The 225,344-nt window shown below is 68.5% G+C and carries 164 protein-coding genes; 85 read left to right on the top strand and 79 right to left on the bottom strand.

All coding sequences use genetic code 11. The annotated features are described in order from the left end of the window. Nucleotides 1-1,188: 1,188 nt before the first annotated feature. On the top strand, nt 1,189-1,953 hold the full coding sequence (locus KEG57_RS20840; protein WP_272421186.1) for a response regulator transcription factor: 765 nt from the start codon (nt 1,189-1,191) through the stop codon (nt 1,951-1,953). A 28-nt stretch (nt 1,954-1,981) separates the two neighbouring features. Here KEG57_RS20840 and KEG57_RS20835 read toward each other — a convergent pair whose 3' ends face one another. Then, the gene (locus KEG57_RS20835) at nt 1,982-3,109 is read right to left on the bottom strand and encodes a calcium-binding EGF-like domain-containing protein (RefSeq protein WP_272421187.1); all 1,128 of its coding nucleotides are present in this window, start codon (nt 3,107-3,109) and stop codon (nt 1,982-1,984) included. A 511-nt stretch (nt 3,110-3,620) separates the two neighbouring features. Between KEG57_RS20835 and KEG57_RS20830 the strand changes: the two genes are divergently transcribed. Beyond that, nucleotides 3,621-4,394, top strand: coding sequence for a hypothetical protein (locus KEG57_RS20830; protein ID WP_272421188.1), 774 nt, complete (start codon nt 3,621-3,623; stop codon nt 4,392-4,394). An 8-nt stretch (nt 4,395-4,402) separates the two neighbouring features. Here KEG57_RS20830 and KEG57_RS20825 read toward each other — a convergent pair whose 3' ends face one another. Then, nucleotides 4,403-5,911 (bottom strand): alkaline phosphatase family protein, encoded by a 1,509-nt coding sequence (locus tag KEG57_RS20825; protein WP_272421189.1) that lies wholly within the window; start codon nt 5,909-5,911, stop codon nt 4,403-4,405. Between the two features lie 291 nt (nt 5,912-6,202). Between KEG57_RS20825 and KEG57_RS20820 the strand changes: the two genes are divergently transcribed. Then, nucleotides 6,203-7,762, top strand: coding sequence for a sensor histidine kinase (locus KEG57_RS20820; protein ID WP_272421190.1), 1,560 nt, complete (start codon nt 6,203-6,205; stop codon nt 7,760-7,762). Nucleotides 7,763-8,139: 377 nt separating this feature from the next. Then, a complete protein-coding gene (locus KEG57_RS20815) occupies nt 8,140-10,938 on the top strand; it encodes a DUF3160 domain-containing protein (protein WP_272421191.1) in 2,799 nt (932 codons plus the stop codon). A 12-nt stretch (nt 10,939-10,950) separates the two neighbouring features. Here KEG57_RS20815 and KEG57_RS20810 read toward each other — a convergent pair whose 3' ends face one another. From KEG57_RS20810 to KEG57_RS20800, 3 genes are all read right to left on the bottom strand, one after another. After that, a complete protein-coding gene (locus tag KEG57_RS20810) occupies nt 10,951-11,532 on the bottom strand; it encodes an RNA polymerase sigma factor (RefSeq protein ID WP_272421192.1) in 582 nt (193 codons plus the stop codon). Between the two features lie 123 nt (nt 11,533-11,655). Next, on the bottom strand, nt 11,656-13,104 hold the full coding sequence (locus KEG57_RS20805; protein WP_272421193.1) for a hypothetical protein: 1,449 nt from the start codon (nt 13,102-13,104) through the stop codon (nt 11,656-11,658). 43 nt (nt 13,105-13,147) lie between these two features. Then, entirely contained in the window at nt 13,148-13,753 is a 606-nt protein-coding gene (locus KEG57_RS20800; protein WP_272421194.1) for a Uma2 family endonuclease, read from the bottom strand. Nucleotides 13,754-13,871: 118 nt separating this feature from the next. Between KEG57_RS20800 and KEG57_RS20795 the strand changes: the two genes are divergently transcribed. Further along, the gene (locus KEG57_RS20795) at nt 13,872-15,806 is read left to right on the top strand and encodes a hypothetical protein (RefSeq protein WP_272421195.1); all 1,935 of its coding nucleotides are present in this window, start codon (nt 13,872-13,874) and stop codon (nt 15,804-15,806) included. 25 nt (nt 15,807-15,831) lie between these two features. Here the strand turns inward: KEG57_RS20795 and KEG57_RS20790 are convergent, their stop codons facing one another. Beyond that, nucleotides 15,832-16,278 (bottom strand): hypothetical protein, encoded by a 447-nt coding sequence (locus KEG57_RS20790; protein ID WP_272421196.1) that lies wholly within the window; start codon nt 16,276-16,278, stop codon nt 15,832-15,834. 103 nt (nt 16,279-16,381) lie between these two features. Here KEG57_RS20790 and KEG57_RS20785 point away from each other — a divergent pair, with 103 nt between their 5' ends. The 3 genes from KEG57_RS20785 (at nt 16,382) to KEG57_RS20775 (ending at nt 18,875) form a co-directional block, all read left to right on the top strand. Further along, on the top strand, nt 16,382-17,233 hold the full coding sequence (locus KEG57_RS20785) for a penicillin-insensitive murein endopeptidase (RefSeq protein WP_272421197.1): 852 nt from the start codon (nt 16,382-16,384) through the stop codon (nt 17,231-17,233). Beyond that, the gene (locus KEG57_RS20780; RefSeq protein ID WP_272421198.1) at nt 17,230-18,144 is read left to right on the top strand and encodes a DNA-methyltransferase; all 915 of its coding nucleotides are present in this window, start codon (nt 17,230-17,232) and stop codon (nt 18,142-18,144) included. The genes KEG57_RS20785 and KEG57_RS20780 overlap by 4 nt, the downstream gene beginning before the upstream one ends. Before the next feature lie 155 nt (nt 18,145-18,299). Next, nucleotides 18,300-18,875 carry a hypothetical protein gene (locus KEG57_RS20775; RefSeq protein ID WP_272421199.1) on the top strand — a complete coding sequence of 192 codons (576 nt, stop codon included), beginning with the start codon at nt 18,300-18,302 and terminating at the stop codon, nt 18,873-18,875. Here the strand turns inward: KEG57_RS20775 and KEG57_RS20770 are convergent. Continuing rightward, entirely contained in the window at nt 18,872-20,050 is a 1,179-nt protein-coding gene (locus tag KEG57_RS20770) for an RCC1 domain-containing protein (protein ID WP_272421388.1), read from the bottom strand. The two genes, KEG57_RS20775 and KEG57_RS20770, sit on opposite strands and share 4 nt — an antisense overlap. A 298-nt stretch (nt 20,051-20,348) precedes the next feature. Beyond that, complete coding sequence (locus KEG57_RS20765; RefSeq protein WP_272458725.1) at nt 20,349-21,329, bottom strand: hypothetical protein; 981 nt, start codon at nt 21,327-21,329, stop codon at nt 20,349-20,351. Between the two features lie 170 nt (nt 21,330-21,499). Here KEG57_RS20765 and KEG57_RS20760 point away from each other — a divergent pair, with 170 nt between their 5' ends. Further along, nucleotides 21,500-23,206, top strand: coding sequence for a L,D-transpeptidase (locus KEG57_RS20760; protein ID WP_272421201.1), 1,707 nt, complete (start codon nt 21,500-21,502; stop codon nt 23,204-23,206). 7 nt (nt 23,207-23,213) lie between these two features. On the opposite strand, the gene KEG57_RS20755 is transcribed toward KEG57_RS20760, so the two are convergent. Both KEG57_RS20755 and KEG57_RS20750 read right to left on the bottom strand, forming a co-directional pair. After that, nucleotides 23,214-23,705: an SRPBCC family protein gene (locus KEG57_RS20755; RefSeq protein ID WP_272421202.1), complete on the bottom strand. Its 492-nt coding sequence runs from the start codon at nt 23,703-23,705 to the stop codon at nt 23,214-23,216. Nucleotides 23,706-23,844: 139 nt separating this feature from the next. After that, on the bottom strand, nt 23,845-24,075 hold the full coding sequence (locus KEG57_RS20750) for a hypothetical protein (protein WP_272421203.1): 231 nt from the start codon (nt 24,073-24,075) through the stop codon (nt 23,845-23,847). Between the two features lie 528 nt (nt 24,076-24,603). On the opposite strand from KEG57_RS20750, the gene KEG57_RS20745 reads away from it, so the two are divergent. The 3 genes from KEG57_RS20745 to KEG57_RS20735 all read left to right on the top strand — a co-directional run bounded on the left by KEG57_RS20745 (nt 24,604) and on the right by KEG57_RS20735 (nt 27,199). After that, entirely contained in the window at nt 24,604-25,176 is a 573-nt protein-coding gene (locus KEG57_RS20745; RefSeq protein WP_272421204.1) for an RNA polymerase sigma factor, read from the top strand. A gap of 75 nt (nt 25,177-25,251) precedes the next feature. Then, the gene (locus KEG57_RS20740; protein ID WP_272421205.1) at nt 25,252-25,839 is read left to right on the top strand and encodes a hypothetical protein; all 588 of its coding nucleotides are present in this window, start codon (nt 25,252-25,254) and stop codon (nt 25,837-25,839) included. A 1-nt stretch (nt 25,840) separates the two neighbouring features. Continuing rightward, nucleotides 25,841-27,199, top strand: coding sequence for a DUF8173 domain-containing protein (locus KEG57_RS20735; RefSeq protein ID WP_272458724.1), 1,359 nt, complete (start codon nt 25,841-25,843; stop codon nt 27,197-27,199). A 73-nt stretch (nt 27,200-27,272) separates the two neighbouring features. Here the strand turns inward: KEG57_RS20735 and KEG57_RS20730 are convergent, their stop codons facing one another. Continuing rightward, nucleotides 27,273-30,659: an AgmX/PglI C-terminal domain-containing protein gene (locus KEG57_RS20730; RefSeq protein WP_272458723.1), complete on the bottom strand. Its 3,387-nt coding sequence runs from the start codon at nt 30,657-30,659 to the stop codon at nt 27,273-27,275. Between KEG57_RS20730 and KEG57_RS20725 the strand changes: the two genes are divergently transcribed. The 3 genes from KEG57_RS20725 to KEG57_RS20715 are packed head-to-tail and all read left to right on the top strand — an operon-like array spanning nt 30,658 to nt 34,501. Next, entirely contained in the window at nt 30,658-32,133 is a 1,476-nt protein-coding gene (locus KEG57_RS20725; RefSeq protein ID WP_272458722.1) for a serine/threonine-protein kinase, read from the top strand. The two genes, KEG57_RS20730 and KEG57_RS20725, sit on opposite strands and share 2 nt — an antisense overlap. Further along, complete coding sequence (locus tag KEG57_RS20720; RefSeq protein ID WP_272421209.1) at nt 32,130-33,602, top strand: sigma 54-interacting transcriptional regulator; 1,473 nt, start codon at nt 32,130-32,132, stop codon at nt 33,600-33,602. The genes KEG57_RS20725 and KEG57_RS20720 overlap by 4 nt, the downstream gene beginning before the upstream one ends. Nucleotides 33,603-33,637: 35 nt before the next feature. Beyond that, nucleotides 33,638-34,501, top strand: a complete 864-nt coding sequence (locus KEG57_RS20715; protein ID WP_272421210.1) for an SDR family oxidoreductase — start codon at nt 33,638-33,640, stop codon at nt 34,499-34,501. 52 nt (nt 34,502-34,553) lie between these two features. Here the strand turns inward: KEG57_RS20715 and KEG57_RS20710 are convergent, their stop codons facing one another. The 3 genes from KEG57_RS20710 to KEG57_RS20705 form a co-directional block, all read right to left on the bottom strand. After that, a complete protein-coding gene (locus KEG57_RS20710; protein WP_272458721.1) occupies nt 34,554-35,273 on the bottom strand; it encodes a citrate/2-methylcitrate synthase in 720 nt (239 codons plus the stop codon). Continuing rightward, nucleotides 35,194-35,727, bottom strand: a complete 534-nt coding sequence (locus KEG57_RS56085) for a helix-turn-helix domain-containing protein (RefSeq protein ID WP_372518179.1) — start codon at nt 35,725-35,727, stop codon at nt 35,194-35,196. Before KEG57_RS56085 ends, KEG57_RS20710 begins: the two co-directional genes overlap by 80 nt. A 151-nt stretch (nt 35,728-35,878) precedes the next feature. After that, nucleotides 35,879-36,472, bottom strand: a complete 594-nt coding sequence (locus KEG57_RS20705) for an RNA polymerase sigma factor (RefSeq protein ID WP_272421212.1) — start codon at nt 36,470-36,472, stop codon at nt 35,879-35,881. Nucleotides 36,473-36,782: 310 nt separating this feature from the next. Here KEG57_RS20705 and KEG57_RS20700 point away from each other — a divergent pair, with 310 nt between their 5' ends. The 3 genes from KEG57_RS20700 to KEG57_RS20690 all read left to right on the top strand — a co-directional run bounded on the left by KEG57_RS20700 (nt 36,783) and on the right by KEG57_RS20690 (nt 38,238). Beyond that, a complete protein-coding gene (locus tag KEG57_RS20700) occupies nt 36,783-37,157 on the top strand; it encodes an alpha-helical endospore appendage domain-containing protein (protein WP_272421213.1) in 375 nt (124 codons plus the stop codon). A gap of 76 nt (nt 37,158-37,233) precedes the next feature. Then, nucleotides 37,234-37,551, top strand: a complete 318-nt coding sequence (locus KEG57_RS20695) for a hypothetical protein (protein ID WP_272421214.1) — start codon at nt 37,234-37,236, stop codon at nt 37,549-37,551. A 219-nt stretch (nt 37,552-37,770) separates the two neighbouring features. Then, entirely contained in the window at nt 37,771-38,238 is a 468-nt protein-coding gene (locus KEG57_RS20690; RefSeq protein ID WP_272421215.1) for a hypothetical protein, read from the top strand. A 112-nt stretch (nt 38,239-38,350) separates the two neighbouring features. Here the strand turns inward: KEG57_RS20690 and KEG57_RS20685 are convergent, their stop codons facing one another. Both KEG57_RS20685 and KEG57_RS20680 read right to left on the bottom strand, forming a co-directional pair. Continuing rightward, a complete protein-coding gene (locus tag KEG57_RS20685) occupies nt 38,351-40,960 on the bottom strand; it encodes a neutral/alkaline non-lysosomal ceramidase N-terminal domain-containing protein (protein ID WP_272421216.1) in 2,610 nt (869 codons plus the stop codon). Between the two features lie 91 nt (nt 40,961-41,051). Further along, the gene (locus KEG57_RS20680) at nt 41,052-42,743 is read right to left on the bottom strand and encodes a tetratricopeptide repeat protein (protein ID WP_272421217.1); all 1,692 of its coding nucleotides are present in this window, start codon (nt 42,741-42,743) and stop codon (nt 41,052-41,054) included. Nucleotides 42,744-42,895: 152 nt separating this feature from the next. Here KEG57_RS20680 and KEG57_RS20675 point away from each other — a divergent pair, with 152 nt between their 5' ends. Further along, nucleotides 42,896-45,529 carry a S8 family serine peptidase gene (locus tag KEG57_RS20675; RefSeq protein WP_272458720.1) on the top strand — a complete coding sequence of 878 codons (2,634 nt, stop codon included), beginning with the start codon at nt 42,896-42,898 and terminating at the stop codon, nt 45,527-45,529. 62 nt (nt 45,530-45,591) lie between these two features. Here KEG57_RS20675 and KEG57_RS20670 read toward each other — a convergent pair whose 3' ends face one another. Further along, nucleotides 45,592-46,800: an NAD(P)/FAD-dependent oxidoreductase gene (locus KEG57_RS20670; RefSeq protein ID WP_272421219.1), complete on the bottom strand. Its 1,209-nt coding sequence runs from the start codon at nt 46,798-46,800 to the stop codon at nt 45,592-45,594. A gap of 68 nt (nt 46,801-46,868) precedes the next feature. On the opposite strand from KEG57_RS20670, the gene KEG57_RS20665 reads away from it, so the two are divergent. The 3 genes from KEG57_RS20665 (at nt 46,869) to KEG57_RS20655 (ending at nt 50,610) form a co-directional block, all read left to right on the top strand. Next, nucleotides 46,869-47,846, top strand: coding sequence for a GlxA family transcriptional regulator (locus tag KEG57_RS20665; RefSeq protein WP_272421220.1), 978 nt, complete (start codon nt 46,869-46,871; stop codon nt 47,844-47,846). A 150-nt stretch (nt 47,847-47,996) separates the two neighbouring features. After that, nucleotides 47,997-49,196 carry an acetyl-CoA C-acetyltransferase gene (locus tag KEG57_RS20660; RefSeq protein ID WP_272421221.1) on the top strand — a complete coding sequence of 400 codons (1,200 nt, stop codon included), beginning with the start codon at nt 47,997-47,999 and terminating at the stop codon, nt 49,194-49,196. A 16-nt stretch (nt 49,197-49,212) separates the two neighbouring features. Then, nucleotides 49,213-50,610: a flavin monoamine oxidase family protein gene (locus KEG57_RS20655; protein WP_272421222.1), complete on the top strand. Its 1,398-nt coding sequence runs from the start codon at nt 49,213-49,215 to the stop codon at nt 50,608-50,610. A 19-nt stretch (nt 50,611-50,629) separates the two neighbouring features. Here the strand turns inward: KEG57_RS20655 and KEG57_RS20650 are convergent, their stop codons facing one another. Further along, nucleotides 50,630-51,091 carry a type II secretion system protein gene (locus KEG57_RS20650; protein ID WP_272458719.1) on the bottom strand — a complete coding sequence of 154 codons (462 nt, stop codon included), beginning with the start codon at nt 51,089-51,091 and terminating at the stop codon, nt 50,630-50,632. 153 nt (nt 51,092-51,244) lie between these two features. Between KEG57_RS20650 and KEG57_RS20645 the strand changes: the two genes are divergently transcribed. Next, on the top strand, nt 51,245-51,649 hold the full coding sequence (locus KEG57_RS20645; RefSeq protein ID WP_272458718.1) for a hypothetical protein: 405 nt from the start codon (nt 51,245-51,247) through the stop codon (nt 51,647-51,649). A 32-nt stretch (nt 51,650-51,681) separates the two neighbouring features. Here the strand turns inward: KEG57_RS20645 and KEG57_RS20640 are convergent, their stop codons facing one another. From KEG57_RS20640 to KEG57_RS20630, 3 genes are read right to left on the bottom strand one after another with little or no spacing between them, the layout of a single operon-like run. After that, nucleotides 51,682-53,049 (bottom strand): serine/threonine-protein kinase, encoded by a 1,368-nt coding sequence (locus KEG57_RS20640; protein WP_272458717.1) that lies wholly within the window; start codon nt 53,047-53,049, stop codon nt 51,682-51,684. A gap of 57 nt (nt 53,050-53,106) precedes the next feature. Then, the gene (argG, locus tag KEG57_RS20635; protein WP_272421226.1) at nt 53,107-54,468 is read right to left on the bottom strand and encodes an argininosuccinate synthase; all 1,362 of its coding nucleotides are present in this window, start codon (nt 54,466-54,468) and stop codon (nt 53,107-53,109) included. Between the two features lie 51 nt (nt 54,469-54,519). Next, nucleotides 54,520-55,152 (bottom strand): RNA polymerase sigma factor, encoded by a 633-nt coding sequence (locus tag KEG57_RS20630; RefSeq protein ID WP_272421227.1) that lies wholly within the window; start codon nt 55,150-55,152, stop codon nt 54,520-54,522. Nucleotides 55,153-55,290: 138 nt separating this feature from the next. On the opposite strand from KEG57_RS20630, the gene KEG57_RS20625 reads away from it, so the two are divergent. From KEG57_RS20625 to KEG57_RS20610, 4 genes are all read left to right on the top strand, one after another. Beyond that, on the top strand, nt 55,291-58,041 hold the full coding sequence (locus tag KEG57_RS20625; protein ID WP_272458716.1) for a protein kinase domain-containing protein: 2,751 nt from the start codon (nt 55,291-55,293) through the stop codon (nt 58,039-58,041). A 69-nt stretch (nt 58,042-58,110) separates the two neighbouring features. Further along, a complete protein-coding gene (locus KEG57_RS20620; protein ID WP_272458715.1) occupies nt 58,111-58,818 on the top strand; it encodes a hypothetical protein in 708 nt (235 codons plus the stop codon). Between the two features lie 377 nt (nt 58,819-59,195). Next, entirely contained in the window at nt 59,196-59,735 is a 540-nt protein-coding gene (locus KEG57_RS20615; RefSeq protein ID WP_272421230.1) for a hypothetical protein, read from the top strand. Nucleotides 59,736-60,002: 267 nt separating this feature from the next. Next, a complete protein-coding gene (locus KEG57_RS20610) occupies nt 60,003-62,312 on the top strand; it encodes an oxygen-binding di-iron domain-containing protein (protein ID WP_272458714.1) in 2,310 nt (769 codons plus the stop codon). Nucleotides 62,313-62,314: 2 nt separating this feature from the next. On the opposite strand, the gene KEG57_RS20605 is transcribed toward KEG57_RS20610, so the two are convergent. Genes KEG57_RS20605 through KEG57_RS20590 form a run of 4 tightly spaced genes read right to left on the bottom strand, consistent with a single transcriptional unit; the run spans nt 62,315 to nt 66,329 of the window. Next, nucleotides 62,315-63,391 (bottom strand): ABC transporter ATP-binding protein, encoded by a 1,077-nt coding sequence (locus KEG57_RS20605; protein WP_272421232.1) that lies wholly within the window; start codon nt 63,389-63,391, stop codon nt 62,315-62,317. Further along, complete coding sequence (locus KEG57_RS55650; RefSeq protein ID WP_272458713.1) at nt 63,388-64,395, bottom strand: ABC transporter ATP-binding protein; 1,008 nt, start codon at nt 64,393-64,395, stop codon at nt 63,388-63,390. Before KEG57_RS55650 ends, KEG57_RS20605 begins: the two co-directional genes overlap by 4 nt. Next, the gene (locus tag KEG57_RS20595; protein WP_272421234.1) at nt 64,392-65,078 is read right to left on the bottom strand and encodes a DNRLRE domain-containing protein; all 687 of its coding nucleotides are present in this window, start codon (nt 65,076-65,078) and stop codon (nt 64,392-64,394) included. Before KEG57_RS20595 ends, KEG57_RS55650 begins: the two co-directional genes overlap by 4 nt. A 60-nt stretch (nt 65,079-65,138) precedes the next feature. Then, nucleotides 65,139-66,329, bottom strand: coding sequence for a PQQ-dependent sugar dehydrogenase (locus tag KEG57_RS20590; protein WP_272421235.1), 1,191 nt, complete (start codon nt 66,327-66,329; stop codon nt 65,139-65,141). A 372-nt stretch (nt 66,330-66,701) separates the two neighbouring features. On the opposite strand from KEG57_RS20590, the gene KEG57_RS20585 reads away from it, so the two are divergent. The 3 genes from KEG57_RS20585 to KEG57_RS20575 all read left to right on the top strand — a co-directional run bounded on the left by KEG57_RS20585 (nt 66,702) and on the right by KEG57_RS20575 (nt 70,545). After that, complete coding sequence (locus KEG57_RS20585; protein ID WP_272421236.1) at nt 66,702-67,319, top strand: hypothetical protein; 618 nt, start codon at nt 66,702-66,704, stop codon at nt 67,317-67,319. Nucleotides 67,320-67,648: 329 nt separating this feature from the next. Further along, nucleotides 67,649-68,020: a hypothetical protein gene (locus KEG57_RS20580; RefSeq protein ID WP_272421237.1), complete on the top strand. Its 372-nt coding sequence runs from the start codon at nt 67,649-67,651 to the stop codon at nt 68,018-68,020. A gap of 686 nt (nt 68,021-68,706) precedes the next feature. Beyond that, complete coding sequence (locus KEG57_RS20575) at nt 68,707-70,545, top strand: hypothetical protein (protein ID WP_272421238.1); 1,839 nt, start codon at nt 68,707-68,709, stop codon at nt 70,543-70,545. A gap of 66 nt (nt 70,546-70,611) precedes the next feature. Here the strand turns inward: KEG57_RS20575 and KEG57_RS20570 are convergent, their stop codons facing one another. The 6 genes from KEG57_RS20570 to KEG57_RS20545 all read right to left on the bottom strand — a co-directional run bounded on the left by KEG57_RS20570 (nt 70,612) and on the right by KEG57_RS20545 (nt 75,662). Beyond that, on the bottom strand, nt 70,612-71,424 hold the full coding sequence (locus KEG57_RS20570; RefSeq protein ID WP_272421239.1) for a SagB/ThcOx family dehydrogenase: 813 nt from the start codon (nt 71,422-71,424) through the stop codon (nt 70,612-70,614). Nucleotides 71,425-71,435: 11 nt separating this feature from the next. Beyond that, on the bottom strand, nt 71,436-72,761 hold the full coding sequence (locus KEG57_RS20565) for a YcaO-like family protein (RefSeq protein ID WP_272421240.1): 1,326 nt from the start codon (nt 72,759-72,761) through the stop codon (nt 71,436-71,438). 43 nt (nt 72,762-72,804) lie between these two features. Beyond that, nucleotides 72,805-73,776, bottom strand: a complete 972-nt coding sequence (locus tag KEG57_RS20560) for a TOMM precursor leader peptide-binding protein (RefSeq protein WP_272421241.1) — start codon at nt 73,774-73,776, stop codon at nt 72,805-72,807. 249 nt (nt 73,777-74,025) lie between these two features. Next, entirely contained in the window at nt 74,026-74,241 is a 216-nt protein-coding gene (locus tag KEG57_RS20555; RefSeq protein ID WP_272421242.1) for a hypothetical protein, read from the bottom strand. Between the two features lie 261 nt (nt 74,242-74,502). Continuing rightward, nucleotides 74,503-74,781, bottom strand: a complete 279-nt coding sequence (locus KEG57_RS20550; RefSeq protein ID WP_272421243.1) for a hypothetical protein — start codon at nt 74,779-74,781, stop codon at nt 74,503-74,505. Nucleotides 74,782-75,251: 470 nt separating this feature from the next. Then, a complete protein-coding gene (locus KEG57_RS20545; RefSeq protein ID WP_272458712.1) occupies nt 75,252-75,662 on the bottom strand; it encodes a hypothetical protein in 411 nt (136 codons plus the stop codon). Nucleotides 75,663-75,727: 65 nt separating this feature from the next. Here KEG57_RS20545 and KEG57_RS20540 point away from each other — a divergent pair, with 65 nt between their 5' ends. Beyond that, complete coding sequence (locus tag KEG57_RS20540; protein WP_272421245.1) at nt 75,728-76,918, top strand: hypothetical protein; 1,191 nt, start codon at nt 75,728-75,730, stop codon at nt 76,916-76,918. A 605-nt stretch (nt 76,919-77,523) separates the two neighbouring features. Here the strand turns inward: KEG57_RS20540 and KEG57_RS20535 are convergent. From KEG57_RS20535 to KEG57_RS20500, 8 genes are all read right to left on the bottom strand, one after another. Then, complete coding sequence (locus KEG57_RS20535) at nt 77,524-78,726, bottom strand: hypothetical protein (RefSeq protein ID WP_272421246.1); 1,203 nt, start codon at nt 78,724-78,726, stop codon at nt 77,524-77,526. Between the two features lie 82 nt (nt 78,727-78,808). Beyond that, nucleotides 78,809-79,810, bottom strand: a complete 1,002-nt coding sequence (locus tag KEG57_RS20530) for an MBL fold metallo-hydrolase (RefSeq protein WP_272421247.1) — start codon at nt 79,808-79,810, stop codon at nt 78,809-78,811. Nucleotides 79,811-80,637: 827 nt separating this feature from the next. Beyond that, complete coding sequence (locus KEG57_RS20525) at nt 80,638-81,444, bottom strand: CPBP family intramembrane glutamic endopeptidase (protein WP_272421248.1); 807 nt, start codon at nt 81,442-81,444, stop codon at nt 80,638-80,640. Then, a complete protein-coding gene (locus KEG57_RS20520) occupies nt 81,441-81,620 on the bottom strand; it encodes a DUF4177 domain-containing protein (protein ID WP_272421249.1) in 180 nt (59 codons plus the stop codon). Before KEG57_RS20520 ends, KEG57_RS20525 begins: the two co-directional genes overlap by 4 nt. An 87-nt stretch (nt 81,621-81,707) precedes the next feature. Further along, nucleotides 81,708-82,601 carry an alpha/beta hydrolase gene (locus tag KEG57_RS20515; RefSeq protein WP_272458711.1) on the bottom strand — a complete coding sequence of 298 codons (894 nt, stop codon included), beginning with the start codon at nt 82,599-82,601 and terminating at the stop codon, nt 81,708-81,710. Nucleotides 82,602-82,672: 71 nt separating this feature from the next. Then, the gene (locus KEG57_RS20510) at nt 82,673-84,358 is read right to left on the bottom strand and encodes a hypothetical protein (protein ID WP_272458710.1); all 1,686 of its coding nucleotides are present in this window, start codon (nt 84,356-84,358) and stop codon (nt 82,673-82,675) included. A 414-nt stretch (nt 84,359-84,772) separates the two neighbouring features. Next, a complete protein-coding gene (locus KEG57_RS20505) occupies nt 84,773-85,534 on the bottom strand; it encodes a CDP-alcohol phosphatidyltransferase family protein (protein WP_272421252.1) in 762 nt (253 codons plus the stop codon). A gap of 98 nt (nt 85,535-85,632) precedes the next feature. Then, entirely contained in the window at nt 85,633-86,418 is a 786-nt protein-coding gene (locus KEG57_RS20500) for a hypothetical protein (RefSeq protein ID WP_272421253.1), read from the bottom strand. A 159-nt stretch (nt 86,419-86,577) separates the two neighbouring features. Here KEG57_RS20500 and KEG57_RS20495 point away from each other — a divergent pair, with 159 nt between their 5' ends. From KEG57_RS20495 to KEG57_RS20475, 5 genes are all read left to right on the top strand, one after another. Next, on the top strand, nt 86,578-87,648 hold the full coding sequence (locus KEG57_RS20495; protein ID WP_272458709.1) for a class I SAM-dependent methyltransferase: 1,071 nt from the start codon (nt 86,578-86,580) through the stop codon (nt 87,646-87,648). A 24-nt stretch (nt 87,649-87,672) separates the two neighbouring features. Continuing rightward, nucleotides 87,673-90,330: a type VI secretion system tip protein TssI/VgrG gene (gene tssI / locus KEG57_RS20490; RefSeq protein ID WP_272458708.1), complete on the top strand. Its 2,658-nt coding sequence runs from the start codon at nt 87,673-87,675 to the stop codon at nt 90,328-90,330. A 7-nt stretch (nt 90,331-90,337) separates the two neighbouring features. After that, a complete protein-coding gene (locus KEG57_RS20485; RefSeq protein ID WP_272458707.1) occupies nt 90,338-92,485 on the top strand; it encodes a hypothetical protein in 2,148 nt (715 codons plus the stop codon). 260 nt (nt 92,486-92,745) lie between these two features. Continuing rightward, the gene (locus tag KEG57_RS20480) at nt 92,746-94,023 is read left to right on the top strand and encodes a tetratricopeptide repeat protein (RefSeq protein ID WP_272458706.1); all 1,278 of its coding nucleotides are present in this window, start codon (nt 92,746-92,748) and stop codon (nt 94,021-94,023) included. 12 nt (nt 94,024-94,035) lie between these two features. Next, a complete protein-coding gene (locus KEG57_RS20475; RefSeq protein ID WP_272458705.1) occupies nt 94,036-94,830 on the top strand; it encodes a hypothetical protein in 795 nt (264 codons plus the stop codon). Between the two features lie 9 nt (nt 94,831-94,839). Here the strand turns inward: KEG57_RS20475 and deoD are convergent, their stop codons facing one another. Further along, nucleotides 94,840-95,577: a purine-nucleoside phosphorylase gene (gene deoD / locus KEG57_RS20470; RefSeq protein WP_272458704.1), complete on the bottom strand. Its 738-nt coding sequence runs from the start codon at nt 95,575-95,577 to the stop codon at nt 94,840-94,842. 7 nt (nt 95,578-95,584) lie between these two features. Then, complete coding sequence (locus KEG57_RS20465) at nt 95,585-96,688, bottom strand: hypothetical protein (RefSeq protein WP_272421260.1); 1,104 nt, start codon at nt 96,686-96,688, stop codon at nt 95,585-95,587. A gap of 98 nt (nt 96,689-96,786) precedes the next feature. Between KEG57_RS20465 and KEG57_RS20460 the strand changes: the two genes are divergently transcribed. Beyond that, nucleotides 96,787-98,397: a putative signal transducing protein gene (locus KEG57_RS20460; protein WP_272458703.1), complete on the top strand. Its 1,611-nt coding sequence runs from the start codon at nt 96,787-96,789 to the stop codon at nt 98,395-98,397. Nucleotides 98,398-98,400: 3 nt separating this feature from the next. Here the strand turns inward: KEG57_RS20460 and KEG57_RS20455 are convergent, their stop codons facing one another. The 4 genes from KEG57_RS20455 to KEG57_RS20440 all read right to left on the bottom strand — a co-directional run bounded on the left by KEG57_RS20455 (nt 98,401) and on the right by KEG57_RS20440 (nt 102,555). Next, nucleotides 98,401-99,207: a fibro-slime domain-containing protein gene (locus KEG57_RS20455; protein WP_272421262.1), complete on the bottom strand. Its 807-nt coding sequence runs from the start codon at nt 99,205-99,207 to the stop codon at nt 98,401-98,403. Nucleotides 99,208-99,249: 42 nt separating this feature from the next. Continuing rightward, entirely contained in the window at nt 99,250-101,298 is a 2,049-nt protein-coding gene (locus KEG57_RS20450) for an EGF domain-containing protein (RefSeq protein WP_272421263.1), read from the bottom strand. A gap of 123 nt (nt 101,299-101,421) precedes the next feature. Further along, a complete protein-coding gene (locus KEG57_RS20445; protein WP_272421264.1) occupies nt 101,422-101,652 on the bottom strand; it encodes a DUF378 domain-containing protein in 231 nt (76 codons plus the stop codon). 57 nt (nt 101,653-101,709) lie between these two features. Then, a complete protein-coding gene (locus tag KEG57_RS20440) occupies nt 101,710-102,555 on the bottom strand; it encodes an alpha/beta fold hydrolase (RefSeq protein ID WP_272421265.1) in 846 nt (281 codons plus the stop codon). A gap of 78 nt (nt 102,556-102,633) precedes the next feature. On the opposite strand from KEG57_RS20440, the gene KEG57_RS20435 reads away from it, so the two are divergent. From KEG57_RS20435 to KEG57_RS20425, 3 genes are read left to right on the top strand one after another with little or no spacing between them, the layout of a single operon-like run. Beyond that, on the top strand, nt 102,634-102,855 hold the full coding sequence (locus KEG57_RS20435; RefSeq protein WP_272421266.1) for a DUF350 domain-containing protein: 222 nt from the start codon (nt 102,634-102,636) through the stop codon (nt 102,853-102,855). 31 nt (nt 102,856-102,886) lie between these two features. Beyond that, nucleotides 102,887-103,978 (top strand): hypothetical protein, encoded by a 1,092-nt coding sequence (locus tag KEG57_RS20430; RefSeq protein ID WP_272421267.1) that lies wholly within the window; start codon nt 102,887-102,889, stop codon nt 103,976-103,978. Between the two features lie 32 nt (nt 103,979-104,010). Continuing rightward, nucleotides 104,011-106,740: a M1 family metallopeptidase gene (locus KEG57_RS20425; RefSeq protein WP_272421268.1), complete on the top strand. Its 2,730-nt coding sequence runs from the start codon at nt 104,011-104,013 to the stop codon at nt 106,738-106,740. A gap of 18 nt (nt 106,741-106,758) precedes the next feature. Here the strand turns inward: KEG57_RS20425 and KEG57_RS20420 are convergent, their stop codons facing one another. Continuing rightward, the gene (locus tag KEG57_RS20420) at nt 106,759-107,193 is read right to left on the bottom strand and encodes a DoxX family protein (RefSeq protein WP_272421269.1); all 435 of its coding nucleotides are present in this window, start codon (nt 107,191-107,193) and stop codon (nt 106,759-106,761) included. Between the two features lie 32 nt (nt 107,194-107,225). Next, nucleotides 107,226-108,398, bottom strand: coding sequence for a ferritin-like domain-containing protein (locus KEG57_RS20415; protein ID WP_272421270.1), 1,173 nt, complete (start codon nt 108,396-108,398; stop codon nt 107,226-107,228). Between the two features lie 135 nt (nt 108,399-108,533). On the opposite strand from KEG57_RS20415, the gene KEG57_RS20410 reads away from it, so the two are divergent. From KEG57_RS20410 to KEG57_RS20360, 11 genes are all read left to right on the top strand, one after another. Continuing rightward, entirely contained in the window at nt 108,534-108,815 is a 282-nt protein-coding gene (locus tag KEG57_RS20410) for a hypothetical protein (RefSeq protein WP_272421271.1), read from the top strand. A gap of 117 nt (nt 108,816-108,932) precedes the next feature. Then, nucleotides 108,933-110,831 carry a hypothetical protein gene (locus KEG57_RS20405; RefSeq protein ID WP_272421272.1) on the top strand — a complete coding sequence of 633 codons (1,899 nt, stop codon included), beginning with the start codon at nt 108,933-108,935 and terminating at the stop codon, nt 110,829-110,831. A gap of 28 nt (nt 110,832-110,859) precedes the next feature. Then, nucleotides 110,860-111,816, top strand: coding sequence for a metallophosphoesterase family protein (locus KEG57_RS20400; RefSeq protein ID WP_272421273.1), 957 nt, complete (start codon nt 110,860-110,862; stop codon nt 111,814-111,816). Continuing rightward, nucleotides 111,804-112,367, top strand: coding sequence for a hypothetical protein (locus KEG57_RS20395; protein ID WP_272458702.1), 564 nt, complete (start codon nt 111,804-111,806; stop codon nt 112,365-112,367). Before KEG57_RS20400 ends, KEG57_RS20395 begins: the two co-directional genes overlap by 13 nt. 256 nt (nt 112,368-112,623) lie before the next feature. After that, entirely contained in the window at nt 112,624-113,841 is a 1,218-nt protein-coding gene (locus KEG57_RS20390) for a tetratricopeptide repeat protein (RefSeq protein ID WP_272421275.1), read from the top strand. Between the two features lie 25 nt (nt 113,842-113,866). Then, complete coding sequence (locus tag KEG57_RS20385) at nt 113,867-114,727, top strand: alpha/beta fold hydrolase (RefSeq protein WP_272421276.1); 861 nt, start codon at nt 113,867-113,869, stop codon at nt 114,725-114,727. 31 nt (nt 114,728-114,758) lie between these two features. After that, entirely contained in the window at nt 114,759-115,295 is a 537-nt protein-coding gene (locus KEG57_RS20380) for an OsmC family protein (RefSeq protein ID WP_272421277.1), read from the top strand. Between the two features lie 190 nt (nt 115,296-115,485). Continuing rightward, nucleotides 115,486-116,988: a serine/threonine protein kinase gene (locus KEG57_RS20375; protein WP_272421278.1), complete on the top strand. Its 1,503-nt coding sequence runs from the start codon at nt 115,486-115,488 to the stop codon at nt 116,986-116,988. 5 nt (nt 116,989-116,993) lie between these two features. Then, nucleotides 116,994-118,013 carry a hypothetical protein gene (locus tag KEG57_RS20370; protein ID WP_272421279.1) on the top strand — a complete coding sequence of 340 codons (1,020 nt, stop codon included), beginning with the start codon at nt 116,994-116,996 and terminating at the stop codon, nt 118,011-118,013. A gap of 59 nt (nt 118,014-118,072) precedes the next feature. Then, nucleotides 118,073-118,651, top strand: coding sequence for a C-type lectin domain-containing protein (locus KEG57_RS20365; RefSeq protein WP_272421280.1), 579 nt, complete (start codon nt 118,073-118,075; stop codon nt 118,649-118,651). A 44-nt stretch (nt 118,652-118,695) separates the two neighbouring features. Next, complete coding sequence (locus tag KEG57_RS20360; RefSeq protein WP_272458701.1) at nt 118,696-119,313, top strand: hypothetical protein; 618 nt, start codon at nt 118,696-118,698, stop codon at nt 119,311-119,313. 8 nt (nt 119,314-119,321) lie between these two features. Here KEG57_RS20360 and KEG57_RS20355 read toward each other — a convergent pair whose 3' ends face one another. Next, on the bottom strand, nt 119,322-124,652 hold the full coding sequence (locus tag KEG57_RS20355) for a trifunctional serine/threonine-protein kinase/ATP-binding protein/sensor histidine kinase (protein WP_272458700.1): 5,331 nt from the start codon (nt 124,650-124,652) through the stop codon (nt 119,322-119,324). 21 nt (nt 124,653-124,673) lie between these two features. Next, complete coding sequence (locus tag KEG57_RS20350) at nt 124,674-125,510, bottom strand: acetoacetate decarboxylase family protein (RefSeq protein ID WP_272421283.1); 837 nt, start codon at nt 125,508-125,510, stop codon at nt 124,674-124,676. 241 nt (nt 125,511-125,751) lie between these two features. Between KEG57_RS20350 and KEG57_RS20345 the strand changes: the two genes are divergently transcribed. Further along, nucleotides 125,752-126,729 carry an acetoacetate decarboxylase family protein gene (locus tag KEG57_RS20345; protein WP_272421284.1) on the top strand — a complete coding sequence of 326 codons (978 nt, stop codon included), beginning with the start codon at nt 125,752-125,754 and terminating at the stop codon, nt 126,727-126,729. A 48-nt stretch (nt 126,730-126,777) separates the two neighbouring features. After that, nucleotides 126,778-127,827 carry a zinc-binding dehydrogenase gene (locus KEG57_RS20340; RefSeq protein ID WP_272421285.1) on the top strand — a complete coding sequence of 350 codons (1,050 nt, stop codon included), beginning with the start codon at nt 126,778-126,780 and terminating at the stop codon, nt 127,825-127,827. On the opposite strand, the gene KEG57_RS20335 is transcribed toward KEG57_RS20340, so the two are convergent. Then, entirely contained in the window at nt 127,821-130,076 is a 2,256-nt protein-coding gene (locus KEG57_RS20335) for a polyprenyl synthetase family protein (protein ID WP_272458699.1), read from the bottom strand. The two genes, KEG57_RS20340 and KEG57_RS20335, sit on opposite strands and share 7 nt — an antisense overlap. A gap of 53 nt (nt 130,077-130,129) precedes the next feature. Then, complete coding sequence (locus KEG57_RS20330) at nt 130,130-131,005, bottom strand: acetoacetate decarboxylase family protein (protein WP_272421287.1); 876 nt, start codon at nt 131,003-131,005, stop codon at nt 130,130-130,132. A gap of 226 nt (nt 131,006-131,231) precedes the next feature. On the opposite strand from KEG57_RS20330, the gene KEG57_RS20325 reads away from it, so the two are divergent. Further along, the gene (locus KEG57_RS20325; RefSeq protein WP_272421288.1) at nt 131,232-134,777 is read left to right on the top strand and encodes an FAD-dependent oxidoreductase; all 3,546 of its coding nucleotides are present in this window, start codon (nt 131,232-131,234) and stop codon (nt 134,775-134,777) included. Continuing rightward, entirely contained in the window at nt 134,774-135,748 is a 975-nt protein-coding gene (locus tag KEG57_RS20320; RefSeq protein WP_272421289.1) for a hypothetical protein, read from the top strand. The genes KEG57_RS20325 and KEG57_RS20320 overlap by 4 nt, the downstream gene beginning before the upstream one ends. Before the next feature lie 9 nt (nt 135,749-135,757). Here the strand turns inward: KEG57_RS20320 and KEG57_RS20315 are convergent, their stop codons facing one another. Then, nucleotides 135,758-138,175, bottom strand: coding sequence for a TonB family protein (locus KEG57_RS20315; protein ID WP_272421290.1), 2,418 nt, complete (start codon nt 138,173-138,175; stop codon nt 135,758-135,760). A 132-nt stretch (nt 138,176-138,307) separates the two neighbouring features. On the opposite strand from KEG57_RS20315, the gene KEG57_RS20310 reads away from it, so the two are divergent. From KEG57_RS20310 to KEG57_RS20290, 5 genes are all read left to right on the top strand, one after another. Next, on the top strand, nt 138,308-139,309 hold the full coding sequence (locus tag KEG57_RS20310; RefSeq protein WP_272421291.1) for a hypothetical protein: 1,002 nt from the start codon (nt 138,308-138,310) through the stop codon (nt 139,307-139,309). Nucleotides 139,310-139,706: 397 nt separating this feature from the next. Continuing rightward, nucleotides 139,707-142,466 (top strand): pyruvate, phosphate dikinase, encoded by a 2,760-nt coding sequence (gene ppdK, locus KEG57_RS20305; RefSeq protein WP_272421292.1) that lies wholly within the window; start codon nt 139,707-139,709, stop codon nt 142,464-142,466. A gap of 220 nt (nt 142,467-142,686) precedes the next feature. After that, entirely contained in the window at nt 142,687-143,445 is a 759-nt protein-coding gene (locus KEG57_RS20300; protein ID WP_272426925.1) for an SDR family oxidoreductase, read from the top strand. Between the two features lie 107 nt (nt 143,446-143,552). After that, nucleotides 143,553-144,473: a GNAT family N-acetyltransferase gene (locus tag KEG57_RS20295; RefSeq protein ID WP_272426926.1), complete on the top strand. Its 921-nt coding sequence runs from the start codon at nt 143,553-143,555 to the stop codon at nt 144,471-144,473. 49 nt (nt 144,474-144,522) lie between these two features. Beyond that, a complete protein-coding gene (locus tag KEG57_RS20290) occupies nt 144,523-145,245 on the top strand; it encodes a PspA/IM30 family protein (RefSeq protein ID WP_272426927.1) in 723 nt (240 codons plus the stop codon). A gap of 12 nt (nt 145,246-145,257) precedes the next feature. Here the strand turns inward: KEG57_RS20290 and KEG57_RS20285 are convergent, their stop codons facing one another. Further along, nucleotides 145,258-146,091, bottom strand: a complete 834-nt coding sequence (locus KEG57_RS20285; RefSeq protein ID WP_272458698.1) for a formylglycine-generating enzyme family protein — start codon at nt 146,089-146,091, stop codon at nt 145,258-145,260. 105 nt (nt 146,092-146,196) lie between these two features. Further along, nucleotides 146,197-148,695 (bottom strand): hypothetical protein, encoded by a 2,499-nt coding sequence (locus tag KEG57_RS20280; RefSeq protein ID WP_272458697.1) that lies wholly within the window; start codon nt 148,693-148,695, stop codon nt 146,197-146,199. A 420-nt stretch (nt 148,696-149,115) separates the two neighbouring features. Between KEG57_RS20280 and KEG57_RS20275 the strand changes: the two genes are divergently transcribed. From KEG57_RS20275 to KEG57_RS20250, 6 genes are all read left to right on the top strand, one after another. Then, nucleotides 149,116-151,146 (top strand): S53 family peptidase, encoded by a 2,031-nt coding sequence (locus KEG57_RS20275; RefSeq protein ID WP_272458696.1) that lies wholly within the window; start codon nt 149,116-149,118, stop codon nt 151,144-151,146. 87 nt (nt 151,147-151,233) lie between these two features. Then, on the top strand, nt 151,234-154,491 hold the full coding sequence (locus tag KEG57_RS20270; protein ID WP_272426931.1) for a poly-gamma-glutamate biosynthesis protein PgsC/CapC: 3,258 nt from the start codon (nt 151,234-151,236) through the stop codon (nt 154,489-154,491). Continuing rightward, on the top strand, nt 154,488-157,004 hold the full coding sequence (locus KEG57_RS20265) for a hypothetical protein (RefSeq protein WP_272426932.1): 2,517 nt from the start codon (nt 154,488-154,490) through the stop codon (nt 157,002-157,004). Before KEG57_RS20270 ends, KEG57_RS20265 begins: the two co-directional genes overlap by 4 nt. Beyond that, entirely contained in the window at nt 157,001-158,167 is a 1,167-nt protein-coding gene (locus tag KEG57_RS20260; RefSeq protein ID WP_272426933.1) for a hypothetical protein, read from the top strand. Before KEG57_RS20265 ends, KEG57_RS20260 begins: the two co-directional genes overlap by 4 nt. Further along, nucleotides 158,164-163,011 carry a hypothetical protein gene (locus KEG57_RS20255; RefSeq protein ID WP_272426934.1) on the top strand — a complete coding sequence of 1,616 codons (4,848 nt, stop codon included), beginning with the start codon at nt 158,164-158,166 and terminating at the stop codon, nt 163,009-163,011. The genes KEG57_RS20260 and KEG57_RS20255 overlap by 4 nt, the downstream gene beginning before the upstream one ends. Further along, nucleotides 163,008-167,369, top strand: a complete 4,362-nt coding sequence (locus KEG57_RS20250; protein WP_272426935.1) for a capsule biosynthesis protein CapB — start codon at nt 163,008-163,010, stop codon at nt 167,367-167,369. The genes KEG57_RS20255 and KEG57_RS20250 overlap by 4 nt, the downstream gene beginning before the upstream one ends. 5 nt (nt 167,370-167,374) lie before the next feature. On the opposite strand, the gene KEG57_RS20245 is transcribed toward KEG57_RS20250, so the two are convergent. Further along, on the bottom strand, nt 167,375-168,709 hold the full coding sequence (locus tag KEG57_RS20245; protein WP_272426936.1) for an APC family permease: 1,335 nt from the start codon (nt 168,707-168,709) through the stop codon (nt 167,375-167,377). 128 nt (nt 168,710-168,837) lie between these two features. Between KEG57_RS20245 and KEG57_RS20240 the strand changes: the two genes are divergently transcribed. The 3 genes from KEG57_RS20240 to KEG57_RS20230 all read left to right on the top strand — a co-directional run bounded on the left by KEG57_RS20240 (nt 168,838) and on the right by KEG57_RS20230 (nt 173,434). Further along, nucleotides 168,838-170,514: an RCC1 domain-containing protein gene (locus KEG57_RS20240; protein ID WP_272426937.1), complete on the top strand. Its 1,677-nt coding sequence runs from the start codon at nt 168,838-168,840 to the stop codon at nt 170,512-170,514. Continuing rightward, nucleotides 170,511-171,965, top strand: a complete 1,455-nt coding sequence (locus tag KEG57_RS20235) for an RCC1 domain-containing protein (RefSeq protein ID WP_272426938.1) — start codon at nt 170,511-170,513, stop codon at nt 171,963-171,965. Before KEG57_RS20240 ends, KEG57_RS20235 begins: the two co-directional genes overlap by 4 nt. 116 nt (nt 171,966-172,081) lie before the next feature. Next, complete coding sequence (locus tag KEG57_RS20230; RefSeq protein ID WP_272426939.1) at nt 172,082-173,434, top strand: di-heme oxidoreductase family protein; 1,353 nt, start codon at nt 172,082-172,084, stop codon at nt 173,432-173,434. Nucleotides 173,435-173,438: 4 nt separating this feature from the next. Here the strand turns inward: KEG57_RS20230 and KEG57_RS20225 are convergent, their stop codons facing one another. Together KEG57_RS20225 and KEG57_RS20220 are read right to left on the bottom strand one after the other, a co-directional pair. Continuing rightward, nucleotides 173,439-174,050, bottom strand: coding sequence for a hypothetical protein (locus KEG57_RS20225; protein WP_272426940.1), 612 nt, complete (start codon nt 174,048-174,050; stop codon nt 173,439-173,441). Next, nucleotides 174,047-176,269 carry a hypothetical protein gene (locus KEG57_RS20220; protein ID WP_272426941.1) on the bottom strand — a complete coding sequence of 741 codons (2,223 nt, stop codon included), beginning with the start codon at nt 176,267-176,269 and terminating at the stop codon, nt 174,047-174,049. Before KEG57_RS20220 ends, KEG57_RS20225 begins: the two co-directional genes overlap by 4 nt. Nucleotides 176,270-176,407: 138 nt before the next feature. Between KEG57_RS20220 and KEG57_RS20215 the strand changes: the two genes are divergently transcribed. The 3 genes from KEG57_RS20215 (at nt 176,408) to KEG57_RS20205 (ending at nt 179,558) form a co-directional block, all read left to right on the top strand. After that, nucleotides 176,408-177,448 carry a M28 family metallopeptidase gene (locus KEG57_RS20215; protein ID WP_272426942.1) on the top strand — a complete coding sequence of 347 codons (1,041 nt, stop codon included), beginning with the start codon at nt 176,408-176,410 and terminating at the stop codon, nt 177,446-177,448. 10 nt (nt 177,449-177,458) lie between these two features. Further along, nucleotides 177,459-178,421 carry an STAS domain-containing protein gene (locus KEG57_RS20210; RefSeq protein WP_272426943.1) on the top strand — a complete coding sequence of 321 codons (963 nt, stop codon included), beginning with the start codon at nt 177,459-177,461 and terminating at the stop codon, nt 178,419-178,421. Nucleotides 178,422-178,607: 186 nt separating this feature from the next. Further along, nucleotides 178,608-179,558: an STAS domain-containing protein gene (locus tag KEG57_RS20205; protein WP_272426944.1), complete on the top strand. Its 951-nt coding sequence runs from the start codon at nt 178,608-178,610 to the stop codon at nt 179,556-179,558. Here KEG57_RS20205 and KEG57_RS20200 read toward each other — a convergent pair. The 4 genes from KEG57_RS20200 to KEG57_RS20185 form a co-directional block, all read right to left on the bottom strand. Beyond that, a complete protein-coding gene (locus tag KEG57_RS20200) occupies nt 179,548-180,813 on the bottom strand; it encodes an oxygenase MpaB family protein (protein WP_272426945.1) in 1,266 nt (421 codons plus the stop codon). The two genes, KEG57_RS20205 and KEG57_RS20200, sit on opposite strands and share 11 nt — an antisense overlap. Before the next feature lie 50 nt (nt 180,814-180,863). Next, nucleotides 180,864-182,144, bottom strand: coding sequence for an AAA family ATPase (locus KEG57_RS20195; protein WP_272426946.1), 1,281 nt, complete (start codon nt 182,142-182,144; stop codon nt 180,864-180,866). A gap of 87 nt (nt 182,145-182,231) precedes the next feature. After that, nucleotides 182,232-184,667 carry a penicillin-binding protein 1C gene (pbpC, locus tag KEG57_RS20190; RefSeq protein WP_272426947.1) on the bottom strand — a complete coding sequence of 812 codons (2,436 nt, stop codon included), beginning with the start codon at nt 184,665-184,667 and terminating at the stop codon, nt 182,232-182,234. Beyond that, complete coding sequence (locus KEG57_RS20185) at nt 184,664-190,414, bottom strand: alpha-2-macroglobulin family protein (RefSeq protein ID WP_272426948.1); 5,751 nt, start codon at nt 190,412-190,414, stop codon at nt 184,664-184,666. The genes pbpC and KEG57_RS20185 overlap by 4 nt, the downstream gene beginning before the upstream one ends. Nucleotides 190,415-190,681: 267 nt before the next feature. Here KEG57_RS20185 and KEG57_RS20180 point away from each other — a divergent pair, with 267 nt between their 5' ends. Then, nucleotides 190,682-191,785 (top strand): hypothetical protein, encoded by a 1,104-nt coding sequence (locus tag KEG57_RS20180; protein ID WP_272426949.1) that lies wholly within the window; start codon nt 190,682-190,684, stop codon nt 191,783-191,785. Nucleotides 191,786-191,794: 9 nt separating this feature from the next. On the opposite strand, the gene KEG57_RS20175 is transcribed toward KEG57_RS20180, so the two are convergent. Genes KEG57_RS20175 through KEG57_RS20160 form a run of 4 tightly spaced genes read right to left on the bottom strand, consistent with a single transcriptional unit; the run spans nt 191,795 to nt 195,505 of the window. Further along, the gene (locus KEG57_RS20175; RefSeq protein WP_272426950.1) at nt 191,795-193,633 is read right to left on the bottom strand and encodes a TIM44-like domain-containing protein; all 1,839 of its coding nucleotides are present in this window, start codon (nt 193,631-193,633) and stop codon (nt 191,795-191,797) included. A 2-nt stretch (nt 193,634-193,635) separates the two neighbouring features. Next, complete coding sequence (locus KEG57_RS20170) at nt 193,636-194,262, bottom strand: hypothetical protein (protein WP_272426951.1); 627 nt, start codon at nt 194,260-194,262, stop codon at nt 193,636-193,638. 1 nt (nt 194,263) lies between these two features. Continuing rightward, the gene (locus tag KEG57_RS20165) at nt 194,264-195,073 is read right to left on the bottom strand and encodes a hypothetical protein (protein WP_272426952.1); all 810 of its coding nucleotides are present in this window, start codon (nt 195,071-195,073) and stop codon (nt 194,264-194,266) included. Between the two features lie 39 nt (nt 195,074-195,112). Further along, nucleotides 195,113-195,505 carry a hypothetical protein gene (locus KEG57_RS20160; RefSeq protein WP_272426953.1) on the bottom strand — a complete coding sequence of 131 codons (393 nt, stop codon included), beginning with the start codon at nt 195,503-195,505 and terminating at the stop codon, nt 195,113-195,115. A gap of 133 nt (nt 195,506-195,638) precedes the next feature. Between KEG57_RS20160 and KEG57_RS20155 the strand changes: the two genes are divergently transcribed. Together KEG57_RS20155 and KEG57_RS20150 are read left to right on the top strand one after the other, a co-directional pair. Beyond that, nucleotides 195,639-196,304 carry an EamA family transporter gene (locus KEG57_RS20155; protein WP_272426954.1) on the top strand — a complete coding sequence of 222 codons (666 nt, stop codon included), beginning with the start codon at nt 195,639-195,641 and terminating at the stop codon, nt 196,302-196,304. A gap of 44 nt (nt 196,305-196,348) precedes the next feature. Then, the gene (locus KEG57_RS20150; RefSeq protein WP_272426955.1) at nt 196,349-197,149 is read left to right on the top strand and encodes a YwiC-like family protein; all 801 of its coding nucleotides are present in this window, start codon (nt 196,349-196,351) and stop codon (nt 197,147-197,149) included. A gap of 7 nt (nt 197,150-197,156) precedes the next feature. Here the strand turns inward: KEG57_RS20150 and KEG57_RS20145 are convergent, their stop codons facing one another. Continuing rightward, nucleotides 197,157-197,756 carry a MopE-related protein gene (locus tag KEG57_RS20145; RefSeq protein ID WP_272426956.1) on the bottom strand — a complete coding sequence of 200 codons (600 nt, stop codon included), beginning with the start codon at nt 197,754-197,756 and terminating at the stop codon, nt 197,157-197,159. 158 nt (nt 197,757-197,914) lie between these two features. Between KEG57_RS20145 and KEG57_RS20140 the strand changes: the two genes are divergently transcribed. Together KEG57_RS20140 and KEG57_RS20135 are read left to right on the top strand one after the other, a co-directional pair. After that, nucleotides 197,915-201,319: a response regulator gene (locus KEG57_RS20140; RefSeq protein ID WP_272426957.1), complete on the top strand. Its 3,405-nt coding sequence runs from the start codon at nt 197,915-197,917 to the stop codon at nt 201,317-201,319. A gap of 30 nt (nt 201,320-201,349) precedes the next feature. Next, nucleotides 201,350-202,597, top strand: coding sequence for a radical SAM/SPASM domain-containing protein (locus KEG57_RS20135; protein WP_272426958.1), 1,248 nt, complete (start codon nt 201,350-201,352; stop codon nt 202,595-202,597). On the opposite strand, the gene KEG57_RS20130 is transcribed toward KEG57_RS20135, so the two are convergent. After that, a complete protein-coding gene (locus tag KEG57_RS20130) occupies nt 202,594-203,034 on the bottom strand; it encodes a DUF2085 domain-containing protein (RefSeq protein ID WP_272426959.1) in 441 nt (146 codons plus the stop codon). The genes KEG57_RS20135 and KEG57_RS20130 overlap by 4 nt on opposite strands. Before the next feature lie 240 nt (nt 203,035-203,274). Here KEG57_RS20130 and KEG57_RS20125 point away from each other — a divergent pair, with 240 nt between their 5' ends. After that, nucleotides 203,275-204,363 carry a hypothetical protein gene (locus KEG57_RS20125; protein WP_272458695.1) on the top strand — a complete coding sequence of 363 codons (1,089 nt, stop codon included), beginning with the start codon at nt 203,275-203,277 and terminating at the stop codon, nt 204,361-204,363. Between the two features lie 404 nt (nt 204,364-204,767). Here the strand turns inward: KEG57_RS20125 and KEG57_RS20120 are convergent, their stop codons facing one another. The 9 genes from KEG57_RS20120 to KEG57_RS20080 form a co-directional block, all read right to left on the bottom strand. After that, nucleotides 204,768-205,157, bottom strand: a complete 390-nt coding sequence (locus tag KEG57_RS20120; RefSeq protein ID WP_272426961.1) for a hypothetical protein — start codon at nt 205,155-205,157, stop codon at nt 204,768-204,770. Between the two features lie 454 nt (nt 205,158-205,611). Then, on the bottom strand, nt 205,612-206,718 hold the full coding sequence (locus KEG57_RS20115) for a hypothetical protein (protein WP_272426962.1): 1,107 nt from the start codon (nt 206,716-206,718) through the stop codon (nt 205,612-205,614). A gap of 14 nt (nt 206,719-206,732) precedes the next feature. Next, the gene (locus KEG57_RS55645; protein ID WP_272426963.1) at nt 206,733-207,710 is read right to left on the bottom strand and encodes an STAS domain-containing protein; all 978 of its coding nucleotides are present in this window, start codon (nt 207,708-207,710) and stop codon (nt 206,733-206,735) included. Further along, on the bottom strand, nt 207,707-208,489 hold the full coding sequence (locus KEG57_RS20105; RefSeq protein WP_272426964.1) for an alpha/beta fold hydrolase: 783 nt from the start codon (nt 208,487-208,489) through the stop codon (nt 207,707-207,709). The genes KEG57_RS55645 and KEG57_RS20105 overlap by 4 nt, the downstream gene beginning before the upstream one ends. Nucleotides 208,490-208,601: 112 nt before the next feature. Further along, nucleotides 208,602-209,996 carry a Si-specific NAD(P)(+) transhydrogenase gene (sthA, locus tag KEG57_RS20100; RefSeq protein WP_272426965.1) on the bottom strand — a complete coding sequence of 465 codons (1,395 nt, stop codon included), beginning with the start codon at nt 209,994-209,996 and terminating at the stop codon, nt 208,602-208,604. Between the two features lie 62 nt (nt 209,997-210,058). After that, the gene (locus KEG57_RS20095) at nt 210,059-211,381 is read right to left on the bottom strand and encodes a bifunctional folylpolyglutamate synthase/dihydrofolate synthase (RefSeq protein ID WP_272426966.1); all 1,323 of its coding nucleotides are present in this window, start codon (nt 211,379-211,381) and stop codon (nt 210,059-210,061) included. A gap of 4 nt (nt 211,382-211,385) precedes the next feature. Beyond that, complete coding sequence (gene accD, locus KEG57_RS20090) at nt 211,386-212,243, bottom strand: acetyl-CoA carboxylase, carboxyltransferase subunit beta (protein WP_272426967.1); 858 nt, start codon at nt 212,241-212,243, stop codon at nt 211,386-211,388. An 8-nt stretch (nt 212,244-212,251) separates the two neighbouring features. Then, the gene (locus KEG57_RS20085; RefSeq protein WP_272426968.1) at nt 212,252-212,929 is read right to left on the bottom strand and encodes a CoA transferase subunit B; all 678 of its coding nucleotides are present in this window, start codon (nt 212,927-212,929) and stop codon (nt 212,252-212,254) included. Nucleotide 212,930: 1 nt separating this feature from the next. After that, nucleotides 212,931-213,695: a CoA transferase subunit A gene (locus KEG57_RS20080; RefSeq protein ID WP_272426969.1), complete on the bottom strand. Its 765-nt coding sequence runs from the start codon at nt 213,693-213,695 to the stop codon at nt 212,931-212,933. A gap of 671 nt (nt 213,696-214,366) precedes the next feature. Here KEG57_RS20080 and KEG57_RS20075 point away from each other — a divergent pair. From KEG57_RS20075 to KEG57_RS20045, 7 genes are all read left to right on the top strand, one after another. After that, nucleotides 214,367-215,281: a hypothetical protein gene (locus KEG57_RS20075; RefSeq protein WP_272426970.1), complete on the top strand. Its 915-nt coding sequence runs from the start codon at nt 214,367-214,369 to the stop codon at nt 215,279-215,281. 441 nt (nt 215,282-215,722) lie between these two features. After that, nucleotides 215,723-215,863, top strand: coding sequence for a hypothetical protein (locus tag KEG57_RS20070; RefSeq protein ID WP_272426971.1), 141 nt, complete (start codon nt 215,723-215,725; stop codon nt 215,861-215,863). Between the two features lie 259 nt (nt 215,864-216,122). Beyond that, a complete protein-coding gene (locus tag KEG57_RS20065) occupies nt 216,123-217,394 on the top strand; it encodes a DUF455 family protein (protein ID WP_272426972.1) in 1,272 nt (423 codons plus the stop codon). 103 nt (nt 217,395-217,497) lie between these two features. Continuing rightward, a complete protein-coding gene (locus tag KEG57_RS20060) occupies nt 217,498-218,745 on the top strand; it encodes a penicillin-insensitive murein endopeptidase (protein ID WP_272426973.1) in 1,248 nt (415 codons plus the stop codon). Between the two features lie 23 nt (nt 218,746-218,768). Continuing rightward, on the top strand, nt 218,769-219,314 hold the full coding sequence (locus KEG57_RS20055; protein WP_272426974.1) for a hypothetical protein: 546 nt from the start codon (nt 218,769-218,771) through the stop codon (nt 219,312-219,314). A 176-nt stretch (nt 219,315-219,490) separates the two neighbouring features. Continuing rightward, the gene (locus tag KEG57_RS20050; protein ID WP_272426975.1) at nt 219,491-220,015 is read left to right on the top strand and encodes a hypothetical protein; all 525 of its coding nucleotides are present in this window, start codon (nt 219,491-219,493) and stop codon (nt 220,013-220,015) included. 12 nt (nt 220,016-220,027) lie between these two features. Further along, nucleotides 220,028-220,720 carry a hypothetical protein gene (locus tag KEG57_RS20045; RefSeq protein ID WP_272426976.1) on the top strand — a complete coding sequence of 231 codons (693 nt, stop codon included), beginning with the start codon at nt 220,028-220,030 and terminating at the stop codon, nt 220,718-220,720. Here KEG57_RS20045 and KEG57_RS20040 read toward each other — a convergent pair. The 3 genes from KEG57_RS20040 to KEG57_RS20030 all read right to left on the bottom strand — a co-directional run bounded on the left by KEG57_RS20040 (nt 220,717) and on the right by KEG57_RS20030 (nt 225,199). Next, nucleotides 220,717-220,887, bottom strand: coding sequence for a hypothetical protein (locus KEG57_RS20040; RefSeq protein ID WP_272426977.1), 171 nt, complete (start codon nt 220,885-220,887; stop codon nt 220,717-220,719). The genes KEG57_RS20045 and KEG57_RS20040 overlap by 4 nt on opposite strands. A 5-nt stretch (nt 220,888-220,892) precedes the next feature. After that, the gene (locus tag KEG57_RS20035) at nt 220,893-222,125 is read right to left on the bottom strand and encodes a hypothetical protein (RefSeq protein ID WP_272426978.1); all 1,233 of its coding nucleotides are present in this window, start codon (nt 222,123-222,125) and stop codon (nt 220,893-220,895) included. Nucleotides 222,126-222,241: 116 nt separating this feature from the next. Then, nucleotides 222,242-225,199 carry a DEAD/DEAH box helicase gene (locus KEG57_RS20030; RefSeq protein ID WP_272426979.1) on the bottom strand — a complete coding sequence of 986 codons (2,958 nt, stop codon included), beginning with the start codon at nt 225,197-225,199 and terminating at the stop codon, nt 222,242-222,244. Between the last annotated feature and the right edge of the window lie 145 nt (nt 225,200-225,344).

The following is a 225,344-nucleotide window of genomic DNA, read 5'->3' as shown; positions in this document are numbered from 1 at the left end:
CTTCGAGACGCCCCCTCGCCGTACATCGACGCCCCGAACCTCCTTCGAGACGCCCCCCTCGCCGTACATCGACGCCCCGAACCTCCTTCGAGACGCCCCTCCGCCGTACATCGACGCCCCGAGCCTCCTTCGAGACGCCCCTCCGCCGTACATCGACGCCCCGAACCTCCTTCGAGACGCCTCCCAGCCGCTTCGAGACGTTCCCCAGCGTTCCAGAGCACGAATCCGCCCTTTCCGAGACGTCCTGAAACGTTACCGTCCCGACCGATCGGCCCACCTCGCCTTCCGTCCACGGAAATCGTGCCTTCGAGGGTGTTCGGCCAAAGGAGCAGGTGGTACGCAATGAATTCGCCGATTCGTCTCTGGGTTCGCCCGCTGAGCGCGCTGGGTCTCCCGCCGGGCGTTGAATCAACCCCCCCCGGCAGTTCCACCAGTATGACAGATTCGCGCGGGAGCTCTCCGACGCGCTCGGGGCCGTTGTCGAGGTCGTGGAGCGGTCACCCGAGGAAGCGACCGAGACAGGGATCGTCTTCGCGGACCACGATATGAGGCTCGTTACCCACCTGATGGGCCGCGCATCCGAGGGCAGCCCACGGGGGATCCGTCATCGGATGTTCTTGTTGAACGTGTCACCGAGCGATGGCCTGGAAATGGACAAAATGGCCCCTCTGGGGGCCGTATCCGCCCATCATCACTTTCGATGGAAATGTCAGCACCCTCGGCTCCCCGGCGATATTTACGGGCCAAAATCATTCGCGTCCACCCTGGCAGCGCATTTTCCGACCCATCTGGGACCATACGGACGATTACGTATTCTATCAGTGCGAGCCGCGCCTCGACCTGCCGATGGCGATCGCACTGTACCTTTCGTTGGTGCTTCCCGCAGGCGTGTAACCTCGCGCTCTCGGGCAGCGCGTCGCTGCTGCCGCCCTCCGGGGGCGGATCGTCAACCGAATCGCGTTCTTCACGGCCCCACGCGGCTGCGTCGGAAGCATCGCCCGTGCCGCTGGCGCGCCCCCCGCGTGCTTTGGTGTGAGGGGCCTGCTCTGCCTGCGTGGTCACTCGACCTCCCACCCCATCTCATCCTTTTTTTTTCTTTCCTATTCCTTCACGGCCCGGTCCTCGCATGTCACTGCTCCGCACTCGATGTCTGGGGGGACACCTGGCATGGGAAGGATGCATTCGCGCGTGACGCTCGAGAGTTTGTGCACGGAGGAGAGGCTCTCCCTCACCGGGACGTGGTCCGACCCGGTGGGCAAGGCGCTGGTGATGACGAGCCTCGGCGAGGCGGGGGCGCGCGGAGCCACGAGCCCACCCCCGGGAGGAGCGGAGGCGGCCACCGTCTTCTTGGTGCACCGGGACCCCTCCTGGCGCGGGACCGCTGCCGCGCGGCTCCGGGAGGCGGGGCACGCCGTGCAGGTGTTCGCGTCGTCGCTCGCCTTCCTGGAGGCGGCGCGCGCGGCGGGGGTGGGCTGTATGGTGATCGACGCCCAGCTCCCCGATCCGAACGGCCTGAAGGTGAAGGCCCTTCTGCGCGAGAGCGGGTGCGAGCTGCCCGTGGTCTTCACCAGCGGCGATGGAGACGTGCGTTTGGCCGTGGAGGCGATGAAGGCGGGCGCCGTGGACTTCCTCCCCGAGCCGGTCGACGAGGAGGCGCTGCTCGCCGCCGTGGAACACGCCCTTGCCCGCAACGCGGCGGCACGGGCGGCGCGGGCCCAGGTGGAGGCACTCGCCGCCCGGCTCGCGACGCTCTCGCTGCGCCAGCGCGAGGTGTGCGAACGGGTGGCGCGGGGGATGCTGAACAAGCAGATCGCGGCGGATCTCGCGATCTCCGCGTCGGCCGTGCGGCTCTACCGGGCGGAGGGGATGGAGAAGCTCGAGGTCGCGTCGGCCGCCGAGCTCGCGAGCCTGTTCACCAGGCTCGATCGAGGCACGGCGGCAGGCGGGGGGTAGGCGCGCCTGGAGCGTAGGAGATGGAGGCTCAGTTGCAGGTGGTGTTCTGGGCCGCCGCGAAGTTCGCGATCTCGGCCCTGCACGTCGCGACCTCCGCCGCGGTGATGGAGAAATTCATGACGGGGAAGGCACCCCCGCTGCAGTTGCCGGCGAATTGGTCGCTCACCTGCATCACCTGCACACCGCAGTAGCTGAAGGACTCCCCGTCCACAGAGTCCGTTCCGGCCATGAGCTCCACGACCGACGTGCCCTGATCGGAGACGGCCCAGGAGTTGTTGCCCGAAGTATGGCAGGGGGCGGGGAAGGAGTAATTCGTGCACCGCCCATCGTTCACGATCGTCCCGGCCAGCGCGGCCTGCCAGGCCGGGTTCGCGGCGCAGGGGCAGGCGGGGCCGCACGGCCCGCCACAGGTGAGCGTGCCGCCGCAGCCGTCGGGGATGGTGCCGCAGGTCGCTCCCTGCGCGGCGCAGGTGGTGGGGACGCAGGCGGGCGTCTCGCAGTTCGGCCCCGTGAACTCCGCGGGGCATGTGCAGGTGTAGGGCTCCGCGGGGTTGCAGGTGCCGCCGTTCTGGCACGGATTGCCGCTGCCGGTGCAGGTACCGGCGCCGCAGCTATCCGTGACGGTGCAGCCGTTGCCGTCGTCGCAGGCCGTGCCGTCGGCGGCGACGGGGTTCGAGCAGGCCCCGGTGGCCGGGTCGCAGGTGCCGGCGACGTGACACGCGTCGGAGGCGGTGCAGGTCACGCCGGCGCAGAGGTCGACGCACGTACCGTTCTGGCAGGTGAGCCCGTCGCAACACGGCAGGGTGGCGTCGCAGGGCGCGGTCGCCGGCAGGCAGCCGCCGCCCTGGCAGGTCGGGTCGCCCACGGCGATGTAGTCGTTGGCGTGGATGGCGTGACCGTTGATGCAGCCCTGCTCGCTGGTCTTGATGATGGTGTAGGGGTGGTTCGCCGAGCCCGTGTAGTGGCAGATCTGGTTCTTGCCGTTGACGTCGAAGAACGAGCACTGCGCGTCGGTGAGGTGCTCTTCCGCCGCGCCGAGGTGCTCGGCGTCCTGCGTGTCCGTGCTGGAGCACGCGCCGCCGAGGAACGCAAAGCTGCTCAGGCCGAGGACGGTGACCATCGCACGGAGAGGACGAAGGGAGGTGAAATGCGTCATGACTCTTCTCCTTCATGGGCGGGGCGCGTGGTGGATGTCCACGGGTCGCCCGCAGGCGAGGCACCCTAAGCAGGCAGGTCCAAAGGTCGCGACCTGGATCTTGATCCAGCTATCGGAAGGGCAGGCTCTTGCGGTAACATGAAGGGTTTTGCGGTGCGCCACGCCGCCTCCCGACGAGGTCGACATCTGCGGTCTCTCGTCCTCATCTGCGGTGTCGGGTCCTCACCTCGACGGGAATGTCGGTTTCCGTCTCCCCCGTCGCAGCCTCGGTGCATGGAACGTCGAATGGAACGCGCAGCGGCCCCCTTGCCTCGCCGCCCGTCCCTTCTGCCTTGACGCGCCCCCCAGCCGTTTCGAGACGCCTCCCAGCCGTTTCGAGACGCCCCCCTCCCGCTTCGAGACACTCCCCAGCGTTCCAGAGCACGAATCCGCCCCTTTCCGAGACGTCCTGGAGCGTTACCGTCCCGACCGATCATTCCACCTCGCCTTCCGTCCACGGAAAGGAACCATCATGCCCCTCGACACAGCCACCATCGCCCCCAAAGCCCGCCAGGAGTACCTCCGCATCGGCAAGCAGTTCGGCTCCACCGATACCCTGAACCAGGCCAACAAGACCCTCGAAGCCCTCCACAAGTACGCCCCCGCCCTCCAGAAGCACGGCTTCAATACCGCCGACGGCGCGCGGCTCTCGGATGCGCGCGACGCGCTCATCGCCGCCGGTATCGGGCGCGTCGGGGTCGCAGGCCAGCGCAAGCTCACGAACAAGGGATTCGTCACGGCGCTGAAGGAAGGAAAAAGCGCCCGCGAGACCGCCCGCAGCGTCCTCCACGCCGGGCGAAACGACCTCGAAGAGAAGGGCGACGAGGCCAGCGCGGATGTGATCGCCGTCGCGCTCGATCAGACACGCGCCGCGCAGGACGACGCCGAAAAGCTCGCCGTGCAGCTCGATACCCTGCGTGATGTATTGAAGCGGGAAGACGTGACCGCCGTGGTGCACGACCGTGGCGGCCCGGACGCCATCACGCGCCTCGGGATCGCCGCCGACGCCTTGCGCGCCGCTGCCAAGGAGCGCGAGGGACAGGGCACCATGGCCGCGACCGAGCACCTCGACCTGATCGATGGAATCGTCGTCACCCTCGCCCGCTCCGCGCGCAAAGCCGCACGCGCGGCGGCCCGCGAGACGAAACAACCCGCGCTCGCCGCCGCATTCGAGCTGACGCACCTCTACGGCACGCGCGGCGAGCGCAGCCAGGCGCCTGAAGAGCCCTCGAGCGCGCCCGGCTGACGAATCGGTCAATCCCGAATTCGCACCGCCCCGAGCCGCGCTCCCGCCTCGACCACCCTCCTCGCAATCGCCATCCCCTCCCCGCGCCGATCCAGGTGCTCCGGGATGAGCCCGGAATCCAGCGCCTCCCGTAGCTCCGCATGCGTCTCCGCGTGCTCCCTTCGCGCCATGAGCTCGGCCATCGAGACATCCACCGGCGGCAGCTCCACGGGCGGCCGCGGGTCCGATAGATAGGCCGGTTGAAGACACGACGAGAGATCGTTCGCCGCGGCGATACGCGTGTTCCACGCCGGCAACCCGAACCGCCGGCACAACGTGCGGATCACCGAGACGTGCTCGAACTGCGTGCCCACCACGCACCCCTTCCGCGCGAACGGCCCCGCCACGATCGACGGCACACGGAAGCCGAGCTGCTCGAATGCGGCCTCGTCGTCTTCCGTCGTCGGCGGCGCCACGTGGTCGAAGAATCCGCCGTGTTCGTCGTACGTCAGGACGAACATCGAGCGGCCCCATTGCGGGCTCTTGGCGAGCGCCGTGTACACGCTCGCGATGAGCGCCTGCCCGAGCCGGATGTCGTGATCCGGATGGTCGTCGTTCGCGCCCCCGCCGAAGAACTGCGGGTCGATGAACACCACATTCGGCAGCGTGCCCGCCTCCGCGTCCGCAAAGAATTGCTCGATTCCCGCGAGCCCGGTCGTCTTCAAATACGCGCCCGAGCACCACGCGATGTCGTGGTAATACACCTTGTGGCTGACCTTGGCTTCGTTCAGGTAATTGAAGATGCTGTCGAAGCCGAGGACGGGGAGGTTCCCCTTTTGCCCCTTGCTCGTCCCGCCGTGCAGGTAAAACCGGTTCGGCCACGTCGGTCCCATGACCGAGGCAAACCACCGGTCGCAAACCGCGTGCGCGTCCGCGAGCGCATACAGGACCGGGATCTGCTCGCGGACGTGATACCCCATCACGTCCGCCTGGGCCGATCCCGCGTGGGCCAGGACGAACCCGTCGTTCTTGCCGCCGTTCCACTGCGCATGCGCGGCGTCCCAGTTGTGCGGCGGATCCTCCGGCGTGTAATCGTCGAGCTTCGAGACCGTGATCCACGTTCCGTCCGGCGCCGGGTTCTTTTCCGTACCGTCGAGGCCGATCACGTCGCGGCCCTCGATCAAGCGCAAGCTCCCGAGGTAATGGTCGAACGAACGATTCTCCATCATCAGGATGACGAACGTGTCGATCGGCGCGAGCAGCTCCTCGGGGGAGAGGCCGCCCGAATCCGTGCAGCTCTCGCCCGGATCGCCGCCGCCCGCGCCCCCTTCGCCGCCCATTCCGCCCATTCCGCCCGCGCCGCCCGCGCCCCCGGCGCCGCCCGCGCCCGACGCGCCCACGCCCGCGCCTGCGCCCGCGACGTCCGTCGCCGAACCCGCGCCGCCGCAACCCACGGCGGCCGCCGAGAGCGCGGCGCCGAGGCCGAGGAGCACCCGCCGGCGCGCGGCCGCATGATCGTCACCCATTCGTCCGGACATGAAGAACCTCTCCGATAAAAAGCCAAAAACACGATAGACGAATCCCCCGTCGATGTGCGCCGAAAGCGCCCCCGCGAAGCGCCTTTCTCGGCGCCGCGCGCGCCCCGGACGCGCCGACGTGGGCACGGCCCGCGCACAAGCGCGTGGTACGGACCCTGCTCTCGCGCGATTCGTGTTCCCGCCGGCCAGCCTCTTCGCGCGGCCCCCTGCCAAAGGGCTGCGTTTATCTTATTTTCCAGAAGCTTTTGGTTCGTCCACCACGCCCTTTCGGGCCCCGCGCGGCGGTGGGCCATGAAGCTCGATCCGATGCGAAGGACGCTCTCCGTCGCGAACGCCGCCGTCGGTGAAGGCGACGCCGAACGCGCGATTGCGCGGCGCAAGCTCGAACAGACGATCGGCGCGGCGTACCTCGTCGCCATCCTCGCCGCGCTCGTCATCGGCGGCGTCGCGAGTTTCGCGCTGCAATCGGTGATCGCGAGCCAGGACCGCGTCGAGCAGATCTACGACGCGGAGTTCATCGAAGTGGAGCGTCTACGCGCCGGCGCGCTGCAGAAATCGTCGCAGGGCCGGGCGTACCTGCTCACCGGCGATCCGGAGATGCTCGAGGAGAGCTACGCCGCGCGTCAAGCCTTCGAGGCCCGGCTCAAGGCGCTCTTCGCGCGCACGGAGGATCCCGCCGAGCGCGCGCGGCTCGAGCGCATCACGACCGCGCAGAAGGCGCACCAGGAGGCGCTCGCGCGGGCGTTCGCGCTGCATCGCGCAGGCGGCACGCACGAGGACGTGGGGCGCGTCGTCGGGGCCGAGGTGATCCCCAAGCTCGGGGCGCTCGAGGTGGCGATCGGCGACTACGCGCTCTTCGTGGACTCGCGCCTCGAAGTCGCCCGCGACAGCGCCCGGCTCGCCGCAACCCGCGCGTCGAGGCTCGTCGTGATCGTGGCGTGTGGCGCCGTCCTGCTCGCGGCGGGCCTCGGCGTCTTGCTCACGCGCACGATGCATCGGCTCTACCGCGCGGCCGAGGAGCGGCTCGCGCTGTTCACGCGCGAGGAGCGCGCCCGCGCAGAGGCCGAAGCGGCGCGGCGGGATCTCGCGGAGACCGTCGAGCGGCTCTCGCAGGTCAACGCGGATCTCGACGCGTTCGCGGGCCGCATCGCCCACGATCTCCGGAACCTGCTCACGCCGATCGCGCTCGTGCCGGCCCGCCTCCGGCGCGCGGAGGGCAAGGAGGCCACGGAGCGGATCGCGACCTCGCTCGAACGATCGGTCACGCGGGCGAACGCGGTGCTCGAAGGCCTGCTCGCGTTCTCGCGGTCGAGCCGCCCGGACGACACGAGCCAGAAGGCCTCGGTGCGCGAGGTGGTCGCGCAGGTGGCGGAGGAGCTCGCGCAGACGGCCACCGAGGTGCGCGCCGAGGTCACGGTCCACGTGGAGGACACGCGCGTCGCCTGCTCGCCCGAGCTCCTGCACGTGGTGGTGCTCAACCTGCTCGGCAACGCGCTCAAGTACATCGCGGGCAGCAACGAGCGGCGCGTCTCGATCCACGCCGCGCGGGCCGACGGAGGCTTCGTCGAGCTCGCCGTCGAGGACACCGGGCCGGGCATCCCCGACGGCGCGAAGGACCGCATCTTCGAGCCGTTCTACCGCGTGCCCGGCGTGCGCGCGCCGGGCACGGGCATCGGCCTCGCAACGGTGCGGCGCATCGTGACCGCGCACGAGGGTCGCATCACGTGCGACTCGACCCTCGGTCGAGGGACGACGTTCCGCGTGTGGATCCCGTGCGCGGCGGAGCCCCGGAGCGCGGTCGTGCGGGACGACGAGCGCGCCGAGGCGGCTGGGCGGGATCTCGGGGTCTAATTGGTCTCATCTGGGAGGCGCTGCGCTGGGGCGTTGCCCCAGGCCCCAGCAGGGGCTGTCCGCCCCTGCACCCGGACCAGCGCAAGCGCTGGACCCAGGGTCGATGAACTGCGCGATGCGCAGTTCATCGAACAGGCCGAGGAACGACCCCTGCCAACCAAGACAGCCGCGCTGCCCTTTCGATCAGCAACGCTGTCTCTGGTCTTGCCACCGGCCTGTGGAAGAACTGCGCACCGCGCAGTTCTTCCAACCCGAGTCCAGGGCTTGCCCTGGTTCGGGTCGAGGGGCGAACAGCCCCCGCGGGGTCCGGGGCGGCGCCCCGGCGTGGCGGCCCCAAGAAGAGAGGAGTCGCCTCGAGACCTTGATACCCTCGGGCCATGCGCCCTCGCCTCGCCGCGCTTTCCCTCGCCACGATCCTCGGCGCGGCCTGCAGCCCCGCGGCCACGGATCACACCGGCGTACCGGCCCAACCGACCGCGCCCGCTTCCTCCGCCGTAGCAAGCGCAAGCGCGAGCGCGGCGACCTCGGCCGCTCCTCCAAAGGCCCCGTCCCCGAGCGAGCTCATCCGGTCGCTGAAAGCAGAGACCGCATGCGCCCTGCCGACCTCGACCCCGCCCACGACCGCCCTCGCCGACTTGAAGCTCTTCACGCCGGTGGAGCCCCGCTGCGGGGGCTTCGACTGCGATTTCGTCGAGAAGACGCCCAAGGGCGAAGACGCCTGCTTCATCTCGAACGAGGCGATCCGCCGCGTCGAACCGAAAGCCCGCGCCGGCGGCGCCGCGCAGAAGCCCGCCTCCGCCCCGTGGGACGGCGTGAAGAAGCCTCGCTTCCTCGACCGCATCGACGCGCACGTCCACCTCACCGACGTCGAGCATGCGCGGTTACGCGAGAACGGGTTCGTCGCGCTCGATCGGCTCCCGTACCTGGACTACGCGAACGCGTTCCACGACGTCTTCCAGGAGGAACTGCCGCTCTACGTGGGGCCGGATCCGATCCTGCACGCCGTCTTCCGCGCCACGGAGCTGTCGCTCGCCCGCATCGAACGCACGCGCCTGCAGCCCGCGCTCGAGTCGATGCTGAAGAAGCTACGCAAGGCCCTCGCGGCGAGCGGCGCGTCGATCGACGAAACGACCCGGAAGGACCTCGACCTCTACCTCGCGCTCGCCGCGGCGCACGTCCCGCAGAAGACGAACACGCCGCTCTCGCTGTTCGGACAGGACAACCAAGTCGAAGCGCTGCTCTCGGCGGAGCGGGACAGAAAGCTCACGCCCGTCGAGCTCTTCGGCCGCACCCGCATGATCGACTTCACCCAGTTCGAGCCGCGGGGCCACTACGCCGACAACACGTTCTTCGACCAGGTCAAAATGGAGGTCTGGCAGTCGGACGCGTACTTCGCCGCCATCATGTGGCTCTCGCGCCTCGAGTGGAACCTCGTCTCGCGCGACTCGCGAAGCTCGCACCCCGACGCCACCCCCGATCCGCGGGAAACGCCGCGCGAAGCCCGCGCCGCCCTCGCCCTCGCCGAGCTCGCGCAGAAGAGCGGCGCGCTCGCCGAGATCGGTCTCTTCGAGGAGATCTACGGCGCCTTCGCCGGCCGGCGCGAAGACGTCGGCGTCCCGGATCTGCTGCGCCTCATGCAGAAGGGCGGTTTCACCGCGAAGGACCCGGCCGCCCCGGAAAAACTCCGCCTCGTGATCGGCGACGGCTTCCGCCGCACGGCGCGCGTCCACTTCATGCCGCAGGGCGTGACGAATCTGCCCGTCATCAGCACGCTCCTCGGCATGCGCATCGTGCCGGACATCGCGCCGCTCGGCCGCCTCGTCCACGACGACGTCCAAGGTCGCTCCGAGATCGGCGCGGCCGACGTCGCGTACCTCCTCGGCCACGATCGTGCCGCGACGTACCTGAAAAACGACCTCGACCGCTTTCCTGATCTCCGCCCCGCGCTCGACACGGCCCGCGCAGAGCTCGCCACGGGCGCCGCGAAGGGCCGCGACGTCCAGGCGAGCTTCCTCCGCGCGATCCTCGCCTTGCGCAAGGATCCCGAGGGCGCACGCCCTTCGTTCATGGCCAAGGACGCCTACGCCGACCTGCGTTTGGGCTCCGCGCTCGTCGGGTATGCCCAGCTCCGCCACACGTTCGTGCTTATCGCGGGCCAGGGCTATGACGCCTACGGCTGCGCCATCCCCGACGCCTACGTCGAGCCGCTCGTGCCCTTCTACGACGCGCTCATCGCCCACGTCGAAAACCTACGCAAGGTCGCAAGCGGCGGCTTCGACGGCCTGCTCCGCGTCCTCGGCACGCTGCGCGCCATCGCCCGCACCGAGCTCGCCCGCGGCGCGCCCACCCCGGACCAGGCCACCTGGCTCGCGATGGTCGCCGAGCACATCCCCCTCGGCGGCTACGGCGGCGACAGCGGCGAGCCGCCCAAGTGGACCGGCTGGTACTTCGACATGTTCGAGGACCGCGAGATCGGCGCCACGCGCGCGGCCGACCTCGTCGCCGACTATTTCACCCTGACGAGCGCGAACCAGGTCGCCTACCTCGGCGCCGACGGCCCGCGGCTCGGCGTCTTCGTCGTCGACACGGGCGGCGAGCCACGCGCCATGGTCGGCCCCGTCGCGCGGGGCTACGAGATCCACGCGCCGCTCGAGAAGCGCCTCGACGACCAGACGGCCCGGACACACCTGGACAAACGCGCGCCCTGGCGCGAGAGCTTCGCCACCGCGCCCGTCCCCGACCCCTCGATCGGGCTCGCGGGCAACGTCCACGCCTGCGCGCGCGACGGCAAGCTCGAGGCGCGCCTCGTCCTCGCGAGCGACCGCGACCTCGGCCCGGTCGCGGTCACCCTGCTCGACCACCACGGCGATCCCCTCGTCCCTGCGCTCACCCAGGACGTCGGCGCGGGATTCTCCGTGTACTCCTTCCGCTTCCCGGAGATCCCCTGGCCGCCCCCCGAGCCCACGCAGGGCCAAAGGCGCGCCTCCCGCCCACGGAGCCGTGCGTCGAGCCCCGTCGAGGCGATCGTGGTCCGCATCGAGGATCTCGCACGTGCCGGCGCGGGCCGAGGCGCTTTCACGCGGGTCACGAGCCCGAGCGTGTTCTCCGGCAAGGACTACACCCCCGACCTCCCGACCCGCCCGCGCGGCACGTTCTTCTCGCTCGGCGAGCGCTAGGACATCGATGCTCTAGCCCAGCCGCGCGAGCCGCCGGCGCTTCTCCACGAACCAGCGCCACACGCCCACGAGCCACCCTGCGAGCCACATCGGGACGAACCTGCGCTTGCGCCTCCGGCCCCTCCGCTGCTGCTCGACCAGGGCGAGCTTCTCGACGAACCGCGCCCGGGCCTGCTGCACCCGCACGTGGGCGCCGCTCTTCCTGAGCCCCAGCCACTTCGCGATCTCGTGCAGGGTCTCGCCCTCCACGTCGTGCCGGAGCAGGATCTCGCGCTCCTCGGCGGGCATGAGCCGCGTGGCGGCCTGCACGAGCGCGATCGTGGCGTGATACGCCTCGGGGTCCTGCGGCTCTGCGACGGCGTCGGCGATCGCCTCCGGGTCGAGCACCTCGTAGGCGTGCCGGTAGAGCTTGCGGTAGTTCGATACCTGTTTTCGGGCCACCTCCATGAGCCAGCGTCTTGCGGCCTCGTCGTTCCGCGGGATCACCGCGGCCCGTCGGTTGGCGACGACGAAGACGATCTGGACGAGTTCCTCGAGGTCGTCTCCGTAGAGCCCCAGGCTTTCGAGGCGCTCGCGCACCTCCGCTAGGAACAACTCGTAGAGAACCTGGACGCGGGGTTTGTGTCTGGGGCGCGACGGCGGGCGCTGGATAGAGTCTCCCACGCTCGCCCTAATGTGTTGAGAAGGCCGATCGTCCAAAAAATGTTTGGGGACCCCTCAGGGCGAGGGTGTTCCGGCTTCCAACCCCGCGTCCGCCGCCCCGGGTTCTTCGGGGACGCACTGCATCACGGAGAGCTTCATCGCCTTGCCAGCCGGCCGCGCCACGAGCAGCGCCGCCCGCGTCGCGGCCAGCACCTCCCCGTTGCCAAGCACCGGCTCCGGCCGGAGCTCCCCCACGAGCTCGCCCCGCGCCGTCATCGTCCCGATCCGCGTCGCCCCCGAGAGCGACGAGACCGCGAGCCAGCCCGGCATCAGGTCCGGCACGCCGGCCGAGCTCGGCTCCTCGGTGAGCAGCCTCGCCTCCCCTATCCCGGACAAACGCACCCACACACCGAGGACGCGCCCCCCGCTCGACCCGCTCGGCGTGTCGTCGTCCCGGTACGTCACGATGATCCCCCCGTCCTCGCTCGGCTCCACGTCGAAGGCGAGGGCGTGCCCGTCCTTCGGGGTCACCGCGCGCGGCAGCGCCACCGCCGCGCCCTGCTCGTCGAGCGGCACGACCTCGATCCACCGCGGCGCGATCGCCTCCCCCACGAGCCCCGTATCCTCGTCCTTCGGCTTCCTCGCCACCCCGACGACCGTGTACGCGAGCCAGAGCCCGCCGGGCCGTGCCGCGAGCCTCGGTGTCTCCGCGTCCTGCTTGGGCGGCGACACGGGGCGCGGCTCGCCCTTCGCCTTCATCGTCTCCGGGTCGAACGGGGCGAGCATCACCATCGTCTGCTTGCCGTCCTTGCTCACGTCGTCCCAGACCACGACCGCGCCCGCGCCCGACGCGGCCAGATCCACCGCGAGCGACTCGTCGCGCCCCTCGCTGAGCTCCGGCCCCCACGTGACCTGCTCGCCGCTGACCCGGGCGAGGCGGATCGATCGCCCACCCGCGTTCGGCTCGAGCATCGCCGCGAGCACCGACCCCTTGTACCCGCTCACCGTCGGCGCATCGAAGTCCCCGCGGCTACGCCCGAGCCGCACGAGCTTCCCGCCACGCCCGTCGAGCCCGAGCGTCACGACCATCGCCACGGACCCGCCCTCCCCGTCGCGCAACGCGCCCACGGCGAAGCCGCCCTCGAACGTCGTGCCACGCCCGAGCTCCACGGCGAATGGCGCGAGCTCGTCGAACTCTTCCTCCTCGTCGCCTTCCCCGGCATCCGGAGCCTTGGGCGCCTTCGCGGCCTGAGGCTCCCCGACGACGAACGCCTCGGTGGAGACGGCCGTGCACCGGGGCGGCGGGGGTTTGTCCTCGACCACGGCCGCGTCCCCCGCGTCCCCGGCATCGACTGGCCCCGGGCCTGGCTCTCCGCGGCTGCCCCAGTACCGCACGCCGACGATGATCACCGCGATCACGAACGCCGCGAGCGCCGCGCCCGCGAGGCCGCTGCCGGTGTCGCGGGGGTCGGTCGGGTCTTTCGGGGAGGATTTCGACGAGATTTTCGGGGAGATCGGGGGCATGGGGGTGGGGGATGGCAGGAAAAACGTTTTTCAGGACGAGCGACTAGCCTTCGGTGGGCTCTTCCTCGTCGGCGTCGCCGAAGAGCTCGTTGATGTCGAGCTCGACGGCCTCGAAGGGTTCGGCGTGGACGCGCTCGCCACCCTCGGCGATGAGCGCCACGAGGTACCCCGGCTCGGTCCATCGAAAGACGGTCAGCGTCTCGTCCATCGGGTCGAGGATCCAGTAATGCGGCACCTCGAATCGGTGGTAATTGCGATATTTCTTCACCCTGTCGTTCGAACGGTTGTTCGGCGACAGGACCTCGCAGACCCAGTCCGGGCGGATGCGAACCGGCCACTCGGTGGGTTGCTCGGGAACACGCTCGCGTCGCCATCCGACGAGATCGGGGCGGTAAATCTGATTCGGGGCCAGCGCAACCTCGACATCGAGAGCCAGCCAAAAGCCACCGGGACCGCGACGACCCGGACGGCGATCGTAGGGCTCGCTGACGCGGCCGTAGAGACGGCCTTGCCCACGTCCATGCGTGAAGGTCGGCTGCGCCTTCTGCACGAGCTCGCCGTCGATGATCTCGTGCCGCCGCTCTTCCTCGGGGATCGCGAGCAAGTCCTCGATCGTCGCCGGCTTGACCTTCCGCGCGGGAGATCCCATGCCCGCCATCTTGCGCCCCTCCTCCGACCTGCGCAACGAGAGCTCGTTCGCTCCCGGTTCTCCCGAGGAGACCACGAATTTCTCGCGTCCGAGCCGCCTCGACCCCTAAAATCCGCGCATGCGCCCTTCGCTTGCTGCGCGCGTCGCATGCGCGTTCGCCCTCGTCCTCGTGTCGGTCCTGACGTTCGCCTCCTGCGGCTCGCGGACCGGGGACTTCGACGCCTACGCCACGGGCGGCGGCACGAACTGCGGCGCGTTCGGCGAGAGCTGCGGCCTGCCCGGCGACTGCTGTAACGGCCTCGCCTGCAAGGACGAAGTCTGCAAGCCCGAGCAGCTCTGCAAACACGAAGGCAGCGCCTGCGAGACCACCGTCGACTGCTGCGACCTCGACTGCCTGGACGGCTTCTGCGGTGGCGTCCAGTGCACGCCCGACGGCCTCGCCTGCACCGAGCACGGCGACTGCTGCAGCCTCGAATGCTGGCAGGGTTTCTGCGGCGGCATCGAGTGCAAGCCCGACGGCTTTGCGTGCAATGGCCCAGAGGAGTGCTGCGATTTCCAGTGTACCAGCGGCTTCTGCGGCACCCTCGCCTGCAAGCCCCAGGGCGCCGCCTGCTTCAACAACGGCGACTGCTGCGGCGGCGCCTGCAACCAGAACGTCTGCGGCTCCGCTTGCCAGCAGGACGGGTTCGTCTGTACGAACCCCTCGCAGTGCTGCTCCAACCTCTGCACCGAGGGCGTCTGCGGCCCCGGCTCCTGCAACCCGAACGGCGCGCCTTGCCAGGTCGCCGCCGAGTGCTGCTCCGGCTTCTGCCCTGGCGGCGTCTGCAACTTCGAGTTGTGCGGCCCCGACGGCACGGCCTGCTTCACCCCGAATGATTGCTGCTCCAACCTTTGCGAGAGCGGCATCTGCGGCGGCGGCATCTGCAAGGTCGACGGCGCCGCGTGCAACGCATCCGGCGAGTGCTGCACGGGCTTCTGCGACCCGAAGACGCACCGCTGCGGCTTCGGCCAGTGCCAGCCCGACAACACCTTCTGCGAGCTCGACGCCCAGTGCTGCTCGGGCTTCTGCGACCCGGTGAGCCAGCGCTGCGGCTTCGGCCAGTGCCAGCCCGACGGCAGCTTCTGCCAGAACGACTTCGAGTGCTGCGCGCAGTTCTGCAACCCGGAGACCTTCATCTGCGGCTTCGGCCAGTGCCAGCCCCAGGGCTTCTTCTGCGAAGCCGACTTCCAGTGCTGCTCGGGCTTCTGCGACCTCTCGATCTTCGCCTGCAGCCCCGGCGGCTGCACGCCCAACGGCCTCTTCTGCGTCAACGACTTCGAGTGCTGCACGGGCATCTGCGACCCGCTCTCGAGCACCTGCGGCCTCGGCGCGTGCATGCCCAATGGCTTCGGCTGCAACTTCGGCGAAGAGTGCTGCTCCGGCGTCTGCGATCCGGGCGGGTTCTGCACCATGAGCGAGTGCCAGCCCGACGGCTTCTTCTGCGACAACGGCTTCGACTGCTGCTCGGCCTTCTGCGATCCGAACTTCTTCACGTGTGGCTTCGGCCAGTGCCAGCCCGACGGCTTCCCCTGCGACGCGCCTTTCCAGTGCTGCACCAACAACTGCACGAACGGCGTCTGCGGCGCCGCGCAATGCAAGCTCGACGGCTTCCCCTGCGCCGAGAATGGCGAGTGCTGCACGAACGTCTGCCAGAACGGCATCTGCGGCGCGGGCTCGTGTTTGCCCACGGGATCGAACTGCGTGAGTGATCCGCAGTGCTGCGTCGGCCTCGTGTGCAACGGCGGGCACTGCGGCGTGCCGCCCGTCGACGCGGGCACGTGCAGCCTCGATCCGGGCGGCACGCCGTGCTCGCAGTGCATCGTCGGGAGCTGCTGCCAGCAGACGGAGAGCTGCCTCTCGAACCCGCAGTGCGCGTCGAGCATGAGCTGCTTCCAGCGCTGCACCGTCGGCGGCGGCACGCCCGCGAGCTGCCAGCAGCAGTGCTGCACCGGCAACCTTTGCACCCAGTGGTCGAACTGCGTTGCGCAGAGCTGCGCCGGCCCCTGCTTCTGAACGCGCCTCCGCGCGCCGCCGCTTGCTAGCGCCTCGGTGACGAGCGCGGCGGCGGCGCGGGGAGCTCTTCGCCGCGCACGTGCGCGATCGCCGCGGCCTCGTCGTCGAACACCGGGAGCTGGACCCTGCCGAGGCTCGTCTCCTCGCGTGCCCTGCGCATGGCTTGTAGCTTCCCGACCGCGGTCTTCACGAGGATCGCGCTCCGCGGGAAGCCCGTGAGGACCTCGTTCATGAGCGGGCGGACGATCGCCATGGCCGCGTCGTCGGTCATCATCGGAGCCTCCCGCGTGTCGAGCAGCACGCCGAGGGCCTTGCGCTCGCGCAGCGGCACGCGAATGCGAAACTCGCTGGCGATCTTGTCGAGGATCGCAGTCACGCCGGCCACGGCCATCGGCGTCGTGGTCCGTCGTACGCGGATGAACCCCGGCTCCCGCGTGACGACCGCGAACTCACTGCGAAACAGCTCTTCCATGCTGGTTCGATGGTGGCCTCGCGCGTCGGGCGCGGCAAGGCCGCGTGGCCCCTTCCCGCGACGCTCGTCCGATGCTTCCATGCGCGCGGCTTCTCCTCTCGTCATGCGTCCTCGCGCTTCGCTCCTCGTGTTTTGTGCCGCACTCGCGCTCCTCCTCGTCGCGTGCATGGGCACGCCGACGCCGCTCGCGCCGGGTTTGTCCGGGTCCGTGGGTTTGCCCCACGCGGGTGTGCTCACGGGCGCGGCGGCGCTTCCCGACCGGGGCACCGGGTACCGGCTTTTGCGCAACACGAGCGCTCGGTACGGCACGCCGCGCCTCGTCGAAACGGTCAAGCGCGCCGCCCGCGAGGTCGCGACCCTTCGCCCCGGCGCGCCGCTGCTCGTCGGCGATCTCTCGAACCGCCACGGCGGCTTTCGCAACGGCCACCGCTCGCATCGCACGGGCCGCGACGTCGACTTGCTCCTCTACTGCACGACGCCGGACGGCCGCTCGATCCCGAGCCCTGGGTTCGTCCGGTTCGGCGCGGACGGCCTCGCCGAGACCGAGGACAAACGCCTCCCGTTCGTCCGCTTCGACACCGAGCGCAACTGGCAGCTCGTGAAGGCGCTCGTCACGTCCCCCGAGGCCGACGTCGAGTGGCTCTTCCTCGCGCGCTGGCTCGAAGCGCTGCTCATCGAACATGCGCGGGCGCGGGGCGAGGATCCGGAGCTCGTCTGGCGCGCGGAGAACGTCCTCTTGCAGCCGAAGGACGCCGCGCCGCACGACGATCACTTCCACCTGCGCGTGGCGTGCACGCCGGCCGAGGCGGTGGCTGGCTGCGAGGGCCGCGGACCTGCGTGGCCGTGGCTCCCGGAGCCGCTCGCGCTCGAACCGTGGAGCGACGCGGAGGCGCTCGCGGCGCTCCTCGACGATCTCCTCCCGGGCAAGCCCGAGGCGGCGACGGGAACCCGATGAACCTCCTCGCGCACGGCGACGCGGCCGACGTCTGCGCCGCGCTCGCGCCGGACGTTTCCTTCGACCTCGTCTACCTCGACCCGCCGTACGGCGTGGGCACGTCGATGACGGCGCGCACTGCGCCCGGACAAACCCGGGGCAAGAAGCAGGCGTCGGGCGGCCCGGTGGCGTACGAGGATCGTTACGATCCGGAGAGCCTCGTGGCGATGCTCCTGCCGCGGCTCGAGGTGATCCGCGGCCGGATGAGCCGGGGGGCCACGATCTACGTGCACCTCGATCATCGCACCGTGCACGAGGTGAAGGTTGCGTGTGATCGCCTTTTCGGCCGGGGCGCGTTCCTTGGCGAGGTGATCTGGACGCCTGGCAACGGCAGCCGCGGCGCGCGTGGGTTCACGGTCACGCACCAGACGCTCCTGCTTTACGTGCGGGATCCGCGGGAGCGCCGGGAGGTCGTCTACAACGCGAGCGACCCGATCCTGCGCGAGCCGTACGCGGCGACGAGCCTCGAGATGCACTTCCGGCATCTCGACGAGACGGGCCGCCTGTACCGCGAGCGTGTCGTGAACGGCCGGACGTACCGCTACTACGCGGATGAGGGACGACGGCTCGGCAGTGTTTGGACCGACGTACCGGCGATGGTGGCGAACACGCCGCTGCGCGTCGAAGGCACGGGGTATCCGACGCAGAAGCCGGAGCGATTGCTGGAACGCATCATCCGGGCGTCGAGCCGGGAGGGCGCGACGGTGGCGGACCTCATGTGTGGAAGCGGGACCACACTCGTTGTGGCAGCCAAACTGGGACGTCGGTTCGTGGGAGGTGACGTAAGTCACCTGGCGGTCGATCTTTCTGCGAGACGCCTCACTTCAGAAAAGATTCCGTTTGTCCGCGAGAGCGATGTATCGTTCACCTGAAAAAAGTTGTGGACGATCGGCCTTCTCGACACACGCAGCTTCGGATCACCAAGCGTCCTCACACTACTGGAGGCAGTTGGGTTGATCACAGCCGTGATGGAGGAGGGGTGCGGGGGGCTGACGTCCCGGAAGCTTTGAACTGAGGAGAAAGAGCGATGGAATTCGGAAAGAGCTTGCTCCGGGCGCTCCCGTGCGTTGCGGCGCTGGCCGGTCTGACGGGGTGCGGCGTGTCCCCGGGGGATACGTGGATTTACCGGGTTTCGTTCGGGGAGACCGATTCGAGCAGCGGGTGCTGGCATCCGGCGACGGAACCGCCGGAGAACCTGGCGAACGACAGTTCGTCCCTGCGCGGCACGGGGACGTGGATCATCTATGCCAGCATCGAGGACAAGATCTACCTCGACACGGGCGCCGTTACGCTCGAAGGCGCGGAGTCGGACGAAGGGTTCACGTTCTCGGGCAAGGTGGTCGACGTCGAGTACTCTGAGGACCCGAGTGGAGCCGAGACGAAGCGAACGACGACGATCACGTCGACGGTCAACGTCATCACCGACGGGAACGCAATCTCCGGAGAAGGTATTGAGAAGCGCTCTTTCGCCTGCTCGGGCTCGGCCTGCGGCGACAAGGTCCCGAGTTGCACGAGGACGAGTCCGTTCGTCGGAACCTACATTGAGGACGTGGAGCTCAAGTACGATATCGGCGACGGGAGCGGCGCGCCGCCGAGCCCCTAGGGCCAAACGAGCGGCGTCGGCGTGAAGCTACTCGCCGTCGTGCCATTCCCAAACTGGCCATACGTATTATTGCCCCAGCACAGGATCTCACCTGTGTCCATCAGCGCACAAGATGTCGACACGCTGAATGCCAGCGAGCTGACTCCCGTGAGATTATTGACAATGGGCTTCGGCTGATTCGTTTGATTGCCGTTGCCCAGCTGTCCGCTGGCGTTGTTCCCCCACATCCATAGAGCGCCGTCCACGGTTGCTCCGGTATTTCCGTAACCAAGATCAATTCGCTGTGCACCGAGCAACGACACGAATTGGGGTGTCGATGCATCGATATACGAGTTGATCCCCAGCGAGCCAACCTGATTGGAGCCCCAGCAATGAAGTCCCGTTGAGCCGAGACTACAAGTGTGGGAATCTCCGATCTGAATATTGGTGACACCGGAAAGGGCCGAGACCGCTGTGGGAGTCAGGCGATCGGTGGTGTCTCCCAGGCCTAGTTGACCGTTGAAGTTTCTGCCCCAGCAGAACACCTTTCCCCCCATCTGGAGCGCACACGTGTGTGTACTGCCGGCGCTCACCTTCACGACGTCGCTTACGGATGCAATCTTTGTTGGAAATTGCACAAAGAACGTGTCCCCAATTCCCACCTGTCCGGACTGATTCCTCCCCCAACAGTACAATGCCCCCCCAACGACATCGACTGCGCAGACGTGACCTCCGCCGACTGAAATCGATTTTATGTTCGCCAATTGCCCCACGAGCGTCGGCGTGAGTACGTTCTCTCCCCAGCACGCAACGGTGCCGTTCTTCAAGACAGCGCATGTGCGAGCGCTGTACGAGCCTGCAGACCGACCATTTGCGGACACGTCAATGGCGGTGAGCCCTCCCGGGAGAGCAATTTTCACGGGTTGGGTTTTGCTCACCTTCGACCCGTCTCCCAGCTCCCCCGTTTCGTTCCTCCCCCAACAATAAACCTCCCCATCCTTCAGCACCGCGCAGTGGTGGTAATACCCCCCCGCCACGCTGACCGGGTCATTACAACTCCCCGCCTTGCAAAACGCGATGCACGCATTCCCACAAGCCCCGCAATGCGCCTTCGTCGTCCCCAGATCCGTCTCGCACCCTGGCGCCGCCGTGCAGTCCCCCCACCCCGTCTCGCACGTGTACACGCACGTCCCCATCTCGCAGGCCGCCGTCTGGTTCGGTTCCGCTTGACAGTCACCCGCATCCATGCATTCCGGCGGCGCCCCACCGACGCCTCCACTCCCGCCGAGACCTCCACTCCCGCCCACGCCCCCACTCCCACCGGCACCGCCGCTCCCGCCTCCGCCGAGCCCTCCTTCCCCGCCGCCTCCTCCTCCCGCATCCGGCTCCCAGATCGTCGCCGGCTCCCAGCCGATGATCTGCTTGCACCCGTACCCGCTCACCACCACCAGGCCCAGAAGACCCGGCATCCACGTCATTCCACGCGTTCGCATCTCAGAACTCCATCCCGGCGCTCACGCCGAAGCTCCCTCGACCCACCACCGGCGTGATCCACGCGCGCTCCGCCTGCGCCGCGGGCTCCTCGTTCCCGCCCACCACGAACATCACGACCCCCGCCGCGAGCACACCCCCGCCGATCCCCATCAGCACCGACGCCACATCCGCGGAAAACCCCGCCGCGTTCCGCAACGAATACCCCTCCGTGGTGCACCGCGTCGGATCCCCCGCCTCGCACTTCTCCTTCGACGCCACGTTCTTCTGCAGCGCAGCCGCCCCGAACCCCACCCCCACCCCGAGCCCCACGACCCCCGCGATCCCCGTCGCGAACCCCACCCCTCGCAGCTGCGACCACTGCGGCTTCGGCGCCTCCGCCACGTCCTTCCCCGCCGCCGGCGCGACCGCCGCGAGCTCCGGGATCACGATTTCCACCGTCGCCGGCCCGGCTGGCACCACCTTCTCCGCGTGAAACCCGGTCCTCCCCGGCGCCCGCGCTTCCACCACGTGGCTCCCCGGATCCACCGGCAGCGCCGTCCCGAACACCGCCGCACCCAGCACCTTGCCGTCGAGCAGCACCTCGAGCCCCGCCATCCCCGACGGCGCCGTGATCCGGATCCGCGACAGCTTCTTCTCCAGCGCCTGCCGTCGCTCCTCCGCCACCGCCTCCCGCGACTTGTCTCCCCGCTCCCGCGCGAGCCGCGCCGCGTCCCCGAAGTGACCGTACGCGCTCGCCGTCATTCCTTGCCGCTCGTGACATTCCCCCAGGTTGAGCCGCGTCCCGACCGATGGATCGTATCGATCACTCTCCGCGAACTTGAGGCACGCTTCCGGCACCCGGTTCTGGTCGAGCAGCGCCCTTCCCTCGTCGAAGAGCTTGTCCGCGACGGCTTTGTCCGCGGCGGAGGGTTGTCCGGACACATGCGTGGCCCCGAGGAGGATGGCCGTGAAAAACGAAAGCGCCGTCGACTTCCTGAACATGCATTCTCCGCTCGCGACCGAGAGCGCCGGGCCTGCCCGGCGTCGCCCAACCAACCTCCAGGCTACCCCGCCCCGGTCGGCAAGGGAAGCAGCCGCACTTTTGGGCCCGGATCCAGGCAGGATCGATCGATCTTTGCCTCCTTCGAAACGCGCACGGTACCCTTCGAACCATGAAGCTCGAAGGCCATGCCCTTCCGCTCTTCCTCTTCCTGATTCCCGCGTGCGCGCCCGCACCCGAGGCGAAATACGACGGAGGCTCCCAGCGCCCGAGGCAGGAGCGCGTCGTCCCGCCCACCGAGCTCGAGATCGAACAGTGGCAAGAGGACATCAAGCTGCGCGAGTGGCAGGACTGGAACCAACGTAAGAAGGACGGGAACACACCCTTCAACAAGGCCGAGGTCGAACCGCCCCTCGGCGAAGAGAGCACGTTCCAGTTCGCTTCCGCCAAAACCGAGCCCAATCCCGCGCCCAAACCCGCGCAGACGGAGCGGCCGCGCATCGGCGCCATCGCGGATCAGGCGTACATCTACAAACGCCCCGAGCCCAAGGGTTTGCCGCTCGGGTACGTCCGCATGGGCACGAGCGTCGCGCTCCTTTCGAACGAACCCGTCGAGGGGAAAAACTGCGCCCGCGGCTATTACAAGGTCGCTCCCCGCGGCTACATCTGTCTCGATCCCCGCAAGACCACGCTCGATCTGAACGACCCGTATTACCGCGCCCTCGCCGAGCTCGCCCCGCGCGAGGACGCCGTCATGCCGTATCGATATGCCTTCTCGAACGGCGCGCCCATGTACAGCCGCGTTCCGACGAAGGCCGAGCAGGAGAAAGCCGAACGGAGCTTCGGCGCGCCGGGCACGTTCGTGCAGCTCGCCGAGTGGTCACGCGGCCACGAGGAGCTCATCAGCGGCGACCCGAAGGACCACATCCGCGCGACCGACCCGGTCTTTTCCATCTTCGCGAATGGCCAGCGCGCCGTCGGCGGCAATGGCGCCTACGATCCGGCGAAGCTCGTCTGGCGCGTCATCCCGAACGGCTCGATGCTCGCGTACGCGCGCGCCTTCGAGGCCGAGGGCCGCACCTGGCTCGTCACGCCCGACCTCATGCTCGTCCCTGCCGACCGCATGCGCCCCTTCCGCCGCACCGCCTTCCACGGCGTGCACCTCGGGAGTGATGTCCGCCTCCCGCTCGCCTGGAACCGCAAGCAGGAGCCCATCCCGCGTTATACGCGCGGCGAGGACGGGAAAATGGTTCCTTCCGGACAAACCATTCCGCCGAAGAGCTACGTCCAGGTCACGGAGCGCGTGGTCGTCGGCAAGAAGGCATACCTCGCCCTCCGGAACGAGCCCGGCGCCTTCGTCCTCGCGGACAGCGTCACGGTCACGCGGGCCGCCAAAAAACTCCCGCGCTCGGTCAAACCCGGCGAAAAGTGGATCGAGGCCAAGATCAACCCCGGGACGCTCACGGCCTACGAGGGCGACAAACCCGTCTACGCGACCATGTTCTCCCCGGGCAAGGGCGGCGCGCCCATCCCCGGCTATGACCCGTACGTCCATTCGATGACGAAGACCGGCATCTTCCCGATCGAGTGGAAGGACCGCGTCGCCGTGATGTCACCCGACAAGGAATGGCCGCCGAAGATGCTCTGGATCTCGGAGGTGCCGAACATCCAGTACCTCCGCGCGCCGCTCGCGATGCACGTCGCTTACTGGCACGAAGATTTCGGTAATCCGAAGAGCGCCGAGTGCGTGAACGTCTCCCCCGAAGACGGCCATTTCCTCTTCCAATGGACCGAGCCTGCCCTTCCCGAGGGCTGGGGCGGTGTCCGTCCCGGCGACGGCAATGGCAAGGCCACGCCGGTCGTGATCACGGCGCTGTGATCCGAAGCTACGGATTGTGCTCGGCGAACCGCTGGAGTTTTTCCGCCGATCGCCGGAACATGTGTGAAAACACCGCCCGCGCCGCCCCGTGCACGGGCACCATGACGAGCGCCGGCGTGTAGAACACGTGCCAGACGAGCCGCGTCCGCCGGCCGCCGTCGAGCGGCTCGAACCGCAGGTCCTCCAGCATTTGCTTCACGATCGGCAGCGTGATCCCGTCGATGGAGAACGCGAGCCGCTGGCCGCGATCCCAGGCGAGAAAACGCTCCTTCACGGTCAACGTCTTCAGCTGGACCTCGCGGGTCGTCCCCACCGTGTGGGGCTCTGGGCTCGTCCACCGGCAGGCGACGAAGTCCTGAAACCACTCCTCTTGACGTTCACCCGTGGCGAAGAGATCGAAGACGCGCTCGGGCGTCGCGTCGATCGTCACGACGTTCGCGATGCGTTGCGGGGCGCTGTCGACGTACGAAAGCTCCGAAGGGGTCGTGGGGAACCACATGGCCCGTATTTCGCCTCGGTTTTCCCCGCGATGCAACCCCTCGATTCATCAGGGCGCTCGGAGCGAACATGCGGCGCCGTCCGGCGCCCCCCGGGAGAACGTCTCCCGAGGGCGCCGGAGATGTGCGGTTCAGGCTGTCTCAGCTCCGACAAAGGTCCTCGACACAATCCTCGAAGTCCCGGCGACACTGCTTCCTCTGGCCGGGGTTATTCGCGTCGTCGAGGCAATCCCTCTCCCGTTGCCTGCAGACGTTGATGCAGGGCTGATCCGATTGCTGCGCCTCCGCCGGTGCGCTGCCGCCGAAGAGAACGCCGATCGTCGCGCCAAGGAAGAGCATGGAGGCCAGGATACGTCCGATGTTACGCTTCATGGTAATCTCCTCGTCAACCACCTCGACGCTACCCCCGACACGCCGTCGAGCAATGCGCCGTGGATGCCCCCGTTATGCTCGCCGCGACGAGCGCAGGCCAGGCAGGCGCGCCTGAACCCGCGCTAGGGCGACCGCAGCTTGCGGTCAGGAGCTCAGCGCAATGCTTCTCGCAGGAACGAGACCACACGGACGCGAACGGCGGCGCATCGACCTCGACGCCGGATTTCCCCGCCCAGGGCGCGCAAAACGGTTCGTCTTGCGCGAACCCCGTCGCGGCTCCCCCCCCCTCGTTCCAGCCGACCTCTACAGAAGCGGCTCCACCACCACCGCGCACCGCTTCAGCGCCGGCTCCTTGCTCAACGGGTCGGTCGCCGACGTCGTCACCTCGTTCACCAACGCAGGACCCTACGACTGCCCTCGGAGCGCGAGAGGTGGGCGAGATCCGGGCCCCGATCAGAAAAAAATCGGGGGCTCGAAATTTCTTCCCCCGCTCCGCCGAACAGGGCGGCGAGGATGCAGCCCGCACCCATGACGCACAACGTCCCCGGCCCGAAGGCGCCGCCCCAAACGGCGGCCGTCTCACCGGAGGAAACTGCTTCGCTGCGACAGATCGTCGTGGCGGTGGTGGCGTGTGTCCTCGGCGAGCGCCGGGATCACCCGGACGTCGAGGATTGCACGCACGAGGCGCTCTCCCGCGCGCTCGAGGGCCGGAGCCGCTTGCGTGACGGAGAGCCGCTCCGTCCGTGGGTGATCGGCATTGCGCGGCACGTGGCGCTCGATGCGCTGCGGAGCCGCAAGCGCACGCGGCGGGTGGAGGCACGGATGGAGTCCGTGTCCGACGATACCACGACGGCGTGGCTCGACCTGGTGCCGGACCCCTCGCCGGGTCCGGAAGAACGCACGGCGAGCGCCGAGCGAGCGACCCGTCTCGAACGGGCGCTCGGCTCGCTTCCCGAGGAGCAGCGGCGCGCGCTCGTGATGTTCCACGTCGAGGGGCTTGGATACCAGGATATTTGCAAGCGCCTCGGGGTCCCGCTCGGGACCGTGGCGACGTGGCTCGCGCGCGGCCGGCGTCTGCTCGCGGAGACGGTCGGCGAATGATGGGGTTTGGGGCGCAGCTCCGCTTGCGGAGCAAAGCCCCAAGCGCTGACGAGAGATGACGAGAGAGGAACGACGGTGGCGACGATGGACGATCTCGACAAACTCCCGCCGGATCTGGCCTGGCAACACGACGGACACGTGACGGATATCGTGCTCTCGAGTGTAGCGGACGGAGAAGCAGGGATCGTCCCAGCGGATGCCCTCTCTCATCTCGACGGTTGTGACCATTGCGCGCAGCGCCTCGGCGCGGAGGCGCTGCTCTCGGCGCACGCGAGCGAATTGCTCGCGGAGCTCGCGGAGCCGTCGTTCGCCCCCGTGAAGGCGCCCGTGAAGGCGGACGCGGCGGCGATCGCAAAGGCGCCCGCGTCCGTGCGGGGGCTCGCGACCTTGCCGAAGCGCGCGGTGCTCGGCGCGCTGCTCCTCGCGACGCTCGGCGCGCTGCCGGGCATTTTGGATCGAATTGCCGGTGTCCCGAGCTTGCTCGGGACGATCTGGCGGGCCTCGCTCATGCTGACGCGAAGCGCGGCGCTCGTCTCGAAGAGTGAATGGTTCCCGACGCTCGCGTTCGCGGCGTCGGCAGTGCTCTTGATTTCGGGCCTCGTCGTATCGCGCATGTCGCGTCCGGGGTCCTCGAACGACTTGGCGCAAGAAGGAGGCGTGTGAAATGGCTGCTGGAAGGCTTACTGGGCTCGCGTTCTTGCTTTCTGCTCTGACGACCGCGGCGCCCTCGCTGGCGGCGGTCGAGAAGCAAGGTGAATGGCCGACGGACGAGAAAAAGGTGAGCCTCGACGTCGAGCGCGTGCCCCAGGAAGATGCCATCAAGCGCCTCGCCGAGGCGGCGGGCTGGAGCGTGGTGATTCACGCCCCCTCCACGGAGCCGGCCTCGCTGCACGTCAAGGACCAGCCTGCCGACAAGGTCCTTTCGCTTCTCCTCGAAGGTGGTGATTACGTCGCCCGCCGCGACGGCACGCTGATTTCGATTTCCCGCGCCCCCGCCGCGAAGGCCGCGGAGCCCGCGCCCGCGGTGCCGCCTGTGCCTCCGGTGCCCGCGGCGCCGCCCGTGCCGCCCGTGCCTCCGGCGCCGCCTGTCCCGCCAAACGTTGCGGGGGACGCGCCCGCGGCCAAGCCCGAGCATCCCGGAGCGCATGCCAACAAGGGCGAGGGCAAGGATCGCGAGGTGGTGGGGCAGAACCTCGTGATCGAGAAGGACGAGGTTGTCAAGGACGTCCATTTGATCGGCGGCACGCTCACGGTGAAGGGCGTCGTCACGGGCGACGTGGAGGTTGCGGGCGGGATGGTGACGATCGAGCCGGGCGCGCACGTGATGGGCGACGCGCAGGTGATGGGCGGCTCGCTCAACGTGAAGAAGGGGGCGCGCCTCGATGGGGATGCGCGGATCGTGGGCGGCAAGCTCGACCGCGAAGAGGGCGCGGTCGTCGCGGGGGACGTCTCGACGCGGGTCGAGGAAGAAAAGCACGACGAACCGTCGAACGCACAGCACTTCATGCGTGAGTTCAGCGAAGCGATGACGGGCGGTGCGCTGCTCTTTGCGCTCGGCGCGGTCTTGATTGCGCTCTTCACGAAGCGCGCGGAGTCGCTCAAGGTGGAAATTGCGGCCCGGCCGATGCGCTCGTTCGCGCTCGGTATCGTGGGTTCGCTCGGCGCGATAGCGCTGCTCGTCGCGCTCTGCATCACGCTGGTGGGCATTCCGGTCGCGGTGGTGGGGCTGCTTGCGGGGACCTTCGGCGTCTTCGCGGCGATGTGCTCGACGCTGGAGGTCGTGGGCCGCGCGCTCATCGGGCACAAGACGAAGAACGAATATGCGCACCTCGCACTCGGTTGCGCGCTCTTCGTGCTGACGGGCCCGCTGCCGGTGATCGGCGGGATCGTGCGGGTGGTCGTGGTGCTCGTGGCGATCGGCAGCCTCGTGGCGACGCGGGCCGCGGGCCTGGTCCCTGCGAAGAAGGGCGCCAAGTCGATGGCTCCCGATTCGCATCCGTACCGGAGCGCGGAGGTCATCTGATTCGATTCCCCGCTTGAATGAAAAAAGGCCGCGCTCCCTCGGGAGGCGCGGCCTTTTTCGTTTCATCGATCCGTCACTCGCCGCTCGAAATCACCGCCGCCGTCCGCGCACCCTCCCCGCCGCGCACCTCGAACTTCTTGATTGTATCGTCCAGACGAACGACGAGCTCTCCCCGCGCGGTCGAGAGGCCGCCCGTCACGAGGACCCGGTACGTCCCGCTCGACGCATTCGCCGTGACCCACGACGCGCCCGAGCGGCCCGTCCCCGGCACGATCGGCGTCGTGACGCGGCCCGCAGGGTCGATCACGACGACCCGGGGACAACCTTCCACGCTCTCCGCGCACGTGAGTTTCGCCGAGATTCGTTCGCCCCCAGGATCCCCCGCCGCATAGGCCGGCGTCTCGCCCTTCTCCAGGGCATCGCGCAAGGACATGAGGGACTTGGTCAGGTTTTTCTGGGCAGCGATGGTCACGAGCACGGCGTCTCGCTCGCCGAGGACGCGGGCGCGGCAGCGGAGCGCCTCGTAGGCGCCATCCTGGTCGAGCGGGCGCAGCTCGGCGTATGATCGAAAATGCGCGCAGGCGCGGCGCTCGTCGCCGGACGCCTCGAAGGCCCGGGCCGCGCGCTTATGCGCAGACGCATTCGAGGGGTCGAGCTCCACCTGGGTATCGAGCGCGACGAGCGTGATGTTTTCCTCGCCGAGCGCGGCCGCGGCCTCGGCAAGGAGCTCGTGTGCGCGGGCGCGGTCCGGGTCGAGCTCGACGTATTTCGAGGCCTCGCGGAGCGCCTCCTCGAATCGACCACGCGCGAGCAGGCCCGTGACCCACGCCTCACGCGCCCGGCGGCTCTCGGGCGATTCCAGAGAAGACTTTTCGAGCTTGTCGAGCGTGTCCTTCCCGGCACTGCGCCAGGCCTCGTCCGCTTTGCCGATCCAGGAGGAACCCCGCCAATGGCGCGAGAGGCGCCACGGGTGTGAGGAGCGCGCGCCTCCGCCGTCGGGTGAAAACAGGATCGGATACACCACCGTGATGGTCCCGCCCTCCGGCTGGGGGAAGGAGAGGCCCTGGAAGGCGCGAATCACGCAGGCCACGACGTCCGCATTCGGGAGATCGCTGCCGCCATTGGCCACGGACACGACCGAGCCGTCGCGGCCGATGACGAACCGGGCGGCGACGCGGCCCGCGAGGGTCGGGTTCGACCGGAGGCCATTCTCGTAGCAAAGGCGGAAGCGCCCGAAATTCTGCCGCACGATGCGCTGGATGACCTCGGGGGGCATTCGACCGCTCACGGTCGTCGAGCCCATGCGGACGCTCGGGACCGACCGGCTCGCGTGGCTCCCCATTCCGATCCCGTCGGGCATGGCCCCGAGCCTGCCGTGGCCCGTGCCAAACCCTTGCCCCGTCCCGCCCCCACCCTCGCCGACCCCGGACAAATCGAGGCCGCCCGTACCAAACGAATCGCCGATCGGATCGGAAGGCGCCCTCAAATGCCCGAGACCGGTTTCGACCTCCGAGGAGAGGCCGTTCTTTCCTTGCGTGCGGGGAATGCCGAAAGCGGCGAACATGCGGTCGTTCTCCAGGACGAGCAGCGAGGTCAGGCGGCTCTGCACGTGGTATTGCTGCGAGAGCGCGACGGTCTCCTTGGCCGCGTCGTCGTCCGCGCGCCGGCCGAGCTCGCTGATGCGCTCCGTGGCCCAGCGCCGCGCAATGACCTTTCGATCGGCGCCCGGCGCCGCCGAGAACGAGAGCGTCCGCGCTTCGAGCACGTGCATGCCATCGAATTCGCCCGAAAGCTCCACGGTCGCGCTCTCGGCCGAGGGCGCCCCGGAAAGCCGGCCCACGAGGACCATCTCTTCCCCGGCGCGCACGGCCGGGAGCTTGCGCGGGAACACGTCCACGAAGCCCGCCGGCAACGTGAGGCGCGCATTCATGAGGAGCGGGACGTCGAGGCCCTTCGCGAGAACGAGCGCGCGTTGCGCGAGCGAACCGCTTCCCGCCGCGAGCCGCTCATAGGAAGCAGAGAGCTCTTCCGCGAGCCCGCCGAGGACGAGCTCGTCAATGGAGGGACCCGCGCCGACCAGGCGAAGCTCGGCCTGTTTGTCCGACAGAACCGGCCGGACCCGCGCGGCGATCGAATCGACCTTCAGTTCGCCCGCGGACGGCGCGCCGTCGCCGAGATAAACGACCTGCCCTCGGCCCTGCGTCTCGATGCGCGAAATCGCGGAGACGAGGGCGGAGGCGAGATCCGAGGCGCCCTGCGGCGCGCGCTCGTGCAAGAATCGGAAGGCCTCGGCGACAGACGTGTCGCTCTTCGCGGTGAGGCCACGCTCGGGGTAGGAGACGCAGGCGCTGTCGCAAAGAAGGACGGCGAATCGCTCGCCTTCCTGCAATCGGCGCAGCATGGTCTCGGCGACCGTGATCTCGGCGGAGAGGCCCTCCCGCGTGACGCCGTGGCTCGCGTCGAGGACGAGCACCTTTTCATTGCGGGGCTCGATCGAGCTGGCCTCGGGCGCCGTCGGGACCGGGACGCGGACCGCGAAATACCCGCGCCCCTCGCCGCCGCTCTCGACCGCGACGGGCAGGATCTCCGTCTGGGGACGCGGGAATTCGAGGACGAAATCGGCATTCGGGACGAACGACTCGGCCTGGAAATCGGCTTCGAGGCGGCCCGCCTCGGTGCGGAGCGAGGCCACATGCCCGAGGACCTTCGCCTCGGCCGCGGCGCCGCCCGCGTCCTCGACCGTGACGTGTATGCGGAACGAATCCATCCGGACCGCGCGATCCTCGCCGAGAGAAAGCGGGTACGTGTAGCGCAGGGCGCCCTTCGTCACGGGCAGGACCTCGTCGTATGCGAGGATCACCTTGCGGCTGCCGCGCGCCGGCATCGGGAAGATTTTCAGGGAGAACGAGCTGTTCTGCGTCCATTCGAGCAGCGCCGGATCACGCGGGCGCACCGTGTCGTCGACGATGCCCTGGAAAATGCGGGCCGCGCGATTCCGCTCGACCATTTCGCCCTCGACGAGCTCGTCGCCCACCCAGAGCGCGAGCCGCGACAAACTCGCGTCCGGCGGGAGCGGGAAGACGTATCGGCCTTCGAGGGCCGTGGGCGTGTCGTTCGCGAGCTCCTCCTCGATCTCGGTGCGAGCGAATCCGTCGCGAATGGTCACGCGCACGGAATGCGCCCGCAGGCGCACGCCGGGGACGACGGTACTCGTGCCCGGCAGGCGCCCCGTGATCGTGCCGAAGCCGCGGGGCGCGGCGAGCGTCGGTGATTTCGTCTCGTCCTGAAGGAAGTCGTCCTCGCTGATGCCGGAGGCCGTTTCGAGAATGGCGGGGGCGCCGCGGGTCGCTGCGGGCGGGGTCCTTTCGTCGTCGATCTCGCCAGGCGCAGCGAGGCATCCGGAGAGGCCCGCGAGGAGGACGAGAGTGTGGGCCGCGACGAGAGGACGATGACGACGCATGACGACCTTCCTCGGGCCGGATCACGCCTGCGGAGCGGCCCTGTGTCCGGGTGTGGACGCCACGGAAGACGGAAGGTTCCCGGATCCCGCGCGAAGGTGTCCGCCGGGGGCCGTTCTCGGCTACCCTCCGCCCGTGCCCGCGCCGTTCGTGCCCGAGCTCTTCGGCGACTTCCTCCTCGTACAACGACTCGCGCGGCGGGCGATGTCGGACGTGCTCGTCGCCGTCCGGCTCGGCGACCGGAGCGGCCAGACGTTCGTGCTGAAGCGGCCCGTGCTGGGCGAACGCGCCTCGGGCCGCGCCGCGCAAGCCATCCAGCGCGAGGGCGAGGTGCTCGCGGAGGTGCGCGCCGCGGCGCTGCCCGCCCTCGAGGCACGTGGCGACCTCGCAGGCCTGCCGTACGTGGCCCTCGAGCACGTGCGCGGCGCGCCGCTCGACGAGCTCGTCGCGGGCGCGGAGCCGATGCCGGAAGGCGCGGTGCGCGCGGTCGGGCTCGACGTGGCACGGGCGCTCGCAGCGCTGCACGAGAAGGGCTGGGTGCACGGCGACCTCGCCGCCTCGAACGTGATGATCGACGAGACCGGCGAGGCGAAGCTCCTCGACCTCGGCCTCGCGAGGCGCGCGGGCGAGGCGCGCCCCGAGGTCGCGGGGACGCCGGGGTATCTAGCCCCGGAGGCGGCGCTGCCCGGCGAGGCAAGCGCCGCGAGCGACGTCTACGGGTGGGCCGTCGTGGTGGCGGAGTGCGCGCTCGGGCGGCGCATCTTTCCCGAGGACGACCTCGCGTCGGCGGGCGCGCGCGGGGATCCGCCGCGGGCGCTCGCGGCGTGGGAGGCGCGCGTTCCGGGGCTCTCGGCGGCGCTCGCGCGGGAAGCCTCGCGCAGGCCCACGAGCGTGTCGATCGCGGCGGGCCTCGAAGCGCTGGCGCTCGATCGGGAAGCGCTCGCCGCGCGCGTGGAGGCGCATCGTGCGCGCGCCCCCGAGGAACGAACGTCGCTCGCCCGGCTCCCCGCGGCCGACGCGCGTGGTTTGTCCGAAAAGACCCCGCCACCCGCGCTCGCCGAGCCTCTGCCCGAGCCTTCACCCGAACCTGCGCCCGCGCCTTCAGCCCGCCCCGCGCCGCCGCCCCGACGCTCCGCCTCCGTGTATCTGGCCGTGGCCCTCGGCGCGGTGCTGCTCTTTGCGATGGGCCAGTTCTCGGCACGCCTCCCGCCGCGCAACCCGCGCGGCTCCGTCTCGCTCGCCGGCGTCGTGCCGCGACGCGCGCACGTCGAGGTCGACGGGGAAAAGGTGACTTTGCCCGCAGATGGAAGGCTGGAGCTCAGGGGCGGTGATCATACGGTCGCCGTCGTGCTACCGAAGGGCGCGCGGCGCGAGTACACGTTCCGCGTGCGCCCAAACGAGCACGTGGTGCTCGTCGCCCCGCAAAAGGGCACGGCCAGCAACGAGGACGAGGAGGCGGAGGAGCGCGAGCGATGAGCGACGGCGAGAGCAGGACGAAATTGCTCGGCAGCGCCCCGAGCGGGTCGGGGGGTCGGCGGCCCGTGACCGAGGTGATCGACGCGACGAGCGGCCCCTCGGTGCGCCGCATTCGCAAGCTGCGCGTGGTCGTGGTCGACGCGCCCGACGCGCGTGACCAGGGCGCCGCGCACGTCTTCGCGCAGGACGAGGTGCGCGTCGGCTCGAGCCTCGACGTCGACGTGACCCTGCGCGACCCGGCCGTCTCGCGCGAGCATCTCGCCGTGCGCCTCGGGCCTCACGGCTTCTCGCTCACGGACTTCGGCTCCACGAACGGCACGTTCGTGGGCGACCTGCGCATCGAGCGCGTGGCCATCACGGACGACACGCTCGTGCGCCTCGGCAACAGCGTGCTGCGCCTCGAACCGCTCGCCGAGACGGTCGAGCAGGAGATCAGCCCGCGCGCGCGCTTCGGCCGCATGCTCGGCGCGAGCCCCGCGATGCGCGAGATGTTCGCGCTGCTCGAGCGCGTGGCCGCGAGTGATCTGACGGTGCTGCTCGAAGGCGAGACGGGCACGGGCAAGGAGCTCGCGGCCGAGGGGCTGCACGAGGCGAGCGGGCGCGCGGGCGCGTTCGTCGCGGTGAACTGCGGGGCGATCCCGCGGGAGCTTTTGGAGAGCGAGCTCTTCGGGCACGAGAAGGGCGCATTCACGGGCGCGGTGCGGGAGCGGCCGGGCGCGTTCGTGGCGGCGGATCGGGGGACGATCTTCCTCGACGAGGTCGGCGAGCTGCCGCTCGACATGCAAGCGAAGCTGCTCCGCGCGCTCGAGCGACGCGAGGTCAAAGCCGTGGGCTCGGATCGGTCGCGCTCGGTCGACGTGCGTATCGTGGCGGCGACGAACCGGTCGCTCGCGCGCGAGGTGCAGGCGGGGCGATTCCGGCAGGATCTCTACTATCGGCTCGCGGTGGTGATCGTGCGGGTGCCGCCCTTGCGGACGCGGATCGAGGACCTCAGACTGCTCGTGGATCACATCCAGGACGAGCTCGCGCGGCGGCGCGCGGCGTCGGGTTTGCAGCCGTGCGCGCGGCTCGACGAGACGGCGATCGCGATGCTCTCCCGCTACGATTTCCCGGGCAACGTGCGGGAACTGCGCAACATCGTGGAGCGCTGGGCCGTGCTCGGCGCCTTCGCCGCGCCGGGCGAGCCCGCGGTGAGCCCACGGGCCGAGGAGCGCAAGGCCGAGGCCCCGCCGAGCCCCGAAACGCCGAAGGAGACGGCCCACGCAAGCGGGGTCGAGGCGAATCTCCTGAAGCTGCCGTATCACGAGGCGAAGGATGCCTGGGTCGAGCGCTTCGAGCGGGCCTACGTGGAGGCGATCCTCGCGCAGTCGGGCGGCAACGTGTCGCGGGCGGCGCGCGAGGCGGGCGTGGATCGGCGGCATTTGCAGCGATTGATGGCCCGGTTCGGGATCCGCGCGACGAGCGAGTGAGACGCGCGGTAGACTCCGGGCCCTGGGGGGTTTCCATGAGTCAACCGCGTATTCTCCTCGCCGGCGCGACCGGCGCTGTCGGCTCCGAGGTGCTGCGTCTCCTCCGCGAGCGTGGCCATTTCGTGCGAACGTTCTCCCGGAGCGCGAAAAACGCCGAGAAGATCCGCCCGCTCGCGAGCGAGGTCGTCCTCGGGGACGCGACGCGGGCCGGTTCGCTCGGCGAGGCGCTCGCGGGGATCGACGTCGTCGTGTCCTGCCTCGGCGCGAACGTGGCGCTCGGGATGAGCGAGCGTCGCTCCTTCCGCGACGTGGACGTCGCGGCCCACGCAAACCTCCTCGAAGCTTCGCTTCGCGCCTCCGCCAAACGTTTCGTGTATCTCTCCGCGCACCCCGGGCCCGGATACGATCACACGCGGTACATCCGGGCGCACGTCGAGACGGAGGACATGCTGCGCGCCTCGGGCCTCTCGTGCTCGTTCGTCCGGCCAACCGGGATTTACTCGGCGCTCGGCGATCTGATCGACATGGCCCGCATGGGATTCGGCTCCGTCGCCGGCGACGGGACGGCAAAGGCCAATCCCGTGCATCCTATCTGCGTCGCCGAGGCCATGGTCTCCGTGGTCGAGGAAGGCCCGGAGTTCGTCACGGTGGGCGGCCCGGAGGTCCTGACCCGCGAGGAGATCATGCGGCTCGCATTCGACGTCGTGGGCAAAAAGCCGCGGATCATGCACGTGCCGCCCGGCGTATTTCGGTTCTGGAGCGCCGGCCTGCGCCTACCGCACCCGCGCCTGTCCGATATGCTGGAGTTCGTCGCGGCCGTCATGACCACGGATTCGGTGGCCGAGGCGCGAGGAACGCGCCCGCTCCGGCCGTGGTTCGAGGCGCTCGCACGTCAGTAACGATGTTCGGCTTCGAGGACGTGCGCGACGAGCCCGGCCACGCGGCCGACCGCTAGAATGGCGGCGCGCCCGGCGGCAATCCGAGCGCCGCGGCGAGGGCCACGAGCCCCACTTCGAGGCCGGGCTCCCCGCAACCGCGCGCGAATCCGACGAGATCCAGGGCGCGCTGGAGACGTCTATCCGCGGGCGCAAAGGATGCAGCGGCCTCGAGCAGAATCGCCGCGCGGGGGTCCGCCCCGGCAAGACGACCGAAGCCAGGAATCGGGGTCCCGCTGTCGAGCCGCTCGGCCACGAATTCCCTGACCTTCGCCGTCGTCTCGAGGACGTCGATCCAATCGGCGAGCTCCGCGCATACCCCGGCGTGCTCGTCCCCCGAGAGCGCCTCCACGCCCGCGAGCACGCAGGCCGCGAGGCTGCCGCCCGCATGCGCGGCGGCGCGCGCGGCGAGCGCGGGCGGATCAACGGCATGATCGGCCACGAGCGAGAGCGCGCGATCGAGCAGCGCCACGCGCGTCGGCGCGCTGGAATCCCCTTCCGAGGGGGGCCACGCAATGGCGAGGCTCTCGGCGAGGGTCGAGGCGCGGGCGGCCGATAGAGCGCGCGTGACGCCGCGGCAGGTGGCGGGCAATGCGGCGACGAGCCGGAGCAGCGCGCGCGCCTCGACGAGGTTCGCTTGTGGGTCCGGGCTGGGGTTACCGTGCCGGTGTAGCGCCCAGAAGAGGATACCCAGGCGCACCACGTCGAGGGGTGCCGAAGGCAAGGAGAGGAGCACGAGCGCATCGCAGGCCCGGCGCAGGATTGAAAGGACGTCGCGCCGCTCCTCGTCGGACGAGGGCCACGCCCAGTCTCGATCCTCCTTCGAGGGGAGCCTCCCGGACCATGAGGAGCTCGGCCACGGCCTCGAACGAGTTGCCCTCGCGCACGAGGTCGGCCACGGCGTGCCCTCGATAACGTGGCCCCTCGGGGGACATCTGCGTGATGAACGTCCGGGACGAGCTTCGCTCCACATCGGAATCAGGCCCGGACCTGCCGGCGTGCGCCTCGCTCCGAGCTTTCAATCGCTCGACGTCCTCGCGCAGGTAATACCTGCCGCGCCCCCCGGGGCACGGGACGCTTCGCAAGAGGCCCCGGCTCACGTAGGTGTAGAGTGTTGCCCGCTTGACGGAAAGGAACGCTACGGCCTCGTTCGCCGTCAGGAACCCAGGACCCGGCGCGGTCGTCGTCATTACGCCCCCCGATTGTACAAGTGTATAGAAGTGTCGACCAAGCTATCACCAAGCCGAGGCGCGTTGCGCGCGGGAGTCGAGGTAAAATGGGTCGGACAATGTCATATCCGGCCCGGGCCGTATAAAACATATCCGGCCCGGGCCGTATGCATCAGCGTGTGGAGAGACGGCTTTCCACCCGGCGCGTGATTCCGCGGGGCCTCGTCTCCTCCACGTGCGTCGCGAGCTCGTTGCGTAAACGCGTTCGCGCGTCCTGGATACGCTTTCGTACGGTCTCGGGCGAGAGCGAGAGCTCGCCTGCGATGTCCTCGTAAGGTTCTTCCTCGACGAGACGGAGCTTCGCGGTCTCTGCGAGTCCGGGCGGCAAGCCGTCGATGGCCCTCCTTACGAGCACGTCGAGCTCGCGCCGCATCTGCTCGGCCTCCGGAGACTCGGCGTGCGCCGATTCGATCCCCCCTTCGATCGTGAGCCGCTCGATCGCGCGCCTTTTGATCGCGCGCTCCCGGTGAATGTCGACACAAGCGTTCCGCGCGAGCCGGGTCAGCCAGGCGCGCACATTCGATATCTCGCCCGGGCGCTGCGTGAGCTCCTCCATGGCGAGCACGGCGACCGTGCCGAGCGCGTCGCGCGCGGCCTCGGGATCCCTTCCTGTCCAGCGAAAGCAGAGCTTCCGGAGCTGTGGCTCGGATTGCGACCACGCCTCTTGAAAAGAGGCACGCGTGAAGCTCTGGTTCTCCCCCCCCATGAGCAACCTCCCCAATCGACGCGACGCGCCAGTCGAGCGCGTGCAGGTAAGTTGAATATTGCCGATGATTCGATGGAGGAGCGGCCCCGTCAATATCGATTCGCCAATCGACACGGGAATCGTCGAGACACGCGATCGTGTCCGTCCGCGTCGGATGCCGATAGCGGTCCGGGAAAACGACGCGCGAGCGTCGATTCTCTGCTCACGAAAACGACGCCTCGTTCGTCATTGCTAGTGCCCGCAGCGATAAACGAAACGGCTCATAGGGAGCCGGACGCCGCGGGGCATTACGAATAAGAAGGAAGAAACCATGAGCCAGGTCAATATCCCCAATTTCCCGAACCTCCCCGACTTTCAGCGCGAAGACGTCGCGTCCCTCGTCCTCATCTCGATCGCAATGGAGGAGATGGGTCTCTCGCACATCCTCAACGCCGAGGGTGAGAAGATTCAGTGGGTCCTCGGTACGCTCCCGGGCCAGACGCCGACGCCGGTGACGCCGGCGACCGTGGACGAGATCCTCGAGGTCAACGAGTCGGTTCGGGACACGCTCGAGCAGGTCGTCGCCAAGAATCTCCTCCTCTTCATGAAGGCCGGGAGGGCGATCCGCTTCCTCGAGGCCACGCCGGGCGGTACTGGTAGTGGTGGTGGGGCCCCGGCCCCGGCCCCGGCGCCCGTACAGCCGTGAACGAGCCCGATGCGCGCGCCGCGGCTGCCCAGGAGGGGGGCCGCGGCGCGCCATCACCTCGTGAAGGGAGGGCGCGATGACCAGGGAGGGACACGACTGGTACAAGAAGATCATCGCCGTCCGATGCGAGGAGATCCAGCGGCGCCTGGATTCGGTCGACCGCATCATCGAGCTCGAATACACGCTGATGGCGCGAATTTCGAGCGAATGGCCGAACCAGGCCACGAGGACGGGTCGCCTGGCCATGCAGGTCCTCGTGACGGCGTCGACATATCGATTGATCCTCGAGCTATGGCGAGAGTATCTCGAATCGATCCTCGAGCCCGAAAACTTCCGCTGGACGACGGCCCCGCCGCCGCCCGGTTGGCCTTACGAGCAACTCGAACAGCAGTAATCGATCTCGTACCAGCCTCCCTCGGCGCCCGTCGCGCCGGTACCCGAGCCGCCCCGGTGCGCGCGATGCGCCGCAGCGGGCGCGGAATTCCGCAGGTGCGGCGCTTGCTCCGCAGGCCGAGATCTCGCAAAATCCGCGGATCACAAGGCCCGGACGCCTGGCATGCCGCGTGCTCTTCCTCCGCTCGAACCACGGCATCGCCCGTAAAGGAGCCCCGCCATGTCGAGCCTTCGTACTTTCGTTCGCCCCCTCGCGTTTGCCCTCGCCTTCGTGTTCGCGACCGCCCCGCTCGCCGCCTCCGCCGAGGAGAAGGGCAAGGCGCCGAGGGTCGAGAAGGTCGACAAGAAGAAGCACGGCAAGGGCGAATTCCCCATGGAGTCGGCCCGCTTCGACGAGAAGGTCGAGGAAAAGATCAAGCACGCGCGCGAGCAAATGGAGTCGCTCCTCGCCGCGCATCCGCTGCCGGAGTCGATGAAGGCGCAGATCCGCAAGGATTTCGAGGCGGGCGCCGCCGCGATCCGCGCCGCCGCGAAGGAGGCCGGCAAAGACGGCAAGGTGACGCGCGACGAGGCGAAGGACGTGAAGAAGCTCGCGAAGGAGCTGAAGGAAAACGCGCGCGAGAAGTTCGGCAAGGAGGCGCGGCGCGACGGGAAGAAGCGCGAGAGGCGCGAGAAGCGCGCGAGTTAGAGCGCCGAACTGTTCGGCGCTCTGCGAGATCGCAAAGCGAACTCGCCTCGGGGTGAATCGTCCGGGCTTTGCCCGGACGAGAAGGGGACGCGAGGCGTCCCCCTCGGGACAATCAAGGAACGGTCAGCGTCCCGCCATTGCCCGCCACGTCGCGAATCTCGACCGATTGCGCATCCAGCGCCTCCTGCATCGTGAGCGGCAGGCTGGCCTTGCCCTCGGCGTCGGGATTGACCTCGACCGTCTTCGTCTGGTTGTTCGCGAACGTCACCGTCACCGTCCACGGGCCGAGCAGCGGCACGCCCGAATCGCTCGGCCCCACCCGCAAAGCACGAAGCCCCGGCGCCGTCCCGAGGTTTGCCACGAGGTCGATCGACGAGGCGCCACGCGTCGCGGTCGACGCAGACGAAAGCGGCGCGGCGACGACCTCGAACGACGGGCTCGTGATCTCGTAGGTCGTCTCGCCGGATGCCGCGAGCGCTTTGCCCTTCACGCGGAAGCGGTATTTCCCGAGCGGGAGCGAGAATGGCAGCATCGGTTTCTGCGCGGAGAAGAGGTCCGACGGGACGGGCTGCCACGTCGCCGTGTAGACGTGGTGCTCGGGCACCTCCGCATGCACCGGGTCGGGCGAGTACGTCGTGACAATCGTACCCTCGTACGAGGTGGCCGGGCGGCCCTTCGCGTCGGCGAGCGGCTGGTACATGCCGAGCGCCGCTTCCCGCTCGATGAATACCTCGGGCATGTCGATGGCCGGATCGCCGCCATACCAGGCAAACCGCGCGGCGCCGACCGCCCGCGAAACCTGCGGCACGGAGACCTCCGCGGCCACCGTGTCCGGCCAGAAAAGCACGGGGGACACGGACGCCGCCGTGCCATGATCGGTGGTCTCGAGCTTCGTGATCGGCGCCTCGTCGGGGTATTTCCAGGCGGTGAAGCGCGAGCTGCCGACTTCGGGATCCTCGATTTCGGGCGTCCACGCGAGCTTCGCCGCTTCGAGCACGCCGGCGAGGATCAGCTCGCCTTCGAGCGGGCCCCAGACGTTGATGCTCGGCTCGTAGCCGCCCGCGAGCCAATCCTCGCCCGTGAGAATGTATCCGACGTGATCGTCGGCATACCCGATGAGCAGCGTCCGATCGGGGCCCGCGGGCGAAAGGCCACGAAGATAAGCTGCCCAGGGCGCGACCGGTTCGCCGGGCGCCGTGACGACGAGGTAATCGCCGGTCGGCGTGCCCGAAATACGCAACGCCGCGGCCGTCGTGCGGACAGAGTCGCAGAGCGGCAGGGGCATGTCGGAGCCGACGTCGAAGAGGCCGAAGATGATGCCGCCGCCCTTGGCGATTTCGAGGCACGAGCCGTAGACCGGCATGCTGAGCGCCCCGGGCAAACCGGCGATCGCGCCCGTGCCGCTCTGCTCGCCGCACAGGCCCGCGCCGGCGTAGGTGTTGAACTCGTCGATGGGGCTCTTGACCTTGCCATTCTCGTCGAGGAAGACGCCGTCGGGCACGTACTCCTCGACGTTCGGATCGTACGGCGCGTAGCGGAGCTCGGTGCCGTCGGGGCGCTTCACGACGCCGTCGCGGCCGATGTAGTAGCTCCGCGTGACGATCTCGAACGCAGCCTTGTCGCCGGTCTGAACGCTGCCGATGATGGGCGCGATGAGCTCGGTCGCGCGGGCGCCGAGCGTCTCCAGGCGCGGAATGTCGAGGCACCGGAGCGAGTCCGGACAGGAGGTGCGGCCGTCGTGGCCCGCGGGCGAGACGTCGCCGGCCGCGCCCTGCACGTGCATGACGGGATATCCGAGCTCGGCGCTCAGCGCGCGCGCGATGGCGCCGGGGGCGTCGGTCGAGACGAGCGGGTTGTCGCCGCCGCCGATCGTGCCGTGAATGGGGAAATCGACGAGGGCCGCGAGGGGCGTGCCGTCGGCCTTGTCGACACGCAGGACCCAGAGCGTCGGGTCCTTTCGCTTGCCCGCGTCGTTGCCGTCGGGCCCGGGGAGCATGTTGTTTTCGCCGCGCCGGTCGCGGTTGACCTCGTCGTTCGGGTCGAAGTCCTTCTCGACCGTGACGCCGATCTTCGCGGGGGCGAGCCCGCCGAGCGCCTGCTCGATGGCGTCGGCCATGGCGGCGATGGCGCGCTCGGCGAGCGCGGATTTCGGGCGATCGACGCCGGGCATGAGGATGAAGCTCGGCTGGTAGCCGGCCCAGGCGGCGTGGCTATGCGAGGCGGTCATGATGATGCGGCCGCGCATGGAGCCGTCGGGGGCGACCTTTGATTCGAGCTCGAAGAGTGTGTTCTCGTTGAGGAGCGGCGCGTCGACGCGGACGATGACCACGCGCTCGCCGCCGGCTTCGAGGGCGAGGGCCTCGGCGCGTGGCGCGTCGTGGATGCCCACGGTGGGCACGAGGCTCTTGCCGAAGCGCCGGGGGCGGTCGTCGACGGGCTTGGCACCGCCGAGGCCGACGGTGCGCGAGGCGTAGCCGCCCACGGGCGTGCCGATGGGCATGGGCAGGACGGCGGCGCCGTAGCCGGCCTTGACGTCCGTCGGAGCATTTGCCGGTTTGGACGGGCGCTCCGGTGGGGTTTCGAACTGGCAATGGGCCAGCGGATCAACCGCGGTCGGGGGGTTTTCCGTTATCGGTTTGTCATCGCCCCCGCAGGCAGCAAAGGTCGCCCCGAGCAACCCGAGGGCGATCCATCCAAGCGTCTTCTTGCGTGTTTTCGTCACCGAAGGCCTCCTCGCGGGCGAGGATAGCCGAACCGGCTTGGAGCATCGAAAAGTTCGTGACGCGAGGCGTCCCCCTCGGGGCGAGGAGGTTTCAGAACCGGGAGGCTTCGAGCCGGATGTCGGCGCGCGCGAAGGCGACCTCGAATCGGCGAAGGACCTTCGCCGCCTCGGACGCCTTGCCCTGGAGCTCGAGCGCATGGGCGAGGCCGAAGAGCGAAAACCCGTTCTCCGGCAGGTTTTCGAGGTCCTCTCGATAGACACGCTCGGCCTCCGTGGCCCTCCGCGCGCGGAGCAGGACGGCGCCGAGGATCTGCCGCGTCGGGTGGTGCCAGTCCGGCGGTTCCATGTAACGGAGCTCGTCTTCGAGGACGACCGCGAATTGGAGCTCGCGGATGGCCGTGTCGAGATCGCCCCGATCCGCCGCGAGCTCGCCACGCGTGACCGCGAGGGCGACGCCCAGGACGGCGCTCGGCGAGTTCACGCCGGACACCGTGGTCCTGAGGAGCGAGGGCTCCGCCGCAATCTTTTCCAGCGCGGCGAGCTCGCGATCCGCGGCTTTCACGTCGCCGAGCCGGGAGAACGCAATGGCCCGGGCGTAATGGTACACGCCGCGCGAGTAGGCGCGATCCTCGGGCGGCGCTTCCGCATGCAGGATCTCTTGCCACCGGCCGAAACGAACCAGGGCATAGAGGGGTGCGGCCAGGAAATGCTCGACCATCGTGGCCATGGGTTCGCCGTGGCCGTGCGCGGCGTGTCCGAGACGCCGCGGGATCGAGCGCGCAACCCGAAGCGCCTCCTCGGACTTCCCTTGGAGCGCCAACACGGCCCACAGGAAGTGTACGTTGTGCGTCCGGTACATGACGAGGTACATGTTCGAGGGATCGGCGAGGGGCGCGTACCTGTCGTCGGCGACGATGGCGCGCTTGTTGGCGATCGCGGCGTCATCATAGCGGCCCAGGCGAAGGTAGATGTGCGACGGCATGTGCACGAGGTGCCCGGCGCCAGGCACGAGGTCCGCGAGCCGCTCGGCCGCGTCGAGCGCACGCGCGGGGTGCGACGAGGACTCGACGACATGAATGTAGTAATGGTTTGCCCCGGGATGGTTCGGATCGAGCTTCATCGCCCGCTCCAGCGCGGACATCACCTCCTCGGTATTCGCCCGCGGCTTCCCGCGCTCCCAGTAATTCCAGGGGCTCAGGTCCATGAGCGCCTCGGCGTACAGCGCGAGAATGTCCACGTCGTCCGGGATGCGCTTGGCGACCTTCTTCATGGCCCCGGCATAGGCGACATCGAGCGGGGCGCGATCGGCCACGGGGGCGGGCGCGTATCGCATCGCGAGGGCCTCGATGAGCTCGCACTCGCGGCGCGTGACGCTGTTCGCGGTCGCGAGCGCGCGGGCGCGCTGGATGTGCGCATACGCGCGCGGGACGGCGTCGTCGCTCATGGGAGCGTTGATGTTCGGGCCGAGCACGAGCGCGGCCCCCCAGAAACACATCGCGCAGCCGGGATCGAGGCGCGCGGCTTCGAGGAACGAGCGCTCCGCCTCGGCGTGGTTGAAGGCATAAGCCAGCGTCATGCCCTGGTTGAAATAACGCTGGGCGGAGGGGACGCTGGTGGTGATGGGGAAGTGGAGCGATCCCATCCCTTCGAGCACCGGCGCCGCCGCGGATGGGTTCGTGATCTCGCCGGCAACGTCGCTCACCGCGGCGCGCGGGGCGAGGAAGGACGATGCGGCGAGCAAACCGAAAACAACGAAGAGCGTCTTCCGCGATGAAATTCGCATTTTCACCCTCCCCGGCCGCCCTTTCGGGGGCATGTTCGAAGGCAATGGGGCACGCCTCCCCGACGGCAAGTCCTCCCACCCTCTTGACGCCCGGTTGCGGCGGGGGCACTGGTCTGGAAAGGGCCCCAAACGCGGCGGCCGAAGAGGTACACATGAGGCGCTTTCGCTGGATTCACCTACTTGCATTGCCCTCCTTGCTCGCGGCTTGCGGCGGAGAGCCCGACGGGGAACAGGCGGATGGGAACGGGGACGTGTACGATCCCTCGTCGGTCGTGACGCGCGAGCAGAACGAGACCCCCGAGTTCTGGTTCGTGGAGCTCGAAGAGAAGCCGCTCCTGCGCGGCGGGTCGGAGTCGTTGCTCCTCCAGCAAAAGGTCGTGTTCAAAGCCGAGGCCGAGAAGCGGGGCATCTCGTACACCGAGCGGCTCTCGTTCCACCGGCTGTGGAACGGCCTTTCGATCCGGGTCGCGCCCGAGCACGTCGCGGAGCTCGCACGGATTCCCGGCGTGAAGTCGGTCTGGCCGGTGGTCCCGATCCAGCAGGAGGACACGCCGGAGGACGGCGGCCCGCAGATGGACATGGCGACGGCGATCGCGATGACGGGCGTCGACATCGCGCGGAGCCAGCTCGGGCTCACGGGCACGAATGTCCGCGTCGGCATCATCGACAGCGGCGTCGATTATGATCACCCCGATCTCGGCGGCGGCTGCTTTGGTCCGGGGTGCCGGGTCCAGTACGGCTACGATTTCGTCGGTGACGGGTTCCAGTCGGGCGTCGCGGGGGCGTATGCCATTCCCGACGCGGATCCGGACGATTGCGGCGGTCACGGCACGCACGTCGCCGGCATCGTCGGCGCGAATGGCGCGGTCGTCGGCGTCGCCCCCGAGGTCACGCTCGGCGCGTATCGCGTGTTCGGCTGCGCCGGGTCGACGAGCACGGACATCATGATCCAGGCCATGGAGCGGGCGCAGCAGGACGGCATGCGTGTCGTCAACATGAGCATCGGCTCCGGGTATCAATGGCCGCAGTATCCGACGGCCGTGGCGGCGTCGAACCTCTCGAAGAACGGTACGATCGTCTCCTGCTCGGGCGGCAACAACGGCGACCGCGGCGTCTGGGCCACGGGCGCGCCGGGCGTCGGGACAAACGTTTTTGCCTCGGCCTCCGCCGAGAACACGCACGTCGCGCAGCTCTCGTTTTCGATCACGCCGGACGCCAAGTCCTTCGGGTACAACGTGGGCACGGGCGTGCCTCCCGCGCCGCTCACGGGCACGCTGGAGATCGTGGCCACGGCGACGGCGAACACGATTACCACGGACGCGTGCAACGTGAATCCGCCGGCGGCGGGGAGCCTCACGGGCAAGGTGGCGCTCATCAAGCGCGGCGGCTGCACGTTCTTCGAGAAATCGAAGAATGCGCAGGCCGCGGGCGCCTCGGCCGTCGTCGTGTACAACAACGCGGCCGGCGCGCTGGTCCCCGGCGTCACGATTCCCACGGGTTCGCCCGCGGGCACGACGCCCGTGGGGATCCCGGTTGTCGGCATTACGATGGCGGAAGGTGATCTCATCGTCCAGCGCCTGGGCGCGGGGGCGGTGTCCCTGACATGGACGGACGACACGGTCACCTCGCCGAACAGCGTCGCCGGGCGCATTTCGACGTTCAGCTCGTGGGGCGCGGGGCCGGATCTCTCGTTCAAGCCGGACCTCACGTCGCCGGGTGGGTCGATCTATTCGACGTACCCGCTGGAGATCGGCGGGTACACCTCGCAGAGCGGCACGTCGATGGCCTCGCCGCACACGGCGGGCTCGATCGCGTTGCTCATCCAGGCGACGGGCGAGACCGATTTCGACGCGATTCGCGCGCGGCTCCAGAACACGGCGGAACCGCTCCTCTGGGGCATCGATCCGTCGACGGGCATCCTCGACAGCGCGCATCGGCAGGGCGCGGGCCTCATTCGCGTCGACAAGGCCGCGGTCACGACGGCCAGCGTGTGGCCGAGCCGAATCGCCCTCGGCGAGACGACGGGCCCCACGACGCAGACGATCACCCTGAAGAACGACGGCAATGAGCCCATCACGTACGACGTCTCGCACCAGCCGGGCGCCTCGTCGGTGGGCACGTACGGCACGCCGGCGGCGCTCTCGAAGACGGACGTGCCGCCGACCGCGGACTTCAGCGCGCAGAGCGTGACGGTCCCGGCGAACGGCACGGCGACGGTGGAGGTCACGATCACGCCGAACCCGAACCTCGCCGATCAAGGCGTGTACGGCGGCTTCATCAAGTTCGCGCAGACGGGCGGCACGACGACGCTGCGCGTGCCGTACATCGGCTTCAAGGGTGATTATCAATCGATCGTGGCGCTCGTCCCGACGGCGCAGGGCTTCCCCTGGCTGTCGCGACAGAACAATTCGACCAATCCGCCGACCTACAACAAGCAAAACGCGGGCGCTGTCTTCACGATGTCGGGGACGACCAACGTGCCGAACGTCACCCTGCACGTCGAGCACCAGGTGACGACGATCAAGGTCGACATCGTCGAGGCTGCGGGCCTTCAGAAGCCGTGGGGCACCGCCTACACGTATACGTACGTCGGGCGGAACGCGGATCCGACGGGCACGTATTCGTTCGCCTGGAATGGGACCACGACGATCGGCAAGAACGTGGTCACCGTGCCGAACGGCAATTACGTGATGAAGATGAGCGTGCTGAAGGCGCTCGGCGACGCGAACAACCCGGCGCACTGGGAGACCTGGACGTCGCCGTCGTTCAAGGTCGAGCGGCCCTGACGTTCGCAGCGCGGGGGGGGGCTCCGATCGGCCCGGAAAGCCGATCGCCCCCCGCGCTGAATTCAGCCGAAGGTGATCAGGGGGTCGCCCGCGGCGAGCGCTGTAGCGCGGTTCGGAGCGGGGGGATAAATCCACATGGTATTGATCGCGCGCTTGCGCTCCTTGCCCGCGGCGGCCGTGAGCTTGATCTGGCGATCCCAGCCTTCCGCGTAGAGAGCTCCCCATTCCCCGAGGTCGAGGCAGGTGGCGTAAAACCGCTGCCGGTATTCGAGCGTGGGAACGCCGAGGAGGTCGGCCACGACATTGTGCCCCCCGAAACGGCCCATCGCAATGGCGTGCTGGCACGACATGAGGGCGTAATGGCCCTGCTCGTCGGTGAGCGCGCGGGCGACGTCACCCGCCGCGAAAACGTGCGGTGTGCCGACGACACGCAGGTCCGGGGTGACTTCGACGCGGCCGAGGGGATCGAGCGAGGAAGAGACCTGGGCCGTGAGGCTGCTCGCGCGCATGCCGGCGGTCCAGACGACGGTGTGGGCCTCGATGCGCTCGCCGGAATTGGTCACCACGCCGCCGGCATCGATGGACGCGACGGCGATGCCGCTCCGATATTCCACGCCGAGGGATTGGAGCGCCTCCACGATGACGGGACGCGGGTTCTCACCGAGGCCGCCGCCGACCTCCCCTCCCCTTTCGACGATGATCACCGAGATCTTCGCATTCGCGCCGAACACCTGTCGCAAGCGCAGGGGCAGCTCCGTGGCGAGCTCGAGCCCCGTGAATCCGCCTCCTGCGACGACGACCGTATTTCGCGCGGGCGTCTCGGGCAGGGCGGCGAGAGCCGCGAGGTGCTTGTCGAGCGCGACGGCATCGCCCAGCTGATCGACGGAGAAGGCATGCTCCGAGAGGCCGGGAACGGGCGGTCGGAAGAGCTTGCTGCCGCTGGTGAGCAGCAGCCGATCATAAGGCAAGCTGCGCCTCGCGCCGTTTGTCGCAATCACGTCGACCTGCGTGTCGCGGGTCCGGATTTCCGCGACGGACCCCTCGACGAAACGGACGCCGATCGCATCGAGGAGTGGCAAAAGGGGCGCGCTCATGTCCTCCGGAGAGGGCTCGTAGAGCCGCGGGCGAATGTGGAGGGCGGGCTGCGGAGAGACGAGCGTGACCTCGACGTCCGCGCTGGTTTTTCCTTGCTGGTCGAGCAGCCGCGCGGCCGCCAGAGCGCCCCAGACTCCGGCGAAGCCTCCTCCGACGATCAATACTTTCTTCGACATGCTACCTCTGGTATGGCGAGGAGGGCCTGCCGCCAATGCCATTGACCCCTGATTTTCGGCCAACGTGCGTGAGCCAACCGCGGCTCGTGCTGTTCGTGGCGCTTCCCGGGATGGGGCTGCTTGACCTGACCGGGCCACAGACGGTGTTCTGGGCCGCGTCGCGCTACATGGAGGCGGTCGGACGGCCGGGCTACGCGCGACGAACCGTGAGCCTGACAGGCGGGCTCGTGCGCGCGGCGGAGGGCGTGGAGCTCGATACGTCGCCGGTCGCGGAGTTCACGGGCCAGGAGGTGGACACAATCGTCGTGCCCGGCGCCCCGGAGATCGAGCAAGCGCTCGACGGCGCCACGGAGCTTGCGTGCTGGCTCGCCGAAATGTCCCGCAGGGCGCGGCGGACGGCCTCCGTGTGCACCGGAACGTTTTTCCTGGCCCAGGCAGGGCTCCTCACGGGAAAACGAGCCGCGACGCACTGGTTGATGTGTGACCTCTTGAAGAAACGTTTTCCCTCGGTCGAGGTCGATCGGGATGCGATCTTCGTGCAGGAGGGGCCGGTCTGGACGTCGGCGGGCGTGACGGCGGGAATCGATCTCTCCCTGGCGCTCGTAGAAGCGGACTGCGGGCGGGACATCGCGATGAAGGTGGCGCGCGAGCTCGTGGTTTTCCTCAAGCGGCCGGGCGGGCAGTCGCAGTTCAGCGAGGTGTTGCAATCGCAGGTCGAAGACGGCGGAGCCTTCGACGATCTGCACCACTGGATCTCGGAAAATCTCGGCCGCGAGGATCTGACGGTCGAGCTGCTCGCGAAAAAAGCAAGGATGAGCCCGCGGAACTTTTCGCGCGTCTACCGGCAGACGACGGGACGAACGCCGGCGAAGGCGGTGGAGATGTTCCGGCTGGAGGCGGCGCGGCGGCTGCTCGAAACGTCAACGCGCAACGTGGACGAGATCGCGCGGCAGTGCGGATTCGGCAATGAGGAACGGATGCGCGTGACGTTCCAGCGGCATCTTTTCGTGTCGCCGATGGAGTACCGCATGCGGTTTTCGAGGTGAGGGTTCACGCTCCCGCGGCGCGTGATTCGCGCATTTCTTGCGCTCGAACGAGAGCGAGCGGTTGCAAACCGATCGATGTTCTAGGGGACTTGCCCGGCACGAAAGTCCGGCGCATGCTCCCGGCCCTCACAGGACATGCACGGAGAAAACATGGCCAAGCTCAGCAAGGACATCGTCATCGTGGGCGCGAAGCGCACCGCGTTCGGGACGATGAATGGCGCGCTCAAGGGTGTCACGGCGAACGATCTCGCGGCGCACGCGGCCAAGGCTGCCCTCGCGCAGGCCGGCGCGGCGCCGACCGACGTCGGACACGTCGTCGTCGGCAACGTCATGCAGACGAGCGCCGACGCCATCTACTGCGCGCGCCACATCGGCCTCAAGGCGGGCGTGCCCATCGAGGTCCCGGCGCTCACGGTGAACCGGCTTTGCGGCTCGGGGTTCGAGGCGGTCGTGCAGGCGGCCCAGCTCCTCCTGCTCGGCGACGCCGACGTGGTGCTCGCGGGCGGCACCGAGAACATGTCGCAGGCGCCGCACGTGCTCCGCGGCGGGCGCGAAGGCTTCGCGTTCGGCAAGGCCCCGGCGCTCGAGGATTCGCTCTGGAGCGCGCTCACCGATAGCTACGTGAATTCGCCGATGGCCATCACGGCCGAAAATTTGGCGGCGAAATACAACATCTCGCGCGCCGAATGTGACGAATATGCGCTCCGCAGCCAGAAGCTCTGGGCCGCGGCGAACGAGGCGGGCGCGTTCAAGGACGAGATCGCGCCGATCGAGCTGCCGGGCAAGCGCGGGGCGCCGCCGGTCTCGTTCGCGGTGGACGAGCACCCGAGGCCGCAATCGACGCCGGAGGCGCTGGCGAAGCTCGCGCCCGTCTTCAAGAAGGACGGCACGGTCACGGCCGGCAATGCGAGCGGCATCTGTGACGGCGCGGCGATGCTCGTCGTGACCACGGCGGAAAAGGCGCGCGAGAAGGGCTGGACGCCGCTCGCGAGGCTCCTGCAATGGGCGTCGGCGGGCGTGGATCCCTCGATCATGGGCATCGGCCCGGCGGCCGCCATTCCGAAGGCCCTCGAGCGCGCGGGGATTTCTTTCGACGCAGTCGACCTCTTCGACGTGAACGAGGCGTTCGCGCCGCAATGGCTCGCGGTGCAGAAGGAGCTCGGGATTCCGCTGGAGAAGGCGAACGTCAATGGCGGGGCCATTGCGCTCGGCCACCCGCTCGGCGCCTCGGGCGCGCGCATCACGGCGCACCTCGTCCACACGCTGCGCCGCACGGGCAAGCAGATCGCGGTGGGCAGCGCCTGCATCGGCGGCGGGCAGGGGATCGCGGTCGTCCTCGAGCGACTCTGATCGGAGCGGCGAGGCCATGGCCCCTTTCCAGAAAGAACACGAGGCCGACGTCGTCATCGTCGGCGCCGGCCTCGCGGGCCTCTCGGCGGCGGACGCGCTGACCCGCATGGGAAAACGTGTCGTGGTGCTCGAAGCGCGGGATCGCGTCGGCGGGCGCACGCTGGGCCGGGAGATCGGGGGCCGTGTCCTCGATCTCGGAGGGCAATGGCTCGGCGCGGGGCAACGCCGCCTGGGGCGCCTCGCCGCCGAGCTCGGGGTCGCGACGTTTCCGACGTACCATTCCGGGCAAAAAGTCTTGCTGCGGGACGGGCGGGTCTCGACGTATTCGGGGACCATTCCCTCGCTGCCGGTGCCGGGGCTCGTCGCGCTGCACTTCGCTTTGCGCAAGCTCGACGCGCTCGCGGCGCGGCTGCCCGAGGGGAGGCCGCTCGCGGCGGCGGAGGCATCGGCGTGGGACGAAGATACGCTCGAAACCGCAGCCAGGCAGCTCATCACGCGCAGCGACGTGCGCGAGCTCTTCGACGCGGCGGTGCGCGTGGTGTTCGGCGCGGAGCCGCGCGAGATCTCGATGCTGTATTTCCTCGCGTACCTGCGCGCGGGCGGCGGGCTCATGCGCCTCGTCGAAATCGAGGGCGGGGCGCAGGAGCGGCGCTTCGTGGGCAGCGCGCAGCAGCTCTCGATCCGGCTCGCGGCGCGGCTCGATGACGCGGTCGTGCTCTCCGCGCCGGCGCGGCGCATCGAGCAGGATGGGCGCGGCGTGGTCGTGACGTCGGACGAGATTGCGGTGCGCGCGCAGTACGTGATCGTCGCGGTCCCTCCGGCGCTCGCGGGCCGCATCGAATATAGGCCGCTCCTGCCCGTCGTGCGAGACCAGCTCACGCAACGCATGCCGATGGGCTCCACGGTGAAATGCATCGCGGTCTACGATCGACCTTTCTGGCGCGAGGCGGGGCTCTCGGGGGAGGCCGTGACGAGCACGGGGCCGATGTCGGTCGTGTTCGACAATGGCTCGCACGACGGCGCGGTGCATTCGCTGCTGGGGTTTGTCGTGGGGCAGAAGGCGCGCGTCTTTTCGGAGAGGCCTCCGGAGGAGCGGCGCGCGGTGGTGCTCGGGAGCCTCGGGCGTATGTTCGGCGAGCGGGCGCTCCGACCGAGCGAATACGTCGAATTCGACTGGTCGACGGAGGCATGGACGCGCGGCTGTCCCGTTGGGGTGATGGGGCCCGGGGTGATGACCGGCGCCGGGCGCGCGCTGCGCGAGCCGGCGGGGCGAATCCACTGGGCCGGCACCGAGACGGCGACGGAATGGACGGGCTACATGGAGGGGGCGCTCGAATCGGGCGAGCGGGCGGCCGCTGAGGTGGGGACGAGGTTCGAAGGCGGGGCCTTGGGCCGTTCCTGCGTCGGCGCGTAGCGATCCGTCGGCGAGCGCATCAAAGGGCGCTCAATCGATCCAGCTCAGCCGGTTTGAAATCGTCCCATACGTCGTCCTCCGTATCCGGCTTTCGATCGTTGCCGCAGGAGATGACGTTGATCTCCTTCCCTGCGCACAGGATTCTGTACGGGACGCCCCAGGGATCGTCCGTTTTCTTTCCGTCGATCTTCCCGGCGACCACGAGCTCCTCGATGGTCGGGCAATCTTCGGTGGCGCCTTGCAAATCGAGCTCGACGTACATCTGGGCCGCCGTCTTGATCACGGACGCGCCGATGAGCGCGCTCCGGATGCGCGCCTTCTTGTACTCGGGAAACACGAGGTACGTCGCGCCCGACGAGATGATCGCCATGATCGCGATGACGATGAGCACCTCGACCAGCGTCACGCCGCGGAATGCCCGGCGAAAGCGCCGCCGCGTACCCTCGAGCCCCCTGCCAACGAAGGAATTCCGGTTCTTCATGGCGAAAGGGATGTTACCGCGTGACGCACCCGACTGTCCAGCTTTACACGCACCGGGAGAGGCAATGCGGCGTCCATCGCCCCGATCCCGTCCCTTTCGCGTGATACGTGAGCCAAACTGGACGCCACGCGCGCGTTCGGGCACGATCGGCCGATGAGCGTCGAGGAGACGTGGGTCGGCCGGCACTATGTACGATTCGAGCCCGGCGATCTCCTCGTGATGGAGTTCCACGGGCCGATCCTGCCCGGCGAGATGGCGGCGCTCGCGCGCTTGACGGACGAACGATTGCTCGCGCGGGGCCGGCTCTTCGTCCTGTGCGACATTTCCGACGCGGGCGGATTCAGCCCCGGATCGCGGCACGAGCTGCGTGATCGGTCCCGGAACCTCCCCCCGCATTTCGTCGCGTACGTGGGCGCACCTGCCCCCGTCCGCGTGGTGCTCGATCTCATCATTCGCGCGACGAGCTCCCTCACGGGCGCGAAGATCGCTCACCGCTTCTTCGAGACGCAGGCGAAAGCGCGCGCGTGGTTCGACGAGATGCGCCCGAAGGCCGCGTGAGACCTTCACGCGCGTACGTCAGGATCCGGCGCTCATTTCCCCGTGAGCAGCCACCGCAATGCCTCGCCCTCCGTCGTGAAGAACGAATACACCGGTAGCCCCGTCTCGACGGAAAGCCTCTGAATCTGCATGCGCCCGAGCGCGCTGCTGATGAGGTTCGCCGCGCGCACGAGGCCATGCTGGCGCGCGTGGGTCATCGTCTTCTCGATGAACGCGCTCACTTCGGGCTTCTGGGGGGGGAAATTCGAGATGTTTGCCAGGACGTACCACGGTTTGCCGAGGAGCGGCCTCGTCTTGCGCTCGAATTCCTCCCAGTACCCCTTCCCGTCCCCGAGGTCCCAGAACCCCCACACGTCGACGCGGACCACGTTCGTCGCGCCATCCACCGTGACCAGAAATCCCTTTTTCGCGACCTCGCGCGCCGGAGGCGGAGCCGCCGCCGAGCGCGAAGCCGATGACTTGGGTTTGGCCGATGGAACCTGCTCCACCGACGGCCGCGCGCTCTCGCGCACGAGATCCGTGAGGGCCGCGATGGCCAACGTCGCCCGCGGAAAACGGGCCTCCACCGATTTCGCGGTCGCGCCGGCGAACCAGGAATCGAATCCGGCAGGGAGGTCGACGCGCTTGCGGCGCTTGGCCCGCGCCTCCGGCGATTCGCGCGGGCCGGCGGAGATGTCGGCCGCGAGCAGGATGGGCGAGCCGTCACGCTCGAGCTCCTCGGACCAGTAAGGCTCGCCGACGAGCAATTCGTAGGCGAGCTGGCCGAGGGCATAAATGTCGGCCGCGGGCCCGATGTCGCGCGAGGCCTCGACCTGCTCGGGCGCCATGTAGATCGGCGTGCCGAGGATGCCGCGCGTCGTGATGCCGGCGACGACAGGATCCTCCGTCTTCACGACCCCGAAATCGAGGACCTTGACGCAAGGCGTGCCGTCGTCGCGCCACGAGACGAAGACGTTCTCGGGCTTGAGATCGCGGTGGACGACACCCGCGGCATGGAGTTTGTCCAGGGCGAGCGCGGTCTGCGCGAGATAACGGAGCACGTCCTCGACGGTGAGCCGGATGCCCTGATCGAGGATCGCCCCGAGGTCGCGACCGCGGAGCAGCTCCATCACGAGGAACGGCAGCTCGGTGCCGGGATCGATGCCGACGTCGACGATCCGGACGATGTGATCACTCTCGATCGCGCCCGTCGCCCGCGCTTCGAGCTCGAAGCGCTTGCGGCCCTCCTCGCTCGACACGAGATTCGGCAGCATGACCTTGAGGGCGCGCCGGCTCGAGGTCTTCTCGTCGACGACCTCGTAGACCGTGCCCATGCCGCCGGACTTGATCGGCCGGATCACCCGATACCGGCCGTGGAAGAGGGTCTCGGGTTCGAGGAGCTCGGGGCGTGGCAGCAGCATCGAGGACAGGTGAAGCTACCAACACGCCCGCGCGGCGACAAGCGGCGCCGTATCCCCTCAGGAGAGGCGCTTCGGCCCGCCCTCCCCCTCGCCGAGGACGTCGCCGAAGGACGACGCCGAAGGACCGGTGAGGCGGCCGAGACGATCGGCATAATGGAGCAGGAGGGTGCGGTTGTCCGAGACGGCGAGGTTCTGGATCTCCAGGGCGCCGATGCGATCCTCGGGCGTGAACGCGGCCTCGGTCTTCTCCATGGAGAGTTTCTCGGGCGCATACGCGCTCTTCTCCGCGCGGGTCTCGAGGATCGTGTAATCGTCGCCGCGGCGGAGCGAGAGGCGCACGATGCCGCTGATCGGCGTCGCGACCCAGCGGGCGAGCGACTCCTTCAGCATCATCGCCTCGGGGTCGTACCACTTGCCCTCGTAGAGGAGGCGGCCGAGGCGGCGGCCGAGCGTGACGTAGAGGTCGGTCGTGTCCTCGTTGTGCGTCGCGGAGAGCAGGCGCTCGTAGGCGATGTGGAGCAGCGCCATGCCGGGCGCCTCGTAAATGCCGCGGCTCTTCGCGCCGATGACGCGATTCTCGATCTGATCACTCATCCCGAGTCCATGCCGCCCGCCGATTTCGTTCGCCGCGACGATGAGGGAGAACAGCGACGAGAATCGTGCGCCGTTCAGCGCGACGGGCACGCCCTCGGCGTATTCGACCGTGACCTCCTCCTCGGCGATCGCGACGTCCGAGCGCCAGAACGGCACGCCCATGATGGGGTTCACGATCGTCATGCCCTTGTCGAGGAACTCGAGGTCCTTCGCCTCGTGCGTCGCGCCGAGGACGTTCGCGTCGGTGCTGTACGCCTTCTCGGTGCCCATCGGGTACGGCATGCCGATCGAATCGAGATACTGGGCCATCTCGGTGCGGCCACCGAAGGCGTCGACGAACTTCTGGTCGAGCCAGGGCTTGTAGATCTTGAGCTCGGGATCGACGAGCACGCCATAACGGTAAAACCGCTGGATGTCGTTGCCCTTGTGCGTGCTGCCGTCGCCAAAGACGTGCACGCCCTCCTCGCGCATCGCGCGGACGATGGCCGTCGAGGTGACGGCGCGGCCGAGGGGCGTCGTATTGTAATATTTGCGGCCGGCGGTCGAGAGGTGGAACGCGCCGCACTGGATGGCGATGATGCCTTCCCGCGCCATGGACTCGCGGCAATCGACGAGCCGCGCCGCCGCGGCGCCGTGCGTGAGCGCGACGGGCGGGATGTCCGCCGGGGTCTTCTCGTCCGGCTGGCCGAGATCGGCGGTATAACAATGGACGCGGAGGCCCTGGCGCGAGAGCCAGGCCACGGCCGTGCGCGTGTCGAGGCCCCCGGAGAATGCAATGCCGAGCGCAGTGCCCGGCGGAGGAAGGGTGCGGTAGATGCGGCTCATCTCGCCGCGTGCGATAGCAGGCGAGGGCGCGGCGCGAAAGACCTTTCTTCGCTAGCTGTCATCCCCGACGAGCCCCTCGCGCCGCCCCATCTCGTAGAGCTTTTCCTTGAGGTGCTGGAAGCGCTTGCGCAGGCGCGCGGCGACACGTTTGCGTTCGTCCGCCCCGAGCGGCGGCGCGTCCTCGCCGTGGAGCACGACGGCGAGGTCGTCCCACGAGAGCTGTCGATCGACGCGCAGCATGAGGAGTTCCTGCTCCTCGGGCGGCAGGCGCGCCCGGAGCTCGGCGAAACGATCGCGTCGCTCGGTGCGGAGGTACGAGCGCGTGACGGTGCGGACCTCGGCCTCGATCGCCGAAAGCTGAGAGCCCTCCGGCAAGGGCACGACCCGCGCGGCGCGGCGCTTCTCGGCGCGGCGAAAATCGAGGGACGACGTGCGCGCCACGGCATACGCCCAGGTGCGGAAGGAGGCGTCCCAGCGAAAACTCGGCAGGCTTTTCCAGAGCTTCTCGGCGAAAAGGGAGAATACCTCCGCGGCGTCGGTCTCGTTGCGGTGGAGCGCCGCGACGAACTCGAAGATCTCGGGGCCGTAGGCGCGCAAGGCGACGGACGTGGCGGCGCCGATGTCCCCGCCCTCGGCGAGGCGGCGGATGTCTGCATCGATTGTGCGCCTTTTGTCCGCGTCCATGCGACGTGAGGCCCGAGCCTTGGGGCAGCGCGCGGGCACGGTCATCTTGCCCGCCCCGCCGGCGCTTGGGAAGTGCTCTCCCGCGCGAAACGGCGCTCGCGGATGGTATGCTCGCGGCGGTCCATGCCAGGCGAGCCCTTGTCCGGACGCACGAGTGACGTGCGGCGGGACGTCGACGACGACGAAGACGACACGTCCCTGTCGTCCTCGTCCGAAGACGGCGACGGGGCGATCACGCCTGATCCTTTCCTGGCGAAAATCGCACGGATCCCTTCACGGAGCGCGCCGGGCGCACCGGCGACGTTGCCACGACCGGGCGAGCGCGTGGGGCGATTCGTCGTGCGCGAAGAGATCGGTCGCGGCGGCATGGGCGTGGTGTTCGCCGCGACGGATCCGACACTCGGCCGCGAAGTCGCGCTGAAGGTGCTCCTGTCGGAGGACGAGGAGCGCAAGCGTCGGCTCCTGCGCGAGGCGCGCGCAGCCGCGGCGCTCGGACACGCGGGTGTCGTGGCGATCTACGACGTCGGCGAGGATTGCGGTCGGGCGTTCATCGCGATGGAGCGGGTGCGCGGTTCGACGCTGCGCGAGCGGCTCGACGCGAGGCCGAAGGACGCGCCGGCGCTGCCGCTCGACGAGGCGCGACGCGTCGCGAGGGACCTCGCCCGCGCGCTCGCGAAGGCGCACGGTCGTGGCCTCGTGCATCGGGACATGAAGCCCGAGAACGTGATGATCGAGGCCGACGGCCGGGTGATCCTGCTCGATTTCGGGCTGGCGAAAGCGACGCACATGGAGATCGATCCGGTGTCGGTCGCGACGGCCGACGGCGCGATCATCGGCACGCCGAGCTACATGTCGCCCGAGCAAGCGCGCGGAAAACCGGTCGACGCGCGGAGCGACGTCTTCTCGTTCGGCGTGATGCTCTACGAGATGCTGACGGGGAAGCGGCCGTTCGTCGGTAAAAACGCGGCCACGGTGCTCGCGTCGATCGAAGGATCGGAGCCGACGCTGCCGTCGACGATCCGCGCGGGCGTGGATCCAGACCTCGAACGCGTGGCGCTCCGGTGCCTGCAAAAAGAGCCGTACGCGCGGTACGAGAACGCCGGAGCGATCGCGAAGGAGCTCGCACTCGATCACGACGCACGAAAGCCGGGGATGACGCGCTTTTTGGCCCCGGCCGCGCTCGTGGTGCTCGTCTTGATGCTCGTCGCGGCGATCGGGGCGTCGAAGATCCGGAGCGAGAGGGCCGCGGCGCCGCTGGAGGAGCCCTCGGCGAGCACGCGTGTCGCCGCTGCGAACGCGCTCGTGCCGGTGGTCGCGACGGATCTGCCGAGCTCGGCGTCGCAAAGCGAGGAAGCGCGCGCAGCCTATCGCGCGGGGCTCGAATCGTTCCGCGCGGGCGGCTCGTGGGGGCCGGATTTCCAGCGGGCGATCACGCTCGATCCGGCCCTCGCCTCGGCGCACGTGCAGTACGCGGCGATCGGAATGGCGCAGCACCTCGACGGCGTCCGCGAGAGCTTCCGGCAAGCGCGGGCGAAGAGTGACGCGCTCTCGCCGCGGGACCGCGCGCTGCTCGACGCGATCGAGCCGGTCGTGCAGCGCGAGCCCGCGGACTGGGCCGAGGCAAGCCGCAGGCTCGGCGTGATGATCAAAGACCACCCGGGCGACGCGCAGCTCTGGTACTTCCTGGCGCTCGGCCGCGGCAACTTCGACGACTTTCAAGCGGCGATCCAGCACCTCAAGCGCGCGATCGAGCTCGACCCGCAGTTCGCCCGGGCGCTCAGCTCGCTCGCCGTCTTCGAGGCGTACCGCGGCCGATTCGACGAGGCGCAGAAGGCCATCGATCGGTGCCTCGAGGTCGCGCCGGATGCGATGGCGTGCCTGTCGTACCGCGCGCGCCTCGAAGGGTATGCGGGGCGTTGCGCCGCGATGGAGTCGTCGGCGCGGCAGATGATCGCGCGCGGCGCGCAGGCGCACCTCTCGTACCCGCTGCTCGCCGACGCGCTCGCGTCACGCGGCGAGCCGAGCGCGACGGTGGAGGAGGCGCTGCGTCACGCGGGCAAACAGGTGAACGAGTTGCCGAAGGGAACGGCGGAGCTCGTGCAGAGTCGCGTGCTCGTCGTGGGCGCGATGCGCAAGGCCGCGCTCTACGGTGACTTCGAGGCGGCGCTCGAACACGCCCGGGCGCTCGGAAAGCGAGCGGAGGGCAGCGCGCGGCGCAACGATCACGGGATCGCGGCGCGCGCGGTCGCGGAGCTCCTGATCGAGTCGGGGAAACACGCGGAGGCCGGGGCCGTGGCGCTCGACTATCTGGATCGTCAGGGCGCGTGGGAGCCGGATCCGAGCGCGGAGGACTCGGCCCTTTCGAACGACGCGACGCCCGCGCTGCTCGTGACGGCGCGGAAGGCGGGCGTGATCACGCGTGAGGGGCTCGCGTCGCGGCGGCGCGCGTGGCTCGCGGAGTGGTCGTCCCGCGCGACGCCGGCGGCGCGCAGTTATCTGTGGCTGCACGGCTGGGCGGCCACGACGATCCAGGGAGAGGACGCGCGCGACGCGCTCGCGGCGCTCGCGGAGCACGGCCCGCTGCCGCCGTACGTACCGGGCACGCTGGTGGGCGCGTCGGCCGGCGTCACGTTCATGCTCGGCGGTCGGCTCGACGAGGCGAAACGCTGGCTCACGCAGGCGGCCGGGAGCTGCTCGGCGCTGAGTTTTCCGATCGCGCACACGCGCGCGCATCTGTGGCTCGGACAGGCGCTCGAAGCGTCGGGGGACACACGCGGCGCGTGTGCGTCGTACCGGACGGTGCTCGATCGATGGGGGCGCGCGCGGCCGCGGAGCGTGACGGCGGACGAGGCGCGCGAACGGTCGACGCGGCTCGGCTGTACACGCTGAACTTTTTTCGTCACACGCGCCGGGGTGCTCCGTCGATCCCCATGAACGGACCGACGGAGGGCCTTCCTGATGCGCACTTCGCAGATGCTGTTTGCCGCCGTATCGATCGTCGCCGCCGCCTCGCTCACGAGCGCGTGCGATGCACCCGCGGGCGCGGGGGACTCGAAGGAACCATCAAAGGGAACGGCGGAGTCGACGCACGCCTTCGCGGGCAAGCGCGGCTCGACCGGTCAAACCTGGCGTTCGCTCGGACCGGACGGCATCGAGAAGCTGCATGGCGAGACGCGCCTCATGCTCGCGAGCGGGGCCGAGCGGCAGGTGGTCGAGGACGTGACGCTCGACGTGAGCGGCCGCATCGTGTCCGCCGAGATCACGACGACGAGCAGCATGGCGAACGAGCTCCCGGTGCGGCTGCATCTCGTGCCCTCGGAGGGGATCGTGCGGATCGTGTCGGGCTCCACCGAGACGACCTTCCACGTGCCCGCGGATGCGCCGTGGGTCTACACGGCCCTGCCGGCGGGGATCCCTGCGACGCCGATCGCGGCGTGGATCGCGAAGCGCGGGGCCGACACGGCGCCCTGGCTGCGGGTGGTGTCGGCGAGCGAGGGACGGAGCTTCCTCGCGCCGCTCGATCAGGTCGTCGTGCGGACGGAGACGGGCACGACGGTGGTGCTCGGGCAAGACGCGGCGGATACGGACACAGTGTTCGTGCGGGACTTGCGCCTCTCGGGCGGCGAGTCGATCACGCGGATGAACGGGCCTGCGCTCGTGTTGTGAAGATCGTCGACGAGCGGTCACGCTCGCCGGCGCCAATGGTTGGTCCTCCAAACAATTCCTTCGCCACGCGCGCGGGCGCATGTGGCCCGTAGTTGCAACAGGACGAACCATGCGGCGCGTCGAGCCTCCATCAGCTCGTCCGTACGGTCGCGTCTCCCTCCCCGCGCCATGCGCGCCCTCCGCTGACCTCGCTTCCCCGCGAGGCAGGTAATCCAAAACACGTCAACTGCGCCAAAAAACTTCGATCATGCCCCCGCGGAGGCAGCCTCGTCACGTGGTTCCAGCGGCTCGGGGGCCTTTCCGCGCGCGCTCGACACGTTCGGGCAAATTTTTGGCGGAAAGGTCGCCGGTCTGCATGTAGACTCCGTCCCCTCAACATGCCGACCGCTCGTCGTCGCCTCGAAAGCAAAGACATTCCGCAAGCAGACAGCCTCGAAAACGTCCGCCGCATCATCGATGCGGTCGCCGATGGCTCGAAATCGAAGGCTGACGTCTCCGACCGCACCGGGATCAACCCCCGCCACGTGCTCTACGGACTCCACACCGCCCGCGTGCTCGGGTTCCTCGTGGAGGAAGAGGGCGGCGGGTTCGGGACCACCGAGCTCGGCAACGCACTCCGCAATGACCCGGCCGGGAGCGCCGAGGAGCGCGAGTCGTTCCGCAAGTCGATCCAGGACAGCGAAATCATCGGCGCGATCGCCCCCGGGATCCTCACCGACAAGCCCCCCACGCAGGACACGATCACGAAGAACATCGTGAAGCTCAGCGGGCTGTCGGATTCGACCGCGGGCCGCCGCGCGCAGACGTTGATCTCGTGGCGCACGCAGATCCTGTCGCAGCTCGGGACGGGCGTCGTTCCGGCCGCGGATGATGCCGCCGACGAGAGCGACGAAGAAGAGCCGGTGGCCCAGGCCTGATCGGACCCCTCACGCGCTCACCTCCTTCCCGGGGTGAGCGCGTTTGTCCTCCATGGTCCGACGACACGCGCCCCGGGTCGTCTCCCCCTCGACGCAATGCGTGACCTCCTTTTGACGAGCCAACGTCAATGGTGTGACGCACCATTGCGCTCGCTATCGTCTCGCCCGGCGCATGTGTCCGTGCTACCTTAGATTTCTCTCGACTCCGGTGCTTTCGGCAATGCCGGTCGCGGAGGTTCCCGTGGGGAAAACGACCGCATGATCGCCATGGAACGGGCGAATCGAGATCGCGCAGAGGCGCGCATCGGGACGCTTCTGAAGGGGAAGTGGCGGCTCGAGATGCTGCTCGGCGTGGGCGGCATGGCGGCCGTCTACGCGGCCACGCACCGCAACAAGAACCGCGCGGCCGTGAAGGTCCTCCACCCGGACCTCGCCGCCGAGCCCGCGATCCGCGCCCGGTTCCACCACGAGGGCTATGCCGCGAACGCCGTCGGCCACCCCGGCGTCGTCCGCATCCTCGACGACGACGAGACCGACGACGGCGTCGCCTTCCTCGTGATGGAGCTGCTCGAAGGCGAGACCTACGACCGTATCGCCCAGCGCTGCGGCGGCAAGCTCCCCACGCACGAGGTGCTCACGCTCGCGCACGCCGTGCTCGACGTGCTCGTCGCCGCCCACGAAAAGCGCATCCTGCACCGCGATCTCAAGCCCGAGAACATCTTCCTCACGCAGGCCGGCACCATCAAGGTCCTCGATTTCGGCCTCGCGCGCGCGCTCGAGCCCGCGGTCCAGCAAGGCCGCATCGTGACGAGCTTCGGCACGACCATGGGCACGCCGGGCTTCATGCCCCCCGAGCAGGCGCGCGGCGACTGGAACGAGGTCGACGCCACGAGCGACCTCTGGGCCGTCGGCGCGACGCTGTACACGCTCCTCTCGGGCCGCCTCGTGCACGACGCGCAGAACCTCACCGGCAGCCTGATCATGGCCGCCACGAAGCCCGTCGGCTCGGTCGCGCTCGTCGCGCCCTCCCTGCCCCGCGCCGTGATCGAGCTCGTCGATCGGGCCCTCCAGTTCGACAAGGCGAACCGCTTTCAGGACGCCGCCACGATGCGCGCCGCCGTCGCCGACGCGCTGCAACCGACCACGCGCGTCTCGCCCGGAAACACACCCGACGCCCATCGCTTGCACGGCAAAGCACTCGTGGAGCCGAGGATCGGCACGAGCTCGGAGCCTGCCACCATCGCGATGGCCGGCACGCGCACGCAGCCGCCCACGTTGCCTACGCCGCCGGACTCCGCGTCGTCCCTCGCACCGCACGCGCCGCACGCACCGCACGCGCCGCACGCGCCGCACGTGCCCCTCGCGCCTCACGCGCCGCTCGGCCAGCTCACGCCCTCGCGTGGCACGAGCGGCCCCCTCTCGCCCGCCGCGAGCCCGCCGGGCCAGCGCCCCACGCCGCCCCAGCAGCAAGACCGGCCCGAGGTGGTCTCGCCCATCGAGATCGCCAAGGACACGTTCTGGGTCGGCAAGCGTGACCCGAAGAGCATCTTCCACGCGAACCCGTACCTGCGCGTATTCCGCCCCAAGCCCGGCTTCGAACAGGCAGGCCCCTTCCACCTGCTCGTCGACCCCGGATCGAGCTCCGACTTCGCCGTCGTCTCGGCCAAGATCGGCACGCTCATCGGCGGGATGAACAAGCTCTCGGCGCTGTTCATCAACCACCAGGATCCGGACGTCGGCTCGAGCGCCGCCGTGATCTCGGCCCGCTACGCGCCGGGCGCCGCGATCGTCTGCTCCGAGGCCACGTGGCGCCTCATCGTGCACTTCAACCTGCCGCCCGAGCGCTACGTCGACACGGCCCGTTTTCCCCGCGGCTTCGACGTGCCCACGGGCCACACGATGCTCCCCGTCCCGAGCCCCTTCTGCCACTTCCGCGGCGCGGTGATGCTCTACGATCCCGAGACGCGCGTGCTCTTCACGGGTGACCTCTTCGGCGGCCTCACGCCGATCGAGGCGCGCGGGCTCTGGGCCGACGAGAGCGACTGGGCCGGCATCCGCGCCTTCCACCAGACGTACATGCCGACGAACCGCGTCCTCACCCGCGCGATGGACGCGATCCGCGCCCTCGATCCGCCCGTCGAGATCATCGCCCCGCAGCACGGCCGCCTGCTGCGCGGCGCGTTGCTCCATCGCTACATCGACCGCCTCGCGCGCCTGCCCGTGGGCCTCGACATCCTCGACGACGCTACCGACGAGGAGACGATCACCGCCTGGAACAGCGTGCTCCGCCGCGTCGTGCGCACGGCCCGCATGGTGCTCGGTCCGGCCGCCGACGAGCTCCTTCACCAGCACGAGGACCTTCGCGACACACTCCAGGTCGCGGGCGACGAGGTGCGCCTCTCGTCCCTCGGCCGCTGGACCCTAGGCGCCGTCGTCGAGGCGCTCACGGTCGGACAAACCCCCACGATCGCCAATCCGATCAAGCTCGAAGCCGTCCTCGCCTGCGAAGAGCTCGAGCTGCCGTCGCCCGACATCCGCATCGAGGACGCCGAGTCGTCGGAGCGCATCGGCGTCTAGCGTCAGCCTTCGCTCGGCGGGCCCCCCGCCGGGATCGAGGGCCTCGCGCTCGGCCATGGCGCCGGCATCTCGCTCGCTTCGGGATGGAAGCAGGCCACGCGGTGGTGGCTCCCGGGAACGATCTCCGTGAGGTCCGGCGCCTCGACGTCGCAGCGCCCCTTCTCGGCTTTCTGGCAGCGCGATTGGAAGACGCACCCGCGCGGCGGTTCGAGCGGGCCGGGCGGTTCGCCCCAGAGCACGCGACGCGGCCGCGGATCGCCGTCCTCGCGCGGCAGCGCCCCGAAGAGCGCGCGCGTGTACGGGTGTAGCCGCCGCTCCGCCACCTCGCGCGCCGGCCCCATCTCCACGATGCGGCCGAGGTACATCACCGCGATGCGGTGGCTCATGTAGCTCACCACGCGCAGATCGTGCGAGATGAACAGGTAGCTCACGGAGAGCTCGTCCTGCAGCCGTTCGAGCAGGTTCAGGATCTGCGCCTGCACCGACACGTCGAGCGCGCTCGTGGGCTCGTCGCAGACGACGAAATCGGGACGCACCGCGAGCGCTCGTGCGATCGCGATGCGTTGCCGCTGCCCGCCCGAGAACTCGTTCGGGTAGCGATCGAGCGCCTCGCGGCCGAGCCCCACCTTCGCGACCATCTCCTCCACGGTCTCGTCGGCCTCGCGCGGCGTCTTCGCGAGCCGGAGCGCCGCGATCCCTTCGCCGACGATCTCACGCACCGTCATGCGCGGGTTGAGCGATGAGTACGGGTCCTGAAAGACGATCTGCATGCGCCGGCGCAGCGGCCGGATCGCGCGCTCGGAGAGGCGCGTGATGTCTTGCCCGTCGAACACGATGCGCCCGAGCGTGGGCTCGACGAGGCGCAGCACCGTGCGTCCGAGCGTGCTCTTGCCGCAGCCCGACTCGCCGACGAGCCCCAGCGTCTCGCCCGGCCGGATGTAGAAGCTCACCCCGTCGACCGCGTGCAAGAACTTCGGCGCCTTGAAGAACCCCTGCCGCACGGGGAACAACGTCGAGAGCTTCTCGACCTGGAGCAGCGGTTTGCCCGAGCGAGGTTTGTCCGGTCCGCCTCCGCTCATGCCGCGCCTCCATGCAGGAAACACCGGACCGCGTCGCGCTCGCTTCCCACCGTGACGAGCGGCGGCGCCTCCTCGCGGCACCGATCCATCACCTCGGGGCAGCGCGGCGCGAACGCACATCCACGCGAAACGCCGCGCGGATCCGGCAGCGATCCTTCGATCGTCGGCAGCGCCTTCCGCTTCTCTCCGCGCGTCCGGAACGAGCCCGCTGGCGGCACGCTGCGCACGAGGGCTCGCGTGTACGGATGCCGCGGCGACGAGAGCACCCGCGAAGGAGGCCCCGACTCCACCACCTTCCCCGCGTAGAGCACCACGATCTCGTGCGCGATCTCCGCGACGAACGGCAGGTCGTGCGTGATCACGAGCAAGCTCATCCCGAGTTCGCGCGCTTGATCCGCGAGCAGCGCCATGATCTGCGCGCGCAGCGCCATGTCGAGCGCGCTCGTGGGTTCGTCGGCGACGAGCAGCCGCGGCGGCGCGGCGAGCGCCATCGCGAGCAGGACGCGCTGCCGCATGCCGCCGCTGAGCTCGTGCGGGTAGCTGTCGAAGCGCTCGTCGGGCCGGGGAAAACCGACACGGTGGAGCAACGCGCTCGCGCGGGCCCGCGCCTCCTTGCGGGACATGCGCTCGTGAAGGCGGATCGCCTCCATGATCTGCGTGCCCACCGAGTAGACCGGCGTGAGCGCCGTCAGCGGCTCCTGGAACACCATCCCGATTTTGCCGCCGCGCACCTGCCGCATCGCGCGCTCCGGCAGCTTCAAGAGGTCCTCCCCTTGAAACAGGATCGCGCCGCGATCGATCCGCGCGCTCGGCGTGGGCAAGAGCCGCAGGATCGACAGCGCCGTCGCCGTCTTCCCGCAGCCCGACTCGCCCACGAGCCCCACGGTCTTTCCTTGCGGCACGTCGAACGAGACGCCGTCGAGCGCCTTCACGCTCGTTCCCTCGGCGGTCGCAAACGAGACGGCGAGGTCGCGGACCGAGAGGAGCGGCTCCTTCGCCGTCACCGTACGTAGACCTCGAGGCGTGGCCCCCGCTTCTCCACCACGCCGAGGGAGAACGTGATCCCACGCGGATCGTTCGGATCGGCGAGCACCGCGAGACCGTGCTCCTCGCCCGTCCGTTTCGCCCAGCGCTGCACCACGTGCGTCACGTCGATGCGCATGGGGCTCGGCGACGTCACGCCCACCGTGCCCGCCTTCTCGGCCACGTCGAGACGCGGGCTCCGCCCCCACGAGACGAAATCCGCGCGCCAGGGCTCGAGGATCCGCGCGATCGAGAGCGACACCGGCTGCGTCGGCGGTTCGGACGCGGTCGCCGTCTCGAGCACGAGGAACGCCGACGACACCTCGCCCACCTCGGCGACCGGCACCTCGAAGTGGAGCAGGAGCGACGTATCCCCCGCCGCGCTTCGCCCGAGCGAAACCGCCTCCGGCAGCGCCTCACCGCCCCCGCTCGGCCCCTTCGACGACACGACCGCCACGGCGTCCGGGAAGAGCAACAGCCGGCGCGCGTCCATCGCGGTCACGAGCGTGTCTTTTTTGGGCCTGCAACGACCGACCACGCAGGCGTCCCCTTCCGCGGCGCAGGGCACGTCCGCGGCGCAGAGCGGCGGGCCGGGTGGGCTCTGCACGCAGCCGAGAAGCGAAGCAGCGAGGAGCACGGCAAAAGGCGGGCGAGCGATCCACACGGCGGCCCCGGGACCCTAGCAAAAGTGCCCGCCCGCTCCCACCACGGAAGGAAAAAGACGTCACCCCTCGGGCGATGGAAGCGGGGCCGGCGGCGGGGACCAGCGGGTAATCCGGTAAATCTTGTCCCCATCGCGAGGACAATCGCCGCGGCCGTCGCAATTGCTCGTCGTCACGTAGAGCGCCCCGTCGGGCCCCGTCACGATGTCGCGGAGCCGCCCGAGCCCCGTCGGCCCCTCGCCCTGGAAATAGACCTCGTGGTGCTCCACGCGCCTCGGGTCCTCCCTGTCGAACGTCACGCGATGCAGGTGCTGCGAGCCGAGCGTCGCCACGAGCAGGCTCCCTTTCCACTCGCGAATCGCGTCGCCCTGGTAAAGCAAGGCCCCGCCCGGCGGCGTCGCCTGCTCGAACACGAGCGACGGCGCCGTCACGCCGAGCGCCACCTCGCAACCGTAATACGTGGGCCACCCGAGATCGTCGCCCGCCCGCGCCCGCGTGATCTCGTCGTGCCCTTCTCGGCCCATCTCTCCGCTCGGCCCGTGATCCGCGACGATCACCTCGCCGCCCGGCGCGAGCGCGAAGGCCTGCACGTTGCGCACGCCGCTCAGGTACACGAGGCTCTTGCGGAACGGATTGTCCCCGGGCACCTCCCCGTCCCGCGTCATTCGCAAGAGCTTGCCGGCGAGGCTCTTCGGATCCCGCGCGAGATCCGGGTGCTGCGCGTCCCCCGTCCCCGCATACAGCATCCCGTCGGGCCCGAAACGCAGCCGCCCGCCATTGTGGAATCGATTCGCCGGGATCCCCTCGACGAGCACCTTGTCGCGCGTCGCGCTCGCGCTGTCGTCCGAAAGTCGATATCTCTCGATCCGATTCTCGGGTCCGTCCGACCCACGCACCGTCAGGTAAATGTAAAAATACCGATTTTGCGTGAATTTCGGATCGACGGCGACGCCGAGCAGCCCGCCTTCGCCCTCCTGCACCACCGAAAGCACGAGGATGGGCGGCGTGAGCCCACCTTGATGCAGCAGCCGGACGCGGCCGGGACGCTCGGTCACGAGCAGGTCGCCGTTCGGCAGGAAGGCGATTCCCCACGGCACTTCGAGCCCGTCCGCGACGGTCTCCGCTTTCAGGGCCGCGCCGCCGGGCGGCCCCGAGCTTGGCCCGGGAACGAGCGTGCATCGGCTGTCGAGGCGCGGCGCGCCGTTCGTCGAGCACGCGCCCCCGAACGCGCCGAGGACCAGCCCGAGCACCACCCCGGCAAGACCGTACCGGCTTCTGGGGAGGGGTCCTTGCGGGCAGGCGCGCGCCATGGAAGCCGCGCTTGCAAGCACGAGGCCCGCGGACGAGCGTTCCGCATCGTATCAGGGCGATGCAGACGCCGAGGGGGTTCGGGACGATTCCGGAACGGATGAACGAACCCCGGAACGCCCTCGCGCGAGGTGCCTCGGCGGGTGCTCCTCGGCGTACGGGCGGTCACATCATGACACGGGCGCCAGCTCGGCGCGAATCTGGACGCGGGCGAGCACGTGACGCGCCGCTCGACGCGAGCGTGCATGCGTCGAGCGGGTGATGCGTCGTGGTTTTTCTCGGGTTGACGAGGGCGCGTTTTCGGATAGAAACGCGCCATGATCGGATTACGTCTCGTAGGAAATCTGCCTGTCGCCGAGCCGAACGAAGACAGGGGCCTCATTACGTGGCTACATTGCGTCGTCTACGAATCGAGCGGCCACAATAAGGACGAATGCGAGGACGACGACGAGGAGGACATTGGTAGCGTGTTGATCGCCCTCATTCACGTTGAGGAAGCCTCGCGCCTGAACGTGTCACTCCTGGACGCGCTCGATGCGGAGGACGCGGAATTCGAGACCATTTATTCGGTTTACTTTGACGACGACTGGTTCAAAGACGAATATGCGCAGGGGCGCGGTAGCGATCTGTTGTACATCGCAGAGATGTCGATCGATGACGCCTATCGGAAGCGGAATGTGGACCTGGCCGTGATCCGCCGGCTATGCACGACCTTTGCCGCTGGCTGCGAGCTTGTCGTGATGCCGTATACCAGCGAGGACGAGACAAAGCGTTGGTCAACGCTCGGATTTGTCGTCAGCACGGAAGGGCAGCCGAGCGGTTTGATGCACCTACAGCAGGCTTCGGGCGGGCCCCGCGTGGTAGATTTTGCTGGGAATGGCCGGTTTCGCGTGCTTCCGAATGTGGAGCCGAGAAGGCTCCGAAAGATGGATTGAAACCTCCGGAGAACGCCGGTCCCTGCTCGTGTGCTTGCTGGGTTCGGGCATCCGGGCATCGAAGCGGCGCGGTGAGCGGCGAAATCTCCTCCGAGGTCTCGCCGCCGTGACCGTGCTCGTGAGCCAGTTTCCGCCGCTCCCGGATGCCGGGGGGCGGAGCGGCAAAATGAAGGTCCGGCTCGCGGAGCTCGCCCAAGCGCCATCGGCCTGAGACTAGGTTTTGTTGCGCGCGCGACGAACTTTGTGTAGTCCATCTCTTACGTGTCCCGAAGAACAGAGGCCCGCCACCGGTCAAACCGAAAGACGATTTTCCTTTAGGATGCACCCTCATGAGCTACGCCGTTTACATCCTCCCGCGCCGGGTCCAGACGAAGTTCAAAGCGAAGACACGTCAGCTGCTTGAAGCGCTCGAACGCGAGGCGCTCGGTGAGCACGTCCTCGATCGCTTCACGGAAGCGGAGCTTGAAGCGCTGACCGAGCGGCTCGCCTTCGGGTGGGAAGAACAGAAGAACACCAAACGAGGCCGTCGGTATTCGATGCCCGACTTCGGTGCCGAGGCGCTCTTTACACCCTATGCTCTCTTTCTTTCGTGCCCGGCAGGGAGCGATGCCATCTTCGAGATTTCGCAATGGGCCTCGGAAACGGCGTTGGGATCGGAAACTTTCGCCAAGTTCGATCCGCAAGAGGGATCTTGGGAGTAGAAAACGCCGCGCGATGTGACATTCGCGATCAACGAGAAAGACCGGGCAACCTGCCGCGGGGGTCGAGGTCGAGGCCGGCGATCCCGGCGAGGTCGAGGGCAATGAAGTGCCGGGGCCGCGTCGAGGGTGACGAGGGCGGACGGCGTCGACCCGAAAAACGAAGCCCTGCGTCTGCTGCTACCGCATGGACTGAGGCTCCTCCACGAAAGTCTACCTCCCCCGGCGCCACGCGTGGCATTCCGTCCACCTCTGGTTTCACGGCGCGGCAATCTTCCCAGGGATTTCGAGCCCTTGACCGCGCTCGACATCGGCGAGCTTGCCTCTCCCGGACGGGTGCAGGGCACACGTTTACCCGTGAAATGCGCTTCCCCGTGAAGGGGCCGTTCTCGCCGGCCGTCTGTCGGGGCCACGATCTCCGGGCCGTCACTCGATGCCATGGCGCGCTGCGCCCTTAAATTTCCGCTACAATCGCACGCCGGACCACGTGCTCGACGCCGCTCGACGGTGGGACGTGGGGGCGCCCTCGGGGAGCGGAAGGGCGGCATTTCCGCCGCCCCCCTCGCGGCGAAATCTTCACGTGCTTTCGATTGCTTGGACCGCGGTGGCCAGCGCCTCGAAGGCGGATATCGCCATCCGGACCGCATGCGGCCGTTGCCAAGGCGCACGTGGTCTCGCATCATACGCTCGTGCAACGCAAAAGCCCCGTCGCTCACCGGCGCTTCGTGCTCCTCTCCCTGCTCGCGCTCGGCTCTTGCGGCACGGACCACGCGCTCGCCCAGTCCACCTCCGCTTCCCCTGCAAATGTTGCCGCGCAAGAGGTGCAGCGGGGCGTCTCGCTCGTCCTGACGGTGGACGACACCGACCTCGCCGTCGGCGATGAGCTCCACTTTCACCTCGCGTTCCGCAATGCCTCGGGTGACGCGGCTGTCGTCGTCCCGCCCCTCGACGGCTCCTGGGGCGGCATGCGACAGCCCGCCTATGAGCTCGTCTTCGCGGATGCCAAAGGCCAGCCGCTGCCGCACGCGCTGGGCTTCACGCCCAACGCGCGGTGTGGTCTCACGAATCCGATCGAGCCGAAGGATCGACGCGTCCTCGGCGCGCGTAGCAAGCTCGAGATCGACGACGCGCACGCCTGGGCGCCTTCGTTCCGCGTCCTCGATCACGCCCGGCCCGGCGTGGTGTCGCTACGCGTGCGCTACCGGGCGGACGGCCTATCCGGGGCCACGCCGCTCGCGCTCGTCTCGAACCCTGTCGAGCTCACCATTCGCGGCGGCAATGAGGCGCTCTGGGCCTGCCGCAACGCGCAGGTCGAGCGGGCCAGGCAGCACGTGTATGCGGAGAACACGCCCTCTCGGCTCGTCGCACGCGAGAACGGCTACCTCCTCGTCTATCGACGGACCGAGACGCACGTGCGGCCTGGGGACACGAGCTCCATCGGGGCCGTGTTCGCCCAGCAGCTCGGGCCTCGGGGCGAGCCGGTCGGGGCGCCCGTCGAGCTCGCGCGGAGCGATAACGACTGGCTGGGGCTCGTCGAGACGCTGGACGTTCCGGGCGGGCTGCTCGTGGCCTTCACGACGGCCCGTGGCAAGGAGGACCGCGACGTTCGTCTGGTGTACGTGGACACGAGCCAGGGAGCGCCGAGGCCGGGGTCGATCAAGACGATCTCGACGGAGCCCGGGCGGCCGGTTTTTCTCGCGCTGGCGCGCGCCGGAGCCCGCGCGGGTATCGTTTGGCAAGGCCGTGTGGGCGGGGACGAGGTATTGAGGTTCAGGCCGCTCGGGCTGAATGGCGAGCCCACGGGGGGCGCGGTATCGATTTCGTCGAGCGCCGGTCTCGCGGGCGGAGAGATGTTATTCGAGCCCGTCGGCGGCGATTATTTGCTGGCCTGGCACCAAGGTGGTCCCGAGCTTCGGCTCCAGCGCCTTGCTGCCGATGGTGCGCCTTTGGGGAGCGCCGGCACGGTCAAGCTCGCGGACACGGGGACGCTCGTCGCGCTCGGGACGCTTGGCGACCGGGTGGGCATCGTGGTTGGCGATAACGGCGTGAATCATGCAATCGCGCGGGATACCATGGGTCTGCACGCGCTCGAGCTTTCGGCCGCCGACTTCCGCGTGCTCTCCGACGCGCCGGCCAGTCCTTGGGACCAGCATACGGCGCGCTTCGGCGCCGCGGCGTGGATCAACAGCCGGCTCACGCGTGTTTGGAGCGAGGATCGAAAATTGGTCTTTGCGTCGGAACCTGGAGCGCAGGCGCCGCAGGTCCTCCTGAGCCAAGCGGCCGGCGGGACGCACGGACTCTGGGCGACAGCGGACAAGAGCCGGATCCTCGCCGCCTGGACCGATTCCCGCGATGACGATCAGCGCCAATGCGCTCCATCGAGCAACTGCGTGAATGAGGTGTACGTGGCCGTCCTCGATCCGACCGGCAAGGTGCTCGTTCCGCCGGCGCGCGCCACGAGGACAGCGGTTCCGAGGCCGGTCGCGCTTCACCAGGCAAACTGGGCCGAGCTCTGCGCGAGAAAATAGCGGGCATCCCCTCGAGCCATGGGAGATCCCAAGACGCAAGCACGGTCCTCTCCTCCGACGACAGCGTCACGCGCGCCTGCCGACGACCATCGGGGCGAGCGCAGATTCCTCGACGCCGTCGATCTCCAGGAGCCGATTGAGACGATCATCCATGAATCCACCGAGCCACACGGAGCCTAGGCCCATGGATGTCGCCATCAGGCTCAGGTTCTGGCCGGCTTCGCCGCACTCCATCAGCACCATGCGATAGCCGCGGTCACCGTACTTGAGCGTCGATCGAATGAATACGCCAGAGATCACGACGAGCATGCAGGACGACGACAGCTCGACGCCCTCCAGGGTTATGCAGGCCTCCAGCTGCTCTCTGTAGTCGCCTCGACGGATGAAGTCGAGGCCGTGGCGCTGCGGCGCATAGTGATAGAGCCCTGGCTCCAGCGCTTCGACCCGGAACGCGAACACGTAGACCTCCAGCGGGTACAAGGCTCCACCCGAGGCGACGGCCCGGAAGCAGCCGTCCTTCTGCGTCTGTCCGTACATGAAGAAGAGCAGTCGCGACAGATCGCCCAAAGAGATCGCCCCGCCGGTGTAACGGCGGACGGAACGGCGATCATGAATGGATTGCTCCAGCGTGTTGAGGGCCTCCGGGATCTGCAGCGGGCGCGCCTCGGCCAGGCTATAGAGCTTGCATGGCTTGCTGAGCATCTCCATGACTTCCTCGTCGCGACGGATCGAGGCGATCTGGAGCATGGCCATCCTGCTGCTGCTGGCGGCGTTGTACTTGCTGCTCTCATGAAAGAGCTGGTAGCCGGAGGTGCGGCAGGCCAGAGGTCCGAAGGCCGCGTTCTGGCCGAGCTTGGCGAGCAACTTCAAATCCTTCATCACGCCACTCCTCAGGGGAAAGGGTGAGGGTAAGGGTTGTATCCATGGCTGCCGGTTCGCCCAGGCTGCCCTCCGGCCAGCGAGCCTCGGAGTGCGTCGAGCCGTGGAACGCCCAGGAAGGGAAGATTGTGATCTCCGTGCAACGGCACGAGTCCGGGGACCAGCACCCTCACGACATGCAAACCGATGTCCTGAATATCCGGCGTGGTGATATCCACGACGATGACCTCGTACCCTCGCTCGTCGAGGAATTTGACAGCCCTGTTCACATCCCCAAGCACACGCCCGGTGGAGCGGCTGGGCAGATCGGAAGAGCAGACGACCCCGGGGACTTCCCTGCAGAAGGCGAAGGCCTCCTCGATCAGCTCGGGACGGTGGTTGTATACCATAAAGTGCTCGTCGAATGTAGTGACATTGGTGAAGTCCTCGCTGGGATACCAATCTTGCATCTCGTTTCGGAGATAGCGGACGTAGGCCATCTCCTGGCAGGCCTCGAGCAGCGACTTCTCGATCGCTCGTTCGGGGTCCAGGCGAGCCGCTGTTCCGACCAGCAGCACGGGGCCGAACTCCGCGGGGCGCTGGATGACGGCGAAGGAGCAGAACACCGGGATATCGAGGGTGATATCGAATAGCGAAATGTTGATCGACGGGTGCTCGGCGAGGCAGCACGTGGCCAGGAACTCCTCGAGCCTGGGGCTGTTGGCGCGAACGCGCCGGGCGACGTATCGATGCAGCCAGGCGTTCGTGAAGGCATCGCGCTCGATCACCTCGTACACCCCTGAGAGTATCGCCTCCTCGAGCGTGTTTCCGGCCGCCAGGCCGCTCGACGCATTGGACATGATGGCGGCTTCGTCCGCGTCGAATGTGTAGTTCAGGTATACCTGGCAGGCCGGGACAAGGCGCCAGCGGTCCTGGGTGAGCGAGTAACCCCAGGCCCATCGGATGACGCTGTCCTCATCAAAGAAGGCCCAGTCCGTCGGGTTCCTCTCGATCTGTTCACGCGACAACAAGCTGACGAGGGTCGGATTCACCGCGAGGTCGTTGAGGTTCCGGGCGCAATCGAGGACCAGGTCCCGCTTATCGTAGAAGTTCATGCAGTAGCGCTCGACGGCTTCCCCGATGGTGGCCGCCAGCGCCGCGTCCATCGTCAGCCCCGCTCCACCGCTCTTGCTGGTCTTGCTGGCGTTGGTCGCCGTCGAGAACCGGGCAGCGTCACTCGCGACGGCTGCGAAAGATTCGCAGTGCGGGTCACCGGGTTGATGGACGCCGGCGCAGATCATCTGGAGGATGCCTGTACGCGGGGACACGAGGCGGCCACCTTTCTGCACCGTCTCCATCGGAGAGCTCCAAGGCACGTCCCGTAGCTCCAGTCGATTGCGATTACCTGCCTTGGCGTGAGACATAACACGGCTCCTTCCAGGGGAAAAACGTCTCCTGACCGAGGCGGCAGCGGCACTGCGGTAGCCGTAACACATCATGAAATTCGCTGGACCACGTGGTCGTGTCGACGGTCAATAGTCTGCCGACGAGCTGGGGGGCGCTGTACCCGGTGATGAATTTTACCACTTCCATGACGGCGATGCCGGCGGTGAGCTCATAGAATGCGGCGAGGCCGCCGATCTCGGCGCTCGCATGCTGCTGGCGTCGGAGGTGCTCGCGAAAAGCGAGGTACTCGCCGGGGAACCGTAGATTGCTGAGCACCCGGCCTTCCATGCAGGAGTAGCAAGCCGACTCGCGCGGGACGAACAACGGCCCGATGCTCGCCTCGCGCGAGCTATCGACCTGGAGGAGCAACCAAGGAACGTTCCTCTCGAAGGAGAATTCTTCCATCGATTCCAGCAGCTCCGGATCGTCCGCCGCCAAGGCCACGATGAACAGGTCCGGCAAGGGCGCCGCGAGGCCATCGGGCCAGATGCGTCGACGATCGAGACTGTGAACCGCGACCCGCGCGACGGACGATAGCCGCGTGCTGGCTACGCTGAGCTCGCATCGAGCGAGCTCGGGACGCACGGGAAAGACGAGGACATCTTCGATGCCCGATTGCGTGAGCTGCCGGAGGACGACCGGGCCGAGCCCTGCGTCGCAAACGAGACCAACCCGCGAGCTCTGCAGTCTTTTCTGCAAAGCGCGGCCCCCATCGTCCGCGAAGCGCGAAAAGAAGCTCCGCTGACGCCGGATGGCCGGATCGTCCTGCTCGTCCTCGTCGAGCGGGGCGTCCAGCGCATGCTCGAGGATCGCGGTCCGCTCGAGCCGCTCGAGCAGGGCTCGGGCGGTCGCAGCAGATAGTCCTTTTCGGTCGAGCTCCATGAAGATCTCGGACGTCTCGTGGGTCCCATCAAGATAAGGAAGCATTGCGCTCAGCACCCGTGCGGCGTCGTCCCCCTTCGCTCGTATACGAACGAGCTCTTCAGCTCCTCCTCGGATGCCCCACTCCTCGTCAGAGATCGGAAACACCGTCAAATGTTGCTTGATCTTCGGCTTCATGAACACACCGCGAGGAGCCGGGGAACCACCGGCGACCGGGAGAGCCTGGAGGAAGGGACGGACGACCGCAGCGAGTCACCGTGACCGGCGGCCATGCCCATGAACATGCTTGCTCGGCTAGGATCCGCTTCCCATGCGCGGCCTGCTCCCGCCGGGGGTGGAGGTGCTGTTACAGCTTCTGGCGCTGTTACTGCTGCTGGAGCAACAAGGAAGAGGAGGTGCCGCGGTGTAGATGCCTTGTTGTCCGGAAGAGTGCTCGCCGAGCACCTCGATCTCGAACACAGGCTCGTCGCTTTCCAGATAGCCATTGCTCATGATGACTTTCTTGCTCATGATGATTTTCCCGTTCTTTCTGGCCAAGGCTCGTCGGTTTCCCCTTCGGGAGTTTACGAGGCTGACGAGCTCAGCCTGGAGGGATCCATTCCCATCTCTCCGTGCTGACAATCTGGCGTCCATCTAGGCTCGTAATGGCGGCGCGGCTCGCGTCAATGGGATGATGGGGCCGAGAGCAGCCCCCGCCGAGCGCTCCACCTTGCTCCACCTTGCTTGTCCAATACGCTCAAGTGCGCTCATGCGCTGAAGTAGCCTCCCGTGCTAAGCCTTGCCCGGATATGCCTCAGCCTTGTCGCTCTCGTTCGTGGGCAGCTCGGAGCAGCGCTTGGGGAGCCAGAGCAGCTGGATGTTCAGGTCAGCGGCGACGTTCTGTGAGGCGTGAGCGCCACCACCCGCCAGCGCATTTTGCCCGAGCATTCGGGACACCGTCACGTCAATCGCAAACACATGCCGCAGGAGCCTCGCCCACGGCTTGCAGCGCATGGCGTCTTTGATATCGAAGGCGGCGAGCCCGTGATCGAAGTCCTCCCCCTTCGACATCGAAGGCGGCGAGCCCGTGATCGAAGTCCTCCCCCTTCGACATCGAAGGCGGCGAGCCCGTGATCGAAGTCCTCCCCCTTCGACATCGAAGGCGGCGAGCCCGTGATCGAAGTCCTCCCCCTTCGACATCGAAGGCGGCGAGCCCGTGATCGAAGTCCTCCCCCTTCGACATCGAAGGCGGCGAGCCCGTGATCGAAGTCCTCCCCCTTCGACATCGAAGGCGGCGAGCCCGTGATCGAAGTCCTCCCCCTTCGACATCGAAGGCGGCGAGCCCGTGATCGAAGTCCTCCCCCTTCGACATCGAAGGCGGCGAGCCCGTGATCGAAGTCCTCCCCCTTCGACATCGAAGGCGGCGAGCCCGTGATCGAAGTCCTCCCCCTTCGACATCGAAGCCGGCGAGCCCGTGATCGAAGTCCTCCCCCTTCGATATCGAAGCCGGCGAGCCCGTGATCGAGGTTCCCGAACCTCGTTCACGGATCGCGCATACTCTCGCCAGAAGCTCGTGCAGCTCGAAAACGACGAATCGTATCCCATCGCGCCACGCCTTCTTCAACGCATGGCGCAGCATCACCGTCGCGCGTTCGATCGCTCTCCACCATCCGAAGCGCGGACGCACGAGCTGCCACACCATGACAAGCGACGAGCGCTGGATCGAAATCGTCCACCGTATTCCCGTCGTCCCAGAGCCCCTCCACAGTTCGTCCGCGCTTCTTCAGCGCGGCGCCGGCAACCGTGCGCAGAAAATCACCCCTCCGGGCGCCGGTGCCGCAGCAACGTCGGATTCTTGCCGCGTTGGCAGGATAACCGGCAGGCGCCAACCAGGGTTGCCAAGGCGCGAGGGCGCAGACCGAAAAAAGCGCCGCAATTTCCGCGGCATGCACGTTGCCATGCTCCAGGCCTGGAGTGTCGAATTGCTCCAGGCAATTCCCAAGGAGAGGAGAGAGGCATGAGGCATTCATTGTTGTTTCGAGCGGGTGGAGTCGTTCTGGCGGCGGCGGCCTTCGCATTCGCGGCCGGCTGCAATGCCATCGTGACGAGCGCCGGCGCAGGTGACGACCTGGATGGCAGCGGGCGGCAGGGAGGCAGCAAAGAAGAGCTCGGTGAAGGCAGCACCGGGGGCGATAGCAGCGGTCAGGTAGGCAGCAGCGGTCAGGGAGGCAGCGGCGGACAGGGAGGCGGCGGCGGGCAGGGAGGCGGCGGCGGAAGCTTGCCGGCCTGTAATGACGGGACGACGACGGTCCTGGCCATCGACAAGTTCCTGCTGGGCGAGACGGATCCCGACGGCACGCCGAACCCCGCCACGGCCTGGAAGCACTATGGATTCAACCTCGATGGCGTGACCTCGACGAAGAACTCCGTCGGCTTGTGCCAGCCGGCGGCCGGCGGCGTCCCCGCCGCAGCGTACCCGGACGGGTACGATGGCAAAGACAACTCCTTCGGCAAGAACATCTTTCCCATCATCCTGGGGCTCTACACCGCGTACCCGAGCGTCGTGAACCAGGACGTGCAGGCCGGCAACTTCACCTACATGCTGGCCATCGAGGGGCTGGGCGCGTCGACGTCGTGCACGGCGACGAGCAAGCTCTATCGCGGCGACAACCTGGGGACGCTGCCGCAATGGGACGGGACCGACGCCTGGCCCCTCGGCCCGGATTTCCTGCTCGACCCGATGAATCCGGCCTCGGCGAAGAACGTGTTTCTGCAGAGCGTGATCGATCAGGACGTGTACCGATCCGGCCCCGAGGCTAACTTCGACCTGGTGCTCGGTGATGGAAGCGGCGCGATCATCTCGGCGATCCCCATTCGCCACGCGCGCCTCGAAATGAAGCTCTCTCCAGGCCACGACGGGGCCATCGAGGGCCAGCTCGGCGGCATCATCGATACCGAGGCGTTCGTGGCGGAGATCGCGAAGTCGGCAGCGAAGTTCGATTCGTCGTTCTGTGATCAGAACTCGCCGACGATGCAATCGATCCTCAACCAGATCCGCCAGGCGTCCGATATCCTGAAGGACGGGACGCAGGACCCGACGAAGACGTGCGACGGGATCTCGATCGGAATCGGATTCACGATGAAGGCGGTCGAGCTCGGCGCCGTGGCCCCGCCGGACCCGCCGCCGGTCGATCCCTGCGTGCCCTGATCACGCGTCCCGGGCGAACCGAGGCCCGCGTCATCGCGCACGAACGTTGCCCCCCTACGGTTGAGACGTCGGCGGGCGCCGCATCGGCGTAGGTCGGGTTTTGGTCGTGTAGCAGCGCTGGGGCAATATGGATGGGGACCTCTAGCCAGGCGATCCCACCGCAGTTGTCGCAGACCACCTCCTAGCCGATACCGGCACAGCCTCTCCACACGGTGGCGATCGCGGCCATCGATCACCACGTCCGCGTGAATGTCGAAGCCCATCACCACGGAAACACGCTCACCGTCGCGCGGTCGACCGCCCTCCACACATCCGAAGCGCGGACGCACGAGCTGCCACACCATAACAAGCGACGAGCGCTGGATCGAAATCGTCCACCGTACTCCCCTCGTCCCAGAGCCCATCCACAGCTCGGCCGCGACGTCGGCCGCGCTGCTCGCGCGCTCGGCCCTGACGCGCGAGGCGCCGAAGCTGCTCGAGGCCTGCCTCCCGCGTCGCGAGCAAGCCTTCGGTTGAACGCAAAAGCATCGACGAAGGAGGACGCCGATGGCAACGATCATCGCGTCGCGAGCGTCGCGACTCCCCCCGTAGCTCGCGTGAGCCGCTCACTTCGCGGGAGCAGACGTCGATTGCGCGGGGGCGACCGAGTGTGGGCCGCAGGTGCCGCGGATCGGGGGCCCCGCCACGGCGGGGCGTGTTCCAAAGGCCACCCATCCGGACCTCTTGTCGGGTGGGGGGAAGCGGGTGTGCCGCACGGCGTCGACGAGACACGATCGAAGCGTGCCATCGAGAGCGTCGTCGCTGTCGATGCATGCGTCCTCCACGTTCCCGTCGGGGCGAATCAGAGCACGGACGTCGAGCGTCCCGCCGACCCCTGCGGGAAGCTTCGTCCCGCACGAGGACGCTGCGCGCTCGAACGCCTTCATGACACCTGCGTGCTTCTCGTCGCTGTAGTCCCCTTGGGGCTGGATCGCCGTGCTCTCGTACACACCCGGTCGGCAGCGCTCGGGCGCTTCGGTCGGCACGGGCCAGTGAGGCCTCGTCAACGCGGTCGGGCCCGGCGCTGCCGTCGGAAGCGGCGTCGCGAGGACGACGCTGCCTGTCGCCTCGCGGAGCGTGTCGAGCGTCTCCTGAACGCGCGTGAGCGGAGCCGCGCCTTCGGCCGCGACGATCCACACGGCCGCCTGCGCGAGAGCGGCGGTCACGAGCTTGGGTGGCACCTTCTCGAGATGCCGAAACCCCACGGTACCGTGCATGCCGAGGTAGACCGAACGGTCCGTGACGACCAGGACCATTGTGTTCGCGCGCAAGACGAGACGTGGGACGGGCGTGAGCGCAACGAGATCGAGGTAGTTCCCGCCGTCTGTCACGAAAGGACGCACGAGTCGGGTGCCCCAAGCGAGGTCGCCACCGACGTAGACGTTGCGGTCGAGCAATGCATCGAGATCGTCGGGAGGGTCGGGGAGGTCGCCCTCATTGACGTCGAGCGTCTCGAGCACGAGCGCGCGGGTCTCGTCCTCTCGTACGAGGCAGGCGCCGGCCCGCTTGGCCGGCGCAACGTCGCGGGCTCGCGCGACGAGATCACGAAAGGTGGCTTCTTGTGGGACGGTGATCGGACCGGTCCAGGTTGGTCTGGTCACCGTCCGCGCAGGTAGCGGAGGGGCTGCGACGTCGAGCGTGCGCGGTGGGGCGGGCGCCGTCGCGCCTCGATTGCATGCGAGCGAGCAGCCGGCGAGGAGCAGCCATGCGCAAGCCGCGAGGATCGACCTGCGCGCTTCGACTCTGGACGGGCGGAGCGGCACCTGCATCGGCGCCTCGCTTAATCCTTCAGCTCGTTCGCTGCAAGCTTGTCGGCCCTCGTGTCTTGCGGAGCGCAGCTGAAAGAGCCAATCAGCGGGTCAGGCCCTGAAGACTGTAGTAGCGAGGGATCCACTGGAAGCCTCCTGCCTTGTCGGATCGGACATAACCCAAGCCCGGAAACGAGATGTGCGCAGCGGCCACCAGCGTGCGGTCGTCTGCGAATTTCTTGAGCATCTCCCATCGGTCCGCAGCGGCAGCGCTTTCGTTTGCGTCGAAGTTGATCGTCGCTTGCGGTTGGGGCAGCTGCACGGCGGCCGCATGCACCAGGTCGCCAAAGAACACGAGCTTTTCTCCCTTGCTCTCGACTTGAAAAAGGGTATGCCCGGGTGTGTGGCCGTGCGCGGGAATGGTCTTGATGCCTGGAAACAGCTCACCGGCCCCCTGGAACAGGGCCACCTTTCCCGCAGCCTCGTACGGCATCAGGGCAGCCCGCGATTGCGGGAACATGTCTTTCTGGTTGGCGGGAGCGGCCGCCTCGGCCTGAGGATCGAAGCGGTAGTCGCGGTCGGCCTTGTCCACGTAGACGACGGCGTTGGGAAAGACGCGTTTGCCATCGACCGTCAGGCCGCCGGAGTGGTCCCCATGCAGGTGCGTCAGCAGAACCGCATCGATTTCATCCGGGTCGTAGCCGGCGGCTTTGAGGTTGTCGACCAGCCGGCCGCCGCTGGTGCCGAAGAGCGTTCCCGCGCCGGCATCGATGAGCAACAGCTTGCTGCCCGTATTGACCAGGAGCGCATTGATCGATGTTTCGGTCGGATAGGCTTCGAACCCCGCCGTGAGCAAGCCACGCACCTCGGCGGGGGTGATGTTGGACATCATCTGATCCAGAGGCAGTGAAACGGTGCCGTCGGACAGCGCCGTGAGCTCATAGTCGCCCAGTTGCATGCGGTAGAAAGCGGGCGCTTGCGACTTCAGCAGTCCGCGCGCTGCACCCTTGGGTTCGGCGGCATGTGAGCTGCCGCATCCGACGAGCCCGAGCGTGGCAATGACGCCGGCCGCCATCAAAGTCAAGAGAGTCTTGTGAATACCCATGATGTATCTCCAGTAAATGGGCTCCAAGCATCCACTCGACGATGCGAATGCGTCCATTGGTTTGTACCTGCGCGGTCGATGCCTGGAGCGCTCAGGACGAACAAACCAGGATTTCTGCCTCCTCGGCGCGTAGCATTCTTGCCATGCGGCGGCCAACGATATCCTTATACACCATTCGGAGCCCCGCTTCCTGCCCTGGAGCTCCCCGTTCTCTCCGTCTTGGGCGTCTTGCCCGAGCATTCGGGACACACCGTCACGTCAATCGCAAACACATGCCGCAAGAGCCACGCCTACGGCTTGCGGCGCATCTTGCCCGCGTCAAAACCCGACTGAGCCTCCATCTGCCCGAACAGCGATGGATGTTCAATGCCTGGCGAGTCCCACGCTCACCGCATTTGCGTGCGCCGTGCCATGCGAAACGGCCGCCCCCAATCGCTCATTTCATCCACCGAAGGATGACGGCCGCCACCCCCGCCATGGCGGGCCCCACCCGGCAAGCGCCTCGCTGCATCCTCGAAGTCACCTCGGCGCGGGCTCGGAGCCGAGGTACGCTTCATCGATATGCCGCGGCCCGGGCATCGAGGTGCTCGGCGAGCCCGGAATTCCCCGCCGAAATCTTCCCCGAGGTCCCGCGGCCGTGACCGCGCTCGACGAAATGTTTCCTTCGTGCTTCCGCGCCCTCGAGCTCGCCAACCATCGGCGAAGACTCTCAGGCGCGACGCAATGCAGCCACAAACGGACCATCGGCGTCCCATCTCGGCCCATGGGTGGAGCAGTCCGCGGCGGAGCGGGACAGCGGCGCGAGCCGGAAATCTTCTTTCGCCACGTCAGGCTCCTTTCGCTATCAGTGGAGCCAGTACGTGCAACACGATGTCGGCGCTGAAGTGGGCGAGGATCGCCATCTCCAGCCCGCGCTTCCAGTACAGCCAACCGAACGCCAGTCCGGCGATGGAGTTGAGCAGCACGGTGCGTACGACGACAACCGCATCGAGCCCCCAGACGTGGTGCGCGGCGGCCAGGTGGCCCACGCCGAACAGCAGCGCGGCAATGGCTATCGCAATCCAGTAGACGCGCGGCGACGGCATGGCCTTGCGCAGCACCGCGACCAGCCACACCATCAGCGTCATCAGGAACAGGCGCAGTTGCAGTTCCTCGGCGATGCCGCCATAGAACGAAGCGAGGAAACCGTTCAGCGCCGATTCTCCGGCACCGGATTTCGCCGGCGGGTGCAGCATCGGCGGCAGGAACGGATCGATCACCGCGGACAGGGCGACGACCGCAAGCGCGGCGGCAACGCCGAGCAGGATCGCCTGCAGCGGCCGCGGCGCGATGACCAGCGGCTCGCGGTTGATCCAGCGTTGCAGCAGCGGCGCGCCGAGGCCGACGCGACGGCCCATGCGCAGGCCGGCCAGCGACATCAGGCCCATCAGGACCAGCGCCTGCAGCGACTGTGCGACGACCAACACCGGGATCGGCACCGGCAGCTTCGCGAACGTGTCCGGCATCAGCTGCACCAGGTACGGGACCAGCGCGGCCACAGCCAGCGCCGAAACCACGCCGAGCAGCACGGCGATCTTCAGGTCGGGCTTCCACGGGGCGGTGGAAGCGGGCAGGGTGGTCGTGGCGGCCATCATTGCGCTATCTTGAACACCAGCATCGCCGGCGCTATCGGCGCGGGAACGATGAGCTGGACCAGTTCCCAGCCCAGGTTGCCCTGCCTGTTGAGTTCTTCCTGCATCGCTTCGGGCTTGAAGTTGCCTATCAGCGACGGCTTCAATTCGCTGATCTGGTGACGCCAACGACTGCTCATGGCTCGTGCGCTCAGGACGAATAAATCAGGATTTCTGCTCCTCGGCGCGTAGCATGCTTCCCATGCGCGGAATCCTTGGGGGCCCCATCAGGGGCCGATCGGAGCCCCTCCACCGGGGGCAGTGAGCAAAATCGGAAGCCACCGGCCGAGCGTCAACCCCACCATGGCGTCGTGTGGCATCGGCTCGCGCGGCTGCACGTGCTCGAGCTCCCGCAGAAACCCGGCCGCAGCGGGGTTCTGGGCCACGCCCTTCGTGAACACCGAGCGAAATTCGCCGAACGGCCGCTTCGCCCAGGAGAGCGTCTGCCACGAGACGATCACGTGCATGTCGGATCGACAGCTCGCGAGCACCTTCGCCATATCGGGCAGCATGCACGTGTCGATCACGAGCGCCGCGTGCACCTTGGTTTTCCCGCCGATCGCGCTTCCGATACCGCCGCGCGTGTTGCACCCGCCGCCCGAGTGCGCCGCGACGAGGATGCGGCTCGCGTCGATGGTGGCCGTTCCGCCCAGCGCTTTGTTCGTCTCCTCGATGAACCGATCGAGATCGAAGGCGGGCCAGCTCGTCACGGCGTTCGTCACGGCCGAGGGGACGATCGAGCTCGGCGCGGCCACGATCACCGGCGGGATTTTCCCTGTCTCGACGAGCCCGGCCACGATGCGCCGCACGTCGCCCTCGTTTCCGCCGCCCATCCAGCGATACTTGATGCGCTCGGTGTTCAGGCCGTGGATGAAGACCAAGAGCGGCCGCTTGGCGCCGGCGTCGGCGAGGGCCGTGCGATGCACGAACGCCCGTCCGAGCCAGGCGCGCTCCGGATGTCCGATGTCCTTGCCGTCCCACGCGTAATCGAGCGTCTTGCCGTCGAGCGGAGGCGGCGGAGGCGGCTTCTTCTTGCCCTTGGCCCACGCGGGGGACGCGGCGAGGAGGAGGACGAGCGTGAACACGATCGTCGCGATCGAGGGCGGGGCGGGGCGCTTCATGGACGAACCCATGATAGCGTAGACGGGCGGAAAATCGCGAAAAAATCAGGCGGACGGGACGGGCCGTGTGTTCACTCGGAGCTGCCCTCGTCCTCCATCGCGTGCGGGTTGCCTTTGCCCAGGCTCTTCAAGTAATTGACCATGTTGTCGCGCCGGAACGGCAGGAAGATCGTGGACAGCGCCGACGAGACGGCCCACGCGCACTGGCAGGAGGAGGGCTCCGCGGTGCATGCCGTATTGCACGTGACCCCGGTGGCCGTCGGCACGAGGAGCGAATCGGAGACCTGCGTGAACGCGGGGGGACGCACGCCCGGCGCGACCTCCGGCCCTTGCGCCACGTCGGGCCAGACGACGCTCTCGCCGAGTTTGTTTGCGTCAATCGCTCCGCCGAAGATCGGCGCCGTCGACGTGGAGAGCTCGTGGCAGCCTGCGCAGGCCTGGGATTGGGCGCGGCGCACGATTTCCATGGGCTTGAGCGAGCTCCCGATCTCGTTGAGCTTCGCCTTGATCTTCTGGGCGAAGGGCCCGGTGGGACTGAACACGAGGTTGTAGTTCGAGTCGTTTTCCACCGGCGGCCCTCCGGGCGCGAGCGCTGGCTGCGACGTGCTTTGCCCGCCGTTGAACTCCCGACCCAATCGATTCATGTTGAAAAGGTTCGGGTCGCCCAGCGCGAGCGCCGGGACCTGGTTGATGAAGCTGCCGGCGTAGCTCGGGTCGCGGAACTTGAGCGCCCGGGGGCTCGTGTTGTCGTCGTTGAACAGGCTGGCCTCGGGGTTGACCCCGGTCGGGACCATCCGGACCTCGGCCTTACAATTCTGCTTTTTGGCCTTTCCGGAGCAGGTACGACGGAGGTTGTATTCGCGGAGCTGCCAGGGTTGCCCGAGCCCGCCGCCGGCGGCGTCGTTCAAGAACTGGTTGCTGCGGATCTGGCCGCTGAGCTGCTCGCCGGTCTTTGGATCCACCTCCCCCGTGAAGTGGTCCCACTGCAAGGCCGCAGGCAGGCCCTGGACGCCCTTGAAGAAGAAGCGCTCGAGCTCTGCTGCCCGCTGCGCCGGATCGTGGATCTTCGTGAGCCCCGCCCAGAACTCGGCCACCTTGGCGCAGCCCTTGAGGCCCGATGCCGGCTTCGGATTCGGCAAGACCGCCTCGAAAATGAGGAGGTTACGATTGGTCAGGAGCTGATTGCCCGCCGTCTCGAGCGGCGATTGCTGGGAGCCCTTGGCGAAGATGATGCGGTACTGGCCGCAGGTTTGCCCATTGCTCGGGGCCAGATCGAACCGGTTGGCGATGGCGATCGGCGTGTAAGGATCGCAGTTCGGACCGCTGCAGAACGGGTTGTGCTTCGAGAGATCCGCGAGCGCGCCCTCCTGCCGCGGACATTCGAGCGGGAATCCGTTCAGCACCGGATTGCCACTTGCGTCCTTCTCGTCGTCGCAGTGCTGCCCGTCGGGCACGAGGCCCCCGGCCTTCGTGTTGTTCGTATCGTAGATGCGCTGGTAGAGCTTCGCCGCGTCGAGGCCCGGGTTCGAGCCGCTCGTGGCCACGAGCTGGCCGAGCACCCGCTGGAGCGAAAAGAGAAAGTTGCCCTTCGAGTCCTTTGCCTCGAGTGTCGGCAGATCCACCACCATCAACGAGCGGTCGATGTTGATCACCGGCTCCGGCTTGTTGGGTTTGAAGCCGAGTGCCTCCTCGACCTCCTGCGTGGGCTCCTCCCCTGACGGCGTGTCGCAGGCGCTGACGCCGAGCAGCAGAAGCATCGAAAGATATGCGGGGGTCGTACGGCGAAATGAATGTAAGCGGTCCGTCGGAGCACCGATGGCCCTCATGTAGCCCCTCCCTAGTGGCTCGCTTCACGAAGCGCTTGCGCCCGCGAGCCAAGCAATGACCGGTGCTTTTCGCCCTGGCGCCACGCCAGGGTGTCACGCACACGGCTCAGGGGGGAGGATAGCGGGGATAACTCGCGTGACCACCCAAAAGTGAGATATCCCACACGCACATTGCGTCGGGACATGCCGTCGCGTCCCGGATGATGGCAATGGTGGCTTTGTCAGAGGTGCCGCGCCCGGGGCATCGGGCGCTGACGGCGTGGTCGATCGGGCGGGATGCCGTCAGGAAAACGGCCCTTCGTCAAGGCCTCGCGCGACCCACGCATGCGGGAAAACGCGGGAAAGTCAGGCGAGACGCTCGGCCTGGGCGGGCTCGGGGGCGGACTCGGGTTCGGCGTCGAGGCCGGCACTCGGGTTCATCAGGCAATACACGACCCCGCCCAGGGTGTAGATCAGGGCGATGCCGAGCAGGTACTCCGGCAAGATCCGGAGCGGCCCGCACAGGTACGCCCCGACGACGTTGCACACCGTGAACGCCTTCATGACCTTGTTCTTGCCGAGCTTCAGCTTCGGCAGGCGGACCGTGCTCACCATGAGGCCCGCGGCGATCACGAGCACCGCGGGGCTCACGATGAGCGAGCGCTCGGGCAAACCGTACTTGTCCCAGGTGAGGTACGCCGTGGCGACGATTGCACCCATCAACGTGCCGGGCAGGCCGTAGAAGATGCCCTCGCCGCCCGTCGTGACGTTGAAGCGCGCGAGGCGCACGGCGAGCGCGAGCGCGTAGAGGCCCGAGGTCGCGAGGAGCGCGGGTTTCTCCCAGCCGAGCAGCGGACCGATCGGCAAGAGCCGGTAGTAGACCAGCGCGGCCGGGGCGATGCCGAAGACCACGAAGTCGGCGAAGCTGTCGAACTCGACGCCGAACTTGCTCGTGGCGTTGAGCAGACGCGCGGCGCTGCCGTCGAGCTTGTCGAGCAAGACGCCCCAGAGGATCATCCACGCCGCGAGGCGGAAATTGCCCTCCGAGCTCATCACGACGGAGCCGAGGCCGAGGAGAAGCGAAAGCCCGGTGAACCCATTGGGTACGAAGTAACGAAGCGGCGGCACGGCGCGGGATGCTACCTCCGTCCGGGGCGCCGCGTCAAAAGCCATTGCATGGTCGCGTGTCGGCAGCACGGTGCGCAAAATGCTTCGCAGCAGCGCCATCACAGAAACCACGACGGCACTGCGGACTGGGCGCCGATCATCGAGCCGAAGCCAACCGCCAGCAAGACGAGCGAGAAGATACCCCAGGCGGGTGAAGTCTCTTCACGGCGGATCTCTGCAACCACGGCGGCGAGATCCCCTTCACGGACAAGGAAGTAGGGCGACTTGCCGCGCACGAGCCGCGCGCCGCGGGCGGGCAGGCGGTAGAGCGACCCATCCACCTCGTCGCGGCGGACCTCGCCGAGGGCGACGACGCGGTGCCCGACGCGGGCCGCGCCATAATAATGTAGGCCCTCGCCGGCCGGCTGATCCGCGCCGTCGGCGCGCTCGACACGCAGCACGCCCCCGCTCGCGTCCGCGAGGACCAGCGGATAGGTGACCCATTCGTCGCCGCCGGGGGCCGCGGGGCGCTCGATCGGGCGACCGCTCACGACCCAGGCATCGATCGCCACGAATTCATGGGGCAGCGCCTCGTCCACGGGGACCTCTCGCGCGCGCACCACGCGCAGGGAGAGGCGCCGACCGAAGGTGCCTTTCGCGAGGGAGATCGGGAACAAGTACGCCCCGATGAAGAGCCCTCCGAACGCGGTCGGATACCACGACATCCCTCCGGGGACGTCGAGGACCCACCGCTTGCATGCGAGAACGACGCCGAGGCACGGAGCGAAGAGCATCGCCAGGAGGATGGGGACGAGGACGCAGACGAGGACGGAGAAGAACACCTTCTCGACAACCCAGACCGAAAACTCGAAGGCCTCCGCCACCCATGCTTTGAGTTTTTTCACGCCGGGAGAAACGGCCCCGCAGGAGCGAGATTCCAGCGCCTCCGTCGATTGCCACGTTGTCCATGAGCGCATCACGCGGACGGCGCGCCCGGAAAAATTGGCAGTCCGCGGGGGTCCACGAAGATTGCTTCGCCCAGGCGCCCCTGCTACGCGGGTTTCATGTCGACGCGCCTCGGGCTTCCCCTCGCCGCCATTCTCACGATCCCCCTCGTCCTTCCGGCGTGCAGCGGCGCCGCGCCACGCGAGCCGGCCCGCGCGCCTGCGCCCTCGCCCGCCGCGCCCGCGGACGCTTTACAAGGCGTGGCGCGCATTCGCGCCGACGCCGAAAAACTCGGCCCCCTCGTCCGCTCGGATCTCGCGCGCCGATTCCTCGCGGCCGCTCCATCGCTCCCGTCCATCACGCCGCGCACGTTGTATCGTGATGCCGAGAAGAAACGCGTCGTCGACGCGGACGGTTTGTCGCGCATCCCGGACCGAGACGCCTTCAAGCCCCTGCCCGTCGACGAGGAATTTTATTACAGCACGCGTTATGGCTCGCCGCTCGCGTATACGCGCGCGCTCGAGGTGCTCGGCGAGGCTGGGGTCACGTTGCCGCCCGGATCACGATTCTTCGATTTCGGGTATGGCGCCGCGGGGCACCTCCGGATGCTCGCGAGCCTCGGCGTCCATGCGGTCGGCGTGGACGTCGATCCACTGCTCGCCGCGCTCTACGGCGTGCCCGGCGATCAAGGCGAGATCCGCAGCCTCTCCGGTGCGCCAGGCTCGCTGCGCCTCCTCCACGGGACCTTTCCCGGTGATCCCGCGATCCGCGCGGCCGCCGCAGGGCCGTTCGACGTGATTGTCTCGAAAAACGTCCTCAAGAAAGGATACATCCACCCGGACAGACCCGCGGACGAGAGCAAGCTCATCCGGCTCGGCGTCGACGACGCGGCCTTCCTCGGCGCCGTCTTCGAGCGCTTGCGGCCCGGAGGGGTTTTCCTCATCTACAACATCTGCCCGGCCCCGACGCCCCCGGACAAACCCTTCGTTCCTTGGTCCGACGGCCGCTCCCCGTTCCCGCGCGAGGCTTTCACGGCGGCGGGCTTCGAGGTGAAAGTCTTCGATCGGGACGACGCCGAGGCCATCCGGACGATCGGGCACGTCCTCGGCTGGGATCAGGGCGAGGACGCGATGGATCTCCAGAACGACTTATCCGTGCTCTACACGCTCGCGGTGCGGCCGCCCGGGTGATATCGTTGGGCGAGAACCTCGCCCATGGCCCATTCTTCCGAGCCCAGGACCCACTTCGAGTTCCGCGCTTCCGAGTTCGGCAAAGGCCGCCTCACGGTCGTGAAAATCGCTGGCGAGGAGCGCATCTCGCGGCCCTTTGCCTTCGACGTGGTCGCGTTTGCCGAGGCCCAGGGGCTCGACGAAGCGAGCTTCGAGCGGGACATGATCGGCAAGGACGCCGTCCTCTGCATCGCGGTCCCCGATCACGCGCCGCGGATCGTGCGCGGCGTGGTCTCGCGCGTGCGGGCCGAGGGCGCGGTCGAACAAGGCCGGATCGCCTTCCGCCTCCGCCTCGTGCCGCGCCTCGCGCTCTGCCGACGCAACCAGCGCAGCCGCATCTTTCAAGACCGTACGTTCCCCGAAATCGTCGCCACCGTGCTCGCGGGGCACGGCATTCCTTGCCGCTTCGACCTCCTCGGCCCGCACCCGCGCCGCGCGTATTGCGTACAGCACCGCGAGAGCGACCTCGCCTTCGTACAGCGCCTCGCCGCGGAGGCCGGCGTCTTCTACCATTTCGAGTTTCCCGGCGACGGGACCGACGACGCCCGGGAGGTCGTGGTCTTCGGCGACGCCCCCACGCTTTATCCGCGCATCCCCGGCGCCGACGTCCTCGTGTTCCGCCGGGCCGACGGCGCGACCGCGCTCACGGTCCGCGAGGATCAGGTCACGCGTTTCATCCGACAAACGAGCGCGGCGACGGAAGGCACGCTCGTCCGGGATCACGATTTCCGCAAGCCCACGGCCGAGCTGCGGGCGAGCGCGGGCAAGGCCGAGGGGCTCGTCGTGTACGAGCACCACGGCGAGGACGAGGAGCCCGAGATCGATCCGGCGCGGGCGATCACCATGCTCGAACAACGAAGGGCGCGCGCCGCGCTCGCCGAGGGGACGACGTATTGCCGCAGGCTCTCGCCGGGCCATCGCTTCACGCTCGAAGATCATGACGTCCCCGCGCTGAACGGCCCTTACGTCGTCGTCCGCGCCGTCCACGAGGGCCACGATCCGCAACACGCCGGGACGAACGATCCGGTCTTCACCACGACGTTCCGCGCGGCGCCTGCAACCGTCGCCATCCGCCCGAAGAAACCGCGCCGCACGATGCGCCAGGTGATGGAGACGGCGACGGTCGTGGGGCCCTCGGGGCAGGAAATTCATACGGATCCGTACGGCCGTATCAAGGTGCAATTCCACTGGGATCTGGAAGGAAAACACGACGAGCATTCATCCTCTTGGATCCGCATCGCGCAGGCGTGGGCGGGCACCGGCTGGGGTTTTCAATTCATCCCACGCGTCGGGATGGAGGTGCTCGTCGGCTTCCTCGGCGGCGACCTCGACAGGCCCGTCGTGATGGGCTGCCTGAACGACGCGACACACCCGCCCACGTTCAAGCTGCCCGACGCGAAGACCCGGAGCGGCATTCGCACGCAGACCACGCCCGGCGGCGGCGGCTACAATGAAATCTCCTTCGAGGATCGCGCGGGCGCCGAGGAGATCTCGATCCACGCGCAGAAGGATCTGCGCGAGACGATCGAAAACGACCACGACGAGACGGTCACCCACGACAAGACCGTGACGATCGGCGGCAAGCACGTCCTGCGCGTGCAGGGCGACCGCGACGATCACGTGGCCGGCGCGCTCGTACAGACGATCGACGGCGGCGCGACCGTGAGCGTCTCGGGCGGCATGGCGCAATCGACGGGCGGCGACGTGGCGAGCGAGGTCCGGGGCAGCCGCGCAGAGGTCGTGCACGGATCGGACCGGCACACGGTGCACGGCGATCACCTGACGGTGGTGATGGGCCAGAGCGTGCTCCGCGTGGAGGCGGAGCACGCGGTCGTTGTGGGCGAGGGGCGCGACGACGGGATCGTCGAGACGAACGTCTCCGGAAAGTGGATCGTATCGGCCGGAAAAACCGCGCGAATCCAGGCAGATCAGGGCATTTCATTGGTGGTGGGGGACAGCGTGGTGGAGATCCTCTCGGATCGGATCGTCCTGCGCGCGCGCCGTGTGGAGATCGAGGGGCAGGAGAGCGCGGCCATGACGGGCAAGGGGCCCGCCGTGCGCCTCGGCGAGGAGGCGGAGATCGTCTCGAAGGTGCTGAAGCTCTACGGCGAGAAATCGTCGATCGAGCTCGATCGGGACGCCAGCGTGAAGGGGACGCGGGTCCTTTTGAACTGCAAGGACAGCCGCCCGAAGGACCCGACGCGCGACGAGCCCGAGCCGGAGACCGTGAAGCTACGCATCAAGCTCACGGACGAGAACTTCGAGCCCTACGCGGGCAAGCTCTACGACCTCGTCTGCGAGGGTTTTAAATGCGACGGAATTACGGGGCCCGATGGTCTCGTGGAGCGGGACGTCCCGAAGGACGCGCAGACGGCACGGATCACGTTGTGGCTCGGTGAGGATCGCACGGGGCCGAAGCGGGAGTATTCGGTGAAGATCGGCGCCTTGCCCGACATCGCTTCGATTGCCGGCGCGCAGGTGCGGCTGAAGAACCTCGGCTATTACGTGGGCGCGATCCGGGGCGGGATCGACGACGAGACGCGGGCGGCGCTCGCCTGGTTCCAGAAGGATCACAAGCTCGAAGAGACGGGGGCGCTCGACGAGGCGACCCAACGAACGCTGCTCGACGTGCACGGGAATTGAGGGAGTCATGGCGATCCCCGAGGCGGACAAGCAATTCATCCAGGCGGTTGCCGAGGCCATCGGCAAGGTATCGAACCCAGCGGCGCACCCGGGCGCTCCGCCGCGCCTCGTCGTGTGCCTGAATCACACGGAGACGGACATCCCGGAAGGCGCGATCGGCGCGGGTCCGTACCTGGAGAGCGAGCTCGACAAGGAAAAACCCGAGACGCTCGGGGCGATTCTTGCCTGGATCGAGGAACGGCTGCACCGGAGCCTCGACGAGGCGTGGGCGGGTCCGGCCGGGAAAAACGAGGACTGGGACGCGAGTGAGGGCGAGGAGGCGTGGGCTCGCGCGCTCTCGGAGATCGTCTTCGGCATGCGGTACGGGGGCCCGGGGCAGGCGTATTTCCAGAACTCGAAATGGGATTCGTACATTTTTTCGCGGATCCAGCGGCGCAGCGTCGATTTCGAGGAGGCGTGCAAGGCCCGCAAGGACGCGACGTTCCCGGCGACGCACCTCGAGATCCAGGCGTACAAGGTCAAGCTCGCCAAGAACAACCGGAAGCTCGAGGAGGTGATGGTCGAAAACACAGACCCCGCCGTGTCCATCGCCTGCGCCTGCCAGCACCTCACGACGTACGGCGTCCTGACCCGCGGCTTCACGCTGGAGCAGCACCTCGACGGGGCGAACCTGGCTGCGAGCCAGAACAAGGGCAAACCCCTCTTCGACGAGAAGAATGGCGGGAGGTGGTACCCGACGAACCTCGCGCACCTGCGCGTTCCCGTCGCGACGGGGATCGAGCCGATGCCAAAGGCCAAAGGGGCGCCGGCCGACAGCACGCAGGTGATCCCCGTGCCTCTCCGCCCGGGCTCGGCCTATTGTTACAACCCATTCGGCGACGCGAAGTACACGACGGCATGGGTCCCCCCCCATTGGGTGACCGTCGACGAAAAGGGCGTCCCGCAGCTCAAGAAGGAACATCGCGAGCAGGCCCTCAACGACCTGCCGGAGAAAACGAGCCAGCTCAAGGACCAGCAGTACTTGCACGAGGACACAGAGAGCAACGTCTCGGTTCAGAAGACTGTTCTCTCGAGTGACCCCAGCCTCGCCAACATACCTGCAGAGAACTTTTCCGTGCAAGTCGACGTGCCGGTCTCGGGGCAACGGAAAGGATCACACATCCATCTCGTGCTGCGGATCAGCAAGGACAAGAAGAAGGTCCAGCTCCTCGACACGACGAACGGGCATCCGCTCGACGAGCACATGGCCCACACGCTCATGGATCCGGTGAGCAAGGCAGGGATTTACGACGGGAACTTCATCTCACAGGTCTACCAGGGCAATACGTTCTGCGGCCTCGGCGTGCCGCCCGAACCGCCGGAAGATCTACTCGACATGGCGGAGTTCATCCGCAGTGCGCGCCCGATCGGCCTCTTGCGCCTCGTCATCACCGAGCGCGTGCCGCCCGCCAAGATGACGGACGACCATATCTTGTACGTGAGCAAGATGTTTCGGATGTACGGGGATAACGACGAGGAAAACTTCCACATCTCGCGCTGCGTGTGGGCGCTGCGGAACATGCCGGGGTTCACGAAGCTCCAGGGCTGGTTCATCATCTACACGCCCCAGGGCGAGCTCGCGCGGATGATGTGGGAGCACGGCGCCCGCAAGCGAAAGCTCGCGGAGATGGAGCCCGTCGTTTACGCAGCGAAGAAGAAGAAGTACGAGATCAAAAAGGCAAACCCGAACCGAGACAAGAAAAAAGACCCGCTCGTCGAGCCGACGCCCGGGCTCTCGTACATACACGACTACCGTGACACGATCGTCTTGACGAACGCGGCGAACGGGACCTGCCTCTACTGGCACCGCAAGCGCTCGGATCTCAATTTCGGGTCGACGACCGAGAGCTTCGAGGGCAACGCCATCCCGGACGCCATCCGCGCCCGCGTCGCGCCGAAGCCCAAGCAAGACGCCGGCAAGCGCATGTCCTACGATGGCGAGCACGTGCACGATCGGTTCTGCGATCCCGATACCGAAGACCACACCATCGAGATCCCCGATCTCTTTCGCGACGGCAAGCCCGCGACGGCGCCGCTGCCCGCCCCCGAGGCTCTCGCGGACTCCGCCATCGTGCACGACGAGGACCAATCCGCGCCGGAGGTCGCTTTCGCATGATCGTTGCTGCGCGCCAAACCATTCTTGCGGGGCTCGTCGTTGCGTCGGGCCTGGTCGTCGCGTGTGGATCTTCCGCGCCGGCGCCCCATGACCTGGAGGGTCGACCGGCTCTGCCTCCTACGAAGGCCTCGGCCAAGGACGCGCCTTCGTCTATGGCATCCCGGCCCGAGCCATGCACGCTCGAAAGCAGCGCTGAAGCATGCAAGGCAGCGTGTGACGCTGGCGACTTCGCGAGCTGCAGGAACCTCGGCGTGCTCGTCATGCGTGGGAAAGCTGGACGGCGCGACGTGCGCCGCGCCGAGGCCGTCTTCCGCAAGGCATGCGACGGAAATGATCTAGCCGCATGCCACGAGCTCGGAGCACTTTTCCTCGAAGGGCTGCCTCGGGACGACGACGCCTCCGTGGCCCTCCAGAGAAAAGCGTGTGACGCGGGGTACCTGCCAGCCTGCGGCCATCTCGCGGCCCTTTTCCTGACGGACGGCGCGATGCGCATCCGCGTCGAAAAGGAGGCCGACGTGCGAGCTGCGGTTTCCCTCGCCCAGAAGGCGTGCGAGGGGGGATATGCACGCGCGTGCACCGTCCTCGGCAACGTCCATCGGAAGGGAAAGGTGCTCCCGAGGAATCACGCACTCGCAAAGCAGATGCTCGAGCGCGGGTGCGACGGCGGAGACCGGCGCGGATGCGCGATTGCATCGATCCTTTACGAGAACGGCTGGGACGGGGAGCAACCCGACAAGGAGCGAGCGGCGACGCTGAGCAGGAAGGCTTTCGAGCTCCTTCAGAAAGACTGCGCCGAGGAGCTCGATTCCTGCTCCACCCTCGCCGCGTGGCACGCGAAGGGCTTTGGGACGGCGGTCGACCCGGAAAAACAGCGGTCGGTCTTGCGGGACGCTTGCGATCGAGGTGACTCGGCGTCCTGCGTGGAGCTGGGGGCGCTGCTGGAGCAAGACAAACGCAAGGACATCGACGGAGCCGTCGCTCTGTATCGCCGCGCATGCGACGACGGTTATGGCAGCGGCTGCGGCAAGCTCGGGAACATGCATTACAGGGGCCTTGGCGTGCCCAGGGACGACAAACGGTACGACGAGCTGCTCCATCGGGCATGCGATCTGGGACATGCGCAGAGCTGCTCGTGGCTCGGCACGAGGTTCGCGGACGGCATGGGCACGACGAAGGACCCCGCGAAGGCCATGGCGCTTTACCGGAGGGCTTGTGGTCTCGGCAACCCGATGGGCTGCCGAGACGTCGGCGAAGCTCTGCTCGGCACGGACACGCACGGGATCCCCTCGAAAGAGGCTCATGCGGAGGCCCTGCGCCTGCTCGTTTTTTCATGCGACGAGGGAGATCACTTCGCCTGCTTCTACGCAGCCTGGGTCCACGATCTCGGTGTGGGCGTCCCGAAGAATCACGGAAAGGCCGAGGATTTCGCCAAGACGGCGTGCGCACTGGGCAGCGGCCCGGCTTGTGTATGGCTCAAGGCCCCCGACCGCGCATGGCGCCCCGAATGGATTGATTTCGTGAAGCCAACCAAAAAGTGAGGGGAGCGGTTCATGACCACGAAGCCCGGTTTTGCATCCCCCCAAGCCCCGACCGAGGAACGCCGCGAGGGCCTCACCCTCGAACGGTTCGCCGAGGTGATGGCCTACCGAAAGTTTTTCCCGCCGCACTTCGCCGAGGAGGTCCTCCTCCGCTGCGGCATTCGTCCCGCGCGCTGGGCGCGGGTCGCGGCAGCGTGGGGGGAGGCGCTCGCCGAGGCCGCGGCCGAAGAAAAACCCGACATCGTGCTCCGCTTCGCCCGCGCGTTCGGCGGCACGTCGCGCAAGCTCCGCGAATGGCCTCCGCGCCTGGAGTCGCTCGGCGAGCCCATCGATCCGGACGCGCCCGATCCCGAAGAGCGAGGCCCCGAACGGCCTTCCTTCATGCTCGACGAGCCGCCCTCGCGCGCGCCCCAGAGCGCCGGCTCCGTGTGGAAGCAATACGTGAAGCCCCCCGCGCCCACGCCCGCACCTGCGCCCGCACCGCCCCCCGTTCCCGCGCGTGTCCCCGCACCTTCTCACGAAGACCTCGGCGCGACACGCCCGGCATTTCGACCTCAAACCAAGCTGCCGACGATGCCCTTCCAGATGCCGCCGGGCGTGTCGGCCCCCGAAATGCCTCCCGCATCGCCCGCGCCGCCCCCCCCGGCACGCGCGCCCGGGTTCGGCGATACGGCCGATATCAGCTCGTTCGTCCCGCGCAAACCCTTGCCGTTCCAGGGGACGCCGCCCGATGGCGACAAGCTGGCCCAATCCGTGATCATTGGTCCCGACGATCTCCCCAAAGGGCCAGGTCGGCCCGGACGCTGAGGAAACGCGCTATGGCGCAGGCGCGACGGCCGCGGCCTCCTCGGCCGCGAGCTCCAGCGCGAGACCGATCATCGCGTTGAAGCTCGTCTCGCGCTCCGCCGAGGAGAGCCCGGTGCCCTTCGGCAGGTTGTCCGCGACCGAGAGGAGCGCGAGCGCCCGCGCGCCCTGCTCCGCGGCGACGCCGTACAGGCCCGCCACCTCCATTTCGATCGCGAGCATCCCCATGCGCACGAGCGTCTCGTGCAGCCGCGCGACCTCCGGCATGTAAAACAGGTCCGCGCTGAACACGGAGCCCGCGCGGACGGGCTGGCCGCGTCGCTCCGCGATCTCCACCGCCCGCCGCGCCAGGTTGAAATCGGCGACCGCCGGGAAATCGTGTTCGAGGAAGCGATGGCGATTGACCCGGGAATCCGTGCCCGCGGCGAAGGCCACGATTACCTCCTTGAGGTCGACCTCCGGCCGGAGCGCGCCGCAGCTCCCGACCCGGATGAGCACGCGCGCGCCGTAATTGCGAATGAGTTCGGTCGCGTAAATGGAGAGCGAGGGGATGCCCATCCCGTGCCCCATAACGGAGATGCGCTGTCCCTGGTACTGGCCGGTGAACCCGAGCATGTTGCGCACGGCCGTGACCTCGCGCGGCTGCTCCAGGAATCGCTCGGCAATGTAGCGGGCGCGCAGGGGATCACCCGGCATCAGGACCACGTCGGCGAAGTCGCCGGGCGCTGCGGAGATGTGAATGGTGGACATGGATCTGTCATTCCAGGGTGGAGTTCGTGACCTGCGGGTCGCCGTTCGCGAGCACGAAGATGCCGGGATAACCCGGCGTCTCGAACCCGAGGCTCGGGTTCTTCGAGAGCACCGAATCCTGGATCACGAGCGTGCCCGTGCGATCGTTGCTGACGAAGAAGATGGCGCCGCCCCCTTCGTTCGCATGGTTCTCCGTGATCTTCGTCCCGCAGACCGTCAACGTGAACGTATTGCCGTCGTTGTAAATGGCGCCGCCGCTCCCGCCGCCCGGGGTCCCGTCTTTCGCCGGGTTCGCGCCGTTGCCGATCGCGCGCTGGTGGGACATCAGGCTGTTCAGGACCGTGTACGAAACACCGATGCTGCTCAGCGCGCCGCCGTTCGAGCAGACGTTCCCGAGTTTTTCGCTCCCGCCGAACGTGCTGTTCACGACGTACACGGGCAGCCCCTCGTATTGGCTGAGGACACGAATCGCGCCGCCCCCGACGTCCGGGCCGACATCGTCGCAGACGTTGTTGAAGAAGCGGCTGTTGACCACCTTGAAGCGGCCTCCCCGCACGAAGATCGCGCCGCCGCCGTCCGGGTCCTCGCCTTTTGCATTGCCGTCGACGAACGTCAAGTTTTGCACCGTGAGCCGGGGGTGGTCCTGGTTCTGGCACATCGACGTGGTCCAGTGTTGCGCCTCGTCGCAGGTGTTCATGTAGAGAATGCGCCGCGCCCCCGCGCCGCTCAGCGTGACCTTCCCGCCGCCGTCGATCACGATCTCGGGACCGGTATCGTTGAAGATCTTCGCGGTGCGGTCGAGCGTGATGACCACGGGATCCGGGCCGCAATCGAACGTGATGATGCCGCCCTTCGCCACGGCATCGACGAATGCATCCGAGGTGCAACTCTCCTTCGTGCCATTGCCGACGACCTGCGTTGGATTCGACGTATCCACCGCCTGAGCCTCGGCCGGCACGGTGCAGGCGCCGTCCGGGTTTCCCGCGACAGGCCCCTCGTCCGGGTTCGTCTTGGGATCGATCGGCGCCGGAGCGGCGTCGTCCCCGCAGCCCGAAATTACGCCCGTGAAGAGACAAACCAGGATCGCCCCGTGAAGCGTTCGTCGTTGCATCGCTCGCCCTCGCAAGGCCCAGGCTACGCGCAGACGACGCCGGGAACAAGGGCTTGACGCCGGGGGCGCGGGCGCGGATGCTCGGGGCGAGGGGCATCATGAAATTTTGTCCGAACGTCGCGTGTTCGCATCGCCAGCGCACCGGAACGCCGGCCGAATACGACGTGGAGCGTCCGGACTGCGCCGATTGCGGGGCCGCGCTCATGGACGGGCCGGCGTATTACGCCGCTCCATCGTCGGATACCGCCGCGCGCCCGTTTCCGCCGGGTCTTTCGTCGCGGATCGGGGTGACGGTCGTGGCGCTCGCCATCGCGATCGCCGGGCCGAGGCTCTTGCTCCTTCCACAGATAGAAACAGGGACGCGCCTGCCAGAAATATCGCTGAACCAGCGAAACGTGTTTTCGGTCGGCCTGTCCCCGATCCTCACGGCGGCGTTGTTCGTCGAGCTCGTCGCCTGGATCGTCCCCTCCCTGCGCCCGCTCCGGCACGCGGGCCCCGAAGGGCGCGAAAAACTCGGGCGGGCTGCGATCCTCCTGGGGATGGTGCTCACGCTCTTCCAGGCCTATGCCATCGCCCGTTTCCAGTCGCTTCTCGATCCGGGGGCGTCGCAGCTCGACATCATCGGCAGCCTGCTCGCCGGAACGAGCCTGCTCGTGCTGCTCGCCACGTGGGTGACGAGGCGAGGCCTCGGCAATGGATTTGCGTTGCTCTACCTCGTCCCTGAGCTCGTCACGCAAGGCGAGCTGCTCCACGCGGTTCTCTCGGGGGTGCTTCCGGACGGGCCGCCCACCTCCGCCGAAATGGCCCGCATCTTCGCCATTCCGGCGCTGCTCGCGGGCACGACGTTCGCGTGCGCGCGCTGGCCTACGAGGCGGGACGAAGGCGTTCTTGTGGGAGCGTCCGGCGCGGAGCCTTATCGCCAAGGCGCGGGCCCGCGGGGCGCGAATCCGCCGCCGCTCCGGCTGCCCGCGAGCGGCATCGCGCCCGCGCTCATCCCCGCGGGCCTCGCTGTGCTGCTCTGGCGTCTCTCGACCGTCGGCCTCATCCCCTACAACGCCGGCGCGTTGTATTTCGAGACAGACGGCGCGCCCCTCGTCATCAGGCTCGTCCTCACGGCCGCCCTCGTCCTCGTCTTCGGATGGGGCTTTCAGACACCGACCGCGCGCGAGGCGTTATGGCGCCGCGTTCGGGAATACTCGCCCGACAGCCGGCCGCTCGAGGAAGGGGACTCCGAGGTCCTCGCGGCCCTGCGCCGGAGCATCCTGCCGCTCTGCGTCTTCGTGATCCTCCCGCTGCTCGTGGACGTCGGCCCAGGGGCGAGCCTTTATCTCGTGCCGCTCCTGACCATGCTCGTCCTCGATCTCGTCGCCGAGGTCCGTGCGCGCATGCGAATCGAAGGCGAGCTCGTCTCGGTTTGGCCGGAGCACCGCGTCTTTGCCGCCGACATGGTCGCCGCCGCCCTTCGCAGCGAGGGAATTCCGGTCCTCCTGCGTGGCGTCCTCTACCGGACGATGGCGCGTTTCGCCCACCCGTTCGTCCCCATCGAGGTGATGGTTCCCGCGTCCCGCGCCGAGGACGCGACGCGAATCGTGCGGCAAATCATGCTCGGCGAGCTCCCGCCCGCGGAGGTTCGAACGGACGAACCCGCGCCTCCCGCCAAAAAGAAGAAACGCAAGAAGAAGCCGGCCGAGGACGCGGCGACGGCGTGACCGTCACTTCGGGCAGACGTCGAACTCGGCGATCGTCGTCTCGAGGTAAAAATTCGAGCCCGACGTGTGCCGCTCGGCGAAGAAGAGCGCGAAGGGGAACACCTCGCCTTTCGTGATGCCGAGGGTCTCGGCCTCGTCGTCGAGGAGAATCGTCCGGCTCTCGGTCGCGTGCACGCCCCCGAGGTCGATGGCGAGCCTGTCGTTGATGAAGACCCAGAGGTCGTCATCCCCGCGGAACGTGAGTGACTCGCCGCCGACGTATCGGAACGGGATCTGCATCTCCAGTGTGAAGTGGAAATTATGCGGGTTTCCCTCGTTCCCGAGGAGTTGCCCGTCGATCGGAAAAAAGTCGGGGGCGTTGAACTGGTACAGATTCGGCGCGCCTGGGCCCGACGCGAGCTCGAGCGTGAATGACGTCGACGCGTTGATCCCGGGGACGTCGCGGTACCATTCGTCGAAGCTCGCCTTGCCGCTCGTCGTGAGCGTCGTGGGGTTTCCCGCGTAGACGGGTTTGCCGTCGCTGCCGAGGTTCGTCTCGACGATCCCGAGATCGAGCCCGATCGAGAGCTCCTCCATATCGGGGTGCGAAGCGCTGAAATCGCGGATCGTCACCCCGATGGGGATCGTGGTGGAGGGCCGGGGCGCCGTACAGCCCTCCCATTTGCCGAAGACGCATGTCTCCACGCCCTTGCCGCAGATGGTCTCGCATTCACGCTTTTCCCCCTCCACCTGGCAGACGGGCAGCTCGGTGCGCGCGCCGCAGCCTGCCAGGAGGGCCAGGAGGAGGAGCCCACGAACGCTCGTCGCCATGACGATCATCGTCTCCCCGGACCCGGCGGAAATCAATCGATTTTACTGGAGGAAGCCAGCCGCGCAGCCGTTCGCCACGAGCCGCGCCCAGTCGCCGGTGCCTTGCATGTTCGGGTGCCCCGTGCCGTTCGAGTAAACGACCTTGAAGTCGGGTCGGTACGCATGCGCGATCTCGCCGTCGGCGTACGTGCCGTCGACGATCCCGGCGCCCTGCAGGATGAGGATGTCGCGGTAGAACGAGGCATATGTCGAGACGCCGCTGTGGAGGAACGTCGTGCCATTGCCCGAATAACTCGACGAGGTGTAGCGGTTGTCCCCGGTCGGCGAGACCACGGGCGAATAGGCGGCGGTCATGATCTTGCCGGCGAGCGAGATGTTGCTCGTGTAGGTCGAGAACACGCCGAGGACGACGTTTCCGCCCGCGTCCACGAAATCGCCGAGGTTGTTGCCGAACGTGGTCCCGTTGGCATAACCCGTGTTCACCCACGTGTGCACGCAATCATAGGCGTTCAGCGTGGCGAGCGAGGGCGTGGTCGTGCGGGGATCGACGTATGTGACCGTGCCGCCCGTGATCGCCGCGATGGCGGAGCGATAGGTGGAGGCGTCGGCGTTCGACGGGGCATACGCGATCTTGATGCGCGCGCACGTGCTCGGGGTGCCCTTGCACCGGAAGTACGGCTCGACCTTGCATGTCGCGCTGCACCCGTCGCCGCCCATGGCGTCCCCATCGTCGCATTTCTCGCCGGACAAGAGAATGCCGTCGCCGCAGAGCGGTCCGCACACGCTCGGCATGCCAGTGCAGGAATAGCCGGTCTCCACCTGGCAGGTCGCCGAGCACCCGTCGCCCGACATCGTGCCCGCGTCGTCACACGCCTCGCCCGCGACCACGAGGCCGTCGCCGCAGACCGACGAACACGTCTTGCCATTGCCGGTAAAACCCTGATTGCAGGCGCAGGAGAAGGTGCCGGGCTGGTTCGTGCAGGTCGCGTTCGCGTCACAGTCGTCCGTGCCGGCGGAACATTCGTTCACATCCGTGCACATGACGCCGCTGCCGGTGTATCCCATGTTGCACGCGCAGGCGAACGAGCCGGGCGTATTCGTGCACGTCGCATTCGCGTGGCAGTTGTCCGTATTCAACGCGCACTCGTCCACGTCCGTGCACATGAGGCCGTCGCCGGTGTACCCCATGTTGCAGGCGCAGGCGAACGTGCCGGGCTGGTTCGTGCAGGTCGCGTTCGCGTCGCAGTTGTCCGTGTTCAGCGCGCACTCGTCCACGTCCATGCACAGGACGCCATTGCCCGCATATCCCATGTTGCAGGCGCAGGCGAACGAGCCGGGCGTATTCGTGCACGTCGCATTCGCGTCACAGTTGTCCGTGTTCAGCGCGCACTCGTCCACGTCCATGCACAGGACGCCATTGCCCGCATATCCCATGTTGCAGGCGCAGGTGAACGAGCCCGGCGTGTTCGTGCACGTCGCATTCGCGTCGCAGTTGTGCGTGCCGAGCGCGCATTCGTCGAGGTCCGTGCACACGGTCGGCTCTCCGGCGCAATTCCAGCCGGACTCGAGCCCGCAGGCCGCCGAGCAGCCGTCCGCATCGGCCGTATTGCCGTCGTCGCACGCCTCCAGGCCGGCGATCACCCCGTCGCCGCAACCGGTCGTGCACGTGCTCGGCTCCCCGGCGCAGCTCCATCCAGCTTCGACCGCGCACGCCGCCGAACAGCCGTCCGTATCGGCCGTATTGCCGTCGTCACACCCCTCGCTGCCCTCGACCGCGCCGTCGCCGCAGACCGCGCTGCTGCCGCCCGTGCCGCCCGCACCGCCTTGCCCGCCCGCGCCGCCTTGCCCGCCCGCGCCGCCTTGCCCGCCCGCCCCACCCTGTCCGCCCTGGCCGCCCTGCCCTGCGTCGCCGCCCTGGCCTGCATCGCCGCCCTGGCCGCCTTGACCGCCCGCCCCGCCCTGGCCCGCGCTGCCGCCCTGGCCCCCCGCCCCCGTCGCGGTCGTCGCGGGATCGTCGCTACAGCCCGCCGCTGCGCCCGATATGGCCCCGAGGAGCAAAACCCCGCCGATCGCCCGAATCCCGAAACGCATGCTCCGACCTCCTCATGGGCTGCTCCATGCAGCGCACAAACGTCGGGCATCGAAACCTGGACAGCCGCGCTTGTCCAGAAATTTTCGTGAGGGATCACGGGCGATTGAGGGCTCGCTCCGCTGTCAAGCTCTTGGCCGTTGCACCAGCCGCGTCGAGAGGAAAATCAAATACAGACCCGAAAGGCCCACGAGCACGTACACGATGCGCGTGAGCGCCGAGAACGTCCCGAATAGAGCGGCGACGAGGTTCCAGTCGAAGAGCCCCACGAGCGCCCAGTTCAAGGCGCCGACGATCACGAGGACCAGCGCCACCCACGAAAGCCCCGACATCCCATCCGTGCGTGTATCTACCATGCGAAGACAGCGATGCATGGGACGGACCAGCGATCCGCCCAGGCGAGCCGAGCCACGTCACGATAGAAAATCGAGCAGCGCGCCGTAGGTTTCGAGCGGCGCCTCCAGCGGCACGAGGTGCCCCACGCCGCGCAGCGTGCGGAGCCGCGCGCCCGGAATCCGCCGCGCGAGGAGCTCGCCATTTTCGTGCGGAATGAGCGGATCGGCGTCGCCGTGCAAGACGAGGGTCGGCACGCGGACGTCGCCGAGGCGGTCCCAGATGGAGAACCGGCTGATCGCCTGGATCTGCCGCAGAAGACCGTCCACCTCGGGGACGCCTTCGAGCGCGAACGCGATGGCCATGTCGAGGATCTCGGGGTTCTTCTGGGCGAACGCGGGGCCCGTGATGGCGCGATAAAACGCGGCAAGGCGCGCCTCGGCCGCCGCGCGATCGTCATCGGGGGCGAGCGAGGCGAGCTCGGAGAGGATTGCGCCTTCGGGCGTCTTCGCGACGTCCCCGCCAGGCCAGGTCGCGAGGAGCACGAGGCGCGAGAACCGCTCGGGGAAACGCACGGCGAGCTCCTGCGCGATCATGCCGCCCATCGAAATGCCGACGAGCCGCGCCTCGCCGATGCCGAGGTGATCGAGCAGCCCCACGGCATCCTGGGCCATGTCGGCGATCTCGTAGCTTCCGCCCGGGAAACGCGAGGAGCGGCCGACGTCGCGGTTATCGAACTGGATCGCACGAAAGCCGCGGCCGGCGAGGGCGCGCGAAATGGCCGTCCAGTTGTCCCCCCGCGAGCCGAGGCCCATGACGAGCAGCACGGCCGGACCGGCCTCGCCGAAGGTTTCGTAATGAATGTCGACGTCGCCGATCCGCGCGATGCCCATGGTCCTCCGCGTGAGGTAGTCGCTTCCGCCCACGACGTCGAGGCTTCCCAGCCGGGCCCATCTTCCCTTACCCTGCCGGCACGGCCCCTCCGGGCCCTCGGGAGAGCATCGATGCTCGACATTTCGCAGCTGCTCAAGGCCTCGATCGCCACGCTGATCTTCGTCGTGATCGGGCTCGTCGTCTTCGCCGTGGCGTTCTTCATCATCACGAAGGTGACGCCGTTCTCGATCCGCAAGGAGATCGAGGAGGACCAGAACACCGCGCTCGCGATCGTGATCGGCTCGGTGATCCTGGGGCTCTCCTGGATCATCGCCGCGGCCATCCACGGCTGAGGGAGGGGCGAGGAAGGTCCCCGAGCGCCTCGTGAACGGGCCCTGGATCTGGGGCGCGCGCGTCGACGTGGCCGTCTTTGGCGGGTCCGCGGCGCTCGCGCTCGTGCTCGCCGCGCTCGCGCCCGCGCTGAGCGACGAGGGCGCGCTGCCGCTCTGGGGATGGATCACGTTCGTGCTCGCGGTCGACGTCGCGCACGTCCACACGACGTTCTTCCGGACGTACTTCGATCGCGAGGAGCTCGGAAAGCGCCGCGCGCTCTACGTGGCCACGCCGCTCGCGTGCTGGGCCGCGGGCGCGCTGCTCCACGCCACGTCCGAGCGGCTCTTCTGGCGCGTGCTCGCGTACGTGGCGGTGCTCCACTTCGTGCGGCAACAAGCGGGCTGGGTGGCGATCTACCGAGCACGGGCCGGTGAGCGCTCGCGGCTCGGACGCATGCTTGACGACGCCACGATCTACGCGTCGACGTGCTTCCCGTTGCTCTACTGGCACGCCCACCTGCCCCGCGCGTTCCGGTGGTTCGTCGAGGACGACTTCGTGACCTCGCCATGGCTCCGCGCGCTCGTCGTGCCCGCGGGCGTCGTCTGGGCCGGTCTGCTCGTCGCGTACGCCGCGCGCGCCGTGCTCGTTTGGCGGCGGGGCGGGCCGCGGAACCCGGGCAAACATCTCGTGGTGGCGACGACGGCGATCACGTGGTTCTCCGGGATCGTCGCGACGAACTCGGACTTCCAGTTCACCGTGACGAACGTGCTCGTGCACGGGATCCCGTACATGGCGCTGCTCTGGGCGTACACGCGGGAGCGGGCGCGCGAGGCTCCCGCGGGGCTCGTCGCGCGCATCGCGGCGGGCGGCGTGCTCGCGTTCGCCGCGGCGGCGCTCGCGCTCGCGTTCGCCGAGGAGGCGCTCTGGGATCGGCTGGTCTGGCACGACAGACCCTCGCTCTTCGGCGGGATGCGCGAGGCGCCGCTGCTCGGCCCCTCGGCGCGCGCGCTCGTCGTGCCTCTGCTCGCGCTGCCGCAGGCCACGCATTACGTGCTCGACGCGGTGCTCTGGCGCCGCAAGGACACGGGCCCGGCGCAGGCGCGGGCGCTCGGATTCCGGGGCGCGCCGGAGCCTGCCGCTTGACCGGGCCGCGCCGCGCGGCGAACGTTCGATCGATGCTTGCTTGGTCTCGCGGGAGGCTCGCCCTGCCCTTCCTCGTGGTCGCCCTCGCGGGCTGCATCCCGAACGCGCCGGTCTTCCGCGTCGAGCCCGCGACGACGCCCGCGGAGCAGGCGCCGAAGCCGCCGCCGCCGCTCGCGAACGGCCGCCTGCCGGACACGGCGCGGCCGCTCCGTTACGCGCTCTCGCTCTGGGTGAACCCGAAGGAACCGCGCTTCACGGGCGAGGTCACGATCGACGTGGAGATCCCGCGCCCGACGTCGCACGTGGTGCTGCACGCGGCCGAGATCGATCTGCGGCGCGCGCACGTGGTCGTCGGAAACGAGCGGCGCCCGGCGCGGACCTCGACACGGCCGAGCGCGGGACAAACGACGCCGAACGAGCTCGTGCTCGCGTTCGAAAAACCGCTGCCCGCGGGGCGCGCGTCGATCGAGATCACCTACGTCGCGCCCTTCGGCGAGGGCACCGCGGGCCTGTTCCGCGTCGAGGACGCGGGCGCGTCGTACGCGTTCACGCAGTTCGAGCCCGTCGACGCGCGGCGGGTCTTCCCGTGCTTCGACGAGCCCGGCTTCAAGGTGCCGTTCGACGTGAAGGTGACGGTGCCGAAGGGCCAGCTCGCGCTGTCGAACGCGCCGGAGACCAGCCGGACAGCCTCGCCGGACGCCGCGCACGAGACGTTTTCCTTCGCCACGACGGAGCCGCTCCCGACGTATCTGGTCGCGCTCGCCGTGGGGCCGTTCGAGATCCGCGAGGCGAAGACGACCGTTGGTGGTCAAAAGGAACCGATCCGCCTGCGCCTCGTCACGACGCGCGGCAAGGCGAAGCTCGGCGAGCTCGTGCTCGACACGGCGGCGCGCGAGCTCGCGGTGCTCGCGGGCTTCTTCGGCCGCGCGTATCCATACCGCAAGCTCGATCTCGTGGCGGTCCCCGATCTCATGGCCGCGGCGATGGAGCACCCAGGGCTCGTGACGCTCCGCGAGGATCTCGCGCTGCTCGACCCTGACGCGGCCTCGGCGCAAGGGAAGCAGGAGATGGCGTCGATCGTGGCGCACGAGCTCGCGCATCAGTGGTTCGGCAACCTCGTCGGGCCGCCGTGGTGGGATGAGCTCTGGCTCAACGAGGGCCTCGCGACGTGGATGACGGCGAAGGTCATCGACACGATCACGAAGGACACGGGCGCCGCCGCGTCGGCCGTGCGGGACAAACACCTCGCGATGAAGCTCGACGAGCTGCCCTCGTCGCGCGCCGTGCGCGCACCCGTGGTGAGCACGGGAGACGCCGAGGAGATCTTCGACGCGATCACCTACGAGAAGGGCGCGAGCCTCGTGCGGATGCTCGAAGGGTGGCTCGGGGAAGACGTGATGCGGAAGGGCCTCGCCGCGCACACGTCCGCGCATGCTCACGGCACGGCGTCGACGGACGGCTTGCTCGCGGCGCTGGCCGAGGCGTCGGGCAAGGACGTCGCGGCTGTCGCGCGCCCGTTCCTCGAACGCACGGGCGTGCCCTTCGTGCGCGCCGAGCTCACCTGCGAGGCGGACAAAGCGCCCCGCGTCTCGCTGGCGCTCACGCCGCCGACCTCGCGGGCGGGCGCGGGCGGCGAGGAGGCGCGGGCGTTCGTCGTGCCCGCGTGCGTCGCGTACGAGGGCGCAGCGGCGCCGGTGTGCGGGCTTCTCTCCGATCGCCTGACGCTGGAGCTGCCGCGGCGAGGCTGCCCTTCGTGGATCCATCCGAACGCGGACGAGCGCGGGTACTATCGGTTCACGCTGCCGCGCGCCTCGTGGGACGCGCTCGCGAAGGTCGCGAAGAAGCTCGCGCCGACGGAACGCGTGGGCCTCGTGGCGAACGCGCTCGCGCTCGTGCGAAGCGGAGAGCTCGGGGCGGATGCGCTGCTCGAACTCCTTTCGTCGCTGCGGGGCGAGCGGCACCCCGCGGTGCTCGCCGAGATGACGGAGAGCCTGCGCTGGATCCGCGTGGTGCTGCCGGACTCGGGGTCACGCGAGGCGCTCGGTCGCTTCGTCGGTTCGTTGTTCCTTCCGCTCGGCAAGGAGCTCGGCTGGGCGACACGCAAGCAAGACGACGAAGCCACGCGCCTCGCTCGCGTGGCCGTGCTCGAAGCGCTCGGCGTGCTCGCGGAGGATCCGTGGACGCTCCGGCAAGCGGCCTCGCGCGCGACGGCGTACCTCGACGATCCGCGGGCGATCGACGCGGACACGACGGCCGTCGCGCTGCTCGTGGCCGCGCGGACCGGCGGCGACGAGCGGCTGCAAGCGCTGCGGGACGCGGTGCGGCTCGCGGCGACGCCGGAGGAGCGGGTCATCGCGGCGCGCGCGATCGGGAGGATCGGTGATCCGGCGGAGCTCGGTCGGGGCCTCGACATCGCGCGGGCCGGTGAGCTACGGGCGCACGAGTTTGCCCGCGCGTTCCACGAATCGGCGCGCGCGCCGGAGACCTTGTCGACCTCCCTCGGGTGGATCCGCGCGCGTGGCCCCGAGCTCGCGCCGCGGTTCGGCGGAGGGCTCTTGCTCGAGCTTTCGAGCGCGGTGGGCGAGGCGTGTGATCCGGTGACCCGGGACGACGCGCTCAAGGTCTTCAAGGCGATCTTCGAGACCGTGGACGTGAACCCGCGGAAGCTCGCGGCGCTCGAAGAGCAGGCGAACCAGTGCATTGCGGTGCGGGAGCGCGAGACGCCGCGGCTGCGAAAGAAGCTCGGGCTCGGGACGCGCTGAGCGATTCTTTTTCGACGGTCAGCTGGAAATGCGACCCGAACGCGAACGCACGCCGACCCAGTAAGCCCAGGCGATGAACACGATCTGAAAGGGGAGCCGCGCCCAGAGTGCCCATTCCGGCACGGGGTCCTCGCCGATCGGGATCTCGTGAATCGCCATGTTGATGTTTGCCGGAAAAACCGCGACGTAAAGCGCAATGAGGCCGATGCCCGCCGCGCGCCGGAGCCGCGGGATCAAGAGGCCCACGCCCCCGGCAATCTCGGCCACCCCGCTCACGTACACGAGCGCGAGCGGCGCGGGCAGGGCCGCGGGGACGATGTGCACGAAAGGCTCGGGGGACGTGAAATGCAGGATGCCCACCCCGATCATGGCCAGGGCGAGGACGACGCGCAGAGCGACCTTCACACGGCTCTCGGGCGGGGCGGGTTCGGCGGGACGATCGGCGGGGGCCATTCGCCCTCTTTTCGAGCGCTTGGCGGGCCCCGTCAAGCCTCCGCGCGAATTTCGCCGCCTCCGAGCCGCTCCACGAAAAGCCGCACCGCGGGCAAAACGACCTCGACCGTCGCGCGTCGGGCCACCTCCTGCACCTCGGCCTCGCCGAGCCGACCATGCGCCGCGAGACGCGGATCGCTCGGCGTTCGCTCGCCGGGCGCGCCTTGCCCGAGCGACGCGAAGACCTCGAGGACGGCCGCGCGCACCGCGTCGCCGCCCACGCGCACGGCCCAGGCCACCGTGCGCCATGCAAGCTCGGCGTGACGCGCCTCGTCCTCGGCGATGAGCCGGAGGACCGCGTGCACGGCCGGATCCGTGGCGGCCGCGAGCTGCTCGGCGGCGACGGCCGCGGCAATCGTCTCTCCAATGCAACCTTCCCGCGCGGCGCGCGCGGCGACCGAGGCGAGATCGGCGCAAATATCGATGCGTCCCTCGAAGGGGAACGGCCCCGGGGCCCTGGCTTCCCCGGCGTAATTCGAGGCGAGCGCAAAACAGAGCTCCGCGTGGCGCACTTCGTCCTCCGCGGCTCGGTGTGCCCGCGTGACGAGATCTGCTGGGGCACCGACGGCGAGCAGTTCCAGGGCAAACCGTCCGAAGGAGGCGACGGACGCGTGCTCGAAGAGCCCATCACGCGTCCATGCCGCCGCGAGCAAGGCGCGCTCGTCCGCGGAGAGATCGTCGAGGTTCGGAGCCATCGCCTCCGGGCTGCGCGCGCCCGACGCGAAGGCGCCGCGAACGGGCTCGGCCGTGCGGGGCGCGTCGTTCACGAGGAAGGGGCGACCCCCGATACACAAGGGCTGAAAGAGCGTGTCGTAACAGCACTGACCATTCTGGAACGTGCCATCCGATTTCATCGTATGACGCCCGGCGGTTTCGTGGTCGAGGATGGACTTCGCTTCGGCCTGCGCGGGACACATCACGGGGGCGCCTCCCCCGGCTCCACCCGCGCCGCCACCGCTTCCGCCAGAGCCCCCGCTGCCTACGGTACCGAAATCCTGGGGCCAGGCGAAACACGCCTGCTTCGGGGACGCCTCCGGGCAATCGCCGCCCGTGGATTCTTGCACGACGCAGCCCGAGAGCACGCTCATCGTGACGGGGAGCGCGGCGGCGACGAGCGCGAGGAGCCGACGCGCGAGGGTCCGGCGAAAGTCATGCGAAGCATTCATGGATGACCTCGTGAGAAGGAAGGAAGTTTCTGCGTGATGCAGAGCGAGCGCATCGTATGGCGATTCTCCCAGGAAAGCGAGCGCGACCGTGGAGCGGACCCGCGAAATGTGCGCAGCCGTGCTCATGCTGCTGCGATGCGTGTTCGGGGAGAGGCCATTCGCGCGGGCGAGCCCCAGATCATGGTCATGGTGAAAACGAACGAGCCGAGCGGCGTGGAGATAAAGAGAACCGACATGATGAGCAGCGACGCAGGGCGCCAGGAGCCCGACGCGGAAACGGGCAACGAGGCGGAAGCCATTGCGGGGGACCCGCCAGGCAGCGGCTCACCTCTCGGTCGCGTGGGCGGCCCGAAAGAGCCGGTCGACCCCAGCGACCGCGGAGGTGGACCCGGGATCGGAGGGTCGGGCGGCTCCTGACCCCCTTCCCCGACAATTGGAAAAACCTACCGAGATCGTTTGATGTCGCACGATCTGAGGACCGATTCCCCGCTTCTGCCCGGCGGGCTCTTCGGATAGCCTCGGTCGTCGGACGACATGGCAGCGATCCAACTGTACTGCCCCTTCTGCGGGCAGAAGTTATCCATCGAGACGGAAGCATTGCGCGCGCAGACGACGTGCCCGCGCTGCGCAAAGGGCTTCGTGCCGATCGACGCGATTCCGCGCGACCAGACCTTGCCGGCGCTCAAGGTCCCCGGAACGGCCGACGTCGCGCCGCCGCCGCCCGCCGAGGCGAAGGCGCCCGCGAAAAAACCCGGTTCCCTGGCGGGGCAGGTAGATACGATCCTGCTGCCGCCGAATGGAGGCCCGCTGCCGATCGTCCCCGGCGCGCAACGAACGGCCGCGCCGGAGCCGGCCGCGCCGCCGGTCCTCGACGGTCCCACCTTGATCCGCGCCGTGCCGCCGGAGCCCGCGACCAATGCGTCGGAAAAGGCCGATGCGCTCGCGGCGACCGTCCCGGTCGATCCTCCGGCGGCCGAGCCTCCGCCCGTCGAGGGAAAGCCCCTCGAAGTCACCGTGCCCGCAGCTCCGGCCGTCGAAACCACGGCGCCCGCCGGACCTGGGGATCTCCCGCCGGTGGCCTCCGACGGATTGGCCGCGACGGTGAACGAGCCCGAAGCCCCAGCCGTCATCCCGCCGCCCCCGAAGGCGGCGCCGGCCGAGGGAGCGATTTCCGCCGAACTCGCCGCGCGCGCATCGACGCTGCTCGGGTCCGTGAAGGTCGGTAGCTCCAAAGCGCTCGGATTCGAGCACGTGGCCCTCGTCGCGGCCGTCGCGGCCGTCCTCTCGCTCGTGCTTCTCGCCGTCACGAACGTCGGTGCATTGCGGATCATCGGCGGTTTTTTCGGGACGATTTCGCTCGCGGCGACCTTGCTCGCGGGCGCGGCGTTCTGGCTCGTCCGCTCGCGGAAGGACACCTCCGCGGCGCCGGCGCCGTCATCACAGGCGCGAAACGCGCTGATCGGAAGCGTCGTCGCCTCGCTCGTGCTCGGATCCGCGATCACGGGCGGCGTCGCCGCGGCGACCGGAAGCCCCGGCGAGCTCTTGCGCGCCAAGCACATGCCGCCGCCGAAGCTCCCGCCGAAGCCGGAGCTGCCGCCCGAGCAGCGCGCCGATTACAAGTTGAAGCGCGAAGGCCACGTCTTCGTGAACGGCGGACTTTTGCACGTCCCGCCGAAATTCCGCTCCGACGACGGCGCGTTCGATCTGTACATGCATTTCCACGGCAACACGAACCTCGTCGAGGAGAGCGCCACCGCGGCCGGGCTGAATGCGCTCGTGTACACGGTGAACCTGGGGAATGGCTCCGGGCCGTACGAGGACAAGTTCTCGGTCGTGGGCGTGCTCGACCAGACGATCGACAAGATCCAGGAGACGGCGAAAAAACAAGGGCTGCGCGACGCCCGGGTGCGGCGCGTGGCGCTGGGCTCGTGGAGCGCGGGATATGGAGCGCTCGCGAAGCTCCTCGATGTCGCGAAAAATGTCGAGCGGATCGATTCGGTGCTCGTGCTCGACGGGATTCACGCGGCGTACCTCGACCCGAAGGCGAAGACGGTCGATCCTCTCCGGCTCGCGCCGTTTTCGCGATTCGCGAAGCTCGCGGCCGAGGGGAAGCGGCTCTTTTCGATCACGCACTCGGACATCGGGGGCACGGAGTACGCGAGCTCGGCGGAGAGCGCGGACGCGCTCCTGCGCGACGTGGGCGCCGAGCGCGGCCCGGCGCAGGCGACGCCGCCGCGCGTGACCACGAAGGCCGCGCTCACGGCGTTCAACAAGGGAGCGCAGGAAACGCGGCTCGAACAGACGACGGAGGCGAAAAAGAGCGGAATGCACGTGCGTGGTTATTCGGGACAAACGCCCGATCAGCACATGGCGCACCTCGTGCAAATGTCCGTGACCGTGCTCCCCGAGCTCGCCGAGCGCTGGAAGGAGTGACGGGCTTCATGGCAATCGGGAGCACGTGATGCTGGCGCTTCGCGCGCTCGTCCTCGCGGCGACTTGTGTTTCCGCGTGCTCCCGCACCCGCGAGCTCCCGCCGTGTGACGCTTCCCCCGCGCTCCCCGTGACACCGAAGGATCCCGCGGCCGCCGTGATCGTCGCGGCCGGGGATATCGCCGAGTGTCCCGGGGGGCGGCAGGAGGAGACGGCGGCTCTCGTCGAGCAGATCGGGCCGGACGCGGTGTTCACGCTCGGCGACACCACGTATCCCGACGGCACGCTCGACGAGTTCCTCGATTGTTATCACCCGAGCTGGGGCAAGTTTCGCCCGATTACGCGCGCGGTCGTGGGAAACCACGAATATCACGCGCCGCGCGCCGGGCCATTTTTCGCTTATTTCTGCGGCGGCGTGGGGGCGCCCTTCGAGGGGCGCGCGAGCTTCGACATCGGCGCTTGGCACGTCGTGATGCTGAACTCCAATTGCGGCGGTGATCTCGACGTGCCCGCCTCGGTGCCGGACGATTTCGGCGGTTGCGGCCCGGACTCGCCGCAGGCGCGGTGGCTCAAAGAGGACCTCGCAGCGCATCCGTCGCGCTGCACGCTCGCGATGTGGCATCACCCGCGGTTCACCTCCGGGGAGCACGGGAGCGCCGATTCCATGCGGCATCTCTGGAGGGTTTTGCAAGACGCCGGCGCCGACGTCATCCTCGCCGGCCACGCGCACCTGTATGAGCGGTTCGCGCCGATGAATGCAGAGGGACAAATCGACGTCGTGCGGGGAATGCGCGGGTTCGTCATTGGCACCGGCGGAAAGGTACCGCTGCACGCCGTCGACGAGGTCCACGCCGGGAGCGAGATAAGGAATATCGATACACACGGCGTCCTGCGGCTCGAGCTTCGGTCGGAAGGATACGCGTGGCGATTCGTCCCAGCCGCGGGCGGCTCGTTCGCCGACGAGGGCGAGGCGGCGTGTCACGATTGACGTGCGCCTTCCTGGTCTCTCTCGTGACCACCCTGATCACGCAAACCGTCCGTGGTGAAACGGGGTTTCGATGGAGTGTTGATGCCCGCCTCGGGTATGCCACGTCGTGGACCACCGGGCAGTCGTACCTGGGCCCGGCGACCGGGCTCGTCGGTGGGTGGACGTTCCGCGTGCCGATACACGTCGAGCTCGGCGCGGCGTATCACGTGGGCAGCATCGAATCGGCCGCAAACGATACGCTCGTCTACTGGTCGCGTCGACGGAGCGTGTTCGTGCACGCCGCAGCCGGTTACGATCGGACGATCCTGGCGGGGCGATTGCTCGTAAGGCCGAGGCTCATCCTCGGTTCTTTCTTCATTGTCGACGAGGCTGAGCTCGGCGGGGTGATACGCGAAGGGATGGAGCCGCGGTTCGCACTCGGCCCCGGTGTCGATTTTCTCTTTCGTTTCGGGGCTCTGCACGCGGGGCTCGACGCACGCGCGCTCTTCGTTCCGTCCCATGTGGCCGCGCCGATCGGCGGACTGTTTGGCGTTTTTGGCATCGAGAGGTGAAACACATCGAGGATGCGCACATTGCTGCAACGCACAATCGAGCTGTATCATTGCGCTCGCAATTGATTACGATGCGTCACCTGTGATAACACCTCGAAGGATGATGGCCTCGACGCGTCGATCCTTTCCCGTCGCCCCGTTGCTCCTCACGATGTTCTTCGCCGCCGGTCCGCTGGGCTGCGGCTCGACCACGGAAAATTGTCGCCCCGCGATCTCCGGAGACGTCGCGGCACAAGCGCCTCGCGTGGATGCAGGGATGAGCGGGACGGCGGGCGCGCGCGTGGATGCGGCGGCCGATGCCAGGGCAAACGCGAACGTCGAGCCGCCGCGGACCGAGGCGCAGCTCCGCGAGGCCGCCGAGCTGCGCGCGCGGGCCAAGGTGAACATCGATGCGGGTCGTCTGCGGGAGGCGTTGCCGGATCTCGAGCGCGCGTTCGAGCTCTCGGGCGACGTGACGATCCTCGGAGATCTCGGCCTCGCGCTGCAAGCGGCCGGGCGCCTCGACGAGGCTTGGCTCGCGCTGCATCGATTCCGCGTCGAGGCGCGCGCGGCGTACGAGCCGATCCGCGCGAAAATCGACGCGGCGCTCGGCGAGCTTTCGGGGAAGCTCGGCGGCCTCGTCGTGGAGGGCGGCGTGCCGGGCGCGCTCGTACTCGTGCGGGGGCAAATCGCCGCAAAATTGCCCATGGCGTCGCCCATTTACCTCGCGCCTGGGGATGTATCGGTCGTGGTCCGTCCCCCTGGAAAGCCCGACCTGACGGTCCGCGCGCGTGTCGCCGTGGGCGCCATTGCCCGTGCAAGCGCGAACCTGGATACGCCGGGCATTGGCGTCGCGGCCGGCGGGCTCACCGGGACGGTCGGCGGGCTCGCGGGTGGGCTCGGCAAACCGACGGGACAACTCACGGGAGCGGTCGGCGGACTCACGGCGCCCGTCGGAGGGCTCACCGGAGGGCTCACCGGCGGGCTCTCGGCGCCCAATCCTGGGCTCGAGGCGCCGAACCCTTCCCTCAATGTGCCCAATCCCAACATTGGCGCCCCGAATCTTTCGGCGCCGGTCGGTGCTGTCACGGCGCCGGTCGGCGCGGTCGCGGCGCCCGTCACCGCGGTCACGGCGCCTGTCTGGCCCATCGTGGTGGGCGTCGGGGGCCTCGCGGTGATGGGCGGCGCGATTGCGGCCTCGGTCGTGCATTCGGGCAGGCTCGACAATTTCGATGCGAACCTCTGCGGCGGGTCGGGCGCGAGCCCCGAATGTCCCTCGATCGAATCCGGGATCAAGGTGACGACCGGGCTCCAGGTCGTGGGGTACATCCTCGGAACCGCCGCGGTCACCACGGGGATCGTGGTCTTCGCGCTGTCGCGCTCGACGCCCGACCTCGAATGCCCGAAGGTGGGACGCGCGCCGGCCTTGACCCTCCAGTGCGGCCCGCACGTGGGCGGCAAGGGCGGCGGCGTGGGCTGCGTCGGCACGTTCTGAACGATCTTCTGCTACAACCTCGCCCATGACTGAAACCACGAGCAGGCTCGTTCGCGTGGGCGACGTGGAGATCCACGTTTTCACGGAGGGCTCGGGGCCTCCGATCCTCGTCCCCACAGGCTGCGGCATCGAATTCTACCGGCGCACGTTTTCAAGGCGGCTCCTCGATGCGCATTCGTTCGTGTACGTAGAGATGCGAGGTACGGGGCCCTCGACCGGCAGCCCCGAGGGGGCCACGTATGCGACGCTCGCCGACGACCTCGACGCCGTACGTGACAAACTCGGAATCGATCGCGCCGTCGTGATGGGTCATTCGAACCACGGGGCCATCGCGCTCGAATTTGGGCTTCGGCACCCCGAGCATGCGGCCGCCGTCGTCTCCGTGGCGAGCGTGCCCGATTTCAGCCGCGCCATGAGCGTGGGAATCGCTCGCTGGGAGGCGGAGGCGAATGTGCAAAAGAAGGAGCTGCTCGCCCAAAAACAAGCCGAGCTCCACGCCCTCGACACGAGCGCCATGGATCCCGACGAGCTCACCCTGCGGCAATATCTCGCCTTGCATCCGCTCGTCTGGCAGGACCCGGCGCTCGATGCCGGCGCCCTCTGGGGCGGCGTTCCGAAGGGGTTTGCCCGCTACATGCAATCGGTCATCCGCCCGGAGGCCGAGCGCTGGAGCCTCGTCCCTTCGCTCGACAAGATCCCTTGCCCCGTCCTCGCCCTGAGCGGCCTTTACGATTACGTCTGCCCTGTCGAGCTCTGGGCGGAGGCGAGCAAAAAGCTGCCGCGAGGCCGTCTCGACATCTTCGAGCAAAGCGGACACAATCCGCAGTTCGAGGAGCCGGCTCGATTCGACGCCGTCTTGCTCGAGTTCTTGCGCACCCTTTCTTGAGGGGGCGCGCCGCTCGATGGAGGTCAGGAGCATGGAATCGCTTGGTGGATGCTGCACCCTCGACATCGACACCTTCCGGAAGACGCGCGACGCGGTGGAGAAAGCGCCCGATGCGGGGAAAGGGAGCTTCGAGACCGTGACCGAATGGCGCGACGGCGCGCAGGCCGTGACACGGGCGAGGTCCTTCACCATCGAGACCGACGAGCCCACGCCGCTCGGCGGAAAAGATCAGCACGTCGATCCGATGGAGCTCTTGCTCGCAGCGCTCGGATCGTGCCTGACCATTGGATGGGTCACGCAGGCGCGCCTCCGCGGAATCGAGTATCGCAAGCTCGTGATCAAGGTGCAGGCGCCGTTCGACCTGCGCGGATATCTCGCGCTCGATCCCTCCGTCCGGCCCGGGTTCGGGCAGCTCCGGTATACCGTGGACGTGGACGCCGACGCCGACGCCGCGACGCTCGAAGAGATCCGAATCGCCGTGGAACGGACGAGCCCCATGTTCGACAATCTTCTTCGTCCGACACCGGTCGAAGGGGTCGTCCAGCGCCCTGCGAGCGTCTCGGCCTGATCCCCGCGTCTCCATTGCCCTCACCGCTCCGCACACCATTCGACCCCCGCGCGACGCCGCGGACGTTCGTATCCTCCTAAAAAGCGCCGTACGGGAGAATACCAGCGCTCAGGCACGGGCGAGAGGGGTGCGCTGCGCTATGGTGGGCGAGGTCGCAGTCGCACGGGAGATCGTCGGGCGGGGGGGACGAATGCAGGTCGAGCGCAGGTCGGATTCGTCGTGGGAGGACGAGCCTTCGGGTCTGCCCGTGGCCATCGGCGACGTCCTCGATGGCAAGTATCGCGTCCTGCGCGTCCTCGGCAAAGGCGGCATGGGCGTCATCGTGGCCGCCGTGCACGTGGAGCTCGGGCACCGGGTCGCGCTCAAATTCTTGCTGAAATCCGCCACCCATAACGAGGAGGTCGTCGCCCGGTTCGCCCGCGAAGCGCGCGCCGCGGCCATGATCCAGAACGAGCACGCGACGCGTGTGCTCGATATCGGGCGATTGCCGAGCGGACAGCCGTACATGGTGCTCGAGCTGCTCGAAGGCTCGGATCTCGGCGCATACATCGCCCGGAACGGCCCCCTCCCCATCGACGACGCCGTCACGTACGTGCTCGAGGCGTGCGAGGCGATCGCCGAGGCCCATTCCCTCGGGATCGTCCATCGTGATCTGAAGCCCGACAATCTCTTTCTCGCCCGGCGCCCGGACGGATCACGCACCGTGAAGGTGCTCGATTTCGGAATTTCCAAGCTGTCGGCCGACAAGGAAACGTCGCCGGAGCGCGGCGGGCCGCTCACGACGACCTCCGCCGTCATCGGATCGCCGATGTACATGTCGCCCGAGCAGCTCCGCGCCACGCGCGACGCCGATCCTCGCTCGGACATCTGGTCCATCGGCGTCACGCTGTACGAGCTCATCGCGGGGGAAGGCCCATTTCCATGGCAAAGCCTGCCCGAGCTCTGCGCGGCCATCCTGAAGGACCCGCCAATGCCGCTGAAGGAGCGTCTGCCCGACGTGCCGCCGGGGCTCGACGCGGCAATCCTGCGTTGCCTTCACAAAAACCCGGCCGACAGGTATGCGAACATCGGCGAGCTCGCGGTCGCGCTCTCGCCGTTCGGAAGGCGGCCCGGAGCCATTGCGTCGAGCGAGCGCGCGGTGCGCCTGCTCGCGCGCGGTTCGTCTGCGGATCCATGTCCGAGCGCGCGCGCCCCGCTCCAAGTGTCGGACGCGAGCACGAGCCCGACGTTGACCGATCCGCGCGTGCAACTTTCGCCTCCGCACTCGACGCCGCCGGTCGCCGCGACCGCGATTCTCGTGCGTGATCTCGCGGGGTCGAAATGGCAACGCATGCTGCGGCCCGTGCCGCTCTTCGCCATGGTCGCGGCGATCGTCCTCGTCGGCGGCGCGGGGATTCGTCTGCGTCGCGTGTATGGCGCGCCGAACGTCCTCGCGGCCACGGCGCGCGGGGGAATCGAGGCGACGCTGGCCCCGGCATTCACGAAGGTGAAGCCGGCAGCGTCGGTCGAGGCCGCCGAGACAAAAACGCCTCCGCCCGTCGCGGAGGACGTGCGACCCGCGCCGCGCCCGATGAACAAGGCGCCGCAGGGGGGCTTCTCAAAGCCCCGCCCGCAAAGCACGATCACGGACAAGACCTCGGAGAAACCTCCGTCGTCCGTGAAGCGCCCCAATCCTTTCGATGGGCGCGAATGACACCCATGACGAATACGATCCGCGCCGCTCATCGTGATCCGAGGAGAAACATCCTCACGTCCGCGGTCGCCCTCGCTTTCCTGCTTGTCTCCGGCCAGGCCGCCGCGAATCCGCCCGACTCGATGGAGGACCGCGCCGCGCGGCGGGCCGCGGCGGAGGCGCTCTTCGACGAGGGCAAATGGCTGATGGACGAGGGGCGATATCCGGAAGCTTGCCCCAAGTTCGCCGAGAGCCAGAGGCTCGACGCGGGCGTCGGGACGCTCTTGAACCTCGCCGATTGTCTGGAAAAAATCGGCCGCACCGCGAGCGCCTGGGCGGAGTTCCGGGCCGCCGCGTATGCCGCGCGCGAAAAAGGGCAGGTCGAGCGCGAGCAGGTCGCGCGCGAGCGGGCGGCGGCGCTCGAGCCGAGGCTCGCGCGGCTCGTCATCACCGCGCCGTGGTCCGAGAAGGTGCAGAACCTCGAGATTCGCAAGGACGGGCAGGTCCTCGGGCGCGCGCTCTGGGGGACGGCCGTGCCCGTGGACCCGGGCAAACACGTGCTCGAGGCCCAGGCCGAGGGCAAACGCCCCTACCGCGTGGAGGTCGAAGTGCCTGGCGGCGAGGCCACGCGGGTGACGGCGGCCATTCCCGAGCTCGTGGACGTCCCCCAAGCGCCGGCGCCGCCGGCCGGCAAGCCACTTCCGAATTCGAGGGCCCCGGTGCACAAGATCGCGGGGATCGCGCTGGGAGGCGCGGGGGTCGTGTCCATCGTCGCCGGCTCGATTCTGGGAATGCAGGCCATTTCGCGGAACGACGCATCGGCCGCCCATTGCATCGAGGGCAACCTCTGCGACGCGACGGGCGTCGCCCTGCGCAGCGAGGCGCGCGCGCGCGGCGACGCTGCGACGGGGACGATCATCGCGGGCGTCCTCGCGGCGACGGGAGGGCTCGTCCTGTACCTGACGGCGCCGGAGGGCACGCCCGCGCGTGCCGGCGTGGGGACGGTGGGATCGGGCGCGGGGCTCGTGGTCGGAGGTGTGTTTTGAATATCAAACGGCAAACGGGGCGCCCGCGCGGACGTCCCTTTTGGTGGCTGGGGCTCTTCGTGCTCGGCCAGGCCCTCGGCTGCAATGCGATTGCCGGAATCGAGGAGGGGGTGCTCGCGCTTTGCCAGGACGGCACGCGTATCGATCAGACCGGCTGCCGGGGCTCCGACGAGGGGAACGGCGGCGGCGGGGCCGGCGGGGGCTCGTCTTGCCGGAGCTGTCCGGACCCCGACCCCGACGAATGTCCCTTGCCGTGGCAATGGAAGTCGCCGACGACGGGCTCGTGTTATTTGCACCATGGCACCGAGCGCGACTGGAACACGGCGCGCGAGCATTGCCTGGAGCTCGGCGGCGACCTGGCCGCGCTGAGCTCGGCCGAGGAGTTCTGGTTCATCGGGAGCGTGGTGTCGGGGGATGTCTGGATCGGCGGGACGGACGCCCAGCAGGAGGGCGAGTTCTCGTGGTCGAACGGCGAACCGTGGGTGTTCACGGCGTGGAAGGAAGGCGTGCCCGGAGATCAGGGCAGCAAACAGGACTGCGTGATGCTCTCGGCATCACCGGGGACCGCGGCGTCGTTCGACGACCGGGCCTGCGGCGAGAAGCGCGGATTTCTGTGCGAAAAGTCCAAGGCGCCGTGACTTTTCTTGTCGCCGGCCCGCCCGGGGTGCGATTCTGAAGGGGTATGCGGAAGGCTCCCCTTTCCCTTTCGTCCGTGCTCGTGCTCGCGCTCGCCGTCGGCTGCGGCGGCGAACAGAACTCGCCGGCAAACTCCGGCTGGTCCCAGGATCTCGGTGATCCCACGGGCCAGCCGCTCCGCCGCACCGAGACGCTGAGCGAGCTCGATCAGCCCCCCGCGCCGCTCACCGGGACGACCACGACGCCGCCCACCGAAAAACGGGTGCGTCACGACGTGATGATCGCGAAGGACGCGCCCCACGCCGCGACGTGCTCGTGCCTCGCCGTCGTGGTCGGCGCGCCGGGGGATCCGCGTCTCACGTGGCAAGCCCAGGTGCCGAAGCTCGGCGGGGACGTGGCAGTGGTCGCGGTGAGCGCCAAGGGCGTGCCCTGCCCCGGGATGGCCGAGGACGCGCCACAGCGGCCCAGCATCGCAGCGGTGGAGCAGGAAGGGGCCGACGTGGTGCTCACGATCGAGGAGCTCTCGCCGGGTCGTCCACAAGCCTCGGGGGCGGTCGTGCCGCGGCCCGGGCCGGGCGGCGCGGTGTACGTCAAGCCGAAGGGGCCGAAAGTCCCATATGGTCGGCCCGCGGCAGGGGCGGGGGCGCGCTGCAAGGTGCAGTGATCGAGAGCCTATCCAGGTAGCGAGACACGGAATGCCGCGTAATCGCCCTCGACGCTGTCGAAGGTGATGCTGCCGCCGTGGCCATTGACCACGATATCGTAGCTCAGGGACAAACCAAGGCCGGTGCCCACGTTGCCGGGTTTGCTCGTGAAGAAGGGCTCGAAGATCCGGTCCCGTACCGAGACCGGGATGCCCGTGCCGTTGTCACGGATCGAGACCTCGACCATCTTGCCCTGCCGGCGGCTCGAGACGTGGATCGTCGGCACGTACCGAGAATCGCTCCGCTGTTGTTTCTCGCCGAGGGCGTAGAGCGCGTTGTTGAGCAGGTTCACGATGACGCGCCCGAAGTCCTGCGCGACGATCTCCACCAGGCCGACGCTCGGATCGTAATCGCGCTCGATGTGGACCGGGTTTTCCCCGCGGGAGCCGTGGTACGAGAGCTTGACGTAATCCTCGACGAGGGCATTGATATCCGTGGGCTGCCGGACGCCCGTCGCGCCGCTCGCGTGCTGCATCATGCTGCGAACGATGTCGTCGGCCCGCTTGCCGTGCGACGCGATCTTCTCCGAATTCGCGCGGACGTCGGCGAGGATGTCCGATACCTCGTCGAACGTCGCACCGCTCGCCGCACTCTCCTCGATTTCCTGGACGAGCTCGGCGTTGATCTGCGCGAAGTTGTTGACGAAGTTGAGCGGGTTTTTGATCTCGTGGGCGATCCCGACGGTGAGGCGCCCGAGGGAGGCCATCTTCTCGGATTGCACGAGCTGCGCCTGCGTCGTCTTCAGATCCTCGATGGCCTGCTGGAGGTTGATGTTCTTCTTGCGCAGCTCTTCCGTGCGTTCGAGCACCCGCTGCTCCATCTCGCGATAGAGCTGCGCGTTCTCCAGCGAGATGGCGATCTGCGACGAGAGCAGGCGGAGCATCTCGAGCCGCTCCTTGGTGAACGCGCCGGTCGTCAGGTGGTTTTCGAGGTAAATGATGCCGAGCGGTTTGCCCTGGTGCAGGAGCGGCGCCACGAGCATGCTCTTCGGCGCGTGCGACGCGACGTAGGGGCTGCGGGTGAAGGCGCCGGCGCGCGCGGCGTCGTCGAGGATCACGGTCTCGCGGGTCCGCGCGACGTAACGGACGATCTCTTCGGACGCGTTCGGATACTCCTCGATCGGCGTCGAACGGAGCACGCCCACGACCTCGCCCGTGGCCGCGACCGTGGCGTCGACCTCCACGACGAGCCTGCCCTTCTTTTCGAGGACGAGCGCACCCCGCTGCGCGCCGGCATTCTCGATCACGACGTGCATCAGGGTCGTGAGGAGTTTTTCCAGTACGATTTCGCTCGAAATGGCGAGAGATGCCTTGATGACGCTCCCGAGGTCGAGCCTGTCGCCCGCGGTCCGGCTCGTGGTCGAGGAGGGACCGGAGGGCGGCCCAGAGCGGCGTTCGCTGATGTCGCGGGGCGTGAGGGACGGAGAATACCGCTCCCGCAGCAGCCCGAGCTTGCGCCGCGCGCCGCGGAGCTGATAAGCACGGTAGGCCTCGCGGAGGTAAGCCTGGGCGATCGAGTCTCGTCCGCGGGCGAACCAGGCCTTGCCCGCGAGCTCGTAGGCGAGCGCGGTGTGCTGCAAGAAATTGCCTCGCCGCGCGCCCTCGATGGCCTGCTCGTACAGATCAAGCGCTTCGGAGATCCGACCATCGACGCGCTGGACCTCCGCCGAGACGAGGGCCGAGAGGTGCGCGAAGTTGTCCGGTCCGGTCTCGGCCCATCGGACGAAATCGGCGGCGAGCGCGCCGAGCGTCTCGCGAAGGCCTGCGCGGTCCGCCTCCGGTGCGTCGGGAATCACCGCCGCGAGGCTCAACGCGTGATAGAGATGATGGTGCGCAACGGCGACGTTTCCGATGATCGCGGCGAGGAGAGGCTCCGAGCGCGTGGCCACCTCGAGCGCGCGCGCGGGTTCGTCGTGCAGGTACAGCACCTCGGCCTTCAGCGTCGGATAAAACGCGAGCGCCATGGAGCTCTTGTGCGCCTCGCATGCCGCGAGATAGGCCGCATCGTCGAGGCCCTCGGCGCTGAAATCGGTCCGTGACGGCGTATTGCCGAGCAGGTTCTCGAGCGCGAGGCGCAGCCCGACGATGATGTCGCTGGCGATCTCGTTCTTCGTCTGCTGCGTCAGCTTGAGGAAGCCGGGCAGATCCTGGGCGATCGGGTCGAGCGCGGCGCCCTCGTAGAATCGATTGAAGAGTTTGTAGATGAGGATGTAGCCCGCGTACTGGAGCTCGCCGCCCTCGAGGCCGGCCTGATAGCCCGCGTCGTTCACCGGCAGGCTCTCGCGCAGGTGCCTCACCCAGGGCGAAATGAAGTTCGCGAGCAAGAAGCTGCTCCGGCACTTGTCGTCGGGCGCGCGGAATCGGTCGGAGAGCGAGAGCGCCAGCAGCGCGAGCTCGCGGCCCAGCCGGCGATCGCCGAGGATGCTGCTCGTGATGTGCCCATAATACGCATAAATGTCGGACGACTCGGGCGCCGGGCCGAACTTCAGCGAGATGTTGACGGCCTTGACGATGATGAGCGCGTAAAGAAGCGGGCTCACGAAAAACGCGGGCGCGAGGACCGTCGTGAGCAGGCCCATCGCCGCGCGCGCGGCCGGATCCGTCATGGGTGGCGCATCACGGAGCGAGCCGAGCGAGCGGACCGCGAGGCTCGCCTGCACCTCGGCGATCTCGGCTCCCATGGCGGCCTGAATGCCCTCCGGCGGGAGGTGGATCGGCAGGTCGACCCCGAGGATCGCGAGGCCGTCCTTCGCCGCATTCATCGCCTCGTCGTACCGCGCCAGCATGGTGTCCTTGCGGACGAGCATTTCGTACGATTCGGCCTTCTCGATATCGGTCGGGGCGTGCTTCAGCACGTGCCGAATGAGGGCCTCGGAGCGCTCGTAGTTGCCGATCAGCGCCGAGACCGCGGCGAGCTCTTTGTGCAGCGAGAGCGGGAGGGGGGCGTCTCGGTCCGTGTTCGTCTCGGGCAGGGCGGCGAGGCCCGCTTCGAGGTAAGCGCTCGCGGCCGCGTAGGCCGTGGCGCGCTTGGCGCGCAAACCCGCGTCGAGGTTCAATCGGCAAAGCTCGCGCAGGCCGTGCTCGTCGGTGATGAGGCGGCGGCCCCGGTTGAGCTGGTCGACGACGTCGAAGAGTCGCTCGCCCGCGTCGTGCCCGCTCACGATAAGGTGACGCCCGATCCGGACGTGCACGCCCTCGCGCTCGTTCTCACCGAGGAGGGCGTACGCCGCCTGCTGGACGCGATCGTGAATGAAGCGATATTCCCGAATGACGAACGGGGACCCCGCGACGTCCGGCTGGGCGAGGACGAGGCCCGAGAGCGCCACGACAAACCCCTCCTGAAGGGCCGGCAAGAGCCTCTCGTACGCTTCGGGTTCGCTGATCTCGAGCACGACGGCGAGCGGCTTCAATTCGAAGACGCCGCCCATGCACGAGGCGACCTCGATGGCACGACGGCTGACCTCGGGCAGGCGGCGCAGCTTGCCGATCATCAGGTCCACGACGCTATCGGTGATGCCCTGCGCCTCGATACGCGCGACGTCCCACGTCCAGCGCCCCGCCGCACGGTCGAAGGCGATGAGCCCTTCCTGATAAATCGTCTTCAAAAGCTCGCCGACGAAAAGCGGGTTGCCTTCGGTCTTCCGGGCGACGAGGCGCGCGAGGGGCTCGACGTCGGCGGGGCTTCGGCCCACGGCGTCGGCGATGAGCGCCTGCACGTCCTCGATTCCGAGGGGCAAGAGCGGAATCCTGTCGATGGGCACGCCGTCCGCCTCGAGGGCGCCCAGCATCATGCGCAGCGGATGCGCGGGCCCGACCTCGTGATCACGATACGCGCCGATGACGAGGAGGCATTGGGGCTCGACGTCGCGCAGGATCAGGTCGATGAGCTTCAAGCTCCCCGAGTCGGCCCATTGCAGGTCGTCGAGGAGAAGGACCAAGGGATGCGACGGCTGCGCAAAGACGCGGATGAAGCTCCGGATGGCCAGGTTGAAGCGATTCTGGGCCTCCGTCGGCCCGAGCTCCGCGACCTCGGGCTGCGGCCCCACCACGAGCTCGACCTCGGGGATGACGTCCGTGATGATCCGGCCATTGGGCCCGAGCGCCGCGACGAGCTGTTCACGCAGCGCCGCGAGCACGTCCTCGCTCTCGCCGAGGATCTGGCGGACGAGCGATCGAAACGCGGAGACCAGCGCGGAATAAGGCGTCGTGCGCAAGAACTGATCGAATTTGCCTTCGATGAAGTAACCGCGCTGCCGGGTGATGGGCTTGTGGAGCTCGTGCACGAGCGCCGATTTGCCGACGCCCGAGTAGCCCGTGACGAGCGCGAGGGCCGCGCTCTTGCCCTCGGTCACGCGATCGAAGACGCCGAGCAGCGTCGCGAGCTCCTTCTCGCGGCCATAAAGCTTCTGCGGTACCTGGAACTGCTCCGGAACGTCGTGCTGCCCGAGGGGGAAGACGTCGATCGTGCTCTTCGCCGCGAGCATTTCGGCGCACGCGCGAAGGTCCGCCTGGATGCCGTACGTGCTCTGGTAACGCGCCTCGGGCGTCTTCGACAGGAGGCGCATGAGCACGTCCGAGAGGGGCTTCGCAATGCTCGTGTTGCGCTTGCACGGCGCGATCGGCACGCGCGCGAGGTGGCAATGCACGAGCTCCATCGGATCGTCGGACGAGAACGGGGGGGTCCCGGTGAAGAGCTCGTACAGCGTCGCGCCGAGCGAATAGAAATCGGTGCGATAATCGAGCATTCGGTTCATCCGCCCGGTCTGCTCCGGGGAGATGTAGCGGAGGGTGCCTTCGAGCGCCTCGGGGCTCAGCACGACCGCGCGCTCGCGCGACAGGATGGTGGAAATGCCCAGATCGATGAGCTTGCAGACCTGGGTTTGGGGGTTGTAGACGAGGTTCGCCGGGCTCACATCCTTGTGCACGATGCTGCGCTGATGGAGCGCGGCGAGCGCGTCGGTGGCGGCGATGGCCACGGCGAGCTGCTCGGCGAGGGACCACGGATGCGCGGGGATCAGGCGATCGAGCGATTGCCCGCCGAAATCCTCGAGGACGATGGCGTGGCGCCCGTCCGGCGCCTCGAGGAGGGCATGGGTGCGCACGACGAAAGGCGAGCTGACCTGGGCGAGCAGCTCGTATTCGCGGCGGAACCACGCGATCTCCTCGGGCGAAGGGTGCTCCGCCTTGAGGACCTTGAGGACGACGGGCATGCCGTCGACCTCCCGGTGCGCGAGGTAAATGCAGCAATGTGATCCCTCGTGGACGAGATCGGACGGCTCGTATCCTGACATCATGCCCATCGCGATGGCTCCTCGGCGCGCTCACCAGATGGAGGGGACGTTTGGCGCGGCCCCCGGGGCGCGCCCTCTTCCACAACAATAAGGGAGCGAGAGCTCCCAGGGCGCCCGAAGCTGGAACGCGCCCGTCGGTGATTGGTCGATGCCCTCGGACGAATACCTCCCGGGCGCGAGCCCCGGCACGAATGCTTCTTGAATGTTCGTCTTCGTGCGCAGGGGCCGAATCTCGGCCTCTCGCCAGAGTTTGTCGAAGTCCGAGCACGACAGGAGGGGCCCCACGGAGAGAGGTTGCTGCGACACGAGCGGCTGGGTCATGATCTCGAGCTGCCGCTGGAAGGAGGGCACGGCCGTTGCCGGCTCGAACGCCCCCGTGGCGCCCCACTGCAGCCCGAGGATCTCGTCGCCTCCTCCATAGAGGGGACATACGGCATACGACCCGTCGGTCCTCGCGGGGTTCGTGCCCTCGACGACGCGGACCAGCTTCTTGGGAAAACCCCAAAAAAGGATGCCGCCGAGGGTCGCGAGCAGGTTCGTCAAGAAAAGCCGCGGCATGTAAAAGAAGGGCCCCCGGACCCGCCCTCCACAGAGCGGGCGCTTCGCGTACACGTACGGCACGCCGACGACCTGCTCGAAATACGTCATCTCGGGGGGAAAAAACCGCGGAAACGTCATGTGCGCGTCGCGCACGTGGCCGAAGTACAGCGACACCGGATGGGTATCCCGGTGCGTCAAATCCTGATCGCCGAGCTCGAGCCCGTCGGGGAGCATCCACCGGACGTCCTCGCGAGGGAGCGCGATCGTGACGCCGTAGACCGACCATTGACCCACGAGCTTCATGCCCTGGTAGGGGTTCAGCGACATGACGACCTCCCCACGCATCGTGGTACGGCGAGGCGGCGCAGCCGGACCTGTACGGGTAAGAACATCGTCCCATGGTCAGGCTCGATTGGGACAGGTGTCAAGAGTCAGCGTCGCCTCGCGACACTTGCTTCCGCCCCCGAAGCTCGGCTAGCCTCGTCATCCGCGTTCCGGGCTCCGAGACGAGGGGCGCTCCGCCCGGACGAACGGGCCTCGCCCCCGAACCCCGCGGCCGAGACAAGGCATGAGCAGAGCCAATTTGCCGAAATACGTCGAGCGAGCGGACAACCAAGCGATGCCGACGCCCGCGGCGCTCCAGAACGTAACGGCCTATTTTTTCCCGCTCGAGAGCGACACGCAGAGGCAACAAGCGCTCGCTGACAAGTTCTTGAACGCCCCCTCGAAGGGCCTCGCCAGCTACCGCGCGTTTTTTCCTCAGGTATTTCTCGTCTTCACCCACACGGGCACCGTGTCCTCGACCGTGCCGGTCTTCCGCGACCAGGGCAGCTTCAACTACACCGAGGCAGGGATCTGGATCCCGCTCGTGTCGATCGATAAAACAGGTCCGATCCCGGTCGCCACGCGCCTCGTGCTCTTCCCCTATTACATGTTCGCGACCTCGAGCCACGCCGTCGCGAGCGGGCGCGAGGACCAGGGATGGCCCAAAGAAATCGCGGAGATCACGGTCCCGACGAGGCCCTCCGTGGCCGATCTCTTCCAGATCCGGCCCACGCTCTTCGATCGCTTCGGGCCCGACGTGCTCGCGCAGCGAGAGTACCTCGTGCAGGTGAACCGGGTCGGAGGTACCTCGCGCGGGGTCGTGGCGCAGGGTTTTACCGAGGGCAAAGCCGCGCTCGAGGCGCTCGTCGACCTCGTCTTCGGCGGCCCCATGATCACCGTCCCCGGCCTCGGGCTCGTCCTGTCGATGGTCGACCTCCTGCGCACGGGGCCCAGGTTCGCATTCCTCAAGCAATTCCGGGACGTTTCGGATCCCAGCCGCGCCTGTTATCAGGCCGGCATCGAGGCCGGCACGCGGATCGACTGCTTTCGCTGGGCCGGTTTGCTGGATGGGCGCTACACGCTCGACGTGAAGACCGCCGACAGCCACCCGATGGTCTCCGCGCTGGGGCTCACGCCGCGCAGCTTCGACGCGGTCCGCGGTTTCTTCGTGGACATGGATTTCACGCTCGACACCGGCGTCACGCGCTGGAAGGCGTTTTGAATCGAGCCACGCGCGCGCGAGCGCCCCAGGAAGGCACGGACGGTCGACATGCTACCGACAACCTACAAGAAGCTCATCGCAGTTCACCCGAGCCGTGATTTCCGCGCCGTCGCGAAGATCGTGGACGCCGATCTCGTCTTGCCGGGGCCGGGAGAGGTCCTCGTTCGCAACGTGGTCGCCGGCGTGAACGCTTCGGACCCGAACATCTCCGCATCCGCTTACGATGCGTTCAAGGTGGCCAGCACGAGGTCGTCCGATATCGATCTCGGCGCGGAGTCGGCCGGCGAGGTCGTCGCGGTAGGGCCCGGCGTGACGAGCCTCAAGGTGGGCGATCTGGTGATGGCCCTGGTCATCGGCGGCGGGTTTCGCGAGTACCTGCTCGCCCCCGCATCGGCGTGTATCCCCATTCCCCGCGCCACGCCCGAGATGCTCGCCATCCTCGTGAACGGCCTGACTGCGTCGATCGGCCTGAAGGAGGTCGGGCGCATGGGCTCCGGCGAGACGGTCGTGGTGACGGCCGCGGCGGGCGGTGTCGGGCAATTCGCGGTGCAGCTCGCCAAGCGCGCGGGCAATCACGTCATCGGCGTCTGCGGCGCCGAGGAAAAACGCGAGTTCCTCGAAAGGCTCGGCTGCGACCGTATCGTGAACCATCGGACCGAGGATCTCGGCGAGGTCCTCGCCCAGGAGTACCCGCGGGGCGTCGACATCGCATTCGAATCGGTCGGCGGCGCCCTGTTCGACGCCTCGCTCGCGAACCTGGCCATCCGCGGAAGGCTGCTCGTGTGCGGGTTCGTCTCGGAGTACACGCGCCCCGAGCCCGCCTCGACCACGGCGCCGCGCGTCTACCACGAGCTGCTCTGGAAATCCGCGGAGATTCGCGGCTTCTTCCTGTTCCACTTCGCCGATCGGATCGCCGGGCATCTCGCGGAGCTGCTCGAGCTTTCAGGCGCCGGCGCCCTTTCGGTCCACGTGGACCCGACGCCATTCGAAGGGCTCGCGTCGTGCATCGACGCGGTCGAGCACCTGCACACCGGGAAAAACGTCGGGAAGGTCGTCGTGCGCATCGGCGCGGGCCCGGCCTCGATTCGTCCTCAGTAGCTCCGATCGAGCACGTACCAGCCGAACGCGCGCAGTCGCGCGGTCGCGACCGAGGGCGCGACGAGCGGTGAGAGCCGCGTCCACGCCGTCTCGACGAGGTTCTGGGCGTCGCGCACGCACGCGTCGAGCGCGCCCGTGCGCTCGATGCGCCCGATCAGGTCCTCGACCACGGCGTCGTCGTCGGGTTTGTCCCGGAGCGTGCGCGCGAGGTGCTCGCGCTCGTCGCGATCGAGGAGTCCGAGCGCGCGCACGACGGGCAACGTGACCTTGCCGATACGAATGTCCTCGCCCCGCTGCTTCAAGTTCCCCTGGAAGCCGCGCACGTTCAGGACGTCGTCGATGATCTGGAACGCGAGCCCGATGGACTCGACGTACACGCCGAGCCCCTCGACCTGCGCCTCGGTGCCGCCTCCGGCGATCGCGCCCATGCGTGCCAGCGCGCCCGCGGGCACGGCCGTCTTGAGCCGGTTGATGGCCGTGACGCGACGCACGAGCTCCTGCGTGTCGCCCGACGCCACCGCGGCCGGCAAGAGATCCTCGAGGCCGGCGATGTCGAGGGCCTGCCCTCCGTGCCCCGCGCGCATCGCGTCGAAGTAGAGGTGCATGACACGCTCGGCGCGCTCGGGCGGGAGCGCGGAGCGCGAGAGGAAGAGCTCGGCCAGGAAATACGCCGCCGTGCCCGCGTTGATCGCCGTCGGCTCGCCGTGGAGGAGGTGACAGGCCGGGCCGCCGCGGCGGATCGTCGAACCGTCCTGCACGTCGTCGACGAGAAGCGAGCCCGTGTGGATGAGCTCGGGGATCGCGAGCCATGGAGCAAACCCCGTGGCGTCGCCGCCAACCGCGTCGATGCACGCGAGCGTGACGAACGAGCGCCAGCCCTTGCCGCCGCGATCGAGGACGTCGAGGAGCGGCCCCGTGAGCGAACGGCCGATGAGCTCGGGCTCGACGCCCTCGAGCCGCTCCTCGTGGCCCACGCAGCCGAGGATCTCCGCGAGCACCGGCTCGGAAGGGGCGCGCGAGACGAGCGCGGCGATCTCACGTCGCACGCTCCGATGCGCGGCGGAGAGGAAGCCCCCGAGATCGACGTAGGCAGGCGGAGACGTCTGCTCGACCCAGCCGACGCCCTCGATCGGCCGCCCCCAGCGCGTGCCTTTGACACGCGCGCGTCCTCGCCACGCGGAGACGCTGCCCAGAAGGCCATGGACCTCCTGCGCAGGCATGGTCGCTTCGAGCACGAGCTCGAGCCCGCCGCCGGGGATCCGTAGCGTGAAGGAGACAGGATACTCCTGGTACGAGCGCGGGCTCCGCCACGTGCCGATCGGCGCGAGCGTGGCGTGCGCCTCGGCGAGCGAACGCCCGCGGACGTCCATGACGATGGCCCGCGCGCGCTTCGTGTCCTGACCTTCCCGCGCGAGGACCTGCACGACAACTGAGCTGCCGTCGTCGAGGTGGAGGAACGCCCGCTGCACCACGCTCGGCGCTTTCGGCCCTTCGCTCACGGATGCGCCGGAAGAAGGCCCGATCAGGCGATCGTAGTGGCCGAACCCCGAGACCCGGAGCTCCTGGCCGTCGAGGAAGATCGTGCCGTCGACGAAGCAGCTCGGGAGCGTGTAGTGGAGCGAGGCCCCCTCCTCGCCGGGAGAACTCTCACGCGCGTCGTGGAGGAGCAGCGCGGGCTTGAGCGCGCGCAAGCGCAGGTCGCAGCCGCGCGCGCCGCGGAGTTGCCCGAGCACGAGCCGATAACTCCCGTCCGGCCTTCGCGAGAGCAGGCTGCCGCCGTAACGCAGCTCGAGGCCCCGCGGGTCGAGGGTGGGCTCGGCGTGCATCCCGTGCGCGGGGGCGGGGAGCGTTTCCGCGTCGAGCATCTCCAGCGCGGCGCGGGCGAGGTGCCGATCCATGGGCGCCGTGCCGTGCGTGATGGCGTCCCGCAGGGCGTTTCGGCGCGCCGCGTCGAGCTCCAGCCTCGGGCGGTATCGCTTCGTGCTCTCGTCGCTGAGCGCGAAGGAGAGGCCGTGGGTCGGCACCGGCTCGCCGTCCGCGCCGGCGTAGAGCCTCCGATCGAAGGCGGCCCACACCGTGAGGGCGCGCTGATCCTTCGTCTCGACGTGGACGGCGGCGGACCAGCGTTCGAACCACGCGCCCTCGGGAGCGTCGCGCTGCGTGAAATCCACGCTCGCATGCTCGGGGGCTTTCTCGTTTTCGGAAGGGGTCCGGGCGGGATCCGGGCCGCGCGCGGCTCCGAGCTTCATGGCTGCCGGGGTCGATGTCATCTCGTCGTCTCGTGCCGAAGGTTCTCCATCGATCAAGCGAGGCTGTGCCCGCGCCCGCAGCAATGGGGCAGGGTGAGCTTGAAAGGGGCGCGGAGCTGGAACGACCCGAGCGGCGACATGTCGAGCCCGCGCGAGCGATAGGTCCCGACGACGAGCCCCGGGACGAACGCATCCTCGATGCGCGTCGTCGTATGAAGAGGCCGCGCCTGGGCGCGCTCCCAGTCATTTTCGTGATCGGCGCACGAGAAGAGCGGACCGCGGCCGACCGGCTGGCAGCAGATGAGCGGCTGGCGCAGGACGTCGAGGATCGCCTCGTGGTTCGGCACCCGCGCCATGGGCTGGAAATCGCCGGTCACCTCGTAGCTCAGCGACACGATCGACTCGGCGTCGTCCCCGGGGGGAAAGACGCGGTACGTCCCGGTCTCGTGCCTCGTTTCGTGGGGGTTTTTCTCGGAACGAGGCGCCTCCGCGCCCGCGCCGTTCGCCCCCTTGTCCGGGCCAAACGACATCTCCCGAATGCGGCCGAGTTGCTTCGCCAAACCCCAGAAGAGCCATCCGCCGATCACGGGCAGGATCTGGCTCGCGAAGAGGCGCGGCACGTAGAGGAAAGGGCCACGCGCGCGCCCCCCGCAGAGGTCGCGCTTGGCATGGACGAACGGCACGCCGATGGCCTGCTCCTTGTACGTCGTCCCGGGCAGGAGCAGGCGAGGCAACGTGACGCGCACGTCGTAGCGGTGGCTGAAGGAGAGCACGACGGGGTGCGTCCCCGGAGGCGTGTGGTCCTGGGGTCCGAGCGCCAAACCCTCCGGCAGCATCCACGCCACCTCGTCACGAGGCATGACGAGCGTCACATAGCAACTGGACAGCTTTCCGACGATGTTCATGGACCGGTACGGGCTCTCGAGCATCCATCCTCCGCAAAGGACCTCGTACGGAACTCGTCATGGTACACCAAGACGCACCCTGAAGTCTACTTCAATTGCACGCAGGCTCCGCGCTCGGCCAAACGTTGCTCTGAGCTTGCGTGGCTTCTCGCAAGACGTTTACCATGGCCGGTGGCTCCCGACGGCCCTCCCCGCGGGCGTGCGACACGCGCGACCTGAGGAGGGGGCTCTCGCGGAGGCGGAGCGAGTGATGTCCGGATCAGCACCGACCAGAAAGAAAAAGATCGCGATCCTCGGCAGCGGCGTGGGCGCGATGACGGCGGCATTCGAGCTCACGAGCGTCCCAGGCTGGAAAGACGAGTACGACGTGACCGTCTATCAGCAAGGGTTTCGCCTCGGCGGCAAGGGCGCGAGCGGTCGCAATCGCAAGGCCTCCGATCGCATCGAGGAGCACGGGCTGCATGTTTGGCTCGGCTTCTACGAGAACGCCTTCAACATGATGCGGCGCTGCTACGAGGAGCTCGGCCGCAATCCAAACATGCCCCTGTCGAGCTGGGACGAGGCGTTCAAGAAATTCTCGTACGTCGGCGTGATGGAGAGCATCGAGGGGGAGGATGCGGGAATCCGCGGCCTCGAAGTCGATCCGGACTGGGTTTTCTGGATCGAGCATTTCCGGGAAAACAAGCAGACGCCCGGGCAAGGCAAGGAGTTCTTGTCAATCTGGGACATCGCCGGGGAAATGATCGGCCTCGCGCTCCACGCGTTCCAAACGTCGCCCTTCGGCCCGCCCCAGGGCGCGCCCGTTCCGGGGGCAAACCCGGATAGCGCCGCGTCGCAAACCCCTCCCCCCGAAAATACTTCGCCGCCGGTCGGTCTGGCCTCCGCGGAGGGAGTGCGCAAGGAGAGCTTCCTGGCGGACATCGCCACCATGACCGTCGGGGTCGTGGGCAGCGCGCTCGGCCTCGTGGCGCGTCGCTCGAACGCATCGAGCCAGCGGCACCGGACGCGGCTCGTCCTCGGTCCCACGACCGCGCACCTGCAGCTCCTCCGCGCACGGGAGCTCGCCCGGGCCTCGCACGAGCACGGGTCGACCATCTGCGAGATCCTCGCCGACCTGAGGGAGTGGTTGTGGGACGAGATCGAGCACATCGTCGAGCAAAACACGGTCCTCCGGCGCCTGTGGATCCTGATCGATCTCATCACGGCCGGTGTGCGCGGCGTGGTCTTCGACGGGGTCCTCGAGCACGGCTGGGATGTCATCGACAAGTACGATCTCGTCGAATGGCTGCGCCGCAATGGGGCGAACGAGCTCACGCTCCGATCGGGCATCATCCGCGGCACGTACGATTTCGTGTTCGCTTACGAGAAGGGTGACCCGCGAAGGCCGAACATGGCCGCGGGCGCGATGGTGCGCGCCATGCTGCGGATGCTCTTCGAGTACCGCGGGGCGATCTTCTGGAAGATGCAGGCCGGCATGGGCGACGTCGTCTTCGCGCCGCTCTACATCGTCCTGAAGAGCCGCGGCGTGCGCTTCGAATTCTTCCATCGCGTGACCAAGCTCGAGCTCGACGCGTCGAAAACGGAGATCGAGCGAATCCGCATCGACCGGCAGGTGTGGATCAAGCCGCCCCCCACGGGGCCGCAGGAGCCGCCGCGCCACGAGGACGACGCCCCGATCCAGCAAGCGCCGCTGGTCTTGGAGACGGACGAGCCCCCGCCCTCGGAACAACCCAAGTCGGTGCGGCCGGCCCATCTCCGCGAATATTATCCGCTCTTCTCCACGAAGGGCCTGCTCTCCTGGCCGAGCGAGCCGCTCTACGAGCAAATCGTGGACGGCGACGCGCTGCGGGCGGGCTGGACGAAGCTCAATTACAACCTCGAATCCTTCTGGTCCTCGTGGAAGCCCGTCGAGAAGCGCGTTCTGAAGAAGGGCGAGGATTTCGACATCGTGGTCCTCGGCATCGCGCTCGGCGCGCTGCCGTTCATCTGCCAGGAGCTCATCGAGCACAGCCGGCAATGGCAGGACATGGTCGAGCACATCCCCACCGTGCAGACCCAGTCCATGCAGCTCTGGATGCGCCCGAGCCTCCAGAATCTCGGCTGGAACGGGGCTTCGTCGTGCGTCGCGGCCTATGCGCAGCCCGAGAACACGTACTGCGACATGACGCACCTCATCAATCGCGAGAACTGGCCCGTGGGGACGCCGGAAGACCCGAATCGCGATTACCCCGGCAGCCTCGCGTATTTCACCGGCCCGCTGCTCGACGCGGACCTCCTGCGCCCCTTCCCGGTCGCCTCGATCCCCGTCTCGGCCACGCACCTGCCCCCGCCGCAGCCCCCCTTCGTCGGCGCGACCGACGCCCCGGTGAGCCTGTTCGCGCCTCCTTCGTCCACGGCCACCCCGACGGGCATCGCCGCGGCCGCGCTGCAGAGGGACGGGCTGCCCCCGCCCTGGGATCACGATTTCCCGCGGAGGATGCACGAGGCGGTCCGGCGCACCTCCATCGAATGGCTCACGAAAAACCCCGGCGTGCTCTGGCCGCTCGCGACCACGACCCACGACGAGGACGAGCTCAACTGGTTTTTCCTGGTCGATCCCCGGCACCGCGACGGCAAGGCGAGGTTCGACGCGCAATACTGGCGCGCGAACATCGATCCCTCCGAGCGCTACGTCATGTCGCCGAAGGGCTCGACCCATTATCGCCTGCATTCGGACAAGTCCGGCTTCGAAAACCTCTTCCTCGCCGGCGACTGGACGAAAAACGGGCTCAATACGGGCTGCGTCGAGTCCGCGGCGATGTCCGGCATGCAGGTGTCACGCGCGATCTGCGGCTTCCCGGAGAACATCGTCGGCGATTACGACGTGCGAGGCACCACGCCCGCGCTGGGCCCCCTCGAGGTCCTCGGCGATTACGATGGCGCCGTCATGGTCATCTTCCTGCCCGAGAACGACGTGCGGCGCATGCTCCCAGCCGGGCTCGAGCTCGAGGAGCAGGAGATCACGCCGCCCGGCTTCCATCCGCTCGTGATCACGCTCGGCGCGCGAGAAGGCGCGCGCTTCTCGTTCCCGCGCTCGCTGCTCCATCGAAATTACCTGGAGGTGATGAACGCCATTCCCTTCGTCCGCATGACGGGTTTTTCCCTCGGGCGCGGTCCCTTCACGTACGTACCGCGCTTCTACGTGACCGATCCGCTCATGGCGGGCGGCGGCCTCTTGTTCTGGGGCTTCGATACCGAGCTCGCCAGCGTCGAAATCAGGGACAAACGCAGCACCTCCACGCCCGAGCGGCTCTGGCAGGTCCGCTCGCCGCTGCGCCGCTTCTGCGCGCTTTCGGCGTCGATGCAAGGGCGCGAGGCGTTCCGCAGCCTCGAAGATTGGCTCGACCGGGGCCCCATCTGCAAATTGCCGATCCGCAAGGCCGGGCTCGACCCCGCCTGCAGGACGGGGGCGATCGGTCACAACGTGAAGGCCATCTCGTCGATGCTCTCGCAGCCGATCCTCACACGCTCGGCGCGTGGCCTCGGGCCTTTCGTTTCGGCCTGCCTCGACTGGGGGCTCGGGCGGTGCGAGGTGCGCCCGCTCGACGGCCGGGTGACCCTCGATGACGAGTATCTCGCGGGGCCGATGCGCGGCAAATACGACATCACCGGGTTCGACGCCACCACGAGCCGTTCGTTCGGCTTCCAGATTCGCACGCGCTGGAAGCTCTCGCTGCCGGCGCCCTCGGGCCTCGCGTCGCGCCTCGTCGAGCTCGGGCAGGGCAAGAACAAACTCGCGCTCCGGAGCCTCTTGTGAGCGCGGGCGTCGGAAAATACGTCGAGCGCCCGGACAACCAGGCGCTCGCGCAGCCGCTCGCGCTTTCGAGCGCGACGCTCTATCTGTTCCCGGTCGAGGCGGACGTCCGCCGCCTGCAGGTGGTCTGCGATCGGTTCCTGAATCGCCCGTCCTTCGGGGTCTGCGATTATCGGGTGTATTCGTCGCGGGTCGTCTTCACCCTCGCTCGATTCGGCGTCATGCGCCCCGAGAGCGCGCCTGACGCCCAGCGGGGGTTTTTCTCGGTCGCCGCGGGGGGCGTCTGGATCCCCGCCCTGTCCACGCGCCCCACGGGGCCGAGCCCCCTGGCCAATCGGCCGGTGGTTTTCCCTTATTACTCGTTCTTCGACGAGGGACATGCCGTCGTGACGGGGCGCGAGGTATGGGGTTTCCCGGGCGAGCTCGCGCACCTGGAGGTCCCGTACGACGCGGCTTCCGCGAGCGTGTTCCGCGTCTCGCCGGTCGTGATCGACCGGTTCGGTCCACGGACCCTGGGGCGCACGGAGCAGCTCTTCCAGATCACGAAAGTCCCCGGGACGAGCCGGGCGCTCTTCGACGAGGTCTGGGACGATCCGCAGGCGGCCGCAGCGGGTTTGTCGGACCGGCTCTTCGGTGGGCGGGAGAGCGCGGAGCCCGAATCCGCCGTGCGCCTCGATCTTTCGCGATCGATGTCGTCCGGCCTCACATTCGCGCTGCTGAAGCAATTCCGTGATGCCGAGCGGCCCGAGAGGGCCTGTTATCAATCGGGCGTCGAGGCGCGCGCGACGATCCAGCGTTTCCGCCGGGCCGGCGTGCTGGATGGCCGCTTCGCGTTGAACCTGAAGGTGGCCGACAGCCACCCGATCATCGAGGAGATGGGGCTCGCCACGGGCTCGTTCGGCGATCTCGTCGGGCTGTTCGTGGACATGGATGCCGTGGTGGAGAACGGCGTCGAGCTCTGGCGCGCGCCCTGATACGAGCCGCTAAAGCCCGCCCTCGACGCCGATGCTCGGCACGGTGACCGGTCCGATCTCCTGGGCCTCGCATTCGGTGGAGCCGCAACTGACGCCGGTTTGCTCCTTGCTGAGCGTCGCGTTGAGCATCTCGATCACGAGCGAGACCCAGCCGCGCTTTTTCAGGTCCCAGCGCTTTTCGATGCGCGCGTCGATACGGAAGAAGGGATCGGTGCGGCTCTTGCCCCAGATCGCGGCGGTCTCGGCCGCGATGGGTAAACCCGTGTAGAAAACGACACGCGAGCCGAGGCGCCAGCCCTTGCCGGCGTCCCAGGAGATCGCGCCATTCAGGACGTGGGTGCGATCGAATTGCGCCGGGCCCGAGGAGAAGCCGATGCTCCGCGACGAGCGGGAGAGCGTATAAGCGATGTATCCGCCGAGCCGCTCCGTGAGCTTGCGGCGGATGTAGATCTCGAGCCCCACGGCGGTGCCGAGGGATCGATCGGTGATCACGTTCGCGTCGTCGTCATCGTCGTCCTCCTCGTCGGTCGGCGGCCCGCCGGGGCCTCCGGGGCCTCCAGGGCCGCCGGGTCCTCCGCCGGGGCCGCCGGGACCTCCTCCTCCGCCGCCGTTCGCCCGGCCAACCGAATCGAGCGCGTCGGCCATGTTGAAAAAGCCATTGAGGAAAAACGTGCCCGTCGCCTCGAAGCCGAACGGCAATTTCACGTCGAGGCCCGTGCTCGACTGGACGCTGCGCTGCAAGCCGCCGGCGAGCTTCCCGATGGTGAGGCCGGGGACAGGCAAGACGAACCCGGGCGGCTGGTGGGCGAGGCCCATCGCGGAGACGAGCTTGAATCGGGGCGCGATGGGGACCTTCATCGCGAGCCGGACATCGGCGCTGATCGCGGTGACGCCGCCCGAGCCCCAGAGGTCGACACGCGCGCCGGGGGTGAATTCGACGCCGCGGCCCGCGTCGAGGACGGCGTCCGCGTAAAACCCGACCGCGGTGTCCTGGCGCGGCGGGAAAAACTGGTCGAGGAACGTCTGGAGATCGCGGCCGTCGTCGTCGTCCGTGCCCGCGACGAGGTCGTAATAATCGAAGTTCGCGTCGACGCCGGCCCGGATGAGCACGGATTCGCTACGGCGGTGAAGGATCTGGCTCCGCGTCGAGAAGAGGAAATCGCGCGCGAAAATGCCCTCCTGGCCACCGACGGCCGTGCGGTCGTAGCCGAACGAGATGGCCTGGCGAAGGCGCGTGCGAGGGCTGACGTCCTTGTCGTAGCGGAGGTCGATCCGGTGGAACTGGACGTCGAAGAGGCCCTGCTCGACGCCGTCGAGCTCGGCGCCAAGGTAATCGTGGGCGCCGAATGCGAAGAGGGTGAGGCGATCCGTGGGCGTGACGTCGAAGGTCGCGCGTGCCTGATAGTCCCAATAATTGAGGGTGGTTCCGGGCGCGAGCAGGGAGAGCGCGGCCGCGGTATACGAGAATCGGCCGCCCGCCATGACGGTGGCGCGATCGCCGATCGGGGTCTCGACCATGGCGCCGGCGTCGAAGACCCGGATGTTCGCCTCGCCGTGGAGCTCGCTCTTCGGCTTGGTCGTCTCGCCGGCGACGATGCCGCCGGCATAACGACCGAATTGCGCAGGGTAGCCGCCGGGATAGAGGTCGACCCGGTCCACGATCGCCGGATTGACGACCGAGGGGCCGAGGGCGAGGTGATACAGATAAGGGACGCGGACGTTGTCGAGGAAATACCCGACGTTGCCGGGGGGCGCGCCGCGAATGTAAAAAAAAGGCAAACCCGAGAAGATGGGCGTGACGCCGGGGAGGGATTCGATGGCGCGGAAGGGATCACCGAATGCGCCTGGCAAGACGCGGACCTCGGCGCGGCCAAGCGAGGAGGTCCCGACGGCGCGGCGTTCGCCGAGCGCAAGGACCTCGATCGGCGCAGGGCCCGCCGGCTTCGGCGTCGCGGTCGGCTTTTTGCCGGGTGCGCCGTCCTTCGGCGCGGCGCCGTCTTCGGGCGCGGGAGGGGTCTCCTCCTCGGCAGGCGGCTCCGGGGGCGTGAAGTGGATGAGGACACGAATACGCGCGGGGATGGGTTTTCCGTTGCGCGTCGCCGGCTCGAAACGCCAGGACGGCGCGGCGCGGGACGCGGCCTCCGTGAAGGGCGCGTCGCCGGAGACGACACGCGCCTCTTTGACGCTGCCATCCGCCGCGACGGTGACGTCGAGCAGGACGTCGGCTTCGCCCGTGAGGCCCGGCTGGGTCGGATAAGCAGCCTCGAGCGCGGCGAGCGGGCGAGGCGGGACGAGGACGGGCGCCGCGGGGGGAGGTGCGGCAGGGGGAGCCGGCGCAGGTTTCGGGGGTTCGTCAGCGCGCGCAACCCCCCCGAAGAGCAGGGAGGCCGAGGCCACGAGGGCAGAGATGGGGGCTGCGCATTTCATCGGCTGGTTGCTACATCATACGCTTCGCGTCCGAATATGTAAAAATGTGTCAAGAGCACGGTTCCACCAAAGCGGAAGGTGGCGAGCGCCCGACCCTTGCTTGGTCGCTGCGCGCAGGTGTATCGTCGCCGCGTGCTGGAAAGTCGTAGCGGATGTGACGTTCGAGCGCGGTGGCGCCCGGATTCGCTGGGGCTCGGGCTCGCCTCGGCCGTGCTTCTCTTCGGGGTCCTCGCCTGCACGCCGAAAGCACGCGACTACACGAGCGGCACAGGCGGCGCAGGCGGCGCGGGCGGCGCAGGGGGGATGGGCGGCGCGGGCGGCAGCGTCCCCTGCCCGGAGACGCATCGTTGCGCGGTCCCGCCGCCGGACGGATGGTCCGCGCCGGCCGCCGTCGTCACGGGCGTCCCTTCCCCGGCGTGCCCGGAGAGCTTTCCGACGCTGCTCGTCGACGTGCGCGACGATATCGCCGCCGAGCCGGCGGCGTGCGGCTGCTCGTGCGGCGCGCCGAGCGTCGATTGCGGCAACCTCCTCCTGCTCTACCATCAATCGTGCGGCGCTCCTGTCGGTCTGGACGTGGCGTCCGGGCCGCCGAACACGTGCCTCGATTCGACGCCCAAACAGAACTCGGTCCACGCTTACTTCAACGAGGTCATGGGCCCCTGCACGCCCGCGCCGACGACGACGCTCCCCGAGCCATCCTCCCAAAGCGCCGTTCGCGCCTGCGGCGGCGCGTCGACGGACGGGGTCTGCGAGGACGGCCTGCTCTGCGTGCCCGAGCCCGTCACGCCATTTCGTATTTGTGTCGTCCGCGGAGGCGAGCACCCCTGCCCGCCCGGGTATCCCGACCGCGCCATCCATTACGAGGGCGTGAACGACACGCGCGCTTGCACCGAATGCACGTGCGGCGCGCCGGCGGACGCCAAGTGCAGCGCGTCCGTGCAAGGATACAGCGACGCGTGCGCCACTGCGACGTCCGCGCTCGTGACGGACGATCAATGCACCTCGTCCTTCTCCTATTATACGTACACCACGCCGGAGGTCACCGAGCCGGGCGCGTGCCCGCCGGGCACCGTCGAGCCGACGGGCACGGTCGAGCTCGCCGATCCCATCACGTTCTGCTGCTCGGTCGATTGACACCCCGAGGCTCGCCCGTGACCCTCGGCCAAGGTCGGCAGATAGGCCGAGGCTCGCCCGTGACCCTCGGCCAAGGTCGGCAGATGCGCCGAGGCTCGCCCGTGCCCCTCGCCCGAGGTCGGCAGATAGCCCGAGGCTCGCCCGTGACCCTCGCCCGAGGTCGGCAGATAGCCCGAGGCTCGCCCGTGACCCTCGCCCGAGGTCGGCAGATTGGCCGAGGCTCGCCCGTGACCCTCGGCCAAGGTCGGCAGATTGGCCGAGGCTCGCCCGTGACCCTCGGCCAAGGTCGGCAGATTGGCCGAGGCTCGCCCGTGACCCTCGGGCCGCTCGCGATGCCTGGGAAACACCCTCTCAGATCTCGCTTGCGCTCACAGCCCAACCCATGGAAGAAGCCGCCATGGCGAAGCGCATCTACTTCTTCGGGGGCGGTCAGGCCGACGGCGACGGAACCCAGAAGCCGCTCTTGGGCGGCAAGGGCGCAGGGCTGCACGAAATGACCCGGCTCGGGATCCCCGTGCCGCCGGGCTTCACGATCACCACTGAGGTCTGCACGGCCTTCTTCGCCTCCGGCGAGCGAATCCCGGAGGGCCTGCTCGACGAGGCACGCGCGGCCATCCGTCGGGTGGAAGAGATCGTCGGCACCCGCTTCGGCGACCCCGAGAACCCGCTGCTCGTGAGCGTCCGCTCCGGCGCGCGCGCCTCGATGCCCGGCATGATGGACACGATCCTGAACCTCGGCCTGAACGAGGCGATCGTGGCCGGGCTCGGCGCGCGCACGCAAAACCCGCGCTTCGCCCTCGACGCCTACCGCAGGTTCATCGTGACGTACGCGGACGTCGTGCTCGGGATCCACCGCAAGCGCTTCGACGACGCGCTGGAGATCGCCCGCCGCAAGGCCGCGGCCGCGCGCGGGATGGTCGAGGCGCAGAGGCTCACGGTGGCCGAGCTCCAGCGCAAGTTGCCCGACTCGATGTTCGACGAGGAGACGCTGCGCTCGCTCGTGAAGGAGCAACGCCGCATCGTCCAGGAGGAGACGGGGACGCCGTTCCCCGACGATCCGTGGGCGCAGCTCGAAGGCGCGATCGTCGCGGTCTTCCGGAGCTGGAACAACAATCGCGCCAAGACGTACCGCAAGATGCACGACATCCCCGAGGCGTGGGGCACCGCGTGCAACGTGCAAGCGATGGTCTTCGGCAACCTGGGCGAAGACTCCGGCACGGGCGTGGCCTTCACGCGAGACCCGTCGACGGGCGAGAAGCGCTTCTTCGGCGAGTGGCTACCGAACGCGCAAGGCGAGGACGTGGTGGCCGGCGTGCGCACGCCGAACCCCATCGCGAAGGGGCAAGGCAACGACGAAGGCTCGCTCGAGGTGCGCATGCCCGAGGCCTACGCGGAGCTCGTGCGTACGCAGGAGCGGCTGGAGAAGCACTTCCGCGACATGCAGGACCTCGAGTTCACCGTGCAGTCGGGCAGGCTTTATCTGCTCCAGACGCGAAACGGGAAACGAACGGGGCGCGCGGGCGTGCGGATCGCCGTGGAGATGGCGAAGGAGGGGCTCATCGATCAGCGCGAGGCGGTGATGCGCGTCGACCCGGCGTCGATCGAGCAGCTCCTGCACCCGACGATCGATCCGAAGGCGCCGAAGACGCTTCTGGCGCGAGGCCTGCCGGCGAGCCCGGGCGCGGCGAGCGGGCAGGTGGTGTTCCACGCGGACGAGGCGGAACGAAAGGCCGCGCAAGGCCTGCCCGTGATCCTCGTGCGCGCCGAGACGTCGCCCGAGGACATCCACGGGATGAAGGCCGCGAACGGCATTCTGACGGCGCGCGGCGGCATGACGAGCCACGCGGCGGTCGTGGCGCGCGGCATGGGCAAGTGCTGCGTCGCGGGGTGTTCAGCGGTCGCCGTGAGTTACGAGACGGCCACGATGACCGTGACGATCTACGACGAGCTCGGTCGGCCCACGGACACGGTGAGCGTGAAGGGCGGCGACGTGATCACGCTCGATGGAGCGACGGGATCGGTCTACCTAGGCGCGATCCCGACGGCGCCGGCGTCGCTCTCGTCGGAGTACGAGGAGCTCATGCGCTGGGCCGACACGGCGCGGCGGCTGAAGGTGCTGGCGAACGCGGACACGGGCGCGGACGCGCGGACGGCACGCTCGTACGGGGCCGAAGGAATCGGTCTCTGCCGCACCGAGCACATGTTCTTTGACGACAAACGAATTGCCGCGGTGCGTGAAATGATCCTCGCCCGCGACGTGGACGCGCGGAAAGCGGCGCTCGCGAAGCTCCTGCCCTACCAGCGCGAGGACTTCACCGCGATCTTCCAGGAGATGGCGGGGCTGCCCGTGACGATCCGCCTGCTCGATCCGCCGCTGCACGAGTTCCTGCCGCAGGAGCGCAAGCAGATCGAGGACCTGGCGGCGACGATGAAGGTCCGTCCGGCGGAGCTCGTGCGCAAGGTGGAGGAGCTGCACGAGCTGAACCCGATGCTCGGTCACCGCGGCTGCCGCCTCGGCGTGACGTTCCCCGAGATCAACGAGATGCAAGCCCGCGCGATCTTCGAGGCCGCGTGCGACGTGGCCGAGAAGGGAGCGCCCCCGAAGCTCGAGATCATGATCCCGCTGGCCATGACGCGGAAGGAGCTCGCGCTGGCGAAGGCGACGATCGAGCGGGTGGCGAGCGAGGTGTTCGCCGAGAAGGGTCGGTCGGTGTCGTACCTGTTCGGCACGATGATCGAGCTGCCCCGCGCCGCCCTGCGCGCCTCGGAGCTCGCCGAGGAGGCCGAGTTCTTCAGCTTCGGCACGAACGATCTGACCCAGACCACGATGGGCATCTCGCGCGACGACGCCGGGAAGTTCCTCGGGGCCTACGTCGAGGCGGCCATCCTGCCGAAAGACCCGTTCACGAGCCTCGACACGGAAGGCGTGGGCGAGCTCGTGGCGATCGCCTGCGAGCGCGGCCGCAAGACGCGGCCGAACCTGGAGCTCGGGGTGTGCGGCGAGCACGGCGGCGACCCGTCCTCGATCCGCTTCTTCGAGCGCGTGAAGCTCGACTACGTGTCGTGCTCGCCGCTGCGCGTGCCGATCGCCCGGCTCGCCGCGGCTCAGGCGGCCCTCACCGAGGGCGGCGCGACGACGCTTCAGACGACGGCCTAGAACATCGATCGGTTTGACAACCGATCGATGTTCTAGGCTTCTTTCGTCCCGAGGGGGACGCCTCGCGTCCCCCTCTCGTCCGGGCAAAGCCCGGACGATTCACCCCCCGAGGCGAGCTCGCTTCGCGATCTCGCAGAGCGCCGAACTGTTCGGCGCTCTAGTCGCCCACGGCGGGGGGGCCTTGCCTTTCAGATGATGTGCATCATATGATGCCCATCCTATGAACACGAGCGCGACGAGCGACGAGCGCGGCGGGAGCGATCCCGCGGCATGGATCGTGGGCGCCGGCGACGGGACGGGCGGCGCCATCGCGCGCCGCTTCGCGCGGGGAGGCTTCGTCACGTGCGCGACGCGCCGCAACGCGGACAAGCTCGCGCCGCTCGTCGACGCCATCGCCGCGGCCGGCGGCCGGGCGCACGCCATCGGGTGCGATGCCCGCAAGGAAGACGAGGTCATCGCGACGGTCGAGCGCATCGAGCGCGAGATCGGTCCGATCGAGGTCTTCGTGTTCAACGTGGGCGCGAACGTCCCCTGCAGCATCCTCGACGAGACATCTCGCAAGTACATGAAGATCTGGGAGATGGCCTGCCTCGGCGGGTTCCTGACCGCGCGCGAGGTGGCCAAGCGCATGGTGGCGCGTGGGCGCGGTACGATGCTCTTCACGGGCGCGACCGCGAGCCTGCGCGGCGCGGCGAATTTCGCGGCGTTCGCCGGCGCGAAGCACGCGCTGCGCGCCCTCGCGCAGAGCATGGCACGGGAGCTCGGCCCGCGGGGCATTCACGTCGCGCACGTCATCGTCGACGGCGCGATCGACACCGCCTTCATCCGCGACAACATGCCCGCGATCTACGCGAAGAAGGACGAGGGCGGCATTCTCGACCCGGACCACATCGCGGAAAACTACTGGCACCTCCACAACCAGCCGCGCGACGCGTGGACGTTCGAGCTCGATCTGCGCCCGTGGATCGAGAAGTGGTGAGAAGCGCTCGGAGCAACGGGACGAAGTGAAGCGGAGCCGAGCGCGGGGAGTGTCTTTCCTCCGGCCGCAAGGTGGCGCACATTCATGGTCGCCACACGGATCCGACCATGCACATCACCTCTCGGCCCTACGCCGGCCTTGCCGATCTGCACGCTCTCCAGCGCACGATCACGGCCTCGTGGCTTCTCGCGCGGCCATTCGTAAACATGACCGTGGGAGACGTCACGTGGTGGATGACGGTCTCGCCGCTCGAAGTCGACTGGACGACGCGGATCCGGTTATGGGAGTCGGGCGGCGACGTCGTCGCCTGGGGCGGGTTTCAACCACCAGGTGAGCTTCTCTGTCATCTCCGGGCCGACCTGCCGGCCGCGCCTCGTCGCGCCGTCGTCGCCGAGCTCGTCGAATGGCTGACGGAGAGGATCGTGTCCCACGCGGAGGCGCCGAGCCACCTCACGACCCACGTCCTCGACACCGATCACGGGCTGCGAGAAGAGCTCCGGTCGCTCGGGTTCACGCCCGCCGACGAACCTTCGTACAGCCACTTCATCGCGCCCCTTTCCGAGAGCCCCGCCGCGCCCGTGCTCCCGCCCGGCTACACGCTTCGCCACGTCCGAGGCGAGGACGAGATCCCGGCGCGGGTGGAGGTGCATCGCGCCGCCTTCGCGCCCTCGCGGATGACGGTCGAGAAGTACCAGCGGCTCGTCACCAGGGACCTCTACGCCTTCGAGAGGGATCTCGTCGTCGAGGCGAAAGACGGATCGTTCGCCGCATTCACGATGGTCTGGTGGGATCCGGTGGCCCGCATCGGCGAGTTCGAGCCGGTCGGGACCCATCCGGACCATCGGCAGAAGGGCCTCGCCAAGGCCGTGAACCTCGCGGGGCTCCACCTGCTGCGCCGGCTCGGCGCGCCCGAGGCTCTCGTGTTCTCGAGGCCCACGAACGCCGCGTCGGAGGCGCTTTACGCCTCGGCCGGCTTTCGGCGCGTCACCGTGCATCGGCCCTGGACGCGCCCGCTCTCGGCTCGGTGATCCAAGCCCCACGCTTTACAGCCGCCGCTCGCCGGTGCACCTTTGCCGCATGGGCATCTTCGACCGGATGGGCAAGGTCATCTCGAGCAACGTCAACGCGCTCCTCGACAAGGCGGAAGACCCGAAAAAGTCGGTCGATTTGATCGTCGAGGAGATGAAGGACCAGATCCGCGCCGCCCGCAAGGAGCTGGTCGAAGCGGTAGCGGCCGAGAAGGTGCTGCGCAAGAAGGTCGACGAGATCGACGCCGAAACGACGAAGTGGGAGCGGCGCGCCGAGCTCGCCCTGAAGGCCGGCGACGAGTCGCTCGCGCGTGAGGCGCTCGTGCAGAAGAAGCGCATCATCGCCGAGCGCGACCGCGCCGAAGCGCTGCGCGCCGAGCAACGCGCGGCCGCGCTGAACATGAAGCGCGAGCTCGAACGCATGGAGCAGAAGCAGCAGGAGCTCGAAGCGCGCAAGGGGACGATCGCCTCGCAGCTTCAGCAGGCGAAGGCCGGCGGCGGCGCCGAGGGGCTCGGGTCGCGCAGCAGCACGGGCGGCGCGTTCGCCGAGTTCCGGCGCATGGAGGACAAGATCGAAGGCAAGGTCGCCGAGGTGGCCGCCGCCCGCGAGCTCGACGACGCGCTCCGCAGCGGCGGGATGTCCGACATGGAGCTCGAATCGAAGTTCGCGCAGCTCGAAGGCGGCGGGACGATCTCGAAGGACGGCAAACCGTCGAACCCCGAGATCGACGACGAGCTCGCCGCGCTGAAGAAGAAGATCCGGATCGGCTGAGCGACGCCGCGGTCAGGGCAGGTCGGCGCAGCAGCGGAAGCCGGTGTTCGCATTGCTGGACCCGCGCGCCAAGGTCGTGCTCGCGGAAGAGCAATCCATGTCGTGCTCCGAGCTCGTGTAGCCGCCTCCGCGGCGCCGGCAGGGGTTTTCCGCGGGCGTGGTGCCCTCCGTATCGTTGCAGGAATCTTCCCACTCCCACACGTTCCCGCTCATGTCGAAGATCCCCGGGAACCCACCCTCGCACGTCGACAGGCTCTTGACCGGGACGACTTTACCTTTCTCGGCACCCTGGCCATTGCAGCTCGTCGGATCGTACACGTCAGCGTAGGGGTGGAGCTTCGCGCCCCCACCCGTACAGGCGTTGTGCCATTGGCTCTTCGTAGGATCGCCGGCGGATTCGGTGAACGGCAGGGCCTCCCCGCCGATCTGGCCGCAAAGACGCTTGCCGTGTGCGGCACAGAATGCGAATGCGTCACACCAGTCGATGTTGGCCACTGGCCGGTCGTCCGGCGACGGCGCGCCCGACGGAGCAAACGTCAGGTTCGACTCGCATTCCATAGGCTGCTGCACCATCGGTCCCGACACCACCCACTCGAGGTACTGAGCGTTCGTAACCTCGGTGCTGTCGATGCAGTAAAATTTCCCCCCGACAGGAGCCTGCACCTTCACCATGGTCGGCGTGTCGGGGTCGTCGGGACAACCGTTGGAGCCACCGCCCGTTCCGCCGCTGCCGCCCGTCGCGCCTGATCCGCTCGGTCCGGGCGGCGGAGCGTCGATGCTCCCACCGCCAAAACAACCGGCCGCGATCACGAGCGGGCAAGCAATGAGCAAAAAAGAAACGGCCACGCGCATGAGTCCGACGATGACACACGTCACCCGCGAACCGCAACGGGGGAGCGATGACGCGGACGAAACACGCGCGTCGTCCGCCCCACGCCGAGAGAACGCCGGCTACTTCGCCGTGTTGCGACCAAGCGCCACGACGTTGTCCACCGCGCTCGCGCCCCCCTCGCCCACCGTCACCTTCACCCGAGGTTTCGCCCGGAGCAGGCTCACCACCAGCGTGAGACCCCATCCATCCTCGCTGCGAATTTGCACGGCGCCGTGGCTGTCCTCGATGGACATGATGAGCCGCCCGAGCACCTCGAGCCCCGGCGGCGCCGCGCCCGGCGCGATGAGCACGCGCTGCAGCGCCGATTCGGGCAGGCCAAAGCCGAGGCTCCAATCGAGGATCGAGAGCTCGACCGCGGTGCTCGTCTCCCGCACCGAGATCACCGGCGGCTGCGCCGACGGCGACTGACCCGCCGCCTCGACCATGAACGCCTCGAGCGCCCGTTCGAGCGCGGCCCTGTGCCCGATCACGTGGCCCATGCCCCGCATCGGCTCGATCTTCACCTGCCGCCCCGTCGCCCGCGCCGTGCCCGCCACCGCCTGCGCGATCACCTCCGAGAGCGGGAACGCGCTCAGCGGATCGTGCGTCGGCGCCGTCGCGAGCGCGCGGACGTTCGTGGGTTTGTCCTCGGGCTGCTCGACGACCGACGCGACGTATCCGACGATCGAGGAGAATCCATCGGCCTTCTGCCGAAGCGCGCGGATCGTCAGGACGAACGCCGGCGACGTGCCCGGCTGGCTGCGGCCCGTGATACCCGACTCGCTCTGCAGCACCTCGGCCATGCTCGTCGCGGCCTCCTCGGCGGTGCAGCCGGTGAGCGCGACGAGGATCTGGCTCAGGTGGATCGATCCAGGCGGGAGCGCGCCGTCGGCCGACTCGGGCGGGACGGAGACGCCGCGCGCGCCGAGCCAGCGGCCGAGCTCGCGGCTCGCGAGCCGCACGTCGCCGAGCGCGTCCGCGTAAAAGAGGCCCACCGGGGAGCTTCGCAGCACCTCGCTGAACGTCGCGATCTCCTTCGCGGCGCCGTCCGCGCGTTGCACGAGGCGCTCGGACGGCGGCAAGGGCGCGTCGAGCAGGCGTGATCCCGAGATCGGCTCGCCCTCGCCCGCGTTGCCGAGGCGGCGCCTGCGCGCGATGAGCGCAAGCTCGCGCGCGAGGCGTTCGACGCGCTCGGGCGCCTTGGCGAACGCAGCCTCGGCCTTCGGGCCGCACAGGAACACGTAGCCTTCCGTCTCGCCGAGCGCGATGAGCGGCACGACGAGCGAGGGCTCGCCGGGGTTCTTGAGGAAATCCGTCACGAGGTGGGGCGCGGCCACGCCGTGCTCATTGATGAACGGCCTGCGGCGCACGTCGCGGCGACGCTCGCCGATGAGGTGCTCGCCGACGTCGCCGTCGTCCCAGAACCTGAGGTGCCACTGCGAAGACGGGAGCTCCGCGACGAGCACGAAGTCGGAGGGGAAGAGGCGCCCCGCGAGGCGGCCGAGCCGGGGCCAGAAGACCGCGTCGGGCTCGGTCTGCACGCGGCGGAAGATGCCCTCGCGGCCGAGCAGATCCGAGGTGCGCGTGACCGCGCGTCGCCAGCCCGAAAGATCGAGCGAGAGCGCAACGATCGCGCCCGCGACGATGCCCGCGGCGATGCTCGCCGTCGGCAGGAGGCCCCGCGCCATCGAGGCGGCGAGGATCCCTTGCCCGAGGATCGTCGCGAGGAGGCAGACGCCGAGCGTGATCAGCGCGCCGCGGATCGACGCGACCCTTCGAACGAACGCGAGGAGCAAGACCGAGAGCGCAGCGACGAGCGCGCTGATCCAGCGCGGCGCCTCGCGCCTCGCGCCGCCGTCGAGCAGACCGCCGAGCGCGGAGGCCACGTGCGTGCCCATCGAGATCTGGGGCGCGCCCGCGGCGCGCGCGCGTGGCTCGAACGGCGAGTCGAGCGCGACGATCACCACGCGCCCCGCGGCGACGGAGGGCGGCGTTCGTCCGGCCACGACGTCGGCGAGCGAGACCTTGGGCACGCTCTCGGCCGGCGCGGGCACGATCCACGGCGCCTCCGCGATCCCGAGCGCGGAGAGCGCCGGCCGATCCGCGGGTGGGGCCGTGAAGCCCACGGCTGCGCCTTGCGCGCCGACGCGCACGATCCCTGGCGGGAGCGTCTGGATCGACGCGGGCGTCTCCGCGGCCGGTTGCTTGCGGTTCACACAAAAGGCGTCGAGCGGCGGCACGAGGAGCACGCCGCGTGCGTGGCCCTTTTCGACGAGATCGGAGAGCTCGCCGAGGCAATCTCGTTCGGCGAGCGTCTCGGGCGAGGCATGCACGACGAGCACGTGCGACGAGGGGCTCCGGCCTGCGATCGCGCGCAGGGTGAGCTCACGCGCCTCGTCGTCGGCGCCGCGGAGGGGCGCGATCGCGGCCGTGATTCCGGCGACGAGGATGGCCGTCGCTTCGAGACGGGCGCGGCTCGAGAGGCGCGATCGATCCTTCTCGAAGGCCATCGGCCGCGGGGCGCGGAACGGCTTCGGTATCTTGCGTGCTTCGAGCAGGCGTCGGGCGAAACTTCGCATCGAGGGGGTACGGGTTCAGCGTGTGCGGCAATTTTCCTGCCATCGGACCGATGCCAGGCAGAGCTCACCCGTCTCGCTGTGGAAACGTCGATCGTTGCACTTTCTCGATCCTGGAAAATCGACCGGCATGCTCCCGGGGCTGCCCTTACGGGCCTTTCCGCTGCGGTCTGGAGTCCTCGCCTTCGATGTCTCCAGTCCTCACGCAGCGTGGCCTTTATACCTCAAAGTCCTGGTTGCGTGGGCGGAACCGTAGCCCGGTCCTCGATGCTACCAGGGCCCACGCCCAGGCGCCCATTTCTCGACGGCGTCCGAATATTGCTTTCTTTTCAGATATTTGAGTGACCCTCCGCCCTGGACGCGTGCTGCGCATCACCCGGAATTGGTGGATTTTTTTCTCCCATGGAGGGAGCATCGCTGACCATGCTGTCCTTGCGATTTCCTTCCACCACGGCGCGGGTGCTCACGCTGCTCGCCCTCTTCAACGGCGCGGCGTTCGCCGCAGTCAGCTGCAGCGGAAGCTCCGGGGAGACTCCTCCCGGCGGCACCGCAGGCTCCGGCGGGACCGCCCAAGGCGGCCAAGGCGGCATCGGCGGTCAAGGTGGCCAGGGTGGTCAAGGTGGCCAGGGCGGTCAAGGTGGCCAGGGTGGTCAAGGTGGCCAGGGCGGGACCGGCGGCGTCGGTGGCCAAGGCGGGACCGGCGGCATCGGTGGCACGGGCGGCGGCGAGGCTGGCGCGGGCGGCATGAGCACGTCGACCTCGAGCTCGTCCAGCAGCTCGTCGAGCTCGTCCAGCAGCTCGAGCTCGTCGAGCGGCGCGGGCGGCAGCGAGGTTCCGGACGGAGGCGAATTGCCCGACGTGCTCCCCGATTTCACGGACGCCGAGCTCGCGCCCGTGACGAGCATCGACGGCATCCCGAACCCGCTGCCGGGCGTCTACATGGACCTCGGCCCGGCCAACCTGAACGCAAAGTTCCGCTCGCTGATCGCCTTCCCCATGCGGGACAAGGCGGTCCTCGAGGAGACGATCGCGAACATCTACAACCCGGGCCACCCGATGTTCCGGGACTACATGACGGCCGACGAGTGGATGGCCCAGCACGCGCCGCCCGAGATCGATCTGCACCTCGTCAAGATCTGGCTCGAATCCGAGGGCTTCACGGTGCCGTTCGTCGCGACGAACCGTCTGCTCATCGAGTTCCAGGGCACGGTCGCGAGGTTCAACGAGGTCTTCCAGACGACGCTGCACGTCTTCGAGCGCGAGAACCCGCAGCAGGGCAACCCGCCGATCGACGTGTACGGCACGCTCGAGCCGCTGAAGGTGCCGACCTGGGTGGCGCAGCGGATCGGCGGCGTGATCACCGCCGATCTCGCAGCGTCCACGACCCCGCTCACGCCCGAGGGCGGCGGCATCGTGGTGCAGCCGCAGACCGTCCCGACGAACCGGCAGTCGCCCGCGAAGATCGCCAAGGCGTACGGCGTCGATCAGCTCTACGGCATGGGCTACCGCGGCCAGGGCATGAAGCTCGGCGTCACGGTCGGCGCGATGTTCCGTTACAAGGATCTGCAGTCGTTCTGGCAGTCCTTCGGCATCATCCGCGACGATCCGGTCGTGACGTACACGATGGAGCCGCCGTCGACGCGTTACATCGAGACGACGCTCGACGTGGAGTGGGCCGGCGCGCTCGCGCCGGGGGCGACGCTGATGGTCTACGCGGGCCACGACGCGCGCAACACGTCGATGGTCTACACGTTCAACGAGGCGATCGCCCGCAACGAGGTTTCGGTCATCACCGACTCGTTCGCGCATCGCGAGGACTCCGAGCCGGCGCCGGTGCGCATCCAGTACCACGACTCGGCGATGCAAGCGGCGGCGCTCGGCATCACGGTCGTGGCCGCGACGGGCGACTCGGCGCAGATCGACACGCCCTCGGCGAGCCCGTACGTCACGGGCGTCGGCGGCACGCGGCTCTTCTGGAACGCGAACGGAACGCTCGCGTACGAGACGAACTGGTACGCGTCGGGCTGCGGCGACTCGCTCACGTTCCTCCAGCCCACGTGGCAAGCGCCGTACGTCACGAACGTCGAGATCAACGCGCCGCCGCGCCGAGCGACGTCGGACCTCGCGGTCCACGCCTCGCAGTACGCGGGCTACTACGTCTTCTATCTCGGCCAGTGGGAGCCCGGCTACGGCGGCACGTCGTTCTCGTCGCCGGTCTTCGGCGGGCTCATGGCCGTCGTGAACCATTACCGTGCGGCGAACAACCTGCCGCAGGCCGGCTGGCTGAACTCGATCCTCTACACGAACGCCGCCGTCAAGGCGTCGTTCCGCGACATCACGCAGACGGATCCGGACGGCACGACGCCGCCCAACAAACTGCCCAAGGCGGGATGGGATTATCCGACAGGATGGGGGGCGCCGAACGCGATGGGGCTCGCGCTCACCCTCCCCTGATCCAGGATCATGCGTTAACTCGACAGCGCGGCCCGGCCGGCGCGAAGATCATCCTTCCTTCGCGCCGGAGCTCCTAGCCGCGAGTCCATGCTGGCCTCTCTCGCCGTCTTCCCGCCCAACGGTCTCGATCGAAGCCTGCACGTCGCCGTGCTCATCGGCCTCGTGATCGGGACGGTGTTCACCGAGCTGTTCGGCTGGACCTACGCAGGCCTCGTCGTCCCCGGCTACCTCGCGACGATCTTCATCGCCGCGCCCGCGACCGCGATCTTCATCATCGTCGAGTCGGTCGTGACGTACTGGCTCGTCGCGGGCGTGGGCCGATGGGTCACGCACCTCGGCGCATGGTCGGCGGCGTTCGGGCGCGAGCGCTTCTACCTGTTCATCGTCGGCGCGGTGCTCGTGCGGCTGCTCTTCGAGGGCGTCATCGTGCCGCGCGTCGAGGCGCAGTACGGCTTCGCGCACTCGCGTGAGCTCTACAGCGTGGGGCTCGTGCTCGTGCCGCTCGTGTCGAACACGTTCTGGAACGCGGGCATCATCAAGGCGTTCCCGCGCGTCGGGTTCGTCACGGTGTTGACCTGGATCCTGCTCGTCTTGCTCCTGCGCACGACGAACCTCTCGGTCTCGCGCTTCCAGGTCATCAACGAGAGCCTCTCGATCAAGTTCCTCGAGTCGCCGAAGGCGCAGATCATCCTGGTCATCGGCGCGCTGCTCGGCGCGCGGAACAACGTCCGGTACGGCTGGGACTACAACGGCATCCTCGTCCCGGGGCTGCTCGCGGTCGCGTGTTACGAGCCGCTGAAGCTCGTGACGACCACGGTCGAAGCGCTGCTCGTGTACGGCGCATCGAAGTTCTTGATGAGCGTCCCGCCCTTCTCGCGCATGCTCATCGTCGGCCCGCGGCGCATGCTCATGTGCTACATCACGGGCTTCTTCGTGAAGGTCCTGCTCGGGTTCGTCCTGGCCTACTTCTGGCCGGGGGTCCCGATGATCGACTACTTCGGATTCGGCTACCTCCTGCCGAGCCTTCTGGCGGTGAAGATGTGGAACAAGGACCACATCGGCATCGTCGTCATGCCGACGCTGCAGGTGTCGATCACCGCGTTCCTCGTGGGCAACGGGATCGGCTACGGGCTCGTGAAGGCCGAGGGGCTGCTCGTGCCGCACGCCGCGGTCTCGGAGATCGCGATGATCACGAGCGGCGCGACCGTGCCGTACGAGCTCACGCTGGGCGACACGGGGCCGAGGCCAAGGCCCGCGGCGGAGCGATCGGTGGGGATCGCGGCGCTCGAGGTCGCGCTCGAGGTCGCGAACGAGGTCGATGGATTCACCGAGACGCGCGGCGGCGAGGAGGTCTCGCCGCGGACGCTGACGGCGGCGAAGACCGCGGGCCTTTTGGTGATGCGCGAGGAGAAGGGCGGCTGGGTCGTGGCGCGGCCGCGCGCGTCGGAGATCGATCCGGACGACGTGACGCCGGCGCCGCGCTTCGCGGTGCGACCGAAGGCGACGCAGGGGGTCGTCTTGCATCGCGGCGGTTTCCTCGTGCTCGCCACGCCCGAGGGTCCCGGCTCGGCGTTACCCGCGCTCGCGCACGCGGCGGCGGAGGCGCTCGGCGCGCGGGCGATCGTGCTCCTGTCGCGGCACGAGGGGCAGCGAGCGCTCGACGAGGCGTTCGCGGCGGAGCTCGGAAAGCGGCTCGGCCTGGATCAGATGCTCGTGGTCGAATCGGGCGGGGACGAGCCGCCCGGCGTGAGCGCGGTCGGTTCGGTGCCGGAAGGCTTCGACGTGATGGCGCTCGGGCGCATGCTCGGCAAGGACGTGACCCTGTCGTGGAGGGCGCCGCTGCAAGGCGCGACGCAGCGTCCGTGGTCGAACGCGCCGACGTTGCGCGTGCCCTTGGCGCTCGCGGAGGAAGTCGCGGGATCGCTGCTCGGCGCGCGTGAGGTCGAGGTGTGGTCGGGTGGCTTGCGGCAGGAGCTCGTGGGCCGGGTCGTGGCGCTGACGTCGGTGGGGACGGCGGGGTATCGCGGGCCGACGATCGAGGAGCTGCGCCTCTTCGACGCGACGCTCGCGCGGCGGATGCCGCACGCGGGCATGGAGCCTCGATGGACGGCGTGGGAGCGCGCGGTGGCGGCGCGGCTCGGCTACGCGATCGTGCGCGTGCATCGGCCCGACGGCGAGATCGAGGCGTGGGGGCTCGTCGAGGACGAGACGGGCGGGCGGCGCGGGAACGCGAGCCTGTTCGTGAAGGTCGAGAAGCTGGGGCTTGGGGCGGAGGACGCCGAAGGCGATCCGAAGCCCCAAACGTCGACCAGAGAGGTCGTCGCGCCGGGAGAGATCCTCATCGAGGTGCCGGCGCCGCGCTGGGAGATCGGGACGTTCGGCGCGGGTTTGTCGCTGTACGACGCGCTCGGCGCGCGCGGGCTCTTGATCGCGGGCGCGCTGCCGAGCGCCGATCCGCGGGGGTATGCGGACCCGCGGCGCCGGGTGTCACGGCGATCGTTTTTCCAGCGCGTGCACGAGGTCTGGCTCGGCGAGGGCAAGAGCGGCATCAGCATGCAGGGCATCGCGCCGGAGCGAGACTACACGGGTGATCTCGTGGTTTCGTTCGGGCGTGAAGTGATCCGGCGCGAGCAGGTGCCGGAGTGGGCGCGGCCGATGGTGGAGGTGTTCGGCGACCTGGGCCTGCGCGTGGGGATGTTCGATGGAGCGCGCGAGCACGCGCCGTACAACGGCTCGGCGGATCTCTCGATGAGCTACGCGCGCAAGTTCGCCGATGGTCGCTTCGCGCTCGTGTACATGTCGGGCGATCTGCGATCGGCGATGTCCGCGGTCGAGGGCGACGGCATCCTCACGCCGCGGCTCGGGCGGCTCGGCGTGGATCTCGGCTCGGAGGACGTGGCGTCGCGCGCGTTCGAGCTCATCACGTGCAAGGCCGAGGCGCCGGCGCCGAAGGGGGCGCCGAAGAAGACGGAGAAGAAAAAGAAGGGCGCGGATGACGCGCCTCCGGCCGTGGCCCCGAAGTCGCGATGCCCGAGCTTCGCGGCGGATGCGGCGAACCGGTGCGACGTCGAGGCGCGCCTGCAGAGCTTCGAGCGGTATCTCGATCAGAATAATCCGTTCGATCTGCGCGCGGCGATCAACGATCGGGCGTGCCACGTCGAGGTGGTCCGGGACGCGGTGTCCCGGCGGATCTGGGCGCTCGTGGCGGAGCCAGGGCAGGTCGTGCTGGTCCCGCTCGGCACATCGCGGGTGCCGCGCGCGCCGAAGCCGCTCACCTCGATCGTGCGGGTGCGGCGCGCGGTCGCGACGGGCCTGACCAGCATACGGGTGACGGAGAGCCCGTGATCATCCGCTGGTTCATCGTCGCGATCCTCTTCTTCGGCTGGGCGGCCTTGCTCTGGCCGCTCGGCTCGCCGCCGCCCGCGTCCCACCTCGCGCTGCCGGCGATGGACGAGATCCTCGCGTATCGCGTCGACCCGGAGAAGCCCGTCGCCGTGAAGGTGCCCTCCTCGATCGACGCGGTCGTGGTCTCGACCTGGGCCCTCGTGGCCCGCACGACCGTTTGTGATCCAAAGGCACGTTTTTCGTACGGATTCGAAGCAACGTTCGTCGACGAGAACGGCAAGGACGTCCAGACGCATCGGTTCGAGCTCGAGAGCCGGCTCTCGTGCGACGACAAGGACGGCGCCACGGCCGGCGAGTACGCCGCGCGGGTGGCGCAAGGCGACGAGTGGGTGCTCGATCCACGCACGACCACGATCACCACGGGGGAGCTCCTGCCACGCGGCGGCGTGATGCGGATGCGGGGGCTGCCGATCTCGGTGAAGGACGTGCTCTCGCGCGTGGAAGGTCGGTACCGGCGCGGATCGTACGAGCGCACGTTCTACGAGATGAGCCTCGACGACGAGGATCGATCACGCGTCGTGTCGGACATGACCTCGCTCGGCTTCGAGGACCTCCCCGAGACGGCGCGATCGCGCGCGCTCTCCGGCTGGGATCGGCGCCTCGACGCGGCCGGGCTCGAAGGCAAGGACTACTCGCTCCGGCGGCTCTTGCTGCGCAACTATCGCACGCCCTTCCCCGCGGCCGCGGGCACGGTGCCGGGGTATTCGGTGGGCGAGCGGCACGCGGCGGCGGTCAACGTGATGGGCGCGGTCGAGCTCGACGTGCTCGCGCCGCCGGGGCGATCGGTGACGATCAGCGAGGGCGGCGGCGGCGGCGCGCGCGTGCTCACGGTGCCCGAGGACGGCGTGTTCCACGTCTCGTCGTCGCGCCTCAACCCGCGCACGTTCGTCGTCGAGGGCAAGGGCGACGATTTCCTCGTGCGGTTCGTCCTTCCGAAGCCGTACGAGCGCGCGCAGATCGGCGATCTGATCGCGCTGCCGTTCGAGGGGGAACGGCTCGAGATCCGGCCCGATGTGCGGGTCGTGAAGTATTTGAAGCTCGATCCGGAGCGGCCGGTCCTCGCGCGCGTGGCGCCGGAGCAGCCCTACCTCGGCCTGCTTCTCCGCGCGGAGCTGCCCGAGGAAGGCGCGCCCGACTCGATGTCCGGCACCGTCGTCGCGCGCTGGGGCCCCGGGCCGAACGAGCGCGCCGAGCTGCGTCAGACCTTGCCGCGCTCGCGCTTCGAACGCTGGGGCAGGCCGCGGGATCAGGCCGAGGAGGGCGGCGCGATCGTCTCCGGCAGCGACAAGACCGAAGCCGACGCGACCGATCCGCGCCGTGCGATCCTGCGCATCCCGAAGGGCGCAACGAAGATCGAGCTCCTCGGCGACGCTCACATGCGCGTGCACCTGCGCGTGCTCGATCCGGGCGTGCCCGAGGACATCCTGCGCGTGCCGTACCGCGTCGAGCTCGCGGAGAACGAGATCTGGCGATACGCGCCGTTCGACGTGCGCACCTGGACGCCCATCCGCGCCGAGAACCAGAACGAGCTCGAACGGCAAGGCCGCATCGCCGACCTCTACGAGCAGGTGCGCATCGAGCTGCGCGGCCAGCCTTCGCCGAGCGAGGCCGGCCAGAAGCCCGAGCGCACGCTCGTGCCGGATCAAGCGCCCGTCCGGCGTCGCTTCCTCGCGCCGCACGAGATCGCCGCGAAGGAGCTGCTCCCGAACGACGGGTGGACGCCGCTCGATCTGGAGAACCCGCTCAAACTCGGGGTCGGCTACGCGGGGGAGCGTGGTGGGCGGCTGAAGGTGCTCTACCGGGCGCATCCGTCGCGGCTCGGGAAGATGGCCGAGCTCTGGATCGACGGGAAAAACATGGTGGAGCAGCCGATCGCGTCGCTCTCGGGCGTGCTGCGGGCGAGCCTCAAGGCTGGCATCCACGATATCCAGGTGAAGGGCATCGGCGATGGGCTCGCGTACGCGGACGCGGCGCCGTGGGAAGGCGGCGGGATCATGCGTCGCCGCGACGTCTTCGAGCTGCCCGCGCGCGAGCCGCTCTCGTTCACGTTCCGGCAGCGGCCGGGCGAGTCGCTCACGCTCGTGCTCTTCGTGATCAGCGAGGCAGAGGCGCGTCCGTTCAAGATTCGCTACAGCATCGACGGGGGCAAACCAAGGCGGCAGAAGAGCGCGTTTTTCCGGTCGATCACGACGGCCAGCGGCGAGCTCTCGGGGCGCACGGGCGACGCGGGGATGGGCCTGCTCTGGGAGGCGCGGCGGACGGCGAAGGAAGCGCGAAATAAACCGGACGGGCTCGCAAAGGTAAAGATTCCGATCGGCGACGACCTCGAGCCGGGCATGCGGACGATCAAGATCGAGAGCGTCGATCGTGTGTGGATCGGGGCGGTGCTCGTCGGCCAGGCGCCGCTGCCGGGAGAGCTCGAGCCGAGGCTTTGGTCGGAGGACGATCTGTGAAAAAAGCGCGATGGGCAGGGCTTCTGTCGACCACGTTGCTCTTCGGCTGCGGGGCGCCGTCCTGCCCGAAGAGCCCGCCTGCGCCGGCCGCCGCTTGTCCCCCCTCGGAGGCCAGCGCAATGATGCCCCAGGTGGACGAGGAGGCGACGAAGGCGCTCGAGGAGCGGATCGCCAAGCTGCGGAAGGGCGGTCGCCGCACCGTCACGTACAAAGCGCCGACGAACGACGAAGAACGCGCGTACGCCGCCTGGGTGCGCGACGCGCTCGTCGCCGCGACCGAACGCAAGGAGCCGCCGAAGAAGGCGCCCGAGGGGTTTTCGCTTCGGGTGCTCGGGGACGTGTGGCTGCTCGAGGAGGCGCGGAAAAAGAAGCGGGGCGCGGGCGTGATCGTGATGCGCACCGGGCGCGCGAGGCCGATCCTCGTGGAAGCGCCGCACACGTTCTACGACGCAGGCACGTTGCCGATCGCGCTCTCCGTGTTCGATGCGCAGGCGGCGCGGGTGCTCTTGATCAACACGGTGCACCGCTACATCGACAAGCCCGAGGCCGCGAAGGACGGCGGGGCGAAGGATGAGAAGGCAGCGGCCGGGAAGGACAAGGACAAACCCAAGGGCACGGAGGCGGAGGGGGACGAGGTCGACGAGAAGGACGACGACAAGGACGACGACAAGGGCGCGGCCGTGGAGGAGCCGGCCGGGGTCGATCGCGACGAGGCGGACGATGCGAACGCGGCGGCGCCGGTGGTCGCGTCGGACGTGGCGCACGCGGAGCGCTCGTTCTTCCACGCGGCCCATCGCGAGCTCGTCGCGCTCGTGCAAGGCGCGGTCACCGTGCAGATCCACGGCTTCAAAGACGACAAGTCCGAGGGCACGGGCATCATCGTGAGCGCCGCGAAGACGAACGCCGATGCCGCGAGCCTCGCCGCGCGCCTCGGGCCCGCCGTCACCGACACCAGCGTCAAGATCTACCCGACCGACGTCTCGATCCTCGGCGGCACCATCAACCAGCAAGCGCGCACCTGCCGCGAGCTCGGCGCGCCGTTCTTCCACGTCGAGATCTCGCGCACCGTCCGCGACGCGCTCGGCGCCGACAAGCAGAAGCGCGCGCGCTTCGCCGCCGCGCTCGACCCGATCTTCGCCCGGTCGTTGCCCCCGAACCCATGAACGTTCGGTCTGCCCTCGCCGTGGCCCTCGGGCTCGTCCTCGGCCTCGCTCCCGATGGAGCGCGCGCCGATGCGAGCCTCGATCCGCCCGGCTGGGTCGCGCCGACCCGCGCCCGTATCGCGCCCTTCTCGCTCGACACGCCCACGCAAGGCAGTGCCGTCGACGTCGATCCGAGCGCGCCGATCTCCCTCGCGAAGGGCTCGGTCCTGCTCCTGCCCATCGAGCCCGGGGATCGCGTGCGCCTCGAAGGACCCATCACCGCCGTCGGCCTCGGCACCGGCGTGCGCGACGTGCCCGACGCGGTCACGTGGCTGCCGCTTCCACCCACCCTCGCGCCGACGTCCCCCAAAGGCCTCGAATCCCGCGTCGTCGACGTCCCCATGTGGACCGGCGCTCGTTTCCTCGTGGTTCGGTCCGACAAACCCGCCGCGATCACCGCCTCGATGGGCAGCCTCCTCCGCTCCTCGCTCGCCTGGCACCGGCTCGACGAGGACGTCACGCGCTGGCTGCGTGATCCCACAGCGACGCGCCCCGAAACCGCGATCCCCGAGGCCGCCTCGATCCTCCGCTGGCTCTTCGCCGCGAAGAGCGCGCTCGACGCCGCGCCGCCCGACGCCACCCGCGACTGGCTCACCGTCCGCTGGCTCGAAAGCACCCTCCTCGTTCGCCCCCTCGTCGAGCCTTACTTCGTCCGCCGCGCGGTCTCCCTCGAAGGCGGCCGTGACGCCCGCGAGGCCGCCGATCAGCTCGCCGTCGAGCCGGATGCCTCGCCGTGGCGCCTCGTCCTCGCTTCCCGCGGCGCGCTCGCCGCCAAGGCGAACAGCATCGTCGTTGACGCGCCCGCCTCCGACGTCGTGCGCCTCTCCATCCAGGCCCGCGGCATTGGCGCTGCGCGCGCGATCGTGCGCGCCGGTGATGTCGTCGTGCGCGAGCTCGTGTGGGACGTCGCCACCCGCACCGCCGATGCCCAGCGATGGACCGCGACGCAGAGCATCCGCGTCCCCTTGCCCGTCGAGACACGTCGCGTCTCGATCGAAGCCCTCGAAGGCGAGATCGCCGTCGCCGCCACCGCTTTCCGCAAACGTCCCGACGTCCTCGACATCGCCCCTCGCGCCCGCGATCGCGAAGCCCGCCTCGACGCCCTCGCCGATGGCGCAAAGGAGCCCGCCGCCGCGGCCGTCGTCCGCCTCGCAGCCGCCGCCGACCGCACGGGCGCCGCGCGTGACGTCGACGCTGCGCTGAAGCGCGTCCTCGCGGGCGACGTCCCGCCGGCCCTTCGCGCCTTCCTCCTCGCCGAAGCCGTCCGCTGGGCCACGAGCCCCGAGCAGGCCCGCGAGGCCGCCGAGCGCGCCTTCGACCTCGCCCGCGCCCTGCCCGCCGGCGCCGCCGGCCCCGTTCTGCGCGCCGTCCTCGAACGGCTCGTCGCAGCCCATGCCCGCACGCTCCCTCCGCCGCGCCCCTGGGAACGCCCTCTGCCCGAGGCCACCCACGAGGACGACCGCGTCGCTCTCGACGCCCTCCGCGCCATGCTCTCGCCGCCCGAGGACGGCCGCCGCCCCGCCGCCGCGCCCCTCGCCGAGCGTTATGCATGGCTCCACGGCGACATGCCCGGCGCCGCCAGCCGCGCCCGGCAAACCTGGGTCCGCGAGGCGCCGTGGGACACGCTCGACCCGCCCACCGGCTCCGTCGTCTGGAACGACATCTCCGTCCCCTTCGACAACGTCGGCAGCACCCGCTGCGCCCTCGTCGGCCCGCGTGGCCTGCGCTGGACCGTCCTCCGCGAAGGCCGCGCCGACATCGACGTCCTCCCGCCGCCCGCGCCCGCGACCCACACCCGCCTCCTCGTCATTCCCGGACAAACCGACCCGGTCCCGGAGACCTCCCTCCTCATCGACAACATCGCCTCCGCCGTGCACACCGGCGCCGGCCTCGGCAGCGGCATCGCCGTCACGCCCGGCCGTCACGCGTTCGAGCGCCCCGCCGGCGCCGTCCCCGTCTTCGCCCGCATCCCGCGCGACGGCTTCGCGCCCTGCGACACCCTGCGCGAGCTCACCCGCTGGATCCGGCTGAACGGCGAAGCCAAGTTCCGCGTCCCCGACCCGGGCCGCGCCACCGTCGCGCGTGTCGTCGCTCATGTCGCCGAGAGCGGCACCCGCAAGCCGCGCCGCCTCCACGTCCGCGTCGGCGACCGCGTGTACGAGGCCTGGATCGACCACGGCGCGACCGGCGCGATCGAGGTCCCCGTCCCCGCCGAGGCCGGCGAAATCCAGGTCGAGACCCAGGAAGAGACCCTCCTCCGCGTCTCCGCGCGCCTCCACCCGCGCCGCGCCCCCGAGCCGCGCATCCCCGCCGCCTCCCGCGAAACGGCCCCCGACGCCATCAGTCTCCTCCTCGCCCGCGTCCGCGACGCCTCCCGCGAGCTCGAAAAAGCCCCGCCCGCCGAGCAGGACGTGATCCGGAAAAGGCGCGCCGAGGCCCTCGAGTCCCTCGGCTACGAAACCCTCGCCGCCCTCGATCGCAAGGGCGAGATCCCCCTCGAAGCCCTCGAGGAGCCGGACGCGCAAGGCCCGCCGCAAGCCCTCCGCTTGCCCGCCGGCAGCCCTGCCGTCGTCCCCCTCGGCCTCGTCCCGCGCATCCCGCCCCTCCCCTTGCCGAAGGACCTCGATCCGCTCACGCGCGCCCGCCGCGCCCAGGCCGCCGACGACACCGCCGCCGCCCTCACCGCCCTCACCGAGGGCAACGCCCGCTCTTCCACCGACGCCGACGGCCTCCTCTACGCCGTCCTTGTCGAGCGCACCGGCGCCGGCTGGATCGCCGGTGAGGTCTTCGAACACATCGGCCTCGCGCATGGCTCCGGCCCGGCCCTCGCCCGCGCCGCCTCCCTCTCCGCCGACCGCTCCGCCGACGACCAGGACCGCGCCCGCGCCCTCCGCAGCTTCGTCCTCGCCCAGCACGCCGTTGAGAACGGTGATCCCGCCTCGAACGCCTTCGCACGCCTCGCACCCGCCGTAGGTTGGCTCGCCGTCGCCCGCGCCGATCAAGCGGCCGGCACGGGCCTCGTCGACGTCCGCGGCGGCCGCGCCCCGTCGCTCGGCTTCCAGGTCCGCCGCGCCCTGCTCGCCGCCCCCGACGACGCCCTCCTCCTCGCCGAAGGCCAGCACGTCGAGCTCCGCGTCCGCCAGAGCAAGCCCACCACCCTCGGCGTCGAAACGCAGTGCCTCGCGCTCGAAGACGACCCGAACTGCCAGCTCAGCGTCGAGATCGACGGCAAACCCGCGCCCTGCGGCGATGACCCCAGGTCTCCCCGCACCGCCTGCACCCTCTCGATCCCCCGCGGCCCGCACCGCGTCGAGATCCGCGCCCCGCGGGGCCGCACCATCATCGGCTCGGCGCGCCTCTCCGGCGCCGGCGGCTTCTCCTTCCAGGCCCGCGTCGTCTCCGAGTGGTTCGAGATCGACCCCGAGCGCCCCCTCGAGCTCGCCTTCGCCGCGCCCACCGTCGTCCGCCTCCAGGCCCGCGGCCCGGCAGGCGAACCTCGCACCCTCACCTGGTCGGTCGACCCGCAGATCCCCCTCCCCAGCACCACCTCCCGCGGCGAGCTCCCCCTCGATCCCACCGCCGATCCCACCGCGCACCTCGTCGGCGGCGACCCGAACAACCTCCGCCCCCTCGGACAGGAGCTCGAAAAGCGCATCCCTGTCCTCCCCGACGGCCCGCACACGCTCCACGTCACCTCGCCCGGCGGTCGCGCCCTCGTTCGCGTCCAGCTCGCCGTCCCCATCGGCCTGCCCAAGCCGCGCCGCATCCCGCCCGCGCCTAGCCTCCGCCCCGCGCCCACCGGCGCCCCCGAGCCGCCCCTCCGCGTCGCGCCCGACATCGTCTCCGACGCCGATCCCGGCAGCCTGCTCACCTCCATCTACGCCCGCCTCGTCGACCTCGACGTCGGCGACGAGGACAACCTCACCGGCGCGCGCCTGCTCGAAGTCGGCGTCGCCCTGCGCCGCGAGATCGAATCGATCCACGCCTGGGCGCAAGGCTCCGTCTTCGCCCGCGCCCGCTTCGGCGCCCCGAGCTTCGGCGTCGCCGGCTCCTTCGACCTCGCCCCGAACGGCGTCATCCCCGGCCTCTTCGTCCGCGGCCGCGTCGTCGCGCAACCGACCGACACCTTTGGCCTCGGCGCCCGCGCCCTCGGCGGCGTCCTCTGGTCGATTCCCGTCGCCGACTCCGTCTCGCTCGTCCCTTGGGGCGGCGCGGCCGTCATCCTCACCGACCCCGCCCTCGAAGGCCGCGAGGACGCCGACCGCGAGATCTGGACCCGCTACTCCAGCACGCGCCCCTTCTACGGCGTCGTTGGCCTCCGCGCCCTCTTCCGCCCGGCGATCGACGCCCTCGCAAGCGTTGGCGTCTCCACGCGCACCACCCCCGACTTCGCTGGCATCGACCGCGCCGACCTCGAAGCCCAGCTCCACCTCCTCCCCGGCCGTGGCCTCGCGCCCTGGATCACCCTCGGCGCCTTCACGAGTTACCGACCGGCCGGCTACGACCGCGCGAAATCCTTTCTTCGCAGCGGCGTCAGTGCCCAGCTCACGTTCTGGACGTGGCTCATGCGGGGCCATCGCCTCAGCGCAGGGGCCGAGGGCCGCGTCTTGCTCGACCTCCCCGTCGAGTCCTCGCCCTTCCGACTCTCCGGAGGTATCTTCGTGGGCTACGACCTCGCGGGTGGCAGGGGCCTTCGTGACTTGCCACCGCGGGAGGCACCGTTCCGCGCTCGGCTCGAAGAGGGCAGTGGCCGTGTCGACAGGCGCCGCACCTCCTCCGACCCGACCTGGGGCACGCCGCCTTGAAGTACCCCCTCGCTCCAGCGCTCACCAAACGCAAATCCCGCTACGCCGACGGGCGGGACGGGCTCGCGGTCGACCTCTTCCAGAGCGTCTCGCCCCTCATGGCGAAGCTCCGTGTCCCCACCGTCGAGCGCATCGCCGAGAACATCGCCGCCGAGCTCGGCCCGGGCCCGCATCCCCCGGGCATCTTCATCGCCTCCCTCATACGCGCTGCCGACGTCGCCGTCGGCGAGCTCGACCGCCTGAACGGCGAGGCCGCCTCCCTCATGGTCGCCTACCAGGGCGCGGCCACCGACGAGGACAAACGCAAGATCCTCATCGACCACCTCCGCGCCTCGGCCAAGACCCGCCTCGACGCTCGCCGCGACGTCCAGGCCACCAAGCGCTGGCTCGACATGGAGGCCGTCCAGGAGCGCTTCGCCGCCCGCATCGCCGACCAGGTCGACGCCGTCGAGGTCGCCTACGAAGCGACGATCACCAAAGCCAAATCGCTCACCGAGGGCGACGCCTTCCGCCTCCTCTCCGGCGGCGGCGTCCTCGAATTCGCGATGTCGCACGCCTCGACCGGGCGCCCACAGCCCGTCCGCGTCGCTTCCTTGCGTGTCCTCGCGGCCCTCCTCGCGCGCCTCCATCCTTCGCAGCGCCTCGGCCGCTTCGGCGTCGAGCGGGCCCGCCAGGTCCTCGCTTGGGCCCGCGGCGTCGACGCCATGCGCTGGGCGCAGGTTGCGGCGCTCGAAATCGCCTCCCTCGTCTTTCCCGACGGCATTCGTGGCGTCATCTCCGAGCGCCTCCGCATTCGCTCCGGCAAGGACGGCCCCATCATTCGCCGTAATTCCTTGCGTATCCTCGGCACCCTCGCCGACGACCGCACCCGCCTCGAAACCGGCCTCATCGCCAAAGACGACCCGAGCGAGCACGTCCGCCAGGAGCTCGCGCGTTTCCTCGGACGAACCCGCGGTGAAGGCGGCCTCGAACAGCTCGTCAAGATCATCACCGAGGACAAATCCCCCCGCGTCCGCGGCCTCGGCATTCGTGTCCTCACGAAACGCGCCGGCGGCTTCGCCTGCGAGGGCCCGCGCGCCGGGGACGAGCCTCCGATCGAGAATGGCGATACGGAAGCGGCCGAGGCCCTCCTCGGCGTCATCCAGCGGGCCCTCACGAAACCCGAAGATTCGCTCCCGGTGCGGGTTTCGCTCGAATCGATCAAGCTCGTCGCGGCCGGCACCACGCCCGTCCTCCGCCCGGGCCATTTCGTCGAGGCTCTCGCCACGCTCGCCAACAACGAAAAGGCCGGCGCCGAGCTCACGGAAGGCGCTGCAGCCACGCTCCGCTGGCTCGAAGTCGCGGCCGAGCCGGAGCTCGTGGCCCTCGCGCAACGCTTCAAGGACAAACTCGAAAAGATCAAGGAAGGCCGCTCCTCGCGCTTCGAAGTCCCGCCAAACACCCCCACGCGTGACCTCGAACGTGCCCTCGCCGTCGCCTCGCGGGGCGATATGACCGTCTCCCTGCAGAGGCTCCGCGCCGGCAAATACATCCTCTGGCGCGGCGAGCCCCGGCACTGGCGATTCTGGCGATTCTTGAACGAGCTCAAGACGCCCATGCCGGACAAACGCAAAGGCTACGCCCATACCCAGGGCCGCGTTTGGCAGGGCGAAATCGTCGTCCCGCCGCACGGCATGGCCGAGGTCACGCCGACCCGCGTCCCTGGCGAGCGCCAGCTCTGCCCGCCCGTCGCTGGCTGGGGCCCCTTCCTCCCGCGCGTCGACGAATTGCTCTCGGTCTGCTCCATCTCGGGCAAACCCCTGCGCATGATCACGCCCGTCGGCACTGTCCTCCTCCGCGGCCCGCACACGCTGAAGGAGCGCATGCGCACGCGCTGGAAGCTCTCGCTCGAATACCCCCAGCTCGCGCTCGTCCGCCAGCGCTCGCTCTCCGCCAGCGAGCCACGCGAGAAAAAGCTCTTCTGGCAAAAAGCCCAGGAGCTCGGGTTTTCCCTCGACGTCGTCGACACCGAAGGCGAAATCGAAAACGCCCGCTTCAACCTCGTCCCACACCTCCCGCGCAACTTCTACGCCCCGCTCCCCTTCGCGCTCCCGCCGATCGCCGAGCACGTCCTTTCCTTCTTGTTATCGCCCTCGGGCAACACCCCGGCGCACCTCGCGGTCGTCGTGTGGAGCCTCTTCTCGTACCTCATGCTCCGCACGGCGGTCATCATGCGTGGCATCGAGAAGGCGCGCGCCTCGATTCCGCTCTCCATCGGCGGCTGGGGCACCCGCGGCAAATCCGGCTCCGAGCGATTGAAGGCCGCGCTCTTCCACGCCATGCGTTACGACGTCGTCGTGAAGACCACGGGCTGCGAGGCCATGTTCATTCACGCGATGCGCGATCTGCCGGCCGGCGAGATCTTCATCTATCGCCCCTACGACAAGGCCACGATCTGGGAGCAGCGGAACGTCCTCTTCACCGGGAAAAACCTTCATTGCCAGGTCTTCCTCTGGGAATGCATGGCGCTCCAGCCGCGGTTCGTCGAGACGCTCTGCAACGAATGGATGCAGGACCCGATCACGACGCTCACGAACGCGTATCCCGACCACGAGGACATCCAGGGCCCCGGCGGCGAGGACGTCGCGCGCGTCATTTCCTGCTTCATGCCCCAGGACGGCGTCACGTTCACCTCGGAAGAGCAGATGTTCCCGCTCTTCCTCGACAATGCCCGCCGCAAGCGCACGAAGCTCGTCCACGTCCAGCCCATCGAGGCCGACCTCATTCCCGTCGACCTCCTCCAGCGCCTCCCGTACCAGGAGCACCCGCGCAACGTCGCCCTCGTCCTCGAGCTCGCCGATTACTTCCAGATCGACCGCGAAAAGGCCCTCGTCGAGATCGCCGACCACGTCATCCTCGACCTCGGCGTCTTGAAGACCTATCCCACGGTCGAATACCGCGGCCGCAAGCTCACGTTCTCCAATGGAATGAGCGCGAACGAGCGCGCCGGCTTCCTCTCGAACTGGACGCGCCTCGCCTACGACAAACACAACCCCGACGAGACGCCCGACCGGGCCACCTGCGCCGTCGTCAACAACCGCGCCGACCGCGTCGCCCGTTCCCGCGTCTTCGCGCAGATCTTCGTCGACGACGCCGGCTGCGACCACATCGTCCTCATCAATACGAACCTCGGCGGCATGATGCAGTTCATCACCGAGGCCCTCGACATCTGGCTCGGCGGCACCCGCATCACCGCCGACGCCGACAAGGAAAAGGCGCTCCTCAAATTCGATGAATACCTCCGCCGCACGGGCACCCGCTCGAGCCTCGAGGCCCTCGAAGAGACGCTCCTCATCATGCTCAAGTCCCTGCCGATGGAGGACGAGGACGCACGCAAGATTGTCGAGGACGCACGCCCGCTCTTCAACGCGACCCCCGAGGAGCTCGGCGCCGCGATCGAAAAAGCCTTGTCCGGAAAAACGCCGTCCGAGGGCAAGGACGACATCCGCCCCGACATCGTCACGCACACGATCCGCTACGCCAAACGCACGAAGCTCCGCGACGACGCGAAGAAACGCGTCACGGCCGCCCTCGATCAGAAGGCCTGGGCCGAGGCTGACACGATCTTCCGCGCCGCCTACCGCGAGCTCTTCCTGGAGCGCGTCTGTGTCCTCTGGAATGCCGGCTCCACGGGCGATCAGGTCATCGATTTCATGGTCAAGCAGATCCCGCCCGGGATGGACGTGCGCATCATGGGCACGCAGAACATCAAGGGCACGGGGCTCGACTTCGTCTATCGGTGGCTCTCGATGGACCGCGTGCGTCAGAACATCGAGAAGATGGAGACCACGCCGAGCGCGCGCGCCGAGGTGCTCACGTTCTTCATGTCGTACAACGACTTCAGCCTGATCGATTGCCGCGAGGCCCTCGACGCGACCAAACGCGCGAAGGTTTCCGACGATCCCGACTGGCAGAAGCACGCGAATCTGATCAATGCCGCCCTCGAGCGCCTCTCGGCTCTGGAGCGGGACAAGGTCACGAAACTCCAGTCAACGGGCAAGGCGGGCCTCGGGCAACGCGTGCTCAACAAGGTCGAGCAGCTCTTCGACCACCTCGACTCGGTCCGCCGCACGAACACCGCGCAGACGGTCATGAACGACCTCTTCGCCGCACGCGTCGGCCACGGCCAGGCCGCCATTCTCTTGCGCGACGTCACGGGCCGCTCGAAGGGCGGCTGGCTCTACAAGGACCTCAAGAAATGGTGGGCCAAGCAGGAGGAGCGATTCCCCTGGCTCAAGGGCAAGAGCGAGGAAGACCAGAAGAAGGACGACAAGAAGGGCGACGCGCCGCCGACCGGGGATCCCGCGCCGGCAGGCTGATTCGTTCATTTCCCTCGAAATCGGACGAAGTACAAAAGCGCCCCCGCCGCGATCCACGCGGCGCCGATCAGCGTCGCGGGTAACACGGCGGGGTCGAGGTGCGCCCCGACGACGACACCGATCGCCCCGAGGACGAAGAAAAGGGGCGGCAGGGGATATCCCGGCGTCCGGAACGAGGCTTCGCCGCCGCGCCGCCGCAACACGAAAAGCGCCGCGCCCGTCGCGGCGAAGAACACGCCGTCGACGAACACGACGCCCGTGAGCAGACGATCCACGCCTTTTTCGCCGGCCAGGACGAGCAACGCCACCGCGATCGCCCCGACAAACCAGATCGCGGCCGAGGGCGTGCCGAACCTCGCGTCGAGGCGCCCGAAGGCGGGAAAAAACCGACCATCTCGCGCCATCCCGAAGACGAGCCGCGGACCCGAGAGGAGCTGCGCATTGAGCACGCCGAGCGCTGATATGCCCACGGCCGCGGCGATCACGCGCCCGCCCACGCTCGGTGCCGCGCGCGCGACCGCGTCCGCCGCGAGCGTCTTGCTCGCCGCGACGGCCGAAGCCCCGCCGAGGAGCCGCAAATACGACCAGTTTGCCAGGAGATACACGACGACCACGACGACGACCCCCACGAGGATCGCGCGCGGCAGGTTTCGCTTGGGCTCACGCACCTCCCCTGAAATCCAGAGCGCGTGCTGAAAACCGCCGAATGCGAAAAACGCAGGGACGAGCGCGGCGAGCACGCCGAGAACACCCTTCGACTGCACCTCGTCCCGACCGACGGGCGTATCTTGCACCGGGGCGAATGCGCCGAGGGCACCGATCGCCACGAGCGTGAGCAGCTTCATGAGCACCGTCGCGTTCTGGATCCGCGCGCCCCAGCGAACCCCGAGCACGTTGGCTGCCGTGAGACCCACGACGAGCCCCACGGACGCGAGCGTGCTCCACCCCGGGCCGAGCGAGGTCTGCCCGAGCGCCACAACGAAGTTCTGGACGCAGATGATCGCGATGATGCCGATGGCCCCGCCCTGGACCGCCGTCGCATTGCAGAAGACGAACAGAAATGCGGGCAAGGGCCCGTAGGTATCGCGGAGAATCTCGTATTGCGCGGCGCTTCGGTGATATCGTGCCCCGAGCTCCGCGAACGTGAGCGCGCCCGCGAGCACGATGAAGCCGGCGAGCAGCCAAGCGAGAAGCAGGAGGGGCCCGCTGCCGACGAGCGCCGCCATGCGCGCGGGCGTGAAGAAGATGCCGACGCCGATGATGGCGCCAATGACAATACACGACGCGTCGAAGAGACCGAGCACGCGTGGAGGCGGGGGCGCATCTGCGGAACGGGTCATCGTCGCGCGCATGTCACGCATCCTACTACATTCCAGCACCTCGTTCGCCGAACAAAACTGAAAACGATTTTCATTGTCATTTGTGGAAGCCGGGGTAGAGTCCGTTTGGCCGACCTGGGAAAGAATTGATGAAAAGGACGATCTTCTGGCCGTGGGCGCTGGCCCCGGCTCTCGTGTTGTGCGCGGGCGCGGGTTGCAGCGACGAAGGCGAAGTGACGCCCGGCTCCGGGGGAAACACCGGCGCGTCCACCACGACCTCCGGCAGCGGAGGCCAAGGCGGCTCGGGCGGCGCGGGTGGATCGGCCGCGTCCGGCAGCGGCGGCACAGGAAATACCGGCGGTGAGGGCGGCGGCGGGACGGGTGGCACCGGCGGATCCGGCGGCGCGGGTGGCGCGGGTGGCGCGGGCGGAGAAGGAGGCGCATCGTCCGATTCGACGCCACCCGTCGTGACCCTCGGAGGAATCAGCAGCGGCGCGCTGCTCCGTACGGCTCGCATTCTCGTCTCCGTGCACGCCGAGGATTCCGGCGGCCTGGCGAAAGTCGAATTCACGTTGAACGGCGCCCCCGTGACGGCGCTCCCCGTGGACAGCGGCGCGCCGATGTTCGATGGATTCGTCGACGCGCGCCCGACACGCGGGAAAAACACGCTCGTCGTCGCGGCCGAGGACCTCGCCGGCCATCGAACGGAGGTGCCCCTCGACGTGATGTTCGAGCGAAAGGCCGGCGCCGGCGGATCTCACACGGGCGCAATCTCGTCCGGGAAGGTCGCCGTGTGGGGCCGCAACAACCTCGGGCAACTCGGCCTCGGCGTGGGAGAGACGACGTCGCGCCTCGAACCCGTGCTCGTGCCCGACATCGAGGAAATCACCGCCCTCGATTTCCGCCAGAATCAATCGCTGGCGCTTCGCAAGGACGGCGCCCTGTTCGTCTGGGGAAACAACGCCGACGGCCGGCTCGGCCTCGCCGCACCGGGAATGAGCGATGCGGACAAACGCGAGGTTCCCACGCAGAACACGAACCTCTCCGGTGTCCTCGCGGCGACGTTCGGGTATGATCACACGCTCGTCTTGCTCGAAGACGGAACGGTTCGCGCCTTCGGCGACAACGCCTCGGGACAGCTCGGCGACGGCACGACCGAGGACCGCCATTCCCCCGTGGCGATCGCGGGGCTCGACGACATCATCCAGGTCGTCGGCGGATCGAAGCATTCTCTCGCGCTGCGGCGCGACGGCACCGTGTGGGCGTGGGGAAGGAATCAATTCGGCAACCTCGGCCAGGGCACCGCGGATGCCGATCCGCATCCAACGCCGGTCCAGGTGCCCGCATTGGCCGACGTCGTGCACCTCGCCTCGGGGCGGGATCACGTGCTCGCGCTGCGCTCCGATGGGACCATCGTCGCCTGGGGGCTCAACCAGAACGGTCAGGTCGGCAATGGGATGAGCGGTGCCGACGCGGAGGCTCATTCACCCACGGCCGTCGTGGGATTGGCCGAAGCCGCGGCCGTCTTCGCCGACGGAAACTTCAGCTTCGCCATCCGGGCGAACGGAAGCGCGGTCGGCTGGGGTCAGAACTTCAATGGGCAACTCGGCATCGGCGGCGACGATACCGTCGATCGAAATGCGCCGGACACGCCGCTTGCGCTGCCCGCGGTGCTCGACATCGAACCTGGGGCGACCCACGTGATCGGCACGGCGCCGGACGGCACGGTCTACACGTGGGGATGGAGCACGAATGGCAGCCTCGGGCGACCGAATCTGCTCAACAACTGGGCTTATCCGACGCCGGGGCTCGTGACGCTCCCATGAGGCTCCGCGCGCTCGCCGTTCTGGTGCTCGCCGGGTGCGTGGTCGCCGCGTGCTCGGACGATGAGCCGCCGGCATCGGAATCGACGTCCGCCGGCTCGGGGGGCTCGGGGGGCATGGCCCCAGGCACCGGAGGCGGTGGGGCGGGCTCGGGCGGTGAAGGCGGCGGCTCGATCCCGACGCCCGACGCCACGCTCACACTCGTCAGCCCTCCGCCCGGCATGGCATTCGAGCGTCGTTTCGTGGACGTGGACGTCGCATTTTCCCTACCGGAAGGAGGAGCCACCGTCCGGCTCCAGCGCGGCGAAGAAATCCTCGACGAGCGATCCATCGACGCATCGGCGACCACAGGGTCGGCACGATTGCGCTCCCCTCTGACGCGGGGCGTGAATCCATTTGTCGTGACGCTCGTCTTGCCATCGGGAAAGGCCACGACTGCGGAGACGCACCTTTATGGCGGACGCCCCGTGGCCGCATCCCTCGACACGATGTATGCCGTTCACGACGGTGCGCTCGTGCAATGGGGCGGCGGCAACCCCATTCCCGCCAAGAGGGAAGCGCCGGCAGGGCTCGTCTCCGTGGCCGAAGGCGGAGACTCGCTCTTCGTGCTGGATGCCGAGGGGCACGTCTTCATGGCGACCGCGGACCAGCCGTCCTTCGAGCCAATCGTCGGGCTCGACGACATCACGGCCATCGCGCCCGGCGCAGGACATATCTTGTTTCTGCGCGCGGATGGTCGCGTCTTCGCCGCTGGCCTCAATGGCCGCGGGCAACTCGGCACCGGCGATACGGAGAGCCACACTGGAATCGTCGAGGTGCCCACCACAGCCGAAATCGTCGCCATCGCCGCCTCGGACGACGCGTCCTTCGCCGTCGACGTGAACGGCCTCGTTCACGCGTGGGGCTCGAACGACGAGGGCCAGCTCGGAATCGGCGACGAGGACATTTCGCCCCACCCCTCGCCGCTCATCGTTCCGAATCTCGTCGATATCGTCGACGTAGCGGCCGGCCGGGACCATGTCCTTGCCATGACCACGGGCGGCAACGTGTATGCATGGGGCCTCGGCTCCAGCGGGCAAATCGGGGATGGCTCGGCCGGCATCCTGGCTTCCAGACCGCAGCCTGTTCCCCTCGTCTTGCCCGACCGCGTGCTCGCTCTCGGCGCGCGGGGAAATACGAGTTACGCGGTGCTGACGAACGGCGATCTCCTCGGCTGGGGTCAAAATAGCCTCGCGCATCTCGGCGTGGGCGACACCAATGTGCGAACCAAGCCGACGCCGTGCCTGGTCGGCGGCGTGCGCGCCATCTCCGCGGGCCTCACCGGCGCGCTCGTCGTGGACGACACCGGCGGCCTCCAGGCGTGGGGCTCGAATGCAAGCGGACAGCTCGCGCTCCCGCTGCCCCCGGAGGGCCCCGAGCGCTCGAGTGTCCCCGTCGGAGTGCCCTGGCCGTGAGGCTTCGGAGAGCTCTTTGGGCCGTGATTCCCCTCGGATTCGCGTGCTCCGATCCAATCCTCGAACCGGGCCCCGGCGGAACCGGCGGCTCTTCTTCGAGTGCCGGCGGGGCGGGTATGTCGAGCAGCACCTCGAGCTCCGGCGCGGCGGGCGCGGGCGGAGCCATGCCGGCGATGTTCGAGCCTGGCGAAGAGCGGCCCGGCGGCGACACGACCCTCGATACACGCGACGAAAAGAGTTTTTCGCGACCCGCCGCGAACCTCTCCTTGGAGCGCCTCGGGACCTTCGAGGCCGGGCTCGCGCTCTTCGACGTCGCGTGGACGGTCGGAGGCGAAGTCGACCGCGACGGCCTGGGTCCGACGTACGTCGGGACCTCCTGCCGGAGCTGCCATTTCCGGGGCGGCCGCGGCGCGCCTCCGCCTCCTGGCCAGCCGATGACGTCGATGCTCGTGCGGCTGTCGATTCCGTCGGAGGACGGCGCCACGTTCCTCCCCGATCCCCGCTACGGTGATCAGATCCAGAACAAGGCGATCCCCGGGGTCACGCCGGAAGGGTGGTTTTCCGTCGACCATGCCCCGAAACCCGGCTCGTATGCAGATGGCACATCGTACGAGCTGCTGGAACCGACGTACACGGCTCGCGATCTGGCATTCGGTCCGCTCGCGGCGGAGACCCGCATTTCACCCCGCGTGGCCCAGCCCATGATCGGGCTCGGCCTGCTCGCCGCCGTCCGCGACGAGGACATCGAGGCGCTGGCCGATCCCGGCGACGCCAATGGTGATGGCATTCGCGGCCGCCGAAACCATGTATTTATCGATGGAACGCTTTTGCCCGGACGATTCGGGTGGAAAGCGAACGAGGTGGACCTGGCGCGACAAACCGCCGGGGCCTTCCTCGGAGACATCGGCATCACCTCCCCTCTTCGCCCGGCCGACAACTGCCCGCCCATCCAGGTGGATTGCGCCGCGGCCGCAGGCACGACGCTGGACATCGACCCGGCTCGCTTCGACGCAATCGTCGTCTTTTCTCACCTCGTCGCCATGCCCCACCGCCCAGACGCCGCCGACGCCGAAGTCCTCCTGGGAAAGGCCCTGTTCTCGCAGGCACGTTGCAACGCGTGCCATACGCCATCGTTCGTCACCGGCCCGCTCGCGGGTTTTCCCGAGGTCGAAGGCCAGCGAATCTACCCGTACACCGATCTATTGATTCACGACATGGGTCCGGAGCTCGCCGACGATCGCCCCGACCACGAGGCCGGGGGCCGCGATTTCCGGACGGCCCCACTCTGGGGCGTCGGCATGACGAGCCTGATCTCCGGGCACACGCGCCTGCTGCACGACGGACGTGCCCGGAACATCGAGGAAGCCATCCTCTGGCACGGCGGCGAGGCCGAAGCCTCGCGCGAGGCCTTCCGCGCGCTCTCCGCCTCGGACCGCGCCGCGCTCCTTCAATTCGTCAGCTCCCTTTGATCTGTCAACGCGCGTAAATCGTCGGCCCCTCGTCCCAGGGCAGCCACGACTCCGAGAGGATGAGGAAACTCGACGCCGACGTCATCCCCTTGTAGCCGAATTCCACGCCGATCCATTCGAACACCCGGCGATCCCCGGTCCGCACCGGGAACACGACCTCGCCGCCCTGGGGGAATGGGATGAACTCGTCGGCTCCCACGGGATCGAGCTTGATCGACACCCCCTCGTGATTGCCGCCGAGCATCGAAATGTGCACCATCGCCCCCGTGCACCGGACCCGCACCCATTCCCGGATGTGCTGAAGCCTGCAGCCATTGGGCGTCGACCCCGGCGAAAACGACATCTCCACGCCCAGCACGTCCCAGTCGGCGTCCTTCGGCCGCGGCGATTTGTCCGCCGAAATCGTGAGCGTCTGCTTCGGCGGCGCGGCCGGCGCCGCCTCCGCGTCCCCGCCGCCGCCCGCGTCCTCCGTGCCCGCATCCTCCAGCGCCGCCACGCTCCCGAACGGCGCCTCCTGCGCGGGCGGCGCATCCTCTGCGCTCGCCCAGCCCGTGAACAGCGCGCCTCCTGCGAATGCCAGCGCCACGAACCCGATCGTGCCCTTCTTCGTCTTCATAACGTCCTCAGGAACGCCACGAGCGCCGTGCGCTCCGGCTTGGTGAGCTGGTTCGTGTTCCCCATGCGATCGTCGTTCCGCTCGATGAGCTCCTCCAGCGTCGAGAAGCGCCCATCGTGTGCATACGGCGCCGTCCCCCCGACAAACCGCAACGACGGCGTCTTGTACCCGAGCTCCGGATCCGCCTCGAAACTCTCCGGCGGCGGCAGCTTCGAGTACACCGGATACGGCGCGCGATCGCTGTAATCCATCTCGGGCACGTGGCACCCCGCGCATTTCGTCTCCACGCGCAGGAACACCTCCTGCCCTTTCTTTTCCTCGTCCGAGAGCTCCCGCGTCTTGCGCGGCGGCGGCACGAGCCCGAGCCGCAAAAACGCCCGCAGCGCCATTGCCCGCTCGGTCAGCTCCTTTCGATCGTGCCCGTACGGCAGATCGCCCCATCGATGGAGCAAGAACCCGTTCGTCAGCCGGTGCGTCAGATGCGGGCTCTCCGCGTGCCACCCATACGGCCCCTCGTACACCACCCGCCCCGCGAGCATCGGCGTTTGGCGAGCAAAACCTCCGCCCGTCTTTTGCTCCACGTCCCACCCGGGCATGTTCGCCGCCCCCGCGAAGAAATTCGGCCCCTGCCCGACGGCCGCGCGCTCGTGCCAGACGTGCCCATCGTCTCGCCCCTCCGGATGGCAGCCCGCGCAGCCCATTCCCCCGCTCGTCACCTCGTCGGTCCCGTTATAATAAAGCTTCCGCCCGAGCGCCGCCTGCGCGGGGAGCGGCTCCTCCCCGAGCCGCATCAACTGGTTCTTCCCCGAATGGAAAAACGCGACCTCCATCGAATGTGTCGCCCGGCAAAACACGTACGCCGATTTCTCGTCCGCGGCGAGCGCGATCCCGCTCGGCGCGCCGCATCCGGTCGCCACCTTGTATTTCGGATCCGGATCCGTCCGCAACTCGACCCCCCCCGCGATGAACAGCGCCGGATCGATCGGCCCTGCGTAAAGCTCCGACAGCGCGTCCGTCCCCTCCGACGCCACGAGCAGCGTATCCGTGCTCTTCTTGTAGACGATCGCGCGCGGCTGCACGAACGGGTTTGGCGCGGTACGCGGCCCCTCACCGCCCGTCTCCTGATCCTCCACCAGCCCCGTCGCGTCCTCTGCCGTCGTTTTCGGCCCGGCGAGGCGCGTCGGCGCGAGCGGTGTATCGTCCGTCGTGAGCAGCACGTCGACCGCCGACACCCCCATCCAGACCTGCGGCCCCATTCCACCGAGCGCGTGCCGCGCCACGTAAAGCTTCTTCCCATCCGGCGACAGCACGGCCGAATACGCGAGCGACGCATTCGACGTCGCCCCCACCGGCGTCCGCAAGGGCGACGCCGGCAGCTTGATCCGCCGCGCGGAGGCCGCCTCGCCGTCGATTCCGTCGATCCGCGTGAGATCCGTGCCCACGAGGTGCGTCACGTAAACCGCTTTTCCGCTCGGATGCACCACCGCCGCGCGTGGCTCACGCGCGACATCCACGGAAAAACGCACCTTCCCTGTCGCCAGATCCACCCCCGACACCTTGTGCGTCCAGGCGCTCGTCACGATCGCCGTCGATTCATCGGGCGTCACGGCCACGCCCCACGCGTCCTCGGGCAATTCGATCCGCGACTCGACCACGAGTCCCTTTTCGGCATCCTTTCGCATCACGAGCAAAAGCCCCGGCCCCGTCGCCGAGGGCACGGTCTTTGGTTTCTCGTATTTCTCCGGCCCTTTTGCTTTCGTCACCGCCGGCGCCGCGCTCGCCGACGCCGTGGGCGCCGGCGCCGCGCTCGCCTCGCGCTCCTCCGGCGACAGATCCGTGCCCGGCGCGATCGCCCCTTCACTCCGGATCGTCACGAGCACCCGATCCGCAAGCGCGAGCACCTGGGCTGGCTGACCGGGCACCTTCACGGTCTGCGCCGGTTTCGCCACGTCCACCGGCATCGCGATCACGTGCACGACGCCCCGCTCCTCGTCGGCCACGTAAAGCGCGTCATCCGAGGGCGAACGCGCGATCGTGCTGCCCTCCCGCGCCACGGCCTTCGGCTTTTCTTTCGGCGCGGGCGCCGTGGCCGCGCCGTTCGCCGCCGCGCTCGTCGTCTCCGCCGGGCTCGGCGTGGGCCCCGCTGTCTTCTCGCCTCCCCCCTTGCATGCAACGAATGCCGCTGCGACTGCGATCGGATAGCCCCATGAAAAACGCATCGTCCCTGTCTCTCCCCGGCTCGCGTGTCCCTTGCCTTCGCGCGGCGCCGAGCAACGCCCGGCCCTCGGCCCCTCGTCCCAGGTCACGCGAGCGAGCGCATCTTACCTCGGTCCGCGCGCCATGATAAGGTGCCCGCCATGACCACGGAGATGCGAAAGCTCGTCGAAGAGCTCTGTTCTCCGGCATGCGCCGGTCGCAAACCAGGCACGAAGGGCGGCGACGCCGCGCGCGCCGCCGTCGTATCGGCGCTGCGCAAGGCCGGCCTCGATCCGCACGAACAGCCCGTCCCGGGCCTGCACGGCGCCAACGTCATCGCGGTCCTCCCCGGCGACGTCGAGCGATACGTCCTCGTCGGCGCCCATTTCGACCACCTCGGCGAGCTCGCCGGCCAGGTCTTCTGGGGCGCCGACGACAACGCCGCCGCCGTCGGCATCCTCCTCGAAGTCGCCCGCGCCCTCGCCGCGGAGCGCCCGACCGGCCGCGGCGTTATCCTCGCCGCCTTCGACGGTGAGGAGCCCCCGCATTTCACGCACGACACGATGGGTTCGGTGTTTTTCGCGAAACACCCCCCCGTCCCCCTCGACCGCATCGACATGATGAGCGCCATGGACCTCGTCGGCCACACCTTCGGCCCCGCGGGCGTCCCCGACGAGGTCGGAGCGTCCCTCTTCGCCCTCGGCGCCGAGCGCAGCGAGGGCACGGCGGCCCACGTCGACTCCATCGCGACGAGCGAGCCCCTCGTGCGCATCCGCCGCGCCGACGCCGAGGTCATCCCGCCCCTCTCCGATCACCTCGCCTTCTGGCAGCGCGGCGTCCCTTTCCTCTTCCTCACCTCGGGCCGCTCCCGCCATTACCACACGCCGACCGACACCCCCGAAAAGCTCGACTGGCCCAAGATGGCCGCGACGGCCCGCTGGCTCGAGCGATTCGTGCGGGAGACCTGCGCGCGGCCCCCGGGCCCCATTCCTTTCCTGCGCCACGGAAGGGACGACGCCGCGACGCTTCGCTCCTTCATCACGATCACGACCGCGCTCGAACCCGTCTCCGCCGAAGCGAGCGCCGCCCGCGAGACCGCCGAGGAGCTGCTCGCCCAGTGCGACGAACGCGGCGCCCTGCCGGATCCGCTCCGGAGCCACGCGTCGATGCTCGTCGGCATGCTCGAATCGAAGCTCGCCTGAGGTCGCCGCGATGGATCACGCCGCCCGCATGCGCCGCATTGCCGACACGCTCTCGCGCCTCGTGGACGAGGAGGTGCCCGCGCTCATCGACACCATCGACGACGGCCCGCTCGGCGACATCGAACGCGAAGTCAATCGCACCATCACGAGCTTCGCCGTCCGCCTCGAAGAGCGCCGCATCTTCCGCATCGGCCCCGTCGTCGTCTTTCGCTGGCGCGCCGAACCCGACTGGCCCGTCGAGTATGTCTCGCCAAACGTTCTCGATCTGACGGGTTATCCCGCCGAGGAATTCCTCTCCTTCACGCGGATCTACTCCGACCTCATCCTCCCCGAGGACGTCCCGCGCGTCACCGAGGAGCTCCGGGCCTTCGAGGCGAGCCGCGCCGAATGGTTCACCCAGTCGCCTTATCGCATCCGTCGGCGCGACGGCCGCACGGTCTGGGTCTCCGACCACGCGGTCATCCACCGCGACCCGTGGACCCGGGAGATCACCCATTATTTCGGCTACATTTTCGACAGCACCGCGCACATCGAGCAATCCATCCGGCTCCAGCAAAACGAGCTGGCCCTCCAGCAAAACGAGCTCACCCTCCGCAAGCTCGCGAGCCCGCTCCTCCACGTCTGGGACGGCGTCCTCGCGATGCCCGTCGTCGGCGCCCTCGACGAGGCCCGCGCCGCGCACATGACCGACACCCTGCTCCAATCGATCACGCACGGCGGAATCAAGGTCAGCGTCATCGACTTGACGGGCCTCGACGACGTCGATGCGGCGACGCTCGAACACATCGTGCGAATGGTCAGCGCCGCCGAGCTCCTCGGGAGCCGTTGCCTCGTCTCGGGCATTTCACCCCGGGTTGCCGCGGCCATCGTATCGCTCGGCCTCGACGTTACGAAACTACACACCTTCGCCACGCTGAGCGCCGCGCTCGGCCATGCCCTCCGGGAAAGAAATCTCCGCCGCGGCAGCCGGTAGAAGAGCGCACAGCGCCGAATTCCCATTGCGCCTCACGGGAGGCTACGAATTCCATCGTCATCCGAATTCGAAACGCTCGTGCTCCGCGTAAACCCCTTGTCGACGCGAACGCGGCTCGGGTAAACTGGGCGGGTTTTCATTCGGGGGGACAAGCTTCGGGGGGGTGCTCGAAACCGAAGGACCCCCATGGATCAAGCCGAGAGACTGCGTCGAATCTCCACGACCCTGGCACGCCTCGCGAACGAGGAGCTGCCCGACTTCATCGAGGATATCGACGACGGCCCGCTCGGCGACCTCGAACGGAACCTCAATCGCGCCATCGGCAGCCTGAGCACGCGCCTGGAGGAACGCCTCCTTTTCTCCGTAGGCCCGGTCGTCGTCTTTCGCTGGCGCGCCACGGAGGGCTGGCCCGTCGAGTACGTCTCCCCGAACGTATTCGAGCTGACGGGGTATCCGACCGAGGATTACCTCCTGAACAAGCTAAAATACTCCGACCTCGTCTACCCGGAGGACCTCGGCCGCGTCGGCGAGGAGGTCAGCACGAACAGCGCGAGCGGCGCCGAATGGTTTGCCCACGAGCCCTACCGCATCAAGCGCCGCGACGGACAGACCATCTGGATCGCCGATTATACCGTCATCCGGCGCGACCGGGCGAGCGGCCAGATCACCCATTATTTCGGCTACATCTTCGATACCACCGATCGCATCGAGCAATCCCTCGCGCTCGAGCGCAACGAGCGGACCCTGAAGCAATTCAAGAGCCCGCTCTTGCACGTGTGGGACGGCGTCCTCGCGATGCCCGTGCTCGGGGCCGTCGACGAGGCGCGCGCCTCGGCCATGACGGACGCGCTCCTCGCCGAGATCACCCATAGCCGCGTCCGCGTCACCGTCCTCGATTTGACGGGCCTCGAAGACGTCGACGCGGCCACGCTGGAGCACCTCATGCGCATGGTCCGCGCCGTCACGCTCCTCGGCAGCCATTGCCTCGTCTCGGGCATTTCGCCCCGCGTGGCCTCGATCATCGTCTCGCTGGGAATCGACGTGGCAAAACTCTCCACGTTCGCGACGCTCAGCGCCGCGCTCGGGCACGCCCTCGGTCAGGCGGGGCGTCGCCGCCCCGGCCGCCTCAACGCGTGAACGACTCGACGGCCTTGTACTCCGCGCGCCGCGGCCCGAGGTGCATATCGAGCCATTGCCGCGCGCGCCACCGCGCGAACGTGTCCGCCCAGGAATCGATCACGTCCACGTGCTTGCGCACGGTCTCCAGCGCGAAGACGAGCGGGAACTGCGCGATCGGGTGAAACCCCCAGATCCCCGGATCCGGCAATCCAAAGGTGCGGAACGCCTGCGGGGACAGGAAATACTTCGTGTACCCGAGCTCGAGGTGGTATTCGAGCCGCTTGCGCAACGCAACGAGCGGCGGATCACCCTCGCGCGGCGCGTACGATTGCACGTACGAGCGCGCCAGATCCACGCCGTCCTCGCCGGCCTTCCTCGCGCCTTTCGTGAGCGCGGTGAACAGGAGGCGCACGCCCTCCTCGAACGTCGTCGGATACCATCGGGGCTGCACGCCCATCAAATGGCCCACGTACCGCCAGAAGTGCATGAGCGCCTCGATCTCCTCGCGGCTCGTGCGATAGCCGAGTTTCTTCAGCGCGATCGCGCCCACACTGCCGGCCATCAGCGTGATCAGCGCATCCCCCTGGCTGATCGGCACGCCCCAGGCGTCGAGATCCCACCCCGGATGACGCAGGAGCCGCTTTCGCACGAACACGTGCATCAGCCGCACGCGCAGCGCCGTCTTCCTCCCCAGCCCGCCCGGCCGGAGGGCCCCCGGCTCCGAAATGTCGATCCAGAACGCGGCCGTCTCCACAAACCGCCGATGCGCCGACTCCCCGGTATACGCGCCGGTGAACGCGAGCGGCTTCGCGACCGAGCTCTCCTGGTACCCGTCGAGCGTGACCGCGCCCGCGAAGCTGAACATGTGCGTCCCATAACGCCGCCATACCCGCGCGCCGTGTTCGACCTTGTCCCAATCGAGCCACGAAGGCGGCGTCTCCACCTCGGCGAACAGCGCTTGCAGCGACGCCGGCGCGTCCGGGATCGACGCCACGCCCGATTCGAGGGCCCGATCCACGAGCTTGCGCCCGGCCCCCTGCCCCTGCGCGAGGTAGACCTCCTCCACGAACGCCTCGGCCACGGGATCCGCGTCGTAATAGCAGTGCGCGAACGTCCGCACGAGCTCGTCGGGCAGCACGGGATCGAAGCCGACGAGCCTCTTCAGCCGCTTGCGACGCTTCTGCGTGCCCGCGTCCTTCATGTTGTCCCAGTAGCGGAACTCGGTCGGAACCCGATCCACGGAACCCGAGCTGAAAAACGCCGGCTCGCCCATCCTGATCCCTTTCCTCCGCGCGCTCGTGATCGGCGCGATCCCAGGATAGCTCAATCGTCCCAGGGGCGGGAGGATTCGAGCAACCGCATCATCTCCCCCGAGGAGACGCTCGGGACCGCGCCACTCTCGTTCTCGCCCTCCGACACCACGTGCCGCATCCGCGTCGAGCGCATCCCGTCGCGCCCGCGCACGAGATCCGCGAACACGATCGCCCTCGGCAGCCCACGCAGCGCCGCGATGATGGCCGTCGAATGTGTCGACAGGAGCACCTGCGGCACGGTCGTCATCTCCCCGAGCGCCGGCGCCGTTGCCGAGAGCAGCGAATCCACGAGCGCGCGGAGCCTCCCCGGATACACGCCGTTCTCGGGCTCCTCGATGGCCACGATCGCGCCGCGCCGCGCGGATCGCAAGAGCGTGAAGAGCGCGAGCAGCCGCAGCATCCCGTCCGACAAAAGCCGCGCCGGCAGGCGCTTCATATCCATGAAATCGGCCTCGAGCCTGAGCTCGTCCTCGAACGGCGTCACCTCGAAGCCCCGGAACCCGGGCAGGAGCGTCTCCATGTCCTTGCGAATGGCGACGCGCGCCTCGGGCCCGAGCGCGGCGAGCACGGTCGGCAGGTTCGAGCCGTCCTCCGTGAGCGATGTTCCGGCCGCCCGATCGCTCGGCTTCGTGAGCCGATGCGGCTCGAGGTGCAGGAGCCGAAACGCCCGGAGCTCGCGGCTCGTCGCCTCGACGAGCGGCGTCACGAGCGCATACGGCAGCGATAAGAGGCTTCGATCCCGCCCGATATCCACCGATAACGACAGCCCGCCGTCGCCCGGCTCGATCCGCACGATCCGCTCCGGCCCCGGGGCGCCTTCGAGCTCGACGCGCATCTCCGGCGTCCCGTACCGCGCGAGCGGCCCCCAATGCGGGTGCTGATCGATCCACGCGTCGGCGCCATGTTTGATCGGCAGAAGCCGCTCGCGCGTGATCACGAGGCCGTCGAGCCCGCCGCGCTCCAGCGTCCGCTCGATCTCCACCTCGTACCGCACGCGCGACAGCACGAGGTCGTGCCGCGACGACCCGGGCAGGAGCAGGAGCTCGGCCGCGAAGCGCATCGAACGCTCGACGCCTTCGGGCGTGCGCGCGAACTGATCCCGAATACGCCCCCGACCTCCCTTGAACGCGGTGACGAGGTTCGTCTCCGCCACCTTCGCGAACAACGCGAGCGCGTCGAACAGATTCGACTTCCCAGCCCCGTTCGGCCCGACGATCGCGGTGAGCGGCTCGAGATCGAGCGAGAACGCGCGCAGCGACTTGAACCCGTCGATCTCGATGCGTGTGATCATCCCGAGGTCCGCAAGAGCCGGCGAGCGGCCCCCCTCCGCGACGCATGCTAGGGCGGCTCCCCCCGACCTGTCAAACGTCGTATTGGCCTAACGCACGCTGAAGCTCGTTTTCGCCGTGCGCACCGCGACGCGCGGATCGACGGGCCGCACCACGAGCTCGTGATCCCCCCGCGTCGCCTGATACCGCATGCGGAACGGCCAGCGCGATCGCCCCACGACCTCGCCATCCACCACGAACTCGACCTCGCTGACGCGCCGCTCCGGAGAACCACCGACCGACGACGCCGAGAGGACGATCACCTGCGCATCGCCCTCCTCCCCGTACACGAACACGCTGCCGGCCGCGGGCCCGTCGATTCGCAGCATCGCCTCCGCGTGCGCCTGCTCCCCACAGCCGGGCACGCTCGACCGCGAGAGCCAGGGCAAACCAAAGGGATCGTGCCCCGGCGCGCCGGACGGCAGCGCCGCCAAAAAACCGTCGTAGGCCTCGGGCAACACCACGATCGATCGGCTCCCCTGCGAATCGCAGGCAAACGGCGCCTCGCCGGGACGGGCGCCCTCCCGCGTGCTCGCGCGCACGTGCCAATCACACGTCTCTTTCGGCGCCTTCCCTCGAATGAAATGCCGCGACGCATGATCCACGCAAGCCGGCCCCGGCAGCTTTCCCGTGAGGGGACAAACCTCCACCGATTCGAGATGCGCCTCGTCCCAGAGCGGCGCGCGCGAAGGCACGTCCTCCATGGCTCGCCGCATCACGTCGGCGAAGAGCGGCCCGGCGCCGCTCGCGCCCGTGAGCTTTTGCGTCGGCGCCCCGTCGGCATTGCCGATCCACACCGCGACCGTCCGCTCGCGTGTGTACCCGACACACCACGTATCACGATGTCCCGAGCTCGTCCCTGTCTTCACGGCCACGGGAAACCCGAGATCGAACGGCCCGCGCCCATGCAATCCCCGCACGCGCGCCAGCGGATCCGAGAGCGACTCCGTCACGAGCGACGCGACAGCCGCATCCATCACGCGCGAAGGCTCGCCTCCCGCCTCTTTCGCCACGATCCGGATCGGCGTCCGCTCTCCGCCCCGCGCGAGCGCCACGTACGCGCCCGCGAGCTCGCGCAGCGTCACCTCGCCGGTCCCGAGCGCCAGCGACAAACCATAATGCCGCGCCTCCCGATCGAGGCTCGCAAACCCGAGGCTCCGCAGCGATTCGAGCAGCCGCCCCTCGCCCACCTCCGCCGCGAGCCGCACCGCCGGCACGTTCAAGCTCCCCGCGAGCGCCTCGCGCGCGCTGATCGGCCCCTCGAACGTCCCGTCGAAATTGCCCGGCGCGTACGTCCCGCCCTGCTCCGAAAAACGCGTCGGCACGTCCGGAAGCGGCTCGGCTGCGGAATGCCCGTCGGCAAATGCGAGCCCATACACGAACGGCTTCAGCGTCGACCCCGGCTGCCGCCGGGCCCGCACCATGTCGACCTGCCCGGCGATCGAATCATCCCAGTACGAACCACTTCCGACCCAAGCGAGCACCTCCCCGTGCTCGTTGTCCACCACGATCACCGCCGCATTTTTGGCCCCGAGCGACGCGAGCGCCGCGAGGTGCGTGCGCACGAGCCCCTCGGTATCCTCCTGCAAGGCAAGATCGAGCGTCGTCTTCGTGATCCCATGCCCCCGCTCGCCGGGCCGCGACACCTCGCGCAGCACCGCATCCACGAAGTGTGGCGCGTAAAACGGCCGATCGACCTTCCTCACGCTGATGGGCTCGTCCACGGCGCGCGCGTGGTCGGCCTCGCTCAGCACGCCCTCCTCGCGCAGATCGTCGAGCAAAGCCCGCTGCCGCAGGCGCACGCGCTCTGGATGATCGTACGAATCGAGGAACGAGGGCGCGCGCGGCAATACCGCGAGCCACGCGGCCTGCGCCCAGCTCAGATCCTTCGCCGACACCGCGAAATACCCGAGCGCGGCGGCCTCCGGCCCCGTGAGCCCGTGGCCATACCCGAGGCGATTCATGTACGCCTCGAGGATCGTCCGTTTGTCCACGGTCTCTTCGAGGTTCTGCGCGCGCGCCGCCTCCGTGACCTTGCGTTCGAGCGTGCGCGGCGCCGATTTTCCCTCGGCGTCGAGCAATTTCACGAGCTGCTGCGTGATCGTGCTCGCCCCGGACACGATACGCCGACCCTTCAAGTTCTGCCCGATCGCCCTCGCAATCGCTCGGCCGTCGACACCATCGTGCTCGAAGAACCGTTTGTCCTCGCTGACGAGCGTCACGAGCACGATCCGATCCCCCATTTGATCGAGCGCCACAGGCCGGCCGCGCTGCTCGGCCTCGGAGCCGATCTCGCGGAGCAAACGCCCCTCACGATCGACGATCCGATGCCCCTCGTGCCAATGATCCGCGAGGTGCGCCGACGGCTCGCCCGCGGCGGCGCGCACGCGTTGCGACGCCGCCACGATACCGAGGACGATGCAGGCCACCACGCCCGTCACGACGCCGAGCCGGCGCAGGGCCTTTTTCGAGGGGAGGCGTTTCATTGGATCGTCACCTGCCCGGCGTCGCTGTACCCCACGCTGTCCGGCTCGTACATGAGCTCACCGGCCGCCGCGGGCAATGCGAACACGCCCGGCGTGGTCGCCCGCACGAGGTACGTCGCGGCAACGGAATCGCCCCAGACCTTGTCGAAATACACGTTCACCCGATCGTCGCGCATCTCGATATGGCTCGCCTCGGACGAGCTCCAGCGGAGCGCGGAGTAGAACGGATGATGCGAATCGATCCCCGGTGCGCTCGCCACCGTCGCGAGGTCCGGCTGCACCGGCTCGAAGCCCGCCGGCAGGCGATCGGTGAGCGCGACGTAGCCGCGCCGCTCGTCGTCGACCTCCGGGAGACGCGCATACAGCGCGACACGCAAGAGATCCCCGGCCTTGACCTTCGAGAGATCCACGGCCCCACCGCGCGGATCGCTGATCACCCGATACACCGACGGCCCCTTTTCTCCCCGCGTCCCAGCCGGCGAATCCGCGGCCGCGATCGCCCGCTGCCAGGCCGACGAAATCGCATACCCGACCGACCGTTCCCCCTCGGCCGTGAGCACGAGCTTCATCTTCTTGCCCCGCACGCGGCTCAACGGAACGGCAAACTCCTTGCTGCCGAAGCCGAGATCCGCCGTGGGCACGAGGCTCTCACCGTCGAGCTTCACGCGCACGGCCACGCCGTCGTCCGTGCTCGCTTCGAGATGCTGGCTCAACGCGAGCAGCGAATACGCCGTCGCCTGCGTCGTGTAATCGTCCATGTCGGCGGCGATTTCCCGCAGGAGCAGCGGGAGGATCGTCGACGAGCGACGGAGCCGCGCGAGCGCGATGGCCGCCTGCGCCCGCGAGCGCGAGGGTGAACCATAATAGTAGAAATCGTTCATCCGCTTCGTGTTCGAGAGCGCGCCCCGCTCGTCGAAGCTCCCCTCGATCATGTCGAGCAGGGTCTTCACGCGATCCTCCTGGTCCGGGAGCGAGGCGAGCGCGAGCGCGAGGCTACCGAGCCCGAAGACGCTCTGATTGTCCTTCCGATCGAAGAGCGCGTCCGCTGCGCTCCGATCGAGCGCGCCCGCATCGGCGAGGCTCTCGGCAATCGCGGCCGAAACCTCGGGCGCCGTGTCCTCGTCGAGCATTCGATCCGCCAGGAACCGCTGCATGCCTTCGAGCAAGCTCGCCGGAGGATTGACGCCGGCCTTCTTCGCCAGAATGACCGCCCGGATCGCGTACGCCGTGCCATATACGTTCGGTTCGTCGCCGCCCGGCCAATAAGCAAGCCCGCCCGAAGCCGTGCGCATGGTCGCGAGCCGCTGAATCCCCGCCGCAATCCGCTTCTGAAGCTCGCCCTCCGAGAGCCGCGTGACACCGATACGCGGTAGAATCGTACGCGCCGCAATGAGCGGCAGCGTGCTCGACGTCGTCTGCTCCACGCATCCATGCGGATATCCGAGCAACCATTCGAGCCGCGCGCCGAGCTCGGGCCAGAGGTGCTCGCCCACCTTCACCGTGATGAACCCGCCCCGCTCGATCACGCCCGCCGGTACGTCCAGCAAAACCTCTTCATTTCGGACAAACGCCCCTCCGAGCCGCGGCCGCTCATCGATCCCGGGTTCGTCCACGGAGAGCTTCGCCTCCACCTCGTCGAGCTTCTTGCCCGCCTCGTCCTCGGCCGAAAACATGAGCGGGAGCGCGCCCGCGGCCGCCGGTTCGAGCGAGAATCCCACGCGCGCCTTGCCTCCCGCCGGCACGTTCACCGTCTGCGACCGCGCCCCGAGCCGCACCGTCGCGCCGAGCGCGGCGGCCGTCTCGTTGTGCAGCATCGCCGCCGCCTCGAATCGATCCCCCACGCGCGCGAATCGCGGCACCACGGGCACGAGCATCACTGGCTTCTTCACGAGGAAGCTCGACTCCGACTTCGCCCCTTTGCCCTCGCGGTCGAGCGCGACGGCCATGATCCGGAACTCGGTGAGGTTATCGGGGAGCTTGAAGCGCACCTTCGCCTTGCCCTGCGCGTCCGGGCGCACGTCGGGCTTGAAGAGCGCGGTCTCCACGAATTTCTTGCGCGCCTCGGTGATCGTCGAAAGCACCGCGCCGCCGCCGTCGCCGGGCACGTGGCTGCGCTCGAAGAGCTCGCCGAGGTCGCTGCGCGAATCACGCACGCGGAACGAGAGGCCCCGGCCGGGCCGGAGCGCCACGGCGGGATCGATCGGGTGGAAATCCGTCAATCGAAGGACGCCCTCGTCGACCACCGCGAGCGCAACCTCCGCATCGCCCTCGGGTTTGCCCCCGTCCGTGACCTCGATGTCGATCTCGGCCTCGTCCCCCGGCCGATAAAAAGGTTTGTCGCTCCGCGCCGCGACCTCGAGCCGCGCGCCCGCCATCGACACGGGCAGCCGCACCGCGCCGATCTTGTAATCGGTAGCCGCGCGGCCCTTCGCGCCGATCGGCAGGAGCGTCGCCGTCGCGTGCACGTACGGCGCGTGCTCGGCCCGGAGCGGCACGTCGATCACCGTCGCGCCCGCCTTCACCCGCATCGAACGCTTTTCCAGCAGATCGCCCTGCTCGATCGTTGTCACGAGCGTCGCCTCGGGGAACGGATTGCGCACGAGGATCTTCGCCGTCTCGCCGGGCGCATATTTCGATTTGTCGGCCGAGAGATCCAGCGCGTGCGGCCTTTCCGGGGCGGACGGCAGCACCTCGCCCTCGCTCCCATAGGCCCAGAGCCCCATCGCGCCGCCGGGCCGTCCGTCCACCTCGGCCGTGATCTCGTAGCTTCCCGAGCGGCCGAGGTTCACCTTGCACGTCGCGGGCTGCTTTGCGCTCGTCACCGTGCAACGACCGGCCTCGACCCGCTTCGACGTCCAGTCCCATTCGAGCGATCCGCCGGCGCCGCGCCGCCTCGCGTATTGCCACTCGATCCGCTCGAGCTTCGCCGTCACGGTCGCGCCCTCGACGGGCCGCCCCTCCGGATCGATCACGCCGAGATCGACGGGCACGTCGTCGCCCACGCCATACCACGTCGAGGGCAGCTTCATGCCAGCATATCGTTTGGCCGGATGAACCACGACGCTTCCCCTCCCCGCGACGTGCCGGTGCGAGGCGTCGGTCACGTCCGCCTCGATCACGAATCTCTGCGGCCCGAGCGCGGACGCGATTTCGAGCGCCTGCACCACCGCGAGCTTCCCATCGGCCGAGAGCGATCCCTCGCCCGCGCGCGACCACGGCTGCTCCTCGTCGTCGTACCAGCGAGGCGCGCGCCGGAACGAGAGCCCCGCCGCGGTCAATGGCCCCTCCGGGAATGGCGCGCCCTCGCGCCGCACCGTCCACGACGCGGTCGCGCCGTCCATCGGCGCGCCGAACAGATAGCGCGCCCGCACCTCGGCCCGCAGCGTATTCTTGGCGTCCGCGGACGCGTCGACGTCGACCACGAATCGAGGTGGCTCGAACTCGGCCACCTGCACGATCGTCTGCGCGAGCGGCTCGCCGTTTTCACCTTGCTCGGGCTGCTCCAGGAGGATCTGGTGACGGCCGATCTTGGCGTCGGCCGGAATGGTGATCGTCGTCGAGAGGCTGCCCATGTCGTTCGTCGTGAGCGTCTGCTGGAAGACGTCGTCACCCGTCGGGCCCACGACGTGCAATCGCAAGGATGCGCCGGCAATGGGCGAGAGCGCGGCCCCGTCGGGCTTGCGAACGGTTGCCTTGACGAACACACTCGAACCGGGCCGGTAAATACCACGGTCCGTCAGGACGAACGCCCGCCCGAACGAGGAGGGCGCTCCCTCGCCCGAGGCGAGGTCGGGGAAGATCTGGCGCTCCGTGATACCGTCCCCGTCGAGTGGAAGAATGAAATCGGCGTCCTGCGCGCGCACGTCGAGGAAAGGCCGCTCGGTCGTGCGCAGGTCGAAGGGCAGGAGCGCGACGCCCGCGGCATCCGTGGTCACGCCGGCCGAATTCTCGTCGCCCGAGAGGCGCACGAGCGCGCCCTGCACCGGCGCGCCGCCCGCGAGACGCGAGACCTGCACGAGCGTCGCATTCGGCGTCGCGCGGGTATGCACGGCGAGCGAGCGCTCGTCGCCCGGGCGAATCAAAGCGACGATGGGCTTCGCGGCCTCGCTCCCGCGCGGGAACTTCGCGAGCTTCGCGCTGAAGGCAATCTCGTCGGCGGCGATCGTCGTGACGTAACTTTGCCCCGCCGAGAGGTGCTTCGAGAGATCGAGTTGCGTCGTCACGAGCTTGTTTCGCTCGGCCTTGATGGCGATCGGAATCCGCACGGGCGCGGCCTCGGGAGGCAGGTCCCGCGTGCGCACGCGCCGGAGCGCGACCTCCTGCGCGGCGCGGTCCGCGGAGGCGACGGGCCAGGCGAGGAGCGAGGCTTTCGAGATGTTGCGCGAGGTCACGGCGAAATGGCGCGTCGTCTCCGGATCGAGCCACAACATGCCGTCCGCCATGGTCACGCTCGCGGGCATCGGGGCCATTTCCACGCGGAACGACACGGGCTTCACGAGGCGATTGCCATGATCGTCGGTGAGGCCCTCGATCGAGACCTCGTACGATTTCGAGGGCTCGAACTCGCCGCGGATCACGATTTCATCGTCCCAGCGCTCGTTCCGCAGGGTCATGTTTCGCACGGGCGGGCTCACGCGCACGCGGGCCGCGAGCTTGTCGTCCGGGGTCGCGACGGCCGTATTGAACGCCACGCGAATCTCGCGCCCCGCCGTGTACAGCTTCCCGTCCTGGAACGTGCACGACCGCTGCCGTCCGTCGTCGTCCCAGTACCATTCACACGTCACATCCTGGAACGCGAGCGGCTCGGCCACAGTCACTTCGATCTCGCGCGTCTGATGAAGTTTTTCCAAAAAACGAGGTTTTGCCTGGAGGACCAGCTTCTTGCCGGGCGCGACGGGCGAGACGGGCCGGACGAGCACGACGAGCTTCGGGTCGACCTTGATGCCCTGGAACGTCGGCGTCTTCGGATGATCGAACACGACGGAGAGGGGTCGCTCGCTCGCCGCCTCCGTCAGCGTGATCAGGCTCCGCGCGAGGCCGAGATCGATGGGCTGATCATAAAGCACGGCGAACGTCTCGCGCGCGCCGACGTCGAGGCCGTCGTTCGGGTGCATCGCGATCACGCGGTGGCGGCCGGGGACGGGAATGTAGCCGAGGTCCTTCCCGGCGATCGTGACCCCCGGCGTCGCCTTGAATTGCGCTTTCCACGCCTGTTTCAGGCCGGCGCCCGCGGGCGTCTTCACTTCGCCGATTTCCACGCCGTACGTGGTCTCCGTGTCGAAGGGGCGCTTCGCCACGAATTCGAGCGTGGTGTCGTTGAGCCAATACGCCTCCCCCTCGACGCTCGGCGTCAGGCGGATCGTGCCCTCGGCGGCCTTCGTGGGGCCCTTCGCATTGGGATCGGCCGCGGGGCGGGCGACGCGCTGATTGAAGGAGATGCGGAACGAGGTGCCGCGAAAGGAGAATTTGCCGTCGCTGTCGAGGCTCGGGCTCTGGACCTCGAGGTCGGTGGAGGTGCGCTCGACCTCGTCGCCGTCCACCGGCAGGCGCGCATTGCGCGACACGGCGGGAGGGAAGACCAGCGGCTCGTCGCCCTTGTGCACGGCCCGCTCGATGACGACGGGCGGCGGGGGTTGTCCGGGCAGTGTGGTGGGAACGGAGGGCGTGCTGCTGCAAACGAGACCAAACGAGGAGGCGAGCAGCACGGCCGGGACGAGCCAGACGGGGCGGGTACGAGCGGAGGACATGGTCCGCGCCCTTTCCACGCCCTGCGCCGGCCGGAGAGGTGAACAAAAACGCATGGTTACGAGCTCCGGTGTGTGTCCGACGGGCCGCGACGTGTGGAAACCACGCCGCGGGGTGGGCCCGAGGGAGACGAGGCGCGCGTGCGAGCCGCCATCGTTCGATGCTACCACCATTTCCGACCCAGGACGTCATTCGAAAACGCGGGAGGAAGCCTGCTTCCATCTGGAAATCGCGCGGCCGCGGGGGCATGCTACGCGAGGGAGGTTCGAATGGGAGGCACCGTCGAAAGCCTCTTTGAAGAGCTCGCTGGCACCATCGAAACGTGGGCCGTGCCGCCGAGCCGCATTCCCGGATGGACGGAGCCGCAGCGGCCCTGGCGCGCGACGCTCGATGACGCGCTGCGTGTGCTCTCGGGGGATGGGCGGCTCGCGCGGCTCGACGCGCTCGGGCATCCGCTCGTCGAATCGCTCGTGGCGATCGCGACGGGCCCGCTCTGGAGCTTCTTCGCGGCGCCGGAGGGGAGAAATCGCGCGCTCTTCGAGCTCGTGCAGAACCTGGCGAATCCGGGGCGCATCAATCAGGGGCTCAAGGGCACGTGCGCCGCGGCCTGCCTCGAAAGCTATCTAGCCGTGCAGGATCCGGCCGAATATGCGCGCCTCGTGGCCGGGCTCATTTCGGCGTCGGGCCGGGCCACGCTGCGATCGGGCGAGGAGCTCGTCTGCGACGAGGACATCCTCTTGCCGAACGTGGGCGAGCGCGGGCGAAACCCCATCAGCCGCATCTTCCAGGTCGCGTGCATGGAGTTCGCATACCCCGACCTCGATTACGACAACATCCTCGACAGCCACTTCAAGGGCGGCGAGCGCGTCGGGACCGGGCTCGAAATGGGCGCGTTCGAGCGGCTCCTCGTCGCGGTCACGGGCAAACCCTGGAAGACGCTCTCGACCGAGCACGCGATGATGGCAAAGGCCTTCGCGAAGCTCGGCATTTCCACGGAAGGCGTCGCCGACCTCGCGCGCGACGGGCTGTCGATCCTCGATCAATCGACGCGCAAAGGCGAGCCGGTCTTCGCGACGATCGTGCTCCCCGCCGTGACGAGCTTCCAGGGCGACGCGGGCGGTGAGCCGATCCGACACGCGGAGCACAAGATTCTGGTGCTCTCGATCGATTGGGAGAATGGCTGCGTGCATTATGACGACCCCATCGATCCGCGGGAGCGCTGGTTCGAGGGAGCGGACGTGCGCATCGAGGACGAGCACGGCCGGTGCAGCATGCCGATCGCCGATTTCGAGCGGCTTCTCGGCGATATTTCCTATCGAGAGGAGCTCTGGGATCGGTCGCTGCCCCGGCCTGCGGCGGGCGGACGAGGCTGAGCCCCCCGGTCAACCGGTGTACGCCTCGTCCTGCTCGATCCGGCTGAGCACCCAGTCGAACGTACTCGCCTCGACGAGCGTTCCGCAATACCCGCAGCGCTCGGCCATCTCCATGGTGAGCGTCGCGCCGCATTGCGGGCAGGCCGGAGCCGCGCGCGTGGGGCCGTGCTGGGTCGCGCTCCGCACGAGGGTCCAGTATTCGGTGTACGCGCGCTCCTTGTCGCGCCTGCCGCCGACGACGGCGTTGTCCCCGAGCCGGATCGTGTAATCGAGCCCGGTCGCGTGCACCCGCACGGTCGCGGCCTCGTACCACCGATCCGCGGCGATACGCACGAGCTCGATCCGCAGGATGCGCGCATTCTCGGTGACGTTCCGGAGCCCCTGCTGCCGATACGCCTCGATCCAGTAGCTCTGCGCTCGCCAGAGCCGATCCGTGAGGCAAGGCCGTGCCCGGTTCCATTCGAGCGACGTCCACGCGTGCTGCATGGAGGCAAATATCCATTGCACGCGCCCGAAGAGCGTCGATTCGGTGAAGGACGCGTCGCGTCGCGCCATTTCCATGCGCGCCGCCGAGAGCCCTGGATCGAAGATCGTGGGCAGCTCGGTGCCCTCCTCCTCCGTCGTGCCCGTGAGCATGGGCCCGCGGCTCTCGCGGGCGAGGAGGTCGATCCGCTCGACGACCCAGTCGAATTGCCCCGAGTCCACGGCCTGGCTGCAATACGTGCAACGCCCGTGCGTCGTGCGTTCGAGCGGCGCGCCGCAATTCGGGCAGGCGAACGAGCGCACCCGATCGGGCGAGCGCGAGCGGGCGCCAAAGGCCCGCACGAGGATCCAGCGCTCGAGCGCGTAATAGGAGGTCGGCGGGGCACCCTGCGGGTCCTCGGTGTAATTGGATTCGAGCTCCACGACGAGCCGGCTCAGCTGGGTCCGTCTGTCGATCGCGAAATGCACGAGCCGGAGCGCCCCGACGATGACGGTGGTGACCGGGACACGCGGCAACGCGCCGAGCGTGCTCCGTGCTGCCGGCCGCAGGTAAGGGGAATACTTTTCGAGCGCATTCGAACCGCGGGCCGTGTGTGCCTCGACGTAAAGCGCGGTGATGAAGTCTTCGAGCAGGATGACCGAGAAATCGGGGTCCTGTCCGCGCAGGAGCTCCATCTTGCGGCGGACCTCGGCCGGGCTCTCCTCCGGCTCGGTCGGCGCGTTCATGACCCGGGTGGCGACGAAATGGCCGGCGGAGGACCAGCCCACGTCGAGCTGGTGACGCTTTCGTTGCCTATGAAGCAGGAGCCCGATGAGGAACATCGGCGCCGCCAGCACGCCCGCGCCCATGGCGAAGAACCCGGCGCCGAAGACGAACCCGGCGACGCGCTCGGCGGTCGACGTCGTGTCGGGTCCGATCGGAATGGGCGCGTGCGGCAGAGGTGCGGCATAGATCGATACGCCGGGCGATGGGGCTTGTTTGGCGCGAAGAACCCCGCCCTGGTCGCGAAAGGCCCAAACGGTGTTGCGAGAGGAGCCTCCGCCGCCGCCGGAGCTCCTCGACCCGCCCCCGCTGGTGCCGCCTAGCGTGACCGGGCGGCTGCCCCAGCTCGAACCGGAAGACCGGCTTCCGCTGCTGCCGCTGCTCGACGAACGGCTCCCGCTCCCGCTGCTGCTGCTCGACGAACGGCTGCCACTGCTGCTGCTGCTGCCCGACGACCGGCTCCCGCTGCTGCTGCTACCGGACGAGCGCGAGCCTCCCTTGAAAGAGCTGCCGCCGCCGGGGCGCGCGAAGGCATCATCGTTGGACCACAAAAGGAGCAGCGAGAGGAGCGCCGATCCAAGGAGCGTCTTGCGCCGTGTCATGGTCACCTCACCTCGTCGCTGAGCTCGTTGATGTCGTCCGCGCGCGGCGGCAGCGATTCCTTGAGCCACGCGCAGAGGCCTCGGACCGCGGAGACGAACCCCTCCATGGGCAAACACTCGGTCACGGCGCGTTCGATCCCGCGAATCGCCTCGGCGGGCTGGCCGTCGCTCTCGCGGCGGAGAATGCCGATGTCGGTGATGACCTCGGCGCGGCGCTCGAAGACCGAGATGTAAATGAGAATGCCCGTGCGGTCGCGGGTGCCAGCGATTCCCTGGTCCAGGAATGCCTCCCGCGCGGCCGCGCGCACCTGCCGCGCCTGCAACGCTTTCGGCAGGAGGAGCCGCCGCAGCGGCGCGACGTTGGCGCAAAAAACGGCGCCCGCGACGAACAGGAGGAGCAGCGCCGGTGGCACGAGGTCGTCCGTGAACTCCGGCGGCGCATAGATGTAAACGCAGAGGCCAACGAACGCGCAGATCGCGCCGAACAGGTAATCGGCTTGGCGGTAGGCCCCCGAGCGGGGTCGCACCGTGATGACGATCTCCGCGGAGCACATCGTCTCGACCTCCTTGATGAGGCTTTCGATCTGCGCCCGCTCCGCCCCGTCCTTTCGCCACGATATCGACGCCATATCAATCCTCGGTGGGCAGGCCGGGGAGAGCCTTCCGCGCCGCGGCCTTCAGCGCTTCCTCGATGTTGCGATGGAAATTGCCGGCGATCCCGCCCTTGACGTTCGCCCCGTCGTCGGTGACGTCGACCATGGCGCTGCTTTCCGCGACAAACCCGAATCCACCGAGGTGGCTGCCCGATTCCACGTCGAAGACGAGCACGTCCGCCTTCAGATACCCGCCGTCGAAACGATGGCACGTCCCGGTGTCGCCCGCACCGCCGTCGCCCGCGCCTGCATCGTACAGGCTGCATGCGGTGGACGCCCGCGGATCGGAGGGCTCGACGAACGCGAGCGAACGGACGACGAGCAGATACCGGAGCGCCTGGCAGAGGTCGAGCACCTCGTCCGCGCGATAGCTACTGATCGTCGGCGGTGCCGATTGCGGGTGCGCCGCGTCGTACGGCTCCCGGTGTGTCGCGAGCGCCGACGCGCATCGATTGATCGTCCCGGTCGCGGGCACCCGATAAGGGACGTTCCCGAGCTCCGTCAGATTGTCGAGGTCCTCGAGGTAAGCAATCGCGGCATTGACCCCGAACGTGCCGCCGCTCCACGACACCACCGGCGCAGGGCCGCCCGCGATGTGGACGACGTCGCTCGACACCACGGGCAGGGCGCGGGCCTGCTCCTTCAAGGCCTTCACGTTGGCGAGCTTCGCCTCGACCGGGGCGCGATGCTCGGCGAGAACCTCCTTCAGATCCTTGCCGAAGAAGCACCCCGTCGCGAATGCGGGGGCGAGCAGAAAAAGGAAAAACCGCGCCGTCCGGAGAGGCATGCGGGCCAGTCTACCAGCCCTCACCTCCTCCGTGCGTCGTCAACAGGCGCCGGCGCAACCGCGGACGCTGTGGAACCAGAGGCCGCCCTGGTTTTCGCAGGCGTCGCGCTCCAGCTTGATCGTACAGCAGCGCTTCGCCGAGCCGCCGCAGACCTGCTCGACAGGGCCGCTGCGCAGGCAGCAGACCTCGGTGTCCTCGTCGAGAGGCACGTCCATCTTGGGCTTCTCGGGCGCCGACGGCAGCGAGACCGAGGGCGGCGCAGGCATGTCGACGGAGGGCACCTCGGGCACCTGGGGCACCTGCGGGAGCTGGGCCTGCGGCGCCTGGGGCGCATCCGGCAGGCCGATGAGCTGGCAACCCAAGGGGCCTCCCGCGAGGGCGACCATGACGAAGGGCACGCAGAGGGCGGCGAGATGGCGGAGCGGCTTCACGATCCCCTTGCATCGCCGAGGGACGGGCACCTCGGCCGATAGTTCAGGTCCACGTGTGTCTCATGAACACGCGCCGGTGGCAAGATCCCGCCGGCTCTTCCCCCGGGCGCCGCGTGCCACTAGGGTCGGCCGGATGCCCGCCTGGACCCTGCCCGCCATCGTCGCGGCTTGCTTCTTCGGCCTGCACTACCTCGCCCTGCGCGCGTCGAGCGGACGCATCGGCGACGCCCTCGGCGCGCTCTGCCTCGAAGGAACGGCCGCGCTCGGGATCCTCGCATGGCTCGTCGTGCGTCGCGAGGCCGAGGCCACGCCGACGAGCACACCCGGCGTCGTATGGGCATGCCTCGCGGGCCTCTGCATCAGCGTCGCGACGACGCTGCTCTTCACGGCGCTCCGCCTCGGCGGCCCGGTCGCGGCGACGGGCACGCTCGCGCTCGGCGGCGGCGTGGTCCTCTCGGCCGCGCTCGCCCCGCTCATCTTCGGCGAGGGTTTTACGGTGCGGCGCGCGCTCGGCGTCGCGCTCGGCGTGATCGCGATGCTCCTGCTCGCGACCCCTTCCGATGCGAAGGAAGCGCCCCAAGGTGCAGACGGGGAGGAGGCTTCACCCATGCCGAACCAGAACCGCCACACGGCCGAGTACGGCCACGACCCCAAACGAGCGGTGGGCGTGCGCCAGCGGGAAATCCAGCACGCTGAGGTCGAGCGCGAGCGAGAGCGGCAGCGCGCCGAGCCCACGATCGACGAGCTCGTCGAGGAGAACGATCCTCGCTCGAGCGCCGAGGAGTCCGAGGAGCTCTAGCGGGACCGTTGCCAGCCGGCGCGCGGAATGCCATGGGGGAAGGCATGACCTCCGCCCCGCTCGTTTCCCCGGCACCCGCGCGCTCGCTCGCGCCGCGGGAGCACGGCGCGTACGGTCAGCTCGGCTTGCCGCTCGTCGCGGGACTCGCGCTCGGCCGGCCGGGAATCGCGGCGTTTGGCCTGACGATCGCGTGGATCGCGGCGTTCCTCGCGCACGAGCCGGTGCTCGTCCTGCTCGGGCAGCGGGGCAAGAAGGCTCGCACGCAGGACGGCCCGCGCGCGGCGCGGCGGCTCGTGTGGCTCGGCGCGGCGATGGTGCTGTCTGGTTGCGTGTTCCTGATCTTCACGCCCGCCGAAGCGAGGCTCGCGCTCGTCCCGCCGGTTTTGCTCGGGCTCGTCGTGATGGCGTTCGTCTGGCGCAAGGAAGAGAAGACGGCGGCGGGCGAGATCATCGCGGCCGCGGCGCTCTCGGGCGCGGGATTTCCGGTGGCGCTCGCGAGCGGGGTCGCGCTGTTTCCCGCGGCCGTGGCCTGGATCGTCTGGACGACCGCGTTCCTCATGTCGACGCTCGCGGTGCGCGCCGTGATCGCGCGGGCCAAACACGAGGGGAAGGCGACGCTCGTCGCCGCGTACGTCGCGACGATCAGCCTCGGCGCGGCGAGCGTGATCCTCGCGCTTCGGGGCGCGCTCCCGATGGCCGCACCGATCGCGGTTGCGCCGTTCGTAGTGCTCTCGCTCGCGGTGACGGTGCTGCCGGTTCACACGCGGCATTTGCGCCGCATCGGCTGGGGGCTCATCGGGGCGAGCGTGGCGACGCTCGGGATCCTCGTCGCCACGCTCCGTTAGGCCGCGACTAGTTTTCCTGACAATCGAGCTTTTGCGTGCTGCACTGCGTATCGATGCAGGCCTGGCAATCCGGCGTCGTCGCGTTGCCGGTGCAGTGAGAGTTGTCCTGGCAAACGGCCGTGCAGGCGTCCTGGCAGGCGCATTGTTTGAGCGCCCGGAAGGCCGTGAGGGCCGCGCCCTCGCAGACGTCGACTTCGGTGGTGCCGAGGATGGACATCCCCTGCGCGCAAGAAATGCACTTGGGCCCGCCGTCGCCCGCGTCCTGCTCCTCCCAGGCGTTGCCGTCGACGCCGTCGCAGTTCTGATCGATCCCGTCGCCCTTGGGATCGAGCTGCTGGGGGTGGACGTCCTTGTTGTCGTCGTTGCAATCGTACGTGGGGCAGAACCCGTCGCCGTCCTTGTCATCGGCCGGATCACACGGGGGCATGCCATAACAAGCCATGAGCGTGACGGCCATGGCCCCACCCGTCGCCAGGGTCGCGAGGCTCTTCCCGAAGCCCGCGAGCGCGGAGGGCACCTTCTCTGCGGGTGCGGCCGCGCCGCAGTGCGGACAGCTCGAAGCCGATCCGGGGACGAAACCTTCACAAGATACGCAAGTCTTCAGCATGTCAGGAAGGCTGTCATGCACACAGGCGAACGCAAGCGAAACGCGGCATCCGCGGCGTAGCTGTGGCGACGCTCGCGCTTGACGGCCTGACGGGGTTCTTCTTTATTGGAGACGTTCCCCCCGAGTCGATCGTCCACGATCCGAGGGGAGCCGTACCCATGCCCCCTCGAACCACCCCGCAAAGCCAGCCCCTCTTTCGTTGGATCTGGCATGCGTTCTTTCGCACTGCGCTGATTCCGCTGCTGCTCGTCGAGGTCGTCCTCATCCTCGCGTACCTCGGCGCGAACCGGTTCGTGCAGCGCGAGAATACGGCCGCCATACGCACGGTGGCCACGGGTGAGCTCTCGCGCATCGCGTCGCGGGAGGCGGTCTTGCTCGACCAGGAGCTCTCGGCAGTCATAACGGGCGTCAGGGTGCTCACGGACGAGGCCGGACGCTCCCTCTCTGAACCGCTTCGCCTCTCGGAGGCGGAGCGCAAGGCGGCGCTCGAGCGGTACGCACCGGCGCCGGAGGGGCTGTATTACAAAACGAGCGACGAGGGAGGGAGCGCTCTCTTTTACAGCAGCCGCACGAAGATCGGCGACGCCGAGCACGACAAGGTATTGAAGTCCGAGCGCCTCGACCCGCTGCTCCGATCGATCGTCCGAAACAACCGCTTGTGGGTCCAGGCGTATCTGAACACGTCGGACTCGATGAACCGCATCTATCCGTTCATGGACGTGCGCAAGCAATACCCGCCGGACATGGACATTCCCTCGTACAATTTTTATTACGAGGCCGACGCGAAGCACAACCCGGAACGCAAGGTCGTCTGGACAGACGTTTACGTCGACCCGGCCGGGCAGGGCTGGATGGCGTCATGTATCGCGCCCGTCTATCGCGGCGACGTGCTCGAAGGCGTCGTGGGGGCGGACGTCACGGTGGCCACGCTCGTCGAGCAGGTGCTCAGGCTGCAAATCCCCTGGGAAGGCTATGGCGTCCTGATCGGACGATCGGGCACGATCCTGGCCCTGCCCTCGGGCGGGGAGCGGGATTTCGCGCTCACCGAGCTCACGAACCACGATTATCGGGCCGCCATTCTGAAGGACACCTTCAAGCCCGACGCGTTCAACCTCTACAAACGCAAGGATCTCGGCGAGCTTCCAGGCTCCTTGGAGCGGCAGCGGGAGGGAAGCCTCGAGACGATGCTCGCGGGGGAGGCGAAGCGCGTCGCGTGGAGCACGGTCGACGCGACCGGATGGAAGCTCGTCATCATCGTGCCCCAGGCCCGGATCGACGGGCAAGCCGTGACGCTCGGCAGGCGGATCGGGCGCATCGCGGTGTACATGGTGGCCGGCCTCGTCGTCTTTTACACCTGCTTTTTCGTCTATCTCTACCGCAAAGCGCGGACCATGAGCCGCAGCATCGCGGATCCGCTCACGCGCATCAATGACATCGTGCGGAGCATCGGCGAGGGTCGTTATGCGCAGGAGGCGGTCCCCGTCGCCGTCGTCGAGCTCGACGAGACGGCGCGTGGTGTCGTGGGAATGGGGCGCAGGCTCGGCGAGGACAACGCGGCCCTCTTGCGCACGCAGGACGAGCTCCGCGCCGCGAAGGAGCTCGCCGAGTCGGCGGCGCACGCAAAGAGCGAGTTTTTGGCGCGCATGAGCCACGAGATCCGCACGCCGATGAACGGCGTGCTCGGCATGACCGAGCTGCTCCGCGAGACCCCGCTCGCTCCTGTGCAGAAGGAGTACGCCGAGATCATCCAGGGCTCGGCCAAGAGCCTTCTCTCGATCATCAACGACATTCTCGATTTTTCGAAGATGGAGGCGGGCAAGATGGAGCTCGCCCGCGAGCCGTTCGAGCTCGATACGCTCCTCGAAGGCACGCTCGACATGCTCGCCCAGCGCGCCCACGACAAACACGTCGAGCTCGTGCTGCGATTGCCGGACGAGGTGCCCAAGGACCTCGCGGGAGATCCGGGTCGATTGCGCCAGGTGCTGGTGAACCTGCTCGGCAACGCCGTGAAATTCACCGACGCGGGCGAGGCCGTCACGAGCGTGTCGGTGGTCCAGGATGACGGGCGCTCGGTGCTCCTGCGCTTCGAGGTGAAGGACACCGGCGTGGGGATCGCGCCGGGCGACCAGGATCGTGTTTTCGACGCATTCGCGCAGGCTGACGGATCGAGCACGCGGCGGCACGGCGGGACCGGGCTCGGGCTCGCCATTTCGAGGCAAATCGTGCGCCTCTTCGGCGGCGAGCTCGGCCTCACGAGCGAGCCTGGGCGGGGGTCGACGTTCTGGTTCACGGCGCGGCTCGAAAAGGCCACGAAAACCACGTCGCGCGGCGCCGCGCCCCCGAACGTCGCCGGTCTTCGCGCGCTCGTCGTCGACGACAGCCTCGCCGCGCGCGCGGCCCTTTGCGCCTCGCTCACGAGCCTCGGAATGAAGGCGGACGAGGCCGACGGCGGCGGCGCGGCGATGACCTCGCTTCATCAGGCGGCGTCCGCGGGGCGGCCGTACGACGTGCTCTTGCTCGATCGCGACATGCCGGGGATGAGCGGCGCCGACGTCGTGCAGGCGGTCCTTGCGAGCCCGAAGCTCGCGTCCCTTTCGTTCGTCCTGCTCTCGCCTGTCGGGCGTGAGCTGCCGCCGCTCCCGCCGGGCGCGCGCGCCGCGCGGATTCACAAGCCCGTGCGCAGGTCGGCGCTCGTGGCCGCGCTCGCGGCGGTCGCGGGGCCACGCGCGGAGGCGAGGAACGAGGCGCCCCAACGCGAAAAACGCATCGATGCGGGGGCGCACGCGGGCCTTTCGGTCCTGCTCGCCGAGGACAACGTGGTCAACCAGAAGGTCGCGCAGAAGATGCTCGCGACGCTCGGCTGCGTGGTGACCACGGTGGACAATGGTCGCGCCGCGGTGGAGGCATTCGAGCGCGGAGCGTATCGGCTCGTGCTGATGGATTGCCAGATGCCGGAGATGGACGGATATCGCGCCACCGAGGAGATACGCAGGCGGGAGCGGGAGCGCGGATTGTCACGCACGCCCATCGTGGCGCTGACGGCGAATGCCATGCCGCAGGACCGGGAGCGCGCGCTCGCGGCCGGAATGGACGACCACGTGCCGAAGCCCATCGAGCGCGTGGATCTCCAGCGCGTGCTCGAGCGTCATGTGGCGCTTTCGCGGCCCGCCGCGGATGCGCCGCGGCCCGCGGTCGTGTCGGACGGCGCAGGACCGGTCCTCGACATGCGAATGGTCGATGGGCTCCGCGAGCTCGGGGCCCTCGAGGAGATCGGCCGCGCATTCCTCGCGGAGGCCCCGGAACGAATGGTCGGGCTGCGTGGCGCCCTGAAGAAACGCGACGCCTTGGACCTCGAACGGCGCGCGCACGCGCTCAAGGGATCGAGCGGCGCGGTCGGCGCGAAACGCGTGGCGGAGACGAGCGCGCGGCTCGAGAGCATGGCGCGTTCCCGCAGTCTCGACGGCGCGGACGAGCTCCTCGATCGCCTGGAGCACGAGTTCGAGGTGTTCGCTTCCGCGATCGAGATCGAGTGGACCCGGGACACCGCATCCACCGGCGCCTGAGGCGTACGTGGTGGTAACCTGAGCGCCGCCATGCCCCTCCGCCGCGTCCCCCTGCTCGCAGACGACGATCATCCCGCCTATGTCGTCTGGGAGCTCACGCTCCGCTGCGATCAGCCCTGCGCCCATTGCGGCTCCCGCGCCGGCGGGCCACGGACGGCCGAGCTCGGGACCGAAGAGGCGCTCGGCGTCGTCCAGCAATTGAAGGAGCGCCGCGCGCGGGAAGTCGTGCTCATCGGCGGCGAGGCATACCTGCACGAGGGATTCCTCGATATCGTCCGAGCCCTCGAGCGTGCAGGAATTCGGCCCACGATGACCACGGGCGGCCGCGGGATCGACATGGCGCTCGCGCGGGCCATGAAAGAAGCCGGGCTGCACAGCGTCTCGGTGAGCGTCGACGGGCTCGCGCGCACGCACGACCTCATCCGCCGGGCGAAATCGAGCTTCGAGAGCGCCACGCGCGCGATCGGCCACCTGCGCGAGGCGGGCCTGCTCGTCGCGGCGAACACGAACGTGAACCGCATCAATCGGGGCGACCTCGAAGCGCTCTACGAGCACCTGCGCGCGCTCGGCATCGTCGCCTGGCAGGTCCAGATCACGGCCGCCCTCGGCCGCGCCGCCGATCGCCCGGACATGCTGCTCCAGCCCTACGACCTGCTCGAGGTCGTGCCGCGCATCGCCGCGCTGAAGCGCCGCGCCTTCCGCGACGGCATCACGCTGATGCCCGGCAACAACCTCGGCTATTTCGGCCCCGAGGAGGCGCTCCTGCGCTCGGTGAAAGAGGGCGGGCGCGACCATTTCATGGGGTGCCAGGCGGGAAAACGTGTTCTCGGGATCGAATCGGACGGCGCGGTGAAGGGTTGTCCCTCCTTGCAAAGCGATCCCTACATCGGCGGCTCGTTACGCGAGAGGAGCCTCGGCGCGATCTGGGACGAGGCCCCGGCCCTCGCGTTCGCGCGAAACCGCACCGCCCTCGATCTCTGGGGTTTCTGCCGCACCTGCCCATTCGCCGAGGTCTGCATGGGCGGCTGCACGTTCACGGCGCACGCGCTCTTCGGCCGCCCCGGGAACAACCCGTATTGCCATTTCCGCGCGCGCACGCTCGCCGCCGAGGGCAAACGCGAGCGGCTCGTCCCCGCCGCGGCGGCCGAGGGAAAACCGTTCGATCACGGCCTCTTCGAGCTCGTCGTCGAACCTCTCGACGCCCCCGAGCCGGCGCCACTCGGCGCGGCGGAGGCCCTCGTCCAGATCACGCGACCGGTAAGGAAAGCGCAGGGTTAGCGCCCCCGGCCTCTGCCCGCACCGCACATGTCCACGCACGCCGCGGCGATCGCGTAGCCGAACGCAAAACCGGTCGCGAGCCTGGATGGGTGCCATACCGGATAAAGCCCAGCGCCCTGGGCGACCACGTCGACGAGCATGCATAGGCTCATCCCGAGAATCCAGAAACGCCACGCGCGCGGCCGGAGATGAGGCCACGCGACCAGCGCGCCCGCCGCAGCGCCGGCGAAGATTCCGGCGCACCGGCTGCAAAGGGGCATCACCACCCCCGCGAGCACGAGCGTGCGCTCCGGGATTTGGTGGCACATCGCCGCAAAGAGGGCATCGAGCCTCTGCCCCGCGCCGCCGAGCGGTAGCCACGCGCGCGAGAACGGCAAGAGCCACGGCGAAAGCCCCACCAGGACCAAAACGACACGGAGCATTGCCCTCGCGTTCATCCGCCCAAAACTTGCCGCTCTCCCCATTGCCAAGCGACTCCGCGTCGCCCTGCCGATGCGATACGAGAAGTCACGCTCGCCGCGTCGGGCAGCGCCGCATCGATGCAGGGGTCCTTCACCGGCGGGAGCGCTCCGGGCAGACGGCCGCTTGCAGCCGTGCACGAGCGGCTCGATGCAATGTTCTGGAAGCACAGGACGACGCCGGGACAGCGCGTGAGCCAACCGAGAGGAGGAGCGAAGATGATGTTACAATCGGGAAATGTGCGCCCGACCGAAGAGCGGGAGCGTCGATGGACGATGGCGATGAGCGTAGTCCTCGCGGGGCTCGCGCTCCTCGCCTGCAAACAAGGGGAGCGCGCGGAGGCCAATGGCAAGTGCCCGATCGGGGAGACTTGCTCCGATCTGGCGCCGACGGGCCTGGTGTTCGTCGGGGCACATACGGTCAACGACGCGGACGAGGAGCTGCTCCTCCCGACGGCGATCGGGGGCACGCAAACGGTGACCGTCTATTACGCGACGGAGCCCAACGTGGCCTACGTGGCCGGCTTCGACGCGACGCTCGTCGATTCCAGGATTGCCACGCTCGAATCGACGGGCCCCACGTCGCTCGTCCTGCGAGGCGCATCCGAGGGCGAGGCGCTGCTGCGGCTCCTCGAGCCGGGGACGAACAAGCTGCTCGATAGGGTCAAGATCGCGAGCACGGCACTCGCGCGGATGTCTTTGATCCCGCGGGAGCTCCGGTCCGAGAAGGTAGAGGCCGATCAATGGGCGGTGCTCGCGGGGAATCCGGCGGAGCTCGGAATTCTGCTCTTCGACTCGAACGACGTCCAGGTGGTCGACGAGGGGCTCGACATGCACGTCCGGGGCGCCGACATCTCGCGCCGCGCCTGGGATCGTTATGAGGTCCGAGCGACCTCGCAGGCGGACCTGTCGATCACGGTGCGGGCGGGCGGCCAGGTTTCGACGATGGCCGCTCGCGTCGCCTCGTCGATTGACGACATCGTCCTGAACTTGCCCGACACCTCGGAGGGAGCGCGCATCAAGCTCACGCGCGGAGCCTCCGCCACGACCTTCTGCTTTCTCGCAAAATCGGAGGGACGGACGGTGGTCGGGGCGAAGTGGAAATTCGAGCCGTCCGAGACCGTCGTGGCCGCGCGCCCCGAGCCGTCGTCGGAGGACGCGCAACCGTGGGCGGCGCCGCCGTGGATCCCGCCGAGTTGCGTGGCGCTCTCGAGCGTGACAACCGGGCGCGCGACGCTCAAGGTCACCACGGGCAATCAAGAGGAGACGTTCGATATCGAAGTCAGCGAACCGCCGCCGGGGACCTGAGATGAAGCTTGGGGATGTCCTGCTCCGGAGGCATGTCGTCGTCCTATCGCCTGGCCGACTCCTCACGCAAGTACGCAGACAAACCCGCGGAACCTCGCCTCGACGGGCAGAAAAGGGGGAGACCGACGCCGACACTCCGCTAACGAACACCCGGCCAGGGCACAGAGCCCGCGCCGGCCTCCCGAGGACACTTCGTACCAAGGACAAACCCAGGCGTCAAGCCCGAGACAAACTTTTTGGGTTCCGGGACGAACTGGGGGTGGGGCTAGGGGATGCGCTTCAGGTGGTCGTGGTGCCGTGTCGCCCACTTGTACGTCGCCTTGAACGTCACCTCTCCGGGTTCGATCGCCTCGACGCAGTAGAACGTCTCACCGAGGAGCAAGCTTGTGCATGGCGGGCCCGTATCAGGGAAGCGGCTTGATGCGGTCGTGGTGCCTGTTGGCCCATTGGTACGTCGCCTTGAACGTCACACCTTCGGGCTCGACCTTCTCCAGGCAATAAAATCTCTCACCGAGTAGCAAGCATTCGCCCAAGCCCATGTCGAACGCCAAGGGCTGGGGCTTGTCCCCCCACCACGCTTCCTGGTGCTGGGCCGACTCGGGCGCGCCGCAAACGAAGCGTACACCCGCATAGGGAGTTTCATGATCGGGGTTCCAGATGTCCAGGATGATATGGCACCCCTCCACGCGCTCGACCTTGTTGTGTTGAATGGTGAAGCGGCTTGAATCCGAGCGACCGCATGCAGCAGTCAGGATCCCCTGCACAAGGAGGAACGCGCCAATTCGAAGTTGCATGATACTTCCTTCGCGGTCGTTCAGTCGCAGCAAGTAAAATCGATCTGCTTTCTCTCGACGTCACAGTCGTTGCATTTTCGTTCCATCTCTTGGCAACACGCTCCGCAACCGGAGGCGGCACCAGGGTGCGAGCAACTGTTGTCACAGAGACCTCTTTGCAGGGCGCACTCCGCCGGATCGCGGCACTGCCTCGCCGTCACCGTAGGTCCACACCCCGTCCCTACCGCAACAACCCCAAGCAGAAGCAACAGCAAGCGCACGCCCATGGGTCATCCCCAACGCCTGACCGTCAGCCCTCGGCTCTGACCCGGGTCATCTCCATGCCCCGTCCGCCAGCCTCGCTGATGACCCGGGTCATCCCCAACGCCCGGCCGTCAGCCCTCGGCATGACCCGGGGCATCCCCCATGCCCCGCGCTCCGCCTGCTCGCCGCCTTCACGCCACCCGCCGTGCCATCACGGCAATGGCGGCGGCACCAGCGGCCCGAGCGCCCTGAGCTCGTCCTCGATGAACGATTCCACCCCGCGACGCGCATCCTTCCCCGCCCCCTCGTCCCCGAGGTCCGCGGCCACCGCGTCGTGCCGCAATGCAAGCTCACTCCGCCGCACATAGGAGGGATCCGACCGCAACGCCGCCGCCCACGCCAAAGCGAGCGCCGCCTCGCGTTGCTTCTTGTCGAGCGAATGCTTCTTCGCGAGCACCACCTTGCCGCCCACGTTCACCGCCGTAATCGCCTCCGTGCGGTGATTCATGGGCAAGGTCAGCCGCGCCGCCGCGACCGCAAGCTCGTCGCTCTCCTTTTCGCCCTCCAGCACATACCGGATCGCATCCACGCACGGCGCGCCGAACGCCCGCGCCGCCTCGATGCGCTGCCGCGCCTCCCCGTGCGCCGCCGTGATCTCCTCGGCCGGCAGAGACGTCTTTTTCCCGATCACCAGGACCGCCTGCTCCTCGCGCGGATCGACCCCCTCCAGCATCGCCGCGTAAAACGCGCCTCGCAGCACGGCCCGCGCGATCTTCGGCGGCAAACCCTCCGGCACTTCGAGCGTCTCGGCCTTCGCCGGCTCCTCCTTCGCGAGCGCCCGCTCGTCCTCCTCGGGCAAACCGAGTGACGCGATGAAGCAGCCGCGCTGCGACTTCGCCTCCATCTGGAACGTCCCCGTCGCCCCGAGCACCGCCGCGAGCGCACGCGCCGCGAACCCCCCGAACGCCTTCACCCGCGCGACGTCCTTCTCGCTCGGCTTCGTCGTGAACAAGGACCGCACGCCACGCGCGCCGCCTTCGAGCGAGATGCCCTCGTCGATCACGTCCGCCATCGCGAGCCACCGCGGCGGCTGGATCGGCGCCATCGCCGCCGCCATCCGCACGAGCCACGTGTCCCACGCGCCGAGGTGCTCGGGTGGCGCCCCACGCGCGGCCGCCTGGAGCACGGGCGCGCGGCGCTTCGCGAGCGCGCGGAGGACGCCCTCGTCGAGGCGGTTCGTCGAGGCAATCGCAAAAAACACGTCGTCGCAAAGGCTGCGCGCGGCGTTCACCAGGCAGATGTTCGGCGGAAGGGCCACGGCCCGGGGTTTTATCAGAACGGCCGCGCCTTCGAAAGATGAAGCACGCGCCGGATCGCATGCCGCAAGCCGTCGCCCAGCGTCGCGAAGGTCCGCGCGCCCGGGAAGAGCTCGCCGATCTCCACGAACGTGCGCGCCGCGTCGCCCCGCACGCCGACCAGCATGCCCTCGGCCCCCACGAGCCCCGTCGCGCGCATCATCGCGCCGAGCACCCCCGCTGCGTGCGCGTCGACCACGCTGAGCCCCGTCACGTCGATGAGCACGACGCGCGCCTGGTACGTGCCGATCGCGTGGAGCAGGACGCTCTTCGCATGCTCGGCCCGCTCGGGCGAGATCTCGCCGACGAGCGGCAGGAGCAGCACGCCCTCCCACACGCGGAGGATCGGCGAGGAGAGCGCGCGCAGCATCGCGTGCTGGGCGTCGAGCTCGGCGCGTTTCGCCCCGAGCTCGGCCTCGAGCTCGCGCTTTTGCGCCACCACCGACCCCACGAGCTTCTCGCCGTACACGTCCGAGAGCTCGAAGATCGCCTCGTAATAAACCTCGTCGACGAGCCCGAGCGCGCCGAGGGCCTCGCGCGCGGTCCAGCGCTCCTCGGCGATCACCGCCGCGAGGCCCCGCTTGAACGAGAGAAACCCCCGGAGCAGCGTGGAGACGCGGAACTCGCTCGCCGCGCGCAGGCTCGTCACGTAATCGATGAACGTATGCAGCGGCCGCCGGTCGCCGGATTCGAGGACGGCGACGTTCGTCGTGATGACCCGATCGACGAGGTTCTCCGTCTCTTCACGCGGCCGCTTGCCCTGGAGATCCGGCGCGAGCGCGAAGACCCAGTCCGTGCCGCGCGCGAGCACGTCGTCCCGCCTCCGCGCGAGCAAGCCGAGAAGCGCGGCGAGCCCCGGCTCTTGCCCCGTGCCCGGATGCACCCGGACCGGCCCCGCGCGGCGCCTCCGCACCGCGGCGAGGAGCCGCGTCCGGGCACGACGCGCGCGGGTCACGGCCGGCGCGCGGAGAGGAAGGCTTGCAGCAAGGCTGCCGTCTCCCGCGGGCGCTCGACCTGCACGTAGTGCCCCGGCCCGGGTAGGTACGCGAAACGAGCGCCGCGGACCTTTGCGACGATCTCACCACGCAGAGCCGCGGGCGGAAGGAAAGGATCATCGGTGCCGACCACGAGGAGCGGCGCCTTGATCGACGAGAGCGCATCGGCGAACCCACCCGTGCGCCAGACGTCGAACGAGAGGCGCACAGCCTCGGGCAGCGTGCGCGCGCCGTCGTCGAGCAGCCGCTCCAGCGAGGCGGGCGAGAGCTCCTTGCAGGCGAGGCCGAGGATCGTGCGCTGCGCGTCGCGGTTGCCGCCGGCGCTCGAGAAGAGGCCGATCGCCTCCGGGGGCAAGGGCGCGCCGCTCGCGGGCACCGGGCAGAGCAGGACGGCGCCGTTCACCCGGTCCGGATGATAGGCCGCGAGCCACTGGGCGATCTGACCGCCCATGCTGTGACCGACGACGGTGAACGACTTGATGCCCTCGGCGTCGGCGATCGCCAGGATATCGTCGGCATAACGCTGGATCGAGTAGCCCGCCTCGGGTTTGTCGGATTGGCCCGCGCCGCGCAGGTCCGGCACGATCACGCGCAGGCCGTCCTTGTCGAGGTGCTCGAGCAGGTCGTCGTGGACCGCGCCCGAGACCATCCACCCGTGGACGAGGAACACCACCTCGGGGCCGTCCCCGAAGCTGCGGTAAGCAATCTTGATTCCGTCGTTCGCCTGCGTGACGTGCATGGGTCTGTCCTCCTGCCGAGGACACACCTTATGCACCCCTCCCCTGCGACTCAAGCACGAATACGCGTACCTTGGCGAACAGCCCTACCATGCGCCGGCGTCGCGCTTCGCGTCAAAACACCCGGTTCAGGCCGTTCAGGGCCGCGACGCGGTACGCCTCGGCCATCGTCGGGTAGTTGAACGTCGTGTTCACGAAATACAGGAGGGTGTTGGCCTTGCCCTCCTGCGACATGATCGCCTGACCGATGTGGATGATTTCACTCGCATTGTCCCCGAAGCAATGCACGCCGAGCAGCTCCAGGGTCTCGCGGTGGAACAGGATCTTGAGCATCCCCACGGTTCGTCCGGTGATCTGCGCGCGCGCCAGCGACTTGAACTGCGCGTGGCCGACCTCGTACGGGATCCCCGCCTTCGTCAATTCACGCTCGGTCTTTCCGACGGAGGAGATCTCGGGCGAGGTATAAATGCCCGTCGGAATGTCCTCCACGAGCTTCGTTTCGAGGCGCCCTTCGACGAGGTGTGTCGCGGCGAACCGGCCCTGATCGTACGCGGCGCTCGCGAGCGAGGGGAAACCCACCACGTCACCCACCGCGTAAATGTGCGGCGTGGAGGTCTGGTAGGCCTCATTTACCTTGATGTTTCCGCGCGAATCGATGGCGATGCCGAGCTCTTCGAGCCCCATGCCATTCGAATTGCCCGTGCGTCCGTTCGCCCAGAGCAGCACGTCGGCCTTGATCTTCTTGCCGCTCTTCAGCTGCAGGACCACGCCGTCGTCCTGGCCCTCGACCCGCTCGTACTCCTCGTTGTGCCGGATCAAACAGCCCATGTCGCGCAGGTGATACGCGAGGGCGTCGACGATCTCGTCGTCGAGGAACGAGAGCAGCTTGTCACGGGTATTGATGAGGTTCAGCTTCACCCCGAGCATGCGGAACATGCTGCCCCACTCGCAGCCGATGACGCCCGCGCCATAAACGATCATCGACTGCGGCATCTCCTCCATCCCGAGGATCGTGTCGGAGTCGTAGACGCGCGGATGGCTGAAATCGACGTCCGGCGGATGATAGGGCCGCGAACCGGCGGCGATGATGAACGCTTTCGCGGTGAGGACGTCGATCGCGCCCTTCGGCTGCCCGACCTCCACCGTGTGGGGATCGAGGAACCGGGCGCGGCCCTCGACGACCTCGACCTTGTTCCGCTCGTAGAACGTCTGCCGCATGTCGGTCTGGCGCGCGATGACGCTGCTCGCCGTGCGAGTGAGGTCACCGAACGAGGGCTGCGCGTCGGGGCTCGCCCGGAAACCCGGGACGTGGCGCATCTCCACGAAGCGCTGGATCGCGTGGCGAAGCGCCTTCGAGGGGATCGTGGCCGTGTGCGTGCAGGCGCCCCCGACCTGGTGGCGCATGTCCACCACGCAGACGCTCCGGCCCTCCTTGGCGCACTTCATGGCCGCCCCTTCCCCGCCGGGGCCGCTGCCGATCACGATGACGTCGAATGCTCGCGAACTCATCGGCGCGCACTGTACGTCGGGCCGGCAAAACTCGCAACGAAGCGGCCACGCGCCGCGCGTGATCAGAACGCGACCACGGGATCACAAGCGAGGCCGAGCATCTCGCCCCGCACCTCACCGACGAGATAAATCGACCCCGCCACCACGATCAGGTCGGCAGGCCCCGCCATTGCGAGGGCCCGCGCGATCGCCTCCCGCCCCTCGGGCACGGGCTGGCCGGGAAAACGCGCCGCGAGATCGGTCGCAGGCGCCGGCGCCCGGCCCTTCGGCTCCGCATACACGCGTCGATCGGCGAGCGGGCCGAGCGCGTCGAGCATGTCCGTCCACGCCTTGTCCGCGAGCGCCCCGAAGACGAGCACCACCCGATCGGGCGAAAAGCCCAGGGAACGCACGTGCTCGGCGAGCGCGGCCGCGCCGTGCGGATTGTGCGCGCAATCGAGGAGAACGGCCTTTCCGTCCTTCTCGATGCGTTCGAGCCGTCCGGGCCATCGCGCCGCGGCGAGGCCGCGCAAGATCAGCCCCGGCAGCGCCTTGAACGTGGGCATCGAGGTTGCTGCCACGAGCGCCGCCGCCACGGCCGCATTCGCGATTTGATGCGCGCCGGTGAGCCCGAGGTGTGTCTCGACGCACAGGCCCGGCAGCTCGATCCGCGCGCGCCCATCCGGAAGCGCCCGCGCCTCGAAGACGAAGACGTCTCCCGCATGCGACGCCCCCTCGCCCGGCCGCGCCACCCGCAAGATGGGCCGCGCGCCCACGTCCCGCGCCACCTCGAGCGCCACCGCGAGCGCCTCGTCGTCGAGCGGCCCCAGCACGACCGGCACGTCCTGCCGGAACAGGCCCGCCTTGTCCCGCGCGATCGCCGCGTGTGTGTCGCCGAGCAGCGCCGTGTGGTCGAGCGCCACCGACGTGATCGCCGTCCCGAGCGGCCGTTCGAGCACGTTCGTCGCGTCGAGCCGCCCCCCGATCCCCACCTCGATCATGCCGACCTCGATGTCCGCCGCGTCGAACGCGACGAACGCGGCGAGCGTCATCGCCTCGAAGAACGTCGCATCGGGCGCGACCGCGAGCACCCGGCAGAGCGCGTCCGCGAGGTCGTCGTCGCCGAGGGGATCGCCGTTCACCCGGATTCGCTCGGCGAAACGGCAGAGGTGCGGCGAAGTGTAGAGCCCGGTCCGGAAGCCCGCTTCCCGCGCGATCGACTCCAGCATCGCGCTCGTCGAGCCCTTCCCGTTCGTCCCGGTGACGTGGAAAAACCGCCGCTTTTTCTCGGGGTTTCCCAGCGCCGCGAGCGCCGCGTGCATGCGCTCGAGCCCGAGCGACATGCCCCGGCGGCTCGCGCGCCGCATGAGCTCGTCGACGAGGGGGATCAGACGTGGTGACGTCATCCGGTCAGCGTGGAGTCCGAGCGGCGCGGCCGTCCTGCAGGTGATCGAGGAGCAGGCCGATCGTCTGCTTCATCATGAGGCGCGGGACGATCGCGTCGATCATGCCGTGCTCCAGCAAGAACTCCGCCCGCTGGAAGCCAGGCGGCAAGGTCTGCCGGATCGTGGTTTCGATGACGCGCGGCCCCGCGAAGCCGATGAGGGCCTTCGGCTCGGCGATGTTGACGTCGCCGAGGAACGCGAAGCTCGCGGCCACGCCGCCCGTCGTCGGGTGCAGGAGCACCGAGAGGAAAGGCAGGCGACGCTGCCGGAAGCGCTCGAGCGCCGCCACGCTCTTCGCCATCTGCATGAGCGAGAGGATGCCCTCCTGCATGCGCGCGCCGCCCGAGGCCGAGAGCAGCACGACGGGCAGTTCTTCCTCGGCGGCTCGCTCGAAGAGGCGCGTGATCTTCTCGCCGACGACCGAGCCCATGCTGCCGCCCATGAAGGCGAAGACGAACGCGCCGTACCCGATCGGCCGGCCGCCGAGGCTCGCCTTGCCGATCTCGATCGCCTCGCGCGCGCTGGTCTTCTTCTGCGCGGCGGAGACGCGATCCTTGTAGCTCCGGCCGTCGCTGAAGCGCAGCGGGTCGTCGGGCACGAGGTGCTCGTCCCACGCTTCGAGCGCGCCCTCGTCGCAGAGCAGCGCCCGCCAGCCGGCCGCGGAGAGCTTGTGGTGATGCTCGCAGCGCGGGCAAACCTCGAAATTCGCTGCGAGATCGGCGGCCGTGACGGTCTCGCCGCAGCCCTCGCAGCGGCGGAACACACCTGCGCCGATCGAGCGCTTTTCCCCGGCACTGGGCGGTGTTTTGTCTGGCCAGCTCATTCTACGCCCTACGTCGATGCTTGGGCGCCGTCGAGGTCGATTTCCTTCACGTCGTGCGGCACCTTCAGCGCAGGCTCCGTCTTCTCCTGCACCTCACGTGCCGAAACGCCCGGCGCGAGCTCGCGCAGGACGAGGCCGTCGGGCGTCACGTCGACGACCGCGAGGTCCGTGATGATCCGGTGCACCACGCCCCGGCCCGTGAGCGGCAGGCCGCACTCGCGCAGGATCTTCGGCGACCCGTTCTTCGCGGCGTGGTCCATGATCACGACGACGCGCTTGGCCGAGACGACGAGGTCCATCGCGCCGCCCATGCCCTTCACCATCTTGCCCGGGATCATCCAGTTCGCGAGGTCGCCCTTCTCGGAGACCTCCATCGCGCCGAGGATCGCGAGGTCGATGTGGCCGCCGCGGATCATGGCGAAGCTCTCGGCGCTCGAGAACGTGGCGGAGCCGGGCATCATCGTGACCGTCTCCTTGCCCGCGTTGATGAGGTCCGGGTCCTCTTTGCCGGCCACCGGATAGGGGCCGATGCCGAGCAGGCCATTTTCGCTCTGGAGCACGACGTCCATCCCTTTCGGGATGAAGTTCGCGACCAGGGTCGGCATGCCGATGCCGAGGTTCACGTAGAAGCCGTCACGGAGCTCCAAAGCCGCGCGGCGTGCGATCTGCTCTCGCGAAAGGCTCATCTTACTGCCTCGCTCCCTCGGGCTTCTGGACGGTCCTGCGCTCGATGCGCTTTTCGTACTTCGCGCCCTGAACGACGCGGTGCACGTAGAGCCCCGGCGTGTGGATCGTGTCCGGATCGAGCTCGCCGACCTCCACGAGCTCCTCGACCTCGGCGATCGTCACCTTCGCGGCCGTGGCCATCATCGGGTTGAAGTTCATCGCCGTCTTGCGGTAGACGAGGTTTCCGTACCGATCGCCCTTCCAGGCCTTCACGATCGCGAAGTCGCCGTGGATCGCCGGTTCGAGCACGTAATCCCGACCATTGAAGGAACGGATCTCCTTCTTCTCGGAGTACTTCTTCACCGAGCCGTCGGGGTTGTAGAGGACCGGCAGGCCACCCTCGCTGATGGCGGTGTGCGCGCCGGTCGGGGTGTAGAACGCCGGAATGCCCGCGCCGCCGGCCCGGACGCGCTCGGCGAGCGTGCCTTGCGGCGTGAGCTCCACCTCGAGCTCGCCCGAGAGGTACTGGCGCTCGAACTCCTTGTTTTCGCCGACGTAGGACGAAATCATCTTCCGGATTTGCTTGTTCCGGAGGAGCACGCCGAGACCAAAATCGTCGACGCCGCAGTTGTTCGAGACGACGACGAGGTCCTTCGTGCCGAGCTCGCGCAGCGCGGCGATGCAGTTCTCGGGGATCCCGCAGAGGCCGAAGCCGCCCGCGAGGATCGTCGCGCCGTCTGGGATGTCCCGGCACGCGTCGAGGGCGCTCTGGTAGACCTTGTTCATACGGCCGGGAGTGCTACCAGAGCCGCGCCCGGGTGGCCAGGGGGATAAGCTGTTCGCGGGTGTGGTGCGGGGCCGCGCGCGCTTCTGAACGTTCGGTCCGTCCGGAAAGAACGAAAGACACAAGGAGGCACCGAGGCCCGCACCCAGCCCGAAGGGCAACGTCGACAAGGCGAGCGCTCTCGTGGCCCTCTCGGCGCTCTTCACGCGGGAATGGGAGGGAGACAAGCCCGCGCATACCGTGGAACCGGGGATGGGCGCTTGATGCTGGCTGGCTGGTCGTTCGCGACCGGTGGAAGGCCAGAGGACGCTGGTTCGAACGCCTTGGGGAGCCCGTACGTCGGGCGGAGGGGCTGGCCAGCAAGCGCGGGGCTGCCGGTGCCGGTGCGGGGGCGGCTGGAGAGTGTCCGTACGTCGTCGTGCGGATGGTCGGTCGCACGATGCGCCTCCTCGAACCTTCCCGCGGGTCCTTCATGCACGCTTCCGAGCTTCTGCCGCCGCTGAGCCCCAAGCGACGTGGTCGTCTCGTCCTCGGGGGCTCGCGACCGAGCGGGACCTCTTCTGCTTGGGGGCGCAGCTCTACAGCATCCGTGGCCGCCCTGGGGTAGGATCACGCGCCTTACGGGCGAGTGGACGAGTGCTCGACCATTCGCGCAGAAAGTCGAAGGTCAACGATGCATCGTGTTCACGCTTGCAGCCTCGCGCTCCTCTTGATCGCATTCCACGCAGGCTGCAGCTCGGACCCCTCGAATTCGAGCTCGGGCGGCGGCGGGAATGGCGGTGACAGCACCAGCAGCAGCAGTACCGGCGGCGCCGGCGGCAGCTCGACGGCCAGCAGCGGGAGCGGCGGCTCCGGCGGCTCCGGCGGCTCCGGCCAGAATCAAGCTTTATGCTCTCCCGGCAAATACATCATCTGCGAGGATTTCGAGGCCACCGAGGTCGGTGCGATCCCGCAAGGGTGGACCAAGCACGGCGACCCCGCCGCGGTCGCCGACGATGAAGCGGTGAGCGGCGCCCACTCATTGAAATTGGGCCCGATTGCCAACGGGGAGCGCCGCATCTATCACGACGGCTCGAAGCTCGGCAGCGGGCACTGGGGCCGCATTCGCTACAAGGTAGCGCTCCCCGTCCCCGACGCCTTCGTCCACTCGACCATCGTCGCGCTTCACGGCGACGGCCCCACCGCAGGGCCGGAGGAGGTCCGCGTGGTGGATACCGTAAAGGAGGACAAGGACGGCTGGAACAACGACGGCAACGGCTCTCACGTCCAGTACCTCTACAACGTCCAGCCCAACGGGGCCGAGTTTGGCAAGGGAAGCGATTACACCTGGATGTTCGACGACCAGTGGCATTGCGCCGAATGGCACATCGACGGGCCGACGCAGAGCTACGACTTCTACATCGACGACGTGCACGTCGATCAGATCAGCTTCGCGAACGGGCCCGGCAACTACGAGGGCTCGCAGATCCCAAACGCTTTCAGCGAGGTGCGCATCGGCTGGACGAACTATCAGCAAGCCCCGCCCGGTTTCACGGCGTGGATCGATGATATCGCGCTGCATAACGAGCGCATTGGCTGCCAAAATTGAGGGCGCCAGCCACGGCGGCCGGGTTTGACGGCGACGCTCTCGTCATCATCGAGGGTCGGGATGGCGGCCCCTCGTAGATGAAGCACGCGCTGGTAACGAACGAGCCGCGCTCGAACGCCTGGCCGGCACCGGCGACGACGACGCGGAGAAGCTGCGCTCCGCTCGCTGCTTGCTTCACCTCGCCGAAGGCGAGACGCGCTCTCCACGATCCTTGCGACCATCGAGACGAACGCGGCCGCTCTCGTGCCGCGTCGCCGGTTGCGTGATCAGGCAACGCATTGCGCGATCCTCGCGCCCGACGTGCGGCCGAAAACCGCGCTCCGCGGCGCCAGGCCGTGTTTTCTCCGTGGCCCGCGAGTTGCCATGGCCCCGCCCTCGCAAGTCATCGAGAGGTGACCTGCGACGCGACACAGACATTCAATGAGAACGGGAGAATCCCTCATGTTCAAGAACCTGTCGGCCGACCAGATCAAGCAGCTCCTCGAAGAGGCCGTTACCCTCGGCATGGGCAAGGGCTGGACGCACAACCGGGGGGTCTCGTCGCGCTGCTGTTGCTCCTGGCATGTCACGGTCATTCGATAGCTCACCAAAGCCCACTCGAGGCCTCCGGTCGCTTGTCGATCGGAGGCCTCGAAGACGGCCAAGACTGCCCGAGGCGAAGGAAATCAACCTCGGGAGCCGCGGCGCGGCTCCGTCCTCGATACGAAGAGCCGCATTCGAGGCTCCTTCCATTGGAGTTTTGACAATGAGCAGAGAGTTTTGGCAGCGTCCGGCCATCTTTTGTGCCTTGCAGCGGATTGCCTATCTGGAGCGAGCTGCGGCCCATGTTCTGGCCGGTTGGATGCCCAAGATTGTCGGGATCGATACGACGCTGACGCTGGGTCGGTTTCAATATGCGAGCATGCAGAATGCTTCCACCCTGCGAAACACGACGCAATCGTTGAGCCTCCCGATCGGAGGTTTTCGCCTGTCCCTGCCCGAGGGCTGGCGAAACTACGCCTGTGCGATCGACAGGAGCGCGTCAGAGCCGATCCTGCTCTGGTCGCTGTTCGCCGACCTCAAGCGACGCGCAAAGGGCCTTGTGGTCGACGTGCTGGGAGGCACCGATCCGGTGCTGGACACGAACATTCGCGAGCAGCTCGAGACCGCCTTGCGCTCCCTGGAGACCCAGATCGCCTGGTACGAAGCGCAACATCTCACCGGAGCGCCCGAGGAGCACGCGCGCGTGCTCCAAGCGCTCTGGGAGGCTCGCGAGGCCGGCGCGCCGACGGATGTCAGCGAGTGGTTATGGGCTCCGATCGACCGGGTCCCGAGGCCCAGCCGGCCCGGCCACATGAGGTTCGCGACACGCGGGGCCCTGTCGTCGCGCGCCATCTACGAGGATGAGGTCGAGCACACGCGCCAGATGTTTCATGGCATGACCGATGAGGAGATCACCACCCTCGAGCTGTTCGCGCGGTGCTCCTACGAGCACCCGGACATGCCCGAAGAGTTTCATGCGGCGATGGCGCGCCAGATGTTCGACGAGTCGAGGCACGCGCAGGCCTGTATCAACACCCTCGAGGACTTCGGCGGCACGTATGGGGACCTGCCGATCAGCACCGGCGTCTACGACTTCCACTACCATCACGCGCCGTGCGAGCCGGGGAGCAAACGCGAGCTGCTCTGGCGCCTCCTCCTGCGCAGCACGTTCGAGGAAGCGCTGTCCCTGGATGGGTTCGTCCTCCAGATCAAGAAACGCGCGTTCTATGGGCAAGAGCAGGTCACGCGCGTCCTCGGGGCCATCATGTCCGACGAGATCTTCCATGTTCGCAGCGGCGTTCGCTGGAGCACGTACCTCTGTAACGGAGACAGGCGCCGAGCGCGCGAGGAGCGCGAGCAAGCGCACGCGTTCGACCTCGAGCAGTTGGAGAAGATTCGTCGCGAATTCGTAATGGCAAATCCCGAGCAAGCCCTCGAGGAGCTCGCGTTCATGCGCATGCGCGACGCCGTGGTTCCCAAGAGGTTTCCCTTCAGCCTCGATATCTCGATCAATCGCGCGGCGCGCAAGGCGGCGGGGATGGACGACGAGGACATGGCCCAGGTGGTGGAGTGGGGCTACGCGAAGCCCTAGAGCATCGACCGGTTCGATGCTCGGAAGATCACGAAGCGATCTTCCCAGAGGACGCTGGGTGGAAACTTGGCCCCGTCCTTCGCCGAAGGTTATTCCCGGGGCCGTGCGTAGCCCCTTCCGCTCCCTCGCCGCCGCGCTCGCGATTGCGCTCTGCGGCACGCCCACGACGCCCGCCGACGCCGCGCCGCCCACGCCCGCCGTCCCCCAGGCCGCACGCGCGGGAACGCACAAGCCCCAAGGCCCTTCGCGCCGCGCCAAGACCGAGCCCTCGGCCACGGGACGCCCCGGACGGGTCGGAAAGACGACGAAGACCGAGGTCGCGGCGCCGGAGAAAAAGCCCGAGCCGCCGCCGCGCGCCGATTCCGTCGGCCCGCCGAACGACGGGCGCCTCGAAGGCGGCATTCGGCTCGACACGAAGGACAAGCCCTACCTGCGCGTCGTCCCGGCCTACAACTACAAGGACGCGGACACCCGCTGGGGCCTGCCCGCGCTCGTCCACGCGCTCGATCGCGCGGCCAAGGCCGTGCACAAGAAGTACCCGGGCGCCGTCCTCGGCGTCGGGGACCTCTCGCGCAAGAACGGCGGCGAGCTCGCGCATCACCACTCCCACGAGAGCGGGCGCGACGCGGATCTCGGGTTTTACCTGGTGAATGAAAAAGGAGAGCCCGTGCTGCGCCCCTCGTTCGTGAAGGTCGACGAGAAGCTCACGGCGAAGGGCGTGCCGGGCGCGCGCTTCGACGTCGCGCGGAACTGGCTCTTCTTGCAGAATCTCCTGCTCGATCGGCAGGCGCGTGTGAGCCACATCTTCGTGGCCGAGCCGATCAAGCACGCCCTGCTCACGCATGCTCGCTCGCGTGGCATCGCGCGCGCCCTCTACGTGCGGGCCGCGCAGGTCATGATGCAGCCGACCGGGGGTTTGCCCCACGACGACCATTTCCACGTGCGGATCTCGTGCCCGCCCTCGATGGCGAAGAGCTGCGTCGAGATCGCGAAAAACGCGCCGAGCAAGGCGCGGCAGAAGATCGCGAAGAAGGGCAAGCGCGGCGTGAAGACCCCGGAGCGCCGCGCGGCGCCTCCGCCCGCTGCGCCGGCCCCGCGCCGCACGGCCGAGGCCCGCAGCGACAATGGCGAGCGCTCGGGCGGCATTTATCTCTCGCGCGCCACGAAAGCGACGACGGGCCCGGACGTCCCGGTCTCCTTGTGGGCGCTCGCAGGCGCCTCGATCGGCCGCGACGACGCGGCGCGGACCGAGGCGGCGAAGAAGGACGACGGACGTGACGAGGCCGCCTCCGACGCGGCCGACGTGAAAGACGCCGTCGACGAGGAAGGCGCGCCGCGCATCACGCGGTGATTGCGCGCCGAGGAGTTTTTCCGATGCGACAAGGAATGTTGCTGGCGGCGACGCTGGGCGCGTTCGGCCTGGCTGCCGCGTGTTCGAGCCCCGACGTGCAGCAGGGCAACGGCGGCAATGGCGGCAATGGCGGACATGGCGGCAGCGGCGGCCAGGGCGGCGGCGGGCCGGCCATGAGCCTGCTCGCCGAGGGCCTCGTGAGCAACGATTGCGCGCCGAACGACGGACCCTGGCTCGTATTCAACCTCGGAACCGCGTCGACATGCGGCCAGGCGGCGGGCCTCGAACCGCAGCTCCACTTCGCGATCTACCCTGGCAACACGTCCATGCTCGCGGCCGGACAGTCGTGGACGTTCCATGCCGCCATGCCGACGAACGAGGTGCAGGCGTGGTGGTATGCGAATGGAGTCGGCGGCAACTCCGAAGCGCCGAAAAGCGCCTCGGTCGAGGTCCTCTCGGTCGGGAACGACACGGCGCAGGTGAAATACGCGTTCGTCACGCCAAACGGCGCGAGTCATGCGGGCCAGATGGACGTCTCGATCTGCACCAGCATACCTATGTGTGGATGAGCGCGGCGCCTCTGCGCGCGGAGCAACAAAGGGAGGTGTCTCGTGGACGCTCCCACGTTCCGCCGGGCACGCGGAAAAGCCTTGTTGCACCGGGCGGCCGGTCGCTGGTAGGTTGACCGGTCATCATGTCGCAGGGTCGACTCAGCCCATTTCCCAAACGCAAGAGCAGCACGAAAATGCGGGCCCAGAGGTCGGGCTCGATCGCGCCGCCGCGCGCGAGCGTGCCGCCGCGCGCGAGCGTTCCGCCGCCGATGCTGGATCCGGCGAGCGAGCTATTGGCCCTGCTCGCCGATCTCTCGCCGCACGGCGTGGCCGCGCTCCTCGCGCATGCGCGCAAGCTGCGCGACGACGAGCGGCGCCGCGGCTCGGCTCCGCCGCTGATCGTGCTTTCCCCGCGTGATTTCGCCGTCCGCGTGGGGCATGCGGCGACCGAGCTGCTCCTCGGTCGAGACGACGGCAAGGTGTTCATCGCCGCGCTGTTCCGCTCGCTCGAAGATCGCGGCGAGACGTCCGGGCTCGGGCTCGCCGAGTTCAAGAACCGGCTGCTCATGGCGCACCAGGCGGGGCTGCTCGTGCTGAGCCGATTCGAGCTGGGCGAGCGCGCCGACGCCGCCACCATCACCGCCTCCGAGATTCGCCACCTCGGCGCCGCGTTCCACCACGTCCTCGTACGTCGCCCCAAGTCGGAAGGATCGAAGTAGACTCGGGCGGCAATGGCGCGCCCCATCGCCGAAGATAGCCCCGCTCCGCCGCCCGCCGTGCGCGCCGCGGCGCTCTTCGTGCTCGGGTCGCTCGTCCTGTCTCTTTCGCTGATGGCCGCCGCGATGGCCCTCTATCCCGGCGGCACGTGGCTCGATCGTGCTTCCCCCGGGCACGACTTTTTCCGCAATTTCTTTTGCGATCTGACGGCCGATCGCGCCCTCAATGGGCAGACGAACCCCGGCGCTTCCTTCGGCAAGGCCGGCATGATCCTCCTGTCCGCGGGCACGCTGCCGTTCTGGTTCCTCGTCACGCGGCTCTTTCCGGAGCGCGGCCGGCTCGCGCTCGCCGTGCGTGGATTCGGGCTCGCCTCGGCGCTCGCCGCGATTGCGGTGCCGCTCGCCCCCTCGCAGCGATATGGCGTGCTCCATGCGCTGCTCATCTTCGTCGCGGCGGTGCCCGGGCTCCTCGCGGGCGGCCTCGCCACGTTCGGGCTGCTCGCGACGAGACACGGGTCGCGCATGCCCGCGCGCCTCGCGGGATTGACGGCGGGCCTCGCGGCGCTCGACGGCGCGCTTTATGCAGCGCACGTCGCCTCAGGCGTGGAAATCACCTCGGCGCTGATTCCCGCGCTGCAAAAGCTCGCCGCGCTCGCGCTCGTCGCCTGGATGGCCGGCACGGCCGCGCTCGCCGGCCTTCGTGATTAAGGCACTTCCCGGCCCGTCGACGCGGTCCACACGAAAAACCAATCCTGCACGTCGAGATCGATCGCGAGCGCGCTCGCCGCGCTCTGGATCCGCTCGATCCGGTTTGTCCCGAGCACCGGGACCATCTTCGATGGGTGTTTGGATCGTTCGACGGCAGCCCTTGTCACGCCGGTCAATCCTCCGCCGTGTCGCAGGTGAGTTCGAGCCGTCCATACGGCAGCGCCCTCGCTCCGCCGGTGAAACGGAGGGGCCAATGGTGCTTCCCCTCCTCGCACGTCGCCTCTTCGAAGGAAACGTCTGTCACGCAAAACCCGCTCGCACAGCCCGGACAATCGGGCGAGGTGCGACAGCTTTCGAGCGCCGCGCCCTCGTGCTGCACGACCTCGCAGCGGCGAAGCGTCTGGCCATTCCACTCGACGAGGATCTCCTTCCCGCCCGGATCCCGCCATCCCTTGTCGGGATCACATCGCTCGAGGTCTGGCTGCTCGACGTGGACCTTGCACGCGGCCGCGCCGCTCGTGTCGACCTGGATCGGTCGTTCCACGCAGAGGTGCCCGCAATCGACGAACCCCGGATGGAGCATGAGGTTCCAGGTGCTGTCATCGTCGCAAGGCCACCCATAATCCCTCGCCCCGACGAGCTCGCCCCACGCTTCGAGGCGCGTACTTTCGGCCTCCCCGATCTGACATTGCCCGGCATTCGACGGCGTCACCACGATCGTACGATACGTCGACGATAACGAGACCTCGTTCGGAACGAGGTCCGCCGGGGGCACGACGTCCTCGTCGTCCCGCGTGCTCGCCACGACGAGCGCCTGGATCGTACCTTTGGCGAGGGACGCGACGAACGCCGTCTCCGATTCGGTCTCCGGCGCCTGCAATCCCTTCAGGAGATCGAGCGCGCGGCTCGCGGCTCGCAGCGGCCGATAGGTCTCCCCGGGCATGGCGAGCCGCTGCTCCATGGCCTCGGTCGCGGCGGCCACGACGGCGTCGATTTCTTCCTCTTTGGACGTGATCGTCGTCCACGCGAGCGCGGGCCGATCGATGGGCGTGACGAGCGAAAGCTGCGTCGGCGCGCTCGCTCGCACGATGACCACACGATCATCGCCCGGACGCCATTCCGCGGGATCACGCGTCCCCACGCAGCTCTCCCCGCGCCTCTCCACGTAGGCGAGGAGGCTCGCACGTAATGCTTGCGCCGCGCGCGCCCGAAGCGCGGCCGCCTCCGGGGTATTCGCGTCGTCGACGACGAGCACGTACACGCTCGGCGCCCCCTTGCCGTAATACCCCTCCACCGTGAACGGCCCCGCCGTGCTCGGCGTGAGCGGCACGGCTTCCGTCCCCTGACATGCCGCCGCCACGAGCCCCGCCGACACGACGAAGAAGAGCCTCGATTGCCATTTCATGACGGCCGCGCACAGCAATTCACGTGCCGTGCTCGAATGCCTGCATTTCCCGCTCCGTCACGCTATTGGCGACAACTCCGGGGCGCACACGCGCGCCTACCTCGTTGGCAGTCCAATCAACTGAGGAGCGCCATCAAATCCTCGCGCGTGATCGCCGCCGCCTGCGCCGCCTCGCCGAGCGCCGCGTCCGCCACGAGCCGCTTCTTCTCCTGCAGCGCGAGAATCCGCTCCTCCACCGTGTCCTTTGCCACGAGCCGGTACACGAAGACGGGTTTGTCCTGGCCGATGCGATGCGCGCGGTCCGCGGCCTGGTCCTCGACGGCCGGGTTCCACCACGGATCCAGCAAGAACACGTGATCGGCCGCCGTCAAATTGAGGCCCGTCCCGCCCGCCTTGAGCGAGAGCAGCATCACCGGCGGGCCTCCATCGGCCTGGAACTCGTTCACCACGCCCGCGCGATCCACGGTCGAGCCATCGAGCCGATTGAAGGAGATCCCCGCCTCGGCGAGGTGCGGCTCCACGAGATCGAGCAGCGACGTCCATTGCGAAAAAACGAGCGCCTTGTGGCCGTCCGCCGCCGCGTCGGAGAGCGCCTCGACGAGGGCCTCGACCTTGGACGACCCCGGAGCCATCTGCCCGGGCACGAGCGCCGCATGACAGGCCGCCTGGCGCAGCCGGAGCAAAGCTTCGAGCGCGGCAAGCACGCTGCCGCCCTCGGCGAGGCGCTTGACCACGTCACTGAGGGTCGCCGCGCGCACGGCGTCGTACACGGCGCGCTCCTTGTCGTCGAGCTCCACGCTGAGCACACGATCGGTACGCGGCGGCAATTCGGGCGCGACCTCGCGCTTCAATCGACGCAGGACGAACGGGCGAATGCGCTCGCGCAGCCGCTCGGCCGCGCCGGCGTGGCCGATCTCGATCGGACCGGCATAACGCTCCTTGAAATCGCTCCGCCCGCCGAGCAAGCCGCGGTTCGCGAAATGCATCTGGCTCCAGAGCTCCTCCAGCCGGTTCTCCACGGGCGTACCGCTGAGCGCCACCTTGAATTTGCCACGCAGCGCATACGCGGCCCGCGCGACCTGGCTGTCGGGATTCTTGATGGCCTGCGCCTCGTCGAGGATGATCGTATCCCATTCGATGGCGGAAAGCGCCTCGATGTCGATACGCAGCATCGAATACGTGGTGAGCGTGACGTCCGCCTTCGGATCGAGCGCGCGCTTGGGGCCGTGGTAGAGGGCCGTGGAGAAGTTTGGCCGGAACTTCCGGATCTCCGCCTCCCAGTTGAAAAGCACGCTCTTCGGACAAACCACGAGCGCGCGGCCACGCGTGGCTGCGAGCGCTTGCAGGGTTTTTCCAAGGCCCATGTCGTCCGCGAGGATCCCGCCGAGCCCCGTGTCCCGCAAGAACGAGAGCCAATCGACGCCGCGGCGCTGGTACGAACGGAGCGTGGCGGCGAGGCCCGCGGGCAAGGGCGACTCGGGGATCCCCGAAAAACCTTCGAGCAGGGGGGCGAGCCGGGAAAAACCCGGCGGGCGCGGGGCGTCGATCTCCTCGCAGAGGCGCGCGAGCGCAGGCAGGAGCGCGGGCGGAATGGTCTGGTCCTCGGTCTCCGCCCGCGCGGCGAGCAGATCGGCGACGCGATCACCGAACCGCGAGAGCCAATCGGACGGCAGCGGCGCGAACCCGCCGCCTTCGAGCGGGACGATGTCGAGCCCGTCCTTCCACGCGCGAATGACGGCCGCGCCGCTCGCGTGTTTCGTCGTCCCGCCCTCCTCGCCGTCTTCGGCGATGGATTCGAAGACGACGTCGAAGCCGTCGCCCTGAATGTCGAACCGCGGCACGAGCGGGCGCTTGCCGAAGAGCTCGCCGAGCGTTTCGCCCTGCTCGCCGCCGCGGAATCCCTTGAGCTTCTGCGCGAATCGTAATGCGGCCTCGCCGTCGAGATCGACACGCCGGCCGGGGATCAGGTTGAGCTCGTCGCGGAGCCGCTCGATGAGCCTTCGCTCCTCGGCTTCGTCACGCACGGGCACGGTCCCGCCGAGGTGCACGAGCACATTCTGATCGACGCGCGCCTCCGGCGGATCCCCATACACGAGCAGCGGCAGCACGGAGAGGGTATGCCCGGCCTGCGAGAGCTCGATCGAAATGCGCGGGCGGCTTTTCCGCGCCACGCCCGGCAGCCTGCGCGTGCGCACCACGAGGCGCGTGTGTTTGTCGAGGTCGGGGAGGATCTTCGTGACGAACGTGCCGAGCTCCTCTTTCGCAACGAGCCGCTCCATGGGGAGTTTTTCCCATGCATCGCCCGTGATCGAGGTATCCCCGAGGGGACGCAGGACGTCGCCCGTACGCGCGGCGCCGCGGGCAATGACCTCGTCGACGGAAGGGTCTTTCTCGACCCGCACGAGGACGCCGCCATTCTTGCCGTCGATCACGGCGGCCGAGGGGCGCACGGCCTGCTTGCTCGTGCGAACCGGAAAACCGTCGAAAAGGACACTCGGCGCATTCTCGAGGAGCGCAAACAGTTCCCGCACGCGCGAGAGCGGGACGACGCCGCCCTTCCAGGTGGAGAACATCCGGTCGATCGTGATGTCCTCATGCGTGGGCAAGACCGGCAGATCGCCGCGCGAGACGCGATTCGTGATCGATCCCTGGAAAGGCTCGCGGCGACCGTCCGGAAAGACCACGGCGCGCTCCAGGAACAACGTGCCCGCGTCGCGGCTGAACTCGTATTCGATCTTGCCGAGCACGGGCTTCGGCGCGGGCGCGGCCCGCTGGCTCATGTCCGTCCCGGTCGCGGGAGCGTGGCCCTCGGGGGATTGGGCGGCGACGATCACCGCGGCGGCGACGTGCTGGCAGGGATCGAATTTCCCGCCGCAATCGCAGGTCCACTCCTCGTCCGCGGCGTACAGCGTGACCGTGGGCGCGATGGCGACGCCGGGGACGCGGATGCGATAGGTGAGCTCGGTGGAGGTCTTCCGGTCGAGGATCACGGCGCCGTCGCGGGCCAGGTTGACGCCCTTCGACCAGAGACCGGGCGGGCAGGCTTTACGAACCGCCTGGAGGAGCGAGTCCATGACGACGGGAGCGGTAGCACGGGACGGCGCGCGTGTCGCCTCCCCTCAGGCTAGTACATCATCCCCAAAGTTCGTAGTGGTTCACGCGATCGGCATGAGCATCCAGCTGAAGGAACCGTGGAGGAGGTCGAGCAGCGGCTCCTGC

The sequence above is a fragment of the Polyangium jinanense genome (assembly GCF_028435365.1).
The sequence above is the reverse complement of the archived record's forward strand: the minus strand, read 5'-3'. Positions and strand labels throughout refer to the sequence as shown.

Bases quoted from the DNA above. Each gene is read 5' to 3' on its own strand.
- KEG57_RS20170 (WP_272426951.1), bottom strand. From the start codon at position 194,262: ATGGCGTCGATATCGTGGCGAAAGGACGGGGCGGAGCGGGCGCAGATC.
- KEG57_RS20585 (WP_272421236.1), top strand. From the start codon at position 66,702: ATGATCGGATTACGTCTCGTAGGAAATCTGCCTGTCGCCGAGCCGAAC.
- KEG57_RS20355 (WP_272458700.1), bottom strand. From the start codon at position 124,652: ATGGGCATGATGTCAGGATACGAGCCGTCCGATCTCGTCCACGAGGGA.
- KEG57_RS20435 (WP_272421266.1), top strand. From the start codon at position 102,634: ATGCTCGACATTTCGCAGCTGCTCAAGGCCTCGATCGCCACGCTGATC.
- argG (WP_272421226.1), bottom strand. From the start codon at position 54,468: ATGAGCCGCATCTACCGCACCCTTCCTCCGCCGGGCACTGCGCTCGGC.
- KEG57_RS20745 (WP_272421204.1), top strand. From the start codon at position 24,604: ATGACGCACAACGTCCCCGGCCCGAAGGCGCCGCCCCAAACGGCGGCC.
- KEG57_RS20070 (WP_272426971.1), top strand. From the start codon at position 215,723: ATGTTCAAGAACCTGTCGGCCGACCAGATCAAGCAGCTCCTCGAAGAG.
- KEG57_RS20145 (WP_272426956.1), bottom strand. From the start codon at position 197,756: ATGCTGAAGACTTGCGTATCTTGTGAAGGTTTCGTCCCCGGATCGGCT.
- KEG57_RS20550 (WP_272421243.1), bottom strand. From the start codon at position 74,781: ATGTCGAAGGGGGAGGACTTCGATCACGGGCTCGCCGCCTTCGATATC.
- KEG57_RS20035 (WP_272426978.1), bottom strand. From the start codon at position 222,125: ATGAAATGGCAATCGAGGCTCTTCTTCGTCGTGTCGGCGGGGCTCGTG.
- KEG57_RS20425 (WP_272421268.1), top strand. From the start codon at position 104,011: ATGCTTGCTTGGTCTCGCGGGAGGCTCGCCCTGCCCTTCCTCGTGGTC.
- KEG57_RS20340 (WP_272421285.1), top strand. From the start codon at position 126,778: ATGCTACCGACAACCTACAAGAAGCTCATCGCAGTTCACCCGAGCCGT.
- KEG57_RS20720 (WP_272421209.1), top strand. From the start codon at position 32,130: ATGAGCGACGGCGAGAGCAGGACGAAATTGCTCGGCAGCGCCCCGAGC.
- KEG57_RS20775 (WP_272421199.1), top strand. From the start codon at position 18,300: ATGGAATTCGGAAAGAGCTTGCTCCGGGCGCTCCCGTGCGTTGCGGCG.
- KEG57_RS20270 (WP_272426931.1), top strand. From the start codon at position 151,234: ATGCTGGCCTCTCTCGCCGTCTTCCCGCCCAACGGTCTCGATCGAAGC.
- KEG57_RS20695 (WP_272421214.1), top strand. From the start codon at position 37,234: ATGACCAGGGAGGGACACGACTGGTACAAGAAGATCATCGCCGTCCGA.
- KEG57_RS20640 (WP_272458717.1), bottom strand. From the start codon at position 53,049: ATGCTGCTGCCACGCCCCGAGCTCCTCGAACCCGAGACCCTCTTCCAC.
- KEG57_RS20715 (WP_272421210.1), top strand. From the start codon at position 33,638: ATGAGTCAACCGCGTATTCTCCTCGCCGGCGCGACCGGCGCTGTCGGC.
- KEG57_RS20615 (WP_272421230.1), top strand. From the start codon at position 59,196: ATGCCGACCGCTCGTCGTCGCCTCGAAAGCAAAGACATTCCGCAAGCA.
- KEG57_RS20580 (WP_272421237.1), top strand. From the start codon at position 67,649: ATGAGCTACGCCGTTTACATCCTCCCGCGCCGGGTCCAGACGAAGTTC.
- KEG57_RS20370 (WP_272421279.1), top strand. From the start codon at position 116,994: ATGACGAATACGATCCGCGCCGCTCATCGTGATCCGAGGAGAAACATC.
- KEG57_RS20445 (WP_272421264.1), bottom strand. From the start codon at position 101,652: ATGGTAGATACACGCACGGATGGGATGTCGGGGCTTTCGTGGGTGGCG.
- KEG57_RS20460 (WP_272458703.1), top strand. From the start codon at position 96,787: ATGAAATTTTGTCCGAACGTCGCGTGTTCGCATCGCCAGCGCACCGGA.
- KEG57_RS20485 (WP_272458707.1), top strand. From the start codon at position 90,338: ATGGCGATCCCCGAGGCGGACAAGCAATTCATCCAGGCGGTTGCCGAG.
- KEG57_RS20555 (WP_272421242.1), bottom strand. From the start codon at position 74,241: ATGAGCAAGAAAGTCATCATGAGCAATGGCTATCTGGAAAGCGACGAG.
- tssI (WP_272458708.1), top strand. From the start codon at position 87,673: ATGGCCCATTCTTCCGAGCCCAGGACCCACTTCGAGTTCCGCGCTTCC.
- KEG57_RS20345 (WP_272421284.1), top strand. From the start codon at position 125,752: ATGAGCAGAGCCAATTTGCCGAAATACGTCGAGCGAGCGGACAACCAA.
- KEG57_RS20680 (WP_272421217.1), bottom strand. From the start codon at position 42,743: ATGCGAATTTCATCGCGGAAGACGCTCTTCGTTGTTTTCGGTTTGCTC.
- KEG57_RS20620 (WP_272458715.1), top strand. From the start codon at position 58,111: ATGCGCACTTCGCAGATGCTGTTTGCCGCCGTATCGATCGTCGCCGCC.
- KEG57_RS20400 (WP_272421273.1), top strand. From the start codon at position 110,860: ATGCTGGCGCTTCGCGCGCTCGTCCTCGCGGCGACTTGTGTTTCCGCG.
- KEG57_RS20065 (WP_272426972.1), top strand. From the start codon at position 216,123: ATGCCCAAGATTGTCGGGATCGATACGACGCTGACGCTGGGTCGGTTT.
- KEG57_RS20780 (WP_272421198.1), top strand. From the start codon at position 17,230: ATGAACCTCCTCGCGCACGGCGACGCGGCCGACGTCTGCGCCGCGCTC.
- KEG57_RS20240 (WP_272426937.1), top strand. From the start codon at position 168,838: ATGAAAAGGACGATCTTCTGGCCGTGGGCGCTGGCCCCGGCTCTCGTG.
- KEG57_RS20530 (WP_272421247.1), bottom strand. From the start codon at position 79,810: ATGGGTATTCACAAGACTCTCTTGACTTTGATGGCGGCCGGCGTCATT.
- KEG57_RS20560 (WP_272421241.1), bottom strand. From the start codon at position 73,776: ATGCTTCCTTATCTTGATGGGACCCACGAGACGTCCGAGATCTTCATG.
- KEG57_RS20800 (WP_272421194.1), bottom strand. From the start codon at position 13,753: ATGGGATCTCCCGCGCGGAAGGTCAAGCCGGCGACGATCGAGGACTTG.
- KEG57_RS20180 (WP_272426949.1), top strand. From the start codon at position 190,682: ATGGGAGGCACCGTCGAAAGCCTCTTTGAAGAGCTCGCTGGCACCATC.
- ppdK (WP_272421292.1), top strand. From the start codon at position 139,707: ATGGCGAAGCGCATCTACTTCTTCGGGGGCGGTCAGGCCGACGGCGAC.
- KEG57_RS20055 (WP_272426974.1), top strand. From the start codon at position 218,769: ATGCGACAAGGAATGTTGCTGGCGGCGACGCTGGGCGCGTTCGGCCTG.
- KEG57_RS56085 (WP_372518179.1), bottom strand. From the start codon at position 35,727: ATGACGACGACCGCGCCGGGTCCTGGGTTCCTGACGGCGAACGAGGCC.
- KEG57_RS20150 (WP_272426955.1), top strand. From the start codon at position 196,349: ATGACCTCCGCCCCGCTCGTTTCCCCGGCACCCGCGCGCTCGCTCGCG.
- KEG57_RS20195 (WP_272426946.1), bottom strand. From the start codon at position 182,144: ATGATCACACGCATCGAGATCGACGGGTTCAAGTCGCTGCGCGCGTTC.
- KEG57_RS20770 (WP_272421388.1), bottom strand. From the start codon at position 20,050: ATGGGGACGTGCGTGTACACGTGCGAGACGGGGTGGGGGGACTGCACG.
- KEG57_RS20765 (WP_272458725.1), bottom strand. From the start codon at position 21,329: ATGTTCAGGAAGTCGACGGCGCTTTCGTTTTTCACGGCCATCCTCCTC.
- KEG57_RS20200 (WP_272426945.1), bottom strand. From the start codon at position 180,813: ATGGGCGAGCCGGCGTTTTTCAGCTCGGGTTCCGTGGATCGGGTTCCG.
- KEG57_RS20750 (WP_272421203.1), bottom strand. From the start codon at position 24,075: ATGAAGCGTAACATCGGACGTATCCTGGCCTCCATGCTCTTCCTTGGC.
- KEG57_RS20315 (WP_272421290.1), bottom strand. From the start codon at position 138,175: ATGAAATGCGCAGCCCCCATCTCTGCCCTCGTGGCCTCGGCCTCCCTG.
- KEG57_RS20655 (WP_272421222.1), top strand. From the start codon at position 49,213: ATGGCCCCTTTCCAGAAAGAACACGAGGCCGACGTCGTCATCGTCGGC.
- KEG57_RS20325 (WP_272421288.1), top strand. From the start codon at position 131,232: ATGTCCGGATCAGCACCGACCAGAAAGAAAAAGATCGCGATCCTCGGC.
- KEG57_RS20235 (WP_272426938.1), top strand. From the start codon at position 170,511: ATGAGGCTCCGCGCGCTCGCCGTTCTGGTGCTCGCCGGGTGCGTGGTC.
- KEG57_RS20525 (WP_272421248.1), bottom strand. From the start codon at position 81,444: ATGATGGCCGCCACGACCACCCTGCCCGCTTCCACCGCCCCGTGGAAG.
- KEG57_RS20085 (WP_272426968.1), bottom strand. From the start codon at position 212,929: ATGAGCCTTTCGCGAGAGCAGATCGCACGCCGCGCGGCTTTGGAGCTC.
- KEG57_RS20705 (WP_272421212.1), bottom strand. From the start codon at position 36,472: ATGGGGGGGGAGAACCAGAGCTTCACGCGTGCCTCTTTTCAAGAGGCG.
- KEG57_RS20785 (WP_272421197.1), top strand. From the start codon at position 16,382: ATGCGTCCTCGCGCTTCGCTCCTCGTGTTTTGTGCCGCACTCGCGCTC.
- KEG57_RS20105 (WP_272426964.1), bottom strand. From the start codon at position 208,489: ATGCACGTCACGCAGGCGAACGACGGAATCAAGATTGCTTACCGCAGC.
- KEG57_RS20835 (WP_272421187.1), bottom strand. From the start codon at position 3,109: ATGACGCATTTCACCTCCCTTCGTCCTCTCCGTGCGATGGTCACCGTC.
- KEG57_RS20535 (WP_272421246.1), bottom strand. From the start codon at position 78,726: ATGCAGGTGCCGCTCCGCCCGTCCAGAGTCGAAGCGCGCAGGTCGATC.
- KEG57_RS20410 (WP_272421271.1), top strand. From the start codon at position 108,534: ATGCGTGTTCGGGGAGAGGCCATTCGCGCGGGCGAGCCCCAGATCATG.
- KEG57_RS20050 (WP_272426975.1), top strand. From the start codon at position 219,491: ATGCGGGCCCAGAGGTCGGGCTCGATCGCGCCGCCGCGCGCGAGCGTG.
- KEG57_RS20095 (WP_272426966.1), bottom strand. From the start codon at position 211,381: ATGACGTCACCACGTCTGATCCCCCTCGTCGACGAGCTCATGCGGCGC.
- KEG57_RS20515 (WP_272458711.1), bottom strand. From the start codon at position 82,601: ATGAAGCGCCCCGCCCCGCCCTCGATCGCGACGATCGTGTTCACGCTC.
- KEG57_RS20375 (WP_272421278.1), top strand. From the start codon at position 115,486: ATGCAGGTCGAGCGCAGGTCGGATTCGTCGTGGGAGGACGAGCCTTCG.
- KEG57_RS20185 (WP_272426948.1), bottom strand. From the start codon at position 190,414: ATGTCCTCCGCTCGTACCCGCCCCGTCTGGCTCGTCCCGGCCGTGCTG.
- KEG57_RS20135 (WP_272426958.1), top strand. From the start codon at position 201,350: ATGCCCCTCCGCCGCGTCCCCCTGCTCGCAGACGACGATCATCCCGCC.
- KEG57_RS20125 (WP_272458695.1), top strand. From the start codon at position 203,275: ATGATGTTACAATCGGGAAATGTGCGCCCGACCGAAGAGCGGGAGCGT.
- KEG57_RS20120 (WP_272426961.1), bottom strand. From the start codon at position 205,157: ATGCAACTTCGAATTGGCGCGTTCCTCCTTGTGCAGGGGATCCTGACT.
- KEG57_RS20755 (WP_272421202.1), bottom strand. From the start codon at position 23,705: ATGTGGTTCCCCACGACCCCTTCGGAGCTTTCGTACGTCGACAGCGCC.
- KEG57_RS20215 (WP_272426942.1), top strand. From the start codon at position 176,408: ATGACCACGGAGATGCGAAAGCTCGTCGAAGAGCTCTGTTCTCCGGCA.
- KEG57_RS20735 (WP_272458724.1), top strand. From the start codon at position 25,841: ATGGCTGCTGGAAGGCTTACTGGGCTCGCGTTCTTGCTTTCTGCTCTG.
- KEG57_RS20140 (WP_272426957.1), top strand. From the start codon at position 197,915: ATGCCCCCTCGAACCACCCCGCAAAGCCAGCCCCTCTTTCGTTGGATC.
- KEG57_RS20220 (WP_272426941.1), bottom strand. From the start codon at position 176,269: ATGCGTTTTTCATGGGGCTATCCGATCGCAGTCGCAGCGGCATTCGTT.
- KEG57_RS20210 (WP_272426943.1), top strand. From the start codon at position 177,459: ATGGATCACGCCGCCCGCATGCGCCGCATTGCCGACACGCTCTCGCGC.
- KEG57_RS20385 (WP_272421276.1), top strand. From the start codon at position 113,867: ATGACTGAAACCACGAGCAGGCTCGTTCGCGTGGGCGACGTGGAGATC.
- KEG57_RS20760 (WP_272421201.1), top strand. From the start codon at position 21,500: ATGAAGCTCGAAGGCCATGCCCTTCCGCTCTTCCTCTTCCTGATTCCC.
- KEG57_RS20405 (WP_272421272.1), top strand. From the start codon at position 108,933: ATGGCAGCGATCCAACTGTACTGCCCCTTCTGCGGGCAGAAGTTATCC.
- KEG57_RS20645 (WP_272458718.1), top strand. From the start codon at position 51,245: ATGAGCGTCGAGGAGACGTGGGTCGGCCGGCACTATGTACGATTCGAG.
- KEG57_RS20795 (WP_272421195.1), top strand. From the start codon at position 13,872: ATGCGCCCTTCGCTTGCTGCGCGCGTCGCATGCGCGTTCGCCCTCGTC.
- KEG57_RS20830 (WP_272421188.1), top strand. From the start codon at position 3,621: ATGCCCCTCGACACAGCCACCATCGCCCCCAAAGCCCGCCAGGAGTAC.
- KEG57_RS20805 (WP_272421193.1), bottom strand. From the start codon at position 13,104: ATGCCCCCGATCTCCCCGAAAATCTCGTCGAAATCCTCCCCGAAAGAC.
- KEG57_RS20255 (WP_272426934.1), top strand. From the start codon at position 158,164: ATGAACGTTCGGTCTGCCCTCGCCGTGGCCCTCGGGCTCGTCCTCGGC.
- KEG57_RS20540 (WP_272421245.1), top strand. From the start codon at position 75,728: ATGAGGCATTCATTGTTGTTTCGAGCGGGTGGAGTCGTTCTGGCGGCG.
- sthA (WP_272426965.1), bottom strand. From the start codon at position 209,996: ATGAGTTCGCGAGCATTCGACGTCATCGTGATCGGCAGCGGCCCCGGC.
- accD (WP_272426967.1), bottom strand. From the start codon at position 212,243: ATGAGCTGGCCAGACAAAACACCGCCCAGTGCCGGGGAAAAGCGCTCG.
- KEG57_RS20495 (WP_272458709.1), top strand. From the start codon at position 86,578: ATGTCGACGCGCCTCGGGCTTCCCCTCGCCGCCATTCTCACGATCCCC.
- KEG57_RS20335 (WP_272458699.1), bottom strand. From the start codon at position 130,076: ATGAAGCTCGGAGCCGCGCGCGGCCCGGATCCCGCCCGGACCCCTTCC.
- KEG57_RS20420 (WP_272421269.1), bottom strand. From the start codon at position 107,193: ATGGCCCCCGCCGATCGTCCCGCCGAACCCGCCCCGCCCGAGAGCCGT.
- KEG57_RS20815 (WP_272421191.1), top strand. From the start codon at position 8,140: ATGCGCCCTCGCCTCGCCGCGCTTTCCCTCGCCACGATCCTCGGCGCG.
- KEG57_RS20290 (WP_272426927.1), top strand. From the start codon at position 144,523: ATGGGCATCTTCGACCGGATGGGCAAGGTCATCTCGAGCAACGTCAAC.
- KEG57_RS20650 (WP_272458719.1), bottom strand. From the start codon at position 51,091: ATGAAGAACCGGAATTCCTTCGTTGGCAGGGGGCTCGAGGGTACGCGG.
- KEG57_RS20380 (WP_272421277.1), top strand. From the start codon at position 114,759: ATGGAATCGCTTGGTGGATGCTGCACCCTCGACATCGACACCTTCCGG.
- pbpC (WP_272426947.1), bottom strand. From the start codon at position 184,667: ATGAAACGCCTCCCCTCGAAAAAGGCCCTGCGCCGGCTCGGCGTCGTG.
- KEG57_RS20570 (WP_272421239.1), bottom strand. From the start codon at position 71,424: ATGAAGGATTTGAAGTTGCTCGCCAAGCTCGGCCAGAACGCGGCCTTC.
- KEG57_RS20360 (WP_272458701.1), top strand. From the start codon at position 118,696: ATGCGGAAGGCTCCCCTTTCCCTTTCGTCCGTGCTCGTGCTCGCGCTC.
- KEG57_RS20675 (WP_272458720.1), top strand. From the start codon at position 42,896: ATGAGGCGCTTTCGCTGGATTCACCTACTTGCATTGCCCTCCTTGCTC.
- KEG57_RS20225 (WP_272426940.1), bottom strand. From the start codon at position 174,050: ATGAAGACGAAGAAGGGCACGATCGGGTTCGTGGCGCTGGCATTCGCA.
- KEG57_RS20475 (WP_272458705.1), top strand. From the start codon at position 94,036: ATGACCACGAAGCCCGGTTTTGCATCCCCCCAAGCCCCGACCGAGGAA.
- KEG57_RS20700 (WP_272421213.1), top strand. From the start codon at position 36,783: ATGAGCCAGGTCAATATCCCCAATTTCCCGAACCTCCCCGACTTTCAG.
- KEG57_RS20670 (WP_272421219.1), bottom strand. From the start codon at position 46,800: ATGTCGAAGAAAGTATTGATCGTCGGAGGAGGCTTCGCCGGAGTCTGG.
- deoD (WP_272458704.1), bottom strand. From the start codon at position 95,577: ATGTCCACCATTCACATCTCCGCAGCGCCCGGCGACTTCGCCGACGTG.
- KEG57_RS20030 (WP_272426979.1), bottom strand. From the start codon at position 225,199: ATGGACTCGCTCCTCCAGGCGGTTCGTAAAGCCTGCCCGCCCGGTCTC.
- KEG57_RS20280 (WP_272458697.1), bottom strand. From the start codon at position 148,695: ATGCGAAGTTTCGCCCGACGCCTGCTCGAAGCACGCAAGATACCGAAG.
- KEG57_RS20725 (WP_272458722.1), top strand. From the start codon at position 30,658: ATGACGACCTTCCTCGGGCCGGATCACGCCTGCGGAGCGGCCCTGTGT.
- KEG57_RS20165 (WP_272426952.1), bottom strand. From the start codon at position 195,073: ATGCCTCTCCGGACGGCGCGGTTTTTCCTTTTTCTGCTCGCCCCCGCA.
- KEG57_RS20610 (WP_272458714.1), top strand. From the start codon at position 60,003: ATGGAACGGGCGAATCGAGATCGCGCAGAGGCGCGCATCGGGACGCTT.
- KEG57_RS20630 (WP_272421227.1), bottom strand. From the start codon at position 55,152: ATGGACGCGGACAAAAGGCGCACAATCGATGCAGACATCCGCCGCCTC.
- KEG57_RS20520 (WP_272421249.1), bottom strand. From the start codon at position 81,620: ATGAGCAGTCGTTGGCGTCACCAGATCAGCGAATTGAAGCCGTCGCTG.
- KEG57_RS20820 (WP_272421190.1), top strand. From the start codon at position 6,203: ATGAAGCTCGATCCGATGCGAAGGACGCTCTCCGTCGCGAACGCCGCC.
- KEG57_RS20330 (WP_272421287.1), bottom strand. From the start codon at position 131,005: ATGCTCGAGAGCCCGTACCGGTCCATGAACATCGTCGGAAAGCTGTCC.
- KEG57_RS20350 (WP_272421283.1), bottom strand. From the start codon at position 125,510: ATGTCGCTGAACCCCTACCAGGGCATGAAGCTCGTGGGTCAATGGTCG.
- KEG57_RS20825 (WP_272421189.1), bottom strand. From the start codon at position 5,911: ATGTCCGGACGAATGGGTGACGATCATGCGGCCGCGCGCCGGCGGGTG.
- KEG57_RS20510 (WP_272458710.1), bottom strand. From the start codon at position 84,358: ATGCTTCTGCTGCTCGGCGTCAGCGCCTGCGACACGCCGTCAGGGGAG.
- KEG57_RS20455 (WP_272421262.1), bottom strand. From the start codon at position 99,207: ATGGCGACGAGCGTTCGTGGGCTCCTCCTCCTGGCCCTCCTGGCAGGC.
- KEG57_RS20295 (WP_272426926.1), top strand. From the start codon at position 143,553: ATGCACATCACCTCTCGGCCCTACGCCGGCCTTGCCGATCTGCACGCT.
- KEG57_RS20450 (WP_272421263.1), bottom strand. From the start codon at position 101,298: ATGCGTTTCGGGATTCGGGCGATCGGCGGGGTTTTGCTCCTCGGGGCC.
- KEG57_RS20565 (WP_272421240.1), bottom strand. From the start codon at position 72,761: ATGGAGACGGTGCAGAAAGGTGGCCGCCTCGTGTCCCCGCGTACAGGC.
- KEG57_RS20730 (WP_272458723.1), bottom strand. From the start codon at position 30,659: ATGCGTCGTCATCGTCCTCTCGTCGCGGCCCACACTCTCGTCCTCCTC.
- KEG57_RS20690 (WP_272421215.1), top strand. From the start codon at position 37,771: ATGTCGAGCCTTCGTACTTTCGTTCGCCCCCTCGCGTTTGCCCTCGCC.
- KEG57_RS20275 (WP_272458696.1), top strand. From the start codon at position 149,116: ATGCTGTCCTTGCGATTTCCTTCCACCACGGCGCGGGTGCTCACGCTG.
- KEG57_RS20045 (WP_272426976.1), top strand. From the start codon at position 220,028: ATGGCGCGCCCCATCGCCGAAGATAGCCCCGCTCCGCCGCCCGCCGTG.
- KEG57_RS20790 (WP_272421196.1), bottom strand. From the start codon at position 16,278: ATGGAAGAGCTGTTTCGCAGTGAGTTCGCGGTCGTCACGCGGGAGCCG.
- KEG57_RS20130 (WP_272426959.1), bottom strand. From the start codon at position 203,034: ATGAACGCGAGGGCAATGCTCCGTGTCGTTTTGGTCCTGGTGGGGCTT.
- KEG57_RS20080 (WP_272426969.1), bottom strand. From the start codon at position 213,695: ATGAACAAGGTCTACCAGAGCGCCCTCGACGCGTGCCGGGACATCCCA.
- KEG57_RS20300 (WP_272426925.1), top strand. From the start codon at position 142,687: ATGAACACGAGCGCGACGAGCGACGAGCGCGGCGGGAGCGATCCCGCG.
- KEG57_RS20480 (WP_272458706.1), top strand. From the start codon at position 92,746: ATGCGTGGGAAAGCTGGACGGCGCGACGTGCGCCGCGCCGAGGCCGTC.
- KEG57_RS20660 (WP_272421221.1), top strand. From the start codon at position 47,997: ATGGCCAAGCTCAGCAAGGACATCGTCATCGTGGGCGCGAAGCGCACC.
- KEG57_RS20605 (WP_272421232.1), bottom strand. From the start codon at position 63,391: ATGAGCGGAGGCGGACCGGACAAACCTCGCTCGGGCAAACCGCTGCTC.
- KEG57_RS20390 (WP_272421275.1), top strand. From the start codon at position 112,624: ATGAGCGGGACGGCGGGCGCGCGCGTGGATGCGGCGGCCGATGCCAGG.
- KEG57_RS20465 (WP_272421260.1), bottom strand. From the start codon at position 96,688: ATGCAACGACGAACGCTTCACGGGGCGATCCTGGTTTGTCTCTTCACG.
- KEG57_RS20205 (WP_272426944.1), top strand. From the start codon at position 178,608: ATGGATCAAGCCGAGAGACTGCGTCGAATCTCCACGACCCTGGCACGC.
- KEG57_RS20155 (WP_272426954.1), top strand. From the start codon at position 195,639: ATGCCCGCCTGGACCCTGCCCGCCATCGTCGCGGCTTGCTTCTTCGGC.
- KEG57_RS20230 (WP_272426939.1), top strand. From the start codon at position 172,082: ATGTCGAGCAGCACCTCGAGCTCCGGCGCGGCGGGCGCGGGCGGAGCC.
- KEG57_RS20415 (WP_272421270.1), bottom strand. From the start codon at position 108,398: ATGAATGCTTCGCATGACTTTCGCCGGACCCTCGCGCGTCGGCTCCTC.
- KEG57_RS20175 (WP_272426950.1), bottom strand. From the start codon at position 193,633: ATGACACGGCGCAAGACGCTCCTTGGATCGGCGCTCCTCTCGCTGCTC.
- KEG57_RS20075 (WP_272426970.1), top strand. From the start codon at position 214,367: ATGCATCGTGTTCACGCTTGCAGCCTCGCGCTCCTCTTGATCGCATTC.
- KEG57_RS20245 (WP_272426936.1), bottom strand. From the start codon at position 168,709: ATGACCCGTTCCGCAGATGCGCCCCCGCCTCCACGCGTGCTCGGTCTC.